We start from the raw sequence: 230,686 nt of genomic DNA on the forward strand, positions 1-230,686 counted from the left end.
TCAGTTCTCCGATACTCCAGTACACAGTCCTGGTGCTTTTTACATAGACGTAAGACGCCCCGTCCCTGGCCGCTTCATAAACCGCTGTCGGGACTCCTTTCGTGGTTCCGCTTCCCGGGTTTTCCAGGACTTTCCATTCCTTCCCCAGCTTCTCCACGTCCACGGTGAACGGCCCGTTCATGGTATCTGTATAAAAGGCGTCCTTCCCTTTGATCGGAATCACATACTGCTCATCGATCCGCTTCAGGATCTTTGCCTCCATCTCCGCAAACTCGCTGTTGTGGCGGGCAAATGTACCATAACCTGTAGAATCCACTTGACTAACTCGCTGCGCCGCACCTGTCTGATCCTGTTCATTCATAGCCACTCCGCAGGCGTAAATGGTCACCCCATCCATGGCTTTCAGCTGTGCAGACTCCCTGGCTCCATTGATCTTTGGGTTGTCCATATCCAGGGACGTTCCCACCGTCCCCTGTGGCATCCCGTCCGTCAGGAAGATGATAAGGGTATCCTTTTTCTTGTCTTCCGTGCTGCGTCCATTCAGCAGATCGATGGCTGCCTGAAACGCCCTGGACCAGTTGGTTCCGTCATAAGTAAAGGCATGGTCGATCCCTTCCTGCTTGATCGCCTCAAAGTCATTGGTAAATCCCATCCAGGTCGCCCCGTCCATATGGGTCATCCGGCCGGTGTTGTCCGTGTACAGGCCATCCGCCGTTCCATTGGCGTGGGCGTTGCTCCAGCTCCCATTCTTCGGCACATCCCCCCAGAAAGGAATGTAGGCGATCTTGTTATCTGAGTTTAAATCCCGGATCTTGTCAACCAGGGTGCTGAAGAACTCCTGGGATTTGGCCAGACGGTCGCTGGTCTGGCACTCTTCCGGCGCGCAGGTGTTCAGGATCCAGCCGCTTCCGTGGTTCACGATCTGGGAGACATCCAAGAAATATATCGTTTCTCTTACTGGTACCATTCCGCTCTCGTTATAATACGATCCGCCGGTCAACCGTACCACCCGGCGTCCCTGCTCCAAATAACCCAGGGCTTCCTCCCGGCTGTCCAGCTTCACATAATGATGCAGATCCGTATGGAGGATGTTGTAAAGGTTGTTCCCATGGGCCATGGTCCAGGCCGGTAGTCCGGATGTGGGATCTTCCTCAAAAAGAAGGTAGTAATGATCCGGCTCCTGGCAGGGCGAGTTATACGGCATCTCTCCGTTGTGCAGCCATCCGGACATCCATCCTTCGTAACCGGAGGCGGCGTCCTTGTGGTTCACCCGGTAGTAATAATTCTGTTCTGCAGCCATGTCACTCAAGGTTTCCGTCCATCCGTACTCGTTCTGGATGGGATACCACTTTGTACTGACCGGATTCCCCCATCCCTGGCGGACGCGCTCCAGGTTGTAGCCGTAGTTGGCATCCATGGATCCGGATTTATCCTGGATCAGGACCACGTTCATGTCTTCCGTCCCCTGGACCGTTCCGGAGTTGGACCGGTACTGCAGGGTCACTTTCCCGTCCCCGGTTTCCTCATCGGTCCACTGGGTCCGCTTGCGGATATCCGCGGAAAGATCCGTCACTGTCTCATCTGCTGACATTAGACGGATGCTGCCGGAAGATCCGGCGTGGAAATCGTAGCGGTCAAAGTATTCCGCTTCGCCGGGATCCGTACACTTCTTCTCCGGTTCCGCCTGGGTCTGTCGGGGAGCGTCCTTATCAGCCTTCTGCTTTTCCGCCTGGGTTTGTGACTCATCCCCTTCCGTCCCTTTGGGATCTGCCGTTTTATCCTCCTGCTTTTCTTCCATTTGGGAAGCCGGATCTTTCTTCTGGCTGCCGGGCTCCTTCTCCTGGACCTCCGCTCCGTCAGTCTCCGGTTCTTCGGCCTGTTCAGGCGGATCCTCCTTCTGCGAAGTTGCATCCTGCCCGTCCGCTGTTCCCACAACTGACTGGCCAACATCCGCTGCATATGCTTCCGTCCCTCCGGATATTACAGCGGAAGACGCCACAAACATCACGGCCAACGAAAGCGCAATGATTTTTCTCAACCGATGTTTGATCTGCTTCATCTTGTCTCTCCTTTCTTCCTAATTTCTATCTGTTTCTTCGATACCGGATCCATGACCATACCGTGATCCCGAAAATAAATGCCACGGCACTGATCAACAATGCCCGCCGGTATTCCTTCATCCACGTCTTACTGTCATGGATCTGATAAATAGATGAATCTTCCGCAGCTTCCTTGTAACCTGTCCTTTCCCCGCAGACAAACAGCCGGTGGCTGTTCACTCCATAGGGAGTACAGGTGACCAGGGTACAGAGATCCTTTCCTTTCTCTACATAAAGAGCATCGACTTCCTCCGGAAGTACGACTTCTGTTCGGATCACCCGGTAAGCCAAACGATCCCCGAGGACATACAGGAAAAAGATATCTCCTTTTTCCAGCTCCTCCAGATCCGTAAAAAGCTTCGCATGGCTAAGCCCTGTATGCCCGGTCAGTACCGTGTGTGTGCTTTCCCCTCCGACCGGCAGGGATGTCCCTTCCAGATGCCCTACTCCCCGTTTCAGGACCTCTTCAGATGTCCCATGGTAGACAGGAAGAGACACCTGGATCGATGGGATTTCTATGGATCCCATCACGCCATCCCCGTTTATGGAAAGAAGCCTTTGATATTGCTCTGTCATAGTTTTTCTTTCTTCTTCTGCGAACGGATCTGTTAAAGTGACGCCGCCTTCCGCAATCTCCTGGTTATAGGCTTCCGCTTCCGCCCTGGCCGCCTGCCGTTCCTGGTCGTCCAGATCTTCTGCGGACTGTTTTGCCGCATGGATCCTGGAATCCGCCCGGTGTTCAAACAGGTAATTGGACAGATACGGATACGCCATCAACGAGGCTGCCACAAACAAAAGGGCCGCCACCAGGAAGATCTTCCCAATGCTCCTTTTCTTTCTCATCGCAGATTACACATCTTCTTTCTTTCCCTTCCGTGTCAGGATGATCACGCCGGTCAGTGCTGCCATACATCCCGCCAGGGTGAAGATCAGCGTGCCGTATCCGCCGGTCTTAGGCAGTGTAAAGGAAGGTGTGTTGATGATTTCCATATCCACGCTTGCGTTGGAAGACTCCAGGTTCTTCACTGTCTGGCTCAACATAGCAGCATCTTTCCCATCTACCTTGGCGCTTGCCCGTTCCCCTTCCACTTCAATCACGTTCTTGTTCGGATTGTTTGTCTCATCCTGAGAATCATAACGGGTAGTCTGGGACGGTGTGATCTGGTCCTCTGTTCCTGTAATCGCAATGAGAATGGGATCTTTCAAAAGTGCAAATCCGTCAGCGGTATCCACTTCTGTCAACACATAGGTGTCCGCTTCCAGTCCGTTGATCACCAGGGAGCCGTCAGTCGCCGGTGAAAAGACGGTCCCATCTTTTTCCGTTGCGCCCTTATTTGCATCTGTTACATAATATACGCCAGGGGCTTCCCGTTTCGCTGTTACATAGTGGCCATCCGTCTGGTTCTGGAGAACAAATTCAACCTGTGTTGCATCTCCTTTCTTGGACCCGCTGAATTTCTTGTCAATATCTAGGCCGTAGGTGTATACCTTCGCCTTGTCTTCCACAGTTTTGACTTCATCATCAGACGTCCGCTTCCAGGTCAGCTTTACGTCATTGACATTCCCCATGTCACCAAGGACCGGGGTCGCATCGCTGTTCACAGTTGCGGTATAAGCTACGACCATGTACAGTCCCGCTTTTGCAGGATTGATCTCCTTTAAGCCCGCCGCTGTCATCTGAATGGTCATCTGGTTGTAATCGGAGTTGCTGCCATCATGGGACTCTGTGAACATTTCAGATCCATGCTCCCAGACGTCCATCGCATGCTCCGTGTTGTTGGTCTTTGCATCCTCTTCCGTCTCGTAGAAATAGATCGCAGCATCCTGACCATAGGTCAGCCCCTTATCCATTTTGTCAACAAAAGTGTATTGCTCCAGATATGTTGCTCCGGATGTGATCTGTGGGAGATGGGACACAAACAGGAAATCCATCCGGTCTCCTTCAGAGCCGGTCGCTGTGTCTGCATATTCCGGCTTGTCGTAAAGGACGGCATCATCATCCTGTCGCACCATCTTGTCAAGAGATGGATCCGGAGTTGTCTGGTTCTTTGGATATACCTCTACGTCATAGAACCAGGATTCTCCTTGCGCGTCCGTCATTGGAAGCGAGACAAAAAACGGATCTACCGTGGTATGTACGCTGGCCGGAACCTTTGTTTCCACCACCAGGTACAAACCTGTCGAAAGGTTCGTTGCGCTGGTAATGCCGTTTTCACTGGTCAGCGGCATCGCAGCCTTGCCAGATATATGCTGAATGTAATCCTCCAATGCATTCTTGGTCTTTGTGTTTTCTGTCAGGGCATCTTTCATGGCGTCATTGATCTCATCTGACGTATGCTTATGATTCCCCCTGACATCCGTAAGTCCCAGGATACCTTCCAGCTCCTTTGGAATGTCGTACAGAATCTTTACATCGCCTCCTACACTTTCGGTATGGATGTTTCCAACCCGGGCGTAGGTAAATTCCACTCCCTCCACCTGGTAACGCTTAAGAGCCTCTTCCGCATCGGCATCTTTCTCTCCATCCGCAAAGAATCCGGAAACATCCACTCCGTCTTCTTCCGCTGCAGTCAGATCGTACTTATGGATCGTGATACTGCAGGCCCGATTCGTCTCGATCAGGTCTTCTGGTGCGGCCATGGCCCCGACCGCGGGGATTGCTGCGCAGGCCGCTGCTATGGCCAGCGCACAGATCTTTTTTACTGTTTTGTTCATAACTTTTCTCCTTTCTTTCTTTTTCATTGATTTGATTTATGAACATGCCGGCGTCTTTTGCTATGGGCCGCCGGCAAAACCCCTGAATAGTAAGAGGTAAAAGGACTTATCTTTTCCTCCATGCCCGGATACATAAAAGGAGTCCCGCAATGATCGTGATACATGGCAGAGCGATCCGCAAAACTCTTTCCACATGGATCAGGCCCTGCTCCTCTTTCTCCTCTCCGGATGCGTTTCCCCTTGGCATAAGTTCATCGGGCTCTTTTCCCGTCCCTTCCCTGCCTGATGACAAAGCTGCATTTTCAGACGGATCCCCGGGAACCCTCTCGCAAAACACAAGATACCGGTTGGGCGCACCTCCGCCAACCCGGTAAGGATGACAGCTGACCAGCGTAAGCATATCTTTCCCTTCCCGGATCCGGATACTGTCTACATCTTCCGGCGCCACCACGTCAAATCCCACCGCCTCATACGTCAGATCCCACCAGGGAGTCTTAAGGTACACCCTGGATCCTGGCTGCATGTTTTCAATGTATTGAAAATATGCACTTCCCTTCCATCCCCGATGTCCGGCAACCACACAATTGGTATTCTCGCCTCCGACCGGCATACTGGTCTGTGCCATGACAGCCGCTCCTTTGGCCAGATTCTCTTTGGTTGCCCCAATATACAAGGGAAGCCTGGTCTTCATGTCCGGAATCTCAATCGCTCCAATCAGCCCGGCATCCTGTCCATCCAGCCGGACTTCTGGTACTTCCTGATCTCCTTCTCCCCAGGCATCCGTGATTGTCTGCCCGAGCAGCAAGCTTTCATTGTACTGTTGAAACTCCAGATAAAGATCTTCATAGTAGATCTTCCACTCTCCAGGCTCCTTTTCTCCCTTCCCGGGATCCGCTGCCCCCTTCTCCTTCTCTTCCTCATTCCCAACATCCAGCTCCCGGACAATTCGGTCCACTTCCTTCTGTGTTTGAAAATCCCGTAAGGACGGATACAGAAAGCAAGCCATTCCGCCAAGAATCAGGAACAGTCCAAACATCCGCTTCATCATTTCATCTCCTTCGTCTCCTGCGGTATCTGCCGGTCTTCCTGCCGGCCAAACCGCTGATAATATTCCTTCAGATAACTTCCGTACAGGTCCTGTTCTGCTTTCAACCTCCGTTCCACGGCTTCCTCATAGGTCGTGAAATTTCCCAACGAATATCGTTTTCCCCGGAAACCGATGGTCACTTTATATTTGCCATCCTGCTTCTGAAACACCCCGCGGAACCCACTCTTGTTGTCGGATCTGGTTTTTCTTTTTTCCAGGAACTCAATACAGGTCCCGTCTATCCGGTGGAGCCGCTCTTGAATCTTTTTTTGGTTCTCTTTCTGCAGGCAGCCACAACTTTTGGTAAGTCCATAGACCAGATTCGCAGCTGTGACTTCGGCCATGTTTCCACATTCACACCGGCATCTCCAGTAGACAGATCCTTTCTGATCTCTATTTTCAATCGGATACAGCGGAGTCAGACGTCCAAATTTTTTCCCGGAAAGATCCAGCTTGTTTTTACCGGATAATTCTTTCCGCAGGCAACCACAGCTTTTTACTGTGCCAGATTTCAAATCTCTTGCCCTTACAACCTTTTCCTGTCCACAGCTACACCTGCAGTTCCAGCAGACCCGGCCCCCCCGGTTCTCCGCTCTGCTGACCACTGTGAGCCTGCCGAACACCCGACCTGTCAGATCTTCTGCTTTCCCTTTTCTCTTTTTTCCAGTCTGGTCCTTTTCCATAGAGTCACTTCCCTTTCCTGGATCACAAGTGGTCATGCGTGACCACCCCTTCTTTTCATATTTGCATTGATGCTTTTGCAATGTAATGCTTATATTTATATAATGCAAAAACAATTAACAAAAAAACAGATGACCCCTCTTCGCTGTCTCTAAGGTTAGTCCAAGGAAACCCCTGTTTGATCGATAGTCAACAACATGGCGCAGTAATTTAAAACCCCCTGGAAGATTACATGACACTCCTTGCAGTCCTGTTCCGCTGCCACCTGTTTGATCTGCATCATCTGACCGACATCAAAGGTCATGGTTTCCGGAACATCCCTGCGAATATATTCCGGATCCTCCCGCTCCGTAATCCGAAGCCTGGGGTCGATCTGATGATCTCCTGCCAGAAAATAGCGCATTGCTCTCCGATAGAAATTCCGCTTGCTCATTTCTTCCCGGTATCGCAGAAACGTCACAAGATCCCGTAGATCTTGTGTGATATAGAAAGAAGTGGTTTTTCCACCCCGTTTTGTAGTCTTTTTCATACTGAAAGGCTCCTTACATACATAATATTTCCTGTAACTGTTCCAAACAATCCTGATAACGCTGCAGCTCGGCTTCATCCAGATAACAATCTTCTTTGCGTAAACATTTTAGAATTTCACGGATGTCCAGCTTAAACCGTTCTGCCGTAATGACATTGACATTTTTCTGCTGTTGTATTGCCTTTTCCTGGATCATCTGCGGTGTGATGGTCACGCCCTCGGCCTCTGCCTGTGCAAGCATCTCTTCCTGTCCCTTCTCATCCAGGTGGTTGATCATTTCATTGGCTGTATTGATGGAAGTCTCCCCTGCCATGACTGCTTCCTTCAACGCCTGGCTGCCATGCGCTTCCAGATTTTCCATCTTGTTAATAAACCCGCGGCTCATTCCCGTGGTTTTTGCCAGAAGGTCTCTGGTGGATCCTTTGATCACCAGCTCCTGTTCCCCGGTCTTCGGATCCACATAAGGAATTCTCTTGATTCCTTTCTCCCTGAGAGCTGCTATGATCTTTTTCCATTCCTTCAGTTCCATGATGCGGTCTGCATCTGTATAATCCCTTGATTCTTTATTTGTCGTAATGATCATCAGTGCTTCTTTTAAAGAATCCGGAAGTGGCAGACTGATTGTTTCCGGAGCTTTTTCCACACATCGGATCAACGTTTCTTCCGTCCATTGTTCTACCTTTGGATCGGCGATCAGCTGATCAATCGCCGTCAGTCGTCTTTCTCCTCCCAACAGCTTGTACTTCCCATTCTCGCCCAGAGTAACATGCAACGGCTGGATCAGGCCCATGTTCTCGATAGACCAGGCCAGGCTCTCAATCCCGTTTATGCTGTAATGATTCTTCTCATTTCTCTCAATCTGGTCTCTTCGCAGATAAATGATATCCTCTTCCTCCATGCCTTCACTTTTTGACACATCATTTAAGAGGCCGCTTCCCACCTTGTACCCGCTTCCTGTCCTTGCTTCTTCTTCGTTCAAATCCAGCCCTCTTAATTTATCCTTGTTAAATTTACCCATAATGGTTTTCCTCCTTTTCCGCCCTAACACAATTTTAATGTTCCATGATGTATTCTGTAATTTCCAGATATTCCCTGGTAACCGTACAGGGATGCTTCCCGTTATCGTAAGCCAGCAACGGTTCCTGCAGCAGAGACCCTTCTTCAATGTTCTTGCTCGTCCCTACATTTACCGGAAGGATATATTCCCCGAACGCATCTGCCAGGAGTTCATATACCGTTTTGGCCACATTCTTGCGGCCATTCCACTGGGTAAAAAACATCCCGCCGATCTGCAGATCTGGATTGTATTCCTGAACGGTATGTACCAGGTTCATTGTGATCGCTATTCCAAGAAGGCTGCCTCCGTCGCAACGCAGCGGAAGGTAAACCTGGTCTGCAGCCGCCAGTCCATTGATATTCACAATAGAGACGGATGGACTACTATCAATTATACAGTAGTCATATTCATTTTGCACGTTTTTCAGATGTTTTTTTAGACGAAATTGCTGCGGGCTTTTTACATCCCCCTTCATCCGCTCCTCTGCTTCCGATAACGTCAGGTAACTGCAGATGATATCCAGGTTTGGATACTTCGTTTTTTTAATGCACTTATGGATATCCAGGTTCCTGTCCAGAAGAAGATCTTCCACCGACTTCCCTTCTTCACATCCCGACTCCCCATGGTACACTTTCGCAAAAAGTTTTACAAAATCAATCTCACTGAACATACAAGTCGCATTCATCTGCGGGTCCAGATCAATCAGCAGGACTCTTTTCCCATATCTTTCCGCAAGCATATGAGCGATTGTTGTCACGCTGGCCGTCTTGCCTACTCCACCCTTATTGTTCAAAAAAATAATTGTTTTCATTTTCTCCTCTCTTTCCAGGTCATACATGACCTTTACTTATTTTTGCATTTCCTTTGTAAGAAAGACGATGATTTTTTTGCCGAAGATATCCCCCCGCTACAAACATTGCATTTCTAATATAACATATAGTATCATTGCATTATTTATTTGTCAATTACTTGTACCAATTATTTCAGTGTTTCATAGGGGTGGTCATGCGTGACCACCCCCATGAAACACTGGCCTTACCTTTCCATCCCGAAGACCATTTCGTCATGTTCTTTCTCATTCTCTCTCTTTTCCACTTCATCTTTTAATGCTTTCTTTAGCGATGCCAAAGCCGAATCCACCCTCCTCTTCTGCAGGATCCGTTCCCGTATCCTCACGGAATGGAGCCGACGTCTTTCCCACATCCAATTTCTTTTCTCCAGTCTCTCCAAAGCTTTTTTTGCATATTCATGTCCCTGATCTGCCGCCAGTTTTAATAATTCAACTGCTTCTTTTATCTCTCCCAGATCCTTGCTTTTCATCTTGATCTTCGCTAATTGATACTGTGCGTTTGCATTTCCACTTTTTACTGATTTTTCGAGAAATTCTTTTGCCTTCTCTGTATTCTGTTCGACTCCCTGGCCTTTCAGGTTCATCATTCCCATGCGATACATCAAGTTGTCATCTTCAAATTCTTTCGCTTCTTTTTCAAACGCCCGGTAAGCTTCCCTGTAATACCGCTCATAAAATTCTCCTGCCCTTGTCTCAGCCTTTCCCTCTTCCAGCATTTTTGCAAGTTTGTATTTTGCATAGGGAAACTTTTTTCCCTTCCGATAGTATTCCGCTGCCGTTTCCATGTCCTGCTGAACGCCATGTCCATAATAGTAAATATTTCCAAGGGCATCCATTGCATAGATATTTTCCCTTTCAGCACTCTCTTTAAACCATCTGCGGGCTTCCTCATAATTCTGCTCAACTCCCTGTCCATAGTAGATCTGTTTCCCGATCCGATAGGGAAGATAGCTGCCTAGAAATTTCCCCTTTTCTTCTTCTCCCAGGGACCGATAGGTTTTCATAAAAATCTGGAATGCTTTCCGATAGTATTCATCTGCCTTGATCTTATCAATCTCTACGCCTCTCCCATACTGGTAACAATTCCCAAGCTCATACAAAGCGACTGGATTTTCCCTTTCCCTTTCCAAAAGTTCCAGTGCCCTTTTGTAGTCTGGTTCTTTACTGAGAATAAGTTTTTTCGCTTTTTTGTATCCCCGAGACCACCAGTTAGTGTTCACTCCCGTATCATTCGGGATATCACCTTCCGCAAGAGAATCCTGGTCTGGAAAATCCGGATTCACATCCTGAATGTTCTCTTCTTCCGAAGGCATAGCTTCCACCTTATCATCCCGACTGTGGGAAACGTCTTCTCCCTGTTCCCGGAGTTCTTTGTCATATGTCTTCATTTCCTTTAAAATCTGATTCCCCAGCCTGGTAAACAGATCCGTCATCTTCGTTTTGGAATAACTCCTTCCGCTGTTTCCATAGGCCTGCTGATAAACGGAATCCTGACGATCCATCAATTCTTTCAATGTCTGATATTCTTCCGGATGATATGTTTTCAAATAGATTTCACTCAAAGCATCAATTTCCTTCCGGACCGACTCCATAACATTGTTGTTGTAATTCCACAAACTTCTTTTCACATCAGGCAGTGCCTCATATAGCTTTAAAAACTGGTCCCGCATTTCCGCATCCTTTGATAACTCTATTTCTTTTTTCTGTTTCAGGATGCTTTCCCTGATGATCGTGTTGATCTGAAGGTTGATGTCCCGGTCATTCATGATCTCATTCACTACCGTGCTTTTACACAATTCAATGCTTTTTTGCCGAAAACGCCCTACATACTCTTCCTTTTTCATCAAGTTTCCTGACGCATCCAAAACAGGCTTTTTGACCTTATGTCCATCTTCCATCACAGTTTGGTATTGGACATATTCTTTCTTTTTTCGCATGGGCTGTGTTTCTACTGTGGCCACATGGATATGGATGTTATCGGTGTTATAATGAATGGCTGCACTCCAAAGTCCATGCTCCAGTTCTTCCGCTTTTAACATTTTTTCTACCGCAGTTCTGGTGACTCCTTTCAGACGCTTTTCATCCAGGATATTTGCCGCACTGTCGTACAGGCCGTGTTCTTCCAGCCATCGGTTGTCAAACGATATGACCGTCTGCCACATAAGAGATCCATTATCTCGTGCAGAGACCATCTTGCTCTTTAACTCCTTTTTTTCTGCGTCATCCAACATGTCTTTATCCGCTGTAAAAAGACCGGTTGTTTTTTCCGGATTCCCCATATAATCAGCATACAGGTTGTATTCCATGCTGTGTTCACTGCGAACGGCTTCCTCCCTGTCGATATAGTCAATGTATTTTTGAAACTTCATTGCTCCTGGCCGACAAAATTTGGTCACAACCACTACACCTGCCTTGATGTTTTCCATTCCTACTCTTTTCACCTCCTGTGGTCATGCGTGACCACCCTTCCGGGTCGTGTATGTTGCTTCCAGGTGGTCACGCGTGACCACCCGCTCCCTAATCTTTTCCCTTGCTTTTCCGTTCATCACTTTTCTGTTTAAAATATCGGACCTTTTCCTTGATCCTTTCCTGTGATTCTTTGATCACTGGAGATGGAACAAACTCTACAGGAATGCAGATCTGTAGCTGTTCTTTATGCAGGATCGTATTCATTGCGTCCAGGAGTATCATTGAATTTTGCTCTGCCGTCTGAACTCCCCAACGGATCCTTTCCTTAGGCAGATAATTCTCTTCCAGTTCTTTCCTTACCGCTTGAGCAATCCGTTTTTCCTGACTCTCCTGGGTTTGGCTGATCAGATAATTGATCACCTGACTTCCGGACGAAAAACCAAGTTGGACTTTTAGTTCATCCACTTTCTTAAGATTTTCTTCCTCTATGTAAAAAATTTTTTGTTTCCTACTCATACTCTGTATCTCTTCCTTCCGAACTTTCCAAAGATTCTTGTGCATCCAGTTTCTTTTCAAGCCTCTCAAGCAATAGCGTATTCTCTGCAATGATATCATTTGCCTGTTCCATACGGTCTGCCAATACGGACACCAGATTCCGATACTTTTCATCCAGATGGACCAGTTCGTCCATCTCTGCAATCCGCGACAAATATCTCCGAAGATACTCCTCCCTGCTGATCTTATTCTTTTTCGCAAGATAGTCCAGCTTCGCAACGATCACAGGATCCAGATTTCTAATAGATATATCAGCCATTCAAATTCTCCTTTCAAAACATGATTCGATCAGGGCATCAGAAAATTCACTCATGACCTCCTCTGGCTCTCCACCTTGTCATCCTCTTGCTGCGTCTTACTCCCTCCGAAAGCAAGGTGGTCACGCATGACCTCCTTTCTCTCTTTCGTTTCTGACTTAACTTTAATACATCCCACATAAAAACTCAATAACAATAATTTATTATTGTTCGATTTTTGCTATGATAGCAGAATGCTATTATTTTGCAAAAATCTGAGAGCATAGGAACCCCAGGCTTTGCCTGGGCATCAACGAAGTTGATGTCAGTTCCGTCTTATGCTCTTTTTTTCTCCTGCCGAAACTTTTAAATTTCCTGCAAAAAAAAAGATACCGGAAGGTCTCAATAAAAAGAAAAATTCTTAGATTTTAATGTGGATGCCATACGAAATAATTGGATAGCTGTTTTTTGCGAAAAAATAAGAGCCCGGTCTTTCAAAGGCCTGGCTCTTGGTGCAAAAACATGTGGAACGACAGTTTCTTTATTAAACTAACACTCTTCTCCTTTCTTATACCAACGTACATGCTGTTTGGCATAGGCGGCTCAATATAACTTCAAAGCATGACAGGGTTATTTTTGATCACTGTTTAACTTTTTCCATCGTTCCGGAAAAGCTTCTGCATACCATTTTAGAAAAATCAAAACCTGTTTAGGAATGAGAAGTCCGAATACGATAGTAAGAATGTATCAGGGAGTTATGTTTTAAAGCAGACAAGGGCGACAGCAAAGGATGCTGCCGCCGCACACCATTATATCACAAAGAGAATGTCAAGGTCAGGTAGTATTCCCTGCGGGAATCTCCACCTTACCCTTGACATTCCTTTCGGGGTGAAGTGTTACCAATCATTGACACCTATACAATCATTGTTTCATTCATCCGATCCACCACCTTGATTTATTTTGATTCCCGTGATATTCTTTTTGTGTGGGGAGCGGTGGCAAGCCCGCCCTCCTCAGTTGCCTTTTAACCTTGTAAATCTTCCTTCAGGTCGTTTAACATCTCGTCAAGTTTCTTGTCCGTTTCCTCTTTTGTGTCTTCTTCTTTTGCACTTTCAAGCCCTCTGATAATCTGTTTTAACCAGCTCTTGAACTGTAAATCCGTCATTCCCATTTCTGTTATCATATCCTTTCACCTCACTTATTTTGTTAAAGCCTTGCCTTCTTTAACTGTATTTATTATACTCTAATATTAGAATATTGTCAATGCGTTTTCAATAATATTTTATGATTTCTTCATTTGTCGGAACTACTTCTATGATATCTCCCGGCTGCATTTTGCACATGATACATATTTTATTTAGTGTTTCAAGTGTTATACTTTTCCCGGCTTTAATGTTTTGCGCTGTCTGTGCAGGCAAAAGTTTTTCTTTCTGTATGCGTGTCTGATTATACCCATGCTTTTTTAATTCATCAAAAACATCTATTTTATACTTAATCAATCCGCATCGCTCCCTTCTGTTTTTATATATGTAGGATAGCATTTACAGCTGGAAAAGTCAATCAAGAAAATATTCTAATTTTTGAATATAATACGTTGACATTTCTCTAATTTTAGAGTATTATAATATTAGAAACTTAAATCAACAATAAAAAGCCGCCGGGAAAGCCTGAGAAACTACACCGGCGGCACCAATCAGAAATGAAAGGATGGTTTTATTATGACAGAAAAGAGAGACATTGTAAAGAGAAGGGGTAAAATGTTTGAAGAGATTTTTCTCGGACTGACTCCTTTTCTTGGAATATTCATTATGATCATACACTGGATATTCTTTGGATATTAGTGGATCTGCGAAAGCTTAGGCATGCAATCCTGGCAATCAACCGGAATGATGAGCGTTAGCGGAGCGTGGTCATCATGGAGGGCGATAGGATCCGAAGGATCAGGGCATTGCACCAGAATTGGTCTCATGATAAAATTAAAAGAAGGTAACTATACTTATTATGGTTTTTCTGGTATGCTGCCGGATCACCATATAGGAAAAATCAATAAAGTAGTGGCGTTTGAAAAAGGCAATACACTCTGGGGAGATATATGCGCCGGAAGAAATCAAGCGGTAGCCTATTGAAGGGAAGGAAGCTGCACAAGAGGAATTAAAATATATTATGGCACCATAACTAGACCAGCACCTTGTGTGTTGGTCTTTTAACATTATATCTTTAACAAAGATTATCGAGCTGTAAGATACTCTTTGACTCGAGGGCCTTTTATTATGGCAAAACAAAAGAAACTAATAGATAGAAAAACGTATAAAATTTACTATTTTATTGTTGACATACCACGCAATGCGTGGTATTATAATATCAACAGATAGATAATATACCTAGGAGGTAGTAAATATGAAAAAACAATTCGAAAACAAAGAAGCATTTAACAGATGGATCATGAATTTCAAAAAAGCATATCAGGAAAAACACGGAGACACATTGTTCGATCAGCTCATGGCTCCTGAATTAACGGATGACGATTATATCAACGGACTAATCGCTGACGGATATACAGATCTCGATGATCTGGTTGCCGATGGACATGCTTACCAGATTGGGGAGCACAAAAACAACGGTTGGTTTTACCGCGACGAAATCGATAAATATTTTTCGAACATTCCTGAAGACAGGATTCGCGAAAGATAAGAGAAGGAGGTTAATAAAAGTGAGCGAAATCAGAGAAATTAGAGAAAAAACCGGCATGAGCCGCGCAGAATTTTCCAGAGCCTATGGTATTCCTGTTAGAACCCTGGAGGACTGGGAGGCGGAAAAACGGAAGTGTCCAGATTATGTAACGAAGCTATTACGCAGGGTCACGAGTGAGGATGCGGAGAATGCTGCGGCGTTTAAACTGTACGCCAACAACGAGCTGATGAGGGAGCTGGGGGCCTGCTATAAAGAGCTCTTAAAGATTATGAACCATAATCAGTTTAACGGCCGCGAGCCGCACAACCCCTATCCAAACGCTGATATATTTCCTACAAAGTATTTTTCGATGATTTTACCCCGGGCGATGAGCATCGGAATCCCGGACAGCCTGAATGAGCGAATCGGTGTCCTGATGGATTTCGTGGATCCGGAAGACTGGGCCGACTCGATGAGCCGTCCCTGCCCGGCTGAAGCAAGAATGTTTTTTGATATAGGTATGATGCTATAAAAAGATAAAACCTAATTTTAAAAATAAAAAGAAATAAACAAAGAGAGAACGGAAATGAAAAATATAAATGTTGTAAACTATAAAGGAACACAGTACAGCGGAGCGTGGAACGGGAAAGCTTATTCAAGCAAGATAGATGGTCATGATGATCTTCACAGAATCTACATTGACAACGACCCGGTGCACATCACAGACGAAGAACTGAAAAGACTGCAGGCTGATGACATGGACAGACAGGAAAGAATTGCAAAAAACAAGGTGAATGATTTCTTTAGCTGGTTAGAAGAACAATCAGAAGAGACAAAAAAACAGATGTTTATGCAGGCCCTTGACATGATGGCAGAGAATTCAAAAAGGTCAAAAACAAGCGATTCCATAAACACATTAAGAGGATATTTCTATAATAATTAAAAAGGAGCGGGAAAATGGAAGTAGAAATTTTTTACAACGGTCAGAACGTATCTGACGATTATTACGAACACGAAGGAGAATACTTTGATATTGTGCGGAGAGTTCTCTTCAGGACAGAGAAAAAGGAGTTGTGTGTGTTAAGCGAAAAATTTGGAGAAGGGATCATGTTCGATCCGCGATTTCGGATAATTATCGCGCAGGAGCATGGGAGCTGGGATGCCATAACAGATTTTCGCAACACGCTCGAGAGGACTGTGAGATTTGAGTTTATAATCAACGATGAAAGGTTTGAAGGCGGAAAGCTAATATTTTCAATCGTACCAGACCATGTCGAGATTGAAAGCGAAGGGGACGATGATAAAGAAGCAACTATTACTCTGATTTGCAAGAAGAAAGAGTTTGTTATCTCTCTTGTTCCGGACGAAAAAGAATAGAGAGGATATCCTCTCTATTCAAATACCCCACAATTAGAATAATCACTATTTTTACATTCCAATATGTATCTACTTAAGTAATTAAAAATGATTATTTTTACATTCCAATGTGGAGTCGCTAAAAATATTATAAACAAGAAGGTGAAAAAATGCAAGTGAAAAGAAATCCATCTACGGCACACTCACAGACGAGCAAAAAAATGACATCATCGAAGTGGATGGAAAAAATACATAAGAGCCATCTACGAGGCAAATCGCAAATAAAAATCACCCCGGAGCCGTAAAGCCCCGGGGTATTTTTACGCTCCGATTCCGATTGCTCGGTAATCTAACAAGGTGTCGTCCTTTGAGTAGGCCTCACACCGTCCAATATAGTCTGTCCCAGAATCCGGCATACATAAATGAAGCGAGCCTGTAAAGAAGAATCCTATTTACAGACTTTTCTTCACAGGCTTCATTTTTCTTTTTTATCGATTTAACATTTAGCATTTCTTTGTCTGACTCTTTTTATTTATGATACAAGCTCTTCCCAGGGAAATTTTAATATTTTAAAAAGATTGAATATATATCAGAGTAAATATAATATTAGGAATAATATGCTTACTTTTCAGATGCTTTGAAAGCCTGTATTTTATCAATAGTATCCTTTCTTTTCGGCGGATCAATTTTGGACTGTATTTCTACTTTTTTACAGCAATCCTGGACTTCTGTCTTTTTGTAACGGAAAGAATTTAGACCTCTTTTCTTTTTTTACGCATGAAATTAGACTATAAAAAGCAATAAAAAATCCTGGGAAAGCCCAGGCACAGCTGCTTTTTCAAACTGTAACATTCTTATGACGCCACCTTCTGTTTTTTTCTATTGTTTTTTAGGGAAAAAGAAAAAGAAAGGGTCATGGAACAGACCTTCTGAATCTTTAAATCCTTCAGAAGGTTTAGATAAGTGTTTTAAGAATAGTATGTATATAGCGACTATTCAGTGTCCTACAGTCAGCTTCCACCCCTGTAACGCTCTTGTGGACGGCTTCCTTGAGGAGCTGCTTTAATTCTTGAAGCTGCACAACAGGACGGTATTGTTTCAGCAGCCAGGATGTATTTGCGACTTCTTCTTCTTTCCATTCCCGGATCCGCTCTCTTCTACATTGAACCTCGACAAAATATTGAAATTCTGTGTCTTCCACTCCCTTTTTCTCTTTCCTGTGAAATACGGAATGTTTATAGGTAATATAGTAGATCCCATTTTTTATCCCAACGGAAAAGAAATGACGAAGTGTATGAAGATAACAACGGATTACTCGTCCCGTTACACCGAGAAGCTCCGTAAAAATATCATAGAACCTATAGGTTCTTACCTTGTAGCTGCTGGAGTTTTCGTGGGTACGCTTTAAAAACTCGAACAGCATGTATTTTTCGTTTGCTTTAAGCTTTTTAAAGATATCCTGGTGAAAAACTGCCCGATGAAGGTTCACATATCCTTCCCGGAACGCTTCCGGATAGGAAAAATCGTTATCTGTGATCTGGACATCATAATCTATCTCTGTGTTTTTCGCATAGGAAATAACTCCCTTTTCCGCAAGAGAATAAAGAGAGGTGTAAAAGGACTGCTTGCACATTCCTGTTGATCTGCAGACCGCCCGGTTATGAACACCAACCACTTGGCCAGCAAGATTCTGATATCTGGCCAGGTAAAGGAACAGATCCATTTCACGGTTTGTCAGATTCTTCAGCTGTGATAGCTTGCTGTATTTGATCCTCACTTTTTTCACCTCTTTTTCTCTTTTTATTGACAATGCTCGTTCTTATCGCTAATATAAATGTAAGCGGTTCAGGTTGTCTCACAGTGTCAGGCTTAATGCTGATCACTTTGCTGCCCTGGATGCGATTTGTTAAACCTTTATTATTGCAGGCGCCGGCTCCCTCAAGCTTAGGCGCCTGTTCCATTTCGGTCCTTGCAGTCGCTGTTTTTTCGTTCCTGTCTTTCTCTGCTTTTCTGATTTTTTATCCGATAATGCCGGATGGAATTAGATAATGCCAGGAGCAGAAGCCCTGTGTCATCAATTGTTTTATTCTTCCATCCGTATGTTTCCTTCAGGTATCCCCGGTATGCTTCGTATTCCTTCCGGAGTTCCTGCAGCTTTAAATTTACTAACCGATCCATGGGGGTTTTCCTTTTCCTTTCTTGTCCTGTTCTTTCAACACGCCCCCTTTCTCCCCGGCTGACGCCGGGGAATAAAGCCTTGTTTTCTGGTTGCGTGTGATACATGTGTGTAATATGACAGTTACATCTATAGCAGGCCATTCGGCCTTGCTATCTACTACATTTAAGAAATAAATACAAGTAATTCTTCCAGGATTTCCTGGCCAATCAGCAGCATCTCTCTTCTTGGTCCCGGATAAATGAGCGCCAGGATTCCGACTGCAGCAAGGATCAACACAGCGCCCCCGGCGCACACTCGTACTACCGCTCCTGCAGTGCGGATCAGGAATTTAATCATGTTTGACTTTTCAACAATGATCTTATTCTCTTCTGCAACCTGGTATTTTTCTTTCAGCTGCTCTTGCTTCGCTTCAAACGCCTTTTTATCTATAACTTCTTGGACCAGCCTTTTCTTGTATTTACTCATTTTCCCACCCGTTTATCTTTCCGGCCTTTTGTAAAAAAACCTGTTTTTTTTCTTTTCTTTCCTGTTCTCTTTGCTGCCGGATGCAATGGAAGCATCTTTTCGTACATTTCAGATCCATTAAATCGGAATGGATCCCTGCAGTCATCTGCGATAAACGTATACTCTTCCTTTCCTGTCATCAGATCATAAATGTCTTCCCGTTCCTCCTGATCGAATGGTATAAAGTTGAAAACATAAAACACATGATTGTAAAAATGGTTTTCGATCAGCTCATAAGTTTTCATAAATTCGCCAGGCTTTGTCCCGACAACAAAAATACGCATACTTTTTTCAAGGAAAGAAACCTTGTTGAACTCCCGCTCTCGGTATACTCCATAATCATAAACAAAGAAGTCGTAAGATAGTTTCATAACTTCCGGAAGTTTATCAAGCTTGTAATATAGATCCACTTCCTGATAAGTGACCCTTCCAAGCTCTTTATCCTCCTCCACTCCTTCGTATGCTTCTGCCAGCTCCTCAACCCAGCCGTGCTGGTTCATCTGAATGTAGCAGGCTTTATAACCGTTGTAGAGCAGGTATTTTACAATCTGGATTGCCTGGGTGGTTGTCCCGATCCGTGAAAGGACGCCGGCAATGCCGATACTTGTAATTTCCTGTTTCCCCGTCTTCGGATCCGCCTCGTACTTTACTTCTCCTTCCAGCTTCTCTGCCGGCATCCGATCATTTTCTTCCAGAGGCTCCAGGATCCCTGCAATGGCCTTTTCCAAGGCTTCCTTCTTTTCATCCTGGTAGACTCCGGAAATAAAATGCTTAACGCCCTGAAACCGCAGCATCCGAAGGATTTCTGACTGTTCCGGATATCCCGGTGCATAGATGACCGGAACCGCATTGTTTGCAATCTGAATCCGCCGGATCACATCGGCGATCACATCAGCCGGATCTGTGTACTGCTCAACGTCGTAAACAATATGGCTGCAATCAGAACAAGCCAGAATCTCTCCTGCCTGCGAATCTATTGTCAAAGCTGGCGTAATAAATTTTGTCTCCCATCCGAGCTTCTTTGCAACCTCTGTCACAAAATACCCTTTTTCTTCTTTTCCAACAAATATGATCATGATATTTTCTCCTTCTTTAAAATATCGTTCCAGTCTTTCCCTTCTCCGAGCGGAAGATCCAAGTAGACCTGAACCTCCGGCCGTTCCGTCTGGATCAGTTGCTTCAGGATCCCCGCAGCCTTCCGTCCGCCCTCATCCTGATCAAATGCGATCCGGATCTCTTCCAACTCCGTCTTTTTCAGGAAGGATCTGATCGCTTCCAGCTTCCCGACTCCTGACAGGGCAAGATAGTCATATTTTTTCCACATCTGATCCGCTTCCTGAAGCGTCATCAACGACATGGCGTCTATGACGCTTTCTGTAATTATTAGTTTGGGGGATTTGTTATCAACATGAAAACACTGGTCATAGTCACAGCCTGCCACATCTCCATAAAAAGAAAAATCTGATCTTGTCCCCCGCAGGCATGCAAAGACTGGTTTTTCCGGTTCCTTCCGGTCATAACCTACGAATACGCAGTTCCCCTTTTCGTCTTCGTAAAGCTGCTTTCTATCCACCAGGTCCTGCACGATATTCCGGCTGATCTTCCGTGTTTTGATCAAATACGCGTAGACACGGTGCATATTTTTCCCTTTTGCCGGCAGCCGTAAAGAAACCGGATGCTCCGTGTCTTTCAGTAACCGATTTAGAGCTTTCGCCGCGTGAAACTTAGGAAGTTCTTCCGCATTTCTGTAAACTCTGTTTGAAAAATCTTTCAGGATCTCATGAAGATTCTGATCCGTAAATTCTAAGGCAAAATCAATCACCGATCCTCCTTTTCCAATCGCTCTTCCTCTTCCCGGCACAGAATTTCTGTAAAAACAGTTTTTCACCGGATCGATCATGACGGAATCATGTTCCTTCAAGGAATAATACCTTCCACGCCGCACTACAGTAAACCCAAGCTCCCGGGCGTAATCCTCAATACGTATCTCTGCTTTAATCCAATCATACAGCTGTTTTTTACCCATTTCCTCCCCTCCTTAATGCAGATATTAGTTTTTGCTCTTTTGAGCTTTCTTTTCCGTCTGTTCCTTCAGATTCCGGATCTGATCTCTTGTATTCCGGATCCGCTCCTTTACTTCCGCAGCCTCTGCCTGGTCGTTGGCAATATGCTCTTCTTCTGATAAGATCTCGTTTTTGGCGTCTTCTATTACAGATTCCGTTTCCTGAATCTGTTTTTCTGTCTGATAGGTTTCCTTTTCCTGCAGCTGCAGGATCTCCGCTTCAATGTTGCGGATCCGTTTTTCTGATTCACTGATTCTCTTATTGATTTTTTTTATCTCTTCCTGGTATCCCTGAACCTGTAACTGATATTTTTCAACCAGGTATTCCGACCGGTCTTTCCGTTCCAGGGTTTCTACACGATCCACATCGTTGATGTTTGTGTACATCCGAATCATGGTTCCGCTTTCTTCGCCCGCATCCTTTTCCTGGATCCGCAAAGATATTTCCGAAAAACGTTTCGGGACATCATCGATCTGCAGAATGATCCAGTCCATATCTTCCAAAACCGGTGTTACTGGTAACATTCCGGCATTGGTTTCCATTGCGGAATACTCATATCCCTCAAGGCCTTCAAACGACCGGTCGGAAAGATCCAGCTCCACTTCCATCCGCTGCTGATTTTCACTATACTCCCAACGAATGATCTTAATGGTTCTGTTTTCCCACTGTATGTCTTCGTTTAACCTGGTAAGTCGCTCCGCATCCCCTGTAGTCGGCATCCAGATTTTAGATGTGAAAAATAAGGTGTATCCAGAAAGAAAGATGGTAATAAACAGAACCGCAAATACATTTTTATGTTTTTTCTTTTCCCTGCCCTGTTTGTTGTTTTGTGTTTTCATACTTTTCTACTCCGCAACTTTGGTTTCCTTTTTTCCCTAAATGACTCTCTGTATAACATTTCATAGATCTTTTCATAGATATCTTTATTGATCAGATCCAGATCCACTTCCTGTACATGCAATCCTTTGGATTCCGCCATCCGGATTACTTCTTCCAGATCTTCAACCTGCTCTTGTCCGATAGTGGATCTTACAATAAAGATCTGATCCGCTTCTTCCATCTGATCCACCACATATCCTTTATTTCCCCATGCCTGGAACGCTCTTTCTTTCAGATATTGCCGTTCTTCATTTCCGCAGTAAAAATAGACCTTTTTTGCCTCTTTTGTCATATTGATAACCTCCTCTGTTACGGGTGAATCCATATTTTCCCATCATTTTTGTAATAATCCAACACCAGCATTTTCGCCTCTTCTGGATATCCATCGTCCCCGGTTATTGTCCGGAACAGGAAGGAATATTTGTTTTCTACCGGATCCAGTTCACAGTAATCCTGGAATTCTGCTCCGGTAGCCATGCCATAATCCTGGTTTTCCCTGGTCCAGGACTCAATCTCATTCCGCAGCCCGTCCTCATCCATATCCAGGATTTCCAGATAGGCATCCGGGATCCTGATCTCAAAAATCTTCTCCTCTTCTTCGTCATTTTTCACATTTAACTCCGGTTCTGACAAATCAGGCTCCTGTTCCAGGATGGCCGGCTCTTTCTTTGCTTCCGGCGCTTTCTTCTCATAAAAGCAGTGCATCAAAAGATAGACTGCAGCAATGATCACAGCAAGCAAGATCAATACAATCCCTAATTTTTTCTTATCCATCTCAAATCCTCCCTCTATCTTGCAGACAGATCGATCCCATTGACCCATCCGTAATAAGCGGTACACTGATATTCATATGTTGCTTTCCAAGCTGACAGCTCTGTGATGGTGCATCCATTGCTTTGATTTCCCGTACGGGAAGACTCATTATGAAACACTTTCCCGTCCCCGATATATATTCCAATGTGTCCATAATTCCATGAGCTGGGTCTTGGTCCTGAATGTTGTACGCAGATAACCATCCCCACCTTCAGACCACCGCTTTCCCGGCTCATATTGAAGCTGTTCGCGTTTCCGTATGGGTAAGGCTGCCCTGCATTTGCAAAAACACGAGAGACCCAGGTGGCACACAAGCCATCTCCCGCAAAGCGGGTCTGATACGCGACATCAACGACATGCCTCTGTGCAGCTGTAGCTGATGCGTATTCCTGGCCGGCCCCAGTCCCTGCTCCGCCCTGACCAATATCCTGAGAATTTTGAAATTGTTCCAGGGTCAGGTTGTCAAACCTGTATAACTGATAGGTCCGCATTACGGATGTGCAATGCTCTACATAAGTGACAGATGTTGCCCATCCTGATTCCCGGATGGCCGCAATAAACTGATCGGCCATAGCCTGGGAATACTGGCCTCCTGTCTTCTTATACGGTTGAATATTCGCGATGTACGGAGCCTTTTCCAGCATTACTGCCCGTTGCCTGATGCAGTCAGCATGGCTTCTGTAAACGGAAAATCCAGCCACTATGTCGTAGGAGTTTCCTGCCGGATCCTGCTCGCCTGTGCTGTAATTGTACGATCCTATTGCGTATTGATCGCTACGATGGTATTTGATCCCGAAAAGGTTCTTCTGTTCATAAGCAAGTCTGGAAAGCCCTTGTCCTGTTTCCCCGTGGGGACCATATCTTCCAAATCCGCTCTCTACAATGATCTGTGCCAGACCACTGCTGACCGGATGACCGTAGGTATCCTGCATCTCCAAAAGTGTTTCAACCATTTCAATTGTAATGAATGGGGGTAGCCCATCCAGTGACAAATCGCTTCTTGTCTGTTCTTCCTCCCCGCCGACCACCGCCATTACAGCAGTAATCATCTGCATGGCCGCTCCGGCCGTCAAAGCAAGAATCAACACTGTGGCAATGATCCCCGGTATGAATAATTTCAATCCTCTCATGTGTGATCTTCCTTTTTATACACCACCCTGGAACATCAGATTGTCCTGTTTGGTCAGATGAATTTTTAGCTCAAGATTGCGGTCGGAGGCGATGCAAAGAATGGTTTCCCCTACCTGCAGCTTCGGGATTCTGTCCCGCTGGCTGCTGGTCAGGGTGTTTTCAAATACCTTGTCAAACAGCCCCAACACATTTGTTTCCTGATGAAATATAAATTTGTACTGCGTCAGCTCGAAAATCTTTTTCAGATCATCAATCTCTTCCGCTCCGGATCCCTCTGGTACATAGTCCCGGATGGATTGGCTGGCCAGCATAATCCCTCCAAAATATTTTCTTGCTTCCCGCAGGTAGATCGTGATAGATTCCAGCGCATATCGTTTTCTTGTATTGATCCAGCGATGGGATTCATCAATGATCAGCAGAAATTTGGTGGCATCCTCAAAAGCAACATGGTCCGGATGGTCTGAAGGCAGCGAATACCGTTTCATCATTAAACGCCCGTTCGTCACACAGTTATCCCAGCATAAGGAAACCATGTTGAAGATCTGGGCGTCAAAAACAGACGCCTTCATCTCTTTGATCGTGGAAATATCGAAAGTTACGATCTGCTCATCCAGGATATTGTCTATAGATGTATGTCCGTCAAATAAAGATCCGTAGGTATGTACGATATTCTGGATAACCCGGCGGATTTTATCGATCCGTTCCATATTCTTTTTCACAATAGACAGCGTGACTTCATCGTAAGTCTCTTCCCGGATCCGCTCCATTTTTCTGTCTATGTATTGCAGCATGTCTGAAAAGGTCGGATATTTTTCCGCCGGCAGGCCGGTCACCTGGCTGGTTACTTTTCCATTCCTAAGCTCCATGCCAAATTGCTGATACAACTCTCTTAAGAGTTCTTCAAACGTAATGATTTCCTGGGTATCCGCTTGTCCTTCTGTTAGAAACTTGTAAATCGTAGATACCTTTGAAATATGCCTTGTGAAACTGATTCCTTCGTTCTCATCCCCTTTCAAGATCTCCAGGGGGTTCAGGATCCCATTTGTCCCATCCAGCTTAATCACTTTGCCGCCGTAGGTTTTGGTCAGGCGTTCAAATTCTCCGGATATATCAAATGTCCGGATATAGTTTCCTCGCACCGCATTAGCTTTAAACCGCTTCTTTAAAAGCGTGGACTTTCCGGAACCCATGGTGCCGATCACCAGGGAATTGTAATGTAGCCGCGTACTTGTTTTAGTAAATTCATCAAACAGAACATTCCCACCACACGGCGTCTTTCCCAGAAAACATCCGGTGGGATCTTCCAGGCTGGAAAAATGGTAAGGATTTCCTGCAGCCATGGCATTGGACACCAGCGGCTGTCCATAGGTAAAAAACAGCTCCTGGGCCTGTTCATGATACGGTTTATACATGGACAACCATTCTGCTTTGCCCTCGTTAAGATACACCGCAGCTTTGAACCCATCGCCTTCCAGGGCTTTGGAAATATTTTTGATCTTTTCCTCCAACTGTGCAAAGGACTGATCTGCTACAAAGATCCTTACATGGACCAGCTTGATCACTTCTCCCATGGAGCTGATCTCATCATACAGCCGTTCCATCTCTTTGATCCTTTGTCTGGCATCATAAAGTTCCGCATGGTTCCTTGCTTCCGAGATCCGGTAACCCTGCTCTTTGATGGATCGGTTGATATTCTTTTTCACCTCAATCACATTGTCCGTAGAAAGATCCACCGTTACCACTGTATTGTTGATGTTGCATACCTTGGACATCCAGAAATCATTCAAATGCCTGGGAAATTCATAGATATGCAGGCAGGTCTCGTACCCGGTTCCCGTTAGTATGAATTTAGGATCCCTAAAGCAGATTTCCGCCCTGGGGCTGGATCCTTTCCATGAGATAAGGATCGTATCCCAGCTTCTGCTTTTTTCAGCTTCTCTTTATCTTCCTTTTCTTTTTTCCACTTTCTCATCTTGCACCTCACGCTGTCCTCATCAAAAGGTTCTTATTGTTCATCCGAGTCATAATCTGTTCTTTCTTCTCATCCGGGATATCATCAACCAGTCCATCCCGGCCTGTCGAAAGATTTGCTTTGATCGTTCTGCGATTCTTTTCCAGATTTTCCAGGGAATCCGCAAAGATCATAAAATAAAATTCGCGGGTAGTGTTGTGTTTTTCCAGCCAGGACAGCTCCCTTAGATCCGCCTTTAATGCCTCCAAATACAAGGGATTCGTGGTCTTTTTCATTTTTCGTCTGATATGTTCCTGTTGTTTTTTAGTATCACACGGAAAATTAAGGGCAATCACTTTCAGATCATCCGCATAAAGCTTGTACATTTTTGCGAACTTAAGGCAGTCATATTCCACCTCATCTGCGGACGCATTGACCAGATCCTTTGTGGTCACTTGCAGAAAATCCATGTATGTATTATTTTTTCTCCGAAAGCAATGATTTTCCGGAAGATATTCCATTCCAATCAGATCTGCTGTATTCCTATCCGTTTTCGTTTCTCTTTTTCTTCTTCCCTTCCGGTTCATTCCCTTCGGCTGGGTTTTTCTTCCCACAATTCGGAATCAGAAAAAACAAAGCCAGTAAAATGATACAGGAAACTATCCCAAAGATTATATATTGTGCCATGTATGCAGCACCTCCTCACATGTACTCGTAAAACGCATCTTCCTTGTCGTCTCCGGATCCCTGCCGTTCTCTTGCCTTGCTGATATTGATAACCGGCCGGTAGACCTCATCATCCCGCCTAAAATAAATACAGATGCTCTCATAGTTCCGCCGCCGCCTGTTTCCCTGGCTTTTCATCGTCAGACAAAACGCAACCGCCAGGGAGAAGATTAAAAAGGGTACAACTAGGGAAGCATGCACCGCATTGGAAAGCACCAGAGAGACACTGCAGTAAACGACCATAAAAAAACAGATCAAAAAGATAGACGCTTTTTCCAACCTTTGTTTCTGATTTGATCTCTTGGCTCACCAGATATCTCATTCCTGTTCCTCTCCTTCCTGTACATCCCGGGATCCATGGTCCCATCTTTTTTTCTGTGAATACCCCCTGTTTTAAGGTGTAATAAACACCTTCCCGGAGCGTTATGTTATCGACACGCCCCGTCTTTACCTGAGTAAGAATCATTCTATTTTCTTCCCTGGAATACTCCCATTCCGCCAGTGTGATCCAGCTCCCCCTTGCAGCTTTTACAAAAGAACCCATTCCCAATCCGCAAATGATGGATCCTTCCCCGGAACACTCGATCCATACATTTTCTCCGAAATTTGTGATCCGGGCTCTTTTCCCTTCGCTTTTCATCCTGCAGGAGTATCCGCTGTTTTTGATCCAGGCGTCTTCTCCGGAGCTGATGATCCTGGAAAAGTTTCCCGTATTATCAATCCGGACATGTTCTCCAGAGGATCGGATCTGAACGAAATCCGCTTCCCCGCTGATCCTGGCGTCACTCCCGGATGACCAGATCCAGGCATGTTCCCCGGAGCTGATGATCTTGACAGCCTCTCCGCTGCTTCCGATCTGAACCCGTGATCCGAGAGATTGGATCCTGGTGTTTATCCCGCTGGTTACAATCACTGTCCCACATCCCTGGCTTTCGATCCCAGCGTCTTTTCCGGAAACAGCTATCTGACAACCATCCCCCATCCACCAGGATCCGGATTCGATTTTCTAAACTGCTGACCGGTGTTTGATCCCCGGAAAATCCGAACAGGATCCTGATGCCGCCTGACTGACTGGTTTCTTCCTGGCAGGCACGCTTCCACTTCCTGTTCTTCCATTTCCCGGATTAGGTTTTTGACAATATGGGGAAACGATTCCTCTTTTTGTTCCCCTTCTCTGCCGATCAACCCGCACACACCATACACACGCACAAGATCTGTTAAGGATTGGTGTGAAAAACTACGGCTTTTCTCCTGCTTCCAGTCCAGTTCTCGCTCTTGCATCTCTTGTGTCAATTTGTTTACCCTCCTTTACTTTTCATCCCCGGATGGATTCTTTTGTTTATGGCTTTCTGCAAACGGCTCCAGAGTAATTTTTACCTGACCGCGCTCCGGCGGTCTTCCCGGCATCTTTTTTAATGTTACATGAACGTCCCCTGCACGATGCTTCTCCTCCTCTGTTCCTTCTGTCTGCAGGAGCCTGCCTTTTCCACGAAGCGGCTCTTCCTGATGCTCCGGCATCCGGATTTGATCTTCCCGTTTTTCTTCCTGCAGATCCGCATCCATTTTTTTCATGTTTTCCACACCATTGTTTACTTCCATCGTAAGAGGGTCTTTTCCATTAAGATCATCCGCAATGCTGTCCCTGTATTCCTTTGCGTCAGCCGCACTGTACGCACCTTCACTTCCATCCGCTTTCAGATCCCGGCCATCCTCATATCCGGATCCTTCCGGTACAGATGCCTGGCTGTCCGCTTCTGATTTCGCTGCAGCGTCTTTTCCTCCTGCCTGTGTAGTTTCTTTCTCTCCTTCTTCCGTTTTCCACTGGTTTTCCGGACTGCCGGACAGATCCTGTTGGACATATTCATCCTGATCTACGGCCTGGACTACGTCCTGGCTGTCCGCCAGATCATTGTATGTATTTTCATGCTGATCTGCCATTTCTGACTGATCGTTTTGTACTTGCTGGTCATTTTGTGCTTGCTGCTCATTCCGTGTTTGCTGCTCATTCTGTACGGACTGGTCTGTCTGTTGCATGCTGGACTGTGATGAATTTCCTCCATCTGATTCCGGTGGCGTCTGCGTTGACTCATCACTGGCCCCAGCCACATTCTGATTCAGATTTGTCTTTTGTCCATCAGAAACCGTGCTGACATTTCCTGCAGAGCTTTCATTTCCGGATCCTGCTAACAGACTTTTAAGTCCCGCCCCCCTTGGCAGACTCGTTCCAATCATCCGAGCAAGCTGTGTCCCTGCAATTACTTTTCCAAGACCCGAAGATAATCCGGCATCCACCCCTGTCAGCTTCTGTATGATATTCGGTCCATCAATCACCGCAAAAGCGATAAATAATAAAACCAGACATTTTACGAATTGTCCCCAGCCAAGGGTATTGACAAACCGGAACGCCAACAGGTATATCTTCATACAGACCATCACCAGAATCAGGGTGATGTAGCTGTCTTTCACGGAATCCAGGATCTTTAACAGCTTCTGGCTATTATTTAGATTGGCCGAATACAGATACGCTATCAGCTGATGGATCACGATCTCGTACAGGATCCGCACCACCTTGTAGGACAGGAAGAAAAACACCAGGATCAAAGAACAAAGTCCCAAAATGGCCACGATCCATTCCACGCTGTACCGGTAGTAATACTCGTTCAGGAGATCTGTCCAGGCAATCCCGTTATAGATCTCCTTAACGTCCAGATCTCCTTTTTTGTAAAAGATCCGGTGCGTAACCAGGTTTTCCGATTCCGACCTGACATCGTCTTCCTTTACGATCTCATTAATATCAATCAGATCCATATCTTCCTCGGATAAATTGTCATAGATCAGACGGTTGTCCTGGGTTACATTCATCAGCCCGCCGCTGATGTGGTCATCCAGATAGATAAGATCATAAAAAGAGGATCCCACCATGTCATACACGATATCCTGGATCTCCTGTTCATCGTTTCCCGTAACAACCGCATTTCTGAGGTCTGTTGCCAGGAAACTGTTCATCGTAGATATCAGATAAGTGGAAGATGACACGATCAGAACAGCCAGGCAGATATTGATCATGATCTTTGGCTTCTTCTCATAGTTAAAAATGAGAAGAACTCCCATCACTAATAGAGACAGGCAGACCAGACCGATAAAAATCGGCCGGAAGGAGCCGATATATTCCCGTACCGGTCCCCATTCCGTAAAGTCCAGCAATGTAAACACCTTGTCAAACAGATCCGCACAAAGTGCGGCCAAAAAGGCAAGGCCCTTAATCACTCCCCAGCCCAGCCACCGAAAAAATGTTGACACAATGTTATTGCAGTGGAACAAGTCCCGATTCTCGACCAGGACATTAACAACAGCGTCTGCAGCCAATACTTTCCCTGAAAAAAGGATGCTGCACAGTAATACAGGTATTGCCAGAATGATTTTTACTTTTCGATTTTTATTTTTCTTGCCATAGATTCTCTTTCCTGTTTTCATTCATCTGCTCCTTACGCTGCGCTTAATTCAATAAGGCTGACAGCACTTCTTTTTTCCGTCTCTTTCATGCTGCTTTTTTCCACCAGGTCGATGAGCCTAGAAATACTGATATCCATATCCTTGATCATGTCCCATTCCGGATCTGCAAGATATTTTCTTAGCAGATCCCGGATCGTTTCCGCATTTGCCAGGTCCTTAAGCCTCTGCTCCTTCCTGGCTGTTCCTCTGGTTTCTTCCATGATCTGCTGAAAAGAAATCTGAAAATCCCAGACCCTTTCTCTATGATCAATATCACTTCTATCTTCCGTATTAACATCATGAATATCGATCCCGTCCGGATCGGGAAAAGTATCTGTCAGGTATTCATGCCGGAACAGCATCCGCTTTCCGCTATCAATGGAGTTAAAAATGGGTGTTGGCCGTATCGGACGCCCTTTCAGGTCCGTCCGCTTCATGACCCGTTTTACAACACATTCTCCCTGCCGCAGTTCCTGCAGCTGGTTCATGTTCAGCAGACGCCGCTCTTCAGGAATTTCCATAAAATTCTTATCTATTCCCAGCTTATTCCCGGATCGCTGTGCAGAAAGGATCGTTTCCGATCCCAGATTCTTAGAAAATTCTTCTGCAGTATTGTCATTATTCGACAGAATATAAATATGATTCCCGCAGTTTCCCTTGATCGTTTCCCAATCATCTCCGTATAGCTTTTTCATCTGTACAATATCCTGAATATACAAGTCAAACGTGATATCCCGTCCGGGACATACGGTAATGATATTTCTCATGTTTTCAATCGGTGGAAAATTACCAATTTCGTCACAGATAAACTTTACCGGACGGTCACACTTTCCGCTCTTGCTTCTCGTTGCCCGCTTTTCCAACGTAAATACCAGTTGTCGGATAAACGCAGTCGCAAGAAAATGAAGCGATTGATCATAGTCAGGCGTACCGATGAATACGGCGACCGGCTTTTCTCCAAATCCGACATCTTCCAGCTTCAGCGAGCTTTCCGCTGTCATTTTTGCAACATTCTCATAGGTGAAAAATTGTCATTTTGTTCATCATTGTTGTAAAAATACTTGTTTTTGTTCGGTCTCCTGCAATTTCTGCACTGGCATATTTCATTTTTGCCCGATCCAACATCGGTCGTTGATTAAAGTAAGTGTCCAGCGCGGTTAGGTTCGGATTTTTTGGATTCTGCTTTCTAGCCAGCTCTGTAAATGTGTTGATGATGGAATAAAAGTTAATTTTTTTACGATTTTCTTCCAGATATTTGAACGCTACTTCCGAGGGCAGGGATTGGATCTCCGGATCCGTCACCAGATCTTTCCCGTCTTTTTGCCGGCATTTTTCCCGAATCCGTTCTTTCTCTTCCTCTTTTAATGTTTCCCAAGTTTCTCTCTTTTTCTTCCAATTCCGAAAACGGATTCCATTGATCCGTTCATCTTCCTTTGTGCAGTCTTCTATATGTGCCAAGATCAGGGCCGTCAAAAGTGAAGCTGCCAGATCATTCCAGAACTCTTCATTGCCTGTAGGTTTATCCGGATGGAAGAAGGAATAGCTTAATGACTGTGCCAGAAGCTCCGCTTCTGCGAAATGCTTCTTAAGATATTCTTCCACCACCACTTCCAATGAGTTGTAACCCATAGAATGCAGCGGATCATCCAGGTTGAGGAAGTACACCAGATATCCTCTTCTTTCCAAGGTTCGTCTGGACATCTTGTAATGTTCCATCTTAGGATCCAAAATCACCATAGATGCCTGTATTTCTGCCCTTGAATATACATCCACACTTGGTACAGCGAACATTTCTCCCTTGCCGGATCTGGTAAGACCAATGATAAGGTTATTGGCCGGGCTTTCATCGATATAAAGCTTTTTTCCCATCCGGGAAATAATCATGCCTCCTCTTCCCGGAAAATTTTTATCCCTGTCCGGAATTGCCTTGTACTGTTGCTTAATTTCCTTGTTTGTCGTCCATTGTGAATCCCCTTTCTGCCCCTGGTTCAGCGTATCTTCGGAATATGCCACCCTCATCCGATAGACCATACAGCCATTAGAAATCAAAAGCACCACGGCCATTCCTAGGTAAATCCACCTGATTACCGGATATTCCCGGATCTGTTCGGGATCAGGAAGCACATTTCTGATTCCGATATAACTTTTCGGATGATCCATATCGTTTAACCAATCTGGAAGGTCGATCAACAGATTGATACCATACTGCAGCAAGCAAAAACAACACCAGATCTACCAGGATACATATCGTAAAAATCACTATTATTTTTGACAGCCACCGGTTCAGAAACAGAATCTGTGTCCCCGAACGCTTCCTCTTATTATTTTTTGCCATACTTTCCACTTTCCAGATTATTTTTTGGTACTATTTCAGCTATCTGTTTATCCACTACCGTTCCAGATCCAGCGGCGAGAACCTTCTCGCACTTGACCGCCTTAAATATTCCTGTAAGGGGTTTTGTTCCATCCTTCGTTCTTCATATTCCGAAAATGTCATCAGTTCCTGTTCCTGCCTGGAATAATAATAAGCATGGTCGCTCAATACCTGTCCCGGCAAAACATCCGTACTGTTTACACTCTGAATCATAGTATCCAGGGAAAGTGAGCTGAACCCATCATCCGCACGGAGAACAAGGATCTCCTCCACGCTGCTGGGAATGATGATCAGGTCTTCCCCCGCAGCCTCCGCCAGTTTCTGGAGAACTTCCTGGTTACACAGCACCCCTGCTCCGCCCGGAAGCGACATATCTCTTACCATCATCAGGCTTTTGTCCAGATAATCCTTCCACTCTTCCGGCTGCACATCTGCAAACATTGGATCAAAGAACATTTCCTTTTCATTTCCATTTGCTATCACCATGGTATGGATCTTACTTTCCCGGTGCATGTTTTCCATGCTCTGTGCATAAAGTTCCTCCTCCGTAACCTGATAAGTCTCCAACAGTCTTTCTGTAACAGGCATCCATCCCCGGTCACCTCCAAACTCTGCAACCTTCACTTTATAGATCACAGCCAGATCCATCAGATCCCGGTAAACCAGATGATTATTCTCCAAATATTCTTTCTGTATTTCCGAATGAATCACCATGGGAAAGATCTGGTCCTTAATCTGCTCATAATCCGTCAGCTTCTGCTCCTCGATGATTCTTTGTAAACCGTTTTCGCGTTCAAAAAGGAATACCCTCATGTCAGCAATCCCCTGGATCGTCTCTTCCAGATCCCCGGTCTCCCGGTATCTCTGATACCAGTCCTGCAGGTAAATGATGGGCGCCGAATTATGCCAGGGCGTTTGGATAATGATCCCCTCTTCTTCCCCCCATTCTTTTGTAACTGTTTGAAACGAAACGGCTGCTCCCTGAAATTCCCTGGGGAGATATTCCAAAATATGTTCCTGCAGCTGTTTTTTGTATTCTTCATATTCTTGCATAACTTCTATCTCCTTTTTATTTATTTTTCCTGTCGTCTTTCCAGGATCTTCAGGTAATCTTTCAACCGTTCTTCTTTTTCTTCTTCTGCCCGAATTTCCAGGATCATTTCTTTTTCTTCTTCTGCCCGAATTTCCAGGATCATTTCTTTTTCCAGTAAGATGTCTGCTTTCATCATTGCATTTCCCTCCTTTTCACCGTTCCAGTGCATGTTCTGCATATGCCTCACGCACCGGCATTTCCCGGGCTGCCTGCTTCATACATTGTTCCATTGGCGTCATTTCTCTGGACGGATCCGAATACACCTGGTCTTCGGAAACCTCCATAGATAATGGCAACATCTGATCTCGCCCAAGTTCCAGCCCGGCTTTTTCTTCCATGTATTCCGCTGCTGTTTCCGCCTGCCGTACTGCATGCACAAGAACATCCGGATCTTTTTTGATCGCTGCAACCCAACTTTTTACATATGCCTTATGGTTTGCGATATGCTCCTCTGTCTGTTCCATCGGCAGATATGCCGACAGGAAACAGGACGTGATTTCCGCCACCAGCTCTTCCCTGGCATACTTCGAGCTCCCCACGATCCCGGTAAGATCCCGGTTCAGCCTGTGGCTGGCTCCTGTTGCATGAGTCAGCTCATGCAGAGCAGTCGAATGGTAAGCGTAAGAGCTGAAAAAGCTCTCCTTGGTTGGCAAATGAATTTTGTCCTCCACCGGGGAATAATACGCTCTGCCTTGTCCGTCATGCAGGATTTGTACCTCCATCTCTTTTTCCAGCTTTCCGATCACCTCATCCACACGGATCTCCTCCCGGATGGGACGATCCAATGCCGGCATTCCTTCCACCAAATCCCCATTAAAAACGTGTTTATAAGAGGCTCGCAGACTATACCGTTCATCGAACTTCAGATCTTTCTCCTGGAACTCTTTCCAGGTGATGCCCCGTTTTTCTTCCCTGTCGTAGGGGAACCAGTATTCCACCTGTACCCCTTTTCCTTTTGCGTCCTGAAGCCGCCAATCGTTTTCTTTGCACTGTACAAATGTCACCCATCTGGGATCTTTATATCCCCGGGCCTCGGCGACCATTTGAAGGAAGAACTGGTTCACACCTCTGTAAGGACGTCCAGTGATCCCGTTTATCTGCAGGTTCGTATTCCATTCCTGCTTCCAATCAGACCCTTTGTCCTCCAGCACATGAAGGAACGTGTCTGCCAGCTTCTCCCTATACTCCTTTGTCTTCCTGTTCATAACCCTCTTCTTCAAACTCCATCTGTTCTTCCGGTTCCAGTGTCTCATCATCAATAAATACGATCATCGCTCCCAGCCCCTTTCTTTCCCTGGCCGCACCGCCTGTGCTGATGCTGCCCGCATGCACGCTTTCAGGTAATTCTTCTGTTCTCTTTTTGCACCTATAACCGCAGCTCTTTCCAGCAATTCTTCCGCTCCGGATCCCAACAGTTCTTCCCGGTCAAACAAAAACTCATCCACCTGGCTGTCATCCAGTACAATCCCCTTCGGATGACCGCTAAAATCATAAACCCTGTAAGCTTCCGGATATTCTTCCATTCCATTTCCATCTTTTGCTTCGTCCAGGTAAACCATCTGGTTGGTCTGCAGGGCTGCGTTTGCGATCTCTTCCGCATCTGCAACCCCCTGTTCCCTCTTATCACACCATGCTTTTAGCAGGATCCGGTCCTGGTCGTCTAACCGCTCAATGATACCAGCTGTCTTATTCAGCATCCTGAGATCTTCCTGTTCTGAAACCTGAAAATACGGGCAGACCGCTTCCGTCAGGAGATATTCCAAACCAGTTTCCGAACCGGTAAGATCATATAACAGTTGATCCAGTTTCTCTTCCCGGACCGGCAGGTGAAGCCAGAGGGACTTTTTTTCCTTCTGTCCGATATTTTCGATATATACTTCAATCTTGCTGTCCATTGCTTCCCCTCCTGTCCTTGTTAAAATATCACTAAAATACGATTTTTCCTGTCAGCCACTTTCCCAGGTACACAGCCCCAATAATCAGGATCGCTCCAATGATGACCCAAGGAATTGCCTTTTTGGCTTTCTGCCGGCTCTCATCGGATGGCACAAGAAGCATCACTCCAATTATGATGAGCGCAACAATCACTAATATATAGGTATATGGCTGTATTTCTGTACAAAGGTTGTAAATATTGGTTGCAAATTTATCCATTTATTTCTTCTTCCTTTCCATTATTCTTTTTGTTTTTCCAAATCCAAAACAGAACCGCCGCCGTCAGCAACGCCAAAAGCATAAGCCCGATCCCGATTCCCAAAACCACTTTCGGAATCCCGGCATCCTCCGGCTCTGTTTCTTCGATCTGTTGTCTATAAACTGCTTTTGCATGGATGGTATAAATTCTCTGCTCCGGGTCTTCCACCTGGCTGGTTCCCTGGTACACCGCTTCATACACGGTTCCTTCCCGGATCGTGATTGGAACCTCCGCTGCATAATTTGCCCGATACCACACTATCTTTCTTTGGACATCGGCCCTGGCATTCCTGCAGAGGACTCCATCCGTATTGGTATAAGGTTCCCCGGCCCAATACGTCCGAAGCACCCGGTAATCTTCCGGAGACGCCCCTACCGAGCGAATCAACTGTTCTTCGTATCCGGCCAGTGGCGTCTGCGTGTCCTTAGAAACAGTGACGCTTTCCCATTGGAACACGAACGCATCATATTCCTGAAAAACAATATCAATATAGGTATCTTCCCAGGACGGATCCGCAATCGCCTCAATACCGGTCAAACGGCAGGTCACATCCATGGCTTCTCCCGTGACCTCATTTTTTGCAGAAATCTTTTTTTCTTCCGGCACATCCGCCTGGGATACCGCCCAGTCATAATCCGTGTAAGCCTGAACCTTCTGGGTAACGGTGGTCTCTGCCGGGCCTTTCTCCCGTACTTCTATCAACCTAAACTCAAGACCGTCTTCTTCCAGGGCCGGAGCCGGTTCAAACGCCTGACCCTCCGGAATCGGATCACTTTCCACCTCCTTTGTCACTTCCTGATCCACCATTACCGGCGTTTCTTCGGTAATGGTATAATCCACGCGTTCCAGGAGATAGGTTTTCCCTTGTTCCCGGAGTTTCTCTTTAAAAGGCCTCTCCTCATCCGGATCCCTGGACGTGTATTCCATTTCTCGGATAATCTTTGCATTTCCATTCTTTCCTTCCGGTTTTTCCGAACGATCTTCCGCCTGGACAATTCCACCCGGGATCAGGAGTATGCCGATCAGTAAAAAAGAAAAAAACGATCCTCGAAGTCTTTTCCTACGTTTCCTCATGTTTCCCCGCCTTTCTCTTCTTCACACACACAATAATAATCACTGACGCTGCTGCGAAAAGTGCGGCCAGGCAGCCCCCAATCATGGCCCGGTCCCCGGTCTTTACACTGGTAAGGCTAAAGAACTGCCCTGCTTTTTCCAGGAAACTATTGGATCCGTCAAAGAAGCTGTGTGGAATGGAAGTCTGAACAGATCCTTTCTTCCAGTCATCTTCCAGAAATATTTCCTGCACTTCCCTGGTATTTTTTACGGTGAAAACAAGATCCTCCGCCGTCAGATATCCGGCCGGGGCCTCCTGTTCCCGAAGAATGTATTCTCCAGGCTCCAGCTTTTCCAAAAGAAGCGGCTCTTCCCTGGACGTCCATTGTGCCACAACCTCTCCGCTATCTTTGCGGATCAGTTCCAGTTCCGCACCCGGAAGCGGATCCCCTGTTACAGCATCTATTTTGAAAATCTGGACTTTGATATCATCATTACTAATCCGGAATTTCCCGGTCTCCCTGGGCTCTTCTTCCCCTTCCATCAGGATCCATCCATCTTCGTTCACGGTAAAGGAATGGATGGTGTCATCCAGAACATAGCCAGGAAGAGGCTTTGTTTCCTGAATGCGGTAAACACCTGGCTCCCATCCTTCTATCTGGATCCTGCCCTGGTCATCTGTAGTAAAGGTCTGCTTTCCGGATTCATCCTCCTTCTCCCAGATCTGGAACTCCACGCCTGGAAGCGGTTCCCCGCTTTCCTCATCCGTCTTAATGATTTCAAACAGGTTCTGATGATTTTGCACCCGGATTTCCCCGGTCTCCCTGGGCTCTTCTTCCCCTTCCATCAGGATCCATCCATCTTCGTTCACGGTAAAGGAATGGATGGTGTCATCCAGAACATAGCCGGGAAGAGGCTTTGTTTCCTGAATGCGGTAAACACCTGGCTCCCATCCTTCTATCTGGATCCTGCCCTGGTCATCTGTAATAAAGGCCTGCTTTCCGGATTCGTCCTCCTTCTCCCAGATCTGGAACTCCACGCCTGGAAGCGGTTCCCCGCTTTCCTCATCCGTCTTAATGATTCCAAACAGGTTCTGATGATTTTGTACCCGGATCTCCCCGGTCTCCCTGGGCTCTTCTTCCCCTTCCATCAGGATCCATCCATCTTCGTTCACGGTAAAGGAATGGATGGTGTCATCCAGAACATAGCCGGGAAGGGGCTTCGTTTCCTGAATGCGGTAAACACCTGGCTCCCATCCTTCTATCTGGATCCTGCCCTGGTCATCTGTAATAAAGGCCTGCTTTCCGGATTCGTCCTCCTTCTCCCAGATCTGGAACTCCACGCCTGGAAGCGGTTCCCCGCTTTCCTCATCCGTCTTAATGATTCCAAACAGGTTCTGATGATTTTGCACCCGGATCTCCCCGGTCTCCCTGGGCTCTTCTTCCCCTTCCATCAGGATCCATCCATCTTCATTCACAGTAAAGGAATGGATGGTGTCATCCAGGACATATCCGGGAAGGGGCTTCGTTTCCTGGATCCGGTAGGTCCCTTGGGACAAACATTTTAAAACGATCTGTCCATTCTTGTCTGTAACATAAGTCTGCTTATCCTTCTCATCCTTCTTCTTCCAGATCTGGAACTCCACGCCTGGAAGCGGTTCCCCGCTTTCTTCATCTGTTTTCGTAATAACCACCTCTACGGCCCGGTTCCGGATGGTCCAGGAACCGTCCCCGGTCTGCTCCACCTTCGACTCATACCCTACCGTCTCCTGTTCCCGGATGGTGTACTCGTAGGTTTTCCCTTCCGGATCATATTTCTCCAGATTCTCAAAGGCTCCTTTCCAGCCATCTCTGGCCGTAAGCTTCATTTCCCGGCAGGACTTCCCGTTCCGCAAAAGCTCCACGGTCACTTCCTCCGGCCGGCCTTCATAGTCTCCATCCTCCCATATCTTCTCCACTGCCACCTTCACATACTCATTCGTGAACGCTGCCGTCCCCCCTTTGGTGGTGATCGTCAGCACATTGTCCAGGTTCTCCAGCTCTTCTGCGTCCGAACTCTGGGCCGAATGGGGAACCGTGCTGCTTACAGCCTCCGTGGTGATCTTTGCTTCTTCCGTCACCGTCACCTTCCCTTCCTGTGCCGAGATCCGGTGACCCTTTTCATCCACTTCATACAGGTAATAGGTTCCCGGATCCAGGGATTGGATCTCTCCTTTCCCGGAAGCTTCTCCGGCCTTCACCGTCACTTCCACGTCTCCCAGATATCCGCTCAACGGATCCCCGGATAACTTCTTGTCACTGTACACAAACCGGAACGTCTGGTCTTCGGTAAACGAGGAGCCACTGACCGTCTTGGTCACCGTGATCCCCGGCTTCGCCTGCCGGTTGAAGATGATGGACGGTGTATCCATCTCCACGGTTTTGATGCTTCCCGGATCCCGGGTGGTCACATAAGTCAGCTTCTGCACCGTATTGGATTTCAGGCTCTTGTCCTTTCCGTCCGTAGACATCTCGTAGTCCGCATACTGGATCGGGAACGACATCTCATGCCCCGGATCCGTGTAACCGCCATCCGTCAGTTCTCCGATACTCCAGTACACAGTCCTGGTGCTTTTTACATAGACGTAAGACGCCCCGTCCCTGGCCGCTTCATAAACCGCTGTCGGGACTCCTTTCGTGGTTCCGCTTCCCGGGTTTTCCAGGACTTTCCATTCCTTCCCCAGCTTCTCCACGTCCACGGTGAACGGCCCGTTCATGGTATCTGTATAAAAGGCGTCCTTCCCTTTGATCGGAATCACATACTGCTCATCGATCCGCTTCAGGATCTTTGCCTCCATCTCCGCAAACTCGCTGTTGTGGCGGGCAAATGTACCATAACCTGTAGAATCCACTTGACTAACTCGCTGCGCCGCACCTGTCTGATCCTGTTCATTCATAGCCACTCCGCAGGCGTAAATGGTCACCCCATCCATGGCTTTCAGCTGTGCAGACTCCCTGGCTCCATTGATCTTTGGGTTGTCCATATCCAGGGACGTTCCCACCGTCCCCTGTGGCATCCCGTCCGTCAGGAAGATGATAAGGGTATCCTTTTTCTTGTCTTCCGTGCTGCGTCCATTCAGCAGATCGATGGCTGCCTGAAACGCCCTGGACCAGTTGGTTCCGTCATAAGTAAAGGCATGGTCGATCCCTTCCTGCTTGATCGCCTCAAAGTCATTGGTAAATCCCATCCAGGTCGCCCCGTCCATATGGGTCATCCGGCCGGTGTTGTCCGTGTACAGGCCATCCGCCGTTCCATTGGCGTGGGCGTTGCTCCAGCTCCCATTCTTCGGCACATCCCCCCAGAAAGGAATGTAGGCGATCTTGTTATCTGAGTTTAAATCCCGGATCTTGTCAACCAGGGTGCTGAAGAACTCCTGGGATTTGGCCAGACGGTCGCTGGTCTGGCACTCTTCCGGCGCGCAGGTGTTCAGGATCCAGCCGCTTCCGTGGTTCACGATCTGGGAGACATCCAAGAAATATATCGTTTCTCTTACTGGTACCATTCCGCTCTCGTTATAATACGATCCGCCGGTCAACCGTACCACCCGGCGTCCCTGCTCCAAATAACCCAGGGCTTCCTCCCGGCTGTCCAGCTTCACATAATGATGCAGATCCGTATGGAGGATGTTGTAAAGGTTGTTCCCATGGGCCATGGTCCAGGCCGGTAGTCCGGATGTGGGATCTTCCTCAAAAAGAAGGTAGTAATGATCCGGCTCCTGGCAGGGCGAGTTATACGGCATCTCTCCGTTGTGCAGCCATCCGGACATCCATCCTTCGTAACCGGAGGCGGCGTCCTTGTGGTTCACCCGGTAGTAATAATTCTGTTCTGCAGCCATGTCACTCAAGGTTTCCGTCCATCCGTACTCGTTCTGGATGGGATACCACTTTGTACTGACCGGATTCCCCCATCCCTGGCGGACGCGCTCCAGGTTGTAGCCGTAGTTGGCATCCATGGATCCGGATTTATCCTGGATCAGGACCACGTTCATGTCTTCCGTCCCCTGGACCGTTCCGGAGTTGGACCGGTACTGCAGGGTCACTTTCCCGTCCCCGGTTTCCTCATCGGTCCACTGGGTCCGCTTGCGGATATCCGCGGAAAGATCCGTCACTGTCTCATCTGCTGACATTAGACGGATGCTGCCGGAAGATCCGGCGTGGAAATCGTAGCGGTCAAAGTATTCCGCTTCGCCGGGATCCGTACACTTCTTCTCCGGTTCCGCCTGGGTCTGTCGGGGAGCGTCCTTATCAGCCTTCTGCTTTTCCGCCTGGGTTTGTGACTCATCCCCTTCCGTCCCTTTGGGATCTGCCGTTTTATCCTCCTGCTTTTCTTCCATTTGGGAAGCCGGATCTTTCTTCTGGCTGCCGGGCTCCTTCTCCTGGACCTCCGCTCCGTCAGTCTCCGGTTCTTCGGCCTGTTCAGGCGGATCCTCCTTCTGCGAAGTTGCATCCTGCCCGTCCGCTGTTTCTATAACCGGCCGGCCAACATCCGCTGCCTGGATCATCAAAGGCTGCAGGCTTAACACACATGCCAGAAAAATTCCCAGAAAGGAAAGCCTTCTTTTTTTCCTTTTCATATCGCGGTCTCCATCATTTCTTTTTTTACATCTGAAAAATAGTAACTTACTTTTTTGTCCTCAATTCCTGTGATCCTTGCAATCTCTCCGGATGTGATCCCCGGCTGCATTTTGATACAGGTTTCAATCTGCTTAATAATCAACATCCTCTGCCAATAAGACTTCACCGGAGCTTTGGGATCTTGTCCGAGCTTTTTATGTTTTTCATCCGCGTCTTTCTGGGCTGCAGCCGCCGAATAATTATCTTTGGGACATCGGCCCAGTTCTCTTTTGATCGTAGACCCTGTAACTCCTAATATGTCTGCAATTTCAGAAGGTGATTTGCTCTTGTACACTTTTTCAATGTATTTCCGATCAATTTCTTTTAATCTTTTCATTTAACTTTCCCTCCCTTCTGGTAAAAACCTTGATTTTCCGCTTGCTTTTTAACAAAAAAAAGAATGCGTAAAGATCAAAAAAGATCTTTACGCATTTTATTTTAAAATTTACTCAAAAGCAGCTATTTCTTCTCTTCCGGCAGATGTACCGTCACCTGCTGGTAAGGGATCACAATGCCGTTTTCATCCATCTTCAGCTTGATCTCCTCCAGAAGCCGCCATTTTGTGGGCCAGTATTCTTCATTTTTTACCCAGGCGCGGGCGCCGATGACTACCGCGCTGGACGCCAGGTCCTCCACAAAGACCTGGATTCCTTCCTCTTTCATCACGCAGGGATCCTTTGTCATAATCTCTTCAACGAGATGTTTTGCCGCCCGCAGATCCGCCTCGTAGGACACCGAAATCTTCAGATCCAGCCGCCGCTCGTCCTTTGCTGTGGCATTGGTCAGACTGTTGTTGGTAAGAAGTCCGTTGGGGATCACGATGGTCTGGTTGTCAATGGTAGAAAGCTTTGTGTAAAAGATCTGGATCTCCTTGACCGTGCCTTCCTTCTGGTTGGTATCTTCCACAATATAATCCCCTACCTCAAAGGGTTTTAAAAGCAGGATCAGTACCCCGCCTGCAAAATTGGAGAGGCTTCCCTGGAGGGCGAGTCCAAGAGTCAGCCCACTGGACGCTACCAGCGCCGCCACAGAGGCGGTATCTACCCCAAATCTGGCGGCAATACTGAAGATCAGGAGAAAATACAGGCCGTATTTCAACAAAGAGTCTACAAACTGTGCCACTCCTGTGTCTGCTTTGGAACGTTCAAAAGAATGTTTTACGATCTTCCGCACCCATTTGATCAGCTGACGGCCGATCAGGAAAAAAATCAGGGCAAAGATCACCTGCACCCCAAAGGCTATAAACTGTGGAATATTGTCCTGCAAAAACTGAGTCAGGCGTCCCACTTCCGCCACCGTATTCTGTGTGACTTCCGCCACCTGCTCCGCAGTTTCTTCTCCTGCGCCCGCTGCGGCTGCCAGTGAAAAATATGTTGCCATCTGACGTCCTCCTTCCCCTTTGTGCACCTGGATCAAAGGCTTTCTTTCCCGCAGCGAAAGCCTTCTTTGCCGGATGTTCTCCGAAAGAGATTATTTCAGCGCCAGAAGGGCGCTTAAGTTGCCTCGCTTCTCCCCGGCGGACCGGTGAGAAAATAAAAGATCCGGATTGCAGTGCGTGCATACGTTTGTCACTGCGATATGTTCCGGCTTCACACCTGCCTCCCGGAAGATGATCTCATTTGCCTTCCACAGATCCAGCTGGTATTTTCCGTTTTCCTTCTGGTAAAACAGATCCTGCCACTGCTCTTTTGCAAAACTCTCCCGGAACGCTTCGACCACATCTTCGCTGACTTCGTAGCAATCCTGACAGATGGATGGGCCGATAGCAGCCACCACATCCCCCGGATCTGTCCCGTAAACACGCTGCATCTTTTCCAGGGTCACCTGCCCCATCCGATTTACCGTTCCTCTCCACCCGGAATGACTAAGTCCGATCACCTTTTTGACCGGATCCACCAGATAGAGCGGCACACAGTCCGCGTAAAAAGTAACCAGGCAGATCCCGGGCACATTGGTCACCATGCCGTCGGTCTGCGAAAACCGGGTTCCCCGGTCCTTTTCTTCCACCACCGCCACACGGACAGTGTGGGTCTGATGGGTAAAAGTCATATCTTCCACGCGGATCCCCAGGGCTGCGGAGAGTCTGCGTTTATTCTCCTCCACTGCCTCCGGATCGTCTCCCCGGGTGGTGCTGATATTCATGGAAGAACAGGGGCCTTTGCTGACGCCTCCCAGACGGGTGGTAAACCCGTGTTTCACCACGCCTGTCTCCTCCAGCAGAGGAAAAACCAGCAGCGGTACTCCGCTTACTACCCGCTCCTCCAGGATTTTTTCATGATTTTTATAATGCAGTCCAAGACTCATCGTACCTCTCCTTATCTTCCGCAATAATCAAACGCATTCCGGTACAGACAGATTTCCTCTCCGGCAATGCTCACCACGTCAAACCTGCACTCTGTATCCGGACCTTCATGACAGGCCAGGTAGCAAAGGGCGCACCGGGAGATCTTCTGCTGTTTTCTCAGATCCACCGCCTCCGCAGGGCTTCCCGCTCCCGGTCCGGAACGGTATTTCACCTCGCAGAACACCAGGCAGCTTCCGTCCTTTGCCACAATATCAATCTCCCCGCTTCTGCAGCGGTAATTGTATTCCAGGATCTCATACCCCTGGCTTTCCAGATATGCGCCTGCCTTCTTTTCATATCTCTCCCCGGTCTTTCGGAAGTTGTTCCTCATATCCGTTCTCTCCTGCCATAAGCATCGGTTATTCATCCTCCGCGTTCACATAATTGCGGATAAATGTCCGGCGATGGATCGGTGACGGTCCCAGTTTTCTCAACCCTTCCAGATGGGCTTTCGTCCCGTAGCCTTTGTTGGAAGCAAAGCCATAGCCCGGGATCACCTTTTCATATTCTTCCATCAGATGATCTCTGGTCACTTTGGCGATGATACTGGCCGCAGCGATCGAGATGCTCTTAGCGTCTCCTTTGATAATCGGAACCTGCGGAATGTCTACTTCCGGAATCGTTACCGCATCATTGAGAAGGATATCCGGCCTGACTCCAAGATTGGCGATCGCCATCCGCATGGCCTCGTAGGTTGCCTGGAGAATGTTGATCTCGTCGATCCTGCCAGGCCCTGCCATGCCGATCCCTGTGGCCACCGCATGTTCCATGATCTCTGCATAAAGCGCTTCCCGCTTTTTTTCCGAAAGCTTTTTGGAATCATTCAGATACAGGATCTCATAATCTTTCGGCAGGATCACCGCTCCTGCCACTACCGGCCCTGCCAGCGGTCCCCTGCCCACTTCGTCGATCCCGCAGATGTAGGAACAGGATGCGTATTCCTGCTCATAAACGCTCATATTCTGAAGCCGGATCCGTTCTTTTTCCAGCTTTTCCTGCTGCTTTCTCTTCTTTTCTTCTTCCCGTTTATTCATGGCGGATCACCCCGATCCTGTCAAAAGGATAGATGCGGATCCAGGCCCTGCCAAGCAGATCTTCCCGATGCAGGACGCCCACGTTTGGATCCCGGCTGTCACTGCTGTGGTTCCGGTTATCTCCCAGCACAAAATATTCATCCGGCCCAAGGGCAATGGGCTGCGCCGCGATCCCGGCCGAATCCATGACCTCAGTCCCGTAAATATCCGATGTCAGCTGTTCCCCGTTAATATACACATAGCCGCCTCTGATCTGTACCGTTTCCCCCGGCAGACCGATGATCCGCTTAATATAGTAAGTGTCCTCCTCGTATTTGTAGGGGAACACAATAATGTCAAACCGCTCCGGATCCCGGAAATGATACGACAGCTTATCCACGATCAGATTATCTCCGCTGCTTAGAGTCGTCTCCATGGACTGCCCGCTGACCCGCGTCCTTTGTCCCACATAAGTAATGATCAGATACGTCAGGCCAATGATGATCAGTATATATACAAGCCATCCCAGCAATTCCCGGAAAATGCCCTGCTCTCTTTTGTGTCGTCCCATAACTTACTTAGACCCCTTTCCGTTTCTACCACAGATTTTATCATAACTGCGGCGGATATTCCAGCGTCAGCCGGCCAAGCTTTCCGTTCCGGAAATCATCCAGAAGAAGAAGCGCAGCCTTGCCGGTATCCAGTTCTCCGCCTTGAGAAGGCAATTCCTGCTCCGGGCGATCTCTTCCAGCAACTGATAAGAATCCACAGACGACGGGATCTGATAGATTGCTTCCAGAACGCCCGGATACGCTTCATTTAACACACCGAGCAGTTCCACTGCCAGGTCCTGGCCGTCCAGGATCTCGTCTTTCATAGAGCCGATAAACGCCAGGCGAAGTCCCACGCTCTGGTCTTCAAATTTAGGCCAGAGGATCCCCGGTGTATCCAGAAGCTCCACCTGCTTATTCAGACGGATCCACTGCTTTCCCTTGGTCACTCCCGGTTTATTGCCGGTCCTGGCACAGGCTTTCCCTGCCAGCGAGTTGATAAACGTGGACTTCCCCACATTGGGGATCCCCGCCACCATAGCGCGCACCGGACGGTTCATGATCCCTCTTTTTCTGTCCCTCTCGATCTTTTCTTTGCAGGCCTCCCGGATGACTCCATGGACGCTCTTCATTTTACCAGACACTCTGGAATTCAGGGGAATCACTTCAAATCCCTTTCCCCGGAAATATTCTTCCCAGGCGTCATTCCACTTTTCTTCTGCCAGATCTGCTTTATTTAAAATGATCATCCTGGACTTGTTCTGCGCCAGCTGGTCTATATCCGGATTCCTGCTGGAAAGCGGGATCCTTGCGTCTACCAGCTCGATCACCAGGTCGATCAGTTTGATATTTTCCTGCATCATACGCTTTGCTTTGGTCATATGACCAGGATACCACTGAAAATGCATTGTATTCTCCCCTTTTTGCTCTTATTTGATCAATCCAAACTCTTCGCCGGGGCTGATCACAAACCAGGCCTTGCCGTAGATATAATCCCTCTTTACATTTCCAACGTCGGGATTGCGGCTGTCCTCACTTTGTTCCCGGTTGTCCCCCAGCACAAAATATTCGTCGCCGTCAAGCTTCATCTTGCCATCCACAACCCCCACATCGTCAATGTTGGTGGTCTCATACTCTTCCTCCAGGCGCTCCCCGTTGATGTATACCCGGTTTTCGATGATCTCGATGGTTTCCCCCGGAAGCCCCACGATCCGCTTGATATAATAATGGTCGTTCTCATTTCCCTTTGGCTTAAATACGATAATGTCCCCCCGCTTAGGCGTCGTGGCATTGTAGAGAATGCGGTTGACCAGAACCACATCTCCATTCCTTAAGACCGGGCTCATGGAGTCCCCCACCGTGCTGACCCGCTGTCCAAAATACCAGACCGCCACAAAGGCAAACAGGCAGACGATCACAATCTCAAACACCCATTTCCCGATGACCGGAAGATACTCCCACTTCGGGCGCAGCTTTTTCCTGCGCTTCACATATCCGAGATTCTCTTCTCTCCGGCCCGGCAAAATCTTTGTAAACCAGGACTTCCTGCGTCCCGGATATTTTCTCCCTCTTCGATTCGGCTGATACCTGCGTCTTTCCGTACGTTTCATCATACCACCTATATATCAGAAAAAGGACAACATACAATATGTACTTGTCCTTTTTCCATTCTCTGCTATTTTACTAATTCTTTTACCTTTGCCTTCTTACCAACGCGGTCTCTTAAGTAGTTCAGTTTTGCTCTTCTGACCTTACCTCTTCTCACAACCTCTACCTTTTCCACGTTTGGCGAGTGCAGCGGCCATGTCTTCTCAACACCGATACCATTGGAATTCTTTCTTACGGTAAAAGTCTCTCTGGAACCGCCGCCCTGTCTCTTCAGAACAGTACCCTCGAAGATCTGGATTCTCTCACGGTTACCCTCTTTGATCTTACCATATACCTTAACGGTGTCTCCAACACGGAACTCCGGCGCAGCTTCCTTTAACTGAGCTGCTTCAATGTTCTTAATAATATCATTCATACTGTGTGACCTCCTTATCTCATCGGATGTTCATAAATACAAACGTACCAGAGGACCATCTCCCTTTTCTTCACAGCGTATATTAGTTTACCATATGACGCCGCAGAATGCAAGCACTTTTTGGGAAATGGCTGGCGGCAGGCGGATGGGGACGTAGTCCTTTTGCAAAGGACTACGTCCCCATCCGCCTGCAAGGGTGTCCCTTTTCGTTCCGAGGGGTGTACCCTTACTACAATATGTCTATATATTCTCCTGCCAGAGCTTTGTTCATACTGCGAACTGCACAAAATTTTCCGCACATGCTGCAGGTGTCGCTGTGATCGTCCTCCGGGCTTCTGCTGTCGCGGATCGCGCGGGCTGTCTCCGGATCCAGCGCGCAGGCGAACTGTTCTTCCCAGTCCAGTTTTCTTCTGGCGTCGGCCATCCGGTCGTCGATCTCCCTTGCCCCCGGCACCCCTTTGGCAATGTCTGCCGCATGGGCCGCGATCTTGGAGGCGATAATGCCCTGCCTGACATCTTCTACATTGGGAAGCGCCAGATGTTCTGCAGGAGTCACATAGCAGAGGAACGCCGCCCCGCTCATGGCTGCCACAGCCCCGCCAATGGCGCCGGTAATATGGTCATATCCAGGCGCGATATCGGTGACCAGCGGTCCCAGCACATAGAAAGGCGCGCCCATGCAGATGCTTTTCTGCACCTCCATATTGGCTGCCACCTGATTTAACGGCACATGTCCCGGTCCTTCTACCATGACCTGTACATTGTGGTCCCAGGCGCGCTTCGTCAATTCTCCCAGCCGTACCAGTTCTTCGATCTGACACACATCCGTGGCGTCCGCCAGGCATCCGGGCCTGCAGGCGTCTCCCAGGGAAATCGTCACATCATACTCCTCACAGATATCAAGGATCTGATCGTAATATTCATAAAATGGATTTTCCTCCCCGGTCATACTCATCCAGGCAAATACCAGGCTGCCTCCCCGGCTTACAATATTCATTTTTCTCTTATGCTTCTTGATCTGCTCGATGGTCTTCCGGGTAATGCCGCAGTGCAGAGTCACAAAATCCACCCCATCCTCTGCGTGCAGCCGGATCACATCAAGGAAATCCTGGGCCGTCAGAGTCGCCAGATCTCTCTGATAGTGGATCACGCTGTCATAGACCGGCACCGTGCCGATCATGGCCGGGCACTCCCGGGTCAGTTTCTGCCGGAAAGGCTGCGTATTGCCATGACTGGACAGATCCATGATCGCCTCTGCCCCTAGCTCCACCGCGCTCATAACCTTCTTCATCTCAATATCATAATCCTTGCAGTCCCGGGATACGCCAAGGTTTACATTGATCTTGGTGCGAAGCATGCTGCCGATCCCTTCCGGCTCCAGACAGGTATGCTTTTTATTGGCACAGATCACCACCTTACCTTCCGCTACCAGCCGCTGCAGATCTGCAGGCGCCATTCGTTCCTTTTCTGCAACCTTCTTCATCTCCGGCGTCAGGATTCCCTTCCTGGCCGCGTCCATCTGTGTGGTATAATTTCTCATTTCCTGATAACCTCCTACTACTGTCTTTCTAAAAATGAGGGATCCATCCCGGATCTTGCCTTCGCCATTCAAAAAAGCAGAGACTCGTAAGAGCGCCTCTGCTTATCTTCTCACCGGTATCACTCCCTACGTTGGCATTATCCAAATCAGGTTGCGGGTCGAAGCGAAGGATACGCTTCCTCTCAGCCGGCTCCGCGCTGCCAGCTCCCCGTTGTAACTGTCCTGTTCATTATAAAACAGCAAATCAAAATTTGCAAGTCCCCTCCCGGCCATGACAGCATCTTTTCATCGCTGCACAGAACCGAAAAAACAAAAATCAGGCTTCAAAAAGCAGATAGCGCAAAAGAGATGCGGGCGTTTTACCGCCCGCATCCCTTATCACAGTTTTATACAAAATTGCCCGATCCTGCTATCGTTGTCTCCTTCTGCTGTAATACAGGAGGATCAGAATAAACAGTGCAGATGTGCCAAGTCCCGCCAGGGCTCCCGGAAGATCCGACGCGTCGCCGGTCTTCACAGATCCGCCAGTCGGCCGGTCGCCTCTCGGCGTCACGCCGCCTCCGTCTCCGCCACGGTAGTCATTGGTAAACTCCGCGGCATCCGCATTGCTCCTAAAGGTTCCAAGCATCTCGTAGGCCACATCCCGCACGGCAAGGGCTCCGCCTTCATCTTCCACCACTACCGTCAGTCTCCATACATGTTCATCGTAGGTATATCCGGCTGCCTTTCCGTCTGTTTCCCGGATGTCAAACCGGTACGTTCCTGCTTTGGTAAAGGTGATCGGCTCAAATGCGGTCTGCCCTGCTCCCTCTACGCTGGCGGTCGTATTGCCGATAACCGCTCCTTTGGGATTGTCCTCAAGAGCAGTCATGGTAAAGGTAAACCATACCTTTTCTGCCGGGATGTCCCCGCTGATATGCTTCTTCACCTTCGGCGTATAGACAACCGCATCGGTCTCGTAGTGGTTCACAAATGCCGCCACATCCAGCGAAGCTCCGTCGTCTCTCGTATAACCGGTCTCCTCCGGATCTACCCGAAGCATTCCGCCTTCATCCGCTACCGTTACGGTCAGTGTCCATACGCTTCCGTCATACTGGTAGCCGCTTATCCGGTCATTCACTTCTGTGATGTCAAACCGGTAGACACCGGCCTTTTCAAACCGGATCTCTCCAAAGTCCGCTTCGCCGCTTCCGGTCACGGTTGCTTCCGTTTCCTCTGGCAGCACGGCTCCCTCCGGATTATCCTCTCTTGCCGTCAGGTGGAAGGTAAACTCTGCCTCCCGGCCTTCCGGTACGTCGCCGGTGACGGTCTTCTTTACCACCGGCACATAACCGGTAGGCGCCGTCTCGTAAGTATTGGTAAACGCCGCCGCGTCTTTACCGCTCTCGCCGGCTCCGCCTTCTCCGGTCTTCGTATAGGTATGACCGGTCACGGCAAGGACTCCGTCCTCATCTTCCACCACAATCTCCAGATCCCAGACAGCTCCGTCATAGGTATATCCCGGTTCGCTGCCTGCTTCTTCTGCAATGGCGAAATGATAGGTGCCCGCCTGGGTAAAGGTAATCTCCGCAAAGGAAGCGCTTCCCTCTCCGGTCACAGTCACTTCATCTGTCGCAGCCTCTGCCAGCGACGCCCCTTCCGGATTGTCTCCATCCGGGGTCAGGATAAAGGTAAAGGTCTGGTCTTCCGGAACCGGATCACCGGTCACGGTCTTCTCCACCTTCGGCGCGTAAGCGGTCTGGACCGGTCTGTACTCATTGGTAAACTCTGCCTGGATCTCACTTACCGCACCGTTCTCGCCGCTTTGTACATAAGAGGTTCTCGAAACTGCCAGCTGGCCGCCCTCATCTGTGATCTCCACAGTCAGCTCCCAGGTATGGCCGTCATAGGTATATCCTGTTCTGCCATCGTTGACCTCGCGGATCTGGAAGGTATAGTCGCCGGCCTTTTCAAAGGTCAGTTCCTCAAAGGCTCCCTTACCGCTTCCGGTCACCTGGGTCTCCAGCACTTCGTCCCCGGTCAGGATCTCTCCCGCTTCACCGCCAATGCGGACAGCGTCTGCATGATCCGCCCCGGTAAGCTTCATCTCAAACCGGAAGGTCTGATCCTTTCCGTCCGGCACATTGCCCTCTACCGTCTTCTTCACCTGCGGTGTATAAACCGCCGGATCCGTCTGATAATCGTTGGTAAATGCCGCCGCTTCTTCACGGATGCCGTCGCCGCCCTGCTCTTCATATTTCACATCTTTGATCACAAGGGCGCCGTCCTCATCTGCCACTTCTACGGTCAGTCTCCAGACATGTTCATCATAGGTATATCCGTCTGCCTTTCCGTCTGTTTCCCGGATGTCGAACCGGTACGTCCCGGCTTTGGTAAAGGTAATGGGCGCAAATGCTGTCTGTCCCGCTCCCTCTACAGTGGCGGTGGTGCCGACGGGAACCGCTCCATTTGGATTCTCGCTGTCAGCCTTAAGACTAAAGGTGAACGTCTCTTTTGCCGGCGCAGCGTCTCCGGTCAGATGTTTTTCTACTCTTGGTGTATAAACTGCTTCTTTTGGCTCGTAATGATTCTCGAAAGCAGCCTTTTCCGCCCCGGTTCCATCTTCTTTTACATAACCGGTCTCCTCTGGATCTACCCGAAGCGCTCCGCCTTCATCCGCTACCGTTACGGTCAGCGTCCATACGCTTCCGTCATACTGGTAGCCGCTTATCCGGTCATTCACTTCTGTGATGTCAAACCGGTAGACGCCGGCTTTTTCAAACCGGATCTCTCCAAAGTCCGCTTCGCCGCTTCCGGTCACGGTTGCTTCCGTTTCCTCTGGCAGCACGGCTCCCTCCGGATTATCCTCTCTTGCCGTCAGGCGGAAGGTAAACTCTGCCTCCCGGCCTTCCGGCACGTCGCCGGTGACAGTCTTCTTTACCGCCGGCACATAACCGGTAGGCGCCGTCTCGTAGGTATTAGTAAACGCTGCCGCGTCTTTACCGCTCTCGCCGGCTCCGTTTTCTCCGGTCTTCGTATAGGTATGGCCAGTCACAACAAGGACTCCGTCCTCATCTTCCACCACAATCTCCAGATCCCAGACAGCCCCGTCATAGGTATATCCCGGTTCGCTGCCTGCTTCTTCCGCAATGGCGAAATGATAGGTGCCCGCCTGGGTAAAAGTAATCTCCGCAAAGGAAGCGCTTCCCTCTCCGGTCACGGTCACTTCCTCTGTCGCAGCCTCTGCCAGCGACGCCCCTTCCGGATTGTCTCCATCCGGGGTCAGGATAAAGGTGAAGGTCTGGTCTTCCGGAACCGGATCACCGGTCACGGTCTTCTCCACCTTCGGCGCATAAGTGGTCTGGGCCGGTCTGTACTCATTGGTAAACTCTGCCTGGGTCTCACTTACCGCACCGTTCTCGCCGCTTTGTACATAAGAGGTGCCGGCAACTGCCAGCTGGCCGCCTTCATCTGTGATCTCCACAGTCAGCTCCCAGGTATGGCCGTCATAGGTATATCCCGTCCTGCCATCGTTGACCTCGCGGATCTGGAAGATATAGGCGCCGGCCTTTTCAAAGGTCAGTTCCTCAAAGGCTCCCTTACCGCTTCCGGTTACTTGGGTCTCCAGCACTTCGTCCCCGGTCAGGATCTCTCCCGCTTCACCGCCGATGCGGACAGCGTCTGCATGATCCGCCCCGGTAAGCTTCATCTCAAACCGGAAGGTCTGATCCTTTCCGTCCGGCACATTGCCCTCTACCGTCTTCTTCATCTGCGGTGTATAGACCGCCGGATCCGTCTCATAATCATTGGTAAAGAGCGCATAGTCCTTCTGGTCCGTATCTCCGGTCTGCTCGTACTTTGTCTGCTCCCTGTCTACCGTCAGCTGTCCCTTCTCATCTGTCACCACTACCGTCAGCGTCCAGGGATCGTCATAGGTGTACCCTCCGGCTCCCCCGCTTTCCTCTGTAATCGTAAACCGATACGTTCCTGCTTTGGTAAAGGTAATCTTTCCAAACGGGTCTCCTGTAGGCGCCGTCAGACTGCCCTGGGCCGCCTGGCCTGCCGGTACGGTGACCGTGGCCTGGCCGTCCGTAAAGGTAGCTCCGTCTTTGGGATTGTTCTGATCCGCTGTCAGGACAAAGGTAAAGGTTTCGTCCTTCGGCCTGTCATCTCCTGTCATGGCCTTACGGATATCCGGTGTAAATTCCACAGGCGTTACACGATACTCATTAACAAACTTTGCTTCCGTCTGATTGCCGGATCCGTCTGCTTTCTGATAAGTTGTGCTTTCCACATGCAGCTGGCTGTTCTCATCCTTCACAACCACGGTCAGGATCACGTCGCTGTCGTCATACGTCACACCGTAAAGCTGGTTGCCGTTTTCGGCTGCTGCCTGCGGGATGGTCTCCCGGATCGCAAACACATAGGTACCCGCCTTTTCAAACCGGATCTTGCCAAAGCCGTCTTCATCCGGTCTTACTTCCGTACCGGCCGCCGTATCCTTTGAAACGGTAATGACCGCCGTAGTATCGTTTTTCTCAATGGATGCGCCGCCCGCCGGATTCTGTGCGTCAGGCGTCAGTTCAAATGTATAGGTCTGATCTGCCGGACGCATCGCTCCTGTCACAGCCTTGCTGACTGCAGGCGTATAGTCGGTCGGCTTCACCTTATAGGTATTGGAAAATGCAGCTGCAGACACTCCTTGTACAGGCTCCCCATCCTTTTCATAGGAAGAACTCTTTACCTGGAGTTTTCCGCCCACATCTTCTACCTCAACCGTCAGCGTCCACTCTGTCTCGTCATATGTATATCCGTCGCCGTCCTGTCCTTTCACCTCTGTAATGGTAAAGGAATAGATTCCTGCCTTTTCAAAGGTGATAGCGTCAAAGGAAGCTTCCGCACTCCCCACCCGGTTATGATAAATGATCTGCGTCCGGAGCTCCTGTGGAAGAACTGCTCCCGCAGGATTCTTATCATCCGGCGCCAGTTCAAACGTAAAGGTCTTATCTCCGGGCGGTGTATCTCCAGTCAGCGTCTTCGTTACTTTGGGCGCATATCCGGTCTCTTCGGTGTCATAGTAATTCGTAAAATCAGATGCGTTCTGCGTCTTGTCCGGATTTTGCGGATCCGTCAGGTAATAAATGATACTGTCTACCTTCAGGGTTCCGTCTTCATCCGTCACCACAACCTGGGCCCTTCTTACCGGCACCCGCTCCTGATCGTATCCATTCGGCAGGCTTCCGGTCTCTTCAGTGATGTCAAATACATAGGTGCCCGCCCGGGTAAAAGTAATCTCCTCAAAGGAAGCTGTCTTTGCCTCCCCGGTCTGATCCACCGTTACCGTAACCTCATTGTCCGCCGGCATGGTCACGCCAGACACCCCTGCATCCGACATGCTCTGTGTGAACGTAAAGGTCTGATAGGCTGCATCTGCCGGCAGTTCCTGACCCGTTACTGTCTTGGACACGGTCAGACGGTCTTTGACAGGCTCTGGCTGATACTCGTTGGTAAATCTCGCCTCTTCCCGGTTTGCAGACGTACCGGCCGCATTGCTTTCATAGGCAACATCTGCCGGCGCAATGGAAAGATTGCCCAGTCCGTCGTCCCTTACGGTAATCGTCAGTGTCCACACTGCCTGGTCATAAGTATAATACGTTTCGTTTCCGGAAGTCTCCCGGATCGTAAACCGGTAGGTGCCGCCCCTGGTAAACGTAATCTGTCCAAAGGCTTTTTCTGCTGTCGCCGCCGTGTCATCCTTCTTATCACCGATGGAAATTGTCAGCGATGTTTCGGCAGGCAGGCTGGCTCCCTCGGGATTATCCGGGTCCGCCTCCAGCGTAAAGGCAAAGTCTTTGTTCACCCCATCCGGTACCGGCTGTCCTGTCAGGGTCTTTTCTGCCTTCGGCGCATATTTCACCGGATCAGGCTCATAGTCATTTGTAAATGTCACGCCGCCCGCCGGATAGGTGGCAGAATCTGCCGTCGCCGTCATCGATCCGTCGCCCTGATCCTCTACCTCTACGGCAACGGTATAGGACTCGTCGTCATAGTTGATTCCATTTTTCCGGTCCCCTCCGTTTACTTCCGTAATGGTATAGGTGTGCGTACCTTCATTCTCCAGCGTATAATTAACCGGCGTAAAGGTGATGGCAACTTTTCCGTCGCCGTCCACATCCGGCCCTTTGGCAGTTCCTGTAGAAACCACCCTGGATGTTCCGCCTATGTTTTCTGTTACCTGGAAGGTAAAAGCGTCTGTTGCCGTCCAGTCACGTCCGGTCAGAACCTTAACCCCCTCCGGTGTCCAGGAGCCTTTTGCCTGGTAAGTATTCGTAAAGACTGCTCCCTGCGGATCTTCCGTCTGGGCATTGTCAGCAAAATACTGAATGTCTGTTACTTCCAGTTTTTGTTTATCGGCCTTCCATGCCGCAGTCACAACCACCCGGTAGCTGGTATCGTCATAAGTAACTCCATCTTTCTGATTGCCACTGGATGCCGCGTCTGCCGGAATGGTCTCTTTGATATAGAAGGTATGGGTGCCTGCGCCCTGAATCGTTTCCGGAGCAAAGGTCACCTGACCCTTTGCATCATTGGCCACCTGGCTTTGCAGCACCGTCACTCCGTCATCTGCCAGCAGTTCAAACTGGAACTGGCCATTTTCAGGAGCCTCGCCGTTGAGAGTCTTGGATGCCTGAAGCGTAACTTCTGTCTCCCGGATATTGGTGATCGTTACTTCCTCTGTCCGGACCATACTCTTCGTATCCGGAACTTTCAGAAGCCATTTTCCCTTGCCGAGTTTCTCAAGGTTCTCACTTCCGTCAGCCTGTGCGCCCTCCAGTTTATAACCGGAAGCCGCCGTATCCTCGACAATCACATACTCCCGGAACCAGAGAAGATCCGATACGCTGATCTTGCCGTTTTTGGTACTGCCTTCATATACCGGCTCAAGATCCTTAAGATCCGCCTTGCTTCCCTCGCCCTCCTCAAACGGGCCATAGATCTTAAACGTTGCTCCGTCTACCGGATCTGCCTCCAGATCTGCCGACTGCTTTGTAATCTCAAGGTCGCGGTAAAGCACCAGTCCTACGTCTTTTGTATTATCCCAGTTGTCTGCCTGACTTACATCGGTTGCCCACAGATAGAATCTCTCCGACAGATTTCGCCCGCTGTTTTTATAATAAGTAAAGTTGCTGTCGTTTTGCTCATTCTCCGGGATCTGTCCCGGCTCCCGTGACATCTTGCTTCCAAGCATCTTTGTCACGCTGAATTTCCCGGCCAGGTTACCAGGCAGAGCCGCGGAAATGATATACGTTCTTGGTTCATCTCCTTTCAGGTGCTGTACCTGCAGTTCTCCGTTCTCATACGCGGTATCCGGATCATCCACGGTCATAAGTCCGGCGTCCAGATTATCAAAGACGAAATTTGCTGTCTCATACCACTTCGCATCATTGTTCTGATTATACTGGACCGGAGTGCCATAGGGCGTTGTCGTCATACCCGGCGTCTTATTCCGATAGATGTAGAGCCGGATCTCAATCTTAGCCAGCATATCTTTTACAATGTCATACTCCGTATAATCCGCGATGGTCTCCCCGTCTTTCTTTCCGTTGCCGTCCGCGTCGATCCAGACATGTCCGCCCACCTTCACCGGATTGGGTACGATGGTTGCAGATACACTGTTTGACTCCAGCGCCTGGTCTGCGGAAGTGGCCTGGTCTGCTGACCCTGTCGTCGGATAACTGTCATAATAACACTGGAAATTATTGACCGCGTTCCGGTAAGAAATCTCTTCCATCTCATCTGCGGTATACTTATTTCCTTCTTCATCTGTTACCTGTGTCTGATATTCTACCACCAGACTTTCGCTGGTCTTCAGGATCTGGTCTTTTTCCACTGCCACGATAAATGCTTTCACAGCTGTTGTATTCCCTGGCCGCTGTTCTGTCCAGCCCCGCGGACAACCGTCCTGCGCCTCTTTGACAGCGTCAAAGAACCCGCTTCCCGCAGCCGGGATCTCTCCCGTGTAATAATATACCTGGTACTGATCCGAACTAAGCGCTGTTCCTCCCAGGGTCACATGGATCTCCCCGGTCAGATACGCCGGCCAGGCGCTGAACCGCTCCGTCCCGCCGCTTAAGAGGTCTCCTTCCTGGGGAAGCAGATCCATCACGGTCAGATTCAGACGGTTGTCCTGACTGGAAGTATTGTTCACGGTCAGGCGATAATCAATGGTCCCTCCGTTGGTTGCCTGTGCCAGACGGCTGGCGCTGTAACTGCTGTCGCGGTCTCCTTTATTTTCCTTTACCAGAGTCATCTGGGAACTGCTGACCCATCCGATCTCTGCCAGCGCGCCGATATATCCGTAATTTCCCAGACCTCCCGGTCCATCGCCAAGGGCATCCTTCAGAGCGCTTGCTTTTTCTGTGTCCACCTGAAGGGATGCGGCCACACTGGTCAGGCTTTTCGCCCATTCGCCGGTGCTGTCCTTAAAGGACGCTGCGTTGGGATTTTCATCACTCTCTATTCCCGGCTCATCACTGGTGGCAAACACATAGTTGGGAAGCTGGGTCCCATAACTTACCGCCGCGTTGGTAACAGTTGCATGGATCGTTACCTGTACCGAGTCTCCCGCTGCGAGGACTCCTTTCAAATTCAGCACAACAGCATTGGTCTCCACTACCGGCATTACCGTATCCTGATCCACTGTCAGCCCGGATGGATTTGCTCCTGTAATCTCAAAGTATGTCGAATCCTCATCCACGATCACGCCTTCCGGCAGAAGATCGATCAGGATCGGGTTTTCCATTCCTTCTTCACCTGCAGACTCATTGGTAAGCTTCAGGGTATAATTCACCGTTCCATTGTTCAGATCTACCGTTGTTTTATCCGCTACTTTTTCTACCGATACATTCGGCACTTCCTGCTGCCCGAAACTGTTGGCCGCAGTATCTTCTGCGGTTTTGGTAACTTCCGCTTCCTTCGATCCGGTGCTGTTCCAAGGACGATAGGTGATCTGGGCCTTTGCGGTATTCTCGACACGGTCCACAGACTGTCCGCCCGGGCCTCCCTCCTGTTGATCCAGTTCTACAGTCACCTGTACGGTTCCCGGATCAAACTGCTGTCCCAGTGCATAACCGGTCAGATTTTTCAATCCTTCCGACTCATATTCCACCTTTACCTGAGCGTATTTCACGCCTCCAGCTGCGGGCGCGGAAACTACCTGTTCTCCGGAGGATACGATAACCGGATCTGTCGGATGTTCCCCTCCTTCAAAATCAATAAAAGTTACTTTCGCGCGGATGACTCCTGCCTCTGCGTGACCATCGGCCGCTTCATAATATCCGGTCTCATGGCCGGCCTGCCCCAGGCGGACCTGCCGGATGGTATACTGGTCTTTCAGATACCGGTCATAGTCCAGTTCCGTCGGAGTGCCTCCTGTGCCGTGATAAGCCTTAAGCCCGGTATCTGTCAGAGTAAAGCCTTCCAGCGCATATGTGTTGTTCACCTCCGGATTCAGCGTGTATACAATCTGGGATCCCTGCTCGTACAGACTCTCCTCCGAAGACTGGCTGTAACTCGACTTGTCTACCGACACTGCTGCCGTTCCGAGAACATTTTCCAGAGTAACGGTTTTTTGTTTTGTCGTTCCTTCCGGGATCTTCACAACCTGATACCATACTACCCGGCGGTCATCCAGGATCATGGTATCATACCCGGACGTGCCGGTTACCGCATCTTCCACTACCAGATACGTCCTGCCCGGAACAACCAGGATTCCGTCCATATAAGAATATCCGGTTCCTTCTTTGGTCGTCTCTACTGTATCTACCAGTTTTTCCGGAACTTTCAGAGCATTGACCTCTTCCCGGGTCAGATCGGTACCGGTTCCATCGGGCACTTCATAAACGGATACCCGGGCCTTTGGCACCAGTTCGGTTCCGCTGTTTGCGTCCTTTTTCTGCACTTCCAGTTCTACCAGCGGCGTATTGTAAGCATAGTAAGTATAAGTCTTTCCAACCTGCAGATCCTGGCTGCTCAGCGGATATAAGACCTGGCCATCTGCCTGGATGGTATCTGTGATCTCACTTCCTGTCGGCGTCCATATCCCGTCCAGCCCTGCATAGCCTCCCGGCACAGTTTCCTCAGAAACCGCATACTGATGATTCGCCGCCACCGTAAATGTGGCGATTCCATCCTTTTCTGTTTTCTGCGAATCCATATGCCTCCACTCCATGTTCTCTTCATCATAGGTATACATGCGGAAGGTCACATTGCTTTGCTCCGGCAAAGAAGCAGATCCGTGCATATTGCCATATTTCTGGATCTTGATCGTAACTCCGTTATAATTGGGGACGATCAGCTTGCCTCGCAGCTCGTCATCGGAATCCTCTGCCTGCCAGCCGTCTGCATCATACGTTTTTACATCTCCCGGCTCAAGTGTGACTTCTATCGGGGTCTGATCCGCCAGATACCCGGCGGGCGCCAGATCTTCACGGATCCGGTAATCAGCCGGGCTGCTTCCGTTCAGGCGGACGGTTACCGTATACGTTCCGTCATTGCCTTTGGTCCAGGTCGCGCGGTCATCTCCCACCACATTCCATGTGGGCTGTCCCTGTGCGTCCTGCCCTTTCTCCTCCAGAACAAATGCTGCGTCCGTCAGAGGCTCCCCGGTATTTCCATCTACCTTCAGAACCGTTACCTGGGCATAAAGCCAGGTGTTGGTCACCTCCACCTGTACAGCGGACTGCCCGGTGATTGGAGTGATGGCATAACGGCCGTTCTCCTCTCGCTCTACTTCTGCTCTGTCCGCTTTAACCGACTGCAGTACATACTCGCTGTCTGCCTGTTCTTCCAGATAATAAGTATGCCCCTTACGAAGACCGGTAAAGGTAGCTTTCGTATCCTTTGATGCCGTCGCAGTATTTACCGGCGTGGTTCCTGTCAGGCTGTCATACAGCCGGAAAACGGCCTGATAGCTATCCGGCCCCTTTGTAAAGTCACCGGTATCTATGATTTTGCTCACTTCAATGGAAGTCAGCTTCTGATCTTTAAAGGTAACCAAAGCATCCCCGTCTCCGGTAAAGACATGTTCTGCCCCGGATACCTGTATCTCCATGCCGCCTTTTAGGGCGATCACCTGATCTTTATCTTCTGCCAGTTCATACCCGCCTGGCGCACTGGTTTCCACAAGGTAGTAAACCCCCGGCTTCAGACCGGTAAGCGTGATCTTGCCGTTCGTGGTGTTGTACTGTCCGATCGGGGTACGGTTTGCGCTGTCTGTCATATCCCGCACCGTATGGGTGCCGCCAAACGTATCAAACGCCTGGTAATACACTTCAAAAGTAGCGCCTGTCAGAAGTTCGTTTGTTTCTGCGTCCAGTTTCTGGATTTCCAGAGAAGTAAGATCCGGATTCCGGATGAGCAAAGCATCCGTGACCTGATAATCTTTCAGATCCAGTACGTCTGAGACCACAACGTCTCCAAGGGCTGAATTGGCGTTTTTGGTATAGCCAAAGGAAATTCCTTTGGTTTCATCAACGAAATCTTTCAGCTGCGGGTAGACTTCCGCCATATATTTTTTGAAATAGCTTGCGTCCTGTTCGTTGCTGCTCTCGCCAAGATACCAGGTACCCGAATCAATATGAGAAAATACCGCTTCTCCGGAAGCTCCGGTGGATGATTTGTAGGAAGGCTCTTTTGCCCCGGGCTTTGTCAGAGTAAATTCTGCCTTTGCCGGATTGCCTCCCATATCCTGCTTCTCAAGTGACAGTGAGATTTTCTCCGGATTGTACATAGAGATGACCAGACTTTCCGAACTTACCCGGAAATACCGGTACGCCAGGGATTCCTCCCCGGTCCCGCCGCTGACAGACTTTCCGTCATAAAGGATCTCATAATCGGAACCTTTCGGCATAGCGGTCTCCACGATCCGGTACTGACCGATATCCAGTCCCTTGGGGAAAGTAAAAGCTCCCGCCCCGTTGGTCTGAAAGGTTCTGGTCCCCCAGGTCTCTTTTTCATAGTCATAATCTTTCCAGGTCTTGCTGCCGCCCGTACCGCCGTCATAGCGCTGCAGCTTCATGGTTACCCCTTCCAGGGGAACTCTTCCGGTGTGCCCGGATTCAAACCAGGCGTCCAGCTGATCCGCCGTCCGGTTAAAGGGCGCGTCTGCCCCCGGCTCATAGCCGTATTTCTGCACTGTCACAGAGAAATTGGTAAGCGGCCAGTTCACCAGACGGTACAGATTTTCCCCGGTTTCTTCGTACTCAGTGGTTTTGCCGTCCAGGGTGAATCTTCCCGGCCACTGGATCTCTGTCTGCTCATCCGCCAGAGGGATATCCTTCGCCTCAGCCTCTGTTACAAAGTAGGCGTCATTATAAGTCATACCCTCTCCGGTAGGCGTAAAACGCACGATCATATAATGCGCCGCCGCATCAATCTGGTAGCCATAAGGCACATAGCTTTCCCGCAGGGCCATTCTTACATAATAGCAGTCGCTGTCCGGATCCTTCCAGACAATGTCATCGTCATTGCCTGCGGCTTCCCATTCCTCAGTGTTGTATTTGTCAAAGCCTTCTCCACTTCCAGGCTTCCCGTACCGCAGAGCCCTGGACATGCCCATGGCTGACATTTCTCCGGTTTCCAGATCGCTCTCCAGACCCACGGTGATATCATCCACTTTCTCCAGCAGATCTCCGGACTCGTTCACAACCCAGAGTTCATAGCTGGCATTGCCAAGTGGTTCATAGCGATCCTTCTGTTTGTCTCCGTCTTCCGAATAGGACCCTGCCCACTTCTGCAGGCGGACGGAAGCATAATAATCCTGTCCCGGCCCGTACACTGCCTCATTCTCAACGTCATACTCGTCGTACTTGTTATCCGGATATTTCTCCACCCTTGTAGATACCCCATTCTGGGAATTGTTGTGGTATGTCACGGCGCCCTTTGCTCTGGTAAAGAGAATGTAATTGTTCTCCGGCATGATCTGCGCGCCTGGTCCCGCCTGCGTCTCTACCAGCCAGTAGACAATGTTGTCCGCCACATCCAGGATGTCTGTGGCAAATTTTCCATCCACCGGTTCTCCGTCCGTGCCGACAAAGGTGCCGCTGCTGTATTCGCCGATCAGGGTGCAGTTCTCCGCGTCAAAAGTAAGCGTAACGTCTGTCTGGCCTTCCGGTATATCAACGATCTGCTGATACAGCTGGAACTGACAGTAGTTGGCCGGCGTATTTACAGTCTCAGGAGAATCCTCATCTTCCGGATCTTCTCTTCGCATCATATATTTATCGATCCGAAGCTGGGTCCATCCGATCTCATTGGTGAGTTTTCCCTGATTCTCCTCGTTCATAACCGCATAGTTATACTTCTCAAGCTCTGTCGCTGACAGGATCTTTACAGACTCATTTCCGGCAGGATCCGGAAGGTATTCTTTATTCCCCTGGGGATAAACGTACTGATCCTTCGCCGTCTGTGGAATATCCACCTCCACAGCCACATACTCGTCTCCCTCTTCATCGGTCAGATTTTCAAACACTATCTGGCCCAGACTGTCTGTTACCTGATTTTCTACCCAGTGATAGTTCTCGTCGTCTCCTTTTTTATACAGGGCAATGGTGGTTCCTTCCAGCGGAATCTCTTCTTTGGTAAAGGCATATTCCCACACATTATAGTAGACCTTATTCACGGTAAAAGTCTGATATCTGTGATTTTCCAGTGTAAGCGGCGCGCCGTTCTCTTCTCCGTTTACTTTGGTTACGATTGTCTGCGGATTCAGAGTAGTCGTCAGTTCCGCAGAGGTTCCGTAGTATCCGTCCGGCGCCTGGGTCTCACGGATGTGATACACCCGCTTCGTGGTCCCATCTGCTTCATAGATCGGCAGATCTTTAAAGGTCAGTTTGCCGTTCTCCGGTGTAGTACCGGTTCCGACAATATGTTCCTGTCCCTGCGCGTCCTCATAGTATACCTCTAGCCCGGCGCCCTTAAGAGCTGTGCCGCTTCGATCTGTCTTTGTCACTTCCAGGCCGCCAAGGCTGGATACATTGGTAATCTCTCCCAGATCCTGAAGTTCCTGCTGGTCCTTCACCTCATAGGGGCCAAAGAAGAATTTGTCTCCGCTGACCACAGAGTCTGGATGCAGCTTCTGATAAATCTGCGGATACTTATCCGGATCCAGCACCTGCATCTGATCCGTCACCACTTCATGGAGATAGTAATCGGTTCCGGCGTCCAGATACAGCGTATCTCCCGCTTCCAGGATCAATGTCTTCCCTTCCGGATCGGTGACAGGCGTAAACTGATTCTCGTTCTTTTGATACACTTCAAACCCGGTGCCTTTCAGATCCGACCTGCTGCCGTCTGCTTTCACCAGAATCTTGTCGATGGTCACAGAAGGATCCGGCTTGTTCTGAACCGTAAATGGTCCCTGTTCCTTCACCCCGTTTCCGGTCACTTTCGCATTGGTCAGATCAATGGCGATCGGTCCGTTCACGCAGGTAAAGTGAGCGGGAACACCGGTTTCTTTTACCACATACTGATAGCCTGCCTCCAGGATCGCCAGATACCCGGCGTTTGGAATCTCTACATCTTCATATCCTGTCACAGGAGTTTCGGTTCCATCTTCGTCCACGCGATAAATGGTGATCTTTGCCCCCGCCATCCAGCTGTTCGTTAATGTATTGAGCTTTTTAATCCGGACCGGCACTTTCTGTTCCACGTTCCGGACCGTGACATCCTGTGAAATGCTGACTTCTTCATTGGTTGTTTTGGGCCGGAAATAGAAGGGGCCGACCGCCTGTCTCTGTTCGCCGCCAGCCAGAGTAATGGTGGTCACCTGGGCCTTACTTCCCTGTTGTCCCTCTGTTTCCAGGAGATGATCACTTCCGCTCTTCGGAACTTCTACCCAATAGTAATTGATGATCTTGCCGTCTTTTTCTCCCGGAAGATTGGAAGCCTGAAGCCTGCCGGAGTCATCCGTTGTATAAGTACCATAATGGGTAAAGGTACTCTCCTCTTCCACCTGCTGATAGAGGTCAAACGTGGCCTCTCCTTTCTTTGCAGACTCCGTGGTCTGGGATCCCGCAGGATTGACCCTTACATATTCTTTGGTCAGTTCCAGATCTCCGTTTCGGCTGTTTAACATGGTTACGTCTTTGGGCGACGCACTGGAATTGCCGATGACATCCTCCAGCGTGACTGGTTCAGAATAAAGGACGCGGTCCGTGCCCTCCTGTATTTCATCTTCCCCATGCCAGTTCTCCGGCAGCACCTCCCGGTACCGGTACCAGATCGCTATCCTGGTGCCGTCCTCACTTACCTGATAAACCGGCAGATCCGTTGCGTAAGTAGTACCCGCTACTGTAAGGCTCATGTTCTGTGCGTCAGACACATCGGTCCATACCTTTTTGTCCGTACTTTGCTGCAGCGTAAAGCACCTGGCAAATTCCTGATAATTTGACTCATTAACCGGACGTGCCTCTCCGGAGGAAAACCATTGATAGGTTTTCTGGAGACGTAAGTGTGCCAGGTTATATTCGTTGACAATCGCTTCCTCAACAAGGTCTGTATTGACCTCATTTGGCTTCACGGTCACCGGATAAACCTCTGGATCCAGAAGATACCCTTTCGGCGCTTCTGTCTCTTTAACATAATAGTTCCCCGGCTTCAGGCGGTCAAATGTAAGCATTCCACTGGTATTGGTCTCCCCCTGGTCTACCAGTGTCTGACAGTCCTGATCGGAATAGATCCCGAATTTGGCCCCCTTAAGATCAGACGTGGCATTATCCCGGTGTCCTACCTTGTGGAGCTGAACGCCTCCCAGGGTTTCTTTATTTGTAAAAGTAACCGTCTCTTCCACTTCTTCTTTCAGAGATACTTCCTGTGCCTCTGTCTGAAGCGTTGTATTTTCAGGCGCTTTTGTTTCCTCTACCTGATAGTCTCCCGCATCCAGGTAAACGGTCACGGATCCATCCTCTCCCGCCTTAGACGGGTCGATCGACACTGTGTTGCCTGTAAGTTTCGTATAAGATCCATCCTGGTTCTTTGTATAAAGATCAGCCGGTTTTCCATCTTTGGTTGTAACCTTAAATTCTGCAGGTCCGGATACCGGATCCCAGGTTGTCCCCTCTGCATAAGGCCGGGTGCCGTTGCCGTCATAATCTTCGATCCGCTTTTCTATCGTAAGGATCGCCGGCTGGATCGTCTCGCCGATTTTGGTCTGCGCCGTATCTGAAACGGTCACTGGCGACTGCGCGCCTTTCAGCTGATACGTTGCCTGAGCTGTATTTTCTACCGTGAGCTGATCCCCATTTGTCTCTGAATATTTAGTGATAAACTCCTGGTAATCATACACAACTTCTACATCATAGGACGAATAATATGGAGCATTCGCATCGATCCCGGACACACTGTGAGCGCCGCAGGTATCTGTATCCACCTGTACGCTGCCGCCGTTTGCGACCGTGTAGGTCTTCTGATCTCCAAATTTCTCTGTAATCTTAACCGATGTTGGCGTAAGGTCATCCTTTCCTCCCACAGCCAGCGTTTCGGAAAGCGTCATTTTGCCGGCAAAGGGCGCCCGCCCGTGTGCCTGATAATAAGAAGCCTCATTGGTTACCATCTCCCCGTCCGCCGTGCGAAGGCCAAACGCCAGGGTCCAGTGTACGGTAACTGTCTTCTTATCGTCTGAAACCTGATTGCTTTCATGTGTTTTTTCCAGTCCCCACTGATCCGGACTTGTAGACGTCAAGGTAGGAAGGCTTTGCGTAACCGTCGGCTTAGTCTGTGTATAATCCTTCACCTTGACAGGATTTGCACTGTCCGTCTTATCATAAACAGAAAACTGCGTTGTCATAGACAGATTGTCCTGAATATCAAAAACAAACTGCTTTCCGACTTCAAGCGCGCCATTTCCATCTACAACCACGCGGATGCTAAATGATCCGGTGCTGGATGCACTGGCGTCAATAGACGTATTGTCCAGGGTAAAGACCCATTCTCCGGTATCCTTATCATAGGAAGCTTTCGCTCCTACGATATGTTCTTCATCTACAAGGCTCATCCCCTCAGGCAGACGAAAACGGATCGTCGTATTGTCATAGGTGTCAAACAGCGGCTTCGTCTGCTCGCCATAGTTATAAAGAGGAGCCGGATTCATCGTATAAGCCAGGGTAAACTGAAGTTCATCCCCGGCCATCACTGTCGTTCCGGTATGCGAAGAGCTGATGGTAACGCTGCCTGCTGTCTGCGGATTGGACGCATTTTCCCCGTAATAGGCTTCTGCCATCTCTGCCACGGAAGTAAAAACTGCTCCGCTGTCTTCCCCAATCCTTACCCCATTGGGCTGTACCGTCGGCTGCACGCTCTGCAGGGACGCACTCTCCTCTGGCTGACTCGTCCGGCTCTGTTTCGCAGCATCCGTCTGGGACGGATCCTGCTGACTCTGCGCCTGTTCCTGCGTATCAGCCTTCGTCTGGCTCTGCTCCGACACGCTCGTCTGTCCATCAGACTGTGACGTCTGTTCAGATCCTCCATTTGTCTCTTCTTCTTCCGTGACGCTGTACGTTCCCGTATCAGGATCCGGATTTTCGGATTCTTGCATCACAGAATCCGAGACCACTTCTGACGCCATTACCACGCCCTGATTGGTCAGGAGCATCACAGACGCCAGGAGAACCGCCAGGATTCTCGACCACATTCTCCCTTTTTTCATATTCATCTCTCCTTTTCTTCCCTTTTTTGATCCGTGGTATTTGTCAGTACCACTACTGCTATTCTCTATTCTCTGTTCACAACCAGCCGTCCGTCTTTTTTCTCTACTTCGTAGATCAGAGGATGGCTTTCCCTCCACTTCGGATCCATATCTGCCTTTTTCTTCCACTGGTAGTAAGCTTCCAGAAATCCGTTATGGATGATCTCTTCCGCCTCCAGTCTGGCGTTTACCGCCTCCTTATAATCCGGATACGTCCCCAGGTAAAACCGTTTGCCTTTAAAATTAATGTCCGCCCGGTAGCGCCCGTTTGTCAGTTTCAGCACCCCTCGAAATCCACTGGTATTGTCTCTTCTGTATTTGCGTTTTTCCAGGATTTCCACACATGTGCCGTCGATCCTGTGAAGTCTTTGGGATATTTTTTTCTGATTTTCTTCTTTCAGGCATCCGCAGCTTAAGGAATTGCCCTGAACCAGAGCGTTTTCTGTCACCTCTGTCTCCCTGCCGCAGTCACATCTGCACCGCCAGTACACAGAGTCTTTGGCGTCTCTTCTGTCGGTAGGCTCGATCGCTGTCAGCCGTCCGAACCGTCTCCCGGTCAGGTCCACCCGGTTGCTTTTGCGGTCATAGGTATGGCATCCGCAGCTTTTTACTTTTCCTGCTTTCAGATCTCTGCTGGTGGCCAGCTTTTCCTTTCCACATTCGCAGCGGCAGAGCCAGCAGGTACGGCCTCCCTTGTTTGGCGCCCGGCGGATCACTGTCAGATAGCCGAATACCCGGCCGGTCAGATCTTCCGCCACATTCCCTCTGTGGGCGCTCTTTTTTCTGACGCATCCGCAATTGGTCACGATCCCGTTTTTCAGCCGCCTGGTACTGGCAAGGATCTCTCCTCCGCAGTCGCATCTGCAACGCCAGACACGGTAGTTGTCCTGCCGCTCACCGGTCTCTTCTACTACGGTCAGCAGCCCGAACCTTTGTCCGATCAGACTGTTTTTCTTTGGCATGCAGCATCTTCCTTTACTGTTCTTCGGTTTCCTTTCGTCTGTTTGCCTGCCGCCATCTACCGCATAACGATAATTATGTTGTAATACTTCATAAAGTCTTTATTTTCGGGGAATTTTGGAAAAGAAAAGACTGATGCGCGCATCAGAAAAAGAATACGAACCGGCGGAGCAGGGCATCCGCCGCCTGAAAAAGCCCGTATCTGAACCTTATCCGGAATCCGGAAGACTTGCCGGGATTCCGGAAGACTTGCCGGGATTCCGTAATGATTGACATTTCTTCTTATGTATATTAAAATTATAAAGAATAACCAGATTTACCTCTTTGCCGCCGCTATCTACAACATAATTATCGTTATGTTGCCGGAAGCAGGCGGATTTTTTCTATATTTTTCTTCCATTCTTCCAGACCGTCAGAGGCATAGATCCTGGTGGTCTCCAGACTGCTGTGCCCCAGAATATCCGCCAGATTGATCAGATTCTTGGTCTCCTTATAAAAGGTTCTCGCAAACAGATGCCTGAGATTGTGTGGAAATACTTTCTGCGAACTGACGCCTGCCGCATCCGCGGCCTTCTTCATCTCACGCCAGATATTGGACCGGTCTTTTGCCTTTCCGGACCGGGTGCAGAAGATGATCCCGGAACGGATCTTCCGCCTGCTCACATATACCAGCAGCTTCTTTTTCAGGATCGCAGGCAGGATCACCAGGCGGCACTTTCCCTTGTTCCACACTTTTACCAGTCCGTTTTTCAGATTCTCCACACGGACACATTTCAGTTCACTGACCCTAAGTCCGGTGGCGCACAAAGTCTCCATGATCATCGCGATATCTTCCCGTTCCATCTTCCTTGCCGCCCTTACCATACGCTGAAATTCTTCTTTCTTTAACATGCGTTCCATATACCGGATATCCATGCGCTGCACCGGGATTCTCTTAAGTCTTAGCCGCCCCTCTCCGACAAATACCAGATACTGGTTGAGGGCCGCCAGCATAGAGTTGGCGCTGCTTACGGCATAATGTTCCATCAGCCACTGCTTATATCCGATCAGTCCTTCCTTGGTAATCTCCCTCTTCTTTCCGGAAAATGCCAGAAAAGTTTTGACGTCCCGCAAATACTTCTCGATCGTCGCAGGTGCATTCTCTCTTTCCAACAGATATTCTCTAAAATCTTCCATCCTGTAATCCGGATATTTATTTCTGCCTTTCTCCATTATCTGTGCCTCCTGTGTCTTTTTTCTCTTTAGTATGATTGCTTTTTTCTATATCATACAAGAAAGAATCCTGCTTTGCAGGATTCTCCGCCTGGGGCGGGTCGCATAAGAGACAAAAAAAGACTGCCGGAAATGCCATTCGGCATTTCGACAGTCTTCTTTTATGGTACTACTATCTGATTTCAGGCTTCTGCATCCTTCATGGCTTCTGCATCCCTTAGGATTTCTTCTGCCAGTATCCGTTCTTCCTTTGTAAGCTCTGCTTTTTCCAAAAGATCGGGCCGGTTTTTTGCCGTGCGGATCACCGACTGCTCCCGGCGCCATTTTTCAATATTGGCGTGATGCCCGGACAGGAGCACTTCCGGCACCCGTTTGTCATGCCATACTTCCGGCCTGGAATACTGGGGATATTCCAGCAGATGATCCTGAAAGCTTTCAAACTCCGCAGACACATCATTGTGCAGCACTCCCGGCACCAGGCGGGAAATGGCGTCTACCATGATCATGGCCGGCAGTTCTCCTCCGGTCAGCACATAGTCGCCGATGGACACATAATCCGTAACCACTTCCTCCAGCACCCGTTCATCGATTCCCTCATAGTGGCCACAGAGAAAGACCAGATCCTCTTCTTTTGCAAACTCTTCTGCCATCCCCTGGTGAAAAGTTTTTCCCTGGGGAGAGAGATAGATCACCCGCGGCTTTTTCCCGATCCGCTCCTCCAGCGCATGGCAGCACTGATACACCGGCTCTGCCTGCATCAACATCCCGGCTCCGCCGCCGTAGGGATAATCATCTACACTGTTGTGCTTGTTAAATGCGTAATCCCGGATATTTACCGCCTCGATCTTCAGAAGGCCGTTGTTTACCGCCCGTCCGATGATACTGGTATGGAGCCCCTCCATTACCATTTCCGGAAACAGTGTCATAATATAAAAATTCATCTTTGCCACTCCTATAACAGCCCATCCATCAGCCGGACGGTCATTTTCCCTTCTTCCACATCCACCCTGCGGACGCACTCCCTGATTGCCGGCAGCAGCACCTCGCCATGGGAAATGCTGTCGATCACATAGACGTCGTTGGCCCCTGTCTGCATCACGTCCCTAAGTGTCCCGAACACTTCTCCATCCTCAGTTTCCACCTGCATGCCGATCATATCTGCAATAAAATACTCATCTTCTTCCAGAGCAACAGCGTCTTCTCTTGGAACCAGCAGCGGGCACCTGCGAAAACGCTCCACTTCATTGATGTTGTCAATCCCCTTGAATTTCAGGATGACGAACTGTTTGAAATATTTTACGCTCTGGATCTCCAGGGGGCGTTTCTCCCTGCCTGTATCCAGAAGTACTCTCTTAAGATCCCGGAACCTGCCGGCGTCGTCCGTTGTCGGGAATACCTTCACTTCTCCGCGGATCCCGTGGGTCTGGGTGACGACTCCTACCTGTAATAACTCTTCCATGTCTCTCTCCATCTGTTTCTTTTCTGATCACCGAAAAATCTCAGAAGATCTCTCCCGGTGGCAAAGGCATCCGGGACCCCGGGACATCCCGGCATCCGGCCCGCCGCCGGTACAAATAAGGCAGACCCATATTCCGGTGTCTGCCCTGTGCAAAGCGGGCGTTCCCACTTTGCTAATCCATAATGTCTACGATGACTTTCTTATCCTCTTTCGCAGCGGCCGCTTTTACAACCTGGCGGATAGCCTTTGCGATACGTCCCTGTTTACCGATCACTTTTCCCATATCGGAATCCGCGACCTTGATCTCCAGGATCGTTGTCCTTTTTTCCTCCCGCTCAGTTACCACTACGCTGTCCGGATCGTCTACCAGTGCCTTTGTGATCACTTCTACTAACTCTTTCATCGTGTGCACCTCCAAAGCATGCTTTATTTCTCAATACCTGCCACTTTAAAGATTTTGCTGACGGTCTCTGTCGGCTGTGCACCGTTTGCAAGCCACTTCTTAGCTGCCTCCTCGTCTACTCTGATGGCGCTTGGCTCACAGTTGGGATCGTAGGTTCCGATCTCATCGATGAACTTTCCGTCTCTGGGTGATCTGGAATCAGCCACGATGATTCTATAGAAAGGAGCCTTCTTCTGTCCCATTCTTCTTAATCTGATTTTTACTGCCATTGTTCTTACCTCCATAAAAGAAATTTTAAATATTTTGATCTATATAACGCGTCTTGCGCGATATACCGTAAGTTAAAACGGAAATCGAAGTCTTCCTCTTTTTCCGCCTTTGGTAAAGGTCTTCATCAGCTTACGCATCTCCGAGAACTGCTTTACCATCCGGTTGACTTCGCTGATGTCCACCCCGGCGCCTTTGGCGATCCTGTGCTTTCTGGACGGATTGAGAAGATCCGGATCCCTTCTCTCTTCCGGGGTCATGGAATAGATCATGGCCTCCATCCGGGCCAGCCCTTTTTCTGCCTGGGCGGTCTGTTCATCGTCCAGATTCTTCATCTTCCTGCCGCCAAGTCCGCCAAGCCCGGGCATCATACTCATGATATTTCCCAGGCCTCCCATGCTACGCATCTGCTTCATGGTCTCCAGGTAATCGTCAAAATCAAACTGTGCTTTTTTCAGCTTCTGGGTCATTTCCCTGGCTTTCTGCTCATCAATCTCGGCTTCTGCCTTTTCGATCAGGGAGAGCACGTCTCCCATGCCAAGGATCCGGGACGCCATCCGGTCCGGATGGAACTGCTCCAGATCTGAGAGTTTTTCTCCCATGCCCGCATAGAAGATCGGTTTGCCGGTCACTGCCTTTACAGAAAGGGCCGCGCCGCCTCTGGTGTCGCCATCCAGCTTGGTGATGATCACACCATCGATGCCGATCTTTTCATTAAATTCCTTTGCCACATTGACGGCGTCCTGTCCGGTCATGGCATCGATCACCAGGATAGTCTGGTGCACCGTCACTGCTTCCTTGATCTCCTGAAGCTCTCCCATCATGTCTTCGTCAATGTGGAGACGTCCGGCGGTATCCAGGATCACAATGTGGTTGCCGTTTTTCTTCGCATGCTCCAGGGCAGCCTTTGCGATATTGGCGGGTTTGTTATTCTCTCCCATGGAGAATACCTCCACCCCCTGCTTTTCCGCATTGATCTGCAGCTGCCTGATCGCCGCGGGGCGATAGACATCGCAGGCAACCAGGAGCGGCTTCTTGCCCTTCAGCTTGTACTTTCCTGCAAGCTTGGCAGTGGTCGTGGTCTTACCGGCTCCCTGAAGACCTGCCATCATGATCACGGTGATGGCGCTTCCCGGCTGCAGTTCAATCTCCGTTGTCTCAGAGCCCATCAGGCGGACCAGTTCTTCGTTGACGATCTTGATCACCATCTGTCCCGGATTGAGTCCGTTCATCACGTCCTGTCCGATGGCCCGCTCCTGGACGCTCTTAATGAAGTCCTTCACTACTTTGAAGTTGACGTCCGCTGCCAGAAGCGCGCGCTTGATCTCTTTCATTGCTTCCCTGACGTCGTCTTCGGTAAGCCGTCCTTTGCTTCTTAAGTTTTTAAATATATTCTGAAGTTTTTCGGTCAGACTGTCAAATGCCATCTTATAACTCCTCTAATATCTCCTTCAGGATCGGCCGGATCTCTCCGGAAATCCTGCAGGACCCCTGCTCCTCTTCCAGCAGCTCTTCGATCTGCCGGACCTTTTTTTTGATCTTCAAAAAACGCTCCACCAGATGCAGTTTTTCTTCGTATCCTGCCAGCGTCTGGCTGCACCGCCGGATCAGGTCGTGTACGCCCTGACGGCTGATGCCGGCCTCTCTTGCGATCTCTCCCAGAGACAGATCCTCCAGAAGAAACTGTCCGTAGATCTCTTTCTGGTGTTCGGTCAGGAGTTCTCCATAAAAATCAAAGAGTAATGCCTGCTCTAATATTTCATTCACTGTTATCACCTGTGCTATCATACAGGAAAAAAAGCCGGGTGTCAAGCATTTTTTCTTGACACCCATACGGATTTCTGTGCAGATTCCCCTGCGGATCTGTCTTTCCTGCCATCTGTGCAGTCAGTGTAAAAACGCCTCCACATCCAGCAGCCGTTCCTCATCGCCACAGCTGTCCTGCGCTTTCTTCCCTCTCTGCCGGGTTCCTGCCGTCTGCATCAGCCTAAGCTTTACCTCCAGATTGGTGGCCCGCGGGTATTTGCACAGATAAAGAGCCGCCGCGCCGCAGACCACCGGAGCGGCCATCGAAGTTCCGCTTTTTGCCGTGTAGTACCCCCACCGTTTCCCATATCTGTTCCGGCAGGAGTGGATCAGATATCCGGGCGCCAGAAGATCCGGCTTTACCACGCAGTCTCTGGTCGGGCCTCTGCCGGAACATTCCAGAGGCACGGACTCCATCTTGAGGGCGCCTACGGTAATGACTTTACGGCTGGTGCCAGGAACTGCTACCGTCCCTTCCCGGGGGCCCTGATTCCCTGCGGACACCGTGACCACCAGTCCCTCGTCCCACAATGTCTCCACTGCTTCCAGAAGCCTTTGTTCTTTTTCTTCTCCCAGACCTTCCTTTGCGCCAACGGACAGATTGGCCACCCGGATCCCGTACTCTTTTGCATGGCTCCGTACCCAGTCGATCCCTCTTAAGATATCTTCGATCTTCCCCTCGCCCTTCTCATCCAGCACTTTTAATGCCACGATCCCGGCCCGCGGCGCGATCCCTGCAAACCTGCCACCGGACATGCGTCCGTCCCCCAGAAGGATTCCCGCCACATGCGTTCCGTGACCGCTGTCATCGTAGGGAACCCTGGGATCCTTCCCTTTTCCGGTCATATCAAGAAATGCGGCTACCCTTCCCCGAAAATCCGGATGAAGCGAAAGGCCGGTGTCCAGCACTGCTGCCGTCACCCCGCCTCCCAGATATGTTCCGGAACTTGTATCTTCACACCAGTAGTGAATCTGCTGTTTTACCCGGTCCATACTATCCCTCTGATGCTCTTTTTTATCAGAATATTCAAACTTATCTCCTTTGGCAACCTTCTATTGAATTCCCGGTTGTTTTGTCGTACTATAAGATGCACAGAGGATTTCACCGGAGATTTTTCCAGAGGTTGTTCCAGGAGATTTTCAAGGGGATCCTGAAGGGGAGGATACTATGAAGGGGAAAAACTATTATGAAATACTGGGCGTTTCTGCAAAAGCTTCCACAGAAGAGATCACTGCTGCCAAAAACGCGCTTGCCAAGCGGTTTCACCCGGATGCCAATCTGAAGAACGGCATTGATACCACCCGGCAGATGCAGGAGATCCTGGAAGCTTATCATGTGCTCTCTGATCCGGAACGCCGGGCAGAGTATGACCGCAGCCGCGCCGGACGCCGCGCATCAGTACAGACCTTTGACCTCCGGGAGGAGGACGCAGCCGCAGAAAGCGACGGCGGATTTGTCGTCTACTGGAAATGCGCCAATGATCTTTATGATATTCTCTGCGAAAGCGATCAGATCTTCCGGGAACACAACAGAAGCCCGCAGCTTACCAGACTGTCCATGCAGGCGCTTCGCCATGTACTCACACTCCGGGAAGCGCAGATCCCCGAACATTACTGGCACCCGGATATCATGAACTGGCTTTTGTTCACCTGGTACAAGAACCGGAACATTACCATTTCCTATCTTCTCACCCTGTACGATGAATATGTAAAAAACAGCGTCTCCGCCATGGACAGACTGAAGCTTCGGAAAAAGAACTATCTGTTCCGGCATTCTCTTAGACGGCTGATAAAATATTAAGACGCACTTCACATCTTTTTTGCCCTCCGCATATGATGTACTGTAAACATCAATCACGGAGGATTGCAACATGAGTGATTTAAGTGCTACCAACTGCGGATGCGGATGTGATTCTGCAATGACCAGAGGAGGATGCGGGTGCGGCGACAACAGCTGCCTGTGGATCATCCTTCTTCTGTGCTGCTGCGGCGGCGGATTCGGCGGCAACGGATGCGGCAATGACAACTGCCTGTGGATCATCCTTCTTCTGTGCTGCTGCGGCGGGTTCGGCGGCTTTAACGGCAACGGCGGATGCGGATGTGGCTGCGGCTGCGACTGCTGATCTTCCCCGTTTCATCACAGCAATCAACAATTCCAAAAAAGCGGCGGGACCAATCGGTTCCGCCGCTTTTTCCTGTGACCGTACTCCTATTTTCCTTTATGCTGATACCGGCTTAAGTGCGTCTGCTTCTTCTCTTTTTTCTTTGCATCCCCGGCGCTGATCTTCTTTTTCAGCATGCAGGATTCATCAATCTCATATACCTCATTTCCGTCTATGATCAGATGACGTTCCATCCCTTTTCCCCCTTTTTTGCTTTCTACCTTAATAATATATGTTCCCGCATCACATATTTCTTATTCCTGCTTCATATAAATGTTACCAGGGTCCAAATGCCAGATAAGCGAGGAGAATTTTTATGAAATCAAAAAAGCCCAGGATCATGACGCCTTTTGACGACCTGATCACCCCGCCGGGGCTCTATGCCATGAAACTTCTGCTCCCCTGCCTGCCGCCAGGCCTCCAGCATGTTCTGGCCGTCTACATCAAAGTCACAGAACTTTCCCGCACCATAGCAGATTTCCGGGGCTTCTCCGGTTTTTCCCCTGAGGATCTCCTGACGGAATTAAAATCCTGTATGAGCCGGGAAGAACTGGATCAGTTGGAACAAATGGAATCTGTGATGAATATCATGGAAATGATGCGGCAGACAGACGCCGCTGATATGATGCAGGAATTTATGAAAGGAGTATTTCCAGATGAACGAATGGATCGACCACCCCATGATGAAGGATATGGATCCGGTGAAAGTTGCGCTGATCCGGCAGGCTGCCGAGAAGACGAAGGGCAGATCAGGGAAAAGCCTGGCGCCGGTCATGATGTCGCTGATCACCGCAGCCGGTAAAAAAGGCATCCGCTTCACTCCCGAAGAAATGGATCTGATCCTCACACTGATAAAAGAAGGAAAGCCAAAAGAAGAACAGGAAAAAATCGACCAGATGGTGAAAATGATGCAGGGATTTATGAGGCGATGACTGCCTCCTTCGATTGGGGACGGGGGATTTCTGAAAATCCCCCGTCCCCAATCGAATTATCCACATAAAAATGTGGATAATTCGGGGAAAAAAGTGGAGATCTTCAGATCCCCACTTCTTTTCGCATCATCCGTACTTCTTTGCGAAGCTTTGCTTTTTCCCACTCTTCTTTTTCTTCGTCGGTCTCCAGTTCCAGTCTCGGCACCCTGCAGGGCCTGTCGTTCTCGTCCAGAGCCACCATGGAAAAATACGCCCGGTTGATGGGCGTCCTCACTCCGTCCAGATCCTCCACATAGGAGTCTACCCGGACTTCCATGGAGGTGTTTCCCACATAGGTGATCTTCCCGCAGATCACCACCACGTCTCTTTGATAAGCCCCTTTTAAAAACCGGAGATTGTCAACGGAGGCCGTTGTCACGTTCATGTGGGAATGGCGTTTTGCCACCAGCCCCGCCAGCTCGTCGATCCACTGCATCAGCACGCCTCCGAACAGACGTCCCGCAGCATTGAGGTGATTGGGCCGCACAATATGAAGGGTTTCTGCCGCCGAATCCGATACTTTTTTAAATGTTTCACTCATCGCTTTTCCTCCGCATATCTATTTCTTAGATTTTTATTAGATTTCCAGCCGCGCCCTTTCATTATAGCATAAGATTTGCTATACTAAAACTGATTTCTACGAAAGGATGTCTGCTATGAGAAACATTAAGCTTACGATAGAATACGACGGCAGCCGCTACCAGGGCTGGACCCGTCTCGGGAAAAACGAATCCAACAACACCATTTCCAATAAGATTACTGAAGTACTGAAGAAAATGACCGGGGAATACCTGATCGAGCTAAACTGCGGCTGCCGCACAGAGGCAGGCGTCCACGCCTATGCCCAGGTCGCCAGTTTCAAGACCGAATGTGACATGCCCCTGCCCGAGATCAAGCATTATCTCAACCGGTATCTGCCCATGGACATCGCTATCACGAATGTGGAAGAAGTGCCGGAGCGTTTTCACGCCCAGCTCAACGCCCTGACCAGGACTTACATCTACCGGATGACCATTGACGACGTGCCAAGTGTTTTTGACCGGAAATATACCTATCACTGCTATCACATCCCGGACAAGCGGCTGATGCAGCAGGCCGCCCCTCTTCTTCTGGGGAAGCATGATTTCCGCAATTTTTCTTCCGCCAAAAAGAGCAAAAATACAGAACGGGAAATCTATGACATCCAGATCTACGGCGACACAGAAGAAATGCAGATTTTGATCCGAGCCGATGATTTTCTCCACAATATGGCCAGATTTCTGGTCAGCATTCTTCTGGACATTGGGTTTGGCGTCAGAAAAAAAGAAGATATCGACGATATCTTCTCCGGCATCCAGTATCCGGGCGACCCCTGCGATCCCAAGGGGCTGTATCTGCAGGAGATCACCTATCCCCCGCAGAATTAAAACGCCGCTTTGCCCTGCGGCCCCCTGCGACCCCTGCGGCCCCCCTTCAGCTCCTGCGGTCTGTTTTCTATTCTTCTATTCTTCCATGTACGCCTGCAGCGCCTGATACTGCCGTTTCATCAGGCGGTACCCGTGCTCATAAAAATGCATCAGCGCATCATAATCTTTCTCAAGCCTGGAGACCGTGGGGATCAGCGGACGGATCACAAAGATCTTTCCCTCATCCTCCAGCTTCTCTACCAGCTTCATCTGCTGATTGTAGACTTCGTTTCGCCGGATGGTGGTCCGCACCAGGTTCGGATATTTCTTATATGCCCGCTTATAAAGCGCTTTCACCCCCGGGGACGCCGGTTTCTTGCGGTACCCCGGGTTTCTTGTCAACACCAGGATGATCTTCTCATTCCCAAGCTTCATGGCCCGCTTCACAGGGATGGAGTCCGCCAGGCCTCCGTCCAGATACGGCACGCCGTCCACATTTACCATAGGCGACAGCAGAGGAAGGCTGCTGGACGCCCGGCAGATCTTCATCAGGCGGTTCTTGTCTCTGCGCTCTGTCATATATTCCGCCTGTCCGGTCTCACAGTTTGTGGTCACGATCTCACATTCTGTCTCAGATCCAAAATACGTTTCATAATCAAAAGGAAAAATTTCATTGGGATATTTATCAAACACCATGTCCATATCCAGAATGCTCTTCTCCCTGATAAATTTCCGGAGATCGTGATAATAATCGTATTCCTTTTCCTTATGGATCATGCAGTCTCTTGTCCTGCCGATCTGCTTTGATACATAATCCACCCCGTTGCAGGATCCGGCGGACACGCCGATCACATGAGAGGTATAAAAATCCTGTTCCATCAGATAATCCAGGACGCCGGAGGTAAACACCCCTCTGGTGGCGCCGCCTTCTAATACCATAGTCGCTTTAATCATAAGTTTCTACCCCGCTTTCTATCCGCTATTATATACCGAATCCACAGGAAGTAAAACCTTCTTTTTCAGATCCGTAAGATTTCCGGTAAAACACCGCTTTTTTCCTTGTCTTTTCCAGGGATATTTGCTAAGATAGGCAATGTATGTAACCCGTACATGTTTACAGGCGATTTTTTTCCGGCGCAGGCCGGATATTTTTAAGCAAGGAGTTCATTTTATGATCAGTACCAGCAATGTGACGCTGCGCGTCGGCAAGAAAGCTTTATTTGAAGATGTAAATATTAAGTTTACGGAAGGAAACTGCTATGGCCTTATTGGAGCCAACGGCGCCGGAAAATCTACGTTCTTAAAAATACTTTCCGGACAGCTGGAACCTACCAAAGGCGAAGTAATCCTCACACCGGGAGAACGTCTTTCCTTCCTTCAGCAGGACCATTTTAAATATGATGAATATCCGGTTCTTGACACCGTCATTATGGGAAATGCCCGCCTTTATGAGATCATGAAGGAAAAAGAAGTGCTCTATGCAAAAGAAGATTTTACCGATGAAGACGGCATCAAAGCCAGCGAACTGGAAGGCGAATTTGCCGCCATGAACGGCTGGGAAGCAGAGTCCGATGCCGCCTCTCTGTTAAACGGTCTTGGCATCGGCACCGAGCTACATTATGAAACAATGAAGAACCTGAACGGTCCTGAGAAGGTAAAGGTTCTTCTGGCACAGGCTCTCTTTGGCAATCCGGACATCCTGCTCCTGGACGAGCCCACCAACCACCTGGACCTGGACGCCATTGCCTGGCTGGAGGAGTTCCTTATTAACTTTGACAACACCGTCATTGTGGTCTCCCACGACCGGTATTTCTTAAACAAAGTCTGCACTCAGATCGCAGACATCGATTATGGCAAGATCAAGCTCTACGCCGGAAACTATGACTTCTGGTATGAATCCAGCCAGCTTCTGATCCGCCAGATGAAGGAGGCCAACAAGAAGAAGGAAGAAAAGATCAAGGAACTGCAGGAGTTCATCTCAAGGTTCAGCGCCAACGCCTCCAAATCCAAACAGGCCACTTCCAGAAAGCGTGCCCTGGAGAAGATCCAGCTGGACGAGATCCAGCCTTCCAGCCGGAAATATCCTTACATTGATTTCCGGCCAAACAGAGAGATCGGAAATGAAGTGCTGACCGTGGACGGCCTTTCCAAAACCATTGACGGTGTCAAGGTGCTGGACAACATTTCCTTTACCCTGAACCACGATGACAAGGTGGCTTTTGTAGGAAGCAATGAGCTGGCCAAGACCACCCTCTTCCAGATCCTGACCGGTGAACTGGAACCGGACGAAGGGACTTACAAGTGGGGCATCACCACGTCCCAGGCATATTTCCCGCTGGACCACGGCGCGGAATTTGAAAATGATTCCACCATCGTAGAATGGCTGACCCAGTATTCTGAAGAAAAGGACGCCACTTACGTCCGGGGCTTCCTGGGCCGGATGCTCTTCTCCGGCGAAGACGGGGTCAAGAGAGTCCGCGTTCTCTCCGGAGGAGAAAAAGTCCGCTGCATGCTGTCCAAAATGATGATCTCCGGAGCCAACGTGCTGATCCTGGACGAGCCTACCAACCACCTGGACATGGAAGCCATCACTGCTCTGAATAACGGTATGATCAAGTTCCCGGGCGTGATCCTTTTCACCTCCCGCGACCATCAGATCGTCCAGACAACGGCCAACCGGATCATGGAGATCGTGCCTGGCGGCAAGCTGATCGATAAGATCACCACCTATGATGAATATCTGGAAAGCGATGAGATGGCAAGAAAACGCCAGACCTACTCGGTACAGACCGAGGAGGAAGATTAGATTCCGAATCCGCTTTATCTGAAAAAAGGCTCTTCCACAGACGACTTTCGGTCCGTTCTATGGAAGAGCCTTGATTTTATATTTTTCTTATCTTTCTGCAATCTCCTGGCTGGTTTCCCCCAGAACCTGCTCCATTGTTTTCTCTCCAAGGCACTCCTCACCGGCTGCCTGAAGGATCACTTCCCGGATCTCCGGATTCGTATACTCTGCTTTCACAGCATTCTTGATCCTGTCTGTCAGCTGCTCTGACTGCTCCTTGGTAAGATCTTTCCCCATTACATCTATCATCTCCGGCTCTTCTCCGTAACCAAAAGAACTGATCGTAAAGATCTCCTGTTCACCCTGCAATAAATCTTCCAGAATCTTCTGATTTGCCGGAAGCATCAGAAGATCCTGCCTTTTTTCTGTCAGACCTTCTGTCAGCACATAATCAATAAAGGTTCCGGCCGCTTCCATCTGGTCAGACCCGGCTGTTACGCCCAGGATCATCTGATCCTGGTAAACCAGCTGTCCGTCTCTTTCCAGATATTCATATGCAAGTCCCTCTTCAGAGGCCAGATAATTTGCAGCCTTTATTCCATTCACATTTAGATAAGGCGACATCACAAAAGGAAGCTTATCATAATATATCCACTCCACTGCATTATCCATAGAGGAAATCTCTCTGTCGTCTCCAAATCCATACTCCGTATTATCCTCTTCAAACGAATTACCGGACAGCGCAAACAGCTTTTCCAGATGTACAAACAGATTCTCCAGATTTTGCTGATCTACGGAGCCATCCTCTTTGAAGCAGGCCGGAATATCTTTCAGATAGATGACATTTGCGGCCTCTGCCAGATTATAATCATTTACAGCAAATGGAAGTCCTTTTTCTTCCGCATAATCAAGAAGCTGATCTACATCCGTAAAGGCGTTGACAGCCTCTGTTTCCCCGGTTATTCCATAAAGGGAAAATCCGCAGGGGACTGCAAACTGTCCTTCTTCATCTTTATAAGGTTCCAGCATATGGGAAAATACGTTTTCTTCCAGTGTCTTCTGATCCACCACATCCTTCAGATCCACAAGAAATTCTTTCTCCCTGTATGATTCCGCATCCAGTCTGTCCAGTACGATAAGATCCGCTCCTTTTCCCTCTTCCAGCTCGGCAGAAAGAAGATTTATCGCCTCTTCTCTGGTCTTCCCATTTTCTTCGGTACTGCCATATCTTATCTCAACAGATATATCCGGATATTTCTCATGAAATCCATCGGCCAGAAACTGAACATTCCCGTCTTCTGTCAGAGAATAAACCGTCAGAGTTTTCCCTTCCGTATCCGGATTGTTTTCCGGCTTACTTTCCTCCTCTTGTTTTGAACAGCCAGCTCCCAGACATACCATTAGGATGGCAAGACCACAAACTCCAAATAGTCTATTCATAGTGTCCCTCCTCTTTTTGCATTTTCCGTTAATTGCTTTATGCTGCCGCATAAATCTTTTGTTTTATTATACTATACACATTTCCCTATTTCAAGCTATATTGTAATTACAATTTTCTTATTTGCTTTATTATTATTTTTTTAATCTATCATTAGTTAATGTGTGATAAAAAACCGCAAAGATACCTGTCTTTCCATAGACATTCATTTACTTTTATGCAATAATTTAATTATAAATTATATTAATAAGGTGTTGATGAAAGTATATGAAAAAACGTATTACAAAAAAACAACTGGAAATCATGAAAATTTTATGGAGCAGCGATAAACCTCTGATCGCATCAGAAATCCTGAAAAGAAACGACTCATTAAACATCAATACTGTACAGGCCTGCCTGCGCGCTCTGGTCAACAAGCAGTTTATCAAGGTGGCCGATATTGTTTACAGCGGTACAGTTCTTACCAGGAGTTATACACCACTGGTATCCAGGGAAGATTTCCTCGAAACAGCCTGCCAGGATATTATAGGGAAAGCAAAAGTCTCCTCACTCATTGCCTCTCTGATCGATACAGAAACCAATCTGAGTGAGTTAGAGGAATTAGAAAAACTAATTGAACAAAAGAAAGAAGAATTAAAATCAGGAGAAAAATAGCATGAATATGTCTCTGTTTGTCCATAAATATATTTCATTCGGTCCATTCTTAACTTGTTTAATCATTACTTTTTGTTCTGATTATATATTTGCATATTATCATCCACCACTCTTCTTTCTTTAATGAACGCTTAATAAAAATCTCTATTATCAGTATCCTGTTAATTCTGATTCGCATGGCAATTCCTATCAATTTTCCTTTCACTTATACTATTTATTCCTATCATATTTTGCCAGGGTTGTTAGAATTTGCCAGATACCCAAACGCAGAAGCACAAATACGCATCGATACAATTATGTTCTTTATCTGGCTGGTTGTTGCTGTCATATTATTGACAAGATTTCTTTTTCGCTATATCCATTTAAAAAAGTATCTTTCCAATTACTATGTGGAACATACTCCATTCTGGGAGGAAACGACAAGCTCCCTGCAAGCATACTACAATAAACCTTTACAAATTGCTAAAATACCTCTCTGCATATCTCCATCTGTTTGCGGGTTGTTTACCCCTGTTATCATTCTGCCAGATACTTTGAATCTTTCTGAAGATGAAATTAAATATATCTGTTTCCATGAACTTGCTCATTATCAAAAACATCATTTATGGATTATCTTTTTCATGGAGATTATTTGTTGCATTCATTGGTGGAACCCCTTTGTCCACCTCATGAAAAAGGAACTCTCCTTATTTTTAGAATTATCGAATGATTTTTATCTTGTAAATCATATTCCGGAATTTAATATTCTTGATTATGCTTCTTTGATTAAGAAAACTGCTAAATTCATTCATAGTTCAAAAGAGAAAAATTCTACCAGTCTTTTGAGTTTTACTGCAAAATCTCCGTCCGTTTTAACTACAAGAATTCATTTCCTTTTAAAACAGTCCAACTCCGAATATCGCCCCAAAAGGTATGCGTTGTTTTTGCTCTACTTTACTATGTTTATTTCCGTTTCTCTTTCTCTCTTTATTGTTCCGGAATCCAATTTAAAAGAGATCGAATCAAATGACACAAGTATGGGCGTTACAATAGAACCTGACAATGCCTATATTTTAGACAATGGCGGTTCTTATGAAATTTATGTTGATGGGAATTTTTTTGTTGAACTCGATGAAATTCCAGAAGATTTTAAAAATCTTCCAATCTATAAGGAAGATGTAGAAGGCGAAAATTAATTTTCTTGACAAAATCCAATATGGGACTTATACTCCTTTTAAAGTCTCATATTGGATTTTTATTATGGAGGAATTTTCATGGATCAAAGTGTAAAAACTCAGAATTTCCGGCTCCTTCAGACCGCTAAACGGCTGAATGAGCAATATCATATCTACGCAGTCTCCCGCGGTCTCTCCGACCCGGCCGCCAACATCCTTTATACGCTCATGGAGCCGGACGGCGTGATCACCCAGAATGATCTGGCGATCATGTGGTGCTATCCCAAGCAGACGGTAAACTTTACCATACAGGGGCTTGTGAAAAAGGGCTATGTGCAGCTGGAGCAGCTTCCCGGCGGGCGCAACCGCAAGTCCGTATCTCTCACAGCCAAAGGACAGGCCTACTGCCGGGAAGTCCTGACGCCCCTCATCGAAGCGGAGGAGCGGTCTCTTCTGCGGCTGTCAGAAGAAGAACGGGCTCTGATGGTGGAGCTTGGAGAAAAGCAATGCGCCTATTTTGAAGACGAGATCCAGAAAATGACAAAGGAGAAAGAGCAGGCTTAATCTCATGAAAACAATACTTTCTTTCTTAAAACCTTACCGGAAACGGCTTCTTTTCATCTCTCTTATTATGATCGCGGATGTAGGAGGCTCTCTTCTGGTGCCCACAATTACCGCCAATATGATCAACCTGGCTGTCAGTCAGGCTGACCTTTCTGACATCCTGGTCCAGGGGATCTGGATGCTTGGCATCGCCCTTTTATCCGGCGGCCTGACCCTTCTTGGAAGCTGGCTGTGCGCCAGACTCTCCGCAGACTTTGGACGGGATCTTCGGGTTGCGCTTTATGATAAGACTCTGTCCTTTTCCACCACAGATTTTGAGACCTTCGGGACTGCTTCCATGATCACACGGACTTTAAATGACATCAATGTCCTGCAGCAGTCCCTTATGAACGTCCTACAGCTGGTGCTGCCCGTTCCTGTGATGTGTGCGCTTGGCATTTTCTTTTCCTTTTCCATTCACCGGGATATGGGCTTTCTCATCCTGGGAGCCACCTTCCTGGTGCTGGCCGCCGCCCTTCTCATTATCCGGAAGGCCGCCCGCATTTTTGAACTGCTCCAGAGTTTTTTGGACCGGATGAATGTGGTCCTGCGGGAAAATCTGACCGGCGTGCGGGTGATCCGGGCGTTCCGCAAAGAGACCCATGAAATAAAAAGGATGCGGAAATCTTTCGAAGACTACGCCATCTCCGCCATCCAGGCCAATCGTCTGTTCGCAGGCCTGGACTGTCTGGCTACGGTGGTTATTAATCTGACGATCGTTGCCATCCTGTATCTTGGCGGCAATCAGATTGGAACCGGCTCCATGAAGGTGGGCGACATTACTGCTGTCACCGAGTACGCCATCTGGATCCTTTTCTATGTGATGATGGCCCAGATGGTGATCCTGCTGGTGCCAAGAGCCATGACCTGTATGCGCCGGATCTGTGCGGTGCTGAACCATACGCCGGAGATCAAAGACGGAACGGGGCATTCCGGTAACGGCGCAGGTCCGGAAATCTTCCGATTCGACCATGTCTCCTTCCGGTTTGCCGATGCAGATGAAAATACCCTCTCGGATCTGTCTTTTTCCTGTGAGAAAGGGAAAACCACGGCTATCATCGGCGGTACCGGAAGCGGAAAATCTACCATCGCCAAACTGCTGCTCCGGTTTCATGACGTAACCGCAGGGCAGATCACTTTAAAGGGAACCGACATCCGCAGCCTTCCCCAGTCGGAACTGCGAAGCGCCATTTCCTATATCCCCCAGAGAGCCTGGCTCTTTTCCGGCACCATCGAGGAAAATCTTCGCTACGGCAATCCGGACGCCACCAGAGCGGATCTGATCCGCGCCCTGAAAACCGCCCAGGCGGATTTTGTACTGGACCTGCCGGGCGGCCTTAAAAGCCATGTATCCCAGGGCGGCACCAATTTTTCCGGCGGCCAGAGGCAGCGCCTCTCCATCGCCCGGGCTCTGGTAAAACCAGCGGATCTCTATGTGTTCGACGACAGTTTTTCCGCCCTGGACTTTCAGACGGATGCCGCGTTGCGCCACGCGCTGCAAGAAGAGATCACAGAAGCAGGACTTCTCATCATTGCCCAGCGGATCAGCACCATCCTTCACGCCGACCAGATCCTGGTTCTGAACGAAGGACAGATCGCAGGGATCGGCCGGCACGAGGAACTGATGGAAACCTGCCCGATTTACCGGGATATCGCCCATTCTCAGATGAAAGGAGGAAACTAGGCCATGTCAGAGAATCAGAACCAGGAAACTACCGGCTTTTTGGAAGAAGAGGCCCTGAAGATCCGGGACGCCAGATCTACTCTTCTGCGATTCTTTCGTTCCATCGGCAGACAGAAAGTCCGTCTGCTCATTGTGCTGCTCTCTGTGGCCTGCTACACCGCCTTTAATATCGCAGCTCCCCTCTACAGCGCCCGGGTGGTGGATCTGATCTGGAACCGGGTGCAGGAAATGTGGAACAAGGGCCAGTCCTTTCACATCACCTGGGAATACGGCGGAAGGCAGATCTTTCTGCTCCTTCTTCTCTACGGGACCGGCGCACTTTTCTATGTCCTGCAGAACTTCCTGATGGCAAGCTTTGCGGAGCGCTTAAGTCTGCAGCTTCGAAGCGAAGTAGGAGAAAAACTGCAACGGCTCCCCCTGTCCTTTTTCGACGGCCATCAGCCGGGACAGGTCATGAGCCACATCACCAACGACCTGGATAAAATGTCGGAAGCCCTGCAGACCGGGATGATCCGCTTCTTTGTAGCGGTAGGGACTGTCATCGGCTCCATTGTCATGATGTTCCGGTTCAGCGTGACGCTGACCCTGGTCTTTTTATTCTTTACCGGCATCACACTGCTGTTAACCCGGAAGCTGTCACACTATACTTTGCAGACCGCTATCCGCAGACAGGAAGCGGTGGGTGCCTTAAACGGCCTGGTGGAAGAATCCTACACCGGCCGGGCCGTGATACAGGCCTTTCAGCAGGAAAAAGAGAGTCTTAAAAAAGTCACTGACGCAGCCAATGACCTGGCAAAAGCCTCCCGGGATGCAGATTTCCTGATCAGCGCGATCAATCCCGGCATCCGCATGATCAACCGCTTTGGCATGGTAGTCATCACCGTCCTTGGCGGCGGTATGCTGCTTCGGGGAACCATGACGCCCGGCGTCTTCCAGGCATTTTTCCAATATATCAATCAGGCCGGGGAACCCATCACAGAGCTTTCCTATATGCTCAATTCCATGCAGTCGGCTCTGGCCTCTGTGGAAAGGGTCTACACTCTGCTGGACGAAGAAGAGATTTCCTCTGACCCTGCCGATCCTGCCCTTCCATCAGACCCGGTCCGGGGATCCGTCTGCTTTTCCCATGTCCGCTTTGGCTATACGCCTGAGCGGATCCTCATGCAGGACGTATCCTTTGAGGCACGCCCTGGTCAGAAGATCGCCATTGTAGGAAGCACGGGTGCAGGCAAGACCACCCTGGTCAATCTGCTGATGCGCTTTTATGAAACAGACGGCGGACAGATCCTCTTAGACGGCCAGGACACCGGCTCCATGACAAGGGCGGATCTTCGCGGAGCATTTGGCATGGTTCTGCAGGACGCCTGGCTCTTTGAAGGCACGATCGCAGAAAATATCGCCTACGGAAGGCCGGACGCTTCCAGAGAAGAGATCATAGCGGCCGCAAAAGCTGCAAGAGCCGACTTTTTTATCCGCACCCTGCCCCACGGATATGAAACGGTCTTAAGCAATGACGCAGACAACATTTCCATCGGCCAGCGCCAGCTTCTTACCATCGCCAGAGTCTTTCTCTGTGATCCGAAGATCCTGATCCTGGACGAAGCCACATCTTCTGTGGATACCCGTACGGAACTGGAGATCGGAAGCGCCATGCAGGCGCTGATGCAGGGACGCACCAGCTTTGTCATCGCCCACCGGCTCTCCACCATCGTAGATGCGGATCTTATCCTGATGATGCAGCACGGAACCATCATAGAGACCGGAAACCACCGGGAACTTTTAAATGCAGGCGGAGCCTACGCCAGATTATATAACAGTCAGTTCGCGTAAAAAAACGCAGGAGGCAAAATGTCTCCTGCGTTTTTTACTATATATGCTCTTCTTACCGGATCCTTTCCGGGAATCCGATCTTCTTTTGCACCTTTCTCAGAGTCTTATTGGCAAAATAGCCTGCTTTCTCTGCATTTGCTTTGATGATGCCGTCAATATACGCCTTATCCTTTTCCAGACGGGTCGCCTCGTCCTGCAGTGGCTTCAGAACTGCGCAGACAGACTCGCCCACTGCCATCTTAAAGTCGCCGTAGCCCTTGCCGTCAAATTCCTTGACTACCTCGTCCGGCGTCTTGCCGGTGCAGGCGCTGTAGATATTGATCAGGTTCTTCACGCCCGGCTGCTCGTCCCGGTACAGGATCTGCGCCTCAGAATCTGTCACCGCCCGCTTGCATTTACGCATAATCGTGTCCATATCATCCATCAGGTAAATGCTGGCATTGGGATTTTCATCGGACTTGGACATCTTCCTTTCCGGATCCTGCAGGCTCATGATCTTTGCGCCCACCTTGCCAACATACGCTTCCGGGATCGTAAATACGTCGCCATAAATGTTGTTAAACCGTTCTGCAATGTCTCTGGTGATCTCCAGATGCTGCATCTGGTCGATTCCCACCGGCACCACGTCCGCCTGATACAGCAGGATATCCGCTGCCATCAGCACCGGATAAGTGAAAAGTCCGGCGTTGATATTGTCCGCGTGTTTTGCCGCCTTGTCTTTAAACTGGGTCATCCGGTTCAGTTCTCCCATGTAGGTAAAGCAGTTTAAGATCCAGGCCAGCTCTGCGTGGCCGGATACATGGGACTGGTAGTAAATGCAGTTTTTCTCCGGATCCAGTCCTGCCGCAATATATAGAGTCAACAGCGCTCTTGCGCGTTTTCTTAAGGTGGCAGGGTCCTGTCTTACGGTAATGGAATGCATATCCACTACGCTGTAAAAGCACTCGTACTCATCGCTTAAGGTCACCCAGTTCTTTAAGGCTCCCAGATAATTTCCAAGGGTCAGGTTTCCTGTGGCCTGCATCCCGCTGAATAATACTTTCTTATCTCCGATCATGATTCTCTCCTCCTGCTGCTTTTATTTTTCATCCGCCCAGGGATCCTTTACATTTTCGTAATAGATCACATTTTCCGAAAGGATCTCAGGCACGCCGTCTCTTACTTCGACTTCTGTTACTGCACAGTTTCTGTGCACGCCATCGCCCCAGTACCGGGACAGGGGCTCCTGTTTTATATTGTTTAACAGACCCGCCAGCGCCGCCCCGTGGGTGGTGATCAGGATATTCAGTCCCTGATACTCCGGCTTCTGATAGAGATCTGCAAGAAATGCTCCGGTCCGTTTCTTCACGTCCGCAAAGGACTCTCCGCCTCTTGGCGGCTCATATCCCGCCGGATCGTCAAAAAACTTATGAAATCCCTCCGGCAGTTCCCATCCTTCCCTGGAGCAGCATTTTCCTTCATAATCTCCAAATGCCATCTCCATGATCCTCGGTTCGTCCAGAATATTTACATTTCTTTCTCCCAGGATGATCCTGGCTGTTTCTTTTGCCCGGCAAAGAGGGCTTGAGATACACTGATCAAAACGAACGTCTCTTAATCCTTCCGCCGTCTTTCTCGCCAGGTCTCTTCCTGTCTCATTCAACGGGATGTCTACCTGCCCCTGGATCTTTTTTCTTGCGTTCCAGTCGGTGATCCCGTGTCTTACTAAATATAACTTCATCTTCTGCCTCCTAATACACACGAAATAAGTATACCACACCCTGTACCACTTTTACATAGTAAAATGCAGTAAAAAATGTTATACTGAAAAAGAATTGATTACGAGAAGGAGCATAAAAAATGGAAAAAATCAAAAGCTTTACGGTAGACCATCTCCGCCTGGTGCCCGGCGTGTATGTGTCCCGCGTTGACTATGTAAATGCATACCCTGTTACGACCTTTGACCTGCGTATGACAAGCCCCAATGACGAACCGGTCATGAATACCGCCGAGGTCCACACCATCGAGCACCTGGGCGCTACTTTTCTGCGCAATCATGAAACTTATGCAGATAAGACCATTTATTTTGGCCCCATGGGCTGCCGCACCGGTTTCTATCTGATCCTGTCCGGCGAATATACCTCCGCCGATATCGTGCCGCTGATGCAGGAAATGTTCAGTTTTATCGCGGATTTTGAAGGAGACGTGCCGGGAGCCGCCGCAAAAGACTGCGGCAACTACCTGGATATGAACCTTCCCATGGCAAAATATCTGGCCCGGAAATATCTGGACGAGGTATTGACTGATATCAGGGAAGAACAGCTGGTTTATCCTGAATAGATTTCAAAGGCCGCCTGAAAATGGCGGCCTTTCTACAAATAGATTTTTTCATTCATTTCTACTTTGGATAAAATCATCCACTGCTTTTTTACATTTTCTTACAGCATCCATATAATCATCCAAATCTTCTTTTTCAACCAGGATACTCTCATCACCGGGATATCTTGTCGTAAAATACAATCCATTTACTAAATTTAATGATTGACGATCCAATTTTACCTCCGGAAGATGGACAGAAATATATTTAGAAAGTTTCGTCAGATTATGTGTCCTCAAAACCTCTGTTTTTTGAACATTATCTGTAGAATTCTCCGGAACGACATATTCATCAATCAGATGCTTCAAATATTTTTCACAGGTTTCCTGTGTCATGGCTCCCATCGCATTTCCTACCAGACCATTTTTATAAGCCGCCATCAGAAAGTCAAAATTATTATCGGCAAAGTCATAGTATGTTTTCAATTCTTCTGCCATATTTTTTTCCCCTCCTGCACAATATTTTTATAATATGTCTGAGTACTGGTTCTCCATCCGTTTCCAAATACTACTTTTAAATCTACTTCCGGAGCATCCACTTCTTCATCTGTAAGAGATCCTTTTAGATATATAATTTCACGTTTTAATTCTCTGCTGTTCTTTTGTGATGGATCGAGTACCAACAGTAAATCAATATCACTGTCCCATCTCACTTCTCCTCTGGCTGCACTCCCATACAAATATAATTCTTTTGCATAAAGAGAGAGCTTTGAACGCAGTATTTTTTGTTTCGCTAATTGCAAGGCAAGATCATGCCGAACGCTTCCAATTGTCATTGCTCTCCCTCCATTTCTTTTAATAATTATATTATATCACGCTCAATTTCAATCTGGCAAACTTTCATAGCTTCCAATGCATTTTTATGGCTTTCCGGCGTCACTCCCGCACAACATGCGGCATCTACTTTCACCGGCACTTCCGGAAGAAATGCTTTGACGATCATGGCGTTGGAGATCACACAGATATCCGTACACAAACCGATCAGCGTAATGGACTCTATCCCCAGTTCTCCCTGTTTTTTCAGGTCATCATCCTGTGCCTTTAATAACTGTCCAAGCTCACAGCTTCCAAAGGTCGGCTTATCAAGAGGCGCTTCCCCGGCTTTTTCCACCCGGATCGCTTCGATCTGCGAGGCCAGTTCCCAACCTTTCGTTCCCCGGATGCAGTGTAGAACCGGCAGATTTCTTCCCTCCTGAGTCTCCAGGTAATTTTCTTCGTGGGTATCTCTGGTATAAAGAACCCTTCCGTCAAACTGCCGGATCTTTTCCACCACACGAGGCACGATGCTCACGGCCTCTTTGGTTCCAAGAGCCCCGTCAATAAAATCATTCTGCATATCTACCACTACTAATATCTTCATGCAAATTCCTCCCCTCACGGTCGTTCCAGATTGTTACCGCCATTTTATCGTTGATCTCCGCTATTGTCAAGCCACGCGGGAAAGGGGACGGGGGATTTCCAAAAATCCCCCGTCCCCTCATACATCAATGTATATAATAATCCTCCATATGTGGATAACTACTGTGAATTACACATGGATAAGATGTGGAAAACCGGCAGACATCAAATTGGGGACGGGGGATTTCTGAAAATCCCCCGTCCCCAATTGTTTACAGTGAATCAGCTGTTTCCTGTACTGTTGCCAGTTCTTCAGCCGGATCTCCACCTGCTGCTACGTTCTGCATAGCAACCTGGATTGCTTTTTCAATCTCGCTAACAGAGAGCTTTCTTTCTCTTCCGTTCTCTGCTGCTTCCATAACGTATGCGTTTACTTCATCGATAGACTGCTGCTGAAGCTCGCCGTCTACTTCGCCGGTATATTGAATGTTCTTGGATACCGGTGCGCCCTGGAGGTAGTTTACCCAGTACTGCTGGCCGTCTCCATTGGACAGGTACTCGATGAATTTCATAGCTGCTTCTTTCTCTTCACAATCCTGATTCAGACATACCATAACGTCTACACCAGAAGTTCCAAGTCTTTCGCCGCTGTCGGACATTGCCGGGAACGGAGCCATTCCGATCACGTCGCCCTGGTTGCCGATCTCAGTTCCCTGAATCTCGCTGTTGGACGGTGAGGTCGGTCCGATATGCCAGGATCCTGTCAGCAGGAATAAGGACTTTCTTGCGAAGAAGTACTGGTCACGGGCATCCGGATAAGTATTAACACCAAGTGCTCCATCCTCAAAAATGCCTTCTGTGAACAGGTTCTGCCATGCCTGCATAGTATCTACGAAGCACTGGTCTGTCCATTCTCTCTCTCCTGCTTCTGCTTCATAAACAGCGCCGTCTTCAAATTCATTTGCGGTCTGTACGAACCAGTCAGAGTTTACCCAGTCATCTGCTGCACCGGCTGCGATACATACATAACCGTGCTCTTTTGCTTTTGCAGCTGCATCCTGAAGCTCTTCATAAGTGGTAGGCATCTTGTCAATACCGCACTCTTCCATCAGTGTCTGGTTGTACATCAGTGTGGTCATACCTGCGTTCAGAAGCGGCATACCAGCAACTTTTCCATCCTCTGTTGTACACTGTGCTACGGAGTTCTGATCAATGTCTTCCTCCCAGCCTTCCCAGTATTCATCAGCAGTCTCTTTCATATCTGCGGAGAACTTCGCATACTGTTCCATCATAGCGCCGGTTGTCATACCAAACAGATCCGGGCCGGTTCCAGATGCCATCGCTACCTGCAGTTTTTCAAAGAAATCGTCCTGCTCTGTACGCGTATAGTCGATCTTGATATTCGGGTTCTGTTCTTCAAACTTCTCGATCATCTCATCGGACTGATCGTTGGTCGGAAGCCAGGACCAGAAAGTAAGAGTTACGGTTCCGTCATCTGATCCGCCTTCGCTCTCGCCGCCTTCTTCTCCGGAGCTTCCGCAGGCTGCAAGTGATGTAGTCATCAGCGCTGTCAGCAGCAGTGCCAGAATTTTTTTCTTTTTCATAAGATATACCTCCTTGATACATTCATTATTATTACCTTAAAATGTTTTTCGGGTTTTAGTCACTCCGATTTTTTGCTTTTTCGTTCAAATTTTTGTAATCAGTTTTTTGTGATCTCATATTCCCGGAGCGCCAGGCCTTTCAATTCGTATACGCAGGCTTCTCCTTCTCCATCCGCAGGAATTTCTGCCGGTAGTCCATCCACAATAAAGCAGTCTTTCCCATCCCGGACCACATGGATGACAGAAATCTCGTTTCGGATCTCTTCCGCCAGGACATACTTTTCGCTTCCTCTGCATACTGTAATGCTGTTTTCCTGTCTGCAGGGCCGAACCTGCAGGACTTCTGTCCTTTGTTCCCACCGGGAAGTCTCTCCAAATGTCATGAAGTCACTTTTTCTTCCCCGGATCTCTGTTCCGTCTGTCTTGCAGTCCGTGGTCTTAAGAAGACGTCCTGTCCCGGACAAATAACTTCCATACAGCCGGATCGTCTGTGTCAGCGCGAAGCTGTGTACCTTTACATCTGTAAAATGAGGTCTTACCGCAGCTACTGATGTAAACGGAGCCTGACGCAGGATCTCTGCAGGTTTTTCATCGTCTACTTCTACGGTATATGTCTCAAAGCGCTTTGCAATCCGGAACAGATGCGGCACCGTATAATCAAAGTCTCTGTCCAGCGGAATGCTTCCAAGGCAGGTCTGCACGCCGCAACGGCATTCTACCATCTGCAGCTCTTTGCGGCCGCTGTGGAAATGCAGTTCAAACCAGTGATCTTCATCTTCGTATTCCAGAAGGATCCCATATCTTGCTCCCGCGTGGCAGCGCTGTGCGGACAGCCAGAATTCTGCCAGATAAAAATCGCTTCCAGGTGCAAGTACAGTCATCTCCTGTACGTCCATATCACGGATCTGGATCTCGGCCGCAGCCGGAGCTTCTTCCCCTCCTGCTGATGGCCCGTGACAGATCAGATGATCGCCGCTGAAGTAAAGAGGATCGATACACATCTCTCTTTGTTCCGTTCCCTGGATCAGCTCTTCCTCAGCTCTGCGTCCATGATAAACAATCCATTCATCCACCATGTTAGGCGCTTTTGCCACCGTATTGTGTCCGGTTCCTTCCATCTGCTCATTCTTGCACAGCAGCGGCTCCCAGGTCCAGTCGTTGGGGTACTTTTTCCACTCCATGTCTTCCAGGTTTTCTCTGCACTGCGCCACCGTGGTCCCTACGAAATAGTCCACATTTTCATAAGCATTGGCAGAATACATCAGCCAGCAACGATCTCCCCGGATCACATGCGCCGCGCCCTCAATAGTATACCAGTCGCGTCCGTCGGCAAATCTGTCAGCCGCATAGATCTCCTGCGGGATTGACGGCAGGATCACCTCTTTAGGATTTCCGGCAAACTCTTCCGGTGTCTTCATCTCATCCACAAGGATACAGGTACCGGATACCTTCTCCTCCTTGCCAAGCCAGTTGTTCACCGAATAAAACATATACAGTTGCCCGTTCCAGAACATGGGATGGGAATCGATGGAAAACTCCTCAAAAAATGTTTTCTTCCACTCAAATCCCTTCTCCGGATCATCGGACACCGCAAGCTTGAGATGTTCCTGATGGCAATCCGTCTGATCCGACGGAATATTGGAATAATACATATAAAACTTACCGTTCCGGTAAAATACGGAAGGTGCCCAGTAATCTCTGTACGCCGGGTCAGACAGGGCATATCCGCGGGATTCCCAGTTTACGAGATCCTCAGATACACTGACCTGTACACCTTTCTCGTCAGTCGCATAGCAGTAATATTTTCCGCACCATCTCATAACAAACGGATCCGGATTGGTCCGGCGTTTTCCGTCAACAAATGGCACGGGATTCTGATAACCCTTTTCCATTTTCTTCTTCTCCATTGTTCTATTATTTTATCCCTTTACAGCGCCTGCTGTAGCTCCGGCTACAAGGAATTTCTGGCTTACCAGGTACACCAGGATAGACGGCAGTGCCAGAAGGATCATAACTGCATAGATTCTGGCCACATCTTCCGGGCTCTGATAAGTACTTGACATGAAATACTGCGCCGCCAGAGTTACGGGATAATTCTCCTCGCTTCTCATTACCAGCAACGGTACCAGGTAGTCGTTCCAGGAATAGATGAACGTAAGCACCAGTACGTTGGCAATGATCGGTACGCTCAAAGGCACCATAAAAACATACCAGATCCGGAATCTGGACGCGCCGTCAATTCTCGCGCTTTCCAGCAGTTCGTCCGGAATGGTGTCAAAATAGTTTTTGATCATCAGAAGCATCATCGGTGAGTTGAATGCGATCAACGGGATGATGACACCCAGATGATGATCCAGAAAGCCCATATTCTTGATCGTAGCAAAAAGAGGGCTTGTCACAGCGGCTACCGGCACTGCAAGACAGGCCAGGATCGCGCCGTAAAGAATTTTGCTGCCCGGAAACTTCATCTTGGAAAACGCATAGGCAGCAAGCGCGGTGATCAAAGTAACAACAAGAGCGCTTGAAATAGCGATCGTCATACTGTTAAAAATAACATGGAAATAATTAATCTTTTCATAGCTCAGTACATATTCATAGTTTCCAAGTCCATTGATCGTAAAGGATTTGACAACCGCAATGATCAGCGGCAGGATCCAGATAACCGCAAAAATGACCAGCACCAGATAGGCGCCTACGATAGACTTGATTTGCCAGTTTGATTTTTTGCTCATTCTGCTAATCCTCCTTCCCGAATTTCACCTGAAGGAACGACATGATCATAGCAATGATCAGAATCGCAACACCGATGGAGGCAGCTCCTCCGGCATCGAAATTATTAAATGCCTTCTCATACAGATATGTATTCATAACCGTTGTTGCTCTTCCGGGGCCGCCGGCTGTCAGCAGCTTCACAATGTCGAAAGTCTTAAGTGATCCTACGATACCCAGAACGATCAGTACGTTCGTTGTTCCTCTTACCATCGGCAGTGTCACAGAAATAGCCGTCCGCCAGAAGCCTGCGCCGTCAATCTTCGCCGCTTCATAGACGTCGTCCGGCAGCGCCATCAGACCTGCATAGTATGTGATCATAGAAAATCCCATCCACTGGAATACATTAACAAGGATCACAGAGAACAATGCGATCTTCGGATCACCCAGCCAGTTCATCGCCAGCCCGTCCAGATGGATCGCCCTGAAAAACTGGTTCAGGGAACCATTGGTGGGATCCATAATAATCCGGAAAATTGCGGTGATGATGGATGTAGCCATAGCGATCGGCATGAAGTAGATCGCTTTGAATACGTTGGATCCGGGAAGTTTTCTCTTTAAGATTACCGCCAGAAGGAATCCCAGGAAAGCCTGTGGAAAAACAGTACCCACAAAGAAGATAAGGTTATTGATCACAGCCGTCCAGAATACATCGTCGCCAAACATTTTGATATAGTTCTGCAGTCCGACAAAATCGAATTCATCGGTCATTCCGTCCCAGTTCGTAAAGCTGACATAAACGGTGTCAATAATACAATAATACACCAGGGCGAATGACAGGATCAGCAGAGGCAGAATATACAAATATGCTGACCAGTTGTGTTTTGTTTTGATTTTTTTCACTTTACAATCACCTCCATAAAGATAATTATAAAATCCCGGCAAATGAAAACTGATAACACTTTTTTAAGAATTACTCTGTTTTTTTGACACAAATTCGCTGGGCGTCATCCCTTCCAGTTCTTTGAACACTTTAAAGAAATAGTTATAGTTCCGGAATCCGGCCAGCTCCGCCACCTGCTTTGTAGAAATATCTCCCCGGATGATCAGGCTCTTCGCACGGTTTACCCGCTGCCTGTTCAAAAACTCTACAAAACGAAGGCCCGTCTCCTTTTTAAATTCCCGGCTTAAGTAAGTATAACTGCATCCTGTGAGCTCCGCGCATTTTTCCAGGGATATTTCTCTGGTATAGTTTTCCCGGATATAATCAACCGCCCGGGAAACCTGCTGGGAATAATGTTCCTCTGTACTGAAAAAGCGAAGATTTTTCTCGATGATATTTAAGATCTTTGACCGGTACTGCTCAAATTCTTCAAATTCTTCCATCTCCCTTATCGCAGCGCTGCGCTCATTTTCAGTGATCATATGATTCTCCTGCAGCATCTCAAGAACCCTCCGGCAGTTTTTCCTTAAGATCTCCTCGCTGACCCGCTCTCTTCGCATCGGCTCAAACAGATTGTCCCGAAGCGTGTCCACAAAACTGTTCATATGATTCTGAAGTTCGAATTCAATCTGCTTCCACTGATTTTCCGGCGCCTGCCAGCTGCTGTACTCTATTTTTCTGGCCATAACAGAGGAAATGATCCGGTTGCCTCCCAGGTACAGTTTATCGCCAAGAAGACTTAACATCTCCCGTCCTTCGCACACGGTTTCCTCCAGATCATTTCTGACCTCTCCGGTGACCAGGGTGACCGTGACATCCAACATCCGCATGATCTGCTGTCTGAGTCTCCGGACAAGATTGGTAATCGTGTTCAGGACAAACAACGTGCTTCTCTGCCCGCTAAAAGAGATCAGAAGCAGGATGTGCTGCCGGCGGGTGATGTAAAACAGATACTGGTACTGTCCTCCCAGCATCTGATTGATCATATCCACCACTGCCCGGCTGATATCCCGCTTGTATTCCCCCGGCTCAATGCTGTCCCAGCATTTATAATCAGGACCGATGGCAACCGGCACCATGTTGGAAGGGATAAAATCAATCGCCCCGGTCTCTGCCAGCTCCCGGATCCGCGGAGCGCTAAACTCTTTTTCATCGGTGATGCAGTAACCGTTCTTATGGAGCGGTTCCCCTTTTTCCGGTATGATCCGGTATTTTTCCTTTACCTGATCCAGGACCCGGATCAGCTGTTCTTTATCAATCTCATGTTTTAAAATGTAATTAGCGGCGCCATTGATCAGGCTGCCCCGTACATAATTAAAATCATCAAATCCGCTGACTGCGATGATAGGCAGATATTCATCAATAATATGTACTGCCCGCATCAGCTCTACGCCGTTCATATCCGGCATCTGCATATCGCACAGCAGGATATCGACACGATTGATCCTAAGCCATTCCAATGCTGTCTTGCCGTTCTGAAAGTCTGCGACCACCTCATAAAAAGGATTGTCTTCCAGATATTTCTTTATAATATTGCGGGCTGTCAGTTCATCATCCACCACTGCAATTTTTACTTTTTCCATGACTCATCCTCCTCAATCGCCGGCAGCTGGAATATGCACCGGGTATACTCTCCCTTTTTGCTTTCATATCGAAGGCCGTATTCTGTTCCAAAGAACAGCTGGATCCGGCTGTTGACATTTTCCACGCCGATCCCGTTAAAGGATCTGCGGTCCTTAACTGCCAGGATTTTACTGATTTCCTCCGGACTCATCCCGTTCCCGTTGTCTTCCACTGTAATGTACAGCCTGTCCTCTTCCCTGCAGGCGCCGATCCTGATGCAGCCCCGCTTTGACAGGTCTTCCGGCATTCCGTGATAAATAGAATTTTCCACCACCGGCTGAAGAATAAATCTGGGGATGTACAGATCCAGCGTATCTGCACTGATCTCCCGCTCCACATAAAAATCATAATTGCCGATATATTCCATAAGCGCCAGATAATTGTTGACATACTCCAGTTCATCCCGGAACCGGATCAGATCTTTTTCCTGGTGCATAGCGCTCTGGAGCATGGAATTCAGCGAATTCACAAGAGGAACAATATTATCCGCATGCTGGATCTTTGCCATCCAGACCACGTTGTTTAATACATTTGATATAAAATGAGGATTGATCTGCGCCTGCAGAAACGCAAGCTCGCTGCGCCGCTTCTGTTTTTCCTCTTCTGCGACCCTTTGCATCAGTTCCCGGATCTCAACCGTCATGCTGTTAAAGGTTTCTCCCATTTCCCCGATCTCATCATGCCGTTTCACCTCATAAAATGCGTTCAGGTCTCCGTCAGAAATCCGCGCCATACAGTTTCTAAGATTTGTGATCTCCGTTGTGATCAGCGAAATATAAAACGCAAAAGCAAGCCCGGCAAGAAGCAGGATGATGATCATAACCGCGCCGCTTAAGAGCACCGTATCCCGGATCCCGGAAAGATAAAAATCCGCAGGGATCCCCATCTCAAATTCCCATCCCACATCGGTAGCTTCAAACGTATTCCACACATATTTTTCCGCGTACTGCGTCGTGTACTTTGTCGCCTCCTGGTTGGAAAAAATCTCGGATCCATTCCGGTTGATCACACGGAAAATGCTCCCTTCCGGAAGGTTTGCCGAAAACATCTGATCGATCACGCCATAGTCAAAATAGAGCACCACATAACCGACGATCCTTCCATTTTCATTTAAGATCGCCCGCACCGCCGGCACAACATAATCACTGGACAGCGTATACTTCAGCCCCTCCAGATGCACCGGATCCATCATCACCATAGAAGTACGCATAGTGTTCTGATCCAGTTTCAGGATCTCCTCGTACAACTCTTTCTTATTCTGAATAATATAACTGGTGGAGAAAACACACTCCGGACTGATCGCCACCGTAATCCCGGAAATATAATATTTATATCCGTTCAGGCTGCGGATATAATCCATAATCACCCGCCGGTTATCCAGATAATTCTGATTCCACTGCCCGTGATCCATCAGATTCTTGGCATTCAGATTCTCAGCCGGTTCAATAATATTCGGTTCATTCGCAGCAATCAGGGTAACCATATACGAAGTGTCCGTAAGAAGATACTCAAATGCGTGGTAGGCATCCAGCATCGTACTTTGCGATATATCATCCAGATAGGTATCCGAAAGTTTACTTGACGCGCTGTACCAGAGCGCGGTAATGATAATACCGGACGATAACAAAATCACAGACAGCGCAAGAATAATTCTTTTTCTCAACTTCATACCTATTCCTCCCTTTTCCCCCACTATCATTATAAAATCCAGCAAGCAAGAAAACAGTATATATTTTCATGATTTACTACACATTTTTGCCAGGAAGGGGACGGGGGATTCCTGGGAATCCCCCGTCCCCTTCCTGGCAAAAACCATAATAATCCCCCATTCGTGGATAACTAATGTGGATTTCACATGGATAAAATGTGGAAAAGCCATCTGCAACGAATTGGGGACGGGGGATTTCCAGAAATCCCCCGTCCCCAATTCGTTGTAAAAAGTACCGGGATCTCTCCCGGTACTTTCTTTCATCGATATTGATTATGCTAATTTTGCTTTTGCAGCCTCAGCCAGTGCTGCAAATCCTTCTGCATCATTGACTGCCATCTCTGCCAGCATCTTTCTGTTCATATCGATGTTTGCCAGCTTCAGGCCGTGCATCAGCTTGCTGTAGGACAGTCCGTTCATTCTTGCAGCGGCGTTGATACGCGCGATCCACAGCTGACGCATCTGGCGCTTGCGCTGTTTTCTTCCTGCGTAGGAAGATGCCAGAGCTCTCATGACAGACTGCTTAGCTACTCTGTACTGTTTGGAGCGTGCTCCTCTGTATCCTTTTGCAAGTTTCAGTGTTCTGTTATGTTTCTTCTTTGCGTTTAATCCGCCTTTAATTCTTGCCATCTCTTATTCTCCTCCTTCTATCCTGCCGATATCCTACAGATACGGTAATACTTTCTTCATGTTCTTTACGTTGGTTGCATCTGTAATGGTCGGTTTTCTAAGATTTCTTTTTCTCTTGGTAGATTTCTTAGTTAAGATATGGCTCTTGTAAGCTTTATTTCTAACTAACTTTCCTGTACCTGTCTTTTTGAAGCGCTTTGCAGCAGCTCTATTTGTTTTGATTTTTGGCATAATAAGCTCCTCCTTAAAAATGTAATATATTTTTAACGTTTTTCAGTTAAAACCATGCTCATGTTCCGGCCTTCCAGCTTCGGCGCCTTTTCCACAACAGCCACGTCCTCCAGAAGCTTCGCGAAATCATCCAGAATGTGTTTGGTCTGCTGCACATGGGCCATTTCCCGGCCGCGGAACCGCAATGTGACTTTTACTTTATTGCCCTTGCTGATAAACTTCTTTGCATTGTTGACCTTGGTATTCAGGTCGTTTGTCTCGATATTCGGTGAAAGACGCACTTCTTTAACCTCTACCGTCTTCTGCTTTTTCCTGGCTTCCTTTTCTTTTCTGGCAAGCTCATATTTATACTTGCCGTAATCGATGATCTTGCACACCGGCGGCTGTGCCTTCGGCGCGATCTTTACCAGGTCAAGCTCTGCCTCCTGGGCGATCTTCATCGCTTCTCTGGGAGACATAATCCCAATCTGTTCTCCGTCCTGTCCGATTACACGGACTTCCTTGTCACGGATCTGTCCGTTGATCATTAACTCGCTAATTGCCTTATACCTCCATTTAACAAAAAAATAAGTGAACAGTTCGAGACTATCCACTTACATATCAGCATAAAAAACGTCATCATTGATATCCGTCTTTTCTACACAATATCGAACCAATAGTCACCCGCTTGTGCTATGGTGAGAGTGGATACTCTACTTTCTTTTTCATACAGATAACAATTTATCACATGTTTTCTGTAATGTCAACCAGCAAATACTGTAAAACACAAAAATGTTCCAAAACCAGTAAATACTGTAAAACACAAAAATGTTCCAAAACCTGCAAATACTGTAAAACACAGAAATGTTCTAAAACCCGCAAATGTTGCCGGACTCATTCTGCTACAGCTTGAACCAGCCCATGGCATTTGCCACGGAACTGAGCAGGATCAGTACCAGAAATACCGGCGTGATCCACTTGATCATCACAGTAAAGAGCTTTTCTCCCACAAATCTTCCGTCTGTCACCTTTACTTCGTCTGCAATGGTCTTTGGCTTCACAAAGAATCCTACAAAGACGCAGGTAAAAAAGGCTACGATGGGCATCATCACGCTGTTGCTGACAAAGTCCATGATGTCCAGGATGGTCATGCCCGCCCAGGTGATAAAGGACAGTGTTCCAAATCCGAGGGAAGACGGAATTCCCATAACAAGCGCCAGAACCGCCACAAAGATACAGGTGTTTCTTCTTCTCCAGTGGAACTTGTCCTGGAAAATAGACACAATGGTCTCCATCAGAGAAATAGAGGACGTCAGCGCCGCAAAAATAACCAGCAGGAAAAAGGCCGCTCCCACCGCATTGCCAAAATGCATGGTGTCAAATACCTTTGGCAGGATCACGAACATCAGGCTCGGCCCGCTCTGCAGCATCTTCGGGTCTCCGCCGGAAAAGACGAACACTGCCGGGATGATCATCAGCCCCGCCAGAAATGCGATGGCCGTATCAAAGATCTCGATCTGCCGCACGGAACTTTCCAGGTTGGTGTCTTTTCTCATATAAGAGCCGTAAGTCACCATGATACCCATGGCAAGAGACATGGAGTAAAACAGCTGTCCCATGGCTGAGAGCACCGTCTTTACTGACACATCCGCCATGTGTGGCTGTACATAATAAGCAAGGCCTTCCATGGCTCCGTCCATCATCAGGCAGTAGATCGAGATGCCGACCGCCAGGACCACCAGCACAGGCATCATAAATTTGCTGACTTTCTCAATGCCCTTCTCTACACCAAGGAGCACGATCACAGCAGTCACGCCAAGGAAGATCAGAAACCATCCCAGCGGTTCAAACGTGCCGCCCACAAAACCGGTAAAATAATCGTCTCCTGCAGCCGCATGGGCGCCGCCTGTCAGAAATACCGTAAAGTATTTCACCACCCATCCGCCGATCACAGAATAATACGGGAAGATAATGATCGGCACCAGAGCTGCCAGAACCCCCAGAAATCCAAACCTGGAATCCAGAGCCTTAAATGCTCCGATGGCGCTAAGTCCTGTCTTTCGCCCGATGGCCACTTCCGCGATCATCAGAGAAAATCCAAAGGTAACCGCCAGGATCAGATAGATCAGAAGGAAGGTGCCCCCTCCATATTGCGCGGCAAGATAGGGAAACCGCCAGATATTCCCAAGTCCAACCGCCGAACCGGCAGCAGCCAGGACAAATCCCAGCTTGCCGGAAAAACTGCTTCGCTTGTTCATTTGTAAATCCTCCTCACTCTCACAAGTCCTTTCCTCTCATTCACATACATGTGTTTTATTATATAGAAGAAACGCTGCCAGCACAAGGGGGAATTTTATCAAAATCTTAGCGGAAATTTTACAACAAATAGACAAAGGCCTGCGGCAAGCCGATTCGCCGCAGGCCTTTGCAACCTGTAAGTCTCTTTATGACAGCTCCAGTTTTCCGGTATAGAGCTGGTAATAAGTCCCTTTCTGTTTGATCAGATCTTCGTGATCGCCTCGTTCGATGATCCGTCCGTGCTCCAGCACCATGATCGCGTTACTGTTGCGGATGGTCGAAAGTCTGTGCGCGATCACAAATACCGTCCGTCCCTTCATCAGGTTATCCATACCCTGCTGCACGATGCTCTCGGTACGGGTATCGATACTGGAGGTCGCCTCATCCAGGATCAGTACCGGCGGATCTGCGATGGCAGCTCTTGCGATGGCCAGCAGCTGTCTTTGTCCCTGGGAGAGTTCCTCTCCGTCTCCGGTCAGCATAGTGTCATAGCCCTGGGGCAGCATCCGGATAAACTGATCCGCATGGGCCAGTTTTGCTGCGTTGTAGATTTCCTCGTCTGTGGCGTCCAGCTTGCCGTACCGGATATTTTCCTTGATGGTTCCGGTAAAGAGATGGGTATCCTGCAGCACAATGCCAAGGGAATGCCTGAGGTCCGCTTTCTTAATCTTGTTGATATTGATGCCGTCGTAACGGATCTTTCCGTCCTGCACGTCATAGAACCGGTTGATCAGGTTGGTAATGGTTGTCTTTCCTGCTCCGGTAGAACCGACAAAGGCCAGCTTCTGTCCCGGCTTCGCGTACAGTGTCAGGTCATGGAGTACCATGTGATCCGGTTCATAGCCAAAGGACATATCAAAGAACCGCACGTCTCCCTTCAGTTCGGTATAGGTGATGGTCCCGTCCGCCTGGTGGGGATGCTTCCATGCCCACATACCAGTACGCTCCTTGCACTCTACGATCTCACCGTTCTCATCTTTTCTTGCGTTGACCAGCGTTACATAGCCTTCATCTGTCTCCGGCTCCTCATCCAGCAGGTTAAAGATACGCTCCGCGCCTGCCAGCGCCATGATAATGGAGTTGAACTGCTGTGCCACCTGCATGAACGGCTGGGTAAAGCTCTTGGTAAACTGCAGATAGGAAGCCATAACACCCAGGGTAATATTTCCGATCCCCATGACAGAGAGGAAACCACCCAGCACCGCAGTCAGTACAAACTGCAGATTGCCGATATTTCCGATGACAGGACCCATGATACTTGCAAAGGTATGGGCATTGGCCGCGCTCTCAAACAGCTTCTCATTTAATGCGTCAAATTCCTGCTCGGATTTCTTCTCATGGTTAAATACTTTAACCACTCTTTGTCCGTTCATCCGTTCTTCCACGAAACCGGTGATATTGGCCAGATCCAGCTGCTGGCGGATAAAGTATTTTCCACTGTTTCCGCCGATCACCCTTGCCACGATGATCATCAGAAAGATCACTACTACCGCAAGCAGGGTCAGGATCGGGCTTAAGACGATCATGGCAATAAAGGTAACGATGATCATCAGGCCGGACATCAGAACCTGCGGGATCGACTGGTTGATCATCTGACGCAGGGTATCGGTATCGTTGGTATACAGACTCATGATGGAACCGTTGGTGTTCTGGTCGAAGTAACGGATCGGCAGGGTCTGCATGTGTTCAAACATCTCGTCGCGGACTCGTTTGAGTACGCCCTGGCCGATAACAACCATCAGCCTGGTATAGGAAAATGTAGCGATCACACCGCAGCCAAAAATGATGGCAAGAACGGTGATCGCACGGTAAAGTTCTGCAAAGTTCGGCTCTTTCTGTCCGATCAGCGGGATGATAAAGTCATCCAACAGATACTTTAAGGAAAGGGAAACCGATATGCTGGCAAGGGAGCTGACCAGGATGCAGATCAGCACCAGGACAAACTGGATCTTATAGGTACTGGTCACATAACCCAGAAGCCGTTTTGCCGTTTTTACCGTACTTTTGGTAACCTTTGGCTTGCCGCCTGGTCCCTGCTTACTCATGGTCCTCTCCTCCTTTCATCTGAGATTCATATACTTCACGGTAGATGGCGTTGGTCTTCAGAAGTTCCTCGGAAGTTCCCACGCCGTTGATCTGTCCGTTTTCCATCACAATGATCATATCTGCATCTTCCACAGAGGAAATTCTCTGGGCAATGATGATCTTGGTGGTATCCGGGATCTCTTCCCGGAAAGCCTTGCGGATCAGCGCGTCTGTCCTTGTGTCCACCGCGCTGGTGGAGTCATCCAGGATCAGGATCTTCGGCTTTTTCAGCAGGGCTCTCGCGATACAGAGTCTCTGCTTTTGTCCGCCGGATACGTTGTTTCCGCCTTCCACGATCATGGTGTTGTATTTTAATGGAAATTCATTGATAAACCCGTCTGCCTGGGCAAGCTTACAGACTCTCTGCACTTCTTCGTTGCTGGCGTTTTCATCTCCCCAGCGGATGTTTTCGTAAATGCTTCCGGTAAAGAGGACGTTTTTCTGCAGTACCATGGACACCTGGTCACGAAGTTTTTCCAGATTGTACTTGCGGACGTCCTGCCCGCCTACCTTGACACATCCTCTGGTTACATCATAGAGTCTTGGGATCAGCTGTACCAGCGTGGATTTGGCGCTTCCGGTACCGCCGATGACGCCCACCACCTGGCCGCTCTTAATATGAAGGCTGACGTCTTTGAGAGACAGGTTGCCGTCTTCTCCCGCATAGCTGAAATCCACATGTTCAAAGTCAATGTCTCCATTTGCCACTTCGGTCAGCGCGTCCGGCGCATCCTCCATCTCCGGCACCTCTTCCAGGACTTCCCGGATACGGTCAGAAGACGCCTCCGCGATCATGATCATAACAAAGACAAAGGATACCATCATCAGCGACATCAGGATCTGCATGGCATATACCATGATACTGGTCAGCTCGCCGGTCTGCATGGTGCCAAAGACGATGTCTTCGCCTCCGATCAGCACGATCAGAAGCACCACCGTGTACATGACAAAGTTCATGACCGGTGAGTTCCAGGCCACGATCATCTCTGCACGGGTAAAGAGGTCGAACACCTTCTGGGAGATCTTGTGGAATTTTTCATTCTCATGGTCTTCCCTTACATAAGCCTTTACCACCCTGGCCGCGTTGACATTTTCCTGGACAGTATTGTTCAGGACGTCGTACTCGTCAAACACCTGGATAAAATGCGGGTGCGCCTTTTTGGCGATGAAGATCAGCGCCCCGCCCAGGATCGGGATGGTCACCAGCATCAGACAGGCAATCTTCATGCTGATGGTAGCGGTCATGATCCAGGACAGCACCACCATGATCGGCGCTCTTGCCAGCATACGGATGGAAAACATAAAGGCCATCTGTACGTTGGTGATGTCTGTGGTCAGTCTGGTTACCAGACTGGACGTAGAAAAGTGATCAATATTTCCAAAGGAAAAATCCTGGATCTTATAAAAGATATCGTGTCTTAAATTCTTGGCATATCCTGCACCTGCCACGGCTGCCACCTGTCCGGCTTTCGCGCCGAAAAACAGGGATACCATAGCCATCACTACCAGGATCAGTCCCACCTTGATGATATAGTTCATATCCCCGTTCATGATCCCCACATCGATGATGTTGGCCATCAGAAGAGGGATCAGCACTTCCAGCAGCACCTCCAGGATTACCAGGACCGGAGCCAGGAAGGCCTGCTTCTTATATTCCCTGACTGACTGAAGCAACTTCCGATTCATTCTTTTCTTCCATCCTTTCTGTTCTTACATTTTCTTTTTCCCATGCACTTAAGTTTGAAGAGATATGCTTGAGAACTTTGAAAAAGACCTCCAGGTCCTCTTCTTCCACGCCTTCCCGGATCCGCCCCTCGGTCCGTTCAATGGCCGAAAGAAGCTCATCCCTTAGAAGGACCGCCTTGCGGGTGGGAATGATCCGCTTCAGCCTTGCGTCCTGCCTGGCGCATTCCCGGCGCACATACCCTTTGCTTTCCAGCATCCTTAAGTTTTCCGAAGCCGTGGATCTTCGGACCTTGAATTCTTTTTCCAGATCCTTCTGATAGAGATCCCGGTGCATCGTTTCAAACAAAATAAAATGCAGAATACTCTTCTGCAAAATCGTGAGATCTTCGGGCTTTTCATCCCAGAAAATCTGTCTTTTCAATTGATGAGAGACGCGGTTGATCCATTTTCCCGCATGATCTGCCATATCGGTATCACCTCTGTTTTTTGTATTTTTCATAACAGTTCGGTAACTAACAATATTATACTAACGTCCTTTATTTTAATTGTCAACCGTTTTTTCGGCTAAAAATTCCCGGAGATTTTTCCTGTTTTTTTACAGGACATCTCCGGGAACATTTATTCCGCGATCCAGCTTGTAAGGTCGGCTGCGCCGGCATATTGTTTCAGATATGTTTCTCCATATTCCATGGCTTTTTCCAGTTCTTCTTTTCCGGAAAAGCAATAGATCAGCGTCAGGACTTCCTTCGTCTCTTCTGTGATCATGGCCCGTTCGGAATCGCTGGTGGAACTTCCCACAGGGCCAAGTGCATCGGCCAGCACCGGCAGGTTCTCGATATGAACCTCCGCCTTGCCGATCCCTTTATAGGTCTCTCCCGGCTTTCCGGTCCGGAAGACAAGCCGCTCTCCCAGGCGGCTCACATCATAGGAGCCTACAGAAAAACCGGACCGGATGGAGATCAGATTATTGGCGTCCACCACCGTGTTCACTTCATACAGCCCTTTCCCCTGGCCGATCCTCCGGATCAGCGCTTCCGAGGAGACCCGGTAGCGGCTGGGGTCCTTTCCGAATGCCTTGTAAGCGGCTCTGGATTCTTTGATATTGGGGATCTCATTGACCCCGTAATCAAAGATAGCATCCTTTACCTGTTTGTAAATCTCTTTTTTCAGATAGCTCCAAAGGGCTTCATTTTTCTGTTCTACGTTCACCCGGTACCAGAAACATCCCACTTTTGTATCGGGCCACAATTCCTTCATGGCGGGATCGATCTTCAGTTCTTTTCTCATTATCTGTGATCTCCCATGCAGAATACGGCTACTACGCCGGGGCCGGTGTGGCTTCCGATCACCGTACCGATATTGTTGATCAGGATATTGTCAATGCCCATCTTTTCACGGACCAGTCCGGCCACATATTCCGCGTCCTCTACGCAGTCGCCGTGGGTGATCATGACAATATCATTTTCCTTCCAGTTCTTTGCCTGCTCCACAGCCATATCCACGATCTTGTTAAGAGATTTCTTTCTTCCTCTTTCTTTTCCGATCACCTGGAGCTTTCCTTCATTATCCATATAGATAATGGGCTTGATCTTTACCATGGTGCCGACCACAGCTGTCGCTTTGGAGATCCGGCCTCCCCGGTGCAGATGATTTAAGTCGTCCACGGTAACGTCGTGGCAGATATGTAATTTGTTCTCCTCTACCCACTTGGCCACTTCTTCTATGGACATGCCTTCACTCTTTCTCTTCAGCGCGTAATAAAGAAGCAGCGCTTCTCCTAAGCAGGCGCACAGGGTGTCGATGACGATCACCTTCCGGTCCGGATACTCTTCTTTTAACTCTTCCGCCGCCATCATCATGCTGTTGCAGGTGCCGCTAAGTCCGGAAGAGAATGCCAGGTGAAGCACGTCCTTTCCTTCTTTCAGGAAAGGCTCCAGCGCCTCCTTTGCCTGCTCCGGGTTGATCTGGGAAGTGGTGGCCATCTTCCCGTCCCGAAGCTTCTGGAAAAATTCTTTGGAGGACAGACCATTCATATCTTCATAGGTCTCTCCGTCGATCGTATATTTCAGAGCAATGACCGGAACCTGTCTTTCCTCCAGCCATTCTTTTGGCAAGTCTACCGTACTGTTTACCGTAATCACAAATTCACTCATGACCAATCCTCCTTGAGTAACAATTTCTAACCCATTATACCACCCTTTTTCTGTCAATTCAATTTCACATTCAGATAATTCCGCCCGGACAGAGTTTTATTGAAACAAATACTTAACACCACGATCACGAAACCGGCCGCAAATCCGATCCAGTTCAAAAGAGCTGTCAGGATCAGAAGTTCCAGACGCATAAATTTCAGGGCATATCCCAGTTCAAAATTGGGCTGCGTATAATTGGCCACAGCCACAAATGCCATATACAGCATCACTTCAGAATTAAACCAGCCGGACTGTACGGAAAACTCTCCCATCACAAGGCCGGCGATCACACTTAAGGGCGTACTTAACATCGTAGGCGTGCTCATGGCCGCAAGCCTTAGTCCGTCAATGGCAATCTCCAGCATCAGAAGCTGAAAGATAATGGGAATGTTGACTTCTCCCTTTACCATCACAAAATCAAATACTTCCGGGATCCACCGGGGATTCTGTACAAAGAGCAGAAAAACCGGTGTCAGAAATACGGTCAGCAAAGTGATCAGCCCTCTGGCCGTCTTCAGATAGAGATTGGTGAGGGTCGGGAAATAATAGTCATTGGCCTCCTCGATCACATCAAAGATCGAAGTAGGCAGGATCATGGCAGACGGGGAATTGTCCACCAGGATCACGATCTTTCCCTCCAGCAGGCAGGCAGCCGCCGTGTCCGGACGCTCGGTATACTTGAATTTGGGAAATGGATTGTACCATTTGCGCCGGAACAGGCATTCCGCAAGGCTCTGCTGATTCATCCGAAGATCGTCCGCCCGGATCTCTTCGATCCGCCGCTTCACATTGAGAAGCAGTTCCCGGTCCACCCGGTCGCTCATGTAGCACACCGCAACGTCTGTACGGGAACTGTCCCCCACTTCTTTCATCTCCATCACCAGATGGGGATCCCGGATCCTTCGCCGCATCAGCGCCGTATTGAATACAATGGTTTCCACAAATCCGTCCCTGGATCCCCGGAGAGACTTATCCTTGGCCGGCTCGTCCACACTTCTTGCCGGATAGGTCCTGCAGTCAATGGCAGCACAGCCCTCATACCCGTCGATAAACAGGCAGGTAACACCGGATAAAAGGTTGCGGATCACTGCGTCAAAATCTTCCAGCACCTCCACCTCCACATAGGGGATCCCGATCCGGGTAAACTGCTGCATGTCCGCAGGCATCTCTTCTTCCTTGATCTTCATCATGGAATCCATCACCTTAAGCATGACTTCATCCTTGGTAAATCCGTCTATAAAATAAAAGGTTGCCATCCGGCCGCCGATCAGAAGATCTCTCTTTACCAGGTCAAAGCTTTCCTGCACCGGCAGGATCTGATTCATATAGCCGGCATTCTCCTCCCTGGACCCGCCGATCTTCGTATGTTTCAGTTTTTCCCTCTCTTCTTCTTTCTTCCTCATCCGGGACTGCTGCTTTTCCTTTTTATCTGCCATGGTGGTTCCCCGCCTTTCTGCTTTGTGCGGCTTTTCGCCGGCCCATTCTCTTCTGATAAAACAGTATGTCCGGATCTGTCCGGAATTATGTATTTTTCTTGTAATGGTTCATCTATTTTGTGGTGCTTCCGAATCCGCCGTTTCGGATCCCTTCCGCATCGTCGTCGACCGTAATGCCATACTCCACAAAGATTCCCTGCATAAATCCGGTTCCGGCGGCTAATTCCACCGTCTTCCCCTCTTTGCTGTCGTTAGTGATCTTTGCAAAAATATGCCCTTCGTTATCAGAACCGTAATAGTCGCTGTCAATAATGCCCACGGTATTATTCAGCTGCAGACGGTACTTGAATCCCAGTCCGCTTCTCGGATAGCACTTCAGCACCCAGTCCAGGTCCATTTTCACACGGATTCCGGTAGGGATCTTCACCGTCTCCCCCGGCGCCAGCGTTATGGATACCGGAGTATAGAAGTCATATCCCGCGGATCCTGCGGTTGCCCGCCTGGGCAGGCAGATCCTGTCATAAATCTCCCGGATCTCTGTTTCCGGCGCCGCGCCGAACGAATCCTGATATCCTTCCAGGAACTGTCCGAAGCTTACTTTCTCAAACTGTGCGATTCTTTTTGCCATTTCATATTCTCCTGTTCTCTAGTTTCCACACTCGATACTGATCTCATTAAAGAGAGTCAGCACGTCTTCTACGGATACCGCCTGCTTTTCCTCTCCCTTTTTATCCAGGATCACCGTTCCTTCGTGCATCATGATCAGACGGTCGCCGTACTCTACCGCGTATCTTAAATTGTGTGTCACCATGATGGTGGTCAGCTTCTTTTCCCGCACGATCCGGTCTGTCAGTTCCATGATCAGATCCGCCGTCTTGGGATCCAGCGCCGCCGTGTGTTCATCCAGGATCAGGAATTCAATGGGCGTCATAGTGGACATCAGAAGCGCCATAGCCTGACGCTGCCCGCCGGAAAGCGCCCCCACCTTCACATCCAGTTTATCCTCCAGGCCAAGGCCAAGCCAGGAGAGCTGCTCCCTGTAAAAATCAATGCGGGCCTTATTGGTGCCTCTTCCCAGTCCGTATAGCTTTCCCTTATTGTCTGCCAGAGACATATTTTCCAGGATCGTCATGGACGGGCAGGTTCCCATGGCCGGATTCTGATAAACTCTTCCGATCTTTGCGTTTCTCTTAAATTCTTTTTCCTTTGTAATATCCCTGCCTCCCATCAGGATCTGTCCCGACTCCGCCGGGATGCTCCCGCAGATAATGTTCAGCATGGAGGTTTTTCCGGAACCATTGCTTCCCACCACGGAGAGGAACTCTCCTTTTTCAATGGTCAGGTCAAATCCTTTAAACAGGCACATTTCATTGATGGTTCCCGGATTATAATATTTACTGATTCCTTTTAATTCAAGCATCTGCCTTCACCTTCTTCTTTCTTTCCATACTGATCAGCAAAATGATCAGGAAAAGCACTGCTGTGATCAGCTTCATGGCCTGGGGCTCAAAGCTTCGGAGCGCTATGGCCACACATGCCTTGTAGATCACAGAACCGATCAGTACCGTGGAGGTCGCTTTCAAAAGCGTTACCTTGCGGAACAGGCTGGTGCCGATGATCACACTTGCCAGACCGATGACAATGGCTCCGGTTCCGCTGGAGATCTCAAACACCCGCTCCTCCTGGGCAAAAACACAGCCGGCCAGGGACACCAGGCCGTTTGCGATAGCCAGACCTAAGATCTTCACATTTCCCTGATCCTTTGCAAGGGAGGTAACCAGTACCGCATTGTCTCCGACCGCTCTTAACAGATAACCGGATTTCGTCTTTAAGTACAGATCCAGGATCACCTTGCAGACAATGGTAAGAAGGAAGATCAGGATCAATGTGGTATAAGGCGAAAGCGCCTTAGGGATCAGTCCTTCGATCCGGTCGTTCTTAAAAATGGTCTCCTGGGAGAACAGCGGTACATTGGAAGTTCCTGCAATATAAAGATTGATGGACCACAAAGCCGTCATCATAATGATACCGGACAACAGATCCCTTACCTTTCCTTTTACATGGATCAGTCCCGTGCAGATTCCTGCCAGGACGCCTGCCAGAAAGGCGATCGGAAGGGTCAGATACGGATCCATGCCTCTGGTGATGAGAGCGGCTGTTACCGCCGCTCCCAGAGGAAAACTTCCGTCTACGGTCAGATCCGGAAAATCCAGGATCTTGTATGTGATATAAACTCCCAGTGCAAGGATCCCGTAGATCAGGCCCTGCTCCAGTATGGTAATAAAAAAGTTCATGAAAATGCCTCCTAATGTTTACTCCGCGGTGATCTCGTCAAAGCTTTCTACCGCAGAGGATATTAATGCTTCCGGAATGGTAATGCCAAGATTTTCCGCCACTTTGGTATTCACATAGAATCCGGGTTCTGTGATCACTTCGCTGGCCATCTCGGAAGCCTCTTTTTCTCCTTTGAGGATCTGGGCCGCCATCTTGCCGGTCTGCTCGCCAAGGGCGATATAGTCGATCCCCTCTGCAGCCAGACATCCGATCTTCACCTGCTCGATCTCGCTTCCAAATACCGGAACCTTCTGCTCATTTGCCTTCTCCAGAATAGTAGGAAGAGAAGCCACCACCGTGTTGTCTGTCAGGTTAGTGATACAGTCCACCTTGCTTAACAGATCGTCTGCAGCCAGAGCCACGTCCGCTGTAGTGGAGATGCCGGTGGTCACCAGTTCAAATCCATAATCTCCTGCCAGAGCTTCGTATTCTTCAATGGCAGATACCGAATTGGCCTCGCTGGTCGTATACATGATTCCCAGGGTTTTGGCGTCCGGAAGGATCTCCCGCATCATTTTCAACTGTTCCTCAATAGGCAGTTTATCCGAAGTTCCTGTCACATTCCCTACCGGCATGCCGTCCGCATCGGTCAGTTCCGCAGCCTCTGTATCGGTGACTGCTGTATAAACCACCGGAATATCTGTATCCATGGCCGCGTTGTATGCGCTCTGTGCACTGGGTGTTGCGATGGCACAGATCAGATCCACACCGGAAGACACGAAGCTGTCGGAAATCTGTCCTGTGGTTCCCATGTCAGAAGCCGCGTTCTGATAATCTACCGTCAGATTCTCTCCTTCCACAATCCCTTCTGCCTCAAGGCCGGCCAGGAAACCTTCCCTGCAGTTATCCAGAGAACCATGCTCTGCAAACTGGGAGATCCCGATGGTGTAACCGTCTTCTCCGCCGCTTTCGGAAGAGCCGGAGCCGCATCCTGCTGCCATCACTGCTGTCATCGCTGTTACCAAAAGTCCTGCCATTAATTTCTTCTTCATAATTTTGTCTCCTTTTCTTTTTTTGATGCGAGATGCGTTTGCCAGCATCCCGGATTGTTAGGAGAGAAAATAGATCCGGACGGCGCCGCCATGTTATAACCGTGTTATGAAATAAAAAACCGCCTCAAACATAAGGTTTGAGGCGGTAATATAATCATATCATCGCGGTACCACTCAAATTGACGAATCGTCCACTTTTCTCATGTACTAACATACACTCCTGATTGATAACGGGTTCGGTTCCCGACAAACCATACTCTCCGAAGATTTCAGGCCGCCCTCGAAAGTCCATTCACTGACCAGATCCATACAGCAATCCCACCGCCTGCCGCTCTCTTTGACTTCTCCAGATCAGCTACTACTCTTTCTCATCGGTTTTTCTTTTTACACGTATTACTTTAATTCAACAAAGTACATTTGTCAAGACAAAGTTTGTTAAATGTTTCTGTTATCTGTTATTTCTTACTCTTAATAACCGGAACCGGAGTCTCATCCTTCATATCCAGGTTATTGATGTATTTCTTGGTTTCACGAACAATCTCATTGGACAGCAGCAGAACCGCTATCAGGTTCGGTACGGCCATGAAGGCGTTCAGGGTATCGGCGATCAGCCATACCAGGTCAAGAGCTACAACCGGAGCGATCACTGCAACTGCGATGTACAGGCAGCGGTATCCGATCAGGACGCCTTTACCAAATCTTCCTGCAAAGTATTCCACGCAGCGCTCACCGTAGTATGCCCATCCGAGAATGGTGGAGTAAGCGAAAGTGATGATACCAAGAGTCAGGATCAACGGGCCAAGAACCGGGATCTGTCCGAATGCCAGAGAAGTCAGGACACCGCCGTCAGATACTTCGTCTGCATTGATGTTCGGGTTCTTCATAATGGTCGTTACCAGTACAAGACCAGTCATCAGACAAACAACTACTGTATCCCAGAAAGTACCGGTAGAGGATACCAGCGCCTGACGAACCGGGTTTCTGGTCTGAGCCGCTGCAGCCGCGATAGGAGCAGAACCCATACCAGATTCATTGGAGAACAGACCTCTTGCAATACCAAAACGCATCGCCATCAGGATACCGGTACCAACCAGACCGCCGGCTGCCGCGCCAGGTGTGAATGCAAGCTTGCAGATTGTTGCGATCGCAGGAATGATAAAGTCATAGTTCATGCCAAGGATGATAAGACATCCCAGCACGTAGAAGACGGCCATGAAAGGAACCAGCTTCTCACATACGTTTGCAATAGATTTAATTCCGCCGAAAATAACGAAAGCGGTAAGAGCAGCGATCACGATACCGACTGCCAGCGGAGGAATATTAAAGTTCTCGTTTGCAACAGTTGCGATGGCATTTACCTGTGTCGCACATCCGATACCGAAGGATGCAAGACCTGCCAGGATCGCAAACAGCATACCGAGCCACTTCATGTTCAGTCCGCGCTCCAGTGCGTAGAAAGCACCGCCCTGCATACGTCCGTCTTCTGTCTTCACTCTGTATTTTACAGCGATCAGTGATTCTGAATATTTGGTAGCGATTCCGAATACACCACTAAGCCAGATCCAAAGAACCGCTCCGGGGCCGCCCATGGCGATGGCCGTACCGACACCGATGATGTTACCGGTACCAATGGTAGCGGCAAGAGCCGTGGTCAGCGCTCCGAACTGGGATACTTCACCTTCTGCTTCCGGGTCCTTGGTTACGGAAAGCTTAATACCTTTTCCGATGGAGTGTCTCTGAATGAATCCTGTCCGGAACGTCATAAAAATATGGGTTCCAAGAAGCAGGATGATCATAGGCCAGCCCCAAACTACACCGTTGACTGTTGTCACAACATTGTTAATGGCATCAAACATAAATTCAAGCCCCCTTTTCTTTTCTCTTTTCCTTTGTCTGTACATGTTTTGTTGAAATGTTACTATATCCGCGCAAGAGAACCTTACCTCCTTCCGCAGTTCTCCCGCCTTCAATCTTAGCTTCATTCTACATGAATATATTGAAAATAGCAACATTTGTTATAAAAATGACATATTATTCGTCATTCTGACCAACGATATTTGAATTTTAATACAATTTATGCAGTAGCTGCAAGGGTTATTCCCTATACTTATTTCAAATATCTGTCTATTCTGAACAAAAGAAGAAATCCCTGCAAAAAAGATTTCTTTTCTGCAGAGATTTCTTCATCCATTTTTTCTTATTTTCTTAAAACGGCGTTCCGTACAGATCGTACGGTGTTACCTGATAGACATAATAATTCAGCCAGTTGGTGTACAGGTTATTGGCCGCCGCCCTCCAGGTAAGCAGAGGTCTGACGGAAGGATCGTCATCCGTATAATAATGCTTTGGCATCTGGATATCCAGGCCTTTGGAAAGGTCTCTCTTATACTCCTGATCCAGGGTGATCCGGTCATATTCCGGATGGCCCATCACAAAGATCTTCCGCCCGTTTTCCGCCATGGCAAGAAACAGCCCTGCCTCCTCGGACTCTGCTAGGATGGTAAGCCTGTCATCAGCGCGGACTTTGTCAATGGGCGTCTGGGTGTGCCTGGAATGCGGCGCCAGAAATACATCGTCAAAGCCCCGCACCAGCGGGATCTTCCGGTTCAGCACCCGGTGCCGGAACACGCCGAACACCTTCTGGGGCAGCATCTCTTTGTCGATGCCATAATGATAGTAGATGCCGGCCTGGGCGCCCCAGCACAGATGCAGGGTGCTGGTCACATGGGTCTTGCTCCACTCCATAATCTCCTTTAGTTCCTCCCAGTAGTCCACTTCCTCAAAGGGGATCTGCTCCACCGGCGCGCCGGTAATGATAAACCCGTCAAACTTCCGGTCCCGGATCTCCTCGAACCGGTAGTAAAACTTATTCAGGTGGCTGGTCGGCGTATTCTTCGATACGTGAGAAGACACCATGACAAACGTAACGTCTACCTGCAAAGGAGTATTGGACAGGGATCTTAAGATCTGAAGCTCTGTATCTTCCTTTAACGGCATAAGGTTCAGAAGGCCGATGCTGATCGGACGGATATCCTGGTGCGTGGCCCTGTGCTCGTCCATCACAAATATATTTTCTTTTTCCAGTATTTCCCTTACAGGGAGGTCGTTCTGCACTCTGATAGGCATGGCTGTCTCTCCTTTTACAAAACAAAACTATGATACCGCGCCTTTCGATCAAAAACGCGCGGCATGTATGTACAATACATCAATTATACCCTCTTGGGAAAATTCCGTCAATATCAAATGGGGACGGGGGATTTCTGAAAATCCCCCGTCCCCATTTGTCCCCATTTGACCTTTAGATGGATTTCTGGAATGTGGCGCAGGCTGTCTCCTGGCAGCGGCAGGCGTCTCCGCCCTCTACGCTGATCTTGCCCGCCTGGCATTCACATTCTTTGTTGTACATGCAGTCTTTTGCCTTGCAGTCGATGCTGCTGTAAGCGGATGCTTCTTTGGCCGAGTTGCTCATGGACTGGCCTTTTCTCTTCTCAAAGCTGTCGCAGCAGGTGTCTTCCGCCTGCTTTGCGGTATTTCCGCCCACCACGATCCTGTCCAGGCAGCAGTAGTTATTCTGGTTGTGCGTACAAGTCTGCACGGTACATTTCAGTTCCGGCATAATATCCCTCCTGTTCTTTTTGGAACTATGATCGAAGGTTATTATGCCCGTTTTTCTATCTTTCAAACATCCGGGTTCTCATATATTTTTAAAAAATATTATTCTTCGGAGATCTCTACCGCTCTCTGCTCCTTGGAGTCGATCTCTTTGCGGATGTTCTCGATAAATGCATCCAGATTCTTCTGGCCTTCGTCCCCGGCGAAACGGCTTCTTACAGATACTGCCCCGGCCTCTTCTTCTTTGGCGCCGACCACCAGCATATACGGGATCTTATTCATCTGTGCCTCACGGATCTTGTATCCGATCTTTTCCGCGCGGGTATCGATCTCTGCCCGGATACCTGCTGCCTCCAGTTTTGCCAGGACGTCTTTGCCGTAGTCCATATATTTATCAGAGATCGGCAGGACTTTTACCTGTACCGGTGCAAGCCAGGTGGGGAATGCGCCTGCGAAATGTTCGATCAGGATACCGATGAAACGCTCGATGGATCCAAAGGCCACTCTGTGGATCATGATTGGACGGTGTTTTTCTCCGTCCGCGCCTGTGTACTCCAGATCAAAGCGCTGGGGCATCTGCATATCCAGCTGAATGGTTCCGCACTGCCAGGTACGTCCGATGGAATCTTCCAGATGGAAGTCGATCTTCGGTCCGTAGAAAGCGCCGTCGCCTTCGTTGATCACATAATCCAGCCCCAGGTCGTCCAGAGCGCCTTTCAGTCCTTCGGTTGCGATCTCCCAGTCTTCATCGCTTCCCATGCTGTCCTCCGGACGGGTGGACAATTCCACATGGTATTTGAATCCGAACAGGCTGTAGATCTCGTCGATCAGTCTGGCCACGCCTTTGATCTCATCCCGGATCTGCTCCGGCATCATGAAGATATGAGCGTCGTCCTGTGTGAAGCACCGTACACGGAACAGACCGTGGAGCGCGCCGGACTTCTCATGTCTGTGGACGATCCCAAGCTCGCCTGCCCGCAGCGGCAGATCCTTGTAAGAACGGGGTTCAGACTTGTAAACCAGCATGCCTCCGGGACAGTTCATGGGTTTGACCGCATAATCATCCCCGTCGATCTGTGTGGTATACATGTTATCTTTGTAGTGATCCCAGTGGCCGGAATTCTCCCACAGGTGACGGCTTAAGATCAGAGGAGTTGAGATCTCTACATAACCGTTCTTTTTATGCAGGTCTCTCCAGTAATCCAGAAGCGTATTTTTCAGCACCATTCCCTTGGGAAGGAAGAACGGGAATCCCGGGCCTTCGTCGCACATCATAAAGATGCCAAGCTCTCTTCCAAGCTTTCTGTGATCCCGCTTTTTAGCCTCTTCCATCATGTGGAGATATTCATCCAGTTCGGATTTCTTCGGATAGGAAATGCCGTAGATACGGGTCAGCATTTTGTTTTTCTCGCTGCCTCTCCAGTAGGCGCCTGCCAGGCTGGTCAGCTTAAATGCCTTTACATTTTTTGTAGACATCAGATGCGGGCCTGCACACAGGTCTACAAACTCTCCCTGCTGATAGAAACTGATCTCTTCCCCTTCTGGAAGGTCTTCTACCAGTTCTACTTTATAAGGCTCATCCTTCTCCGTAAAATATGCGATGGCCTCTTCTCTGGTCTTGGTAAACCGCTCAATGGGCAGCGCTTCTTTTACGATCTTTTTCATCTCTGCCTCGATCTTTTCCAGATCCTCTGTGGTAAAGGGAGTCTCCCGGTCCAGATCGTAATAAAATCCGTGATCGATCGACGGACCGATGGCAAGTTTCGTCTCCGGATAGAGGCGCTTAACCGCCTGTGCCATGATATGGGAAGAGGTGTGCCAAAACGCGCCCTTTCCTTCCTCGCTGTCAAAAGTCAGAAGCTCCAGCTGGCAGTCCTCTGTGATCATGGTACGAAGATCTGCCATCTCCCCGTTTACTTTGGCCGATGTGGCCACTCTTGCCAGTCCTTCGCTGATGTCTTTTGCAATGTCCAGTACAGACATTGCTCCTGCATACTCTTTGACGGATCCGTCTTTCAATGTGATTTTCATACGCTTTCTCATCCTTTCCTTCTATCTTTTAAAAAATGTTTTTTTCTTCTTCCCTGCCGCCGGTCTCTGACTCATTTAATCCCTTCTGGAACCGTTCATGGAACTCTGGCGCGGAACGTTTCAGAGACAGGGGCTTTCCTTCCCTGCTTAAGAAACAGTGTCCGCTGCTTCCTTTGCAATGGATCATGCCGGTCTTCTCAGAAACCACCTCATAACTTAGAGTCAGCTTGATCCCGTTATACTCTCTGATCCGGCAGCGGATCTGTGCTACATCTCCAAAATGGATCATCCTAAGGTATTCCGCAGACACCGACAGTACCGGGCTTAAGATCCCTTCCTCTTCCATCCTGGCATAACTCATGCCCAGACGTTCCATATAGTCGATCCTGGCTTCTTCAAACCAGCGGATGTAGTTGGAATGATGCACAATGCCCATCTGATCGGTCTCATAATACTGTACCTTGTGCCGGTACCCTTCCTGTTCAGACATTTTTGACTCCTTCTTTCTGATTTTTGCCACGCGGCCTCTGGTCTGCCGCCATACAAAAAGTCCCTCACAGCCAACAGCTGCAAGGGACGAGTCATCTCGCGGTTCCACCCTGATTGAACCGGCAAAATAGCCGGAACCACTTCATTTACTGATGATAACGGAATCACCGTGCTGGTTTGCAGCCGCTCCGAGGTGGTCTTCGCAAAGATTCTGTGACCGGGAGCTTTCAGCCGCAGGCTCCTTTCTCTGTTATCACATACCTCTTCCTACTCTTCTCTTCAACGCTTTCTCGTATATGTTCTCATTATAACACCGGTTTTTTCTTTGTCAACAAAAGTTTTGGAAAACCTGCGTTAATTCCGCACCCTGATCTGCCGGATCCAGCTCTTCCACACGGCAAAAAATTCCCGTACAAGATAATTGGGCAGCAGCTCCGGGCGGCATCCGGCCGCCAGAGGCATCACATCTTCATAGCCCAGTCTTCCTGCCAGCGCCAAAGCGCGGTACAGGTGAAAATTATTGGATACGATCCCCACAGGTTCCGCACCGCTCCCGATCCATTTCCGTGAGAACCTAAGGTTCTCTTCCGTTGTCGTCGACCGGTCCTCCAGGCGCAGGCGCTCTTTGCTGATCCCGCAGGAACATAAATATCCGGCCATGGCTTCTGCCTCGGTAATGTCTTCGCCTTTGCCCCGGCCTCCGGACAGGACAGCCAGAGTCTGCGGGTGCTCTTCCAGATACCGGCAGGCCACGTCCAGTCTTCTTTTTAAGGAGTCTGTTACCGTTTTTCCTTCCACATGGGCTCCCAGAACGATCAGATACCGGCAGTGCCGGTCCTCTCTTCCTTTCATTCCTGCCAGGATCTTTCCTTCGGTGAAGAAAAACAGCAGGGCCGCAGCGCCGGACAAACCAACGATGATATTGTCCAGATCCGTATATCTTAGAAGCGCCGCACACAGAAAAAACAATCCGCCTGCCGCCGGCCAGAATCTGGAAAATGTAGAATCCCATTTACGCAGGCAGACACAGATCACCCCATAATAGATCAGGCAGACTGCCCCCAGAAACAGGTATATTATCTGCCACAGCATTGTTTGTACTTTTTGCCGGATCCGCAGGGGCAGGGATCATTTCGTCCGATCTTTTTCCCCTTGCGGACGGTTCTTGATTCCCTCTGCTCCTTGTAGAGCCGTTTTCTTTCTTCTTCTGTAAAGATCGCCTCCCACTGGGGCAGTTCATAGAGCCATTCTGCCCGGGCGTCCACCATGTTCTTATAAAGCTTCTCTTTATCAAAAGCAAGGCTGACTACCGTGTCCTCCTCCATCGTTTCAATGGGATTTTCCACCTTCAGGCTTTCATTAATGCCGTCCAGGAATCCCACCATGGTAAGAACTTCCTGCCCGTATTTTTCTGCCAGTTCTTTTACGGTTCCCTTTACTTCTTCTTCCGGATTGGAGAGCAGCTGTTCATAAATTTCCTTTTCAATCTGGAAATATGTGCCCCAGAATCTCTGCAGCTTTCCCTTGTCTGCGCTTTCGTCATAAGCGATATCTCTCCACTGTTGTAATAATGTACGACTCATATTCTGATACTCCTTTGTATTGATTGCATTTTTGTTCTGTACTCTATATAATATACTAAAGTCTAATTCAGATGTAAAGGATGATTCCCATGAAAAAAACAAAACGTATTCTTGCGCTGGCCGGCGCCGTCCTCCTGATCCTTCTGTATCTGTGCACGCTGGTCTTTGCTCTGATCGACCACCCGGCCGCCCGGGATCTTCTCCGCGCCTCTGTTGCCTGTACGATCCTGATCCCTGTACTTCTCTACGGCTATCTGCTGATTTACCGTCTCCTGTCTCATGACCAGGATAAGGATGAGGAAATGTAGATCTCAAAAGGGATCACATCTTCCGGCATGTCCGGATGATGTTTTCCCTTCCGGTCCTTTCTTTTATCCAGATACTCTTCAATAGACAGAACATCCTCTTTTGTCCGTTCCTGATTTCTGCTGTACATACAGATCCCTCCTTTTCTTTTTATTTATACTCTGTTCCCCCTTTGCACCAACATTACTATTATATTGGCGCACTCTTTATTCTATGCAGGATCTGTGACCATCTGATGTCAATATCCAAAAATTTTTCTAAGATTTTCCTTAAGAATCCATGTAGAAAAGGCAGGCGCTTTTTCGCACCTGCCTTTTTTCTTAACGGTAAATAATATCTTCTCTTCCCGGTCCGTTGGAAACCATAGTGATAGGATACCCAATCTCTTTTTCCACAAACTCAATATAGTTTCTGCAGTTCTCCGGAAGTTCCTCATAGTTTCGGATACCGCGGATGTCACATTTCCAGCCCGGCAGCTTTTTCAGTACCGGTTTTGCCTTTTCCAGAAGGTGGGTGGCGGGGAAGTCCGTTGTCACCTCGCCGTCAATCTCATATCCCACACATACCGGGATCTCGTCTAAGTAACCAAGCACGTCCAGTACAGTAAATGCCACGTCAGTAGTTCCCTGCATCCTGCACCCGTACCTGGAGGCCACGCAGTCGAACCAGCCCATTCTTCTGGGACGTCCGGTAGTAGCGCCGAACTCTCCGCCGTCTCCGCCCCGGCGTCTCAGCTCATCTGCCTCCTCGCCAAAGATCTCGCTGACAAAGGCTCCTGCGCCGACTGCGCTGGAATATGCTTTGCATACGGTAATGACCTTCTGGATCTCGTAGGGCGGAAGCCCTGCGCCGATCGCGCCGTATGCCGCCAGCGTGGAAGACGAGGTAACCATCGGATAGATGCCGTGATCCGGATCCTTCAAGGTGCCAAGCTGGCCTTCCAGCAGGATCTCCTTGCCCTCCTTCAGCGCCTTGTGAAGGTAAAGGGCTGTATCACAGACATAAGGCTCTACCATCTCTTTGTACTCTTTCAGCTCTTTATATAAATCCTCCGGCGAAATGACTGGTTTGTGGTAAAGATGCTCCAGCAGGACATTTTTCTGTTCTGCCACTCTTACTACTTTTTCCTTTAACAGGTCATCGTCAAACAGTTCGCTGACCTGAAAGCCGATCTTTGCATACTTGTCAGAATAAAACGGGGCGATCCCTGACTTTGTAGAGCCAAAGGATTTTCCTCCCAGTCGCTCCTCCTCGTATGCGTCAAATTTTTTGTGATATGACATCACGATCTGTGCCCGGTCTGACACCAGGATCTTCGGCGCCGGCACGCCTCTGTCCACAATGGACTTGATCTCATTAAATAGCACCGGGATGTCCAGAGCGACGCCATTTCCGATGATGTTTGTGGTATGTCCGTAGAACACACCGGACGGCAGTGTATGCAGGGCAAATTTCCCATAATCATTGACAATCGTATGTCCGGCATTTGCACCGCCCTGAAAACGGATGATAATATCCGCCTTCTTGGCCAGCATATCCGTGATCTTGCCCTTTCCTTCATCTCCCCAGTTAGCGCCTACTACCGCTTTTACCATATCCATTCCTCCTGTGCGAATAAACTGACTTGTAAACTCACAAAGCCACCTTTGCATTATACTACAAAATTATTTTTCTGTCTACATCAATGGAGCGAACAACCGCAATACCTGTCCCAGGATTTTTGTCAGCATCGTCCGTTTTCTTACTTCTACCAGACTGACCTTGCGACACTTCAGAAGGGTCTGCTGAAAGTCCCGCTCGATCCGGTCTATTTCCGAATTATTATAAATGAACACACCGTTTTCAAAGTGGAGATACAGACTGCGGTAATCCAGATTGATGGTCCCCACCGTGGCAGTATCGTCATCTGAGACAAACACCTTGGCATGGACAAATCCCGGACGATATTCGTAGATCTGTACGCCGCCCTTGATCAGTTCTTTGTAATACGTCTTGGCAACCGCAAACGCATACCATTTGTCCGGGATGTGAGGCATGATGATGACTACTTCAATTCCGCTTTTGGCAGCCCGCTTTAATGTGGTCAGCATCTCATGATCCAGGATCAGGTAAGGCGTCATGATATGTACATACTTCCTGGCGTGATTGAGAATGTGGAAATACACTTCTTCCCCTACGTTTTCGTTGTCAAACGGACTGTCCGCATAAGGGATCACATAGCCAAGCTCCCGCTTAAGCCCCGCACGCTTCGGCGTCAGATAGTTTTCGTATTCTTCCGTTCTGCGCTCGTCGGCGTTCCACATCTGCAGAAAGATCATGGTCAGGCTCTGCACAGCGTCGCCTTCCAGCCTGATGGCCGTATCCTTCCAGTGCCCGAACCGCACTTTCCGGTTGATGTACTCGTCCCCCAGGTTGACGCCTCCGGTAAAACCGACTTTTCCGTCGATCACGCAGATTTTCCGGTGGTCTCTGTTGTTCTGCGTGGTAGACAGAAACGGCCGCACTTTATTTGCCATCTTGCACTTGATCCCATAGCGCTTCAGTCTGGCGGGATACCGGTAGGGAAGCATGGAGATCGCGCACATTCCATCGTACATAAACCGGACCTCTACGCCTTCTGCAGCTTTTTCCCTGAGGATGTTAAGGATGGTCCCCCACATATAGCCCTTTTCCACGATGAAATATTCCATGAAAATGAATTTTTCTGCTTTTTTCAATTCCTCCACCATGGCTTTGAACTTATATTCCCCCAGTGGATAGTAAGTGACGTCCGTATTCCTGTAAGTGGGGAAGCCCAGCTGACTGGACAGATAATAGGCCAGTTTGGCATTGGCTGACTTACTGGCCCAGATCGCGTCGATCACGTCCGGATCCTGCTCCATATAAGGGTCTGTTTCTATCTTAAGCGCCGCCAGCCGGTCCCGCATAAACCGGGTGCCCACCTGCATTTTTACAAAAATGTAAAATACCACGCCAAATACCGGAAATGCCAGCACACAGAGCATCCAGGTCATTTTAAAGGCCGGATTGCCTTCTGCGTTGATCAGGTAGATCAGAACCACCACCTGCAGGATCATCGTCGTTCCATACACATAGTGGATATATTCATGCAGATAATAGATACTGCCAAACATAATGGCAATCTGAACGAGCAGCAGGAGAAGAATAATCCCGGTTCTGCTGAATACAATACGCAGCAGACCTTTTTTTGCCGTTCCTGGTTCTTGCTGTTTACTCATACATTTTATCCTTTCCTTCTACAATACACGGCTACAGTGTAGCACAATTTGCCCAGCTTCTCAACTTGCTCGCCTTTTCTTTTCCCTTTTTCCTGTATTTTCTTTTGTTTTTTTGCAGAAAAAAAATCAAATCTGTGTTATGATAATAACCATAGAATGAAGGAAAGGAGTCCAGCATTATGGCAAAGTGGGTAAAGCGTCTGTTAAGCCTGGCCGCTGTCGGCAGCGCGGCCGCCGGTCTTATCTACTATTTCAAAAAAATCTACACAAAGAAAGATGACGGATCTGCAGCCGATTTTGAAGACGACGACTTCGATCTCGACAGCGATCTGAAACCAGTCGCAGACCGCGAGTATGTTCCTCTGACCCCAAAGGCAGAAGAAGAAACCAAAACTGAGGAGGAGACTCCGACAGAAGAAACAAAAGAAGCGGCAGAAGCAGAAGCCGAAACAGAAGCGCAAAAATAATGTGACGAAAGTGTGAACGGGGACGTAGACCTTTGCAAAAGGTCTACGTCCCCGTTCACACTTTCGTCACATTTTTCCCCAGCATTCTGCCAGTATTTCTGCTGCCTCCCGGATCTCCTGCTCTGACAGATTGGCATATCCCAGCAGGATGACCGGTTCTTTTCTGGCGGGTTGACAGATCCTGTAATCATTCAGGCCATAGACTCTGATCCCTGCTTCTTCTGCCTGGCGGATCAGATCTTCTTCTTTTCTGTCTTCCCGGAAATGCAGCAATAAGTGTACGCCTGCGTATTCTCCGGAAATCCTGCATATTCCGGATAAAGGCTTTAAGGCATCGATCAGTGCGTCGTGCCTGCTCTTATAAAGCGCTCGGGTCTTGTTCAGATGTCTTTCATAATACCCCTCTTCCAGAAAGCGCTCCATGATACGCTGATCTACTTTAGATACGGTGGAATGGATGAATCGATTCTTCGCCTCGTATTTTCTTAAAAGCGCGGGCGGCAGCACCATATAACTTAAACGGATCGCAGGCGCCACAGATCTGGAAAAGGTTCCCAGATATATCACCTTCCCACGGGCGTCCATTCCCTGAAGGGCCGGGATCGGTTTCCCTTTATATCTGAACTCACTGTCGTAATCGTCTTCGATGATGTACCTTTCTTCTCCGCCATCCGCCCATTTCAGCAGCTCCTGCCGGCGCCCCACAGGCATGACCGCACCGGTGGGATACTGATGAGAGGGCGTCACATAGGCAACCTCCGCATCCGTAAGCATCAGCGCTTCCACCTGCATTCCATTTTTATCTACCGGTACCGGAACGGTTTCATAAGACAGGCAGGAAAAAAGGCGATACGCCTGCATGTAAGCCGGATCTTCAAACGCCAGCTTTTTCCCGGTGCCAAGTATGGCGCAAAGAAGCATCAGCATATAATCATTTCCGGCGCCGATCACAATCTGATCCGGCGCACATTCCACTCCCCTTGCCTGATAGAGATAACTGCAGATCGCCCGCCGGAACCCTTCTTCTCCCCGGGTGTCTCCGGCCCGGAACAATTCTGTCCGGTCATCCAGGAGCACATCTTTCGACAGTTTCCGCCACACCTGGTAAGGGAAGCTCCCCACATCCACCCCGTTGGGAGTAAAGTCATAATGAAACTTTTTTTGCTCCGGCGTTTCTCCTGCCGTCTGCGGCAGCCGGACGTTCTCCTCCCCGGCCGGATTTTTATCCACATCCAGACAATACAGGTTCTCAATCCGTGCGGCAAAATACCCCCTGCACGGCTCAGACTCCAGATATCCTTCCGATAAAAGCTGTTCATACGCCAGCTCTACCGTACTTCTGCTCACATCCAGATGCCTGGACAGGGCTCTGGTAGAAGGGAGCTTTTCCCCACAGGGGATTTTCCCCTGCCGGATATTGCTTTTAATATAATCATAAATCTGTTCATAAAGAGGGATCTTGCTGTCCGTCTTCAGGCTGATGGTCAATTCATTCATAACGAAACTCCTGGGTCAAATGGAGACGCTCACCCTGTGTACCCCATTATGATTTTGGAAGCTTAAAGGAACTTTTGAGTGATACGATCCGGTTAAACACCAGGTGCTCCGGCGAGGAATCCCTGGAATCAATGCAAAAGTATCCATTTCGTACAAACTGGAAGCTGTCTGCGGCTTTCGCATCCGCAAAACTGTCTTCTACATAACAGTTTTTCCGCACTTCCAGGGAGTTGGGGTTCAGATTCAGAGACCCGTCTTCCTTATTGTAAACGCCTTTTTCTTCATCAACCAGATTCTCGTAAAGGCGTACTTCCGCCTGTTTTGCATGGGAAGCTTCCACCCAGTGAATGGTTCCCTTTACTTTTCTTCCGGTAAATCCGGTGCCGCATTTAGTCTCCGGATCGTAAGTGGCGTGTACCACCGTTACATTTCCGTTTTCATCTGTCTCATAACTTTCACACCGGACAAAATACGCGTTCATCAGACGTACCTCATTGCCCGGGAACAGGCGGAAATATTTCTTCGGAGGCTCGATCATAAAGTCTTCTCTCTCGATGTACAATTCTCTTCCAAAGGGGAGTTTACGGGTGCCAAGCTCCGGATTCTCCAGGTTGTTGTCCGCATCCAGATATTCCATCTCTCCCTCCGGGTAATTGTCGATCACCAGCTTAATGGGATCCAGGACAGCCATCATTCTTGGCCTTTTCAGCTTCAGATCCTCCCGGATACAATATTCCAGCATGGCATAATCCACCGAGCTCTGACTCTTGGACACACCACACAGTTCTACGAACATCTTGATGGACTCCGGCGTAAATCCCCTCCGCCTAAGGGCGGCGATTGATACCAGCCTGGGATCGTCCCATCCGTCCACGATGCCGTCCATGACCAGCTTTTTGATGTAGCGTTTTCCGGTCACCACGTTGGTCAGATACAACTTGGAAAACTCGATCTGCCGGGGAGCCGGATCAAACTCACACTCTCTTACCACCCAGTCATAGAGCGGCCTGTGATCCTCAAACTCCAGAGTACAAATGGAATGTGTGATCTTTTCCACCGCATCTTCAATGGGATGAGCAAAATCATACATGGGATAAATGCACCACTTGTCTCCGGTGTTGTGGTGAGTCATATGCGCCACACGATAAATGACCGGATCCCGCATGTTGATATTGGGAGAAGCCATGTCGATCTTCGCCCGCAGAACTTTTTCTCCGTCCTGATATTTTCCATCCTTCATCTCTTCAAACAGACGCAGGTTCTCCTCTACGGACCGGTCACGATAAGGGCTGTTTTTTCCCGGCTCGGTAAGCGTGCCTCTGTATTCCCGCATCTCTTCTGCAGAAAGGTCGCAGACAAAGGCCTTGCCATTTTTGATGAGCTTTACCGCGCACTCATACATGATATCAAAATAATCAGAAGCAAAATAAAGATGGTCCTTCCAGTCTGCCCCCAGCCACTGCACGTCTTCCTTAATGGACTCTACAAACTCCATATCCTCTTTGGTAGGATTGGTATCGTCAAACCTAAGATGAAACGTCCCGTGATACTTTTGGGCAAGTCCATAATTCAAAAGGATCGACTTGGCGTGTCCGATATGCAGATATCCGTTGGGTTCCGGCGGAAACCGGGTGCACACTTCCTGGTAAACCCCCTCTGCCAGATCCTTATCTATTTCCTGTTCTATAAAATTTTTGGAAACCACTTCTTCTCCCATATTGTTCCTCCTCGTTCTACGTCGCTGTACCTTATATTATCATAATTTTTTTTCTGAAACAAGCCATTCTCTCATGCACAACCAGACACGGATTTACCTACAAAAAAAACTCCCTGAATCAGGGAGTCCTAAGCTGCCGAGCGGAATCGAACCGCCGACCTCCGCCTTACCAAGGCGACGCTCTACCGACTGAGCCACGGCAGCAGGCATATATCTGTCATATGCAACAGTGATAATATACACTAACTAATGCCTGTTTGTCAACAACTATTTTCGCATTTTCTCTGTTCTTTTTACACTTTTTCCTGCTCCAGGATTTTCTGGGTCTTTGCTTTGATCCTCTGAAGCGCATTATCCACAGTTTTGGGACTCTTGTCCAGAAGTCTGGCAATGGTCTTGTAATCCGTGCCCCGCAGATGCAGATACAACACCCGCTTTTCCAGATCACTTAGCGACTCCTCCAACCGTACTTCCAGCTGTTCCGCATATTCCCGGCTGACCAGAAGTTCTTCCGGGTTGGTCTCCTCTGCAGCGGTGATGGTGTCGATCAGAGGCGCCTTTTCCCCATTGTCTTCATAAAACGATATATAAGTATTCAGCGGCGAATGCTTTTTTCTTCTGGACGCGGCAATGGCGGAATACATCTGTCTGGTGATGCAAAGCCTTGCGAAGCTGAAAAAAGAAGCTTCCTGGCGCACATCATAATCCTGCACAGCTTTGAATAATCCGATCATCCCTTCCTGGATCAGATCTTCGTTTTCTCCGCCCAGAAGATACATGGCATTGGCTTCTTTCCGCACCTGATCCTTATATTTTTCCATGATATGATCCAGGGCGTTTTTATCTCCTTCCCTGTATCTGCGGATCAGTTCTTCATCTGTCATCTTCTCATACTCTGCCACAGCGCGCCTCCTGTTTTTTGTCGCCGACCCGTCCGGTTCCCCTACCGTCGCTGTCTTACGATCTCATAAGCCAGGACGCCTGCCGCTACCGAAGCATTCAGGGAGTCAATATCCCCTTTCATAGGAATGGACGCCGTAAAATCACAGCTTTCTTTCACCAGACGGCCCACGCCCTCTCCTTCGCTTCCGACCACCAGTCCAATGGGACCCTTCAGATTCAGGTCATACATAGGCTCGCCGCCCATATCCGCGCACACAAACCACAGCCCCTGTGCCTTTAATTCTTCCATGGTCTTTACCAGATTGGTCACCTTTGCCACCGGTGTATAGTAAAGAGCGCCGGCCGAAGTTTTGGCTACCGTGGCCGTAAGCCCTGCCGCCCGCCTTTTGGGAATGATCACACCGTGTGCTCCCGCCAGATTGGCGGTACGGATAATGGCTCCCAGATTGTGCGGATCTTCGATGTTATCCAGCAGGATCAGAAATGGATCTTCTCCTCTTTCTCTTGCACGCTCCAGCATGTCGTCCACGGTAGAATAATGCCAGGAAGCGATCACAGCGATCACACCCTGATGCTTTCCGCTTTCAGATAACTGATTTAACCGTTCTTTGCTGACAAACTGGATCATGGTGTCCTGCTTTCTGGCTTCTCTTATAATAGACTGTACCGGCCCGTCCTTACAGCCGTCCAGCACATAGAGCCTGTCTACGGTTTTCCCGGAGCGAAATGCTTCCAGCACCGCATTTCTTCCCTCGATCCTGTTTTCATTTACTTTCTTTTCTTCCTGCATGCGACCTTCATTCCTTTATCAATCTATCGTCTTCCAGACTTTCTAATCCGTCACGGATCAGTTCCAGCATCCGCTTCCAGTCTTTTTTCAGATACAGATACCCCATCAGCGCTTCAAACCCGGTTGCCCTGCGGTAATCTGTCACAGACTGGTTTTTGGCAGGGGAAACACTTTTCGCGTTTCTTCCTCTTTTATAGACTGCATGTTCTTCTTCGGTAAGCCTGTCCTGGAGAACCCGCATCATCCGCGACTGCGCGGACGCCTGCACCAGGGCGCTGGTCTCCTGGTGCAGTTTCTGCACCTGTTTGTTGCCCCTGTTGATCACCAGCGTGCGGATCACCAGGTCATAGATGCCGTCCCCGATATAGGCCAGTGTAAGAGGTGAATATTCCTGGATATCCACCTCTTTTAACTGAAAGATTTCCTGCAGATATGAATCAAACTGCCACTCTAAGCCTTTTTCCATTTTACTCCTTCCCGGGTATCCTCCAGGATAATGCCTCTGGAGAGAAGTTCATCCCGGATCGCGTCTGCTTTTGCAAAATCCTTTGCCTTTCTGGCAGCCTGACGCTCTTCGATCATCTTTTCAATATCTTCTGCCAGCATCTCTTCTTTCTTATCCACGATCAGCCCCAGTACATCCGTCAATGTCACCAGACGTTTCAGAAGGGCGTCCAGATATTCCCCTGAGCTTTCCTCCGAAGTATTGGTATTCAGATATTTTACCAGATCAAAGACTGCTGCCACCGCATCGGCCGTATTAAAGTCGTCATCCATGGCGTCTTCAAACTCTTTTACGAATTCTTCTGTCTGGGCATATGCGCTCTTTTCTTCCTCTGTCATGGCCTCTGTCTTTGCATTTTTCCTCTTATACTTCAGATTCTCCGCCGCATTGACGATACGCTCCAGACCATTTTTCGACGCCTCCATCAGATCCGCGCTGAAGTTTAAGGGGCTTCGGTAGTGAGCGCTTAACATAAAGAAACGGAGCACCTGCAGATCGTACTGCTCGCTGATCTCCCGCACCGTGCGGAAATTGCCAAGAGACTTGCTCATCTTCTTATTGTCAATATTCAGGAATGCATTGTGCATCCAGTATTTCGCAAATTCTTTGCCATTGGCGGCCTCGCTCTGCGCGATCTCGTTCTCGTGATGAGGGAATACCAGATCCTCTCCGCCTGCATGGATATCGATCTGCTCGCCCAGGTATTTCTTGGACATCTCTGAGCACTCAATATGCCAGCCCGGACGGCCCTCGGACCAGGGAGACTCCCAGAAAGGCTCTCCTTCTTTTTTCGGTTTCCAGAGTACAAAATCCAGCGGATCTTCCTTTTCATCTTCTCCGGTCACCAGAAGAGAACGCTCTCCGGAACGGAGATCATCCAGATTCTTGTGGGACAGCTTGCCGTAATCCTGGAACTTTCTGGTACGGTAGTAAACCGTTCCGTTCTTCTCATAAGCATAGCCCTTATCGATCAGCGTCTGGATCATATCCACCATACCGCAGATCTCCTCTGTTGCCAGCGGGTGCTTTGTGGCCGGCTTGATGTTCATGCCTTCCATATCCTTTTTGCACTCCGCGATATACCGCTTGGAGATCTCGTCCGCAGTCACGCCTTCCTCGATCGCCTTTTTGATGATCTTGTCGTCCACATCCGTAAAATTGGAAACATAATTCACGTCGTATCCCTTGTATTCAAAATACCGGCGCACCGTATCAAATACTATCATAGGTCTGGCGTTTCCGATATGGATGAAATTATAAACGGTCGGTCCGCAGACGTACATCCTGACCTTTCCCTCTTCCAGGGGTACAAACTCTTCTTTTTGCTTTGAAAGGGTGTTGTAAAGTTTCATTTGCCGTCCTCCTTGCCTTTTTCTATTTCTCGCGGTCTATTGGATCCTTTGCCTGATAACAAAATACTTCGTCTCCTGCATGCAAGAGACGAAGTATATCCGCCATTCCACGTCTTTGTCATATCGGTTCTATCATATGTGAAAATCCCCGATTTGTCAACACGGATCTGGAAACCTGACCTCCGCTTTAAAGAGGTCTCCGTCCGTGTCTATCACAAACTCCCCTCCCTGAAGTTCGGTAAAGCTTTTTACGATGGCAAGGCCAAGGCCACAGCCTTCTGTATTTCTGGATACGTCTCCCCTGACGAAGCGGTCCGTGATGTCCTGTCCATGAAAATTCAGCTCCTGCGCAGATACATTTTTCATCCGGATCACCGCCGCTTTTTCCTGCTTCTCGATCTCCACATAGACCCGTGTATGAGGAAGGGCATATTTCACGATATTCATAAGAAGATTCTCAAAGATCCGGTAGGTTTTCTGACTGTCCAGCCGGACAATCAGCTTCTCTTCCGGAACGGTACATTTGAATTCCAGATCCGCGTCTTTGATCTTATCTTCCAGCTCCAGTTTCACCTGTTTTAACAGGTTCACGATATCTACATCCATCAGCTCCAGTTTCACATTGTCCGTACTGGCTTTGCTCACTTCAAAAAGATCTTCGATCAGCACCTTCAGCCTCTGGGATTTGCCTTCCAGCACCTGGATATATTCCTTTTGCTTTTCCGGATCTTCTTCCTTCTTTAAAAGATCCACATAGGTGATGATCGCTGTCAGCGGAGTCTTCAGGTCATGGGACACATTGGTGATCAGCTCCGTCTTCATCTTCTGGCTCTTCACCTCTTCCTCCACTGCCTTGTCAAAACCCTGCCGGATCTTCTCCAGGCCTTCCGCCACAGGAGCAAAGACGCCGGTCTCCTCCGGGATCTCTGTCTTCAGGCTTCCATCTGCGATCGCATTCACCGAATGGAGCATCCGGTCGTATTTTTCCCGGATCTCATTCAGATATTTTTCCAGGAAATAAAACAGAAGGATGGAGTAAAGCGCCAGTAAAATGATCCCATAATACCAGGTACAGCAGATCACGGTCAGGATCACAAAGTTGACGCCCACCACCTGCAGAACCTGCCGGTTGCTGATATCCGAAAGCTTCAGATCCGAAACCGACTGATAGATTTTTCGGATAGAATCTCCTGTTATCTGCCTGGCTTTTTGGATCCCCGTCCGCACGCGGCTCTCCGGAGCAAAGAACAGGCTGTGATTCCGGACGTATGTTTTGGACCGGAAACGGATCAGATTCCTTATGTTTCCTGCACACCAGTAAGTGGCTCCTGCATACAGAGCCCAGACGGCCAGATCCAGGATTCCGGTCCTTCCTTCGCTTTGCCAGATCATCCTTCCGGCATTCACCCATACCCCGATGACCACAACAGCCGTCCCGGCCGTCACCGCTTCCAGAGGCGCAAAGAACACTTTTTCTTCCCCTGTTCCAAAAGAGCGGATCAGCGGATAGAGACAGGCAGCCAGCGCCGCCACCGCCGTCAGGATCAGGATGTGAGATACTGCCGCTTTGGGAAGCTGATCGCTGTCCATGTAAAAGATTTCGCTTAGATAGGTCTGCAGATTCTCCTCCGACATGGCAAACGTAAACGAGCAGTCTTCCGGCATTGCGTAATACAGATCCTCCTTTGTATACCTGCGGTAAGATCCATTTTCCAGCCGGTTCAGAATTTCACGGAACCCTCTCTCAAGCTCTGTCCGATGGTCCTCTGTCGCAATCTCCACATCTGCCTTTCCTTCCTGATCGTAAGTAAGAGTCAGGCCCACAGCATAAGTGGTGATCCGGTAGCGCCCAAAGTCCCCGCTGTTGTTTCCCAGGCTGGTGGCCAGCACGTCTCCCTTCCCGTCCTTCATCACATATTCCAGATAGGGATAAAAGATTTCATACTCTTCCTGGATCTCCGCCGGAAGAAGACTTTCTCCCCGCAGGCCGTCCCCATTCGGGCGGTCTTCGTCTTCCCTTTCATAAAGGATCCAGGAGGCCTGCAGAAACTGCCCCAGAAAATCTTCCGATAACAACATCTGTTTTTCCGTCTCTTCCTGGTTCTCTTTCATCATCTGATCATAGATTCCATAATAAGATGTGATATGATACGCCAGCAGCACGATGGTTGCCGCGATCAAAACCACTGCAATCTTATGTCTGCTTTTCAATCTTGTATCCAACTCCCCACACCACCTTCAAATATTTCGGTTCCTTCGGGTTGATCTCAATCTTTTCCCGAATATTTCTTACATGTACCATAATGGTGTCTGTGCTGACAGCCCTCTCCTGCCAGACCCATTCATAAATCTCTTCGGCGGAAAACACTCTCCCCGGATGTTTCATCAAAAGCAGCAGGATCTTGTATTCCGTAGGCGTCACCTTCACCGGCTCCCCGTCCACGCTCACGGTCACCGCATCCTCATTCAGCTCCAGTCCTCCGACCACATGGATATTCTCACTTTTTGCATTCTGATCCAGCTTCTCCAGAAACCGTTTATACCGGCGAAGCTGGGAATTTACCCTTGCCAGAAGTTCCATGGGCTGAAACGGTTTGGTCACGTAATCGTCGGCCCCGATGTTAAGCCCCAGGATCTTGTCCACCTCTTCTGATTTGGCCGATAAAAAGATAATCGGGAAATCATATTTCTCCCGCAGCTTTTCCGTCATCCGGATCCCGTCCATCCGGGGCATCATCACATCCACGATGGCCAGGTGGATCTTTTCTTTCTCCGCGATCTCAAGGCCCTCGATCCCGTCTGCTGCCTGAAACACCTGATAGCCCTGGCTTTTTAGATAGATCTCGATCCCCTGGCGGATCTCTTTATCGTCTTCCGCCACCAGTATATGATCCATATCCCCACCTCCTTGTCTTCTTGTGTATAAGCATAGCTTATATTTCTAAAGAACGTAAAGACATATTTCAAAAGAAATTCTAAAGAAAAAGATGCCAGCTTTTGATAACTGGCATCATAAAGAACAACTACAATCTTTTGCTTCATTTTACTCCTTAAAAACTTTTAGCTCTGCCTCCTGGGTGGAAGGATTCGTATCAATTTCAAACTGATGTCCGCGAATAAACTCTCTCCGCGCTCTCGCCTCTTCAGAAAGCGGCTTTCTCTTACTTAAATCTTTCGTTGTAACAAAAGGTTGATCTGATATGCAAGCGTAGTTCATGACAATCCTCCCTTCCGATTTGTTTTTTCAAGTATAGCATTCCCAAAACGAAATGTAAAGATTACGATGTAGATAATGAAATATGGCAACGATGTAGATAATGAAATATGGCATTTTGCCAAAATATCCCAGGCAACCACACTATATAAAACCACCAGGATATCAATAGGATTATCTTGTTAATTACCTGTAGATTTTTCATACGTACAAAAAAACGCCGTGGCTTTTGCCACGGCGCATTCTATTCCTCTTCTCTATTTTTATACCACTTCATTCAGATACATTCCGGACAACGGAATGATCTTTTTCAGTTCTTCTTCCATCCGGTCTGTCATCTCCACACCGGGCGTCTTCCGCAGTTCTTCCGGCGTCTTCACGCCGAATATCAGATTCGTCAGCGCCCGGATCGGTAAAATTCCTTCACTGTTCTCCGGCTTTGCGTCCATCAGCATGATACCGGAAAATTCCGTGCCTGTCAGTACCAGGCAGCGGTTGTTTTCTTCAATCAGGGGATCGGTCACGGTAAAACACACGCCAGTCAGATAGTTTAGGCGAAGAGACATCAGCATCCGGCGCACATCCAGGATCCGGACCATGATCTTTGGCTTTTTCTCTTCCAGCTCCGGCACCCAGATAGCAAAATCCTTTACCGTCCCATCTTCTGCTTTCTTTATCAGCAGCTTGCCGCCGTCGCTTTCATACTCTCGCAGCATCCGGTGATAATACTTCGCGTCACGAACGGCATATACCTGATACTTCTGCCGCAGATACCTGTCTGCCGCATCAGCAAGAGCCGGGCAATCCGCTTCCTTTACCTGCATCCAGCCTTCCACGCTGTTAACATAAGGTCTTTCCTGTTCCAGAACAGTCCGGAAATCAAAGGGCTCGTAAATCTGTTCGGAAGCTGGCATCAGAAACGTGAAGATCTCACCTGCCTGATACAGATCCTGAAGCGCTTTCTTTAACACTGCCGCCATATAGCCTCTTCTCCTGCAGTCCTCTTTTGTCGCCACGGCGACAATATAGTGCGCTTTCTTTTCATTTCCGTTCACTGCCAGCGTATAAGGATTCAGATGTGCCATAGAGGCGATCCCCCCGTCTTCTTCCAGCACATAGATCTGATTATCCGCCGTCTTTTCTGTATAATAGTAATCCACAAACTCCTGACTGTCTTCTGAAAATGCCTCTTCATAGAGAGCCCTGGTCAGGATGTGTTCCTCTGGACTTAATCTTCGCACCTGCATCTATTCGTCTGCCTCTTTCCTTTTCTAATCATGGCCTGCCTGAATCTGGCGTTTCCTTTCCCGACACCCGCATCTACTGCGCGTGTCCGGGACAACGGGCGCATCCCTGGCATCCTTCTTCACTGTCAGCGGCCAGAAAGCTGACGTCCCGGAGCGATTCCAGCGCAGCCACAGCCTGGGAGGATATTCCTTCTCCGGTTCCGGTAAAGCCAAGGCCTTCTTCCGTGGTTGCCTTAATATTTACCTGGGAAATATCTATGCCAAGAGTTTCTGCCACGTTTTTTCGCATCTCTTCGATATGCGGCGCCATTTTGGGCCTCTGGGCAATAATGGTGGCGTCGATATTTCCCACCACATATCCTTCTTCTCCGATCAGTTCTCCCACCCGGGCAAGCAGCTGCAGACTGGAAGCTCCCTTATAAACAGGATCTGTATCCGGAAAATGTCTGCCGATATCTCCCAGAGCCGCAGCGCCAAGAAGAGCGTCCATAATCGCGTGCAGCAGCACATCTGCATCCGAATGGCCCAACAGTCCTTTCTCATAGGGAATCCTGACTCCGCCCAGGATCAGATCCCGTTCTTCCACCAGCCGGTGAACATCATATCCCATTCCGATCCGCATGTTTAGTCCTCCCTGTCCTTCCGCAATTCTTCATCCAAAGTTCTGTCCGTTAAGGTCTCTTCTGCCTTCTCATTGTCTGTGGCTGCATCCGCTTTCCGAAGCGCGCGCTCAATCTCGTCCGCATCATCATCCAGCATTTCTTTGTAATTATGTGTGACCAGATTTTTCACTGCCACAATCCCCCAGAAAAGCCCCAGGATCCCGAAAATCACGCCGGCCAGCGCATAGATCATATAATGTTCCGGCTGCTCTGCCAGAGACGAACGGATCAGGTTTACACCAAGATAAATAAGGGCTGCTCCCGCGATCACCCGAAAAATCAACGACTTTTTCTCCAACATAGTTTGTCCTCCGTCTGTTTTCTCAATCTGCAATCATTATACCTGATTTGCTTTTTTTTGTAAATCGAGATCAGAAAACGGACGTATTGTGTTTGAAACAATACGCCCGTTTTCTACTTTTATTTTTAATTGGAGGAAATCATTCTTCCGCGATCAGGATCAGCGCCACATCGTTTACATTGGTTCCGGTAGGTCCTGTCAGGATCAGACCGTCTGCTGCTTGAAGGGCATGGTAGGAATCGTTCCTTTTTAATGTCTCAAAAATAGAAATACCTTTTTCTTTGAGACATTCCCTTGTGGTTCCATCTACGATCCCGCCGGCAGCGTCCGTAGGGCCATCGGTTCCGTCCGAGCTGGCGGAGGCAACTACCACCCGTTCAAGCCCTGCGATCTCTTCCGCCGCAGCCAGCGCGATCTCTTGATTGCGGCCGCCTTTTCCAGTTCCTTTCAGATGGACAATGGTCTCTCCTCCGGCAACAAAAGCCTTTCTGACGCCCTTTTTTACCTGAAAAGCAGCGACGCTTCCCAGGAACGATCCGGCCTCCCTCGCCTCGCATGTCAGAGTATCTGTAAGGATCTCTGTCTCATAGCCGGCCTTCCTGCAAAGCTGTGCCGCTGACCGGCATAGCTGCCCTACACCTCCGGTCACATAAGTCTCTACATGGTTTAACGTCGTCACCGGATCTTCTTTCAAGGCCTTCATCACAGTCTCTGAAAATGACAGATCATATTTTTTTATGATCTCCAGGACTTCTTCTTCCGAAGCAGAGTCCGGATACGCAGGACCGGAAGCGATCATCTCCGGATGGTCTCCTACTACATCGGACAGGATTATCGCCGTCACCCGCGCCGGTTCACACAGCTTGGCAAAACGTCCTCCTTTTACCATGGAGAGTCGTTTGCGGATCTGATTTATTTCTCCGATATCCGCGCCGCAGGCCAGGAGGCTCTGATTGATCTTTTTCAGTTCTTCCAGAGGGATCTTCGGTTTCTCAAACAATGCCGATCCACCGCCCGAGAGCAGAAATAAGACCTGATCCTCCGAAGAAAGACTCTGTACAGCTTCCAAAACCGTTTCTGTGGCTTTCACAGAATTATCATCCACCACCGGATGCCCTGCCTCCATGATCTCGATCCGGGGGATCTCTCCTTTGAAATGTCCGTATTTTGTAATTACATATCCCTTTTCGTAACGATCCCCGAGACAATCTGCCGCCGTCTTTGCCATCTGCCAGGCCGCTTTTCCTACGGCTACGAGAATGATCTTTCCTCTGCCAGGGGAAATCTTCTCAAGGGCCCGCCGCACTGCCTCATCCGGACGGGACAGCCAAAATGCTTCCTCTATGATCCTAAGCGCATCCCTGCGAAGCTGCTCTCTCCCCATATTCTGTCTCCTATTTTTCATTCTTTTTTATCTCAACAGCTACTTGTTCTACCTCTGCATCATACTCCTCCAGAAGCCAGGTTGCAAGATCTGCGGCAAGCTTTTTTGTGCCTTCATCTGCCCCACATACTGCAATCTCATCTCGCAAAATATTAACTTCCAGATGATTTCTGAATAAATATTGATAAGTCTTTACGAGTGATTCAACGTCCCTGTCCTTTGGACACACCAGCACCACCTTATGTTCAGCGCAGTATGCTTTCAGTTTTTTCATTTCCGGGTAGTGTTCATCAGCATTCCACAATTGTAGATATCCCATTTGTAATGACGGAGATCTCCTCCGTCTCTCCCACACAGGCTCTTGCGTCGCTTAGCGCCGCCTCAAGCGATCGCTCATAGGTCATCTTCATTTCTTCAATCTGCTGCTTCAGGGATGGATTGGTCACAAAAAAAATCTGATATTTTTCAATCGTCTTTGCCAGAATCTGGTACTGCCACTGATCCGGCAACGTCTCATCCATTGGTGTGGAACGGATTTCTGCCAGAAGGTCCTGGATAGTCTCACACTCTTTTAACTTCTCATAGAACACATCCCCACAGATGCCGTCCCTGCATTCCGCACAGATAATGATGGCTCCGCCCTCGCTTACCGCACGGGCAGCTGTGGAAATCCCCTTAACCGCCTGATACACGTTCTGGTCTGTAGGATATCCCCCGTTTGAAGTTATGATGATCTTACGTTTGCGGTCAGGCTTTACCTTACAATACTTTCCGAGATATTCACAGCCTGTCAGATGTGCTGCTATCGCATCTCCTGCAAATGCCGCCACTATCTTTTTCTCCTCATTAATTACCACATTTACAATATATTTAAGACATGCCAATCTGACGGCAGCCAGCATATCCCTGTGGACAGGATTATCTTCCAAACTGCCCGCCACCGCATAAGGGCTGTCAATAAACTTGCTGATAACCTGATCCTCTCAACAGATATCAGGCATTAAAAAAAAGCCCGTAAAAACGGGCTTTCAGTAGCGGGAACTGGATTTGAACCAGCGACACCACGGGTATGAACCGTGTGCTCTAGCCAACTGAGCTATCCCGCCATATGGTATGGGGCCTATAGGGCTCGAACCTATGACCCTCTGCTTGTAAGGCAGATGCTCTCCCAGCTGAGCTAAGACCCCATATCCTGCGGGTCCGTATCTCGAACCCGCTTTGCTATTATACTATTAACTTCTTTCAAATGTCAACACTTTTTTTCAATTTTTTTAGACGATTCCCTGAGCGGTCATAGCGTCCACTACTTTTTCAAATCCGGCAATGTTTGCTCCTGCCACATAGTTGCCTTCCATGCCGTAGCGTTTTGCCGCATCCACCATGTTGTGGCAGATGTTGACCATGATTCCTTTCAGCTTGCTGTCCACTTCTTCAAAGGTCCAGCTTAAGCGCTCGCTGTTCTGTGACATCTCCAGTGCGGATGTTGCAACACCGCCGGCATTCGCTGCTTTTCCAGGTGCGAACATCACGCCGTTTTTCTGCAGGTATTCGGTTGCCTCAATGGTAGTCGGCATATTGGCGCCTTCTGCCACGATGATGCATCCGTTTGCAACCAGCTGTTTTGCATCCTCCAGAAGCAGCTCGTTCTGGGTTGCACAGGGAAGTGCGATGTCTACTTTTACAGACCATACGCCGCGGCCCTCATGGTATTCGGAATTCGGACGATACTTCTTGTACTCGGTCAGACGGGCGCGGTTTACTTCCTTGATCTCTTTTAATGCAGCCACATCAATGCCTTCCGGATCATAGACCCATCCGGTAGAATCGCTGACTGTCACTACCTTTGCGCCCAGCTGCTGTGCTTTTTCTGTTGCGTAGATCGCCACATTTCCGGAACCGGATACAGCAACGGTCTTGCCTGCAAGTTCAATACCGTTCAGTTTCAGAAGTTCTTCTGTCAGATACAGAAGACCATATCCGGTAGCTTCTGTTCTTGCCAGAGATCCGCCGTAGCTTAATCCTTTTCCGGTCAGCACGCCTTCGTACAGTCCACGGATTCTCTTGTACTGGCCGAACATATAGCCGATCTCTCTTGCGCCGGTACCGATATCTCCAGCCGGCACGTCTGTGTCAGCGCCGATATATTTACAAAGTTCTGTCATAAAGCTCTGACAAAAAGCCATGACTTCTCTGTCAGATTTGCCCTTCGGATCAAAGTCAGAACCACCTTTCCCTCCTCCGATCGGAAGGCCTGTCAATGAATTCTTGAAAATCTGCTCAAAGCCGAGGAACTTGATAATTCCAAGGTTTACAGACGGGTGAAGACGAAGACCGCCCTTGTAAGGTCCGATGGCGCTGTTAAACTGTACTCTGTAGCCGGTGTTTACCTGCACCTGCCCTTTATCGTCTACCCACGGAACGCGGAACTTAAACTGTCTCTCCGGCTCTACCAGACGTTCCAGCAGTGCGTCTTTTCTGTACTTTTCTTCATTTGCTTCGATCACAACTCTCAAAGACTCCAGAACTTCTTTCACTGCCTGGTGAAATTCCGGCTCTGCCGGGTTCTTTGCTACTACTTTTTCCAAGACTTCATCCACATATGACATACTTTCTTCCTCCTTGATGCTTTGATTCCTGTATAGAAAAAGGAGCAGACAAACATGTCTGCTCCTTCCTACACCGTTGACACCTTTGTCTCTTTAACAGAATAAAGTATCCCGGCAAAAAACACAAGTATTTTTTTGCATTTTTATTGATTTTTTGCAACTATATAAATTTTTTCCTGCATTTTAATTGATTTTTGTTAATTTTTGCAGATGGAAATGCAACTTATTTGCTTGTAAAATTCACTTTTTATCTGAAATATGCAACTCCGGACTCAAAGATCTTCATATCCTGCTCTCCGTAAATATTTACGGCAACGCTGCGGCCTCTCCGCTCGGAATGAGCCATCTTGCCAAGGACTCTTCCGTCCGGGCTTGTGATGCCCTCGATCGCATAGTAGGAACCGTTCACATTCCACTCTTCATTGTCGGTGATATTTCCTTCCGGATCACAGTATCTGGTCGCCACCTGACCGTTTGCGAAGAGTCTCTGGATGGTCTCTAGGGGCGCAACAAATCTTCCTTCTCCGTGAGAAGCCGGATTGACATAAACGCCGCCAAGTTCAGCCTGTGCAAGCCACGGGGACTTGTTGGTAACAACCTTTGTATAAACCATCTTGGAAATATGACGTCCGATGGTATTATAGGTCAGCGTTGGGGAAGCCTCGGTCTGTCCGGTGATCTTTCCATTCGGTACCAGGCCAAGCTTGATCAGCGCCTGGAAGCCGTTGCATACGCCAAGCACCAGTCCGTCTCTTTCATTCAGCAGTTTTTCTACTGCTTCTTTGAGCTTTGCATTCTGGAACGCAGTCGCAAAGAATTTCGCGGAACCGTCCGGCTCGTCGCCTGCGCTGAAGCCGCCCGGGAACATAATGATCTGCGCCTGTGCGATGGCCTGCTCAAATACCTGGACAGAATCCACGATATCCGCAGCGCTTAAGTTCTTGAATACTTTCGTCACAACCTTTGCGCCTGCCCGTTCAAAGGCCTTTCCGCTGTCATACTCACAGTTGGTTCCCGGGAATACCGGAATAAATACTGTGGGCTGCGCGATCTTATGACTGCAGATATGTACGCGGGACGCGTGGAAACATCCGTCTGCCCTAAGGCTTCCTTCCTCAGTCTCTGCCGGTTCCAGCGTCCATGTTCCGGTCTGATCTTCTGCGCCGGATCTGGTGGCAAATACCTTCTCCAGTGTACCTTTCCATGCCTCTTCGGCTTCGTCAAGCCCGATGACGCAGTCTCCATAGGAGAATCTGCCGTCCTCTGTCACTTCTCCGATCACAGTATAGGTGATCTGAAGATTTCCAACCTGTCCGTCCGGAACCTCTGCAATGATATCGCCAAATCCCGGCGCAAAGAAATCTCTGGGATCCAGATTGTGCTCGATCTTTACGCCAAGCCCGTTTCCAAACGCCATCTTGCTGACTGCTGATGCGATACCGTGACGGTCAAGCGCGTATGCGGACAGGATCCTGCCTGCGCGGATATCTTCTGTAAATTTACCATACTGCTCCATCACTTTTTCGTAGACCGGTACGTCGTAATCATCGGTCTCGATCCGCAGCCATACCAGCTTGCTGCCGGCCTTCTTAAGCTCCGGTGTGATGATGTCTTTTTCTTTTGCCACATCCACGGCAAAGGATACCAGTGTAGGCGGCACATCAATATCCTCGAAGGTACCGGACATACTGTCCTTTCCTCCGATGGACGGCAGCCCGAATCCAAGCTGTGCGTTATATGCTCCAAGGAGCGCCGCAAAAGGCTGGCTCCATCTGTGCGGATCTTCTGTCATACGACGGAAATACTCCTGGAAGGTAAATCGGATCTTTGAGTAATCTCCTCCGGATGCCACGATCTTTGCAACGGATTCTGTCACAGCATAAATGGCTCCGTGATACGGGCTCCAGGTAGAAAGGTAAGGATCAAATCCGTAACTCATCATCGTCACGGTGTCGCAGTCTCCTTTCAGCACCGGAAGTTTTGCCACCATAGCCTGGGTCTCTGTCATCTGATATTTTCCGCCGTGGGGCATGAAGACAGATCCGGCACCGATCGAACCGTCAAACATCTCCACCAGTCCCTTCTGGGAGCATACGTTCAGATCTTTCAGCGTATTCATCCACTGCTCTTTTACGTCTTTTACTTCCTGTCTGGTAAGAACCGTATCCTTCCGGTCCGGAATATCAACAGCCACCGTTGTCTCCTGATGAGCGCCGTTGGTATCCAGGAACGCGCGGGAAAGATTGACGATCTCTTTTCCTCTCCAGCAGAGCACCAGTCTGGGTTCTTCTGTTACAACAGCCACTCTGGTAGCCTCCAGGTTTTCTTCGGAAGCATACGCCATAAACGCATCGGCGTCTTTGGGGTCTACCACGACCGCCATACGTTCCTGGGATTCGGAAATGGCGATCTCGGTTCCGTCAAGTCCTGCATATTTTTTCGGCACTTTATCAAGATCCACTCTCAGGCCGTCAGCCAGCTCTCCGATGGCAACGGATACGCCGCCTGCGCCAAAGTCGTTACATTTTTTGATCAGCCTGCTGACTTCTTCTCTGCGGAACAGTCTCTGGATCTTGCGCTCTGTAGGCGGATTTCCCTTCTGGACTTCCGCGCCGCAGGTGGTGGTGGACTCTTCGGTATGTACCTTGGAGGATCCGGTCGCTCCTCCGCATCCGTCACGGCCGGTGCGTCCGCCCAGCAGGATGATGATATCTCCCGGATCCGAGGTTTCACGGATCACGGCTCTTCTTGGAGCTGCGCCAAGCACCGCTCCGATCTCCATACGTTTTGCCACATAGTTGGGGTGATAGATTTCTTTTACCGCGCCGGTGGCAAGGCCGATCTGGTTGCCGTAGGAACTATAGCCGTGGGCCGCCTCTCTTACCAGTTTCTTCTGGGGAAGCTTGCCCTTCAGGGTGTCTTTTGCAGAAACAGTGGGATCTGCCGCTCCGGTCACACGCATTGCCTGATATACATAGGTTCTGCCGGACAAGGGATCACGGATGGCGCCGCCAAGACAGGTGGCCGCTCCACCGAAAGGCTCGATCTCTGTCGGATGATTATGGGTCTCATTTTTAAAGTTTACCAGCCATTCTTCTTCCACACCGTCTACTGTTACCGGCACAACGATACTGCAGGCATTGATCTCTTCGGATTCTTCCTGATCTTCCAGTTTTCCTTCTTTTTTTAATTTCCGCATTGCCATCAGGGCCAGATCCATCAGGCAGACAAACTTATCCTCTCTGCCTTTAAAAATCTCGCTGTGATCCTTCAGATACTGACGGTAGGTTTCCTGGATCGGTTCCTTATAGTCTCCTTCTCCAAAGGAAACGTCTGTCAGTTCCGTGGAGAAAGTAGTATGACGGCAATGATCGGACCAGTAGGTATCCAGAACCCGGATCTCTGTCATAGACGGATCTCTGTGTTCCTCATTCCGGAAATAGTTCTGGATATGAAGAAAGTCTTTGAATGTCATAGCAAGGCCCAGAGAATCGTACAGTTCTTTTAATGGCGCTTCTTCCATGTCTTTGAAGCCATCAAAGATCCGCACGTCTTCCGGCTCCTCAAACTTTGTCACCAGAGTGTCCGGTTTTTCCATGCCGGTCTCTCTGGAATCCACCGGATTGATGCAGTGCTTTTTCACTGCCTCAAACTCTTCATCCGTAAGATTCCCCTCTACCACATAGGTCGTGGCGGTATGGATCACCGGCTGCTCGTCCTCTTTGATAAACTGCACGCACTGCACCGCGGAGTCCGCCCGCTGGTCAAACTGACCCGGCAGGAATTCTACAGAAAATACACGGCTTCCTTCGGCCATCGGAAATTCTTCTTTATAAAGGATATCAACCGGCGGCTCTGAAAAAATGCCATTGCAGGCCTTTTCAAAAGTCTCGTCGGTAATGTTTTCCACATCGTACCGGATCAGCACCCGGACATTCTTCAGATCTTTGATCCCCAGATATCCGTGAAGCTCGTGATACAGATCCTTTGCCTGAACCGCGTACTCCGGCTTCTTTTCCACATATACTCGTTTTACATTGCCCATAAAACTTCCTCCATCTTGTTTCTTCATAATTAAGTGATTTCCTTCTTCTCATCATACCACAGGAAGGGGAATTAGTAAAACCCCGGCTTCCTATTTTTCTGCTGTTTTTCCCCGAAACTTCCAGAAAGCTTTCTGCCTTGCCGCCATCATCACTGCAAACAGGATCACCAGACCTCCCACAAAGAAAGCGCCGATCCGCATGACCATGTCATAGAAAAATCCTTCCGGCAGCATCTGGATCATATAATCTTCCGCCGGATCAAACAGCCACAGATCATTGGTAAAGAAGATCTCATGAAATAATGTAAAGCTTGCCGTAAAGTCGATGGCAAAGGAGATCAGAAGAACCACGATCAGAACTGCAAAAACTGCCAGCGCAGCAAAATACCCTCCGGTCAGCATCCTCCTAAGGTCTGCTTTTGTCAGGATCAGAAAAAGGACAAGTCCAGCCGCCAGGATCAGCATGACAGTGCGAAGTTGCAATCCCCCCAGAAACAAATGTCTCACGTCCTCCATATGAAGCCGGTCCTGTTCATTGAAGAAGTCCTGTGTCTGCCCCTCCACTTCTGTTTCAATAGAAAGCACATCTTCTTTTCCGATCAGATAGTCCATCATATAGGATGTAACTTCCATCACGTCCTCTATTTCCATAGAAAGGGATTCCGTTACCTGGTATCTTTCATATTCCTTCTGATAAAAACGATACTCCGGATCTCCGTATATGGCGATCTGGAAGCTGGTGATCAGCATGGCGATGATCACGCAGAACATAGCGATAAAGGCCGCCGCCCTCTGTATTGTTTTCAACTGGTCTCTCCTCCATTCTTTTTCTCCCAGAACCCGGCAACCTGCTCAGTCACATTTTCCAGACTGCATCGGCCGCGGGACGCCCATTCTCTGGGGAATATTTCCTGGCAGCGGCGTTCCTGGAACCGGTCGTCCAGAAGAAGGATCACTCCCTGATCTTCGTCTGTACGGATCACTCTCCCCGCCGCCTGGAGCACCTTATTCATTCCAGGATAGAGATAGGCATAATCAAATCCCCGAAGTCCTCTGTCGTCAAAATATTGTTTCAGAAGCTCCCGTTCCCGGCATACCTGGGGAAGTCCTGTTCCAATGATCACAGCGCCGATCAATTTGTCTTCCGAAAGGTCGATGCCCTCCGAAAAGATTCCGCCCAGCACGCAGAATCCCATCAGGCTGCGAGTCCGGACGTCCTCAAAATTCTCCAGGAAGATCTCCCTTGCCTCCTCGGACATATACTGTGACTGCATGACATAGTCGATCTCTTCCCTGCTTTCTTCCAGGAGCTCCAGAAATTCTTCACACACTTCCTCCATAAAACGATAAGAGGGAAAAAAGGCTATATAATTTCCAACCTTCGCCCGGGCCACGGCAAACAGATACCTGGCATACTTCCGGTACATATTTTTTCCCCGCAGTTTATACTTCGTACTCACGTCACTTCCCAGCAGCAGCAAACGATGGGACGGATCGAAGGGAGACTCCGCGTAAATTGCATAATCGTCGGATGCGGTACTTAACAGCTTTTTATAATAATGGATCGGCAGCAGCGTCGCGGAAAAAAAGACGGCGCTCCTTCCCCGGTCCAGATATCCCTGCAGTTTTCTTGCCGGATTGACACAGAAAAGATGGAGATAAAAATGCCCCTCCTCGCCAAGTTCGGAATAGATCAGATAATTTTCATCCAGATCCTCATAGACTCCCAGAAACGAACGGACGGAAAAATAAAGCTCCAGCACTTCCGTACGCACTTCTTCTTTCCTGCATTCTTCAAGAAATCGCTCCATCTCTCCCATCAGGGACACAAGTTTCAGATAGACATTCCCCGCATTTTCAAGAACACGGCAGCCGTCGCACTCCCGCTTCAGGATCAGAAGCTGCTTATTGCAGTCTTCCAGTTTTTTCGACAATTTCGGATCATCTTCTTTGACCAGCTTTTTGATCCGGAGGAACTCCTCCTTACAGATGACGGCGCTGTACATTTCTCTGCCCCGCTCCACCAGATTGTGGGCCTCATCGATCAAAAAGAGGTAGTCTCCCTTATTTCCCTCTCCGAAAAAACGCTTCAGATGAGCATTGGGATCAAAAACATAATTATAATCGCAGATCACAGCATCCACCCAGCTTGACACATCCAGCCCCATTTCAAAGGGGCATACCTGCCATTTTCTGGCCTGTTCTTCGATCACTTCCCGGCCAATGGCATCTGTGGTGGTCAAAAGCTCGTAGACTGCGTCATTCACCCGGTCGAAATGTCCTTTCGCATAGGGACAGGCATCGGGATTACACTCTGTTTTTTCACAGAAACATATTTTCTCCTTTGCCGTCAGCACGATCACTTTCATTCGCAGAGCCTGCTCCCTCAGGGTCTCAAAGGCCTGCCAGGCCACGGTGCGGGTAATGGTTTTGGCAGTCAGATAAAAGATTTTTTCCCCCAGCCCTTCTCCCATGGCCCGGACGGCCGGAAAGACGGTGGCAATGGTTTTTCCAACGCCGGTAGGCGCCTGGATAAACAGGTTCTTTTTCTGCTCGATGGTACGGTAGACTGCAGCCGTCAGTTTCTTCTGTCCTTCGCGATAAGCAAAGGGGAACTGTACCTCCCTGATCGAAGCATTTCTCTTTTCCTGCCAGCGGATCTGAAAACGGGCCCATTTCTCATATTGGCCGACCACCTCCAGGAACCATGTTTCAAGCTCCTTTGTCCGGTATGCGCTCTGAAATCGACGGATCTCTTCCGTATCCATATTGCAATAGGTCATCTGCACGCCCATTTCTTCCAGGTCGTGCTGAACCGCGTAAATATAAGCGTAACATTTTGCCTGGGCCAGATGGACCGGTACCGGTTCTTTTAAAACGTCCAGATCCATAAACATCCCTTTGATCTCATCAACTACCACTCCGGAGGGCGTCTGCAGAATGCCGTCTGCCCTTCCCTCCACGGACAGATTGAATCCCTGACAGGGGATCTGCATCTTCAAAGACACTTCCGCCTGGTAATCTGCTCCCATACTGCGTTGAATCTTCCGGTGGATCTTGCCCCCCAGCAGCATGGCGTCTTTATCCGCCCCCGAAGTCCGGTTGTCAATATCTCCGCTTCGCAGGATAAATTCCACCAGATTACGGACCGAAATCCGGATCAGCGGCCTTTCTGTATCCATAGACATCTCTTCCTTGTGCGATCATTCTGTCTCACACTCCGGAAAGGAAACAGCGCCAACACCACATTCCTTTTCCGGGTTGTGATTACTTTCCTCATCTTACCACACCCGGAAACTCTTCTGCAAGAAATTCTGTCATCCCGTCCCGGTATCTGAATGGCAGATGCTGAAGCTGGCAGGCCGGATTGCGTCTTTCTTCAATGCTGATCGCCCGGCAGAACCCTCTCCACAGCCGCGCATACTGCCGTTCCGCATCAGAAACCTGTGTCAAAAATTCCTCTTCTGCATCTCCCCGCCCCTCCCGGTTCTTTCCTTCCGGCTCCTGCTGCACCATCACCCAATTTTTCCCTGCTTCATGGATTACATACTGTCCATGCCGCTGATCGTGGATCATCCAGTTTTCTCCCGGGAGGCGATCCTGAAAATGCGGGGCCAGGCAGGGAAGCACCCGGGCCCTGGGACGGATCGCAGCGTACAACACCCCGTTTTCCAGTTCCCGAAACCTTAGAAAGCCCTTGAAGTTATGTGCTTCTCCACCCACTGCACGACTTAATTCAAACACTTTTTCCACCATGGGATGACTAAGGTGTTCCATGATCTTTTGACTGTCTGCAATAGTTCTTGCCGCAAACATGGTTCCAAGCACTGCATTTCCCTTCTCCGGATCCTCTGACAGCAGCGCGTAAGAAAAATCCCGCCTGGCCCTCTCTCCCATGTTTTTCCAGATCAGCCGGTCTACTGCTGCCGCTTTTTTCAGATCTTCCTCCACCTCCGTGTATTCGCAGAACAGCTCCTGCTCCACCTGGCCTTTCAGCGCGATCCCGCAGCCTTCCTGCCGGTTTACCACTGCCTGCTTCCAGGCGTCATAAATTCCCGAATAGATCCCTGGCACGGAATCTGTACAAATATAAATGGTCCTCACACGATCACATTCTCCCTGAATCTTACATCATCAAACAGTGACAGCTGCCGGTATCCCAGATTTCTCACTTCAGCCGGCAGTTTTTCCTTTGTTTCCAGAAGATTTCTTGCAATGTAGTCCTCTTCCATCCTGACGGGATACATCATCTTACCCTGGCAGGTAATGAAATACAGAGCCCGCTTCAAAACCACGCCCATTTTCTTCAGATCCTGAAACCCAAGGACTCCCAGTCTTCTGGCCTTCACGATCCTGGAGGCAGACTTGTATCCGATCCCCGGAACCCGTAAAAGCGTCCGGTAGTCCGCCCGGTTCACCTCCACCGGAAACTGCTCCAGATGATTCAGCGCCCAGTTGCATTTCGGATCAAAGTGAATATTAAAATTCGGCTGATCCTCAGACAGAAGTTCCTCTGCTCGGAAATGATAATACCGCAGCAGCCAGTCCGCCTGATACAGCCGGTGTTCCCTAAGAAGCGGCGGTCCTGCGTCTGTCCTGGCAGGAAGCGCCGCATCGTCATTGACATGGACAAAGGCGGAATAAAACACCCTCTTCAGATCAAATTTGTCATAAAGGGACTGGGCCACCCGGACAATCTGGTAGTCCGTCTCCGGCGTGGCCCCGATGATCATCTGCGTACTCTGTCCTGCAGGGACAAACTTTGGCCCGCCCCGGTACAGCTGGATCTCCTGCTTATTTTCCATCATTCTTGTCTGCACCAGACGCATAGGCTCCAGGATCTTTTGCCGGGTTTTATGAGGCGCCAGCATCTTCAGCCCTTCCGCTGTGGGAAGCTCCAGATTGATGCTCATCCGGTCAGCCAGAAATCCCATCCGCTCCACCAGTTCCCGGCTGGCTCCCGGGATCGCCTTCACATGGATATACCCCTGAAAACGGCACTCCCGGCGCAGTTTCCACAAAGTAGCGTACAAAAGTTCCATAGTATAATCCGGGCTCACCAACACCCCGGAACTTAGGAAAAGCCCTTCAATATAATTCCTCCGGTAAAACTCCATCGTAAGCGTACACACCTCATCCGGCGTAAAAGAAGCCCGGCGCACATCGTTGCTCCGGCGGTTGATACAATATTTACAGTCATAGATACACTCATTGGTGAACAGGATCTTCAAAAGAGAAATACACCGCCCGTCCGCAGAAAAACTGTGGCAGATCCCCGCACGCTCACAACTGCCCATGCCGGCGCCGTCCCCCCGCCTGTCCGCACCGCTGGACGTGCAGGCCACATCGTACTTGGCCGCATCCGTCAGAATCTCCAGCTTCTCATACAGATCCATCGATTCCTGGAGCCACATAGTATCACCTCCCGAATGGGGACGCGGTAAATGCAAAACCAGACGCGGTAAAATGCAAAAGGTCTACGTCCCCAACACACTGCAAAAAGAACATTTGTTCGATATATTTATTATACAAACAGACGTTCTTTTTGTCAACTCCCTTCTCTTTTAGCCATTTTCTGTTTTTCGTATTGCATAGGCATGGGTTTTGGCAACAGGGTACGGGTACACCCCTAATGCCAAAAAGGGACACCCTGAAATGCAATTTGGGACACCGCAAAACGCAATTTGGGACGTAGACCTTTGCAAAAGGTCTACGTCCCAAATTGCGTTACATCTTATTCACTACTCCGGCCAGGTATTCATTGCTGACCTCATAAAATTTTTCTTCTTCCACAGCCTGTGCAAGTCCCGCGTCTATGGGCATCTTGCCAAGCACCGGAATTCCGAGCTTTGCGGCTGCTTCGTCTATATGACTCTCGCCAAACACGGATATTTTCTTTCCGCAGTCCGGGCATACCAGATAGCTGTAATTTTCTACCACGCCCAGTACCGGGATGTTCATCTGCACTGCCATATTGTAGGCTTTTTCTACGATCATCTGTACCAGATCCTGAGGGGATGTGACGATCACTACGCCGTCTACAGGCAGAGACTGGAATACGGTCAGCGGCACGTCGCCGGTTCCCGGCGGCATATCTACGAACAGATAGTCCAGATCGCCCCAGATCACGTCAGTCCAGAACTGTGTGACAACGCCTGCGATGATCGGCCCTCTCCAGATCACTGGGTCGGACTCGTGCTCCAGAAGCAGATTGACGGACATGATCTTTGTCCCGTCCTTTGCTTCTGCCGGAAGAATCTCTTCCCCGTTTCCTCTTGCTGTCTCATGGATCCCATACATCTTCGGGATGGACGGGCCTGTAATGTCTGCGTCCAGGATGCCCACGGAAAATCCCTGCTCCCGCATGATCCTTGCAAGAGACGCTGTGACCATGGATTTGCCCACACCGCCTTTCCCGCTGACCACCGCGATCACTTTCCCGATCCGGGAATGAGCGTTGGCCGGCTTCTTAAAGTCGACAGGCTTACTGGTACAGCTGTCCGCATGTGCACATCCGGCGCAGTCGGATGGAGAGCATCCATTTTGCTGTTCTGCCATTTCTGATAACCTCTTTTCTTTGCTTCGTTTTCAGACTCTGCTTTTATTCTTCTACCGCCGCGATCACTTCGATCTCGCACAGCGCGTTCTTCGGAAGCGTCTTAACTGCCACGCAGCTTCTTGCCGGTTTGGAAGTGAAATATTTAGCGTATACTTCGTTAAATGCAGCAAAATCTCCCATGTCTGCCAGGAAGCAGGTAGTCTTTACAACTTTATCAAAAGAGGTTCCTGCCGCTTCCAGTACAGCCGCCATATTCTGGCAGGCGCGGTCAGCCTGTCCCTCGATTCCCTCTGCAAGATTTCCGGTAGCCGGATCTGCTCCCAGCTGTCCTGCGGAGTAGAACATTCCTCCGTGGATATATCCCTGTGAATACGGTCCAAGTGCTGCAGGCGCTTTTTCTGTTGCTACGATTTTCATAATTACCTCTCCTTTGCTATCTCTAATATTTTTTGTGCGATACACACATCAAAAAGGCCCATTCCAACGGATTTGAAATATGTGGTCTTTCCATTTCCGGATTCTTCCCGCTCATCGGAAGCCAGGTAATCGCTCATCAGCACCACCCGGTCTCTGGTAAGCCTTCCCTCCGCCAGCGGCTGACTCAAATCGCCGCTTTCCTCACAGGCATAAGGAAGCTCAATATATACCCGTTCTGCCACGTCCCAGATTGCATCCGGGATCTCCCGCATTTCCGGCGTATAAGAACCGATGGCAACGATACATTTTCCTTTTAACAACTCCCTGTCGTCAGGAAGCACCGGCACAGTCGAAGGCGTGGCCGTACAGATGATCTCGCTCTGTCTTACCAGTTCCTCCGCTGTCTTACATTGTACTACCTTTACACCCGGATTATCAATAGCTTTTTTCAGCCTCTCCAGATATTCCGTCAGGTCCCTGCCACTGTGATTGTACACCGACACCTGCCGGATCTCTCTGGCCGCACAGGCATACAGAGCCTGGTAAAATCCCTGGGTCCCGGCGCCGATGATCCCCACCGTATGCGCGTCCTTGTCTGCCAGATGCCGGATAGCCGTCCCGCCTACGGCACCTGTCCGCCAGGCAGTCACAGACTGCCCGTCCAGAACCGCCAGGGGCGCTCCTGTTTTCTGGTCATTTAAGATCACCAGCCCATCGATGGAAGGCAGTCCCAGCTTTGCATTCTCCGGAAACATGGTCAGCATCTTTGTCCCGATGATCTCCTCTGTGTAGCAGGGCATATAGATCAGCGTCTTATTGTCGTGCTCGATCACGGGTCTTGGCGGCATATAGTAAGTCCCTGCCCGAAAGATCCGGTAGCATTCTTCAATCTGGTCCATCATCATGTTACAGTCCATCAATTCCTCGATCTGTTCTTTTCCTAATATAATCATCTTTCTTTCCTCTCATCTGTTAATATCATAACGGAACGCGCTCCGGCCAGGACCCGGTCATTGCGGATCAGAACCGGTGAATCCCGAAACTCCTTTCCTTCTGCGCTGGTATTGACCTTCATATACCATTTCCTCCCGTCCGGAAGCCTGGGCAGCCATACTTCCACTGCCTCCCAGTACGGATTGACGACCACATAAACAATGTCGTCCTTCTTTCGTTTCGGATCATACCCTGCAAACAGAACCGCTCCCACCTTACTTCCTTCCGAAGGAGCCATCCAGGGCGTCTCACTGTGAAAACTGATTTCCGGCAGACCACAGACCGCCGGAGACACGCTTCCCCGAATCGCCGGATGTGCTTTCCGGAAACGGATCATCTGGCGGAAGAACCGGTGGATTTCCGGAAATAATTCCAGTCTCCCCCAGTCCAGCCAGGAAATCTCGTTATCCTGGCAGTAGGCATTATTATTGCCAAACTGGGTATTGCAAAATTCATCCCCTGCCAGGAACATAGGCGTTCCCCGGCTGGCAAACAGGACCGCGCAGGCATTGCGGATCAGTCGCATCCTTAACTTCATAACCGCAGGATCTTTGGTATCCCCCTCCCAGCCGCAGTTCCAGCTGCGGTTGTCGTTGGCGCCGTCGGTATTTTCCCAGCCGTTGGCTTCGTTGTGTTTCTGGTTGTAAGAATACAGATCATAAAGCGTAAATCCATCGTGACAGGTCAGAAAATTCACAGACGCATGTTTCCCCCGGATCGCCGGATCATACAGATCCCCGGATCCTGCAATCCGCTCCAGCGCCGCGCCGGCGCACCACAGTCCGCCTTTTAAGTATTCCCGCAGGTCGTCCCGGTAACGCCCGTTCCACTCACTCCACCGGTGAAATGCCGGAAACGCCCCCACCTGATAAAGTCCGCCCGCATCCCAGGCTTCCGCGATCAGCTTGGTATCCGCCAGAATGGGATCACAGGCCAGGGCCTGCAAAAGCGGCGGCTTTTCCATCGGTGATCCATCCTCATTCCGGCCCAGGATCGAAGCCAGGTCAAACCGGAATCCATCCACCCGGTAGGTGGTGACCCAGTAGCGCAGACAGTCTGTGATCATCCGCTGCACCACCGGATGATTACAGTTCATGGTGTTTCCACAGCCGCTGAAATTATAGTAATACCCCTCCGGCGTCAACAGATAATAGATATTATTATCAAAACCTTTAAAAGAAATAACCGGCCCGTCCTCGTTTCCCTCCGCCGTATGGTTAAACACCACATCCAGGATCACTTCCATGCCGTTTTCATGGAGCGCCCGGACCAGCTGCTTGAATTCCAGCCCTTCCTGATTATACTCCACCGCCGAGGCATAACTGGTGTTAGGGGCAAAAAAACTGACTGTATTGTATCCCCAGTAATTCAGTACTTCTTTTCCGTCTACGATCCTTCGCCCGGCCAGCTCGTCAAATTCAAAAACCGGCATCAGTTCTATGGCGTTGATCCCCAGCTCTTTCAGATACGGGATCTTCTCCCGGATGCCAAGAAAGGTTCCAGGCGCACTCACATCTTTTGCAAGCTTCGTAAAGCCCCGCACATGCATTTCATAAATGATCAGATCCTCCATGGGGATCCTGGGCTGTCCCTGGGTTCCCCAGTCAAAATTACTGCGGACCACCCTGGCACGGTATCCTTCGGCGCTGATCTTTTTCCCCCAGGTACTCTGCCCTGTCACCGCTTTTGCATAAGGGTCCAGCAACACATGGCTTTTGTCAAACAAAAGCCCCTTTGCCGGATCATAGGGGCCGTCCACCCGGTAGGCATATTCAAATTCTTCCACATTCAGCCCAAATACGATCATGGAATATACATCGCCGATCCGGTAATTTTCCGGAAATGGCAGCACCGCATAGGGCTTCGGCTCCTTTCTGTGATAAAGAAGAAGCTCGCAGGATACCGCCCCGTGGGAATGTACAGTAAAATTCACCCCGCCGGGGATCGGCGTCGCTCCCTCATAACTGTAAAAACCGGGACGTACTTCGTATCCGCTGATCCGGTCCAGCGGGATCATGTGTCTGATCTCATCTTCCCCCAAAACGTTCTGTGCATCTGCAGCCATATGCTCCTCCTTTCCGGCGCTGTTTTTTCCGCCAGTTTCCCCTGCGGATTTTCGCATCCCTGCTTATCCCAGGACTCCCGAAAACTTCAGTGCATTGTAAATGTTGATCAGCACGATCACCGCCATCAGGAAGATAAACAGTTTGTCCACCCCGTGATCGCTGATCTTCTTATTGATCCGGCTTCCGATCGTGCCGCCCATAATGCCGCCGATGATCATGAATACCAGATATGCGATCTCCATCTCCGGAATATTTCCAGAGGCAAATGTCTGTACCAGGCTGGTGATCTGGGAAAACATGATGATATAGAGAGAACTCAATGCCGCATCTTTGGTGCCCATGGAAAAGAAATATCCCAGCACCATCAGATTGATGGGGCCTCCTCCGATTCCCAGAAAACTGGACATGACTCCAAGCAAAAGTCCGATTGCCACGCACACCCAGATCCGGGTACAGTGCCGGGTGTGAATCTTTTCTTTGCAGACCGTATAGATCAGAGTGGCCAGCGTGATCAGGATCAGGACCACCGCCTGGGTAAATCCCACCAGATCTTCATTCCCTGCAGCTTCTTTTAAAGATTCAAACATGGCTTTTCCGATCAGGCCGCCCACAGCCGCCCCGACTGCCAGAGCGGTAGAAATCTTCAGATCGATCTTTGCCGTTCCGGACTTCATATTCCGGTAAACAGACACCACCGTCATGCACAGCACCGTACACCCGGAAAGGAAACTGATGCTGCTCACACTCATGATCCCCGTTGCATCCAGCACAGGCTTAATGATCACCCCTCCGCCAATCCCGCAGATGGATCCTGCCCCGCAGGAAATAATACTCACTATAAAAAAAATCAATACCATACCCATATTTCCCCACACACCCTTTCTTCCAACTTCCAATTATTATACCTTTTTTTTCTTATTTCATCTACCCCGCAGCTTGCTTTTCCCTTCTGATTGTATTATTGTGTTACTAACAGAAGCAATGTACAGTTCTTTACATTTGTGAAAAATCAAAAGGAGTCAGACTATGAAACAGCCTAATATTATATTGATCATGACCGACCAGCTCCGGGGAGACGCCCTTGGCTATGCCGGGCATCCGGACGTAAAAACGCCTTATCTGGATACGCTTGCCTCCAGAGGCGTGGTCTTTGACCGAGCCTACAGCGCATGCCCCAGCTGCATCGCCGCACGGGCAGCCCTCCACACCGGCATGGAGCAGAGCCATCACGGCAGAGTCGGCTACGAAGACAATACCCCATGGAATTACGCCCATACGATGGCAGGAGAATTATCCAAAGCCGGATATTATACCCAGTGCGTCGGAAAAATGCATGTACATCCCTTAAGAAATTATCTGGGATTCCACAATGTGGATCTCCACGACGGATATCTCCACTGTGCCCGTTATGCCAGTGTTCCGTATCAGGAATCCCAGTTTGTGGCTGACGACTATTTCCACTGGCTTAAGCAGGAACTGGGCGCAGACGCCGATGTGACCGATACCGGCATTGACTGCAACAGCTTTCTTGCAAGGCCCTGGACCCATGAAGAAAAATACCATCCCACCAACTGGGTCACTGACCGGAGTCTGGATTTCCTCCGGCGCAGAGACCCCAGGAAACCTTTCTTCCTGATGGCGTCCTACCTAAGACCTCATCCGCCTTTTGACGCGCCCTCTCATTATTTCGACCTTTACAAAGACAAGGATCTAAGAAAACCATTTGTCGGCAGCTGGGAGACCGAAGAAGACCTGCAGAAAAACGGCCGGATCTTTGATTCCAAGACCGGGCCTTCTGATCCGGAACTGATCCGGCAGGCACAGATCGGCTATTATGCCTGCATTACACATCTGGACCATCAGATCGGCCGCCTGATCCTGGCTCTGGTAGAACAGGAACTCTACGATGACTCCGTTATCATTTTCACTGCGGATCACGGAGAAGAGCTCTGCGACCATCACATGTTCCGCAAGTCCAGGCCCTATGAAGGCAGCTGCCGCATCCCCCTCCTGATCGCGGCCGGAAAAAATGTGCTTCCGCAGATCAAAGCCCAAAGCGTCTGCCACAGTGTGGTGGAATTAAGGGATGTCATGCCCACACTGCTTACCATCGCCGGCGCTCCCATCCCTGAAAGCGTTGACGGCCACGAATTACTTTCCCTGGCTGTTGATCCCAAAAAAACTGTACGCCCCTGGCTTCACGGAGAACATTCTTACGGGGAGTATTCCAACCACTGGATCGTGACCGGATCCGACAAATTCATCTGGCACTCTTCCACCGGGCAGGAACAGTATTTTGATCTTGCACAGGATCCCCATGAACTGACCGACCGGATCCAGGATCCATCCTGCCGGGACCGCATTGACACACTCCGGTCCTGTCTCATCCAGTCGTTAATAGACCGGCCGGAAGGATTTACAGACGGCAGCGTCCTGATTGCGGGACGGCCCTATCCTCCCACCCTGGATTCTGCCACCAGAGCCTGATCCTTCCTGTAAACCAATCTACTAATGCAAGGAGAACGCATATGAGCCACAGACAATATTCCGTCCAGACCTCAGACGTAGAAAAACTGAATGTCCGCCTGTTATCCATTTCTTTTTCCAAAGATGAGAAAGACTGGAGAAGTGTTCTCCACACCCATCCTTTTACTGAACTTTTCTTTGTGGTAGGCGGAGAAGGAAAGTTTCTCTTCCGGGACAAATCTTATAAGATCAGGACCGGCGATCTGGTGATCGTGCCTCCCTATATGGAGCATACAGAACAATCCACGCTGAATACTGCGCTCCAGTATTATGTGATCGGGCTGGAAGGTATTTCCTTCCAGCTGGAATCCGGCAAAGAGCACGCCCAGGTTTTCTGTAATTTCAGCAACCAGTCGCTAATCTCGGATCTCTTTGCCCAGATGCTCTATGAGATCCGCAACCGGTCCTATGGTTCTGACAAGATCTGCCAGAATCTGCTGGAAATCCTGATCCTTCGGATCATCCGCTCCCAGCATCTGATCCCGGTGCCCATCGCCCCTACACACATGACCAAAGAATGCGCCCAGATCAAAGAATATCTGGACGCCAACTACGCCGATTCCATCACCCTGGATACTCTGACGGAACTGACCCATATGAACAAATACTATATGGCTCACTCTTTTGCCAAGTATACCGGCCAGTCTCCCATCCAGTATCTGAATCAGCGTCGTCTGGAGGCTGCCTGCACCCTTTTACGGGACACCGATCACTCAATCTCATCCATTGCGGAATCCGTTGGATTCTCTTCCCAGTCCTATTTTACACAGGCGTTCCGCAAAAGCTATAACATCACGCCCATTCGCTACCGCCGGGAAAATGCTTCCTCTGTCCAAAAGGAAACGATCAATGACTAAGAAAAGCCCGGCTTCCTCAGATCAGCCCTTTTTCCCGGGCATGTGCAAGCTGTTCCATGCGGCCGATGGCAGAAGCAAAAAACCCCTGATACGCTTCGCAATAATAATTGGTATATCTGCTGCCGTCCCGGATACAGTCTCTTTTGCAGCCGCCCCGGCACAAAGGATACCACCGGCAGTCCGGGCAACGGTCATCTCTCTTCTTCGCATCTGCAAAAAAAGAATCCCGCTTCGGGTGTTCTGCCATATTCTTCATTGTTTCAAATGTCACATCCGGATCTGTGATCTTACCCATCTGATATTCGTCCAGCGCGTAAAAATCACAGGGGTATACCGTCCCGTCACTCTCGATCACATTCTGCATGCTGCACTGTCCGTACATGCTGCAGGCCTCCGGCTGTCCGCCCAGCAGCATATCCACATAATTTTCAAACTGCCTGAGATACACAGGCACTCCCTTTACCTTGTCCTCATACCACAGATCGAACAGTTTTTTCAGCGCTTCTTCATAAAGAGCCGGCGTCAGCGAATAGCTCTGTCCTCCCCTGCGCCCGTCAAGCGGATCCAGGCAGGGGATATACTGCTGATAGAGATACCCTTTCCGCATAAAAAACCGGTAAATGGCCTCGATCCTGGCGGCAGTCTCTGCGGTCAGCACGCACAGGATATGAAAAGGAATCCCTTCCTGCTTCAGTCTCTGCGCCGTATCAAACACTTCGGAAAAGGTTCCCTCTCCGTCTCTTCCTCTCCTGTTTGCATCGTGGGTTTTCCGGACACCGTCCATGGATAATCCCACCAGGGTACGGGTCTTTTTTAAAAATTTCATCCACGCTTCATCAAGAAGCGTGCCATTGGTCTGCAGCGTATAATACACCTGCTGGTCCGGCTTTTTCAGCTTTTCCACCCAGGCATAGAACATTTCAAAAAAAGGCAGACCTGCCAGTGCCGGCTCCCCTCCCTGGAAGCCGAACACGCAGGTCTGCGCCGCTGCAAGTGCTTTTTCTATTACGATCTTTGCCGTCTCTTCTGTCATACGCCCGCAGTCTCCCATCTGGCGGTGCCCGGCCTCATCCATATAAAAGCAATAACGGCAGGCCAGGTTGCAGGCAGAAGAAACCGGTTTGATCAGCAATTGCAATTCTTTCATTGGATCCCTCTTCTTTTAGATCTCATACCAGTAGATCCCGTTTGCCTCCAGGTCAAGGTCAAAGCTTGTGCCGTCTCCCTTGTACACGGTCGTGCTCTGGGGCTCATAGGTATTATTTACTACACAGTATTTTCCGTTCTTTACATAAGCGTGCACCTCTACATTGTAGTTGGTGCTGAACCACTTATGAAGGTTGTCTTCATCATGGGAAGCCCAGAGGATCGCCCGGTACAGCACACGGCTGTTTTCAAAGCTGTAGGGCAGTCCGCTGATGTATACGCTGCGGCCGTCGCCAAAATCTTTTACTGCCATCTGCACTTCTTTGTCTTTCTGGGACAGGATGGTCGTTCCTTCGTAGGCGTAGATATTTTTCTTGCCTTCTCCAAAATCCACCTCTCCTTTGCAGTCCTCGGTGATAAAGTGTGCATGTTCCTCCCAGTTGTATTTATCCACATTCAGGGTGAATCCGTTTTCTTCTTCTACACCCATCACGGTAGCAAGCTGGAAGAAATGTCCTTCGTGCTGATGTGCCGCCGGCTCCCCGACGCCGATAAATCCGCCGCCGTTGTAAATAAATTTCTTTACTGCAGTAACAATGGTCTCATCCGTCCAGTTCTCCCCGCCGGAGTATGCGGTATCCGCATCTCCCACGTTCAGGATCACATCGATATCGTCCAGGATATCCGGATTCTTACGGATATCGTCAAAACTGATGAACTTCACGTCAAAGGGCGCGCCGCTTAAGGCCTCAATGATGCCTGCGTAAGAATAGTTCTGTTTATAATAAATAGCGTGGTGCACCATGTGGTTGCCCCATGCCCGCATCTTGCCCCAGCAGTTTAAGACTGCCACTTTCTTGATGCAGTAAGGGGTGGTTCCCTTGATATTATCATACAGGGTCCGGAACTCATCGCAGACGCTCTCTACATAGTCCACGAACTCCGGGAACTCCATGGCAAGCTTTAAGTAACCGCCATATCCGATCCGGTCGATGGGCTTTCTAAGGATCGCCCTTCTGGCCGTTACCCAGTTCACCTTGGCTTCTTTCACCGGATCTCCGCCTTCATGGAACACATCCGGGAAGAAGTACGGAAGGAGACGTCCTTCTGTATATTTCACGCCGTCAATGTCGCTGATCAGGCGAAGGGTGGAGCCGTTGCCCACACTTCCTACCACTGCGTCCAGGCCGACGTTTTTAAACTCGTCCATAAACGGCTCCATACCGATCCAGTGGTCGCCCAGGAACATCATGGCTTCTTTACCGCACTCATGAGTGATATCCACCATCTCTTTTGCCAGCTTTGTCACTTCTCTTCTCTGGAAATCCTGGAAATCCCGGAATTCTTTGGAGGGGATACGATAGGTATTATTCATATATCCCTGGTCGATGATATATTCCGGACGGAACTTATATCCCACTTCCTTCTCAAACTGTTCCAGGATATAGGGACTGACAGAAGCGGAATATCCGTACCAGTCCACATATTTTTCCCGCGCCAGTTCATCAAAGATCAGTGTAAACTGATGGAAAAATGTAGTATAGCGGATCACGTCCACATGCGGATTGTCCGCGATAAATTTACGCAGACGCTCCATAGAATATTTGTGCGTCTTTGGCTGGCGCACATCAAAGGTGATCTGCTTTTCAAAATTCGTCCAGCCATTGGTCACTGCATTGTACATATGCACCGGATCCCACATGATATATGCCAGGAAGCTGACAGTATAATCGTGGAATGCTTTTGCCCCGTGGATGGTCACATTTCCGGTCTCCCCGTCGTAAGTCCACTGGGATGCCGGGACAACTTCGCCTGTGGTGCGGTCGATCACTTCCCACCATCTTGTAATGTCATCCCGGTCATTTACCTTTAACATGTCGGGATACAGATGATCCATCAGATGAACGGACAGTTCATCTTCCACAGCGGTATAAAAAGGTGTCATAATATACATCTGCTGTATCTCATCCGGATTAGCTTTGGCCCACTCATTATCCTTTCTTGTTGTATAGTAAGTAGAGTAGACTTTCGCATCCACGTTTTTGAGTTCCTCCGGATAGTCGGTTCCGTCGCAGTCACGGATCGCGTCCGCTCCCCAGCGCTCTACCAGTTCCAGAGTCTCGGGCACCACATCTACGTCTGTTGGAATTGTAACTCTGCCTTTAGTCTGTGATTTCACATTGTTCTCCTTTCAATCTTGTATTCCGCCATTACTTATATCTGCGATTATAAATAAACAACAGGACCAGAAGTCCCACCAGGCCCAGGAGCTCCATTCCAAGTCCGGTAGCGCTGATGTTTTTCTGTCCGATAAAGATCAGGGCGAGACAAGCGATAAATACGATGATCATGATCACATTTCTTACAACATTACTCATTCTCTTCTCCTCCTAACCTTTCAGTCCGCCAAGCGTCATACCCTTGGTCAGCTGTTTCTGTACGCATACATACAGGATCAGTACCGGGATCATAACGATAACAAGACCTGCGTACATGATACCATAGTTGGTGGCCGTCCTCTCTACCGCCATCAGGTTTTTCAGTCCTACCGCCAGTGTGCTGTTCTCGTCCATCAGGGTAAATGCAATGATATACTCATTCCAGAAGGACAGGAACTGGAACAGGATGACTGTGATGATACTGGGTTTTGCCATGGGGATCATAATCTTCACCATGGTCCTGAAATATCCGCATCCGTCAATGTATGCCGCCTCTTCATATCCCTTGGGAAGCGTTTTAAAGTAACCGCTTAAGAGGTAAATAGAAAACGACAGGGAACTGGATGCATAGATCAGCGACAGGATAAACCGGTTGTCCAGGAAAAATTCCACGCCCAGCATCCGATTGGCTCCGGAGAGCATCAGGAAGATCGGTACTACGATGTAGTTTACATTTACAAAAAGTCCTGCCATAAAGGCAATATTTAAAATTTTCTTTCCCTTAAAATCAAACCGGGACAGCGCATAGGCTGCCGGAAGGGCGATCACCAGAAGAAGGACCAGAGACAGCGCGGTGATGATCACAGAATTGAGGAAGAATTTTCCCATTTCCGCATCCACAAACGCGGTCACATAGTTCTGCCACTGAAGCTGCTCTGGCAGCGCCCAGGGATTTGTCCCTTTCCCGATAAATTCCGCATTCCGTTTAAAGCTGGCCATAAATACCCAGGCCACAGGAATGATGATCGAGATGGTCATAATAATCAACGCGGCATAAACGATCACTTTAAACAAAAGCCTCGTTGCCGGATTCTGCTTTTTCATACGTTCGGCCCTCCTTTCTAAAATTCCAGAACTTCTCTGTCCGTAATCTTATTGACAACTGCCGCAAGTACAAACGAGAAAAGAAATACCACTACGCCAATGGCCATACCATAACCATATACGCCTGCGCCATATGCCTGCTTGTACATATAGTTCAGGAATACTTCCGAGTGGCCGTTGGGGCCGCCGTCGGACATGATCTGTACGAACTGGAAGCTTAAGTTGATCGTACTGATGATGTAGAAAGTAAGGGTTGTCCGGATGTTGCTCCAGATCAGCGGAAGTGTTACCTGGAAGAACATCTGTATCTCCGTTGCTCCATCCAGGGAAGCCGCTTCATAGAGATCTTCCGGAATTGCCGCCATACTGGCCATATACATAACCATGTAATAACCGATTGCCTGCCATACCAGTGCAAAAATGATGGAATACAGTACGATGTTCTGGTCTCCCATCCACTGGTGCGCCAGAGGATCCAGACCGATGGCTCTTAAAAACGTATTAAGAAGTCCGGTACTGGGATTATAAATCGCGCCGAAAATACCGGCGATAACTACGATACTCAAAATATTCGGCACATAGAAGATGACACGGAAGAAGTTTTTCCCCTTAAACTTTCCGCGGTGTAAGATCGCACCGAACAAAATAGCAAAAAAGATGGTAAATAATGTTACAAGTACAATGATTGCGATCGTATTCTGCATGGCCTGCAGGAAATTATCGTCTCCCATCAGGGATTTGAAGTTGTTAAATCCAACGAACTCTTTTCTGTTGGTGATACCGCCCATCCGGTACAATGACATTCTGAACACGTTGATCGTCGGAACAAAGATGAAGAGTGTAACAAGAATGGCAGCCGGCGCTATACAGCAGAATACGAACCGTCCCTGCGCCTTCTTTCGATTCATACCATTTCTCCTTTCCTTTGAAAAACGGTGAGCAGATCACTCACCGTTTTTCCACACAAATGCTTTCGCAGTTTAAATGTTTCTTATTCCATTGCATCTGCACACTGTGACCAAACATCAACCAGCTGCGCCTGCCACTCGTCAACGCTCATATCGCCTGTGCTGACAGAATCGATGGCTCCGTATACAGAACCTTTCATATCAAGACCTTCGATCGGAGCTGTGGTTGCCCATGTTCCTGTTACAGCCACAACATCGTCGCCTGTCTGGAAGCTTGTCTTGATTACGCCTTCCGGAAGCTTGTCAGCTGCGCCCTGTACCGGTACTACGATCGGTGCGTCAGACTCTTCGCCGGTTTCAGCGTTTGTTGTCTTATTTGCAAGGCAAAGATCAACAACAGTGTCAGAGTACATAAACTTGATGAATTCTTTTGCAAGATCCATGTTCGGTGCATCTGCAGGGATCCACATCTGCTCGGTGAATGTGTATACAGACTGTGATTCGTCTGCGCTCCACTTCGGAACTCCCATTACGCCCCACTCATAATCAGAAGGTGTGGAGTTCGCCATCTCGCCAACTACCCAGCTTCCGTTCGGCATAAAGAGTGCATCGCCGTCGATAACTGCCTGCTGGTTCACCTTGAATCCGCCGTCTGTGTTAGCGTTGGATACGGTGTCTGCCCACAGGTTGTCAGAAGATACCAGTGTTGCGATGGTATCAAGAACCTTCTTTCCTTCATCAGAAGTCCAGGTGTTCTCATCATAGGTCAGAGCGTTGTTGTAGAAATCTGTTCCGCCTGCCTGTGCCAGCATTGCATACATGGTAGCATCAAAGTATCCCGGCTGCGGATAGGTGAACAGGGATCTTCCGTCTGCCTTTGCCTGCTCGCCAAGAGCAAAGAATTCATCCCATGTGGTCGGTACTGCATATTCTTTTCCTTCACCAACCAGTGTTGCATTGTACCAGAAACCAGTCTGTGTGTAGAAGATCGGCGCCAGATAGATCTTGCCATCGCCATACGGCTGTGCTGCAGTACCATCCAGGATACCTTCTACCATTTTCCCTTTCAGCTCATCATCAAAGACGTCTGAAATATCGGCAACTGCCTGCTCCTTCAGCATAGTCTCTGTGAATCCGCTTTCCTGACCCAGGTTGTAGTAAACAACGTCCGGAACATCTCCGTTCTGGATCTCTTTTGTCAGAACCTGATCAAGCTCAGAAGAAAGCTCCAGCTCTACTTCGCAATCGAACTCCTCTTCAAAAGCTGCTGTGATCTTTTCCCAGATGTCAGCTCCGTTTCCGCCTTCAAAAGCTGCCACCTTCAGAGTTTTGCCGTCTCCGCTTCCGCTCTCGTCGCTTCCGCTGTCTTCACCGCTGTCGCTTCCACCGCCGCAGCCTGCAAGAAGAACTACGGTCATAGCTGAAACCAGAGATACTGACAAAAGCTTTTTGACTGTTTTCTTTTTCATAAACTTACCTCCTTTAAGTTTTATTGTAACTTCATTGTATTCTTTTTCCGTGTCCTTTTCCATATGAATCTTGGTTTTTCTTTTATAATTCTTGCTATTTTTTCGCTTTTTTTAACGAAAACATCACAATTTTTGTTCTATCTATTGAACTGACTTCGGAAGAAGTTTTTTTCTTTTATGCAGATTGCATAATATTGTTTCCCATATTCTTTATAATTCTTGCTCTCAACACGCAAACGGGGACGTAGACCTTTTGCAAAGGTCTACGTCCCCGTTCACATTTTGTTCACATTTATGATTCTTCAAAAGCTTCTTTCACTTTATCCATGAATCCTTTTTTCTTTTTCCCGTTTTTGGGATTTTCCTGTTTTTCTTCCGGGCTTCCCAGGCTGTTCCCGGCCAGTTCATCGAATTTACGCAAGGCTTCTTTTGCCTCTGGGCTTAAATGCTCGGGTGTCTGGATCACCAATGTTACATAATGATCGCCTCTTACCTGTGAGTTTCTCACGGATGGAACGCCCTTGCCTTTCAGGCGCACTTTGGTATCTGTTTTTGTGCCCGGCTTTACCGTATAAAGTACTTCTCCGTCTACGGTCCGGATCCGGATATCTGCGCCGAGAGCCGCCTGTGCAAAAGAAATCGGCACTGTCGAGAAAATGTGCATATCCTGTCTCTGGAAGATCGGATGCCTGGACACCACTACCTCCACCAGAAGATCGCCTCTTGGTCCGCCATTTACGCCAGGCTCGCCTTTTTCGCGGATCCGCACGCTCTGACCGTTGTCGATACCTGCCGGAATCGTCACAGATATCTTCTTGCGGCTGGATACATAGCCGGTGCCGCCACAGTCCGGACATTTCTCCCGGATGATCTTGCCGGTTCCGTGACAGTCCGGACAAGTCTGTACGTTCTGTACCGTTCCGAAGAAGGACTGCTGTGTATAGACCACCTGGCCCTTTCCTCCGCATTTCGGACAGGTCTCCGGGGAAGTTCCCGGCTTCGCGCCTGTACCTCCACACTTGGGACAGGGATCTTTGAGCACTACATCCAGCTCTTTTTCACAGCCAAACACAGCTTCCTCAAAGGTAAGCCGCACGCTCTTGCGGATATTCATCCCTTTCATCGGCCCCTGGTTTGCCCGGCCTCTGCGGCCGCCGCCAAACAGATCTCCAAAGATATCTCCGAAGATATCACTGAAATCCGCGCCGCTGAAGTCAAATCCGCCAAATCCGCCTGCGCCTCCTGCACCGCCCTCAAAAGCAGCATGACCAAACTGGTCATACTGCCTTCTCTTGTCAGGGTCACTTAACACCGCGTATGCTTCCGAGGCTTCTTTAAACTTTTTCTCCGCCTCTGCATCTCCGGGGTTCATGTCAGGATGATACTTCTTGGCAATCTGTCTGTATGCTTTTTTCAGAGTTGCCTCGTCAGCATCTCTGCTGACGCCAAGCACCTCATAATAATCTCTCTTTGCTTCTGCCATGATTTATCCCTTTTCTAGTAATTAGACTTCTTTATAATCTCCATCGACTACGTCATCGCCCTGGAATCCGTCCGGAGCCGGTCCCGGATTCGGGCCTGCACCTGCACCCGGGTTCGGGCCTGCGCCCTGTCCTGCTCCTGCAGCAGCGCCTGCCTGCTCATACATCTTGGTGAACAGCTTCTGCGCGCTTTCTGTCAGTTTCTCTTTTCCTGCCTTGATCTCTGCGATCTGGGCGTCTGTCATGTCTTCCATGTTTACTTTCTCAAGCAGCTCTTTGAGTGCTTTGCAGTCCGCCTCTACCGCGGCTTTGTCTGCGCCGTCCAGCTTGTCGCCTACTTCTTTCAGCGCCTTCTCTGTCTGGAATACCATAGCGTCGGCCTCATTCTTGGCGTCGATGCCTTCTTTCCGCTTCTTATCCTGCGCCTCGAATGCAGCTGCTTCTTTCACAGCTTTATCAATTTCTTCATCGGACATGTTGGAGCCTGCGGTAATGGTAATATGCTGTTCTTTTCCGGTTCCCAGATCCTTGGCGGATACATTTACGATACCATTTGCATCGATATCGAAGGTAACCTCGATCTGCGGTACTCCACGCGGAGCCGGTGCGATGCCGTCCAGTCTGAACTGTCCGAGGGACTTATTGTCTCTTGCGAACTGACGCTCGCCCTGTACTACATTGATATCAACCGCTGTCTGGTTATCTGCAGCTGTAGAGAAGATTTGGCTCTTCTTGGTCGGGATGGTGGTATTTCTCTCGATCAGTCTGGTTGCCACACCTCCCATGGTCTCGATAGACAGAGACAGCGGAGTTACATCCAGAAGCAGGATGTCTCCTGCGCCGGTATCACCGGCCAGCTTACCGCCCTGTACAGATGCTCCCAGAGCCACGCACTCATCCGGGTTCAGAGACTTGCTGGGCTCTTTGCCTGTCAGACGTTTTACTTCTTCCTGTACAGCCGGGATACGGGTAGATCCGCCTACCAGAAGTACCTGGCCAAGTTCAGATGCTGTGATGCCTGCGTCAGACAGCGCTCTTTGTACCGGCTCGGAAGTCTTCATTACCAGGTCGTTGGTCAGCTCGTCAAATTTTGCTCTGGTCAGATTCATATCAAAATGCTTCGGTCCTTCTGCAGTTGCAGTGATGAACGGAAGGTTGATGTTAGTGGTAGTTGCGGAAGACAGCTCTTTCTTTGCCTTCTCTGCCGCTTCTTTGAGTCTCTGCAGAGCCATCTTGTCATTGGAAAGGTCTACGCCCTCCTGTTTCTTAAATTCAGCGATCATGTAATCGGTCAGCTTCTGGTCGAAGTCATCACCGCCCAGACGGTTGTTTCCGGCTGTGGAAAGAACTTCAATGACGCCGTCGCCGATCTCGATGATCGACACATCAAAAGTACCGCCGCCAAGGTCATATACCATGATCTTCTGCTCTTTCTCATTGTCAAGTCCATAAGCCAGGGCTGCTGCCGTAGGCTCATTGATGATACGTTTAACATCCAGGCCCGCGATCTTTCCTGCGTCCTTGGTAGCCTGACGCTGTGCGTCGTTAAAGTATGCAGGTACAGTAATAACTGCCTCTGTCACCTTTTCTCCCAGGTATCCTTCTGCATCTGCTTTCAGCTTCTGCAGGATCATTGCGGAAATCTCCTGCGGAGAATACTTCTTGTCATCGATCGTTACTCTGTAATCAGAGCCCATCTCTCTTTTAATAGAAGAAATAGTTCTCTCTGCGTTGGTAACAGCCTGACGTTTTGCAGGCTCGCCCACCAGACGCTCGCCGGTCTTCGTAAATGCTACGACAGACGGTGTGGTTCTTGCTCCTTCTGTGTTTGCGATTACTGTAGGCTGCCCGCCTTCCATAACGGCTACGCAGCTATTTGTAGTTCCTAAGTCAATACCAATAATTTTGCCCATTTTGAATTCCTCCTGTAAAATGAATTTCTATTTTTTATGTTAGTTTGCTACTTTTACCATACTGTGTCTCACAACAGAGTCACGGTACAGGTAACCTTTTTGAAACTCTTCGGCAACAATGTTTTCTCCCAGGTTTTCATCCTCCACATGCATCACTGCATTATGGAAATTCGGATCAAACTCTTTGCCGACGGCCTCGATGGGTTTCACCTCGATTCCTTCCAGTGTTGTCATCAGTTGTTTGTAAACTTTTTCCATGCCCTGTACAAAGGCATTGTCTTTTTCTTCTTCGGTCACAGCGGCAAGTCCCCGCTCAAAATTATCCACGACCGGAAGAATCTTTTCTATGATATCTTTCGCGCCTACTTCGTACATCTGGGATTTCTCCTTTTCCGTACGTTTGCGGAAGTTATCAAACTCTGCCATCTGACGGGTCAGCTTATCCGTCAGTTCCTCGATCTTTTCCTCTTTTTTATCTTTTTTCTTTTTCCCGAAAAATTTCTTCTTTTCTTCGGATCCTTCTTCTGCTTTTTCAGAATCTGCGGCTTCTTCCGAAGCTTCTTCAGAAGTTTCCTGTGCAGTCTCCTCTGCGGTCTCTTCAGCTGCCTCTTCCGCAGTTTCCTGTGCAGTCTCTTCTTCCGCGGCCTCTTCCGCCGCTTTTTTTGCCTCTTCCACGGCTTCCTTTACCATTTCTTCCTGGCTCTTTTCCTGCTTATTTTCCAAGGGTTCTTCCACCTTTCTTTCTTTACTTCCTATGTTTCTTCCTTATGAAACATCTGATCCAGTTCATTTTGAAGCCGCTTCATGGATTTGAGTACGTGTTCGTAATCCATGCGCTTCGGTCCGATAATTCCTATCGTTCCCTTCATGCCCTCGCCCAATTCATAGGTTGCGGTCACTACGCTGCAGTCTTTCATATTCTGGACAGGAGTTTCATCACCGATGTATACCTGGATCCCGGTGTTGTCCTCTCTGGCCAGCGTCTGGGTCACCAGTTCATTTAACTGCTGCTTCTCTTCAAACGCACTGATGATCTCCTGGGCGCTCTGCTTATCGCTGAGCTCCGGGTACTTAAATATGTTCGTGGCACCGCTGGTATAGATATGCATCTCGTTATCCACCTGGATCACTTCCGCCACAGCGTCCAGCACATTGCCCACCACTTCACTGTGGATTCCGGCCTGTTCTTTCAGCCTGGCGATCAGCCCCAGATTGATCTCCTCGATCGGCATTCCTGTCAGCGTCGTATTCAGAAGCATATTTAACTTCAGAAGATTTTCATTGCTTAAGGGCTCCTCCACATTGATGATCTTATTCTTGATCACATTGCCTCCAAGCACGATGACCGCTATAATCTGCTCTTCATCCACCATGGATAGCTGGATGAACTTCAGCTTATTGGCGCTGCTTACGGGGGTGGAGACCATGGTCGCGTAGTTGGTGCTGCTTGCCAGCACCTTCGCAGCCTGGCTTAATAGCTGTTCCATGCGGTCTGCCTTTTCCAGCATCTGCTCCTGCATCTCCGTAAGCTCCTGCTCCTTCTCCTCCATCAGCATATCTACATAGAGGCGATAGCCCTGGTCCGAAGGGATCCGTCCGGCGGACGTATGAGGCTGTAAGATGTAGCCCAGTTCCTCCAGATCCGCCATCTCATTTCTTATGGTGGCTGAACTTAAATTCAGATCTGTGTACTTGGATATGGTCCTGGATCCTACCGGTTCTCCGGTCTCCAGATAGTTCTGGATGATCGCGTGCAGAATCTTTAGCTTCCGCTCGCTCAGTCCGTGGTCCGCTACCATCCGCGTTCCTCCTTCCTTCGGCTTATTAGCACTCTTTAAAATTGAGTGCTAACATCTTCGACTATTAATTTAGCACTCTGCCATTTGTTTGTCAACACCATTTCCTCATTTTTTTCTTTTGAATAAAGGATGCCCGCCCGTGCGAGCACGGCGGCCGCCCTCCCGGGCGTATCACGCAAAAAGAGCATGTTATATATGAAACCATTCTTTCACACATAACATGCTCTGCTGTCATTCTTATCAGAAAACGATCCGCAAATTACTGCTGTTCCTTCTGCGCTTTACGGGCTGCACGTTTTTTTCCGTACCAGAGGATCGCTCCGGCATATACGGCCGCAGCCGCGATTCCAATCGCGTAGGAAGCCGCCCAGGGAAGGTTAAAGCCTATCTTGGCGTTCACGATATATGTAACCGTCACAAATGCGTACCACGCTCCCGGGATCAGCGGGATCCAGACAAACTTTGCCCGGTTGTTCTCAAACATCCAGATCGAGATGGCCAGGAACGCGAACAGGGAAAGGCTCTGGTTTGACCACGCAAAATAACGCCACAGGATATTGAAGCCTTCCGCGTTGCTCTTGGCAAACACCAGGATTACCGCAACCAGTACAAAGATAATCGCAGCCAGGCTCAAGCGCTTCGCCACATTTTTCTGATCCAGATGCAGGGCGTCCGCCACTGCCATACGAAGAGACCGAAGCGCGGTATCGCCGGAAGTGATCGGAAGCACGATCACGCCCAGAAGAGCGATGACTCCGCCTACCGGCCCAAGGATGTCCTTGCAGACTACTCCAATGGTCGCTGTCGCAAGAGACGCGTCAGCCGCCTGCAGTCCGAGATTGTAGACGCCCATGGCTCCTGCCGCCCATACCATGGCGATAAAGCCTTCCAGGATCATCATATTATAGAATGTCATACGGCCCTGGCGTTCACTCTTCATCGTACGGGAAATGATCGCCGTCTGTGTGGAATGAAAACCGGACAAAATACCACAGGCCACTGTGATAAAGAAGATCGGGATAAAATGATTTGCATCAAAATAATCCCCGTAAGACACCAGCGCGCCGTTCCAGTTGTCCCAGATATTGATCAGCGGGTATCCTTTGATAAACAACCCGGCAAATACACCGATGGCAGAGAACAAAAGAATCGCTCCGAAGATCGGATAGATCCGTCCGATAATTTTATCAATCGGAAATACGGTCGCGATCAGATAATACACAAAGATCACTCCGTATATCACCCAGGTAGAAACCGAAGTGGCAGCTCCGTCAAAGCCAAACACCTGCGTTGCCGCGATGTCTCCCGGTGTATAGATAAATACCGCGCCGACCAGCAAAAGCAACAGACTGCAGAAGATCTGATAAAAGGTATAAACACCCTTATTGCTGTACCTGCGGATCATATCCGGCATCTGCGTCCCGCCGTCGCGAAGACAGATCATACCGGAAAAATAGTCATGCATCGCGCCGCCGATCACATTTCCGATGGGAATCGTGATAAAGGCGATGGGACCAAACAGGATACCCTGGATCGGCCCAAGGATAGGGCCTGTTCCCGCAATGTTCAGAAGATTGATCAGACTGTTTTTCCACTCTCTCATAGGAACATAATCCAATCCGTCCTGTTTCGTGTAGGCAGGAGTCTTCCTGTCGTCAGGCCCGAATACATGCTCGCAGAACTTGCCGTAGATCGCAGCTCCCACAAACAGGATTACAAGACCGATAATAAAAGTTTGCATGTGAATTCCTCCTTTTCTCTCATCCTGATACGCATAAACATTTGCACAACACAATATTATATTCCTTCATATTTAAATGTAAATGAAGTATCTTAACCAGTCTTAGCCCTTTCTTAACTTGATCTTTTTTAATGTCTCCACAAAAAAAGAGCTGCCAGAGAAAATCTCTGACAGCCCTGTCCGCTTCCATAAGAACCGGAACCATTAGCTCAGTTCTACTTTTGCAGCCTCTTCCGGCTTAAAATCATTCGCCAGATCGTAGATGTTGTGTCCGGTAGATTCGCTCAACACTCTTCCCTCCAGAGAGTAGCAGCGGATAAATCTCTTGCCGTCAACACTGGACCAGTGCTCTACATCCCAGGACATGTATCCGTCTTCGTCAGACTTTTTCTCCTTCAGATACAGATCCACCTGACGTCCTTCCTTCATCTTTTCGATCAGTCCTTTGGTTCCGTCTACTTCTACTTCTGTCTTATTTACAGAATCATAAATGGTCATGATAGGTATCCTCCTGTTTCCTATAAAATATTTCTACAGTAAATTATAGCTTCTGAAACAGAAAATTACAAGACAGTTGCATAATTAAAAAAGTGCTTACAGGCCGCATAAAGCCTGTACTTTTTTTGTCAAGTTTTTCGTTTTGCTATCTAGTAATATTTAGTGATATATGAATTATTACAGAGGTGATTATTATGCGTGTCACAACATCTAAATCAAAAAATTCCGAATCCTTTTACATTACAAAGTCCTATACAAATGCCCAGGGTAAGAGTACTTCTACCACGATTAAAAAACTAGGTACTCTGGCCGAATTATCGGAACGGCTTGGCACTGATCGTGATGGTGTCATGGCATGGGCAAAAGAACAGGCAAGAATCGAAACGGAAAAATATAAAAAAGAAACGGAAGATGCAGTTGTTACGATCCCCTTCCATTCCAACAGGATTATGGACTATAGTATGTTTCGGTTCCGGTATGGAGGCGCCACTGAGCCGCCGGTATTATGAAGCCATCCACAGCAGATATATGGATAAGATCAACCGGCTGATGGCGGAGCACCGTGCAAAGCCTTATGGTCAGCGAGATCTCTGACTGATGGTCTGCTTTGTGAAAAATATCCACCCTAAAGAAACACCGGAGAGAGCAGGCACCCCCGCTTTCTCCGGTGTTCTTCTTTCTCTGTTCTGTTTTATAGAATGTCAGAGTTCCGTATGATTTATCATTTCTCTGCTTTCTTTCTCACAAGCTCTTTTCCTGAAGTGACCACGATCGTAACTCCCAGGATCAGAAGCAGGATCGCCACGATCAGCTGCAGCCCTTCAACCATAAATACAGCTGTTCCTGCGGAAAACGCCTTCACAAGGGCAATGGATCTCTGGACCAGTGCCGTAAATGTCACGATCAGCATGATCACGAACGGAGGCACCAATGTTTTCAGTGTTCTTCCCGTAACTTTCAGGAATACGCACAATGTGATCAGTACCAGGGCGCTCAGAAGCTGGTTCGCACTTCCGAACAGCGGCCAGATATTGGAGTATCCGACCTGGGTCAGGATATATCCGAATACCAGTGTGATGACCGTTGCAAAATATTTATTGCACAGGACTTTTCTCCATCCTTCCGCGTGCTCCATGTCATCCTTGCTGAACAGCTCCTGGAATGACATACGCCCGATACGAGCAACCGAATCCAGTGTTGTAAACGCCAGGGCAGACACGCACATGGTCATAAAGCTCTGCGCCACATAGACCGGGATACCGAACATCTCAAGGAATCCTGCCACTCCGGACGAGAAGATCTGGAACGGCGTTCCCACTGCTGCAGTTCCGTCCGCCCCTGCTGCCGCACCTGCAACACAGAGCGCGATCACTGCCAGAAGGCTTTCCAGCACCATCGCTCCGTATCCGACTTTGAGCATATCCTTTTCGTTGGAGATGGTCTTGGACGAAGTACCTGACGATACCAGGCTGTGGAATCCGGATACCGCACCGCAGGCGACTGTTACGAACAGGATCGGGAACAGTGTTCCCAGACTCTCATTCTGGAATCCGGTAAATGCCGGAAGGTTCATCGTCGGATGCGCAAACAGAAGCCCCAGGACTGCACCTGCGATCATACCGATAAACATAAATGTGGACATGTAATCCCTCGGCTGCATCACAAACCACATGGGCAGCACTGCCGCGAGGAAGATATAGATAAATGCGATGTATACCCACATCTCTTTGCCCAGGATCACCGGGAAGTTCATACCGCATACAAACGCCAGCACGGTACATACCAGCCCGAACACAACTTCTTTCCATCCGGTCAGCTTCACTTTGTGCTGAACCACACCGAATACCACAGCAAACAGGATAAAGAACAGGGAAATGCTTCCCGCTGCTCCGTTTACCTGTGCATTCTCAGAAAGAGTCTGTACTCCGTCTGTCACCACATATGCGTTGAATGTATCCGCCACCATATCGGCAAATGCCGCGATCACGATCAGGCAGAACAGCCAGCAGAATCCCAGGAACAGCTTTCTTCCCGCTTTTCCGATATATTTCTCGATCAGCAGCCCCATTGATTTTCCATCGTTCTTAACACTTGCATACAGAGCGCCGAAATCTGTAACGGCTCCAAAAAAGATGCCGCCCAGGATGATCCACAGAAGGACCGGCAGCCATCCAAACGCCGCTGCCTGGATCGCTCCGGTGACAGGGCCCGCACCTGCTATGGATGAAAACTGATGTGCAAATACAGTCCAGCCGTCCGTCGGTACATAGTCCTGTCCGTCATTGTGAACGACCGCAGGAGTCTTCGCTTTCGGATCGATTCCCCACTTTTTCGCCAGCCAGCGTCCGTACAGCGCGTATGCCGCGATAAGGCAGACGGCGGCGATCAATACGATTACCAGTGTGTTCATAATTCTCTACTCTCCTTTTTAATGTAAAACTGAGGTGTCAAACACCTTTTTCAAGGCATCTTCGGATCAAAGCCAGCTTTCTCCATCCGGAATCTCCTCTGTAGACATTTCCTCCGGAAAGTTCTCCTGCAGGGAACGTTTTCATCTGTCCCACGAAAAAGAAAAACGCCTCCCGACAGATCACTCTGTCAGAAGACGAAGTATATTTTCTCCGCGTTACCACTTCTCATTACCGATCATCTCGGTCACTCATTCCCGTCGTCCGCTTTGTCTGCGTCCTCAGCACTTTCCAGGTTTCCTCCCCGTCTCTTGGGTTCATCCCCGGAAGGTACTCTCAAATCCTGGCGGATTAACAGGTTTCCTGATAACGGTGGAATTCCGGTCCGGGCTACTTGGCGTACCGCGTTCGTCCCGACTGCTCGCAGGGGATGGCTTCCTCGCCGTGCTGTTCCCTCACACCAGCCGGGAACTCTCTGATAGCAGCTGAACTTCGGAAGTCCTGTCCTGTTCTTCGCATTGGCTTTTTTCAATCCTGTTTCATTATAACTCAGCTGTCTCCAAAGTCAACAAGAAAATAGAACGCACTCTGTTTTTTGTTAATATTTTATAAATTCCCCTTTTGTTCGGGAACAGATTTGTTTGATTTTACCGTAGTAAAGCGTTCCATTATCAAAGTTTCCAGCCAATGATCTTTGTTTTTCATCGTCCGGTCCGGTTTACTTCTACCCTTTCTGATCCGGCAAAGCGAAGGCGCCCTGGCGCTCAACATCTGCTTTCTGGAATTTGTGTCTCTGTTTGCCATACTCGGCGAAATGCTGGTAAAAAAGCTGACCGGAAAGGAGTTTCCAGAAGCGGGACATCAAATAGTTTTTGGCCCTGCCATTTACAGAAGCCAGAATTCGCTTCTCTTATAATCCAGTACCCCTTCCCGGCGGAGCTTTGACAGCTCCGCCGACATGGCACTTCGGTCCACACAGAGATAATCTGCCAGTTCCTGCCTGTTAAAGGGGATCACAAAATGCCGCTTCTTTTCTTTTTTTGCGGTCTCCGACAGATAGGACAACAGCTTCTCCCTGGTACTCCGGCGGGACAGGCAGGTAATCTTTTCACTGAACGCCACGTTCTTTCCTGCCAGGATCGTCACCAGATTGCGAAGCATCTGCTGATGGCAGGGACAGGCCGCCGGACAGACAGAAAGCACCTTTCCGATATGCATCCAGCAGATCTCGCAGTCTTTTTCCGCGATCACGCTGACCGGACTTTTTCTGACTCCCGCGCAGGCAAAAGCCGCTCCGAACAGACCGCCCTTCTCCAACTTCTCTACGATATTCCGGTTTCCAAACACGTCATCCTGGACCACCTGTACACTTCCCTCCAGCACGATCCCGATCCTGTCCGGGATCTCTTCCTCAGACAGGATCATCTCCTGGCGGCGGTACTTCTTCCTCGTACTGTCCATACAGACAAGAAGTTTTTCCAGTTCTTCGCCTTTGATGCCCCCAAAAAGAGTCGCCCGGCTTATCACTTCTAATTCTTTTCTCATTTTTCTCTCCTTTGTTGGAAATCCAACATACAGTTTCTTATGAGTGTAGTAAACTACAGCCATCAAGTCAAGGAGGAAATCAACAATGATCCGAAAAATTATCCATATAAATGAAGAAAAATGCAACGGCTGCGGCGCCTGTGCCTCTGCCTGCCACGAAGGAGCCATCCAGATGATAAACGGCAAAGCCGAACTGATCCGCGAAGATTACTGCGACGGCCTGGGCGATTGCCTGCCCGCCTGCCCTACCGGAGCCATCACCTTTGAAGAACGGGAGGCAGCCGCCTACGACGCCGCTGCCGTCCAAAAACATCTGGCCGCAAAAGAAGCCACGGCCTCCAAGGCACATCCTGTGTTTTCCGGCTGTCCCGGCCAGCAGGCACGTCAGATGACCAAAGGAAACGCTTCGTCTGCTCTTACAGACCCGCAGGCCGTTCCCGGCGAACTGACACAATGGCCGGTCCAGATCCAGCTCGCCCCGGTAAATGCGCCCTACTTTTCCGGCGCAAACCTGCTCATAGCAGCGGACTGCACCGCCTATGCATACGGTGATTTTCACCGCAGATTCATCCGAGACCATATCACATTAATCGGATGTCCCAAACTGGATCCTGTTGATTATACCGAAAAGCTGACCCAGATCATCCAGGCCAACGACATTCAAAGCCTGACCATCGTACGCATGGAAGTCCCGTGCTGCGGCGGAATCGAACGAGCAGCCACAAACGCCTTAAAAGCCAGCGGAAAATGGATTCCCTGGCAGGTAGTGACCATCGGTATCGACGGAACAATCAAAGAATAATGTGACGGAAGTGTGAACGGGGACGTAGACCTTTTGCAAAGGTCTACGTCCCCGTTCACACTTCCGTCACATTTTACCGCTTCCGTATATACTCCATCCACTCCCGCATCTGCTTTTCCCGTCCATTCTCTCCGGGCTCGTAAAACCTGGCTCCCAGAATCTCATCCGGCAGGTATTGTTGTTCCACATAGTGGTGGGGGTAATCATGTGCGTATTTATAGCCGACTCCGTGTCCCAGATTCCCTGCTCCTTTATAGTGAGCGTCCTGCAAATGGGCCGGCACGCTGGTCTTCGTGCTCCGGACGCTTTCCATGGCTGAAAAAATGGCCTTCGTAGCAGCGTTGCTTTTTGGTGCGGCCGCCACATAGGTCACTGCCTGCGATAAGATGATCTGGGCCTCCGGCATGCCGATCCTTTCTACTGCCTGTGCTGCCGACACTGCCAGCGTCAGCGCCATGGGATCTGCGTTCCCTACATCCTCAGAAGCACAGATCATGATACGTCTGGCGATAAACCGGATATCTTCTCCGGCATAAAGCATTTTTGCCAGATAATAGACCGCTGCATCCGGATCGGAGCCCCGCATGCTCTTGATAAAAGCGGAAATTGTATCATAGTGATTGTCTCCGGATTTGTCATACCTGACCACCCGTTTCTGGATACATTCAGAAGCCACGGAAAGCGTCAGATGAATCTTGCCGTCCTCGCTTCGCCCGGTAGTCAGGATCCCCAGTTCCACCGCATTGAGCGCACTCCTTGCATCCCCTCCGGAAATATCCGCCAGAAAATCAAGCGCTTCTTCTTCTATCACCGCTTCGTAGCTTCCCATGCCTTTCTCCCGGTCAGAAACTGCCCGGCGGATCAGCGTCTTAATGTCTTCCGGCTCCAGCGGCTTTAGCTCAAACACCACAGACCGGGACAAAAGCGCCCCGTTTACCTCAAAATAAGGATTTTCTGTGGTAGCGCCGATCAAAATGATCGTGCCATCCTCCACAAAAGGCAGCAGATAATCCTGCTGGCTTTTATTAAACCGGTGGATCTCATCAATAAACAGAATGGTTTTCTTCTGATACATTCCCTGCAGATCCTGTGCTTTTTTCACCACCTCTTCCATATCCTTTTTCCCTGCCACAGTGGCATTGATCTGAGTGAATTCCGCGCTGGTGGTATGGGCGATGACCTTTGCCAAGGTTGTCTTTCCTGTGCCGGGCGGCCCATAAAAGATGACGGAACTTAACTTATCGGCGCGAATGGCCCGGTATAAAAGCTTATCCTTTCCAATGATATGCTGCTGACCCACCACCTCTTCCAGAGTCACAGGTCTTAACCGCGAAGCCAGAGGAGCTTCTTTTTCCATGTTTTGTTCCCGCATATAGTCAAATAAATCCATAGCTTCCTACCTTTCTTTCCATCCAATGATGTCCCGGATCACTTCGCCTGCGATCAAAAGTCCCGCCACCGGCGGCACAAAAGAAATACTGCCGGGCAAAACTCTGCGGTTCCCTTTTTCCTCTCCGGTATCCCTTCCGGATATATCGATGGGCTGTTCCCTGGAATAGAGCACCTTTACCCCCCGAATCCCTCTTGCCTTCAATTCCCGCCGCATCACCTTACAAAGGGGACAGACACTGGTTTTGCTGATATCCGTAATCTCAAAAAGTTCCGGGTGCATCTTATTGCCGGTTCCCATACAGCTGATCACCGGGATTCCTTCCTGCCATGCCTTTTCAATCACCGTAAGCTTTGCCGTCACCGTATCAATGGCATCTACGATATAATCCGGCCGGACTGCAAAGATTTCCTCCCGGTTTTCCGGCAGCACAAATGTCTCATAAGTTATCACTTCCGTGGACGGACAAATGTCCCGGATCCGCGCCTTCATCACCTGGGTCTTGTATTCTCCCAGTGTGCTGTGACAGGCAATGGACTGGCGATTGATATTGGTAAGAGAGACCTGGTCATTATCCACCAGGATCAGCCTTCCGATCCCGCCTCTTGCCAGAGCTTCGATACAGTGAGAGCCCACGCCTCCCACACCCAGCACCATCACTGTGGCCTTCCGCAGCTTTTCCATCCCGTCCCTTCCGATCAAAAGTTCTTCTCTGGCAAACTCATGCGCTGTTTCCTGCGTTCTGTTTTCCTGCATCCTTTCCCTTCTCCTGTCTGTTCTTAAGAAAAACTGCGGGATTTCCGCAGTTTTCCTATTTTAAATCTACGTTCGCATCCGGCTTTTCCATCCGTCTGCTTATTTTTTCTTTACACTAAAGCCAAATCTTCCCAGATCCTCTCCCAGGCTGAAATATTCCCCGTGAGAATATGCGATCAGTCCGGTTTCATTCAGTTCAAATTTCCCATTCTCATTCATGTACGCCTCGTCCGCCTGAACAGCCAGGATACGGGCCAGAAACATATGATGACTTCCCAGTTCTTTTACCTCTGTTACCTGGCACTCCAGGTTCACCGGGCTTTCTTCAATAAGAGGCGCGTAGACAAGCCGGCTGGCTCTGCCCTTCGTAAGCCCGGTTTCCTCCCATTTGTCGACGTCTCTTCCCGAACGCACTCCACACCAGTCCGTGACCCTGGCCAGCTTCTTCGTAGTCAGGTTTACCACAAACTCTCCGGTCTCACGGATCATGTGATATGTATAGCGTTCCGGCTTTACAGAAATATACAGCATCGCCGGGTTGGTGCAGATCGTGCCGGTCCAGGCCACAGTCAGGATTCCGGCTTCTCCCTTTTTATCCGCTGCACTCACCAGCACAGCCGGAAGCGGATAGAGCATATTTCCTGGTTTCCATATCTGTTTTCCCATAGCAATCCTTCCTTTTCTTTACTGCTGCATAAAGCTGACCAGCGTCGGGATCAGCTGTTTCTTTCTGGACACAACCCCCTTCAGGATGATCGGATCCGTATCCTCCCTTAGATCAAACGCCTCCAGTACCCGCTCTTTCGCGCCTGCGCCGCAGCAGATCAGTTCGGTAGATTCATCCAGGATATCAGTCAGCATGAAATAGATCATCTGCAGATTATTGGCTTTGAGCACCTTCGGCAGATGGGGCGTAAGCTTCTCACGGATCTCCGAAAGCTCTTCCCGGTTCATGGAATTGATCTGTCCCACGCCAAACACGATCTCATTTACTGTAAACTGTTTGAAATCCTGGAAGCAGATCTCCTCGGCGCTCTTACCCTGCAGGTTGCTGCCTGCCCGGAACATTTCTCCTGCCAGCTGCTCCAGATCAATCTCCGCTGTCTTCGCCAGTTTCTTTGCTGTCTTTTCATCCACCGCAGTACAAGTGGGAGAACGAAACAGAAGGGTGTCGGATATGATCGCAGAACACAGAAGGCCTGCGATGGTTTTGCTGATCTTGACTCCCGCTTCCTGATACATCTGATAAATGATCGTAGCAGTGCAGCCTACCGGCTGATTGCGAAAGAACACCGGACCTACCGTCTCGATATTTCCCAGCCTGTGATGGTCCACGATCTCCACGATCTCTGCTTCTTCGATGCCGTCCACGGCCTGTGATTTTTCGTTGTGGTCCACCAGGATCACTTTTTTCTTGCTCACGTCCAGGAACCGACGTCTGGAAATAAATCCCCGGAACCTTCCGTGACGGTCCAGGATCGGGAAATCACGGAACTTCTTTTTGGTCATCACGTCTTTGATATCGTCCACATAATCCGTAAGCTGGAAGGTGGTCAAAGGCATTTTCGTCATAAAATATTTGACCGGAATGCTCTGATTGATCAGCCTGGCCACCGTAAAGGTATCGTGGGGCGTGCGGATGATCACGATGCTCTGCTCTTCTGCCTTTTTGATCAGTTCGTCCGGAATCTCCGCATTCTGACAGATCACCAGGCAGCTGGCGTCAATGTCCACCGCGCATGCCTGGGACTCATAGCGGTTGCCCAGGATCACCAGGTCATCTTTCTCAATAAACCGCTCCATCAGATCTGGATTGGACGCGCCAATCGCCACTTTCCCTTTGGTAAATTTCCCATGTTCATTTCCTGTCACCAAAGTGCCGTCCAGTGTCTTGATGATATTTCTATATTGGGTCTTGGCCGCGGACAACACCCGGTTGTCATAAACGTCCATATAGGATGTGGCGATATCTCCGGTAGAGATCACTCCCACCAGCTCTTCATCCTTCAACACTGGAATGGTTTTCACATTATTTTCTTTCATTTTTTCCCAGGTATCCTTGATGGAGAACTGGGGATCCACGCCATCGATCTTGTGGATATCAATATCCTTTACCTGAAGCTTTACATTTTGCAAAAGCGGCGGCGCCTCTACGCCAAACCGGTTCAGCACATAGGCTGTCTCCTCATTGATCAGACCTGCTCTGCGTGGAACATACTCCTCCCCTGTCACCTGCTTTTTCAGATATGCGTAAGCAATGGCCGAACAGATGGAGTCCGTATCCGGATTCTTATGTCCCACCACATAGACTTTTCCTGCTTTTCTACTCATATAATCCTACACCTCACTCGCCTTCCGGGACGGAAGGACTTACTTTAAAATTAAGCTTGCCATCTTTTTTCTGGTTCGTCAACCACAAATTTGGATAAAGAATTGATTTTTCTTTGAACATCTGCGCCAAACTGTGCTATACTAAGAGAAACGTGCATACACATTACAGTTAAATGAAGAAAGGAAAAAGATTATGAGCGAAGAATTATTACAGGAAGAGACAACGATGGCTGACCTGGAGGAGCATTTTGATGATGCCAATCCGTGGAACATTGTTCAGTCATATATGGAAAATAAGACCATCCTCCCGGTAAAGGTAGAAGGGATCGTCAACGGCGGAGCCATTGCCATGGTAGAAGGCCTGCGTGGATTCATCCCCGCATCCAAGCTTTCCCTCTCCTACATCGAAGACCTGGAAACTTATCTCTTAAAAGACATTGAAGTCCGGGTCATCGAAGCCAATCAGGCAGAAAACCGCCTGGTACTCTCTGCACGGGAAATTTTAAAAGAAAAAGAAAAGAAGGCGATGGAGGAACGGATCGCAAATCTGAAAGTCGGAACCGTTCTTACCGGCACCGTAGAAAGTCTGCAGAACTACGGCGCGTTCGTCCGTCTGGAAGACGGGCTGTCCGGTCTGGTACATGTATCCCAGATCAGCCAGAAGCGGGTAAAATCCCCCAAAGACGTGCTGAATGTGGGCGATGAGGTACAGGTAAAAGTCATCGGCATCAAAGAAGGCAAGATCAGCCTTAGCATGAAAGCACTGGAAGAAAAAGCAGAAGAGCCGGTTGAAAAGGTAGTGATCCCCAAATCCGAAAATATCGGCACCAGCTTAGGCGATCTCTTTAAAAACCTGAAACTCTAATATTTTTTAAGGTGGCCTGGTATCTGGCCACCTTTCTTTATGCCACCATAGGAAGCGATCAACTCCCATTTCTCCATGACGCGCAGTCTAAAGCCTGTTATCTTGCGCATTCGCCGCCGGTTCCCCGCAGGATATCCAGCCCGTGATCCAGCTGGGGCAGAAGAAACTCCAGCGCTTCCGCCACTGCCTTTGGGCTTCCCGGCAGGTTAATGATCAGAGTCTTTCCCCGGATCCCGGAGACTGCCCGGCTGAACATGGCCCGGGGCGTGATCGTCATAGAATAACCCCGGATGGCGTCCGCGATGCCGTTTGCCATCCGGTCGCAGGCCTGGATGGTGGCCTCAGGCGTCAGGTCCCGTTCGGAGAATCCAGTGCCGCCGGTGGTGAAGACCACATCCATCTGCCGCTGGTCCGCCAGGCGGATCAGCTGGCTCTTTAACGGCTCGATGCCGTCTGCAAGGAGCAGCGTCTCCCGGATCTGATATCCGGCCGCTTCTGCCAGTTCACAGATCTTCGGGCCGCTTTTGTCCTCCCGCTCTCCTTTTACGCCCTTGTCACTTAAAGTGATGACCGCAGCTGTGTAGGGCCGGTCCGGGGACGGCGCCTCCATTTCTACCGCGTCTCCTTTACAGATCCGCCCGCCTTTTACCACCTCCGTAAACACGCCTTCTCTTGGCATGATGCAGTCTCCCATTTTCTTATAGATCTCACAGTGGCTGTGGCATTCTTTGCCAATCTGCGTCAGTTCCAATACCGCCTCGCCAATCCGGAACCGGGTTCCCACCGGAAGCCTGCGAAGATCGTATCCCTCCACGATCAGGTTCTCTCCAAAGGCTCCAAAGTCCACATCCGCTCCTTTTTCACGAAATGCCTCGATCTTTTCAAAGGACAGAAGGCTCACCTGGCGGTGCCAGTCTCCGGCATGGGCGTCGCCCTCGATCCCCCAGTTCTCTTTTAAAACCGCTTCGTTTACCTCTTTTTTCTGTGTGCCTCTCTTCTCGCTGACACAGATTCCAAGTACCTTTCCCATCGTATCCTCTATCCTCCTGCTCTATTCTTCCAGACAGGACAGATGCGCCCTGCACTCTGGATCTTTTTCCACCTCAATTTTATCAAATTCACCGTTTAACCCGTCGTACTGCAGCATTGTCCCCAGAAGAAGTTCCTTCCTCCCAAGGATCTTTTTCACCGCCTCTACCGCCTGCAGACATCCGATCACCCCGGCTGCGGCGCCAAGCGCCGGCACAGGTACTGGACTTTTTCCCAGATGATACCCGAGACATTCCAGGCAGGCCGTTTCCCTGGAAATGTCCATCACATACCCGTAGAACCCCTGCACAGCTCCCTCCACAAGGAAAATATCCTCTGCAAGGCAGGATCTCCCGACAATACATCTGGTTGCAAGGCTGTCCACACAATCCACCACGACATCTGATCCTTTCAGGATCTGACCGGCATTTTCTCCTGTCAGAGAGCAGGCAAATGTCTCCACACGGATCCTCCGGTTCATTCTCCTTAACTTTTCCGCCGCCAGATCCGCCTTTTTCTTCCCGATGTCTTCTTCCCGGTAAAGAAATTGCCGGTTCAGATTGGTATCAGAAACAGTATCTCCGTCCACCAGGCGTATCGTCCCCACACCGGCTTGTGCAAGATAGGTGAGGACCGGCGAGCCCAGGCCGCCGCAGCCGATCACAGTTACCACAGCACGTTCCAGTTTTTTCTGTCCCTTGATCCCGATCTCCGGCATCAGGATCTGCCTGTCATATCTCATACACATTCTCCCCGTCCTTATATCAGGATGATTTTTCCGGCATTCTCTGCGCCATATCCGCCTGCTTCCTTTACCCGGGACTTAAACGGCTCTGACTGGAGCGCCTGAATAAAATCCTGGATAAAGGGAAGTTCCAGATTCTTCTTTTCAATGGCAAAATCGTATTCTTCTTTTCCCACTTCTATAAAAGAAAGATCCATGGCTTTTGCCGCCGCATAGATTCCCATCGCAGCATCCACTCCCCCGTCCTTCACAAGGGCTGCCGCAGCCATATGGGTCGCTGCCTCCAGCTCATACCCTTCAATCTGCTCCGGCCGGATGCCAGCCTGCTTCAGAAGATGATCCAGAAGCACCCGGGTACCCGCGCCGCGCTGCCGGTTGGCATACCTGCATCCAGGCAGATCTTCCACACCGCAGATTCCTTTGGGATTACCTTTTTTTACCATCAGCCCCTGGATCCGGCTCACACCCTTGATCAACGCCATCTCCCGATCCGGAAAGATCCGTTTCAGATAGGCAATGTTATAAACGCCGGTTTCTTCATCCAGAAGATGCGTAGGCGCGATGTGGGCTTCTCCCCGCTTCAGCGCCATCAGTCCGGCCATGCTTCCAACATGCGTACTGGAAAGATGTACGCCCGGAAACAGATCCGGCAAAAGATCTGCCAGAAAGTCCATGATCAGATCGTGACTTCCCACGGATACGATCGTATGGCGGATCTCATCCTTCGGCCGCCACAGTTCCACCTGCACCTGCTCCCCGGCCTCATAGCCTTCCAGATTCTGATCGATGATACATACACCGTCCGCCTTTACCAGGCTGGTAGCCGCGGCCGCTCCTCTTGCCAGGGGCGACGCCACCAGGCGTCCGTTCACCTCTCCTACCTTTACCCGTACATATTCCTTATGCTTCAGAGACGAGACAAGGCGTTTGGATATAACTGCCTGTTCCAGTGGACGCGCCTTAAGACTGCTGCCTGTAAAAAGTTCTATGACCGGCTTTACAAAAGTCTCAAAATCAATATATGCCGACACCGGATACCCGGGAAGTCCGATAACCGGTTTGTGATCCACAATCGCCAGAATCACCGGCTTTCCAGGCTTAATGGCAACCCCGTGGATCAGAACCTCCCCCAGTTCCCGCAGTACATGCACCGTATAATCCTCCGTACCCGCGCTGGATCCGGCGTTCACGATCACCAGGTCATCCCTGGATACCGCCTCTTTTACCGTTTCCCTGATCTTTTCATAATCATCATGGATGATCGGGAAACGGTCCGGCTCACCTCCATACTGCTGTACCAGCGCCGCAAACATCCCGGAATTAGAATCTATGATCTGTCCGTCTTCCGGTTCCTGCCCCGGCGGGATCATCTCTGTGCCTGTGGGAATGATCCCGACACGGGGAGACGCATGAACCCTGATATTTACGATCCCTCCGCCAAGAAGCACGCCGATATCCACCGGACGGATCCTATGATGACCGGGCAGCAGCATCTCTCCGGCCACAATATCTTCTCCGATTGGTCGGATGTGATTCCAGGGCGCGACAGCAGCCATGATCTGCACTGTGTCATCATCCATTTCCAGCAGATCCTCCGCCATGATCACTGCGTCATAAGGTTCTCTGATCGGATCCCCGGTATCTACCACCTGAAAATCCTCTCCCCGCCTTAAGACCATCGGATGTTCTTCGCTGGCTCCTCTTGTCTTCTTTGCTTCTACCGCGATCCCGTCCATCGCAGACGCATTAAACAGCGGAGAACAGAGCCTTGCATAAACCGCTTCCGCCGTAACTCTCCCAAGACTCCTGTCAACAGGAATTTCTTCCGTTCGAATGGAAATACATTCTTTCACTGTCCTGTAATACCGTTCTTTTGCCTCCTCTACAGGCGTTGTATGCAGATATAGATTTCGCTTCTCCATCTCTTCACCTCCTCAAATCAGGAACACTTCCACCATTTCTCCCTTTTTCAGACCTTCCTGATTCTCCGGGATCACAATATATCCGTCTGCTTTCGTCAAAATACTGATCAGTCCGGATCTTCCAAACACCGGTACTGCTTTTGTCCTGCCATCCTCTCCGCGAAGGAGCTGTACCGTCTGACAGACAGCTCTTCCTGGCGCCGCAGGAACATTTACGGTAAGCTCTGCCGGCACAGGCCATGACTTTTTCCCACCGTTTATATCTTCCCACAGCCAGCCGATCAGAAGCTGAAATACGATCATTGCCGCGGACGGATGCCCGGGCAGGCCTAAAAGGATCGTTCCGGTCGGCACATCATATCCCAGGATCGTAGGCTTTCCCGGCTTCAATGCCAGGCCCTGTGTCAGGATCCCCTCACTGGCAAGTTCCCCGATCACAGACGCTGTCTCGTCTTTTTTCCCTTTGGAACTTCCTCCGGAAACAGCCACGATGTCACTTTGCCGCATCGCACTGCGTACCGTTTCCTCCAAAAGCCCTCTTTCGTCTTTTAAAAGGAAGCAGCCGCTCACGTCAAACCCCATTTGTCTGGCAATCGCCTCCAGGCCGTAATTATTGATATTGCGTACTTTTCCCGGTTCCATCCTGTCGCCCGGCGCGATCAGTTCATCCCCGGTTGCAATAATGGTCACACTCCAGGGTTTTACTACCGTTACGCTTTCCTCTCCGACAGCCGCCAGAAGACCGATCTCCTGCGGTCTTAAACGGGTTCCCTTTGTCAGGACTTTTTCGCCTTCCTGTACATCATCTCCCGCGTGCACAATATTTCCTCCTGCCGGAACCGAATGACAGACCGCAGTCTCTGTTTCAGAAAACAACTCGCAGTATTCTATCATAACAACTGCGTCAGCCCCTTCCGGAATCATGCCGCCGGTCGGAATGTACATACATTCTCCCGGACGGATCCCGTGTTCCGGCACACGTCCCATCTCTATTTCCCCTGTGATCTGAAGGAAAGCAGGGACACTGTCTGAGGCGCCTGCTGTATCTGCACTTCGCACTGCATATCCGTCTACCGTAGATCTGTCAAATCCCGGTACCGGCTCTTTTGCGTGCACATCTTCTGCAAGGATCCCGCCAAGCGCCTCTTCAAGCGGAACTCTCCGCTTCTTTACTTCCTGATCCTGCACAGCCTTCTTTAATTTTTCTCTGGCCCCGTCCACGGTGTCTACCTGAAGCAGTTTCATTTTTCCACCACTCTTCCTTTTTCCATATGATGGACGACCTCACACAACTGGTGGACCGCCTCCATCTGATGACTTACAATGACCCATGTGATCGGATCTTTCTTCTGGATCTCCCGGATCATTTCTGTAAAGAGAGCCTCGCTCTCCGGATCCAGATTGGAAAATGTCTCATCAATCAAAATAATCCTGGGGCGGAAAATCACAGCCCGCAGGAAAGAAAGCTTCTGTCTTTCTCCACTGGATAAGGATCTGGCATACTGTTTCTTCTGTGCCAGAAGCCCTGCTTTTTCTAACAGTTCATCTACTCGCCCTTCTTCAGGCCGGATCTTTCGAATCTGCAGTGGATAGATCAGATTTTTATATACGGTTGTGTCCATCAGATAAGGACGCTGGGACATCATCGTGATCTCCCGGGAAGTCACCCCTTCATAATCGATCCTTCCCTGATCCGGCTTATAAATTCCCGCGATCGTCTTAAGAAGAACCGTCTTTCCACAGCCGTTAGGGCCGATGATCCCATGGATCCGCCCCGGTTCTATATCCAGGTGATCGATCTGAAGTCTGAATGTTCCTATTCTTTTTTCCAGATCAGTAATTTTCATCTTCCTGTTCCTCCCTCTGCAGCATATCACAGATCCACTGAAGGACAAACGCCATCAAAAGAAGCAGAATGCCAAGCGCTACGCCTTCTGTAAATATCCCCTGACTTTTCAAAAGAGAAATCGTTGTCGTCATGGTACGGGTACGTCCCCGAATATTTCCTCCCACAAGCATGACCGCGCCCACTTCACTGATGGAGCGTCCAAACCCTGTCACCATGCAGAAATAAATCTCTTTTCGCAGTTCTCTTATGATAAGCCGGATGGTCTGCCATCTGTCCGCTCCCATGGTTACGGCAAATTCCCGGATAGAAGGAGCAGATCTTCGAAGATAAGAATAGATCATGCCGCAGATAATGGGGGTGATGATCAGCGTCTGGGCGATCACCATCCCCTGGATCGTAAACAACAGCGACAGAGGACCAAGCGGTCCTCTACGCATCAGCAAAAGATAAACGATCAATCCGACCACTACAGGCGGAGAGCCCATCAGTGTCCGGTTGATGCGGATCACGATCTTTTTCCCCGGAAAGCGGAACCGCTCCAGCAGGAGCCCGAACGTGATCCCCAGTACAGAAGCAATCGCAGTGGAGCAGACTGCCATCGTAAACGTCACTCTCACAGCACTCAATATATTCGGATCCGACAGTACGTTTTTCAGCCAGTCTGCCATCTTCACTACCTCCTGTTACGCGTCTGTTCCTGCGTTGGGTGTAAACAGAGCCTGTCCGTACTCTTCTACCCCGTATTCACCGATCAGTTCCTGCACTTCATCAGAACAGATCCACTCGATAAAGTCATTCGCACCTTCATTGTTCACTTCCGGATATTTTTCCGGATTAACAGCGATCACGCCATATTGATTCAGCAGACTGTCGTTTCCTTCACATACAATGTCAAGCTGATAGTCAAGGGTTGCATCCTGGCTCTGCTTCAGCCATGTGCCGCGGTCGGTCAGGCAGTATGCCTGCTGCTCGTCCGCCATGGTAATGGTAGCGCCCATACCCTGTCCGGATTCTACATAATTCGGATCTGTTGCCGGGTCAAGTCCCAGTTCTTCCCAGATTCCCTTTTCCTTCTTATCCGTACCGGAGTCATCGCCTCTGGATACAAACGGAAGCTGATCGTTTATGATCTGCGTAAAGACTGCATTGATATCATCCGTCTTCTCAATCGGTGAAGAAGGTCCTACCACGATAAAGTCATTGTACATAACCGGAAATCTCTCGACTCCGTATCCCTCTGCCACAAATTCTTCTTCACTGGATTTGGCATGTACCAGCACCACATCTACGTCTCCGCTCTCACCCATGGCAAGCGCTTCACCGGTACCGACTGCCGTCCATTCCAGATCCCATCCGGTATCCTCTTTGAACAGAGGCTGAAGATAATCCAGAAGGCCGGTATCCTCTGTACTGGTAGTCGTTGCCATCATAAGCGTTCCCTTGTCTTCCGGCGCCGCTTCTTCTGCCTGTTCTTCCGTCTTGGCATCGGTATCTTCGCTTTCCGCAGACTCTTCAGACTGTCCAGCACAGGCTGTCAGTCCAAGACACATCACTGTTACCAAAAAAGCTGCTGTTAACTTCTTCATAAAAATCTCCTCCTTTTCAGTCAGCTGTTTTTTTTGTTTTGCCATTTTTCCAAAAGAAAATGGCCTCTGAAAAAGAAGACCACACAAAATGAACCTGTTCCATTTGCGGATATTCTTTTCAAAACCGGAAGGCATCTTCTTTTCAAAAGATCCCCTTTGGCCTGCTGCCATGACATGTTCAGTTTTAGGCAGACAGGCTCGAATTCCTGCAATCTGTATGAAATTGTATGCCGCCTGCAAATGCCTTCTTCTTTTTCCCCCTTTCTTCCTGTACTTATCCTCCGATCTCAAACATATCTTTCTGTTCAAAATCCAGAGAATCCTTTTCTTCAAAATGATGGCAGGCCGGCTTGTAATAAATCGCTCTTTCTACCGCCTGTATCAGTTCTTCTTCCGAAACCTCCGCGCGTACAAGTTTCCTTAAATCCTCCCCTGCCGCATACTGAAGGCAGGGTTTTAAGAACCCCTCCGCTGTCAGACGGATCCGGTTGCACTCTGAACAGAATTTATGAGAAAGGGCGCTGATAAACCCGATCTTTCCTGCAAACCCTTCAAACCGGACGTATTTCGCAGGCCCGTTTCCAAAATGCCCGCTGGCTGTCTGCTCCCGGCCAAAAGAGGATCTTAATCTTTCCAAAACCTCTTCTTCAAAACCAGTCTGAAATTTTTTTCCGAGCCCCACCGGCATCATCTCAATAAACCGGACGTCCACAGGGCGGTCCTTTGCAAGTTCTGCGATCTTTGTCCACTGGCTCTCATTGATCCCGGGCAGCAACACACAATTAACCTTCACCTTCAGACCCGGGCAGGCGATCGCCGCCTCCAGGCCCTCCACTGCCGACGCAAGCGCATCTCTTCTTGCAATCTGTGCATACATTCCGGGATCCAGCGTATCCAGACTGATATTAACCGCGCTGATCCCCGCTGCCACAAGATCCTCCAGCTGTTCTTTCAACAAAACGCCGTTTGTAGTAACGGTTACTTCCTCTATCCCTGGCAGGGCTTTTATATCTCCTGCAAGCCCTGCCAGATTCTTTCTGACAAGGGGCTCTCCCCCTGTCAGTTTGATCCTGGTAATCCCCGCTGCAGCAGCTGCATTTACGATCCTTGTGATTTCTGCATATGTGAGAATATCCTGGTGGGACACCTGGTCCACTCCTTCTTCCGGCATACAGTAAATGCAGCGCAGATTACAGCGGTCGGTAACCGACACTCTCATGTAATTGATCTGTCTTCCGTATTGGTCTTTCATGAGTCGGCATCCTTTCTTCCTTAAATAAAACGTGATCGAAACACTACCTCTATTCTACACGATTCCATAGGTATGTGCCATGATATCTGTCATTTTTTTCTTTCTGCATGTAGGACAGAGTTCCTCCGGCTCTTCTCCCGCCCTTCTGGCGGCAAGTGCAATCTCTTCCCTGGTGCCTACGGGCGCGCCGCACTCGCGGCAGTGGACGATCTCAAAGGTCCGTCCCCACACCTCTCTTGTCTGCCCGTCATCCTTAAAAGTAATGGCTTTTGTCGGGCAGATATAGGCGCAGCTTAAGCAGCCCACACAGTCTTTGGAGGGTTCGTCATAGGGCGTGGAGATCTTCTTTGCCGTACCCCGTAGCACGGTGGAGATAGCTCCCGTCCCCAGCTTTGCACAGGCCCCTGCACAGAGACCGCACATGATGCATTTCTCCCCGTCGATTGCCGCAAACCGGCTTCCGTCCGCCGCGCCGTAAGCTTTACACAGCGCGTCGATCACGTCGCTTTCCGGCGCTCTCTCCTTCAGGAGCATAAGCACCACGGCCCGGTCTTCTTTGACACGCTCGCTGTCGGTATAGACTTCACACGGCCGCTCCACCGGATACACGCAGGATACTACGATCTTACTCCTGCCCTTTTCCACAACTTCCACCAGACACACCCTGCAGCAGGCCTGTCCGGAGATTGCAGGATGATGGCACAGCGTCGGGATATAAAAACCATTCCGTCTTGCCACATCCAGCAGGAACTCGCCTTTTTCGCAGGTGCATTTTTTTCCGTTAATGGTAATCTCTATCATGCTTCCTGCCCCCTTCCCACTGCTTTTACCGCGTCAAACCTGCAGGCCTCTCTGCAGCTTCCGCAGGAAATACATTTTGAAGGATCGATCCTGTGCGGCATCTTCTTTTCTCCACTGATGGCTCCGGCCGGACATCCCTTTGCACACATATCACAGCCGATACACTTCGCCTCATCGATCTCAAACCGGGTCAGATTCTTGCAGACGCCTGCCGGACATCTCTTTTCCCGGATATGGGCTTCATACTCATCCCGGAAATACTTGATCGTCGTAAGGATCGGGTTAGGCGCGCTCTTGCCAAGACTACACAACGATGCGTCCTGCACGGCGTGGCCGATCCGCTCCAGCAGTTCAATGTCTCCTTCTCTTCCTCTGCCCTCGCAGATATCTGTCAGGATCTCCAGCATCCTCCGCAGGCCTTCCCTGCAGGGCGTACACTTGCCGCAGCTCTCCTCACAGAGGAAATTCGTATAATACCTAGCCACTTCCACCATACAGCTTCTGTCATCCATAACGATCATACCGCCGGATCCCATCATGGCGCCGTACTTTGCCAGAGAATCAAAATCCACCTTCAGATCCAGCATGCTCTCCGGAATACAGCCGCCGGAAGGACCGCCTGTCTGTACCGCCTTAAAAGGCCGGTCCCCGATGATCCCGCCGCCGATATCAAAGATCAGATGCCGGAGCGATGTTCCCATGGGCACTTCCACAAGGCCGGTTCTTTTTACCTTTCCTACCAGGGCAAATACCTTGGTCCCTGTACTCGTCTCTGTACCGATTTCGGCAAATTTCTTTCCTCCGTCCCGGATGATCAGCGGAATATTCGCCAGTGTTTCTACATTATTCAGAACGGTAGGCTGGTCCCAGAGTCCTTTCTGGACAGAACGGATATACTTTGCCCGGGGTTCTCCTACCCTTCCCTCGATAGATGCCATAAGAGCCGTGGATTCTCCACAGACAAAGGCTCCTCCTCCACGGACCACAGACAGATGCAGTCTCTTTGACGAACCCATGACAGATTCCCCGATGATCCCCCGCGCTTCTGCGTCTTCCAGCGCCTTTTTCACATGCTTCACTGCCAGGTCATATTCATCCCGGATATAGAAGAATCCTTCTTCCGCCCCGATGGCAATGGCTGCGATGGCAAGGCCCTCGATCACCGCATGGGGATCGCCTTCCAGGATCGACCGGTCCATGAATGCGCCCGGGTCTCCCTCGTCGCCGTTGCAGGCCACATACTTGGGGAAGTTATCATAGGAAGCCGCTGTGCGCCACTTCCTTCCGGCAGGGAATCCGGCCCCGCCCCGTCCCCGCAGTCCGGACGCTTCCACTTCTGTGATCACTTCGTCCGGCGTCATCTGCAGGGCTTTCTTAAGCGCCTCATAGCCGCCCAGTTCCAGGTAGTCCTCAATATTCTCCGGATCGATCTTTCCAATATGACGGAGAGCCAGTTTCTGCTGATGTGCGTAGAAAGGGTTTTCCTCCTGGGAACGAACCCGGTTCCCCTCATTATCTTTATACATGAGCCTAGGGATCTCCTGATCTTCCAGCACACTCTTCTCCAGAATTTCCGGCACATCTTTTGGTTTTACTTTATAGTAGACCAGATTATCCGGCATGATCTTCACGATCGGACCATTTTCGCAGAAACCGTTACATCCCGTTGTCTTAATCTGCGGAATCACATCGGCGTCCGCGCCGTTTTTTTCTATTTCACTGCGGAAGGCTTCTACCACGTTCATACTGCCGTTTGCCCGGCACCCGGTGCCGCAGCAGATCAATATCTGTTTCTTCATATTACTCAGCACCGCCTTCCTTCACTCCCTGAATAATTTCCTTTAATTTTTCCAGGGTAACCTTTCCATAATAGACGTCGTCCACAACCAGAACCGGGGCCAGAGCACAGGAGCCCAGGCAGTTGACCGTCTCCAGGGAAAACATGCCGTCCTGCGTGGTCTCCCCCGGACCGATCTTGAGTTCTCTTCGGATCCCGTCGATCAGAGTCGACGCACCCCTGATATGGCAGGCCGTGCCGTCGCAGCATTTAATAATATGTTTTCCCTTGGGCACCAGACTTAATGCCTTATAAAAGGTTGCCATGGCATAAAGGGAAGACACCGGGCACTGAAGTTCTTCTGCCAGCGCTTCCATTCCCTCTCTTGGCACATACTGGAATTCCCGCTGCATATCCTGCATGATGGCAAGTGCATACCGCCGGTCCGGCTGGTAAGAATGTATGATTTCTTCAATCCGCTTCTCGGATACTTCCATCCTGATTCACCACCTTATCCTTAACCGCCAGCCACCACAGGGAATATAGATACGGTATCCGTCGGAAGCAGCTTCGTGTCGATCCCTCCAAGATGCTCCACATGCCTTCCGTTTACCAGGATAATGATCTCTTCACCCAGATCCGTTCCGTCGGGGGTCAGCAGCTTTTCCCGCAGTCTGTTCCCGTAAGTCTCACTCAAAGCCTGGGTCAGCTTCCGGACATCCTCCTGATACGGAAAGTCCACGATCTTGCAATTTGTATATTCCCTGAGATAGGCAAAAAATTTAACAGTCATTTTCTTACTCCCTGCAGGCGGCATTTGCCGCCTGCATCCTGTAATCCTTTATAATCCAAGTTCCCTGTCTTTTTCCGGTGTGGGGATGCCTTCTGTATCCCATCCTCTCAGCTGATAGTATTCCTGAAGCATGGTGTGCAGTTCATTGACCTTTCCCTGCGCCGGACCGTCCGGCAGCTGCTCTCTTAAAAGTCTTGGCGGAAGGGTATCTTTTTCCACGCCGGCTGCAATATTAAACTTCTTCTCCAGGTTCCAGACTCTCTCGCCTTTCAGCAGGATCTCCGCGTCGCTTTCATCGCTGCCCACCGCTTCCCTGTACTGCGCCGCAAATTCCGGCAGTCCAAGAGCAAAAGAGGTAAACAGGCAGACGCCTGTAGAATCGATCAGAGCCGTCAGATCCTGGAAGGTCTTCAGCATGGAAGCCTTTCCTTCTGTTACCAGAGGATCCATCTTAACCGGCAGTCCAAGTACCTCCGGAGAGGTCATGTAACCACGCACATGACATCCGCCCCGGTTGGAGGTGGCATATTCCAGTCCGATGCCCTGCAGGGCACGGCCGTCATAGGCAGGCATCTCCTGCTTCTTTACAGACATGGACAGTTCCGGATGTCCGTATTTTTCCGCCAGCCGGTAGGAACCCATGGCAAGCTGCTTTCCGAATCCCTCGTTCTTTCCTGTCATCTCTGCCAGCTTCACCATGGTCGCTGCATCGCCGAAGCGTACCGGGATGCCTCCTGTATCTTCTTCTGTCAGATAGCCTTCCTCAAAGAGTTCCATGGCACAGGCAATGGTCGCTCCCAGAGTGATAGGGTCGAATCCATATTCATTACAGAGAAAGTTTGCCTTGCAGACCGCTTCCAGATCGTCGATACCGCAGTCCGCGCCAAAGGACCATCCCGCCTCGTACTCCGGTCCCTCGCCCCTGGACTTGAAGGGACCGCTCGGAATATCCACCACGCGTCCGCATCCGATACAGCATCCGAAGCATCCTTTGTTCCGGATCAGGTATTTCTCTGTCAGCGTCTCGCCGGAAATATTGTCCGCTTTTTCATAAACCGCTCCATCACGGCCGTTGCGAAGCGGAAGTCCGCCGCTCTCATTGATGATATTGACCAGGATCTCTGTTCCGTAAGCTGCCAGTCCTGTTCCGGTTACCGGGTGCGCCTTTAAAGTCGTCCTTGCGTTCTCGATGGCCTCCATAAACTTCTCCGGTCTGGACACATAGATGGATTTTGTTCCTTTCACAACGACTGCTTTCAGCTTTTTGCTTCCCATCACAGCGCCCAGGCCGCCCCGGCCTGCCGCACGGTGTTTATCGTTCATCACGCCGGCATACAGGCAGAGATTTTCTCCGGTCGGTCCGATACAGGATACCCGGAAGGACTGTCCGCAGATCCGGTTCAGCTCATCCGTGGTCTCATAAACCGTCTTGCCCCAAAGTCCGGAAGCGTCTCTTAACTCCACTTCATCGTCATTGATATAAAGATACACCGGATGATCACTTACTCCTTCAAAAATGATCCCGTCATATCCCGCATACTTCAGTTCCGGTCCGAAATGTCCTCCGGAGTTTGCCGCTCCGATGGTGCCGGTAAGCGGCGCTTTTGCCACCACTTCAAACCGGCCGCTGCAGGCTGCCGCCGTTCCGGTCAGAGGTCCTGTCATAAAGATCAGATTGTTATCCGGCCCCAGAGGATCGATCTTCGGATCCACCTCATCACAGAAATACTTGGTTCCCAGGCCTCTGGCTCCTACAAAATCTTTTGCAGCCTCCATATTGAGCGGTTCCTTTTTTATCGTTCCCTTAGAAAGATCCACGCGAATGATCGTTCCCATATATCCGTTCATCATGCCTTTGCCTCCTCTCCGAATACGTCTTTAAAACGGTCGGCCACAGCACGTTTTCTGTCCATTCCTTCATCCGGGTCCTCAAATGTGATCGCTCCGGTCGGGCAGAATTTTGCGCATTTGGGTTCCCCGCCGCACAGATCGCACTTATGTACCTGTTTTTTCTCTTTGTTAAAACTGATATTGCCAAGCGGACAGGCATTCATACACATCTTACAGCCGATACATTTCGCATGGTCCATAACAACCGCGCCGATCTCATTCCTGCTGATCGCTCCTACCGGACAGACCTCCAGGCAGCAGGGGTCTTCACACTGCAGGCACATAACAGGAATATTGATGGCTGCTTCTTCGTATGCCATGACTGTCACATTGGCATTTCTCGGATTGAACGCCTGATCATGTCCGAACGAACAGACCAGTTCACAGGTTCTGCATCCGATACATTTTTCGGGCTTGATCATCAACTGTTTTCCCATTCTACACTGACCTCCTTTACATAAAAAAATCCACTATCGTATCTTCCGATACAATAATGGCCCCTTCGCAATCAGGCAGGCGGCCCCGTTCCCGGTGCCACCCATTGGTCCGGTCTTCCCGCATGCAAATCGGACACATGCGTCGGAAGCACAGGACTCGGAGTTTGTCTAAATGTTTCTTTTTATCATTATATTACAAATCTCCTTATTATTCCATATTTATTTCAATCTTTTTGAAATTATTCAAATTTGTCTAATAATTCACACAATCGCCGACCCGGATTCTGCCATCACTAAGGCTGACTGCATACCAGCATTCTTTCTTCAGAAGGCAGGGAAGTCCTTTCTGCACTCTTGCACACTCCTGAAAGCACCGGCTCTTCCCCCGCCGGATCTTAAGGCTTGCTTCGCCGCATCTGATCTGCATTCCTTTTTGAAAACCAGACGGCTCGCCCTGCGTCTCAATCCAGATATTTGCTTTAAATCTCTGAAAGCAGAGTCCCTCAACCTCCTGCCGCTTCATCCATTCCTTTACAAAACAGGTACAGATGCTGACAGGGGCATCCGGATCTTCAAAATGAAGATCCCCCCGGATGCCCCTTCCTTTCTTTACCTGTACCTGTTCCTCTCTCCGGCCAGGTTTTCCTTTTTCTTCAAAAACATACAGATCACTGATATAGGATTCTTTCATGATACCCTTCCCTATTCTTCGGATTCTTCCTCCGCCTGCTGCTCCGCCACGTCATCGGTCTGCACCTGATCTGCGTAGTCCTCTGTCTCGTCCTGCACAGCCGTCACTTTCAATGTCTTAAAGTCAACCTTGTCCCACACATTGTCATGGACGGTGATATTCACATCATTTCTCCATCCTTCGCAAGTCTCATTATAAAGATCGGTCTTTCGCTGTGAAATGATAGTTTCCTTTTCCGCATCCGTGGCTTCCTGATCAAACAGGCTGGTGACTCTTGCCACATAATAGCCGCTGTCCGTCTCGATCATCCCTGTGGTCTCGCCTTCCTTAAGCTGATCTGCAGCCTCTACAACCTCTGCCGCAGGGCTTAAGGAATCTGCGTCAAAAGTAGCTGTCTTTGCTTCCAGTCCCTGTTCGGAAGCGTAAGCTGCAAAATCCGCCTGATCCTTAACCGCGTCCGCAAAGGTCTGGGCCTGGACTTTGGCAGTCTCTTTTACAATTTCTTCGTCCGCACTGTCCCCGTCTTCTGCAGCATCCTCTCCGGATGTGTCCCCGGAATCGGTTGTCTGCGAAGAAAAGAATACATACTGCATACTCTTCTGCGCGGCTTCCTCATCGGACACCTCAGTATCCACATCCGCCTGGATCGCTTCCATCATTTTTTCCTGGATCGCCAGCAGGGTCATGACCCGCTCAACGGTATCCACATTTCCGGACACCTTTTCTTTTTCTTCCAGGCCATTCTGCTCATCAAACTTTTTCGCTGCATCTTTGATGGCCTGTTTCTCCCCGTCAGACAGGGAGACCTCATACTCGTCCATGTGCTGTTCCAGGAGCACCATATCCTCCAGCTGGACCAGGACCGCGTCCTTTACATATTCCTCATAGGTCTGGCCTTCTTCCGCCTCTGTATCCCACATATTGTCTCCCATATATGCCGCATAATAGGTCTCGTACTGCGCCTGGTTATACCTGGCAAAGAAATTGGCCACATCGCCTGTGATCTCAACATCGCCCACAGTAGCGACAACGTCATCTTCCCCGATGGAAGAACCGCATCCGGTAAGGGAGGCCATTGCCAGGGCTCCCGCCAGTACATAGATTCCTGCTTTTCTTTTCATGGTTCTCTGTATCCTCCTTTGCGCCATTAACTGTTATATTATAGCCTTTTTTCAGGCTTCAATCAATCCTTTCAGGCCAATTAATACATTTTTCACAGTCTCCAGCACATCTTCGCTTTTTTCCTTTCCGCTTCGCCCCTTCTTTTCATAAATAAAGCAGGGACATCCTCCTTCTGTACGGACGCTTAAGTCCCCGTGGAAAGATTCCACCAGAGAAGGGATACGCTCCGGCGCCACCTTTGCCTTTTCATACATTCCAAAAAAGAACCTGGATCCCTTCTGTTCTACTGAAGTGACATAAGCCTGGTGTGCAAGCGTCTTTAATGCCGCCACCTGAAGAAGCTTTTCCACCTTCTTTGGGATGTCTCCAAACCGGTCCAGAAGTTCTTCTGTCATGTCTTCCATCTCTTCTTCATTCTCAATAGCCGCAATCCTCTTGTATACATCCAGTTTCTGATATTCATTGGAAATATAAGTATCTGGAATAAAAGCGTCCACATTCAGATCCATGGTCGTGGTAAAATCTTCCTCCTGAATCTCTCCTTTGAGGAGACGGACCGCTTCATTCAACATCTTGCAATACAGGTCGTATCCCACGGCCTCCATATGGCCATGCTGTTCTGCCCCCAGAAGGTTGCCCGCTCCGCGGATCTCCAGATCCCGCATGGCAATCTTAAAACCACTGCCCAGATCTGTAAACTCCCGGATAGCGGCCAGGCGCTTCTCTGCCACTTCCTTAAGCATCTTATCCCGGCGGTAAAGCAAAAAGGCATAGGCCATCCGGCTGGACCTTCCTACTCTTCCCCGCAGCTGATAGAGCTGTGAGAGGCCGAGCCTGTCGGCATCGTGGATGATCATCGTATTGACGTTAGAAATATCAAGCCCCGTTTCGATGATCGTGGTAGAAACCAGCACGTCAATTTCCCCGTTGATAAAATCATACATGATCCGCTCCAGCTGATGTTCCCGCATCTGACCGTGGGCATAGGCCACAGACACCTCCGGCACCAGCTTCTGGATGTGGGCTGTGATCTCCGCAATATCCTCCACCCGGTTATACACATAATAAACCTGTCCCTGGCGGGCACATTCCCGCTCAATGGCCTCCCGCACCATTTCATCGTTATATTCCATCACATAGGTCTGGATGGGGAGCCGCTCCTCCGGCGCTTCCTCCAGTACGCTCATGTCCCGGATCCCGATCAGACTCATGTGAAGCGTCCTTGGGATGGGCGTAGCCGTCAGTGTCAGCACATCTACATTTTCCTTCATCTTTTTAATCTTTTCTTTGTGCTGAACCCCGAATCTTTGCTCTTCATCAATGATCAGAAGCCCCAGATCTTTAAACTTTACATCTTCGCTTAACACCCGGTGGGTGCCGATCACAATGTCTACCAGCCCCTTCTTCGTATCGGCCGCCGTCTTTTTCAGCTGAGCCGCCGTCCGAAACCGGCACATCAGATCGATCCGCACCGGAAAATCCTTCATGCGCTGAACAAACGTATTATAGTGCTGCTGAGCAAGGATCGTGGTCGGCACCAGATACACCACCTGCTTATCTTCCTGCACTGCTTTGAAAGCGGCGCGGATGGCAATCTCTGTCTTGCCGTAGCCTACGTCCCCGCAGATCAGCCGGTCCATGATCTTCGTACTCTCCATATCCTTTTTTACCGCCTCAATGGCAAGGAGCTGGTCTTCTGTCTCTTCAAAAGGAAACATTTCTTCAAATTCCTTCTGCCAGACCGTATCTTTTCCATAGGCAAATCCATCCTGCTCCTGCCTGGCTGCGTAAAGCTCCACCAGATCCCGCGCGATCTCCCGGACCGCTCCTCTGACTCTGGTTTTGGTCTTCGTCCACTCCTGGCCTCCCAGACGGTTCAGCTTCGGCTTCTTTGCATCTGATCCTGCATATTTCTGGATCAGATCCAGCTGCGTTGCCGGAATATACAGATTGCCGCCCTGAGCGTAGGAAATCTTCATATAATCCTTGGTGATCTTATCTACCTCGATCTTCTCAATGCCCTGATAGATCCCAAGTCCGTGATTTTCATGGACAACATAATCCCCCGGCTTCAGTTCGGAAAAGCTCTGGATCTTACGCCCCTCATAGGTTTTTCGTTTCTTTTTCTTCTTCACCTTTCCGAAGATATCAGTCTCAGAGATCACTGTAAACTTCAGCATCGGATACTCATAGCCCTCTGCCACATGACCGTAGGCCGTCATGATCTCTCCCGGCTCTGCCACCCGTTCCAGATCGTCGCTGAAATAACTGCTCAGATCGTAGTCTCTTAAATCTTCCGCCAGACGTCTGGCCCTTGTCCTGGAGCCTGATAGCAGAATCACCCGGTATCCGTTTCTTTTCAGCCGTTTCAGATCACGGGTCAGAAGTTCAAAACTACTGTTATATGGATTGATATTTTTGGCATGGATATGAAAAGAATCCCTTACCAGAAGCCCCTTACACCGCATATCCAGGGCGTAAAATCCGATGGAACTGTAGCGGTTGATCTTTTTTAAGATCTCCTCTGCAGGATAAAGCCGGACCTCCCCGTCCTTCATCTCATACCCGCTCTCCACCCGTTTTTTCTGTGCCTCTATAAACTCATCTTCCACTCCCTGGCCTTTTTCCAGCAGCCGGACTGGTTCGTCCAGAAATAAAAGCGTAGATTCCGGGGCAAAATAATCCAGGAAGGAAACGCCTCTTTGTTCTTCCCCGGGAAATTCTATGGCAGGGCAGATGGCAATCTCCTGAAGATTCTCCACGGATCTCTGACTTTCCACGTCAAAGGTCCGGATAGAATCCACCTCATCCCCCCACAGCTCAATCCGCACCGGCATCTCTTCTGTCAGCGGAAAAACATCCAGGATCCCTCCTCTTACAGCAAACTGACCCTTCCCCTCGATCTGTACCACTCTCTCATAGCCCAGCAAAGAAAGCTGTTTCTCCATTTCAGCCAGATCGAGGCTGCTGTCATAACGGATCCTTATGGTCTGTGCGAGCAGCGTCTCCCTGGGGATCAGCGCATCCATCATGGCGTCAAAGCTGGTGACAACCGTCAGGGGTCCTCCTTCTGCCACCGCTTCCAGCACTTCCATCCGCTGGCTTACCAGCTCCCGGCTCCTTAGATCTGCCTGATAAAACAGCAGATCTTTGGCCGGATAAAGCAATACTCCCGGATCCAGAAAGCGGTACTCTTCAAAGATCTGCCTCGCCCTGGACTCGCTGGAACATATGATCACCTTGTACGGACATCCTTCGCTTAGCCCGTACATCATATGGGTCTTCTGGGAATTGACGCACCCCAGGATCCGGATCGTCCCTGGGGCTTTTGTTTTCTCTTTTTCAATTACTTCAAAGTCCGCAAGCTCCTGGAGCGGACGGATCAGCGCCTGCATCTATTCTCCGGCCTCCTTCGGTTTCACCTTTTTGTTAAATGTATTCATCGCTTCATCCAGATTTCCGTCCAGGATCATCTCTACAGCCCGGACCGCATTCTGATAACCTTCTTCCATCAGGACCTTCTCTCCTTTGGAAAAATGCCCCAGTACATAATCTGCCAGATCATATCCCTTTGGCTTCTCCCCTACGCCGATCTTGATCCTGGGAAAGACGTCCGTGCCAAGATGGGCAATGATGTTTTTGATGCCATTATGACCGCCGGCGCTCCCCTTTCTGCGGATCCGAAGCTGTCCCACATCCAGGCTCACATCATCGTAGATCACAAGAAGTTCCTGTTCTTCATCAATTTTATAATAATCTGCCAGCGCTCCGATGCTTTCTCCACTTAAGTTCATGTAAGTCTGTGGCTTAACCAGAAGAACCTTATGTCCGCCGATCATCCCTTTTCCAGTCAGAGCCCGGCTCTTTCTTATCTCTACTGGTATATGATACCGTTCCGCAATGGCATCTATGACTGCAAATCCCACATTATGTCTGGTACCCTCGTAGGCCAGTGTGGGATTGCCAAGCCCTGCTATGATAAACATATCGCATCACTCTCCTTATATCCTTATTCATTCTACAGGAAGCGTTTTCGTTTGTCACGCAAAATGTCAGGAATAATTTTTCCCTTTTTTACATACATTATAGAAAAGTAATCACCAAGGAGGTCTTTATGAGTTCCAAGACTAAAATTATCGTACTGCATATGAAAGAGATCATTTATACCCTGGTTTTCGCGGCCCTGGCAATCCTTCTGATCCTTCTTCTGATCGTTATGTTTCGCCCGGATCCGAAAAAAACTGCTGCGGAAACCTCTAAATATATTCCCGGCGTCTACACCTGCGCGCTGACAGTCAACAACACCGACCTGGAAGTGGAGGTTACGGTTGATGAATCCCGTATCAATTCCATCCGTTTTGCCAATCTAAGTGAATCGGTTGCTGCCATGTACCCACTGATGCAGCCGGCCATTGAAGAGATTGCCGGACAGATCCTGGAGCGCCAGTCCCTGGACGACATCCGGTATTCTTCTGACAGTCCCCATACCTCCCAGTTGATCCTGGACGCCATAGGATCAGCGCTTAAAAAAGCCCGGGCTTCTTAACAAAGCCAGGGCTTTTCTTCTCTGCTTTGACCTTACCCTTCTACAATCAGGTACCGGCCGTCCGGAAGCGCAAAGATTTCAGAGGCTTCCTCTATCTCTTCCGGAGACATTCCATCCACATCCATCCCGTCTTCTTCCAGATATTTTTTCACTTCATCCAGGCTGTCTGCCACAACCGCCATACAATCCTCCAGAAAGGCTTCTGCTTCTTCCAGAGTCTCTGCCACCGGTTCGTCAAACAGCTGTCCCTGCTGCTTCAAAAACGTCTTCAGACATTCTTCATCATACTCATACATCTTCCTTCCCTCCTGTCCTGTGTCTTTCTTTTCTTTCGTGTCTACCGGACATATGCAGACAGCTCTGCCGGACTGTCTATCACAATCCCGGCGCCGGCCTGCCGCAGTTCTTCGCCGGTGCGAAATCCCCAGGATACGATCACAGTTTTAACCCCTGCGTTTTCCCCGGTCTTTATGTCTACTTCCGAATCCCCTACATAGAGGCAGTCTTCTTCCGGAACAGACAGTGTTTCGCAAATGTGCCGGATGCCTGCAGGATCCGGTTTTCTCCTGATGTTCTTCTGCTGGCCGGACACATAGTCAAAGACGCCTTTTCCAAAAATGTCTTCCACTACTTTTACCGCCTGCTCGTGAGGTTTGTTTGACAACACTGCCAGCCGCACATCCTCTTTTTTTAATTCGTCCAAAAGAGCGGTGATCCCCGGATAGGGTACTACATGATATGTACAGTTCTCATCAAAAATACGCAGATAAACCGCAAGCGCTTCTTCCAGCCTCTGTCCACTCTTCTCCCCGACCGCTTCCAGCGTCCGCTCCATCAGCATTCTGGCGCCGTTTCCCACATATCTGCGGCACTGCTCTTTGGTGATCCCCGGAAGTCCCAGCTCTTCCATCGTAGCGTTCACAGAATAAACCATGGAATCCAGGGTGTCTGTCAAAGTTCCATCCAGATCAAATATACAAGCCTTCATTTGTGTGTATCTCCCTTCTGCATTTATCATAGTATGGCGCTCCTGAAATTGCAAGGAGATTCTTCCGGCAAGTCTTCTTCTGCCCGCAGGCAGGATCCCCTGCGCCTAATCCGCCAGATACTGGCGCATCACGCGCAGGGCGTGCTTTTCCAGTCTGCTGACCTGGGCCTGGGAGATCCCGATATGATCCGCCACTTCCATCTGGGTCTTTCCCTCGAAGAAACGCAGCCGGATGATCAGCTGCTCCCTTTCATTCAGATGATCCATGGCCGCCTGTAAAGACAGATCTTCCACCCACTTCTCTTCCCGGCTCCTGTTGTCGCTGATCTGATCCATTACATAGAGGGCGTCCCCTCCATCGTTATACACCGGCTCCTGCAGGCTCATGGGCACCTGTATGGCGTCCAGCGCAAATACGATATCCTCTTTGGAAATTCCGATCTCTTCGGCAATCTCCTGTATGCTTGGCTCCCTCAGGTTGTGTTTCAGATAGCTCTCTTTTGCATGGATCGCCTTGTACGCCGTATCCCGCAAAGATCTGCTCACCCGGATCGAGCTGGTATTGTCCCGCATGTACCTCCGGATCTCCCCTATGATCATGGGTACCGCATAGGTGGAGAACTTTACGTCCAGCTCTGTATTAAAATTATTCACCGCCTTGATCAGTCCAATGCAGCCGATCTGAAACAGGTCGTCCGGATTTTCCCCGCTGGCGCCAAAACGTTTGATCACGCTCAACACCAGACGCAGATTCCCCTTAATGTACTCCTCTTTTGCCTGACTGTCTCCTGCCTTAATACGGACAAACAAAGCTTCCTTTTCTTTTTCATCCAGAACCGGAAGCTTTGCTGTATTTACCCCGCATATTTCTACTTTTCCCTGTGCCATTTTCTAAGAACCTCCTGCCAGATCAAGATAATATCTAGTAGAATGATTCTCCATATGGCATGTTGTTATTCCGTTTTCCTTTGAAATAAAAAAACTTTTAGTCCTTGACAGATCCGGTCCGTCCGGACATCAACGATCCCATTTGTCCGCAAGATTCTGGATCTGACTTTCAAATTTCGCCAGTTCCTTATTGGCAAGCCCTTCGTTTTTATACACCACTTCAAGCAGCCTTTTTGCAGCGGCAACCACCCGGTTGAAGGCAGCCTGCGCCTTGCTTCTTGCCGGCTTCTCCACTGCTTTCTTTGGCGCTTTCACGCCTTCTGTCAATATCTGATTGGCTGCCAGGTCTATGGTTCCGCCGGAGTAAGGAGCAAAGGCGGGACACCCAATGGTCTCCTCCACCAGAGACGCAAAAGAATCTGTCACCGTATCCTCCCCGTGTACCACGATCACACGGGAAAGCGGAGTCTCAAATCCCTTCAGCCATCCCAGAAGCCCGTTCATATCCGCATGTCCGCTGATGCCGTTTAACACTTCAATCCTGGCATTTACCGTAATACTCTCGCCAAAAAGCTTTACACTTTCCGCTCCTTCGATCAGCCTGCGGCCAAGCGTCCCTGCCGCCTGATACCCTACAAAACAGACCGTACATTCCGGACGCCACAGGTTATGTTTCAGATGGTGGCGGATCCGTCCTGCCTCACACATACCGGAAGCCGACAGGATGACCTTTGGCTTCTCATCAAAGTTGATCATTTTGGACTCCTCGCTGGTGATAGTCGTCTTAAGTCCCGGAAATACCAGCGGATTGATCCCCTGCTCGATCAGGGCAAGCGCCTCCTCATCAAAACAGGACTTTACATTTTTATTAAACACATTGGTGGCCTCGATCGCCAGCGGACTGTCCACATAAACTTCAAATCCCGGATACTCCGGCAAAAGATCCTTTTCCTTGATCTCCCGGATAAAATAAAGAATCTCCTGAGTACGTCCCACCGCAAAGGAAGGGATCACCACATTTCCTCCCCGGGCAAATGTTTCCCGAAGGATCCTTGTAAACTCACTGACATAATCCGGCCGTTCTTCCCCGTGGGTCCGGTCTCCATAGGTAGATTCGATCACCACATAGTCCGCTTCTTTTACCGGCGTCGGATCTTTTAAAATAGGCTGGTCTGTGTTCCCCACATCTCCGGAAAATACAATCTTCCTGGAAACGCCCTCCTCTGTGATCCATACCTCAATACTGGCCGATCCCAGGAGATGGCCGATATCCTGAAAGCGCACTTCGACCCCCTCACACAGGGTGATCTTCTGATTGTAATCGCAGGGCGCAAGAAGACGGATCGCCGCATCCGCGTCCGCCATATCATAGATCGGCTCATAGAGAGGATCGCCGCTCCTCCTTGCCTTGCGGTTGCGCCACTGTGCCTCTGACACCTGGATGTGGGCGCTGTCACGAAGCATAATACTGCAAAGATCTGCAGTTGCAAACGTGGTAACAATATCACCGCTAAATCCATGTTTGCACAACAGTGGAATATTCCCCGAATGATCAATATGGGCGTGGGTCAGAAGGATAAAATCAATATCCCCCGGCGAAACAGACAATTCCTGGTTCTCATAGAGATCCGGGCCCTGTTCCATGCCGCAGTCGATCAAAATATTTTTCCCGCAGGCTTCCAGCAGGTGGCAGCTCCCCGTCACTTCATGTGCCGCTCCAAAACAGCTAAGTCTCATATACCCATCCCCTTTTTCTTTTTATTGTAACATGCTTCCCGGGGAACGCGCTATGAATATTTTACCATCTCTTTTTTCAGCCTTGCCATAATCTTTTTTTCCAGTCTGGAAATGTAGGACTGTGAGATTCCAAGAATATCCGCCACTTCTTTCTGGGTCTTCTCCTTCCCGTCATAAGTGCCAAGACCGAATCGCATCTGAATGATCGCCCGCTCCCTTCCAGACAGGCGGCCGACTGCCACAAGCAGCTGCTTTCGCTCTGCCTCTGTTTCCAGATCTTTATAAATAGAGTCTTCCTCCGTGCCAAGAATATCCGAAAGCAGCAGCTCATTTCCATCCCAGTCCACATTCAGCGGCTCATCTATGGACACCTCCATCCGTGTTTTGTTGTTGCGCCTTAGATACATCAAGATCTCATTTTCTATACATCTGGACGCATAAGTAGCCAGCTTTATATTTTTCTCCGGATTAAAGGTGTTGATGGCTTTAATAAGGCCTATCGTCCCGATGGATATCAGATCTTCCACCCCCACTCCCGTATTGTCAAACTTCTTGGCAATATACACCACAAGACGCAGATTGTGTTCGATCAAAAGCTTCCTTGCTCTTTCATCTTTTCCGCCTCCAAGATCCCCAATCGCAGCCGCCTCCTCTTTTGTATCAAGAGGCGCGGGAAGGATGTCTGCTCCACCGATATAATGGATTTCCCTAAGATCCGGAAAGAAAAATGTATACAGATCAGACACAATCTTTGTTTTCAGCCGGCGCGGAGCCGTCAGATTCAGCAGCATGATAGCATTCCTCCCATTCAGATATTTACGTTTAAAATAATGTCGCAGAGGTCTGTGACACTCTCCTGTTCACAGACCGCAACCACCGGACGGCGGATCGTTATGACACGCCTCCTTCTTCCTGCTCCTGTACAGATTTCCATCTGGTCCAGTTCCAGAAGCGGCATCACTCCTCTCTCCTTTCCCACAGAATGGAATACAACCACACGTCCTCCCGCAAACGCTTCCTCTCCCGCAAGCGCCCTGGCAGCTTTTCTGCCAATAATATGTACCGGTTTCCCGGTGCCGGGATCCGTAAGTCTGTTGCCACTGTCCAGCATGCCTTTCAGATGCAGTGTCTTTTCCCCTTTTACGACTTTCACAAGACATTTGTATTCCCCTCTTCCACACAGTCTTACCGCCAGATCCCACACACGCGACACCAGAAGATACGCCGCCACGGCAAGAAACAGGAACAAACTAAGGCTGCGGGCAAAGGGCCGGAGCACATACAGGACTCCGCCCATCAGAAATCCGCCAAAATAAAGAAACAGCCAGGAAAGAAGGATCTCCCGCTTCTCCTCTGGTTGGAAACAGATCTTCAGCATCACAAAATTGACAAAGACATGAAAAAGAATCTTCTTCAGCCAGGGCATAAGATCTGGCGCAGCCAGGATCACACAGGTAAGAAAAGCTCCCGCAAACGCCCCCAGAAAAACCCGGCCGATCCCCGCATGAAGCCTGACAAGCCGTCCGGTGAGCAAAAGGAGAAAAATGTCCATCATAAAATTTTCCAGAAAAAACACATCTATGTACAGTTCATAGTACACGGCACACCCTCTTTCCTCTTTGGATCAGAACGAAAGGTCCGAAAGGCAAGCTCTATTATAAAGATTCGGGGATAAAGAATTTGTCAGACGGTGGAGCATAATTCCACTTTTTTTCGACATGATTTTCATGCGAAAGAAAGATATTTCTTTGATTTTCGGATAATCCGACAGATTTTGTCGTTTAGAAAAAAGATGATGGGATAGAAAAAAAGACCAGACGTACACGATCCTGTGCGTCTGGTCTTCAGACTTGTCTCTTATCTCTTGAAGAAATCCGGAATCTTGATGGACTGTTCCTTCACTTTACTGGTCGGTGTCTTTGGAGTCTCCAGTGTGGGAACCGTTCCCCCGGCAGGTCTTCTTGTCCCACCTGTCGTTCCGCCGTTCTTTGTAGGAGCCATGCCAAAGTCCAGTCTGGATGAACTTCCCTGAGATGCGGATGTATTCGCTGCCGTATGCGGTCTCTCATAAGTCTGTGCATGCTGCGGAGCATGAGAAGATGTATGTGCCGCGCCGGAAGCATTTCTTGGATTTTCCAGTCTCGACTTCAGCTTGGAAGCGCTGCCGTCTACGTTATGCAGACCTGTCGCGATTACCGTAATAGTCGCTTCGTCTGCTCTGGAATCATCATACATAGCGCCAAAAATAATACTTGCCTGCTCGCCCGCCAGCTCCTGTACATACTCTGCCGCATCGGAAGCATCCATCAGGGTGATATCTCCGGATACATTGATGATCACATGGGATGCGCCTGCGATCGTCGTCTCAAGCAACGGACTTGCAACCGCCTGCTTGACAGCCTCCAGCGCCTTGTCGTCGCCGCGGCCCTGGCCAATACCAATGTGCGCGATTCCCTTGTCTGTCATAACGGTCTGTACATCTGCAAAGTCCAGGTTGATCAGAGACGGAACATTGATCAGGTCTGTGATTCCCTGGATACCCTGCTGCAATACCTCGTCGGCTTTCTTGAGAGCCTCCGGCATGGTGGTACGTCTGTCTACTACTTCCAAAAGCTTATTATTCGGGATAACAATCAGGGTGTCAACGCTTTCTTTTAACTTTTCAATTCCTGTAAGAGCATTGTTCATACGGATCTTGGACTCAAAACTGAAGGGCTTGGTTACAACGCCTACAGTCAGAGCGCCCTGCTCCTTTGCGATCCTTGCCACCACAGGTGTGGCTCCTGTACCGGTACCGCCGCCCATACCGCAGGTGACAAATACCATGTCCGCGCCTTTGAGAGCGGCTGAAATCTCTTCTGCGCTTTCTTCTGCAGCCTTTTCGCCGATCTCCGGCCTTGCTCCTGCGCCAAGTCCTTTCGTGATCTTATCCCCGATCTGCATCAGGGTCGGAGCTTTACATAACTGAAGTGCCTGTTTATCTGTATTAATAGCAATAAATTCAACGCCGGCAATCTGCTCGTCGATCATGCGGTTCACTGCGTTATTACCGCCACCGCCGACTCCAACAACAATTATTTTTGCCGCCGCTTCTGATTCGTTCGTCTTAATCTCTAGCAAGGGTTTCTCCTCCTTTGTTATCCTTATTATATATTATACATCCCATATACAGGCAAAGAAAAAAAGTTCACTTTGCCATATATAGTATATAATATAGACTTTTATCTAAAATAGCAATAGACTTTATCCATTTTTCTTAATTTTATTCGTTTTTTATTGCGGAATTTCTCCCACATCGAAGGTAATGGTATCCCCGGACCTGGAATAGTTTTCCAGATGCAGCGTTCCCGACTGATCTCCCAGTTTCTCCAGTATGGGCCGGATCTGGGCAACCTGCTCTGAAGACACCTGGCTTCCGAGATTAATACAGACATTGCCAATGTACAGAAAGATCTCATCCTCCCGGCAGACGATCTTGTCCACGGTCAGATCCTGGTTTACCACCTCCCGGGATGTTTCCAGGATTTCTTCAAAGATCTGGCGGTCGTCGCTTTCCAGATGGCCATAAAGTTTTATCCCCTTCATATCAATGCCTTCAATACTTGGAAGTCCCTCAAGCAGCGTCTGAGACATGGACACTACCATTCCTTCTTTGTCAAAATAGGCATAATTATCCTGATTTTTTACATATCCGACAATGGGCTTCTCCTTCACTGTCACCTTCAGAGTCCAGGGCGCCGACAGCCCCACATGGATGCTGTCAAGGCAGGGAAGCGATTCTCCCTGCCCCAGCGCGTATTTTGCAATGATATATAACGTATTGATCGAATATTTATCATTCCTGACCGTATCTGCAATCTGCTGATCGGTACAGTATTCATTTCCTTCTACCTCAATCTCCTGCACATAAAAAAGAATCAGTATCCCAAGCGCAAGAATAGCCGCAGCAAGCAGCAGTACCACAAAGGCGTACAGCCGATGCGTCTTTCGCTTCGTCTTTCGCTTTTCCATTTACGATATACTCCCCTTACAGTTGTTTTTTCTATTTTACCAAAGATGAGACGCTAAATACAAGCCCCATTTCCACCATCAGAAAAAGGATCGAAGTCCCTCCATAACTGACAAACGGCAGGGTAATGCCAGTATTGGGAATGGTATTTGTCACCACAGATATATTCAGGATCACCTGGATCATCATATGCGCCATGGCTCCCGAAGCGATCAGAGACCCGAAGAGATCCGCAGCTTTTGACGCTGTCACATAAAACCTCCAGATCAGGATCAGAAAGAAAAAAAGCAAAATGCCGGCGCCAAATAGTCCCAGTTCCTCACAGATGATTGAAAAGATCATGTCATTCTGTGCCTCCGGAACAAACCCCAGCTTCTGGACGCTGTTTCCAAGCCCTCTGCCGAACAGTCCTCCCGATCCTATGGCGTAGAGTCCCTGCAGCGTCTGATATCCTTTTTCATAGTCTTCCGGATTTCTCCAGATAGCGATCCGCTCCAGCCGGTAGCTTTCCAGAGCCAGAAAGATTCCCAGAAATCCGGCTCCCAGAACTCCCATAAAGACAAACTGGCCATATTTCGGACTTGCAATAAAGATCAGGATCACGGCAATCCCCAGAATGATGATCGCGGTGCTTAAGTTGCTGGCGCCCACCAGTCCTACAATCGGAAGGATTGGAAACAGGATTTTGAACATAACGCGCCATTTCCCCATTTCCCTGCTGTTCTTTGTGATCATATGGGCAAGAAAAATAATCACCGCCACCTTGGCAAATTCCGAGGGCTGAAAAGAAAGCGGGCCCAAAGAAAGCCATCTTTTGGACCCGTTATACTCTTCTCCTATCAAAAGCACAGCCGCCGACAAAAGGATCGCCGCCAGGTACCCTGGCACCGCCAGACGCCGCCATACATGGTAATCGATCCTGAAGGCTGCGTAAAACCCCGCCATTCCGACCGCAGTGGCAAACAGCTGCTTTTTCAGATAATAAAAAGCATCTCCGAATTTGATCTCACCATTATATGCGCTGGTGCTGTACAAGATCACCAGACCAAGGAGCAGCAGCAGTCCCAGCGCCGCTGCCATTGTCACATCCACGTTCCGCTTTCTGCCCAATCCAAGTTTCTCCTTACAGGGAATTTACGATTTCTTTAAATTTCTCTCCTCGTACCTCATAACTTGGAAACATATCCCAGCTTGCACAGGCCGGAGACAGGAGCACCGCCTCTCCCGGCAAAGCCTCTTCTACCGCCATCTGCACCGCCTCTTCAAAGCTGTCCGCAAACCGGTAGCTGGTAAATCCGCACGCCCGGGCGTCTCTTGCGATCTTTTCTTTTGTCTCTCCAAGAAGGATCAGTGTTTTTACTTTCCCGTCAAAACTCCGGATCCATTCTGTATATTCCGAATCCTTGTCATAGCCCCCGCCGATCAGGACCGTGGGGCGGTTCATAGCCTGGATCCCTTTGATCGCCGCATCCGGATTGGTTCCCTTGGAATCATTGTAATAGACCACACCGTTCTTTTCCGCCACATATTCGATCCGATGCTCCACGCCCCGGAACGCCAGGACGCCTGCGCGGATCACATCCGTTGGAACACCGTACACATAAGCCATGCCGGCGGCAGCCATCACGTTTTCATAATTGTGCGTACCAAGGATCTGCAGCTCATCCACATGGCAGAGCACCTCTTCTGTGCCGGACATCCGGATCATAATGCTGCCGTTCTCCAGGAAGATTCCTTCTTCCAGTCTATGCCTGCTGCTGAAATAAAGAACCTTTGGCCGCAGTTTTTTTCCAAACTCACGGGTCACGGGATCTTCATAATTCAAAATACAGTAATCTTCTTCTGTCTGGTTTTTTGCAATGTTTTCTTTTGCCTCAATATAGGCTTCCATGGTATGATGACGGTTCAGATGATCCGGCGTGATATTCAGGATCGCACTGACTTTCGGGCGGAAACTCCGGATTGTTTCCAGCTGAAAACTGCTCACTTCCGCAACGGTAACCGCCTTCTCTGTCATCTCTCCTGCCACAGCTGTGTAGGGATTCCCGATATTTCCCACAACATAGACCTCTTCTCTGGCCTTTTGCATGATCTCTCCAAGCAAAGAAGTGGTGGTCGTCTTCCCGTTTGTTCCGGTGATCGCCAGCACGTCCCCCTTCCCGGACTGATATGCCAGCTCAATCTCCCCGATCACATCTGCTCCTTTTTCCCGGATTTTCTGAACCACCGGAAGATCTGTCGGGACTCCCGGACTTAAGACCGCCATGGCAAGGCTGTCCAGCACCGGTTCCGTAAGTTCTCCCAGGATCACTTCCGTCCGCCCGTCTCTTCCCAGCTGTTCTTTCAGTTTTTCCGGATCCAGCCCGGTATTTCCGTCATAAAGGATGACCTCTGCCCCCTGTCCGCTCAAAAGCCCTGCGGCTCCGATCCCGCTTTTTCCGGCTCCAAATACCAGTACCTTTTTATGATTCACATCCATCTTTTGTTTCCTCCTACATTGCCATAAGTCCGATCAGGCACAGAAGCGCCGTGATAATTGAAAACACGGCCACGACTCTGGTCTCAGACCACCCGCACAATTCAAAGTGATGATGTATCGGCGCCATTTTAAAAATTCTCTTGCCGCCGGTTTTCTTAAAATATGTGACCTGGATCATAACAGACAACACTTCCACCAGGTAGATCAGCCCTACGATAATGATAAACACAGGCATCTGCAGCATATACGCCGTGGACGCCACAAAGCCTCCCAGCGCCAGCGATCCGGTATCTCCCATAAACACACTGGCCGGATATACGTTAAACAGGAGAAATCCCAGAAGCGCTCCTACTACCGCACAGGTAACCGGAGAAATCCCGCTGTCTGTCCCGATGGCAACAACAGTAAAGAAAGTTGCCACCAAAACCGTCACGCTGGACGCAAGTCCGTCCAGACCATCTGTAAAATTCACACCGTTTACCGTTCCGATCACCGCAAAGAACAGAAGCGGGATGGCAAGCCATCCGATATTCAGGTACTGTCCGCCGGAAAACGGGATCAGCATCGCCAGCGAGACATCGGTGAACTTCACAAGATAAACGGCAAACACCGCAGTCACCACGATCTGAAGCGCCATCTTCTGCTTGGGATACAGACCGTCAGACCGTTTCATCACCACCTTCAGATAATCGTCCAGAAAACCGATCAGACCAAAGCCCAGTGTAACAAACAGGATCGGGATGATCTTCGGATATCCGGGAATATAAAACACAGAAGTGATCACTACGCTTAAGAGAATGATCACGCCGCCCATCGTAGGCGTGCCTGCTTTTTTCAGGTGAGACTGCACGCCGTCCACGCGTTCGGTCTGTCCCATCTTCAGTCTTCTTAATATCGGAATGATCACCGGTCCCATGACCACACTTAATGCAAATGCGATCAGCACCGGCATAAATACTGTATAATCCATAGTCCACCTCTTTATCTTTCTGCATATTTTCACATTTTAACCTTACATAGTATACTGCATTTTCTATTGTTTTTCAATGCCAAGATAGGGCAATATATTCTTGAAGATATCACCGATCACCGGCGCAGCGATCGTCCCGCCGTAATAAATCCCCTGCGGGTCATAGATGACGCAAAGCGCCAGTATATCCGGATCATCGGCCGGGGCAAACCCAAGGAAGGATGAGATATATTTCCCGGCGCTTCGCGGAAGCGTCTGGGAGGTGGCCGTCTTCCCGCCGATCCGGTATCCCTCCACATAAGCGTTTTTCCCGGATCCTTCTGCCACCACACTTTCCAGCAGCGCCCGCATCTTTGCAGACGTTTCCCTGGAAAGGATCCGTCTGCCCTTTGGATATGAGAATTTTTTAACCGTCTTTCCCTGTGTGTCCAAAATCTCCATGCCAAAGTGCGGCGTAACCCGCTCCCCTCCGTTGATCAGGGCGCTTACGGTGGCCGCCAGCTGAATGGGCGTGATCTGGAAAGACTGTCCGAAACTCATTGTAGCAAGTTCTACCAGACCTACGTTTTCTTCTTTGTGCATGATCGTCCCTGCTTCTCCCGGCAGATCCACGCCGGTAAGCTCCATCAGACCAAACTTGCGGAAATAGTCAAAAAAACGCTCGCTTCCAAGCCGCAGGCCGATATCAATAAACACCGGATTACAGGAATTCCGGATCCCGTCCGCAAATGTTTCCGCTCCGTGCCCGCCGACCTTGTGGCACCGGATTTTCCGATCCTCCACCTGGCGGTACCCGGGACACTGAAAAGAATCCTCCAGATCCACGACTCCTTCTTCCAGACAGGCAGATGCTGTAATGATCTTAAAGGTAGATCCCGGCTCATAGGTGTCATTGATACATCCGTTTCTCCACATCTGATTCAACGCCTCCTGCCGCTCTTCTTCTGACGAAGCTTCTTCCCCGACATTCAGTGTAAAAGGGTCATTCAGATTAAATTCCGGTACATTTACCATGGCCAGGATTTCTCCGTTGTCCGGATCCATCATCAGGATCCCGACTTTTTCCGCCTGCTTTTCTTCCATGATCTTCTCTGCCATCTGCTGTGCGTAGGTCTGGATCTTATAATCCAGACTGATCCTTAAGGTGTTCCCGGTCACCGGTTCCGCCCGGTCCTCTGCGACTCCCTCAAGTTCGATTCCCCTGGCGTCCGTCATCGTCAGGATCTTGCCATCCTTTCCTTTCAGATACGCTTCATACTTCACCTCCAGGCCGATGATCCCCTGATTATCGCCGCCGGTGAATCCCAGTACTTTGGATGCCAGCTCCTGAAACGGATAATAGCGTTTAAAATCTTCATCCACTTTTACGCCGTCAAGGGAAAGTGCGCGGATCTTTTCCCCGGTCTTCTGGTCCACGTTGGAACGGATCCTTTCCATAGATGAATTCTTTTCCACCCTGGCTCTGACCACAGCTTCTTCCATTTCCAGGATCTCGCTTAGAGAACGGATCACGCTTTCCGGATCCGTAATCTGACTGTGGATCACTGAAACCGTACACACGGTCCGGTTGGCTGCAAGAACTGTTCCGTTCCTGTCCAGGATCTCCCCTCTGGCCGCTTTGATCGGCCGTTCTCTTTCGTGAAGGTCCTCTGCCTGCCGCTGATAATATTCTGCCTCAAACACCATCAGATAGATCAGTCTTCCCATCAGCCCCAGAATCATCAGAACCGCACAGCAAAACACCACCAGCATCTTCCGTTTTTGAAATGTCTGATTCCGCATCATAAAATAACCCTGTAAAAGCCGTTTTTATAATTTATTACTGCTTTTACAGGGTTATTCTGCTTAGTTTCCGGACGATTCCTAAGAATCCGTCCCGGCATCCGCTTTGGGGATCCCAAGATATGGGAAAATATCTTCCATAATAGAGGACGCCAACTCTGTCGCATAGCCGCTGGACGCCTGGGCCGCCACATTCGGCTCATCGATTACTACATAGACCACTGCCTGTGGATTTTCCTGGGGCGCGTAGCCGATAAAGGATACCAGATACTTTCCGTTGCCACGGGGAAGCTTCTCTGCCGTACCTGTCTTTCCTCCCACATCATATCCTTCTACTCCAGCTGAAGCTCCGGTTCCCTCTTCCACGACTCCCAGCATATAATCCTTGATGATCGCGCTGGTCTCCTCGGAAATAGTTTTCTTAAGAAGCACTGGTTCGATATTTTCCTTTACATTGCCATTGCTGTCCTGAATCTGTTTTACCACATGAGGCTCATAATAATTGCCGCCATTGACCAGAGAGCAGAACGAAGCTGCCAGCTGCGTCATGGTCACGTTAAAGTTCTGTCCAAAAGAATTGGTGGCAAGACTGGCCGGATCCATGTTTTCCGGCGTATATAAAAGTCCGGCCGTCTCTCCTTCTCCCGGAAGGTCGATCCCGGTATATTCTCCAAACCCAAACAACTCCTGATACCTGCAGAACTCTTCTGCTCCAAGAGCTTCTCCGATCTCCATAAGCGCCACGTTGCAGGAATTTTCCAGCGCCTGCTTCAGTGTCTGCGTGCCGTGCCCGTTCCGGTTGCTGCAATGAATGTCATGGTCTCCCACATGGAGCACGCCGCCGCAGTAATATGTCTCCTGTCCTGTCAGGATCCCGGTCTCCAGACCCGCCGAGACGGTAAAAGGTTTGAAGGTAGAACCCGGTTCATAAGTATCGCTGACGCAAAAATTATTCCACAGAGAATTCAGAGTGTTCAAAAGCTCCTCATCGGACATTGCGTCCAGCGTCTCCTGGGAATAGTACCGGGTCAGATCCCGCGGCTGGTTCAGATCATAATTCGGATACGAAGCTTCCGCAAGAATCTCTCCATTTTGTGGGTTCATAACAATCACTGCCGTGTTCTTACTTCCTTCCCCGGCAGACGCTCCGTTTTTATGAAGTTCATTAAACTCCAGAATGTGCTGTTCCACAATGCTCTGTACCTGAAGATCGATCGTAGACACTACCGTATCCCCGTTTACTGCTTCTTTTACAGTCCGCTCCACGGTGGCGCCGTCATCCAGATATCCGTATTCTCTGCCGTCTGTTCCGTTCAGGATCTGATTGTAGGACGCCTCAATCCCGTTGCTTCCCACATTTCCGTCTACGGTAAACCCGATCACATCACTGGCCAGTGTATTGTAAGGATAAGTCCTTACATAATCCTCCTCCAGCCAGATCCCCTCCACGTTCGGGTATTTTTCCTTATCTTTCTCAATGGCTTCAAATTCTTTATACTTCTCGTAATCCACTCCTTTTTGCAGTACATTATATCTGCTAGTTGGCTTTTCTTCGATCAGTTCCTCTACCTCTTTCCCGTCAATCCCAAAGCAGTCTTCCAGGACCTGTATGGTGGGCCTGATATTGTCTTCATCACTGGTCATTACTTTCACATCCAGGATCACATTATAGACCCGCTCGCTCGTGGCGATCTTCGTGCCGTTGCGATCCACAATATCCCCCCTCTTAAAAGGGATCGTTCTGCTGTCATACTGCTGCTGGTCCAGGACGATACGTGTGTACTCCTCGCCATTTGAAGCATTAATATATGTAATTCTTCCAACTAAGAAAACAAAAGCTAGTACAATTGCCACAAAGAGCATGACTAGCTTTTTTTGCATATTTTTGGAAAATTTTTTCCGAAAGAAATTTTTTGTCTGTTTCGCCATTTTTTCACCTAACCCGCATTATGATCTGATTGGGCCAGCATTCCGCTCTCCGGGATATTCTGATACTGTTTCACATAATCAGTAGCCGGATCCTCGTATGTAATGATCTGATCCTGTGTCGCGTACACCATTCCCAGTTCATTCTGCGCTCTTTGCCGTACTTCATCAAGGTTTACGGAATCACGCACCGCATTTTCCCTGGTAGTATTTTCTTCCTTAAGATCCGCCAGTTCTTCCTGCATGGCTGTAATCGTCTTGGAATGCTCCGTGATCGTAGCCTGAAGCTGAATGTAATTGATGCAGATCAGAAGTGCAACGATCGCCGCTGCTGCAAGGAAAATCACATAAGCCGCGTTCATGTGCATGGCCTGTTTTCTGTTTCTGCGGACCTGGACGCTTGTCCTTTTTCTGATCCGCTCACGGCGCACTCCCCTTTCACCAGGTTCATACACCGGTTTTGCCACGGTATTTCCATATACATAAGCAGAGGATCTTGTTTCCCCCGCACTTGTGTACTCTTCATATCTGGAATTTGTCCTGGTATATGATCTGGCTGCTGCCATAGAGACGTGCCCCTTTCCTGTTATCCTCAATTATGCCCGTTCAAAAATCCGAAGCTTCGCACTTTTAGAACGGCTGTTATACTCCTGCTCTTCTTTTCCGGGAAGGATGGGTTTCTTTGTGATCACCTTCCCCTTTGACACTTTTCCGCATACACACACCGGGAAATCCGGCGGACAGGTACACGGATGTTCGTTTTTTCGGAACGCACTTTTCACAATGCGGTCCTCCAGCGAGTGAAATGTAATGATACAGATCCTCCCGCCGGGTTTCAACAGATCGATCATATCGTCCAGCGAATCCCGGAGTACATCCAGTTCTCTGTTCAGTTCGATACGGATCGCCTGAAATGTTCTTTTCGCCGGATGCCCTGCCATTTTCTGATATTTCATCGGAATGGACTCCCGTATGATCTCACAGAGCTGCCCGGTTGTTTCTATGGGCGCTTTTCCGCGTGCCGCTACGATATGTTTCGCAATGTTTTTTGCAAACTTATCCTCCCCGTAGTCCCGGATCACACGGTAAAGCTCCATCTCTTCATAGTTATTGACGATGTCCCTGGCCGTCGTCGTCTGACGGGTATCCATCCGCATATCCAGAGGCGCATCTTCGCGATAGGAAAATCCACGTTCTGCCGTATCTAACTGATAAGATGATACGCCCAGATCAAGGATGATTCCATCGACCCTGTCAATTCCCAGTTCCTGGAGCCGCGACTTCATATCACAATAGTTGCTCCTCACTATCGTGACCTTCTCCCCGAAGTCTTTTAATCGGATGCCTGCAGCCTCGATGGCCACCGCGTCCTGGTCTATTCCTATAATACTCCCTTTGTCCCCGAGGCGTTTTGCTATCTCATAAGCATGTCCGCCCCCACCAAGCGTTCCGTCCACATATGTGCCGTCCGGCCTGATGTGCAATCCTTCGATTGTCTCGTTTAGCAATACTGACTTGTGCTGGAATTCCATATCTTCTCCCTCTAGATACTGAATCCGTTTGCTTCCATATCCGATGCGATATCTTCAATGTTCTCTTCCACTTCAGTATTCTTTTCCACCCATCTTTGCTTGTCCCAGATCTCGGCGCGCTTCCCCATGCCGATAAACACAACTTCTTTATCCAGCTGTGCAAATTCTCTAAGATTCGCCGGGACGAGTGTTCTTCCCTGCTTGTCCAGTTCCCCGTCTGCAGCGGTTCCCTGAAAAAAATAAGCAAATGCACGTGCTTTTTTATCAGTGGTGGTGGGTAAGGCATTCAGTTTCTCTTCAAAGGCAGTCCATTCGTTTTCCGGATAAATGTACAGACAGTTTTCCATTCCCTTGGTAATGACGAAATGCTCCCCTAAATCGTCACGAAACTTCGCGGGAATGATAAGTCTGCCCTTGGCGTCTATATTATGACTGTACTCTCCTTTCAACATAGAACTTCCCTCTCTGCCAAATGGCCTCCACATTTCTACCACTTGACTCCACTTTCAACCACTTTCTACCACTTGCCACCATTGTAAACTAGTTTTTCTATGTTTTCAAGCCTTTTTTTAAATAATCATTGAAATATTCTGTAACTTTTACAAAAGGCTTTGCCTGGTTACAGGCATAAAAAAAGACCGCCGCACCTTTTTCAAGGTACGACAGTCCTGCTTCTCTTATCTTCTATACATTCCTGATTGCCTCTTATTCTGTCTGCGCTCCGTCTGCCTCCCGGGCTGCGTCCAGATCTGTGGCCAGTTCGTTCACCGCCGTATAATCAATCTGCACTTCATCCACCGGTCTGTTGCTGGTATAAGAGTTGTACGCGGAATATCCGATCCAGCCGATCATGACCAGCCCAACCGCTCCCACGGCACATTTCCGAAGAGCATTCTGGAATTTCTGCTTTTTTACTATATTTTTACGATTTGCTTTTTCTCTTTTATATTTATCTACCTTTTCCTGGCTCATGTTGCTGTACTCCTTTTACTTTTCAGAATTACTCTGAAAAACATTCTACCACAAACAGGGAAATTATACAACCACTATCACGCCTCCGTCAGCAGCATACATACTGCTGATCCCGGCCGTGTCCAGTATGATCACATCTTTAAACTGGGCTCTTTCTTTTAACATATCTCTGACATACTCTGCCCGCTTCCGGCAGTTGCAGTGAGAGATCGCAAGGATCTTTTCCCTGGAATTTTCCAGATTTTTCACCACTTCATCCACTAATTTGACCAGCGCCTTTTTAATCCCTCTGGTCTGTCCAAGCTGGCAAATGGTTCCTTCCGGCGTAGCGCCCATAACCGGCTTAATATTAAGGACGGTAGCCACCACCGCCTTCACACCGGTCAGCCTTCCATTCTTTCTTAAGATATCCAGTGTCTCCAGTACAAAGTAAGTGTCCTGTTCCTGAATGTATGCTTCCACCGTATCCACCACTTCCCGGAAAGACATTCCCTGTTCTTCGCACTCCTGGATCTTCAGGGCGATCAGGGTCTCTCCCACAGAGGCAGATCTGGAATTAAACACATAAATATCTTTTTCTCCGTATTCCTCCAGATAAAGATCCCGCCCCAGTACGGCGCTGTTATAAGATCCGCTTAGCTCTGCAGACAACGTAACCGCATAGACTCTGTCCTCTCCACACTTGTATCCTTCCAGATATCTCTCCGGAGAGGGGCAGGAAGATTTGGGACATTCCGGAGACTCTGCCACCAGTTTTAAAAACTTTGCCTGGTCGAACGTCTCATCATCCGTGATCCGATGCCCCGCCACCTCTATCTGCAGGGATGCCGTTTCAAAATGCCCTGATGCTTTCATCTCTTCTGTCAGCTCGCCACAGCTGTCTACAATAATTCTGTAACTCATATTCACCCTCCCGGCATGTGTTTTTCTGTATTTCACAGCCCGTCTTTTGCTTCTATTATATGTAGTTTTAAATACTACATTTTTAATCATAGCACATTTATGCCGGGTTGAAAAGGGGTTATTCTTTTATCTTAATCTTTCCGGATATTCCAAGAGCCACCCCCATCTCTGCCATCAGAAACAGTATGGATGTTCCCCCGTAACTGATAAAGGGAAGGGTAATACCGGTAGTAGGGATCAGGTTGATCACAACCATCACATTTAAAAGAACCTGCAGCGCAATATGCGTAAAAATGCCGGTCACCACCAGTGAGCTGTAGACATCCGGCGCATTCTGTGCAATAAACATCAGCCGGTACAGCAAAAAGCCAAATAGCACCAGTACGATGATTGCTCCAAACACTCCCAGTTCCTCACAGATAACGGAAAGGATCATATCATTTTGCACTTCAGGGATTACCATTTTCTGCGCGCTGTTGCCCAGTCCCTTCCCAAAGAACCCTCCGGAGCCGATGGCATAGAGTCCCTGCATAACCTGATATCCTCCCTCCGAAGCATATTCTTCCGGATTAAGCCACACCAGGATCCGGCGCAGCCGGAAACTTTCGCTGGTGGACAATATCGCCCCCAGGATCTGTACGCCGATCAGGATCAGCACAAGTCCCGCCACAGCAAGACCGATAAAAAACTTTGTCTTTGGATGAACCACAAAGATCATGACACAGGTGATTCCCATAACGATCACCGCAGTACTTAAATTTTCCGTCAGCAGATACACACACCCCGCCGCGAATATGCCCCAAAGCAGAACCTTCCCCCAGCCCTCCAGCTTGCGGATATCTTTTCCCATCCGGCAGATCAGCACCGGAATAAACAAAATAACAGCGATCTTGGTCAGCTCTGCCGGCTGAAACTGCTGCTCCAAAGGCAGTCGGATCCATCGCCGGGCGCCATTGACCTCAACACCAAGCGGAGTCTGAACCAGCGCCATCAAGACCACCGCCAGATAAAAGATAGCCCTTCCATATTTGATATAGTTATGGTAATCAATCCTGGAAACCACATACATCCCGATAAATCCAATGACACAGAAAAAGATCTGTCTCTTAAAATAGTACATGCTGTCATTATTATTTACCAGGGCGCTGTACGCACTGGAACTGTACAACATCACCAGACCGAAGCAGACCAAAAATACCAGCACCGCCAGCAGACTGTAATCAAAATATATCGTTTTATTTACTCTCTTCTTATTCTTAGAGGTACGGTTCTTTTTACGCATCTGTTCTTACACTCCCATCGTATATATTTAATCAGATATAAACACAAAATGCAACCTTTTCTCGCCGCTGCAGGCTTCGGAAGTGCACAGTTACGCCCGGATTCCATACAATATTATTGAAAATAGTTTGACGCGATCTCCGGAACCTACCGGAATTGCGTGAAAAGGAGCCTGAAAATGTCTACCTATCGGTCTTATACTTCCGGTCAGAACTGCCGGAACGGATGCACAAGACAGGTCACGCCGGGCGCCGCTCCGGCTGCAGACTGTCCGCTTCCGGCGGAAGCTTCCTGTAAAGTACGTCCGGAACAGGGCGACCTTGCAGATCTCCCCATCGCCATGGCCTATACCCCCTGGCAGGAATGGAAAAATATTTACAAAGCGGAAAAAGCCTTTCAGCGTGGAACCATTTTTGAGGAGCTTGACAAACCGTTTTGTGGAACAGGAGGATGCTGCAATGGAAGATCGTAAAAGGCCCTGCCGGCGGGAACTGTTAAACTGGATCAATGTGGTAAGTTTTGCCGCCGATGACACAAAATTGTTTCTGGACACCCATCCTTACAATCAGGAAGCGTTGCAGTGTTTTGACGCCCTGAAAAAGCAGCGCGCCGACAGCCTGCGGGAGTACGCCAGATATTACGGACCGCTCACACTGGACACCGCCGCCTCCGGTGCCGACTGCTGGCGCTGGATCAATGACCCGTGGCCCTGGCAGGAAGGAGGATGCTGATTTATGTGGAATTATGAGAAAAGACTGCAGTACCCGGTGAAAATCACCCGCACCAATCCGAAAATGGCCCAAATCATCATTTCCCAGTTCGGCGGGCCGGACGGAGAGCTGGCCGCTTCGATGCGCTATCTCTCTCAGCGGTATACCATGCCCTACAAAGAAGTCACAAGCACACTGACAGATATCGGCACCGAAGAACTGGCGCATATGGAAATGATCTGCGCCATCGTCTATCAGCTGACCAGGGATCTGACTCCGGAAGAAATCGAAAAATATGGCTTTGACAAATACTATGTGGACCACACGCTGGCTCTCTGGCCCCAGGCAGCCGCCGGCACTCCCTGGACGGCCACTTACTTCCAGTCCAAAGGCGATCCCATCACTGACTTAAGCGAGGATATGGCCGCCGAGCAAAAAGCACGTACCACTTATGACAACATCTTACGGCTGATCAAAGATCCGGAGATCTGCGATCCTATCCGTTTCCTAAGAGAACGGGAAATCGTCCACTACCAGAGATTCGGTGAAAGCTTACGGATCGTTCAGGAACATCTGGACAACAGAAATTTCTATATGTATAACCCGGAATTTGACAAGAAAGACAAATAGACCACTTTCACAAAAAGAAGAGACCGGCGCCTTTTCAGGCATCGGTCTCCTTTTTTCTTTTATTCTCCAACTATATTACCGGAAAAACAGCATATATGCGATCAGTGCAGCCACCACAATGATAGCGATGGCCAGGACGATGATCGGCGCCTTGGACATTTTTTCCTCTTCTTCAAGATCGTCAAACAGCTCATCATCCAGCTCTTCTTTTTGCCGGGTCTTTTTCTTTTTCCCCTTCTTGCCCTCTTCTACCGCAAGCATCTCATCATAGGCTTTCCGCATCTCGGTCTCGCGTTTTTTACGCACATGCTTCGGCGGGATATTAGAATAAGTCTGTTCCTTTTCTTCTGTATGTTTTTTCTTCTTTACAGACGAGCTTTCCGCCGCAGCCTTTGAGCTCTGGGGAACTTTAAATTTCTTTTTGCACTCATAGCAAAGAAAATAGTTTGGATCTTTTTTACTCGGCCGTAATTCCTGACCGCAAATTGGACATTTCATCAGAATGTGTCCCTCCTCGTTTCGTAATATATGAAAGATTATACTACATCCGACGAGAAAATTCAAAATTTTCTTTATATTTTTAAGATTTTTCTTTTATTTTGTCTTTTTTCTTGCGTCGTTGAAGAACATTACTGCACAGATGACCATGACTACACATACCAGATAAGTCAGAATGGTCAGCGGCAGACTGGTTACAATAAATCCGGCAATCAGTACACCGATGGATCCACTGATGATCATAGGGATCGTAGAAGCCCGGTTGTATTTTCCTTCTTTAATAAATGTAATACCGCAGGCCGGGCAAAGATAGGCGCAAGATCCCATCATAACCGGGAACGCCACATCCGCGCTCATGCCAAGCAGAAGCACGACCGCCATACAGGGCGCGTAAAGACCGATGCCGGCCGTCATCAGAATCCCCAGGATAAAGTTGGCGATCACGCCGGCTGCCAGAAGTCCTCCGGACAGTCCTCTTGCCGTCCCCAGGATGCCAAATGGCCCCACACCATTGATCTTGCACAGGGTGATAGCTGCTACAAGAAGAAGCGCTACACCCATAACGACACGGATCTTCATGATATCCATCCGGGAAATGATCTTCGCACCAATGACTGATCCCACAATTGCCGCCGCGATCATCAGCACCAGTGTTACAGAGTCCATCTCAATCCTGGTCATGGTGATGGTCGCCTCCACACAGATCGGAATACCAAACGCCACGTTCAGTGTTCCCGGAATCAGATCATCCTTGATCGCTTTGTTAAACTTCCATGCGGAAGTTGCGATGGCATAACTTCCGATCCCCAGCGTATCAAAAAAGTTTGCCACCATACTGACGATTACATTGTACCCCATTTTGCTCTTATCCAGCTCCTCTTTGTGTGCCAGAACATCTTTTACCAGCACCACAAAGAATACTGCCGCAAAGAGCCACATAATTACCAGTAGAATTGTTGCTGCGCTCATGAAAAAACCTCCCTTGATCAACCTTTTTGAGCAATACATATTTTTTTTGCGGTACAGAAGATTATAATCTTTTGTTAAAAAAATGTCAAGGCGTTTTATCAATAAGCGCGATTAGTATTTCTTATTTTGTGATAAGCGTCCCTTATTCTGCGCTTTCTCCCAATGTCACTTCTACATCCGTTGTCTTGTATTTCCCTCCGTCGCCCGGAGCAGCCACAGTGAGAGTCACGGTCTCTCCGACCCGGTAATACTGAAGCTGTTCCTGCAGGGTCTGCATACCGTCCACACTGGTCCCGTTAATGGCTGTGATAATGGATCCTTCTTCAATCCCGGCTTTGTCTGCTCCTCCGCCTTTGACCACCTCGGACACATAGACGCCGGTAGGCATGTTATACATTTCTGCCAGATCTGCGCTGACATCCGCTTCGCTTAAGATTCCGATATACCCCTGTTCATCTGCAGGCACTTTTGTCCTGGTTTCCTGATTCATCAGATTAGTAATGGTTTCGCTGGCATCAGAAATCGGGATGGCATAGCCCATGCCTTCTACGGTATCAGCCGCCACTTTTGCGGTATTGATCCCGATCACTTCCCCGTTGGCGTTCAGGAGCGCTCCGCCGCTGTTTCCCGGATTGATGGCCGCATCTGTCTGGAGAAGATTCCCCTCATGGCCCTCCATGGTACGCTCTTTTGCAGAAATAATCCCGGTAGTTACAGACTGCCCGTATCCCAGAGCATTTCCGATGGCAATCGCCGGCTCTCCGACCTTCAGTTTATCCGAATCACCCATAGTGGCAACCGCGATCTGATCCATTGTGGATTCTTTGATGTCGTCAAGATTTACCGCAACCACTGCCAGATCCTGTGCCGCGTTGGTTCCCTTAACATTTGCCTCTACGCTCTCTTCATCAATAAAAGTAACTGTCAGGGTGTCATTTCCCTCCACCACATGGTTATTCGTGGCGATCAGAAGCTCCGAATCATTCTGGCCGATGATAATCCCGGATCCGGCGCTTTCACTCTGCCGCTCCTGGATCCCGCCAAAGAAACTCTGTACTTCTTCCACGCTCATGTTGGTGATCGAAACGATAGACGGCATGGCGTTTTCAGAGATCTCTGCAATATTGGCCGAAACCGTGCTTCCGGAAGAAGTGGTAAGCTTTGTATCACTGGAAGTGGACGTCTGCTTCACAGACCCCTGTGTCTTTTCTTCTGTGCCAAAAAGCTTATTTCCGACCACATTGACCGCCTGGAACGATGCTCCCGCCACCAGGCCAAATGCCAGGCCGCAGCACACGGCCTTTACCCAGGCCGGCGTTTTTTTGCGCGGTCTTTGATGGGGCGCCTGCTCCGGTCCGCCAGAGTGGAATTGATTGTCTCCTGTATTCTGATAATTGTAAGAATCCGTATTCTGTTCCGGATCATAATAGTTATATTGGTTATCCATTATTGATTTCTCCTTTCATTGGTTCATTTCATTTCTATGACTGTAGTGTACCTTGAAATTGTGTTAAATGTGTGATGAAAGAATAAGAAAATCATGAATTCCTGTTTATGATCCCAGAGTGTGACGGATCGCGGCTTCTGTTCCTGTAAGCGATCCCTGTATCATCTCTTTTTTTCCGCCGCCTCTTCCGTTAAATGCCTGATTCAGCATTTTCCCGACAGGACGCACATCCTCGCTGCGGCTGCCGATCACATAGCGATAGCCTTCCGTGTCATTTCCTGCAAATACCAGGGCGATTTTTGCTCCCCGGTTCAGAAGAAGGTTCATCAGCTCCCTTGGACCGTTTCCGGAAAGTCCGCTGTCAAAAACCAGCGTATGTTCCTCCACCTGGATTTCATCCGCCTGATAACGCAAAAGCTTTTGCTGCAGAGAAGCCAGTCTCTCTTTCTGTTCTTTGTGCTCCTCTTTCAGGCGAGACACCGCCTCTGCAGTCTCTCTTTCCTTTGCACACAACAGAGCGGAGATTTCTTTGACATTCTTCTCTTTTTCTTCGTAATCCCGAAGAGCCCGGATCCCTGCCAGCATTGTGATCCGCTCTCCACCTTTGTAATGATCCATATGGACCAGTTTGATCAGCCCGATCTCACCGGTTTTCTTCATATGCGGAGCACAGCAGGCACACACGTCGTATCCGGGAATGGTGATGATCTGCACCGGTCCGGTCAATTCTATTTTGCTGCGGTACTCCATCTGGCTTCGCTCCTCTTCAGACGGAAAAGACGAGATCACATCCAGATCCTGAAATACCGCTTTGTTGGCCATCCGCTCGATCTGTTTTAACTCTTCTCTTGTGATGGGGCCGTTAAAATCCATGGTGCAATAATCTTCCCCAAGATGAAACCCCACATTATCATACCCAAATTTCTGATGTACCAGCCCGGAGACAATGTGTTCTCCCGTGTGTTGCTGCATCCGCTCAAACCGCACGTCCCACAGGATCCTTCCCTTTACTTCCTGCCCCGGCTCCAGCGGCTCTCTGGTATAATGATATACCACCCCGTCCTTTTCATGCACGTCCGTTACTTCCACCTGATCCAGAAATCCGGGATCTGCATACTGGCCTCCTCCTTCCGGAAAGAACACCGTCCGGTCCAGCACGATCCGGTATCCGTCTTTTTCCTGCTCACAGGAAAGCACCTTTGCTTCAAAGGTGCTTCTGTGACTGTCCTGATAATATAATTTTTCTGTTCTCATATTTCTTTACATCCTCTCTGGCGCTTCAAATCCCAGCACATCGATACATGCTTCCAGTACCCGCCTGGTGACCAGAAGAAGCCCAAGGTAACTCTTCTTCTTTCCTTCGTCTTCTTCTGACAGGATCTTTGTCTCATGGTAGAACCTGTTAAAGGCATTGGCAAGGTCATAGACATAAGCGCAGATCTTATGAGGCGCCAGTTCTTCGTATGCTGTCTCCATGATCTCATTGTACTTCAGCGCTTCCAGCATCAGAGCCTTTTCACAGTCGCTGTCCGCAGGAAGGATTTCCAGATCGTCCAGGGAATTTCCTTCTTCCTGATACTTATTCAGGATAGACTTGATCCGGACGATGGTATACAGGATGTAAGGCCCGGTGTTCCCTTCAAAAGAAGTGAACCGGTCTACGTCAAATACATAGTCTTTGGAAGCCTGGTTAGAAAGATCGCCGTATTTGATGGCCGAAAGGCCTACGATCCCTGCGGTTTCCCGTGCTTCTTCCTCCTCTACCGTGCGGTTGTCCATGATCTTTTTCAACATTTCTCCCCGGATCTCGGCGATCAGATTTTCCAGGCGCATTACGCCGCCTTCTCTGGTCTTAAAGGGCTTGCCGTCTTTTCCGTTCATCGTGCCAAACCCAAGGAAAGTCAGCTTCGTATCTTCCGGCACGATCCCGGTTTTTCTTGCTGCCCGGAACACCTGCACAAAATGCAGCTCCTGACGTTTATCTACCACATAAATGATCTGATCCGGCCTGTAATCCTGGACTCTCTGTACCAGTGTGGCCAGATCCGTGGTGCCGTAAAGAGAGGCTCCGTCCGACTTCTGGATCATACAGGGCGGGATCTCCTTGGTGTCAGACTCCTCCTGCACATCGATCACCAGCGCGCCCTGATCCTCATGGGCATAACCATCTTCTTTCAGACGCATGATCATATCCGGGATATAGGCCTGCGCGTCAGACTCACCCTTCCACAGATCAAACTCCACATGAAGATTTGCATAATTTTTCTTCAGATCGCTGACAGACACCTGCATAATATGGTTCCAGACAGCCCGGTATCCCCGGTGGCCGTTCTGCAGAAGATAGGTGGCCTGAAGGGCCGACTCCCGGTACGCCTCATCTTCTTTTGCCTTCTGGCTGGCGGTAGGATAGATTTCCTCCAGTTCTGCAATGGTAAATGGCGCCTCCTTCGGATATTCTCCTGCAAAATCTTTCTGAAAATAAGGCAGGTCCGGCTGACGTTCCTTTAATTCTGTAATGATCAGTCCCATCTGATATCCCCAGTCTCCCAGGTGGATATCTCCCAGCACCTTGTGCCCCATTTTCCTTGCGATCCTTTTCACGCTTTCTCCTATAATGGCAGACCTAAGATGCCCCACATGGAGAGGCTTCGCCACATTGGGGCCGCCGTAGTCCATCAGGATCATCTGTGGATGTTCTGTCCTGGAAAGCCCCAGCTCCTGATCCTGATTCATCTGGTTCAGATAATCTGCGACATAAGTTTTATGAAGCCGCAGATTGATAAATCCAGGCTTTACCACAGTTACTTCCTCAAAGCAGGAGCGATTTTCCAGCACCTTCGCCACGTCCTCTGCAATCATAAACGGCGCCTTTTTGTAAGCCTTCGCTCCCGCCAGCGCTCCGTTGCACTGATATTCACAAAGATCAGGCCGGTCAGACAGCGCCGCCTTCCCATAAGAAGCATCATAACCCGCCTGAACAAATCCTTCTTCCAGTTCCTTTCCGATCAAATCTATTATCTTCTTCATAGAATTCCTTCCTTCCCAAATTACACTTACCTAGTTATTTTATCACAAGCCCCTGCCCGCAACAACCACATCTTCAAACTCTTCTCTGAAATCTGCTCCCAGATTCCGGAATCTTTCCTTGCAAACACCTCCTATTTATGGTATTATTTTAGTAACAATTACTATTATTAAATCTTTAGCACGATCATCTGAAACAGGAGGTGCCTTATGAACAAAAAAGTATTCCGAAATCTGTCCTATGGAGTCTATGTCGTATCCACACTGGACGAAGAAAGGCCTGTCGGCTGTACCGCCAACAGCGTCATGCAGATCACATCCGATCCGGCCACTGTCGCCATCAGCATGAACCATGACAACT

The 230,686-nt window shown here is 49.2% G+C and carries 211 protein-coding genes, 3 tRNA genes, 2 pseudogenes and 2 riboswitches (2 of these 218 only partly in view); of the genes and pseudogenes, 30 read left to right on the plus strand and 186 right to left on the minus strand.

Features of this window, described 5'->3' with window-relative positions:
* The 13 genes from ABGT54_RS08755 to ABGT54_RS08815 form a co-directional block, all read right to left on the minus strand.
* Positions 1-2,059, minus strand: partial view of a SpaA isopeptide-forming pilin-related protein gene (locus ABGT54_RS08755; RefSeq protein ID WP_346663737.1) — the 5' portion only. It extends 1,349 nt beyond the left edge of the window; only the first 2,059 of its 3,408 coding nucleotides appear in the window; the start codon lies at positions 2,057-2,059; the stop codon falls past the left edge of the window.
* A 25-nt stretch (positions 2,060-2,084) separates the two neighbouring features.
* Entirely contained in the window at positions 2,085-2,942 is an 858-nt protein-coding gene (locus ABGT54_RS08760; RefSeq protein WP_346663738.1) for a class C sortase, read from the minus strand.
* Between the two features lie 6 nt (positions 2,943-2,948).
* Entirely contained in the window at positions 2,949-4,814 is a 1,866-nt protein-coding gene (locus ABGT54_RS08765; protein ID WP_346663739.1) for a SpaH/EbpB family LPXTG-anchored major pilin, read from the minus strand.
* Positions 4,815-4,920: 106 nt separating this feature from the next.
* A complete protein-coding gene (locus ABGT54_RS08770; protein ID WP_346663740.1) occupies positions 4,921-5,859 on the minus strand; it encodes a sortase in 939 nt (312 codons plus the stop codon).
* On the minus strand, positions 5,859-6,584 hold the full coding sequence (locus tag ABGT54_RS08775; RefSeq protein ID WP_346663741.1) for a hypothetical protein: 726 nt from the start codon (positions 6,582-6,584) through the stop codon (positions 5,859-5,861). Before ABGT54_RS08775 ends, ABGT54_RS08770 begins: the two co-directional genes overlap by 1 nt.
* A gap of 155 nt (positions 6,585-6,739) precedes the next feature.
* Complete coding sequence (locus ABGT54_RS08780; RefSeq protein ID WP_346663742.1) at positions 6,740-7,111, minus strand: hypothetical protein; 372 nt, start codon at positions 7,109-7,111, stop codon at positions 6,740-6,742.
* A 13-nt stretch (positions 7,112-7,124) separates the two neighbouring features.
* Positions 7,125-8,129, minus strand: coding sequence for a ParB N-terminal domain-containing protein (locus ABGT54_RS08785; RefSeq protein ID WP_346663743.1), 1,005 nt, complete (start codon positions 8,127-8,129; stop codon positions 7,125-7,127).
* A 34-nt stretch (positions 8,130-8,163) separates the two neighbouring features.
* A complete protein-coding gene (locus ABGT54_RS08790) occupies positions 8,164-8,979 on the minus strand; it encodes an AAA family ATPase (protein WP_346663744.1) in 816 nt (271 codons plus the stop codon).
* 224 nt (positions 8,980-9,203) lie between these two features.
* Positions 9,204-11,444, minus strand: a complete 2,241-nt coding sequence (gene mobP2, locus ABGT54_RS08795) for a MobP2 family relaxase (RefSeq protein WP_346663745.1) — start codon at positions 11,442-11,444, stop codon at positions 9,204-9,206.
* Between the two features lie 91 nt (positions 11,445-11,535).
* A complete protein-coding gene (locus ABGT54_RS08800; protein WP_346663746.1) occupies positions 11,536-11,943 on the minus strand; it encodes a hypothetical protein in 408 nt (135 codons plus the stop codon).
* Positions 11,936-12,241, minus strand: a complete 306-nt coding sequence (locus tag ABGT54_RS08805; RefSeq protein WP_346663747.1) for a hypothetical protein — start codon at positions 12,239-12,241, stop codon at positions 11,936-11,938. Before ABGT54_RS08805 ends, ABGT54_RS08800 begins: the two co-directional genes overlap by 8 nt.
* Before the next feature lie 1,001 nt (positions 12,242-13,242).
* The gene (locus ABGT54_RS08810) at positions 13,243-13,401 is read right to left on the minus strand and encodes a hypothetical protein (RefSeq protein ID WP_346663748.1); all 159 of its coding nucleotides are present in this window, start codon (positions 13,399-13,401) and stop codon (positions 13,243-13,245) included.
* Positions 13,402-13,489: 88 nt separating this feature from the next.
* Positions 13,490-13,717 carry a helix-turn-helix transcriptional regulator gene (locus ABGT54_RS08815; RefSeq protein ID WP_346663749.1) on the minus strand — a complete coding sequence of 76 codons (228 nt, stop codon included), beginning with the start codon at positions 13,715-13,717 and terminating at the stop codon, positions 13,490-13,492.
* A gap of 468 nt (positions 13,718-14,185) precedes the next feature.
* On the opposite strand from ABGT54_RS08815, the gene ABGT54_RS08820 reads away from it, so the two are divergent.
* The 5 genes from ABGT54_RS08820 (at position 14,186) to ABGT54_RS08840 (ending at position 16,265) form a co-directional block, all read left to right on the plus strand.
* On the plus strand, positions 14,186-14,344 hold the full coding sequence (locus ABGT54_RS08820; RefSeq protein ID WP_346663750.1) for a hypothetical protein: 159 nt from the start codon (positions 14,186-14,188) through the stop codon (positions 14,342-14,344).
* A 271-nt stretch (positions 14,345-14,615) separates the two neighbouring features.
* Positions 14,616-14,909 (plus strand): hypothetical protein, encoded by a 294-nt coding sequence (locus ABGT54_RS08825; RefSeq protein WP_346663751.1) that lies wholly within the window; start codon positions 14,616-14,618, stop codon positions 14,907-14,909.
* A gap of 19 nt (positions 14,910-14,928) precedes the next feature.
* Positions 14,929-15,420: a helix-turn-helix domain-containing protein gene (locus tag ABGT54_RS08830; RefSeq protein WP_346663752.1), complete on the plus strand. Its 492-nt coding sequence runs from the start codon at positions 14,929-14,931 to the stop codon at positions 15,418-15,420.
* A gap of 54 nt (positions 15,421-15,474) precedes the next feature.
* Positions 15,475-15,831 (plus strand): hypothetical protein, encoded by a 357-nt coding sequence (locus tag ABGT54_RS08835; RefSeq protein WP_346663753.1) that lies wholly within the window; start codon positions 15,475-15,477, stop codon positions 15,829-15,831.
* 14 nt (positions 15,832-15,845) lie between these two features.
* Complete coding sequence (locus ABGT54_RS08840) at positions 15,846-16,265, plus strand: hypothetical protein (protein ID WP_346663754.1); 420 nt, start codon at positions 15,846-15,848, stop codon at positions 16,263-16,265.
* A gap of 934 nt (positions 16,266-17,199) precedes the next feature.
* On the opposite strand, the gene ABGT54_RS08845 is transcribed toward ABGT54_RS08840, so the two are convergent.
* From ABGT54_RS08845 to ABGT54_RS09025, 37 genes and pseudogenes are all read right to left on the minus strand, one after another.
* Positions 17,200-18,030, minus strand: a complete 831-nt coding sequence (locus tag ABGT54_RS08845) for a hypothetical protein (protein WP_346663755.1) — start codon at positions 18,028-18,030, stop codon at positions 17,200-17,202.
* A 158-nt stretch (positions 18,031-18,188) separates the two neighbouring features.
* A complete protein-coding gene (locus tag ABGT54_RS08850) occupies positions 18,189-18,422 on the minus strand; it encodes a hypothetical protein (protein WP_346663756.1) in 234 nt (77 codons plus the stop codon).
* A 163-nt stretch (positions 18,423-18,585) separates the two neighbouring features.
* On the minus strand, positions 18,586-18,888 hold the full coding sequence (locus ABGT54_RS08855; protein ID WP_346663757.1) for a hypothetical protein: 303 nt from the start codon (positions 18,886-18,888) through the stop codon (positions 18,586-18,588).
* A complete protein-coding gene (locus ABGT54_RS08860; RefSeq protein ID WP_346663758.1) occupies positions 18,885-20,003 on the minus strand; it encodes a hypothetical protein in 1,119 nt (372 codons plus the stop codon). Before ABGT54_RS08860 ends, ABGT54_RS08855 begins: the two co-directional genes overlap by 4 nt.
* On the minus strand, positions 20,000-20,953 hold the full coding sequence (locus ABGT54_RS08865) for a DUF3991 and TOPRIM domain-containing protein (RefSeq protein WP_346663759.1): 954 nt from the start codon (positions 20,951-20,953) through the stop codon (positions 20,000-20,002). The genes ABGT54_RS08860 and ABGT54_RS08865 overlap by 4 nt, the downstream gene beginning before the upstream one ends.
* 24 nt (positions 20,954-20,977) lie before the next feature.
* A complete protein-coding gene (locus tag ABGT54_RS08870) occupies positions 20,978-21,829 on the minus strand; it encodes a hypothetical protein (protein ID WP_346663760.1) in 852 nt (283 codons plus the stop codon).
* Positions 21,826-22,161, minus strand: coding sequence for a hypothetical protein (locus tag ABGT54_RS08875; protein WP_346663761.1), 336 nt, complete (start codon positions 22,159-22,161; stop codon positions 21,826-21,828). The genes ABGT54_RS08870 and ABGT54_RS08875 overlap by 4 nt, the downstream gene beginning before the upstream one ends.
* 17 nt (positions 22,162-22,178) lie before the next feature.
* Positions 22,179-22,643, minus strand: a complete 465-nt coding sequence (locus tag ABGT54_RS08880; protein ID WP_346663762.1) for a hypothetical protein — start codon at positions 22,641-22,643, stop codon at positions 22,179-22,181.
* A 14-nt stretch (positions 22,644-22,657) separates the two neighbouring features.
* Positions 22,658-23,812, minus strand: a complete 1,155-nt coding sequence (locus tag ABGT54_RS08885) for a glucosaminidase domain-containing protein (RefSeq protein WP_346663763.1) — start codon at positions 23,810-23,812, stop codon at positions 22,658-22,660.
* Positions 23,813-23,827: 15 nt separating this feature from the next.
* Positions 23,828-25,585, minus strand: coding sequence for a hypothetical protein (locus ABGT54_RS08890; RefSeq protein WP_346663764.1), 1,758 nt, complete (start codon positions 25,583-25,585; stop codon positions 23,828-23,830).
* Between the two features lie 65 nt (positions 25,586-25,650).
* Complete coding sequence (locus ABGT54_RS08895) at positions 25,651-25,785, minus strand: hypothetical protein (protein WP_346663765.1); 135 nt, start codon at positions 25,783-25,785, stop codon at positions 25,651-25,653.
* A gap of 8 nt (positions 25,786-25,793) precedes the next feature.
* Positions 25,794-26,234, minus strand: a complete 441-nt coding sequence (locus ABGT54_RS08900; protein WP_346663766.1) for a hypothetical protein — start codon at positions 26,232-26,234, stop codon at positions 25,794-25,796.
* A 232-nt stretch (positions 26,235-26,466) separates the two neighbouring features.
* On the minus strand, positions 26,467-26,706 hold the full coding sequence (locus ABGT54_RS08905) for a DUF5592 family protein (RefSeq protein ID WP_346663966.1): 240 nt from the start codon (positions 26,704-26,706) through the stop codon (positions 26,467-26,469).
* Positions 26,591-27,472 carry a hypothetical protein gene (locus ABGT54_RS08910; RefSeq protein WP_346663974.1) on the minus strand — a complete coding sequence of 294 codons (882 nt, stop codon included), beginning with the start codon at positions 27,470-27,472 and terminating at the stop codon, positions 26,591-26,593. Before ABGT54_RS08910 ends, ABGT54_RS08905 begins: the two co-directional genes overlap by 116 nt.
* Entirely contained in the window at positions 27,451-27,783 is a 333-nt protein-coding gene (locus ABGT54_RS08915; protein WP_346663767.1) for a hypothetical protein, read from the minus strand. Before ABGT54_RS08915 ends, ABGT54_RS08910 begins: the two co-directional genes overlap by 22 nt.
* 15 nt (positions 27,784-27,798) lie before the next feature.
* Entirely contained in the window at positions 27,799-29,964 is a 2,166-nt protein-coding gene (locus tag ABGT54_RS08920) for a pLS20_p028 family conjugation system transmembrane protein (protein WP_346663768.1), read from the minus strand.
* A gap of 11 nt (positions 29,965-29,975) precedes the next feature.
* Positions 29,976-30,983 (minus strand): type IV secretory system conjugative DNA transfer family protein, encoded by a 1,008-nt coding sequence (locus tag ABGT54_RS08925; protein WP_346663769.1) that lies wholly within the window; start codon positions 30,981-30,983, stop codon positions 29,976-29,978.
* A gap of 13 nt (positions 30,984-30,996) precedes the next feature.
* Entirely contained in the window at positions 30,997-32,196 is a 1,200-nt protein-coding gene (locus ABGT54_RS08930; protein WP_346663770.1) for a type IV secretory system conjugative DNA transfer family protein, read from the minus strand.
* Positions 32,197-32,371: 175 nt separating this feature from the next.
* Positions 32,372-33,409 (minus strand): DUF5688 family protein, encoded by a 1,038-nt coding sequence (locus ABGT54_RS08935; RefSeq protein WP_346663771.1) that lies wholly within the window; start codon positions 33,407-33,409, stop codon positions 32,372-32,374.
* A 20-nt stretch (positions 33,410-33,429) separates the two neighbouring features.
* Positions 33,430-33,585, minus strand: coding sequence for a hypothetical protein (locus ABGT54_RS08940; RefSeq protein WP_346663772.1), 156 nt, complete (start codon positions 33,583-33,585; stop codon positions 33,430-33,432).
* Positions 33,586-33,601: 16 nt separating this feature from the next.
* The gene (locus tag ABGT54_RS08945) at positions 33,602-34,654 is read right to left on the minus strand and encodes a zincin-like metallopeptidase domain-containing protein (protein ID WP_346663773.1); all 1,053 of its coding nucleotides are present in this window, start codon (positions 34,652-34,654) and stop codon (positions 33,602-33,604) included.
* Positions 34,655-34,717: 63 nt separating this feature from the next.
* Positions 34,718-35,344 carry a hypothetical protein gene (locus ABGT54_RS08950; RefSeq protein WP_346663774.1) on the minus strand — a complete coding sequence of 209 codons (627 nt, stop codon included), beginning with the start codon at positions 35,342-35,344 and terminating at the stop codon, positions 34,718-34,720.
* A 31-nt stretch (positions 35,345-35,375) separates the two neighbouring features.
* Entirely contained in the window at positions 35,376-35,603 is a 228-nt protein-coding gene (locus tag ABGT54_RS08955; RefSeq protein WP_346663775.1) for a hypothetical protein, read from the minus strand.
* Positions 35,596-36,717: a hypothetical protein gene (locus ABGT54_RS08960; protein ID WP_346663776.1), complete on the minus strand. Its 1,122-nt coding sequence runs from the start codon at positions 36,715-36,717 to the stop codon at positions 35,596-35,598. Before ABGT54_RS08960 ends, ABGT54_RS08955 begins: the two co-directional genes overlap by 8 nt.
* On the minus strand, positions 36,704-41,308 hold the full coding sequence (locus ABGT54_RS08965; protein WP_346663777.1) for a SpaA isopeptide-forming pilin-related protein: 4,605 nt from the start codon (positions 41,306-41,308) through the stop codon (positions 36,704-36,706). The genes ABGT54_RS08960 and ABGT54_RS08965 overlap by 14 nt, the downstream gene beginning before the upstream one ends.
* Entirely contained in the window at positions 41,305-41,685 is a 381-nt protein-coding gene (locus ABGT54_RS08970) for a hypothetical protein (protein WP_346663778.1), read from the minus strand. The genes ABGT54_RS08965 and ABGT54_RS08970 overlap by 4 nt, the downstream gene beginning before the upstream one ends.
* Positions 41,686-41,807: 122 nt before the next feature.
* Positions 41,808-42,728, minus strand: coding sequence for a mechanosensitive ion channel family protein (locus tag ABGT54_RS08975; RefSeq protein WP_346663779.1), 921 nt, complete (start codon positions 42,726-42,728; stop codon positions 41,808-41,810).
* A gap of 90 nt (positions 42,729-42,818) precedes the next feature.
* Entirely contained in the window at positions 42,819-43,652 is an 834-nt protein-coding gene (gene pgeF, locus ABGT54_RS08980; protein ID WP_346663780.1) for a peptidoglycan editing factor PgeF, read from the minus strand.
* Between the two features lie 11 nt (positions 43,653-43,663).
* Positions 43,664-44,023 (minus strand): YraN family protein, encoded by a 360-nt coding sequence (locus tag ABGT54_RS08985; RefSeq protein WP_346663781.1) that lies wholly within the window; start codon positions 44,021-44,023, stop codon positions 43,664-43,666.
* Between the two features lie 28 nt (positions 44,024-44,051).
* Positions 44,052-44,726, minus strand: a complete 675-nt coding sequence (locus tag ABGT54_RS08990) for a ribonuclease HII (RefSeq protein WP_346663782.1) — start codon at positions 44,724-44,726, stop codon at positions 44,052-44,054.
* Complete coding sequence (lepB, locus tag ABGT54_RS08995; RefSeq protein WP_346663783.1) at positions 44,719-45,276, minus strand: signal peptidase I; 558 nt, start codon at positions 45,274-45,276, stop codon at positions 44,719-44,721. Before lepB (ABGT54_RS08995) ends, ABGT54_RS08990 begins: the two co-directional genes overlap by 8 nt.
* A gap of 40 nt (positions 45,277-45,316) precedes the next feature.
* Positions 45,317-46,164, minus strand: a pseudogene (gene ylqF, locus ABGT54_RS09000) (ribosome biogenesis GTPase YlqF).
* A 21-nt stretch (positions 46,165-46,185) separates the two neighbouring features.
* Positions 46,186-46,866, minus strand: a complete 681-nt coding sequence (gene lepB / locus ABGT54_RS09005; RefSeq protein ID WP_346663784.1) for a signal peptidase I — start codon at positions 46,864-46,866, stop codon at positions 46,186-46,188.
* Positions 46,867-46,931: 65 nt separating this feature from the next.
* Positions 46,932-47,279, minus strand: coding sequence for a 50S ribosomal protein L19 (gene rplS / locus ABGT54_RS09010; protein ID WP_346663785.1), 348 nt, complete (start codon positions 47,277-47,279; stop codon positions 46,932-46,934).
* Positions 47,280-47,508: 229 nt separating this feature from the next.
* The gene (gene thiC, locus ABGT54_RS09015; protein ID WP_346663786.1) at positions 47,509-48,819 is read right to left on the minus strand and encodes a phosphomethylpyrimidine synthase ThiC; all 1,311 of its coding nucleotides are present in this window, start codon (positions 48,817-48,819) and stop codon (positions 47,509-47,511) included.
* A 106-nt stretch (positions 48,820-48,925) separates the two neighbouring features.
* A riboswitch (TPP riboswitch) is annotated at positions 48,926-49,040 on the minus strand.
* 188 nt (positions 49,041-49,228) lie between these two features.
* Positions 49,229-66,502 (minus strand): FctA domain-containing protein, encoded by a 17,274-nt coding sequence (locus tag ABGT54_RS09020; protein WP_346663787.1) that lies wholly within the window; start codon positions 66,500-66,502, stop codon positions 49,229-49,231.
* Positions 66,503-66,567: 65 nt separating this feature from the next.
* Complete coding sequence (locus ABGT54_RS09025; RefSeq protein ID WP_346663788.1) at positions 66,568-67,503, minus strand: transcriptional regulator; 936 nt, start codon at positions 67,501-67,503, stop codon at positions 66,568-66,570.
* Between the two features lie 133 nt (positions 67,504-67,636).
* Between ABGT54_RS09025 and ABGT54_RS09030 the strand changes: the two genes are divergently transcribed.
* Positions 67,637-67,774: a hypothetical protein gene (locus ABGT54_RS09030; protein WP_346663789.1), complete on the plus strand. Its 138-nt coding sequence runs from the start codon at positions 67,637-67,639 to the stop codon at positions 67,772-67,774.
* 81 nt (positions 67,775-67,855) lie between these two features.
* Here ABGT54_RS09030 and ABGT54_RS09035 read toward each other — a convergent pair whose 3' ends face one another.
* From ABGT54_RS09035 to ABGT54_RS09070, 8 genes are all read right to left on the minus strand, one after another.
* A complete protein-coding gene (locus ABGT54_RS09035) occupies positions 67,856-68,713 on the minus strand; it encodes a tyrosine-type recombinase/integrase (RefSeq protein WP_346663790.1) in 858 nt (285 codons plus the stop codon).
* Positions 68,714-68,895: 182 nt separating this feature from the next.
* On the minus strand, positions 68,896-69,654 hold the full coding sequence (gene trmD, locus ABGT54_RS09040) for a tRNA (guanosine(37)-N1)-methyltransferase TrmD (protein ID WP_346663791.1): 759 nt from the start codon (positions 69,652-69,654) through the stop codon (positions 68,896-68,898).
* Positions 69,655-69,665: 11 nt separating this feature from the next.
* Entirely contained in the window at positions 69,666-70,172 is a 507-nt protein-coding gene (gene rimM / locus ABGT54_RS09045) for a ribosome maturation factor RimM (protein WP_346663792.1), read from the minus strand.
* 172 nt (positions 70,173-70,344) lie between these two features.
* Positions 70,345-70,575, minus strand: a complete 231-nt coding sequence (locus ABGT54_RS09050; protein WP_346663793.1) for a KH domain-containing protein — start codon at positions 70,573-70,575, stop codon at positions 70,345-70,347.
* Positions 70,576-70,598: 23 nt separating this feature from the next.
* Entirely contained in the window at positions 70,599-70,844 is a 246-nt protein-coding gene (rpsP, locus tag ABGT54_RS09055) for a 30S ribosomal protein S16 (RefSeq protein ID WP_346663794.1), read from the minus strand.
* Between the two features lie 72 nt (positions 70,845-70,916).
* Entirely contained in the window at positions 70,917-72,269 is a 1,353-nt protein-coding gene (ffh, locus tag ABGT54_RS09060; RefSeq protein ID WP_346663795.1) for a signal recognition particle protein, read from the minus strand.
* 1 nt (position 72,270) lies between these two features.
* Positions 72,271-72,630: a YlxM family DNA-binding protein gene (gene ylxM / locus ABGT54_RS09065; protein ID WP_346663796.1), complete on the minus strand. Its 360-nt coding sequence runs from the start codon at positions 72,628-72,630 to the stop codon at positions 72,271-72,273.
* A 99-nt stretch (positions 72,631-72,729) separates the two neighbouring features.
* Positions 72,730-73,641, minus strand: coding sequence for a S8 family peptidase (locus tag ABGT54_RS09070; RefSeq protein ID WP_346663797.1), 912 nt, complete (start codon positions 73,639-73,641; stop codon positions 72,730-72,732).
* Positions 73,642-73,816: 175 nt separating this feature from the next.
* Between ABGT54_RS09070 and ABGT54_RS09075 the strand changes: the two genes are divergently transcribed.
* Together ABGT54_RS09075 and ABGT54_RS09080 are read left to right on the plus strand one after the other, a co-directional pair.
* Positions 73,817-74,449 (plus strand): DnaJ domain-containing protein, encoded by a 633-nt coding sequence (locus tag ABGT54_RS09075; RefSeq protein ID WP_346663798.1) that lies wholly within the window; start codon positions 73,817-73,819, stop codon positions 74,447-74,449.
* A gap of 70 nt (positions 74,450-74,519) precedes the next feature.
* On the plus strand, positions 74,520-74,771 hold the full coding sequence (locus ABGT54_RS09080) for a chorion class high-cysteine HCB protein 13 (protein ID WP_346663799.1): 252 nt from the start codon (positions 74,520-74,522) through the stop codon (positions 74,769-74,771).
* Positions 74,772-74,857: 86 nt separating this feature from the next.
* On the opposite strand, the gene ABGT54_RS09085 is transcribed toward ABGT54_RS09080, so the two are convergent.
* Complete coding sequence (locus ABGT54_RS09085) at positions 74,858-75,004, minus strand: hypothetical protein (RefSeq protein ID WP_346663800.1); 147 nt, start codon at positions 75,002-75,004, stop codon at positions 74,858-74,860.
* Positions 75,005-75,126: 122 nt separating this feature from the next.
* Here ABGT54_RS09085 and ABGT54_RS09090 point away from each other — a divergent pair, with 122 nt between their 5' ends.
* Both ABGT54_RS09090 and ABGT54_RS09095 read left to right on the plus strand, forming a co-directional pair.
* Positions 75,127-75,612: a hypothetical protein gene (locus tag ABGT54_RS09090; RefSeq protein WP_346663801.1), complete on the plus strand. Its 486-nt coding sequence runs from the start codon at positions 75,127-75,129 to the stop codon at positions 75,610-75,612.
* Positions 75,587-75,742 carry a hypothetical protein gene (locus ABGT54_RS09095; RefSeq protein ID WP_346663802.1) on the plus strand — a complete coding sequence of 52 codons (156 nt, stop codon included), beginning with the start codon at positions 75,587-75,589 and terminating at the stop codon, positions 75,740-75,742. Before ABGT54_RS09090 ends, ABGT54_RS09095 begins: the two co-directional genes overlap by 26 nt.
* A gap of 103 nt (positions 75,743-75,845) precedes the next feature.
* Here ABGT54_RS09095 and ABGT54_RS09100 read toward each other — a convergent pair whose 3' ends face one another.
* Complete coding sequence (locus ABGT54_RS09100; protein WP_346663803.1) at positions 75,846-76,322, minus strand: acyl-CoA thioesterase; 477 nt, start codon at positions 76,320-76,322, stop codon at positions 75,846-75,848.
* A gap of 115 nt (positions 76,323-76,437) precedes the next feature.
* Between ABGT54_RS09100 and truA the strand changes: the two genes are divergently transcribed.
* A complete protein-coding gene (truA, locus tag ABGT54_RS09105) occupies positions 76,438-77,187 on the plus strand; it encodes a tRNA pseudouridine(38-40) synthase TruA (protein ID WP_346663804.1) in 750 nt (249 codons plus the stop codon).
* 75 nt (positions 77,188-77,262) lie between these two features.
* Here truA and ABGT54_RS09110 read toward each other — a convergent pair whose 3' ends face one another.
* Complete coding sequence (locus ABGT54_RS09110; protein WP_346663805.1) at positions 77,263-78,120, minus strand: patatin family protein; 858 nt, start codon at positions 78,118-78,120, stop codon at positions 77,263-77,265.
* Between the two features lie 217 nt (positions 78,121-78,337).
* Between ABGT54_RS09110 and ABGT54_RS09115 the strand changes: the two genes are divergently transcribed.
* A complete protein-coding gene (locus ABGT54_RS09115; RefSeq protein WP_346663806.1) occupies positions 78,338-79,972 on the plus strand; it encodes an ATP-binding cassette domain-containing protein in 1,635 nt (544 codons plus the stop codon).
* Between the two features lie 87 nt (positions 79,973-80,059).
* Here ABGT54_RS09115 and ABGT54_RS09120 read toward each other — a convergent pair whose 3' ends face one another.
* On the minus strand, positions 80,060-81,391 hold the full coding sequence (locus ABGT54_RS09120) for an ABC transporter substrate-binding protein (RefSeq protein WP_346663807.1): 1,332 nt from the start codon (positions 81,389-81,391) through the stop codon (positions 80,060-80,062).
* Between the two features lie 265 nt (positions 81,392-81,656).
* On the opposite strand from ABGT54_RS09120, the gene ABGT54_RS09125 reads away from it, so the two are divergent.
* The 5 genes from ABGT54_RS09125 to ABGT54_RS09145 all read left to right on the plus strand — a co-directional run bounded on the left by ABGT54_RS09125 (position 81,657) and on the right by ABGT54_RS09145 (position 87,314).
* Positions 81,657-82,043, plus strand: a complete 387-nt coding sequence (locus tag ABGT54_RS09125) for a BlaI/MecI/CopY family transcriptional regulator (protein ID WP_204909035.1) — start codon at positions 81,657-81,659, stop codon at positions 82,041-82,043.
* An 89-nt stretch (positions 82,044-82,132) separates the two neighbouring features.
* The gene (locus ABGT54_RS09130; RefSeq protein WP_346663808.1) at positions 82,133-83,218 is read left to right on the plus strand and encodes a M56 family metallopeptidase; all 1,086 of its coding nucleotides are present in this window, start codon (positions 82,133-82,135) and stop codon (positions 83,216-83,218) included.
* Positions 83,219-83,296: 78 nt separating this feature from the next.
* Complete coding sequence (locus tag ABGT54_RS09135; RefSeq protein ID WP_204909037.1) at positions 83,297-83,761, plus strand: MarR family transcriptional regulator; 465 nt, start codon at positions 83,297-83,299, stop codon at positions 83,759-83,761.
* 4 nt (positions 83,762-83,765) lie between these two features.
* Complete coding sequence (locus ABGT54_RS09140) at positions 83,766-85,484, plus strand: ABC transporter ATP-binding protein (protein ID WP_346663809.1); 1,719 nt, start codon at positions 83,766-83,768, stop codon at positions 85,482-85,484.
* A gap of 3 nt (positions 85,485-85,487) precedes the next feature.
* Positions 85,488-87,314, plus strand: coding sequence for an ABC transporter ATP-binding protein (locus ABGT54_RS09145; protein WP_346663810.1), 1,827 nt, complete (start codon positions 85,488-85,490; stop codon positions 87,312-87,314).
* Positions 87,315-87,366: 52 nt separating this feature from the next.
* On the opposite strand, the gene trpS is transcribed toward ABGT54_RS09145, so the two are convergent.
* Together trpS and ABGT54_RS09155 are read right to left on the minus strand one after the other, a co-directional pair.
* Positions 87,367-88,371 carry a tryptophan--tRNA ligase gene (trpS, locus tag ABGT54_RS09150; RefSeq protein ID WP_346663811.1) on the minus strand — a complete coding sequence of 335 codons (1,005 nt, stop codon included), beginning with the start codon at positions 88,369-88,371 and terminating at the stop codon, positions 87,367-87,369.
* A 21-nt stretch (positions 88,372-88,392) separates the two neighbouring features.
* Entirely contained in the window at positions 88,393-89,034 is a 642-nt protein-coding gene (locus ABGT54_RS09155) for a histidine phosphatase family protein (protein ID WP_346663812.1), read from the minus strand.
* A gap of 119 nt (positions 89,035-89,153) precedes the next feature.
* Between ABGT54_RS09155 and ABGT54_RS09160 the strand changes: the two genes are divergently transcribed.
* Positions 89,154-89,633 (plus strand): S-ribosylhomocysteine lyase, encoded by a 480-nt coding sequence (locus ABGT54_RS09160; protein WP_204931485.1) that lies wholly within the window; start codon positions 89,154-89,156, stop codon positions 89,631-89,633.
* Between the two features lie 48 nt (positions 89,634-89,681).
* On the opposite strand, the gene ABGT54_RS09165 is transcribed toward ABGT54_RS09160, so the two are convergent.
* The 30 genes from ABGT54_RS09165 to ABGT54_RS09310 all read right to left on the minus strand — a co-directional run bounded on the left by ABGT54_RS09165 (position 89,682) and on the right by ABGT54_RS09310 (position 121,172).
* Positions 89,682-90,107, minus strand: coding sequence for a HEPN domain-containing protein (locus ABGT54_RS09165; protein ID WP_346663813.1), 426 nt, complete (start codon positions 90,105-90,107; stop codon positions 89,682-89,684).
* Positions 90,092-90,445 carry a nucleotidyltransferase domain-containing protein gene (locus ABGT54_RS09170; protein ID WP_346663814.1) on the minus strand — a complete coding sequence of 118 codons (354 nt, stop codon included), beginning with the start codon at positions 90,443-90,445 and terminating at the stop codon, positions 90,092-90,094. Before ABGT54_RS09170 ends, ABGT54_RS09165 begins: the two co-directional genes overlap by 16 nt.
* A 26-nt stretch (positions 90,446-90,471) precedes the next feature.
* A complete protein-coding gene (locus ABGT54_RS09175; protein WP_346663815.1) occupies positions 90,472-91,029 on the minus strand; it encodes an isochorismatase family cysteine hydrolase in 558 nt (185 codons plus the stop codon).
* Positions 91,030-91,279: 250 nt separating this feature from the next.
* Positions 91,280-92,611: an ABC transporter substrate-binding protein gene (locus ABGT54_RS09180; RefSeq protein ID WP_346663816.1), complete on the minus strand. Its 1,332-nt coding sequence runs from the start codon at positions 92,609-92,611 to the stop codon at positions 91,280-91,282.
* A gap of 98 nt (positions 92,612-92,709) precedes the next feature.
* Positions 92,710-94,503, minus strand: coding sequence for a glycoside hydrolase family 43 protein (locus tag ABGT54_RS09185; RefSeq protein ID WP_346663817.1), 1,794 nt, complete (start codon positions 94,501-94,503; stop codon positions 92,710-92,712).
* Positions 94,504-94,530: 27 nt separating this feature from the next.
* A complete protein-coding gene (locus ABGT54_RS09190; protein WP_346663818.1) occupies positions 94,531-95,343 on the minus strand; it encodes a carbohydrate ABC transporter permease in 813 nt (270 codons plus the stop codon).
* Positions 95,344-95,347: 4 nt separating this feature from the next.
* On the minus strand, positions 95,348-96,223 hold the full coding sequence (locus ABGT54_RS09195; RefSeq protein ID WP_346663819.1) for a sugar ABC transporter permease: 876 nt from the start codon (positions 96,221-96,223) through the stop codon (positions 95,348-95,350).
* A gap of 63 nt (positions 96,224-96,286) precedes the next feature.
* The gene (locus ABGT54_RS09200) at positions 96,287-97,846 is read right to left on the minus strand and encodes a response regulator (RefSeq protein ID WP_346663820.1); all 1,560 of its coding nucleotides are present in this window, start codon (positions 97,844-97,846) and stop codon (positions 96,287-96,289) included.
* Positions 97,834-99,555: a sensor histidine kinase gene (locus tag ABGT54_RS09205; RefSeq protein WP_346663821.1), complete on the minus strand. Its 1,722-nt coding sequence runs from the start codon at positions 99,553-99,555 to the stop codon at positions 97,834-97,836. Before ABGT54_RS09205 ends, ABGT54_RS09200 begins: the two co-directional genes overlap by 13 nt.
* A gap of 312 nt (positions 99,556-99,867) precedes the next feature.
* Positions 99,868-100,224: a 50S ribosomal protein L20 gene (gene rplT / locus ABGT54_RS09210; protein ID WP_346663822.1), complete on the minus strand. Its 357-nt coding sequence runs from the start codon at positions 100,222-100,224 to the stop codon at positions 99,868-99,870.
* A gap of 33 nt (positions 100,225-100,257) precedes the next feature.
* A complete protein-coding gene (gene rpmI, locus ABGT54_RS09215; protein WP_346663823.1) occupies positions 100,258-100,455 on the minus strand; it encodes a 50S ribosomal protein L35 in 198 nt (65 codons plus the stop codon).
* A 32-nt stretch (positions 100,456-100,487) separates the two neighbouring features.
* Positions 100,488-100,982, minus strand: a complete 495-nt coding sequence (gene infC, locus ABGT54_RS09220; RefSeq protein ID WP_346663824.1) for a translation initiation factor IF-3 — start codon at positions 100,980-100,982, stop codon at positions 100,488-100,490.
* Between the two features lie 354 nt (positions 100,983-101,336).
* On the minus strand, positions 101,337-102,692 hold the full coding sequence (locus ABGT54_RS09225) for a sodium-dependent transporter (protein ID WP_204909056.1): 1,356 nt from the start codon (positions 102,690-102,692) through the stop codon (positions 101,337-101,339).
* A 186-nt stretch (positions 102,693-102,878) separates the two neighbouring features.
* The gene (locus ABGT54_RS09230) at positions 102,879-104,777 is read right to left on the minus strand and encodes an ABC transporter ATP-binding protein (protein ID WP_346663825.1); all 1,899 of its coding nucleotides are present in this window, start codon (positions 104,775-104,777) and stop codon (positions 102,879-102,881) included.
* Positions 104,770-106,503: an ABC transporter ATP-binding protein gene (locus tag ABGT54_RS09235; protein ID WP_346663826.1), complete on the minus strand. Its 1,734-nt coding sequence runs from the start codon at positions 106,501-106,503 to the stop codon at positions 104,770-104,772. The genes ABGT54_RS09230 and ABGT54_RS09235 overlap by 8 nt, the downstream gene beginning before the upstream one ends.
* Positions 106,466-106,969, minus strand: coding sequence for a MarR family transcriptional regulator (locus tag ABGT54_RS09240; protein WP_204909059.1), 504 nt, complete (start codon positions 106,967-106,969; stop codon positions 106,466-106,468). Before ABGT54_RS09240 ends, ABGT54_RS09235 begins: the two co-directional genes overlap by 38 nt.
* A 152-nt stretch (positions 106,970-107,121) precedes the next feature.
* Complete coding sequence (locus tag ABGT54_RS09245) at positions 107,122-107,790, minus strand: phenylalanine--tRNA ligase beta subunit-related protein (RefSeq protein ID WP_346663827.1); 669 nt, start codon at positions 107,788-107,790, stop codon at positions 107,122-107,124.
* The gene (locus tag ABGT54_RS09250) at positions 107,790-108,656 is read right to left on the minus strand and encodes a DegV family protein (protein WP_204930993.1); all 867 of its coding nucleotides are present in this window, start codon (positions 108,654-108,656) and stop codon (positions 107,790-107,792) included. The genes ABGT54_RS09245 and ABGT54_RS09250 overlap by 1 nt, the downstream gene beginning before the upstream one ends.
* Before the next feature lie 53 nt (positions 108,657-108,709).
* Positions 108,710-110,098: a spore germination protein gene (locus ABGT54_RS09255; RefSeq protein WP_346663967.1), complete on the minus strand. Its 1,389-nt coding sequence runs from the start codon at positions 110,096-110,098 to the stop codon at positions 108,710-108,712.
* Between the two features lie 145 nt (positions 110,099-110,243).
* The gene (locus tag ABGT54_RS09260; protein ID WP_346663828.1) at positions 110,244-110,759 is read right to left on the minus strand and encodes a deoxyuridine 5'-triphosphate nucleotidohydrolase; all 516 of its coding nucleotides are present in this window, start codon (positions 110,757-110,759) and stop codon (positions 110,244-110,246) included.
* A gap of 18 nt (positions 110,760-110,777) precedes the next feature.
* A complete protein-coding gene (locus tag ABGT54_RS09265; protein WP_346663829.1) occupies positions 110,778-111,551 on the minus strand; it encodes an ATP-binding cassette domain-containing protein in 774 nt (257 codons plus the stop codon).
* Positions 111,544-112,425, minus strand: a complete 882-nt coding sequence (locus ABGT54_RS09270) for an ABC transporter permease (RefSeq protein WP_346663830.1) — start codon at positions 112,423-112,425, stop codon at positions 111,544-111,546. The genes ABGT54_RS09265 and ABGT54_RS09270 overlap by 8 nt, the downstream gene beginning before the upstream one ends.
* Before the next feature lie 18 nt (positions 112,426-112,443).
* Positions 112,444-113,457: an ABC transporter substrate-binding protein gene (locus ABGT54_RS09275; protein WP_346663831.1), complete on the minus strand. Its 1,014-nt coding sequence runs from the start codon at positions 113,455-113,457 to the stop codon at positions 112,444-112,446.
* Positions 113,458-113,912: 455 nt separating this feature from the next.
* On the minus strand, positions 113,913-115,313 hold the full coding sequence (locus ABGT54_RS09280; RefSeq protein ID WP_346663832.1) for a sodium:alanine symporter family protein: 1,401 nt from the start codon (positions 115,311-115,313) through the stop codon (positions 113,913-113,915).
* A 349-nt stretch (positions 115,314-115,662) separates the two neighbouring features.
* Positions 115,663-116,583, minus strand: coding sequence for a homoserine O-succinyltransferase (gene metA / locus ABGT54_RS09285; RefSeq protein WP_346663833.1), 921 nt, complete (start codon positions 116,581-116,583; stop codon positions 115,663-115,665).
* A gap of 172 nt (positions 116,584-116,755) precedes the next feature.
* Positions 116,756-117,073: a DUF1540 domain-containing protein gene (locus tag ABGT54_RS09290; RefSeq protein ID WP_204909068.1), complete on the minus strand. Its 318-nt coding sequence runs from the start codon at positions 117,071-117,073 to the stop codon at positions 116,756-116,758.
* A 98-nt stretch (positions 117,074-117,171) separates the two neighbouring features.
* Positions 117,172-119,100: a threonine--tRNA ligase gene (gene thrS / locus ABGT54_RS09295; RefSeq protein WP_346663834.1), complete on the minus strand. Its 1,929-nt coding sequence runs from the start codon at positions 119,098-119,100 to the stop codon at positions 117,172-117,174.
* A gap of 28 nt (positions 119,101-119,128) precedes the next feature.
* On the minus strand, positions 119,129-119,590 hold the full coding sequence (locus ABGT54_RS09300) for a thioesterase family protein (protein ID WP_346663835.1): 462 nt from the start codon (positions 119,588-119,590) through the stop codon (positions 119,129-119,131).
* A 353-nt stretch (positions 119,591-119,943) separates the two neighbouring features.
* The gene (locus tag ABGT54_RS09305) at positions 119,944-120,681 is read right to left on the minus strand and encodes a YdcF family protein (protein ID WP_346663836.1); all 738 of its coding nucleotides are present in this window, start codon (positions 120,679-120,681) and stop codon (positions 119,944-119,946) included.
* Positions 120,666-121,172: an SEC-C metal-binding domain-containing protein gene (locus ABGT54_RS09310; RefSeq protein WP_346663837.1), complete on the minus strand. Its 507-nt coding sequence runs from the start codon at positions 121,170-121,172 to the stop codon at positions 120,666-120,668. Before ABGT54_RS09310 ends, ABGT54_RS09305 begins: the two co-directional genes overlap by 16 nt.
* A gap of 89 nt (positions 121,173-121,261) precedes the next feature.
* Between ABGT54_RS09310 and ABGT54_RS09315 the strand changes: the two genes are divergently transcribed.
* On the plus strand, positions 121,262-121,480 hold the full coding sequence (locus ABGT54_RS09315; protein WP_346663838.1) for a hypothetical protein: 219 nt from the start codon (positions 121,262-121,264) through the stop codon (positions 121,478-121,480).
* On the opposite strand, the gene ABGT54_RS09320 is transcribed toward ABGT54_RS09315, so the two are convergent.
* From ABGT54_RS09320 to cls, 3 genes are all read right to left on the minus strand, one after another.
* On the minus strand, positions 121,450-121,608 hold the full coding sequence (locus ABGT54_RS09320; RefSeq protein ID WP_346663839.1) for a hypothetical protein: 159 nt from the start codon (positions 121,606-121,608) through the stop codon (positions 121,450-121,452). The two genes, ABGT54_RS09315 and ABGT54_RS09320, sit on opposite strands and share 31 nt — an antisense overlap.
* Before the next feature lie 190 nt (positions 121,609-121,798).
* A complete protein-coding gene (locus tag ABGT54_RS09325; RefSeq protein WP_346663840.1) occupies positions 121,799-123,073 on the minus strand; it encodes an adenylosuccinate synthase in 1,275 nt (424 codons plus the stop codon).
* Positions 123,074-123,154: 81 nt separating this feature from the next.
* Complete coding sequence (cls, locus tag ABGT54_RS09330; RefSeq protein WP_346663841.1) at positions 123,155-124,717, minus strand: cardiolipin synthase; 1,563 nt, start codon at positions 124,715-124,717, stop codon at positions 123,155-123,157.
* A 179-nt stretch (positions 124,718-124,896) separates the two neighbouring features.
* On the opposite strand from cls, the gene ABGT54_RS09335 reads away from it, so the two are divergent.
* Positions 124,897-125,184 carry a hypothetical protein gene (locus ABGT54_RS09335; RefSeq protein WP_346663842.1) on the plus strand — a complete coding sequence of 96 codons (288 nt, stop codon included), beginning with the start codon at positions 124,897-124,899 and terminating at the stop codon, positions 125,182-125,184.
* Between the two features lie 66 nt (positions 125,185-125,250).
* On the opposite strand, the gene ABGT54_RS09340 is transcribed toward ABGT54_RS09335, so the two are convergent.
* The 29 genes and pseudogenes from ABGT54_RS09340 to ABGT54_RS09480 form a co-directional block, all read right to left on the minus strand.
* Positions 125,251-126,681 (minus strand): PLP-dependent aminotransferase family protein, encoded by a 1,431-nt coding sequence (locus tag ABGT54_RS09340; RefSeq protein WP_346663843.1) that lies wholly within the window; start codon positions 126,679-126,681, stop codon positions 125,251-125,253.
* 46 nt (positions 126,682-126,727) lie between these two features.
* The gene (locus tag ABGT54_RS09345) at positions 126,728-128,398 is read right to left on the minus strand and encodes a glutamine--tRNA ligase/YqeY domain fusion protein (protein ID WP_346663844.1); all 1,671 of its coding nucleotides are present in this window, start codon (positions 128,396-128,398) and stop codon (positions 126,728-126,730) included.
* Positions 128,399-128,529: 131 nt separating this feature from the next.
* A tRNA-Thr gene (locus ABGT54_RS09350) sits at positions 128,530-128,602 on the minus strand.
* An 89-nt stretch (positions 128,603-128,691) separates the two neighbouring features.
* A pseudogene (gene sigH / locus ABGT54_RS09355) lies at positions 128,692-129,303 on the minus strand (RNA polymerase sporulation sigma factor SigH); the annotation flags it as partial.
* A 38-nt stretch (positions 129,304-129,341) separates the two neighbouring features.
* On the minus strand, positions 129,342-130,091 hold the full coding sequence (rlmB, locus tag ABGT54_RS09360; RefSeq protein ID WP_346663845.1) for a 23S rRNA (guanosine(2251)-2'-O)-methyltransferase RlmB: 750 nt from the start codon (positions 130,089-130,091) through the stop codon (positions 129,342-129,344).
* 7 nt (positions 130,092-130,098) lie between these two features.
* Positions 130,099-130,557, minus strand: a complete 459-nt coding sequence (locus tag ABGT54_RS09365) for a ribonuclease III domain-containing protein (RefSeq protein ID WP_346663846.1) — start codon at positions 130,555-130,557, stop codon at positions 130,099-130,101.
* Positions 130,542-131,948 (minus strand): cysteine--tRNA ligase, encoded by a 1,407-nt coding sequence (cysS, locus tag ABGT54_RS09370; protein WP_204907928.1) that lies wholly within the window; start codon positions 131,946-131,948, stop codon positions 130,542-130,544. Before cysS ends, ABGT54_RS09365 begins: the two co-directional genes overlap by 16 nt.
* A 156-nt stretch (positions 131,949-132,104) precedes the next feature.
* Positions 132,105-134,171, minus strand: coding sequence for a HAMP domain-containing sensor histidine kinase (locus ABGT54_RS09375; RefSeq protein ID WP_346663847.1), 2,067 nt, complete (start codon positions 134,169-134,171; stop codon positions 132,105-132,107).
* Positions 134,143-134,844, minus strand: coding sequence for a response regulator transcription factor (locus ABGT54_RS09380; RefSeq protein ID WP_204907930.1), 702 nt, complete (start codon positions 134,842-134,844; stop codon positions 134,143-134,145). The genes ABGT54_RS09375 and ABGT54_RS09380 overlap by 29 nt, the downstream gene beginning before the upstream one ends.
* 147 nt (positions 134,845-134,991) lie before the next feature.
* Positions 134,992-135,165 carry a hypothetical protein gene (locus ABGT54_RS09385; RefSeq protein WP_204907932.1) on the minus strand — a complete coding sequence of 58 codons (174 nt, stop codon included), beginning with the start codon at positions 135,163-135,165 and terminating at the stop codon, positions 134,992-134,994.
* 260 nt (positions 135,166-135,425) lie between these two features.
* Positions 135,426-136,409 carry a GNAT family N-acetyltransferase gene (locus ABGT54_RS09390; RefSeq protein WP_346663848.1) on the minus strand — a complete coding sequence of 328 codons (984 nt, stop codon included), beginning with the start codon at positions 136,407-136,409 and terminating at the stop codon, positions 135,426-135,428.
* Positions 136,410-136,482: 73 nt separating this feature from the next.
* A complete protein-coding gene (gene ispF / locus ABGT54_RS09395) occupies positions 136,483-137,031 on the minus strand; it encodes a 2-C-methyl-D-erythritol 2,4-cyclodiphosphate synthase (protein ID WP_346663849.1) in 549 nt (182 codons plus the stop codon).
* Between the two features lie 2 nt (positions 137,032-137,033).
* Positions 137,034-137,372, minus strand: coding sequence for a hypothetical protein (locus ABGT54_RS09400; protein WP_346663850.1), 339 nt, complete (start codon positions 137,370-137,372; stop codon positions 137,034-137,036).
* A 139-nt stretch (positions 137,373-137,511) separates the two neighbouring features.
* Positions 137,512-138,756: a glycerate kinase gene (locus ABGT54_RS09405; RefSeq protein ID WP_346663851.1), complete on the minus strand. Its 1,245-nt coding sequence runs from the start codon at positions 138,754-138,756 to the stop codon at positions 137,512-137,514.
* Positions 138,757-138,766: 10 nt separating this feature from the next.
* Positions 138,767-139,060 carry a hypothetical protein gene (locus tag ABGT54_RS09410; protein ID WP_346663852.1) on the minus strand — a complete coding sequence of 98 codons (294 nt, stop codon included), beginning with the start codon at positions 139,058-139,060 and terminating at the stop codon, positions 138,767-138,769.
* Positions 139,047-139,685 carry a hypothetical protein gene (locus ABGT54_RS09415; protein ID WP_346663853.1) on the minus strand — a complete coding sequence of 213 codons (639 nt, stop codon included), beginning with the start codon at positions 139,683-139,685 and terminating at the stop codon, positions 139,047-139,049. Before ABGT54_RS09415 ends, ABGT54_RS09410 begins: the two co-directional genes overlap by 14 nt.
* Before the next feature lie 103 nt (positions 139,686-139,788).
* Positions 139,789-139,862 (minus strand) — tRNA-Met (locus tag ABGT54_RS09420).
* Between the two features lie 8 nt (positions 139,863-139,870).
* Positions 139,871-139,943 (minus strand) — tRNA-Val (locus tag ABGT54_RS09425).
* 84 nt (positions 139,944-140,027) lie between these two features.
* On the minus strand, positions 140,028-141,362 hold the full coding sequence (gdhA, locus tag ABGT54_RS09430; RefSeq protein ID WP_346663854.1) for an NADP-specific glutamate dehydrogenase: 1,335 nt from the start codon (positions 141,360-141,362) through the stop codon (positions 140,028-140,030).
* Between the two features lie 247 nt (positions 141,363-141,609).
* The gene (locus ABGT54_RS09435; RefSeq protein WP_346663968.1) at positions 141,610-145,407 is read right to left on the minus strand and encodes a phosphoribosylformylglycinamidine synthase; all 3,798 of its coding nucleotides are present in this window, start codon (positions 145,405-145,407) and stop codon (positions 141,610-141,612) included.
* A gap of 90 nt (positions 145,408-145,497) precedes the next feature.
* A complete protein-coding gene (locus tag ABGT54_RS09440) occupies positions 145,498-146,178 on the minus strand; it encodes a TIGR01906 family membrane protein (protein ID WP_346663969.1) in 681 nt (226 codons plus the stop codon).
* A 32-nt stretch (positions 146,179-146,210) separates the two neighbouring features.
* Positions 146,211-148,589, minus strand: coding sequence for an ATP-dependent DNA helicase (locus ABGT54_RS09445; RefSeq protein ID WP_346663855.1), 2,379 nt, complete (start codon positions 148,587-148,589; stop codon positions 146,211-146,213).
* Positions 148,590-148,683: 94 nt separating this feature from the next.
* Positions 148,684-149,511 carry a TIGR03915 family putative DNA repair protein gene (locus tag ABGT54_RS09450; RefSeq protein ID WP_346663856.1) on the minus strand — a complete coding sequence of 276 codons (828 nt, stop codon included), beginning with the start codon at positions 149,509-149,511 and terminating at the stop codon, positions 148,684-148,686.
* The gene (locus ABGT54_RS09455; protein WP_346663857.1) at positions 149,508-150,821 is read right to left on the minus strand and encodes a putative DNA modification/repair radical SAM protein; all 1,314 of its coding nucleotides are present in this window, start codon (positions 150,819-150,821) and stop codon (positions 149,508-149,510) included. The genes ABGT54_RS09450 and ABGT54_RS09455 overlap by 4 nt, the downstream gene beginning before the upstream one ends.
* A gap of 313 nt (positions 150,822-151,134) precedes the next feature.
* Positions 151,135-151,965 carry an Mrp/NBP35 family ATP-binding protein gene (locus ABGT54_RS09460; protein ID WP_346663858.1) on the minus strand — a complete coding sequence of 277 codons (831 nt, stop codon included), beginning with the start codon at positions 151,963-151,965 and terminating at the stop codon, positions 151,135-151,137.
* 43 nt (positions 151,966-152,008) lie between these two features.
* Complete coding sequence (locus ABGT54_RS09465; RefSeq protein WP_204907942.1) at positions 152,009-152,383, minus strand: RidA family protein; 375 nt, start codon at positions 152,381-152,383, stop codon at positions 152,009-152,011.
* A 2-nt stretch (positions 152,384-152,385) separates the two neighbouring features.
* Entirely contained in the window at positions 152,386-153,336 is a 951-nt protein-coding gene (locus ABGT54_RS09470) for an ornithine cyclodeaminase family protein (RefSeq protein ID WP_346663859.1), read from the minus strand.
* On the minus strand, positions 153,333-155,441 hold the full coding sequence (gene glgX, locus ABGT54_RS09475) for a glycogen debranching protein GlgX (RefSeq protein ID WP_346663860.1): 2,109 nt from the start codon (positions 155,439-155,441) through the stop codon (positions 153,333-153,335). Before glgX ends, ABGT54_RS09470 begins: the two co-directional genes overlap by 4 nt.
* A 63-nt stretch (positions 155,442-155,504) precedes the next feature.
* Complete coding sequence (locus ABGT54_RS09480) at positions 155,505-156,299, minus strand: sulfite exporter TauE/SafE family protein (protein ID WP_346663861.1); 795 nt, start codon at positions 156,297-156,299, stop codon at positions 155,505-155,507.
* Positions 156,300-156,468: 169 nt separating this feature from the next.
* Between ABGT54_RS09480 and ABGT54_RS09485 the strand changes: the two genes are divergently transcribed.
* Positions 156,469-157,929 (plus strand): arylsulfatase, encoded by a 1,461-nt coding sequence (locus ABGT54_RS09485; RefSeq protein ID WP_346663862.1) that lies wholly within the window; start codon positions 156,469-156,471, stop codon positions 157,927-157,929.
* Positions 157,930-157,970: 41 nt separating this feature from the next.
* Positions 157,971-158,825, plus strand: coding sequence for an AraC family transcriptional regulator (locus ABGT54_RS09490; protein WP_346663863.1), 855 nt, complete (start codon positions 157,971-157,973; stop codon positions 158,823-158,825).
* Between the two features lie 16 nt (positions 158,826-158,841).
* Here the strand turns inward: ABGT54_RS09490 and ABGT54_RS09495 are convergent, their stop codons facing one another.
* From ABGT54_RS09495 to ABGT54_RS09550, 12 genes are all read right to left on the minus strand, one after another.
* Positions 158,842-159,972, minus strand: a complete 1,131-nt coding sequence (locus tag ABGT54_RS09495; protein WP_346663864.1) for a radical SAM protein — start codon at positions 159,970-159,972, stop codon at positions 158,842-158,844.
* Between the two features lie 15 nt (positions 159,973-159,987).
* Positions 159,988-162,150: a 1,3-beta-galactosyl-N-acetylhexosamine phosphorylase gene (gene gnpA / locus ABGT54_RS09500; protein WP_346663865.1), complete on the minus strand. Its 2,163-nt coding sequence runs from the start codon at positions 162,148-162,150 to the stop codon at positions 159,988-159,990.
* A 31-nt stretch (positions 162,151-162,181) separates the two neighbouring features.
* Positions 162,182-162,349: a hypothetical protein gene (locus tag ABGT54_RS09505; protein ID WP_346663866.1), complete on the minus strand. Its 168-nt coding sequence runs from the start codon at positions 162,347-162,349 to the stop codon at positions 162,182-162,184.
* Between the two features lie 12 nt (positions 162,350-162,361).
* A complete protein-coding gene (locus tag ABGT54_RS09510) occupies positions 162,362-163,234 on the minus strand; it encodes a carbohydrate ABC transporter permease (RefSeq protein WP_346663867.1) in 873 nt (290 codons plus the stop codon).
* Positions 163,235-163,251: 17 nt separating this feature from the next.
* Positions 163,252-164,142 (minus strand): sugar ABC transporter permease, encoded by an 891-nt coding sequence (locus ABGT54_RS09515; RefSeq protein WP_346663868.1) that lies wholly within the window; start codon positions 164,140-164,142, stop codon positions 163,252-163,254.
* A gap of 83 nt (positions 164,143-164,225) precedes the next feature.
* The gene (locus tag ABGT54_RS09520; protein ID WP_346663869.1) at positions 164,226-165,611 is read right to left on the minus strand and encodes a carbohydrate ABC transporter substrate-binding protein; all 1,386 of its coding nucleotides are present in this window, start codon (positions 165,609-165,611) and stop codon (positions 164,226-164,228) included.
* 292 nt (positions 165,612-165,903) lie between these two features.
* Entirely contained in the window at positions 165,904-167,094 is a 1,191-nt protein-coding gene (gene dnaJ, locus ABGT54_RS09525) for a molecular chaperone DnaJ (protein WP_346663870.1), read from the minus strand.
* Between the two features lie 21 nt (positions 167,095-167,115).
* Positions 167,116-169,005 carry a molecular chaperone DnaK gene (gene dnaK / locus ABGT54_RS09530; RefSeq protein WP_346663871.1) on the minus strand — a complete coding sequence of 630 codons (1,890 nt, stop codon included), beginning with the start codon at positions 169,003-169,005 and terminating at the stop codon, positions 167,116-167,118.
* Positions 169,006-169,044: 39 nt separating this feature from the next.
* On the minus strand, positions 169,045-169,695 hold the full coding sequence (gene grpE, locus ABGT54_RS09535) for a nucleotide exchange factor GrpE (protein WP_346663970.1): 651 nt from the start codon (positions 169,693-169,695) through the stop codon (positions 169,045-169,047).
* A gap of 62 nt (positions 169,696-169,757) precedes the next feature.
* Positions 169,758-170,804 carry a heat-inducible transcriptional repressor HrcA gene (gene hrcA, locus ABGT54_RS09540; protein WP_346663872.1) on the minus strand — a complete coding sequence of 349 codons (1,047 nt, stop codon included), beginning with the start codon at positions 170,802-170,804 and terminating at the stop codon, positions 169,758-169,760.
* Between the two features lie 259 nt (positions 170,805-171,063).
* Positions 171,064-172,545: a carbon starvation CstA family protein gene (locus tag ABGT54_RS09545; protein WP_346663873.1), complete on the minus strand. Its 1,482-nt coding sequence runs from the start codon at positions 172,543-172,545 to the stop codon at positions 171,064-171,066.
* Between the two features lie 204 nt (positions 172,546-172,749).
* On the minus strand, positions 172,750-173,043 hold the full coding sequence (locus ABGT54_RS09550; RefSeq protein ID WP_204907957.1) for a hypothetical protein: 294 nt from the start codon (positions 173,041-173,043) through the stop codon (positions 172,750-172,752).
* 194 nt (positions 173,044-173,237) lie between these two features.
* Between ABGT54_RS09550 and ABGT54_RS09555 the strand changes: the two genes are divergently transcribed.
* Complete coding sequence (locus tag ABGT54_RS09555) at positions 173,238-173,552, plus strand: hypothetical protein (RefSeq protein WP_346663874.1); 315 nt, start codon at positions 173,238-173,240, stop codon at positions 173,550-173,552.
* 212 nt (positions 173,553-173,764) lie between these two features.
* Here ABGT54_RS09555 and ABGT54_RS09560 read toward each other — a convergent pair whose 3' ends face one another.
* Entirely contained in the window at positions 173,765-175,453 is a 1,689-nt protein-coding gene (locus ABGT54_RS09560) for a carbon starvation protein A (protein ID WP_346663875.1), read from the minus strand.
* A gap of 883 nt (positions 175,454-176,336) precedes the next feature.
* Positions 176,337-176,996: a Crp/Fnr family transcriptional regulator gene (locus ABGT54_RS09565; RefSeq protein WP_346663876.1), complete on the minus strand. Its 660-nt coding sequence runs from the start codon at positions 176,994-176,996 to the stop codon at positions 176,337-176,339.
* An 85-nt stretch (positions 176,997-177,081) separates the two neighbouring features.
* Between ABGT54_RS09565 and ABGT54_RS09570 the strand changes: the two genes are divergently transcribed.
* Positions 177,082-177,798, plus strand: coding sequence for a 4Fe-4S binding protein (locus ABGT54_RS09570; RefSeq protein ID WP_346663877.1), 717 nt, complete (start codon positions 177,082-177,084; stop codon positions 177,796-177,798).
* Between the two features lie 73 nt (positions 177,799-177,871).
* On the opposite strand, the gene ABGT54_RS09575 is transcribed toward ABGT54_RS09570, so the two are convergent.
* The 4 genes from ABGT54_RS09575 to ABGT54_RS09590 form a co-directional block, all read right to left on the minus strand.
* Positions 177,872-179,188 carry a replication-associated recombination protein A gene (locus ABGT54_RS09575; RefSeq protein ID WP_346663878.1) on the minus strand — a complete coding sequence of 439 codons (1,317 nt, stop codon included), beginning with the start codon at positions 179,186-179,188 and terminating at the stop codon, positions 177,872-177,874.
* A gap of 6 nt (positions 179,189-179,194) precedes the next feature.
* On the minus strand, positions 179,195-179,944 hold the full coding sequence (locus ABGT54_RS09580) for a tRNA threonylcarbamoyladenosine dehydratase (protein WP_346663879.1): 750 nt from the start codon (positions 179,942-179,944) through the stop codon (positions 179,195-179,197).
* Positions 179,945-180,043: 99 nt separating this feature from the next.
* Positions 180,044-180,610 carry a flavin reductase family protein gene (locus tag ABGT54_RS09585; RefSeq protein WP_346663880.1) on the minus strand — a complete coding sequence of 189 codons (567 nt, stop codon included), beginning with the start codon at positions 180,608-180,610 and terminating at the stop codon, positions 180,044-180,046.
* An 18-nt stretch (positions 180,611-180,628) separates the two neighbouring features.
* Positions 180,629-182,275, minus strand: a complete 1,647-nt coding sequence (locus ABGT54_RS09590; RefSeq protein ID WP_346663881.1) for a putative manganese-dependent inorganic diphosphatase — start codon at positions 182,273-182,275, stop codon at positions 180,629-180,631.
* 193 nt (positions 182,276-182,468) lie between these two features.
* Here ABGT54_RS09590 and ABGT54_RS09595 point away from each other — a divergent pair, with 193 nt between their 5' ends.
* Positions 182,469-183,140 carry a S1 RNA-binding domain-containing protein gene (locus ABGT54_RS09595; protein ID WP_346663882.1) on the plus strand — a complete coding sequence of 224 codons (672 nt, stop codon included), beginning with the start codon at positions 182,469-182,471 and terminating at the stop codon, positions 183,138-183,140.
* Positions 183,141-183,237: 97 nt separating this feature from the next.
* On the opposite strand, the gene ABGT54_RS09600 is transcribed toward ABGT54_RS09595, so the two are convergent.
* The 18 genes from ABGT54_RS09600 to pth all read right to left on the minus strand — a co-directional run bounded on the left by ABGT54_RS09600 (position 183,238) and on the right by pth (position 203,020).
* Positions 183,238-184,170 (minus strand): molybdopterin-binding protein, encoded by a 933-nt coding sequence (locus ABGT54_RS09600; RefSeq protein WP_346663883.1) that lies wholly within the window; start codon positions 184,168-184,170, stop codon positions 183,238-183,240.
* 21 nt (positions 184,171-184,191) lie between these two features.
* Entirely contained in the window at positions 184,192-184,911 is a 720-nt protein-coding gene (locus tag ABGT54_RS09605) for a HesA/MoeB/ThiF family protein (RefSeq protein WP_346663884.1), read from the minus strand.
* Between the two features lie 17 nt (positions 184,912-184,928).
* Positions 184,929-186,836: a molybdopterin biosynthesis protein gene (locus ABGT54_RS09610; protein ID WP_346663885.1), complete on the minus strand. Its 1,908-nt coding sequence runs from the start codon at positions 186,834-186,836 to the stop codon at positions 184,929-184,931.
* 12 nt (positions 186,837-186,848) lie between these two features.
* Positions 186,849-188,081 (minus strand): gephyrin-like molybdotransferase Glp, encoded by a 1,233-nt coding sequence (glp, locus tag ABGT54_RS09615; protein ID WP_346663886.1) that lies wholly within the window; start codon positions 188,079-188,081, stop codon positions 186,849-186,851.
* On the minus strand, positions 188,078-188,683 hold the full coding sequence (locus ABGT54_RS09620) for an ABC transporter ATP-binding protein (protein WP_204907979.1): 606 nt from the start codon (positions 188,681-188,683) through the stop codon (positions 188,078-188,080). The genes glp and ABGT54_RS09620 overlap by 4 nt, the downstream gene beginning before the upstream one ends.
* Entirely contained in the window at positions 188,670-189,353 is a 684-nt protein-coding gene (locus ABGT54_RS09625; RefSeq protein WP_346663887.1) for an ABC transporter permease, read from the minus strand. The genes ABGT54_RS09620 and ABGT54_RS09625 overlap by 14 nt, the downstream gene beginning before the upstream one ends.
* A gap of 15 nt (positions 189,354-189,368) precedes the next feature.
* The gene (locus tag ABGT54_RS09630) at positions 189,369-190,271 is read right to left on the minus strand and encodes a substrate-binding domain-containing protein (protein ID WP_204931047.1); all 903 of its coding nucleotides are present in this window, start codon (positions 190,269-190,271) and stop codon (positions 189,369-189,371) included.
* A gap of 95 nt (positions 190,272-190,366) precedes the next feature.
* Positions 190,367-190,487: riboswitch (molybdenum cofactor riboswitch) on the minus strand.
* Between the two features lie 58 nt (positions 190,488-190,545).
* Complete coding sequence (gene moaA, locus ABGT54_RS09635; protein WP_346663888.1) at positions 190,546-191,523, minus strand: GTP 3',8-cyclase MoaA; 978 nt, start codon at positions 191,521-191,523, stop codon at positions 190,546-190,548.
* Positions 191,524-191,577: 54 nt separating this feature from the next.
* Positions 191,578-192,324 (minus strand): 2Fe-2S iron-sulfur cluster-binding protein, encoded by a 747-nt coding sequence (locus ABGT54_RS09640; RefSeq protein WP_204907983.1) that lies wholly within the window; start codon positions 192,322-192,324, stop codon positions 191,578-191,580.
* Positions 192,321-194,123 carry an NADH-ubiquinone oxidoreductase-F iron-sulfur binding region domain-containing protein gene (locus ABGT54_RS09645; RefSeq protein ID WP_307998894.1) on the minus strand — a complete coding sequence of 601 codons (1,803 nt, stop codon included), beginning with the start codon at positions 194,121-194,123 and terminating at the stop codon, positions 192,321-192,323. Before ABGT54_RS09645 ends, ABGT54_RS09640 begins: the two co-directional genes overlap by 4 nt.
* A gap of 1 nt (position 194,124) precedes the next feature.
* The gene (gene nuoE, locus ABGT54_RS09650) at positions 194,125-194,598 is read right to left on the minus strand and encodes an NADH-quinone oxidoreductase subunit NuoE (RefSeq protein ID WP_204907985.1); all 474 of its coding nucleotides are present in this window, start codon (positions 194,596-194,598) and stop codon (positions 194,125-194,127) included.
* Between the two features lie 20 nt (positions 194,599-194,618).
* Positions 194,619-194,894 (minus strand): MoaD family protein, encoded by a 276-nt coding sequence (locus ABGT54_RS09655; RefSeq protein ID WP_346663889.1) that lies wholly within the window; start codon positions 194,892-194,894, stop codon positions 194,619-194,621.
* A gap of 48 nt (positions 194,895-194,942) precedes the next feature.
* Complete coding sequence (locus ABGT54_RS09660) at positions 194,943-196,745, minus strand: aldehyde ferredoxin oxidoreductase family protein (RefSeq protein ID WP_346663890.1); 1,803 nt, start codon at positions 196,743-196,745, stop codon at positions 194,943-194,945.
* On the minus strand, positions 196,742-197,221 hold the full coding sequence (locus tag ABGT54_RS09665) for a 4Fe-4S dicluster domain-containing protein (protein WP_204907987.1): 480 nt from the start codon (positions 197,219-197,221) through the stop codon (positions 196,742-196,744). The genes ABGT54_RS09660 and ABGT54_RS09665 overlap by 4 nt, the downstream gene beginning before the upstream one ends.
* 253 nt (positions 197,222-197,474) lie before the next feature.
* Positions 197,475-197,912 (minus strand): hypothetical protein, encoded by a 438-nt coding sequence (locus tag ABGT54_RS09670; RefSeq protein ID WP_346663891.1) that lies wholly within the window; start codon positions 197,910-197,912, stop codon positions 197,475-197,477.
* A gap of 11 nt (positions 197,913-197,923) precedes the next feature.
* Positions 197,924-199,033 carry a peptidyl-prolyl cis-trans isomerase gene (locus ABGT54_RS09675; protein ID WP_346663892.1) on the minus strand — a complete coding sequence of 370 codons (1,110 nt, stop codon included), beginning with the start codon at positions 199,031-199,033 and terminating at the stop codon, positions 197,924-197,926.
* 51 nt (positions 199,034-199,084) lie between these two features.
* Positions 199,085-202,429: a transcription-repair coupling factor gene (mfd, locus tag ABGT54_RS09680; RefSeq protein WP_346663893.1), complete on the minus strand. Its 3,345-nt coding sequence runs from the start codon at positions 202,427-202,429 to the stop codon at positions 199,085-199,087.
* Positions 202,430-203,020: an aminoacyl-tRNA hydrolase gene (gene pth / locus ABGT54_RS09685; RefSeq protein ID WP_346663894.1), complete on the minus strand. Its 591-nt coding sequence runs from the start codon at positions 203,018-203,020 to the stop codon at positions 202,430-202,432. It lies immediately after the preceding gene.
* A gap of 128 nt (positions 203,021-203,148) precedes the next feature.
* Here pth and ABGT54_RS09690 point away from each other — a divergent pair, with 128 nt between their 5' ends.
* Positions 203,149-203,580: a hypothetical protein gene (locus ABGT54_RS09690; protein WP_346663895.1), complete on the plus strand. Its 432-nt coding sequence runs from the start codon at positions 203,149-203,151 to the stop codon at positions 203,578-203,580.
* A gap of 32 nt (positions 203,581-203,612) precedes the next feature.
* Here ABGT54_RS09690 and ABGT54_RS09695 read toward each other — a convergent pair whose 3' ends face one another.
* The 19 genes from ABGT54_RS09695 to ABGT54_RS09785 form a co-directional block, all read right to left on the minus strand.
* Positions 203,613-203,876 carry a glyoxalase gene (locus ABGT54_RS09695; protein ID WP_346663896.1) on the minus strand — a complete coding sequence of 88 codons (264 nt, stop codon included), beginning with the start codon at positions 203,874-203,876 and terminating at the stop codon, positions 203,613-203,615.
* Between the two features lie 41 nt (positions 203,877-203,917).
* Positions 203,918-204,568, minus strand: coding sequence for an HAD-IA family hydrolase (locus tag ABGT54_RS09700; RefSeq protein ID WP_346663897.1), 651 nt, complete (start codon positions 204,566-204,568; stop codon positions 203,918-203,920).
* Positions 204,569-204,673: 105 nt separating this feature from the next.
* Entirely contained in the window at positions 204,674-205,456 is a 783-nt protein-coding gene (gene sigG, locus ABGT54_RS09705; RefSeq protein ID WP_346663898.1) for an RNA polymerase sporulation sigma factor SigG, read from the minus strand.
* Between the two features lie 129 nt (positions 205,457-205,585).
* The gene (locus ABGT54_RS09710) at positions 205,586-207,193 is read right to left on the minus strand and encodes an MBL fold metallo-hydrolase (protein ID WP_346663899.1); all 1,608 of its coding nucleotides are present in this window, start codon (positions 207,191-207,193) and stop codon (positions 205,586-205,588) included.
* 50 nt (positions 207,194-207,243) lie between these two features.
* A complete protein-coding gene (sigE, locus tag ABGT54_RS09715) occupies positions 207,244-207,984 on the minus strand; it encodes an RNA polymerase sporulation sigma factor SigE (RefSeq protein ID WP_346663900.1) in 741 nt (246 codons plus the stop codon).
* 17 nt (positions 207,985-208,001) lie between these two features.
* Positions 208,002-208,793: a sigma-E processing peptidase SpoIIGA gene (locus ABGT54_RS09720; RefSeq protein WP_346663901.1), complete on the minus strand. Its 792-nt coding sequence runs from the start codon at positions 208,791-208,793 to the stop codon at positions 208,002-208,004.
* A 257-nt stretch (positions 208,794-209,050) separates the two neighbouring features.
* Positions 209,051-210,313 (minus strand): cell division protein FtsZ, encoded by a 1,263-nt coding sequence (gene ftsZ / locus ABGT54_RS09725; RefSeq protein ID WP_346663902.1) that lies wholly within the window; start codon positions 210,311-210,313, stop codon positions 209,051-209,053.
* Between the two features lie 153 nt (positions 210,314-210,466).
* Complete coding sequence (locus ABGT54_RS09730; protein WP_346663903.1) at positions 210,467-211,204, minus strand: FtsQ-type POTRA domain-containing protein; 738 nt, start codon at positions 211,202-211,204, stop codon at positions 210,467-210,469.
* Positions 211,205-211,235: 31 nt separating this feature from the next.
* Positions 211,236-212,282 carry a putative peptidoglycan glycosyltransferase FtsW gene (locus tag ABGT54_RS09735; protein WP_346663971.1) on the minus strand — a complete coding sequence of 349 codons (1,047 nt, stop codon included), beginning with the start codon at positions 212,280-212,282 and terminating at the stop codon, positions 211,236-211,238.
* A gap of 43 nt (positions 212,283-212,325) precedes the next feature.
* A complete protein-coding gene (gene murD / locus ABGT54_RS09740) occupies positions 212,326-213,681 on the minus strand; it encodes a UDP-N-acetylmuramoyl-L-alanine--D-glutamate ligase (protein ID WP_346663904.1) in 1,356 nt (451 codons plus the stop codon).
* A gap of 13 nt (positions 213,682-213,694) precedes the next feature.
* The gene (gene mraY, locus ABGT54_RS09745; protein WP_346663905.1) at positions 213,695-214,651 is read right to left on the minus strand and encodes a phospho-N-acetylmuramoyl-pentapeptide-transferase; all 957 of its coding nucleotides are present in this window, start codon (positions 214,649-214,651) and stop codon (positions 213,695-213,697) included.
* A 63-nt stretch (positions 214,652-214,714) separates the two neighbouring features.
* Positions 214,715-216,433 carry a penicillin-binding transpeptidase domain-containing protein gene (locus tag ABGT54_RS09750; protein WP_346663972.1) on the minus strand — a complete coding sequence of 573 codons (1,719 nt, stop codon included), beginning with the start codon at positions 216,431-216,433 and terminating at the stop codon, positions 214,715-214,717.
* Positions 216,434-216,514: 81 nt separating this feature from the next.
* The gene (locus ABGT54_RS09755) at positions 216,515-218,362 is read right to left on the minus strand and encodes a penicillin-binding protein 2 (RefSeq protein WP_346663906.1); all 1,848 of its coding nucleotides are present in this window, start codon (positions 218,360-218,362) and stop codon (positions 216,515-216,517) included.
* An 8-nt stretch (positions 218,363-218,370) separates the two neighbouring features.
* Positions 218,371-218,925 (minus strand): hypothetical protein, encoded by a 555-nt coding sequence (locus ABGT54_RS09760; RefSeq protein ID WP_346663907.1) that lies wholly within the window; start codon positions 218,923-218,925, stop codon positions 218,371-218,373.
* Positions 218,926-218,955: 30 nt separating this feature from the next.
* Positions 218,956-219,891: a 16S rRNA (cytosine(1402)-N(4))-methyltransferase RsmH gene (gene rsmH, locus ABGT54_RS09765; protein ID WP_346663908.1), complete on the minus strand. Its 936-nt coding sequence runs from the start codon at positions 219,889-219,891 to the stop codon at positions 218,956-218,958.
* A gap of 11 nt (positions 219,892-219,902) precedes the next feature.
* On the minus strand, positions 219,903-220,343 hold the full coding sequence (mraZ, locus tag ABGT54_RS09770) for a division/cell wall cluster transcriptional repressor MraZ (RefSeq protein ID WP_346663909.1): 441 nt from the start codon (positions 220,341-220,343) through the stop codon (positions 219,903-219,905).
* 253 nt (positions 220,344-220,596) lie between these two features.
* Positions 220,597-220,863 (minus strand): hypothetical protein, encoded by a 267-nt coding sequence (locus tag ABGT54_RS09775; RefSeq protein ID WP_346663910.1) that lies wholly within the window; start codon positions 220,861-220,863, stop codon positions 220,597-220,599.
* 63 nt (positions 220,864-220,926) lie between these two features.
* The gene (locus ABGT54_RS09780) at positions 220,927-221,766 is read right to left on the minus strand and encodes a DegV family protein (RefSeq protein WP_346663911.1); all 840 of its coding nucleotides are present in this window, start codon (positions 221,764-221,766) and stop codon (positions 220,927-220,929) included.
* A 118-nt stretch (positions 221,767-221,884) separates the two neighbouring features.
* Positions 221,885-223,048: a putative peptidoglycan glycosyltransferase FtsW gene (locus ABGT54_RS09785; RefSeq protein WP_346663912.1), complete on the minus strand. Its 1,164-nt coding sequence runs from the start codon at positions 223,046-223,048 to the stop codon at positions 221,885-221,887.
* Between the two features lie 177 nt (positions 223,049-223,225).
* On the opposite strand from ABGT54_RS09785, the gene ABGT54_RS09790 reads away from it, so the two are divergent.
* From ABGT54_RS09790 to ABGT54_RS09800, 3 genes are read left to right on the plus strand one after another with little or no spacing between them, the layout of a single operon-like run.
* The gene (locus ABGT54_RS09790) at positions 223,226-223,519 is read left to right on the plus strand and encodes a spore coat associated protein CotJA (protein WP_346663913.1); all 294 of its coding nucleotides are present in this window, start codon (positions 223,226-223,228) and stop codon (positions 223,517-223,519) included.
* Entirely contained in the window at positions 223,506-223,778 is a 273-nt protein-coding gene (locus ABGT54_RS09795) for a spore coat protein CotJB (protein WP_346663914.1), read from the plus strand. Before ABGT54_RS09790 ends, ABGT54_RS09795 begins: the two co-directional genes overlap by 14 nt.
* 3 nt (positions 223,779-223,781) lie before the next feature.
* On the plus strand, positions 223,782-224,387 hold the full coding sequence (locus ABGT54_RS09800) for a manganese catalase family protein (RefSeq protein ID WP_346663915.1): 606 nt from the start codon (positions 223,782-223,784) through the stop codon (positions 224,385-224,387).
* A gap of 75 nt (positions 224,388-224,462) precedes the next feature.
* Here the strand turns inward: ABGT54_RS09800 and ABGT54_RS09805 are convergent, their stop codons facing one another.
* The 5 genes from ABGT54_RS09805 to argS all read right to left on the minus strand — a co-directional run bounded on the left by ABGT54_RS09805 (position 224,463) and on the right by argS (position 230,328).
* Positions 224,463-224,885, minus strand: coding sequence for a hypothetical protein (locus ABGT54_RS09805; protein ID WP_346663916.1), 423 nt, complete (start codon positions 224,883-224,885; stop codon positions 224,463-224,465).
* Between the two features lie 96 nt (positions 224,886-224,981).
* A complete protein-coding gene (locus ABGT54_RS09810) occupies positions 224,982-225,854 on the minus strand; it encodes a sulfite exporter TauE/SafE family protein (protein WP_346663917.1) in 873 nt (290 codons plus the stop codon).
* Positions 225,855-225,996: 142 nt separating this feature from the next.
* On the minus strand, positions 225,997-227,301 hold the full coding sequence (locus ABGT54_RS09815) for a trypsin-like peptidase domain-containing protein (RefSeq protein ID WP_346663918.1): 1,305 nt from the start codon (positions 227,299-227,301) through the stop codon (positions 225,997-225,999).
* A gap of 105 nt (positions 227,302-227,406) precedes the next feature.
* Entirely contained in the window at positions 227,407-228,555 is a 1,149-nt protein-coding gene (locus ABGT54_RS09820) for an alanine--tRNA ligase-related protein (protein WP_346663919.1), read from the minus strand.
* 6 nt (positions 228,556-228,561) lie between these two features.
* On the minus strand, positions 228,562-230,328 hold the full coding sequence (argS, locus tag ABGT54_RS09825; RefSeq protein WP_346663920.1) for an arginine--tRNA ligase: 1,767 nt from the start codon (positions 230,326-230,328) through the stop codon (positions 228,562-228,564).
* Positions 230,329-230,535: 207 nt separating this feature from the next.
* Between argS and ABGT54_RS09830 the strand changes: the two genes are divergently transcribed.
* Positions 230,536-230,686, plus strand: partial view of a flavin reductase gene (locus tag ABGT54_RS09830; RefSeq protein WP_346663921.1) — the start only. The gene runs 497 nt beyond the window's last position; the window shows 151 of its 648 coding nt (coding positions 1-151); it begins with the start codon at positions 230,536-230,538; its stop codon lies beyond the right edge, outside the window.

The sequence above is a fragment of the uncultured Merdimonas sp. genome, from assembly GCF_963929015.1.
Classification (GTDB): domain Bacteria; phylum Bacillota; class Clostridia; order Lachnospirales; family Lachnospiraceae; genus Merdimonas.

What these genes read in the sequence shown, in the direction of transcription:
- ABGT54_RS08760 (WP_346663738.1), bottom strand. Translation starts at nt 2,942, where the DNA reads ATGAGAAAGAAAAGGAGCATTGGGAAGATCTTCCTGGTGGCGGCCCTT.
- ABGT54_RS08765 (WP_346663739.1), bottom strand. Translation starts at nt 4,814, where the DNA reads ATGAACAAAACAGTAAAAAAGATCTGTGCGCTGGCCATAGCAGCGGCC.
- ABGT54_RS08770 (WP_346663740.1), bottom strand. Translation starts at nt 5,859, where the DNA reads ATGAAGCGGATGTTTGGACTGTTCCTGATTCTTGGCGGAATGGCTTGC.
- ABGT54_RS08775 (WP_346663741.1), bottom strand. Translation starts at nt 6,584, where the DNA reads ATGGAAAAGGACCAGACTGGAAAAAAGAGAAAAGGGAAAGCAGAAGAT.
- ABGT54_RS08780 (WP_346663742.1), bottom strand. Translation starts at nt 7,111, where the DNA reads ATGAAAAAGACTACAAAACGGGGTGGAAAAACCACTTCTTTCTATATC.
- ABGT54_RS08785 (WP_346663743.1), bottom strand. Translation starts at nt 8,129, where the DNA reads ATGGGTAAATTTAACAAGGATAAATTAAGAGGGCTGGATTTGAACGAA.
- ABGT54_RS08790 (WP_346663744.1), bottom strand. Translation starts at nt 8,979, where the DNA reads ATGAAAACAATTATTTTTTTGAACAATAAGGGTGGAGTAGGCAAGACG.
- mobP2 (WP_346663745.1), bottom strand. Translation starts at nt 11,444, where the DNA reads ATGGAAAACATCAAGGCAGGTGTAGTGGTTGTGACCAAATTTTGTCGG.
- ABGT54_RS08800 (WP_346663746.1), bottom strand. Translation starts at nt 11,943, where the DNA reads ATGAGTAGGAAACAAAAAATTTTTTACATAGAGGAAGAAAATCTTAAG.
- ABGT54_RS08805 (WP_346663747.1), bottom strand. Translation starts at nt 12,241, where the DNA reads ATGGCTGATATATCTATTAGAAATCTGGATCCTGTGATCGTTGCGAAG.
- ABGT54_RS08810 (WP_346663748.1), bottom strand. Translation starts at nt 13,401, where the DNA reads ATGATAACAGAAATGGGAATGACGGATTTACAGTTCAAGAGCTGGTTA.
- ABGT54_RS08820 (WP_346663750.1), top strand. Translation starts at nt 14,186, where the DNA reads ATGATAAAATTAAAAGAAGGTAACTATACTTATTATGGTTTTTCTGGT.
- ABGT54_RS08825 (WP_346663751.1), top strand. Translation starts at nt 14,616, where the DNA reads ATGAAAAAACAATTCGAAAACAAAGAAGCATTTAACAGATGGATCATG.
- ABGT54_RS08835 (WP_346663753.1), top strand. Translation starts at nt 15,475, where the DNA reads ATGAAAAATATAAATGTTGTAAACTATAAAGGAACACAGTACAGCGGA.
- ABGT54_RS08840 (WP_346663754.1), top strand. Translation starts at nt 15,846, where the DNA reads ATGGAAGTAGAAATTTTTTACAACGGTCAGAACGTATCTGACGATTAT.
- ABGT54_RS08850 (WP_346663756.1), bottom strand. Translation starts at nt 18,422, where the DNA reads ATGGATCGGTTAGTAAATTTAAAGCTGCAGGAACTCCGGAAGGAATAC.
- ABGT54_RS08855 (WP_346663757.1), bottom strand. Translation starts at nt 18,888, where the DNA reads ATGAGTAAATACAAGAAAAGGCTGGTCCAAGAAGTTATAGATAAAAAG.
- ABGT54_RS08860 (WP_346663758.1), bottom strand. Translation starts at nt 20,003, where the DNA reads ATGATCATATTTGTTGGAAAAGAAGAAAAAGGGTATTTTGTGACAGAG.
- ABGT54_RS08865 (WP_346663759.1), bottom strand. Translation starts at nt 20,953, where the DNA reads ATGGGTAAAAAACAGCTGTATGATTGGATTAAAGCAGAGATACGTATT.
- ABGT54_RS08870 (WP_346663760.1), bottom strand. Translation starts at nt 21,829, where the DNA reads ATGAAAACACAAAACAACAAACAGGGCAGGGAAAAGAAAAAACATAAA.
- ABGT54_RS08875 (WP_346663761.1), bottom strand. Translation starts at nt 22,161, where the DNA reads ATGACAAAAGAGGCAAAAAAGGTCTATTTTTACTGCGGAAATGAAGAA.
- ABGT54_RS08880 (WP_346663762.1), bottom strand. Translation starts at nt 22,643, where the DNA reads ATGGATAAGAAAAAATTAGGGATTGTATTGATCTTGCTTGCTGTGATC.
- ABGT54_RS08885 (WP_346663763.1), bottom strand. Translation starts at nt 23,812, where the DNA reads ATGAGAGGATTGAAATTATTCATACCGGGGATCATTGCCACAGTGTTG.
- ABGT54_RS08890 (WP_346663764.1), bottom strand. Translation starts at nt 25,585, where the DNA reads ATGTCCAAGGTATGCAACATCAACAATACAGTGGTAACGGTGGATCTT.
- ABGT54_RS08895 (WP_346663765.1), bottom strand. Translation starts at nt 25,785, where the DNA reads ATGAGAAAGTGGAAAAAAGAAAAGGAAGATAAAGAGAAGCTGAAAAAA.
- ABGT54_RS08900 (WP_346663766.1), bottom strand. Translation starts at nt 26,234, where the DNA reads ATGGATTTTCTGCAAGTGACCACAAAGGATCTGGTCAATGCGTCCGCA.
- ABGT54_RS08910 (WP_346663974.1), bottom strand. Translation starts at nt 27,472, where the DNA reads ATGGGGGATGGTTGTCAGATAGCTGTTTCCGGAAAAGACGCTGGGATC.
- ABGT54_RS08920 (WP_346663768.1), bottom strand. Translation starts at nt 29,964, where the DNA reads ATGAAAACAGGAAAGAGAATCTATGGCAAGAAAAATAAAAATCGAAAA.
- ABGT54_RS08925 (WP_346663769.1), bottom strand. Translation starts at nt 30,983, where the DNA reads ATGACAGCGGAAAGCTCGCTGAAGCTGGAAGATGTCGGATTTGGAGAA.
- ABGT54_RS08935 (WP_346663771.1), bottom strand. Translation starts at nt 33,409, where the DNA reads ATGCAAGAATATGAAGAATACAAAAAACAGCTGCAGGAACATATTTTG.
- ABGT54_RS08940 (WP_346663772.1), bottom strand. Translation starts at nt 33,585, where the DNA reads ATGATGAAAGCAGACATCTTACTGGAAAAAGAAATGATCCTGGAAATT.
- ABGT54_RS08945 (WP_346663773.1), bottom strand. Translation starts at nt 34,654, where the DNA reads ATGAACAGGAAGACAAAGGAGTATAGGGAGAAGCTGGCAGACACGTTC.
- ABGT54_RS08950 (WP_346663774.1), bottom strand. Translation starts at nt 35,344, where the DNA reads ATGGACAGCAAGATTGAAGTATATATCGAAAATATCGGACAGAAGGAA.
- ABGT54_RS08955 (WP_346663775.1), bottom strand. Translation starts at nt 35,603, where the DNA reads ATGGATAAATTTGCAACCAATATTTACAACCTTTGTACAGAAATACAG.
- ABGT54_RS08960 (WP_346663776.1), bottom strand. Translation starts at nt 36,717, where the DNA reads ATGAGGAAACGTAGGAAAAGACTTCGAGGATCGTTTTTTTCTTTTTTA.
- ABGT54_RS08965 (WP_346663777.1), bottom strand. Translation starts at nt 41,308, where the DNA reads ATGAAAAGGAAAAAAAGAAGGCTTTCCTTTCTGGGAATTTTTCTGGCA.
- ABGT54_RS08970 (WP_346663778.1), bottom strand. Translation starts at nt 41,685, where the DNA reads ATGAAAAGATTAAAAGAAATTGATCGGAAATACATTGAAAAAGTGTAC.
- ABGT54_RS08975 (WP_346663779.1), bottom strand. Translation starts at nt 42,728, where the DNA reads ATGGCAACATATTTTTCACTGGCAGCCGCAGCGGGCGCAGGAGAAGAA.
- pgeF (WP_346663780.1), bottom strand. Translation starts at nt 43,652, where the DNA reads ATGAGTCTTGGACTGCATTATAAAAATCATGAAAAAATCCTGGAGGAG.
- ABGT54_RS08985 (WP_346663781.1), bottom strand. Translation starts at nt 44,023, where the DNA reads ATGAGGAACAACTTCCGAAAGACCGGGGAGAGATATGAAAAGAAGGCA.
- ABGT54_RS08990 (WP_346663782.1), bottom strand. Translation starts at nt 44,726, where the DNA reads ATGAATAAACGGGAAGAAGAAAAGAAGAGAAAGCAGCAGGAAAAGCTG.
- lepB (WP_346663783.1), bottom strand. Translation starts at nt 45,276, where the DNA reads ATGGGACGACACAAAAGAGAGCAGGGCATTTTCCGGGAATTGCTGGGA.
- lepB (WP_346663784.1), bottom strand. Translation starts at nt 46,866, where the DNA reads ATGAAACGTACGGAAAGACGCAGGTATCAGCCGAATCGAAGAGGGAGA.
- rplS (WP_346663785.1), bottom strand. Translation starts at nt 47,279, where the DNA reads ATGAATGATATTATTAAGAACATTGAAGCAGCTCAGTTAAAGGAAGCT.
- thiC (WP_346663786.1), bottom strand. Translation starts at nt 48,819, where the DNA reads ATGAGAAATTATACCACACAGATGGACGCGGCCAGGAAGGGAATCCTG.
- ABGT54_RS09020 (WP_346663787.1), bottom strand. Translation starts at nt 66,502, where the DNA reads ATGAAAAAAGGGAGAATGTGGTCGAGAATCCTGGCGGTTCTCCTGGCG.
- ABGT54_RS09025 (WP_346663788.1), bottom strand. Translation starts at nt 67,503, where the DNA reads ATGCCAAAGAAAAACAGTCTGATCGGACAAAGGTTCGGGCTGCTGACC.
- ABGT54_RS09030 (WP_346663789.1), top strand. Translation starts at nt 67,637, where the DNA reads ATGCGCGCATCAGAAAAAGAATACGAACCGGCGGAGCAGGGCATCCGC.
- ABGT54_RS09035 (WP_346663790.1), bottom strand. Translation starts at nt 68,713, where the DNA reads ATGGAGAAAGGCAGAAATAAATATCCGGATTACAGGATGGAAGATTTT.
- trmD (WP_346663791.1), bottom strand. Translation starts at nt 69,654, where the DNA reads ATGAATTTTTATATTATGACACTGTTTCCGGAAATGGTAATGGAGGGG.
- rimM (WP_346663792.1), bottom strand. Translation starts at nt 70,172, where the DNA reads ATGGAAGAGTTATTACAGGTAGGAGTCGTCACCCAGACCCACGGGATC.
- ABGT54_RS09050 (WP_346663793.1), bottom strand. Translation starts at nt 70,575, where the DNA reads ATGAAAGAGTTAGTAGAAGTGATCACAAAGGCACTGGTAGACGATCCG.
- rpsP (WP_346663794.1), bottom strand. Translation starts at nt 70,844, where the DNA reads ATGGCAGTAAAAATCAGATTAAGAAGAATGGGACAGAAGAAGGCTCCT.
- ffh (WP_346663795.1), bottom strand. Translation starts at nt 72,269, where the DNA reads ATGGCATTTGACAGTCTGACCGAAAAACTTCAGAATATATTTAAAAAC.
- ylxM (WP_346663796.1), bottom strand. Translation starts at nt 72,630, where the DNA reads ATGATAGCACAGGTGATAACAGTGAATGAAATATTAGAGCAGGCATTA.
- ABGT54_RS09070 (WP_346663797.1), bottom strand. Translation starts at nt 73,641, where the DNA reads ATGGACCGGGTAAAACAGCAGATTCACTACTGGTGTGAAGATACAAGT.
- ABGT54_RS09075 (WP_346663798.1), top strand. Translation starts at nt 73,817, where the DNA reads ATGAAGGGGAAAAACTATTATGAAATACTGGGCGTTTCTGCAAAAGCT.
- ABGT54_RS09080 (WP_346663799.1), top strand. Translation starts at nt 74,520, where the DNA reads ATGAGTGATTTAAGTGCTACCAACTGCGGATGCGGATGTGATTCTGCA.
- ABGT54_RS09085 (WP_346663800.1), bottom strand. Translation starts at nt 75,004, where the DNA reads ATGGAACGTCATCTGATCATAGACGGAAATGAGGTATATGAGATTGAT.
- ABGT54_RS09090 (WP_346663801.1), top strand. Translation starts at nt 75,127, where the DNA reads ATGAAATCAAAAAAGCCCAGGATCATGACGCCTTTTGACGACCTGATC.
- ABGT54_RS09095 (WP_346663802.1), top strand. Translation starts at nt 75,587, where the DNA reads ATGTCGCTGATCACCGCAGCCGGTAAAAAAGGCATCCGCTTCACTCCC.
- ABGT54_RS09100 (WP_346663803.1), bottom strand. Translation starts at nt 76,322, where the DNA reads ATGAGTGAAACATTTAAAAAAGTATCGGATTCGGCGGCAGAAACCCTT.
- truA (WP_346663804.1), top strand. Translation starts at nt 76,438, where the DNA reads ATGAGAAACATTAAGCTTACGATAGAATACGACGGCAGCCGCTACCAG.
- ABGT54_RS09110 (WP_346663805.1), bottom strand. Translation starts at nt 78,120, where the DNA reads ATGATTAAAGCGACTATGGTATTAGAAGGCGGCGCCACCAGAGGGGTG.
- ABGT54_RS09115 (WP_346663806.1), top strand. Translation starts at nt 78,338, where the DNA reads ATGATCAGTACCAGCAATGTGACGCTGCGCGTCGGCAAGAAAGCTTTA.
- ABGT54_RS09120 (WP_346663807.1), bottom strand. Translation starts at nt 81,391, where the DNA reads ATGAATAGACTATTTGGAGTTTGTGGTCTTGCCATCCTAATGGTATGT.
- ABGT54_RS09125 (WP_204909035.1), top strand. Translation starts at nt 81,657, where the DNA reads ATGAAAAAACGTATTACAAAAAAACAACTGGAAATCATGAAAATTTTA.
- ABGT54_RS09135 (WP_204909037.1), top strand. Translation starts at nt 83,297, where the DNA reads ATGGATCAAAGTGTAAAAACTCAGAATTTCCGGCTCCTTCAGACCGCT.
- ABGT54_RS09140 (WP_346663809.1), top strand. Translation starts at nt 83,766, where the DNA reads ATGAAAACAATACTTTCTTTCTTAAAACCTTACCGGAAACGGCTTCTT.
- ABGT54_RS09145 (WP_346663810.1), top strand. Translation starts at nt 85,488, where the DNA reads ATGTCAGAGAATCAGAACCAGGAAACTACCGGCTTTTTGGAAGAAGAG.
- trpS (WP_346663811.1), bottom strand. Translation starts at nt 88,371, where the DNA reads ATGATCGGAGATAAGAAAGTATTATTCAGCGGGATGCAGGCCACAGGA.
- ABGT54_RS09155 (WP_346663812.1), bottom strand. Translation starts at nt 89,034, where the DNA reads ATGAAGTTATATTTAGTAAGACACGGGATCACCGACTGGAACGCAAGA.
- ABGT54_RS09160 (WP_204931485.1), top strand. Translation starts at nt 89,154, where the DNA reads ATGGAAAAAATCAAAAGCTTTACGGTAGACCATCTCCGCCTGGTGCCC.
- ABGT54_RS09165 (WP_346663813.1), bottom strand. Translation starts at nt 90,107, where the DNA reads ATGGCAGAAGAATTGAAAACATACTATGACTTTGCCGATAATAATTTT.
- ABGT54_RS09170 (WP_346663814.1), bottom strand. Translation starts at nt 90,445, where the DNA reads ATGACAATTGGAAGCGTTCGGCATGATCTTGCCTTGCAATTAGCGAAA.
- ABGT54_RS09175 (WP_346663815.1), bottom strand. Translation starts at nt 91,029, where the DNA reads ATGAAGATATTAGTAGTGGTAGATATGCAGAATGATTTTATTGACGGG.
- ABGT54_RS09180 (WP_346663816.1), bottom strand. Translation starts at nt 92,611, where the DNA reads ATGAAAAAGAAAAAAATTCTGGCACTGCTGCTGACAGCGCTGATGACT.
- ABGT54_RS09185 (WP_346663817.1), bottom strand. Translation starts at nt 94,503, where the DNA reads ATGGAAAAGGGTTATCAGAATCCCGTGCCATTTGTTGACGGAAAACGC.
- ABGT54_RS09190 (WP_346663818.1), bottom strand. Translation starts at nt 95,343, where the DNA reads ATGAGCAAAAAATCAAACTGGCAAATCAAGTCTATCGTAGGCGCCTAT.
- ABGT54_RS09200 (WP_346663820.1), bottom strand. Translation starts at nt 97,846, where the DNA reads ATGGAAAAAGTAAAAATTGCAGTGGTGGATGATGAACTGACAGCCCGC.
- ABGT54_RS09205 (WP_346663821.1), bottom strand. Translation starts at nt 99,555, where the DNA reads ATGAAGTTGAGAAAAAGAATTATTCTTGCGCTGTCTGTGATTTTGTTA.
- rplT (WP_346663822.1), bottom strand. Translation starts at nt 100,224, where the DNA reads ATGGCAAGAATTAAAGGCGGATTAAACGCAAAGAAGAAACATAACAGA.
- rpmI (WP_346663823.1), bottom strand. Translation starts at nt 100,455, where the DNA reads ATGCCAAAAATCAAAACAAATAGAGCTGCTGCAAAGCGCTTCAAAAAG.
- infC (WP_346663824.1), bottom strand. Translation starts at nt 100,982, where the DNA reads ATGATCAACGGACAGATCCGTGACAAGGAAGTCCGTGTAATCGGACAG.
- ABGT54_RS09225 (WP_204909056.1), bottom strand. Translation starts at nt 102,692, where the DNA reads ATGAACAAGCGAAGCAGTTTTTCCGGCAAGCTGGGATTTGTCCTGGCT.
- ABGT54_RS09230 (WP_346663825.1), bottom strand. Translation starts at nt 104,777, where the DNA reads ATGAGTAAGCAGGGACCAGGCGGCAAGCCAAAGGTTACCAAAAGTACG.
- ABGT54_RS09235 (WP_346663826.1), bottom strand. Translation starts at nt 106,503, where the DNA reads ATGAATCGGAAGTTGCTTCAGTCAGTCAGGGAATATAAGAAGCAGGCC.
- ABGT54_RS09240 (WP_204909059.1), bottom strand. Translation starts at nt 106,969, where the DNA reads ATGGCAGATCATGCGGGAAAATGGATCAACCGCGTCTCTCATCAATTG.
- ABGT54_RS09245 (WP_346663827.1), bottom strand. Translation starts at nt 107,790, where the DNA reads ATGAGAAAAGAACTGAAGATCGATCCCGCCATGAAGGAATTGTGGCCC.
- ABGT54_RS09250 (WP_204930993.1), bottom strand. Translation starts at nt 108,656, where the DNA reads ATGAGTGAATTTGTGATTACGGTAAACAGTACGGTAGACTTGCCAAAA.
- ABGT54_RS09255 (WP_346663967.1), bottom strand. Translation starts at nt 110,098, where the DNA reads ATGAGGAAGAAAGAAGAAGAGAGGGAAAAACTGAAACATACGAAGATC.
- ABGT54_RS09260 (WP_346663828.1), bottom strand. Translation starts at nt 110,759, where the DNA reads ATGGCAAAAAGAATCGCACAGTTTGAGAAAGTAAGCTTCGGACAGTTC.
- ABGT54_RS09265 (WP_346663829.1), bottom strand. Translation starts at nt 111,551, where the DNA reads ATGCTTGAATTAAAAGGAATCAGTAAATATTATAATCCGGGAACCATC.
- ABGT54_RS09270 (WP_346663830.1), bottom strand. Translation starts at nt 112,425, where the DNA reads ATGAACTTTTTTATTACCATACTGGAGCAGGGCCTGATCTACGGGATC.
- ABGT54_RS09275 (WP_346663831.1), bottom strand. Translation starts at nt 113,457, where the DNA reads ATGAAGAAGAAATTAATGGCAGGACTTTTGGTAACAGCGATGACAGCA.
- ABGT54_RS09280 (WP_346663832.1), bottom strand. Translation starts at nt 115,313, where the DNA reads ATGTTTGATGCCATTAACAATGTTGTGACAACAGTCAACGGTGTAGTT.
- metA (WP_346663833.1), bottom strand. Translation starts at nt 116,583, where the DNA reads ATGCCTATCAGAGTGCAGAACGACCTCCCTGTAAGGGAAATACTGGAA.
- ABGT54_RS09290 (WP_204909068.1), bottom strand. Translation starts at nt 117,073, where the DNA reads ATGCCGGAACTGAAATGTACCGTGCAGACTTGTACGCACAACCAGAAT.
- thrS (WP_346663834.1), bottom strand. Translation starts at nt 119,100, where the DNA reads ATGAAAATCACATTGAAAGACGGATCCGTCAAAGAGTATGCAGGAGCA.
- ABGT54_RS09300 (WP_346663835.1), bottom strand. Translation starts at nt 119,590, where the DNA reads ATGTCTGAACAGGAAGGGTACCGGCACAAGGTACAGTATTATGAGACC.
- ABGT54_RS09305 (WP_346663836.1), bottom strand. Translation starts at nt 120,681, where the DNA reads ATGCTGTGGCAGATAATATACCTGTTTCTGGGGGCAGTCTGCCTGATC.
- ABGT54_RS09310 (WP_346663837.1), bottom strand. Translation starts at nt 121,172, where the DNA reads ATGAGTCGTACATTATTACAACAGTGGAGAGATATCGCTTATGACGAA.
- ABGT54_RS09315 (WP_346663838.1), top strand. Translation starts at nt 121,262, where the DNA reads ATGAAAAAAACAAAACGTATTCTTGCGCTGGCCGGCGCCGTCCTCCTG.
- ABGT54_RS09320 (WP_346663839.1), bottom strand. Translation starts at nt 121,608, where the DNA reads ATGTACAGCAGAAATCAGGAACGGACAAAAGAGGATGTTCTGTCTATT.
- ABGT54_RS09325 (WP_346663840.1), bottom strand. Translation starts at nt 123,073, where the DNA reads ATGGTAAAAGCGGTAGTAGGCGCTAACTGGGGAGATGAAGGAAAGGGC.
- cls (WP_346663841.1), bottom strand. Translation starts at nt 124,717, where the DNA reads ATGAGTAAACAGCAAGAACCAGGAACGGCAAAAAAAGGTCTGCTGCGT.
- ABGT54_RS09335 (WP_346663842.1), top strand. Translation starts at nt 124,897, where the DNA reads ATGGCAAAGTGGGTAAAGCGTCTGTTAAGCCTGGCCGCTGTCGGCAGC.
- ABGT54_RS09340 (WP_346663843.1), bottom strand. Translation starts at nt 126,681, where the DNA reads ATGAATGAATTGACCATCAGCCTGAAGACGGACAGCAAGATCCCTCTT.
- ABGT54_RS09345 (WP_346663844.1), bottom strand. Translation starts at nt 128,398, where the DNA reads ATGGGAGAAGAAGTGGTTTCCAAAAATTTTATAGAACAGGAAATAGAT.
- rlmB (WP_346663845.1), bottom strand. Translation starts at nt 130,091, where the DNA reads ATGCAGGAAGAAAAGAAAGTAAATGAAAACAGGATCGAGGGAAGAAAT.
- ABGT54_RS09365 (WP_346663846.1), bottom strand. Translation starts at nt 130,557, where the DNA reads ATGGAAAAAGGCTTAGAGTGGCAGTTTGATTCATATCTGCAGGAAATC.
- cysS (WP_204907928.1), bottom strand. Translation starts at nt 131,948, where the DNA reads ATGAAACTTTACAACACCCTTTCAAAGCAAAAAGAAGAGTTTGTACCC.
- ABGT54_RS09380 (WP_204907930.1), bottom strand. Translation starts at nt 134,844, where the DNA reads ATGGATCATATACTGGTGGCGGAAGACGATAAAGAGATCCGCCAGGGG.
- ABGT54_RS09385 (WP_204907932.1), bottom strand. Translation starts at nt 135,165, where the DNA reads ATGAACTACGCTTGCATATCAGATCAACCTTTTGTTACAACGAAAGAT.
- ABGT54_RS09390 (WP_346663848.1), bottom strand. Translation starts at nt 136,409, where the DNA reads ATGCAGGTGCGAAGATTAAGTCCAGAGGAACACATCCTGACCAGGGCT.
- ispF (WP_346663849.1), bottom strand. Translation starts at nt 137,031, where the DNA reads ATGCGGATCGGAATGGGATATGATGTTCACCGGCTGGTGGAAGAACGG.
- ABGT54_RS09400 (WP_346663850.1), bottom strand. Translation starts at nt 137,372, where the DNA reads ATGTTGGAGAAAAAGTCGTTGATTTTTCGGGTGATCGCGGGAGCAGCC.
- ABGT54_RS09405 (WP_346663851.1), bottom strand. Translation starts at nt 138,756, where the DNA reads ATGGGGAGAGAGCAGCTTCGCAGGGATGCGCTTAGGATCATAGAGGAA.
- gdhA (WP_346663854.1), bottom strand. Translation starts at nt 141,362, where the DNA reads ATGTCATATGTGGATGAAGTCTTGGAAAAAGTAGTAGCAAAGAACCCG.
- ABGT54_RS09435 (WP_346663968.1), bottom strand. Translation starts at nt 145,407, where the DNA reads ATGGGCAATGTAAAACGAGTATATGTGGAAAAGAAGCCGGAGTACGCG.
- ABGT54_RS09440 (WP_346663969.1), bottom strand. Translation starts at nt 146,178, where the DNA reads ATGTTCTGCGTGATCATCGCCATGCTGATCACCAGCTTCCAGATCGCC.
- ABGT54_RS09445 (WP_346663855.1), bottom strand. Translation starts at nt 148,589, where the DNA reads ATGGATACAGAAAGGCCGCTGATCCGGATTTCGGTCCGTAATCTGGTG.
- ABGT54_RS09455 (WP_346663857.1), bottom strand. Translation starts at nt 150,821, where the DNA reads ATGTGGCTCCAGGAATCGATGGATCTGTATGAGAAGCTGGAGATTCTG.
- ABGT54_RS09460 (WP_346663858.1), bottom strand. Translation starts at nt 151,965, where the DNA reads ATGGCAGAACAGCAAAATGGATGCTCTCCATCCGACTGCGCCGGATGT.
- ABGT54_RS09465 (WP_204907942.1), bottom strand. Translation starts at nt 152,383, where the DNA reads ATGAAAATCGTAGCAACAGAAAAAGCGCCTGCAGCACTTGGACCGTAT.
- ABGT54_RS09470 (WP_346663859.1), bottom strand. Translation starts at nt 153,336, where the DNA reads ATGATTATATTAGGAAAAGAACAGATCGAGGAATTGATGGACTGTAAC.
- glgX (WP_346663860.1), bottom strand. Translation starts at nt 155,441, where the DNA reads ATGGCTGCAGATGCACAGAACGTTTTGGGGGAAGATGAGATCAGACAC.
- ABGT54_RS09480 (WP_346663861.1), bottom strand. Translation starts at nt 156,299, where the DNA reads ATGGTATTGATTTTTTTTATAGTGAGTATTATTTCCTGCGGGGCAGGA.
- ABGT54_RS09485 (WP_346663862.1), top strand. Translation starts at nt 156,469, where the DNA reads ATGAAACAGCCTAATATTATATTGATCATGACCGACCAGCTCCGGGGA.
- ABGT54_RS09490 (WP_346663863.1), top strand. Translation starts at nt 157,971, where the DNA reads ATGAGCCACAGACAATATTCCGTCCAGACCTCAGACGTAGAAAAACTG.
- ABGT54_RS09495 (WP_346663864.1), bottom strand. Translation starts at nt 159,972, where the DNA reads ATGAAAGAATTGCAATTGCTGATCAAACCGGTTTCTTCTGCCTGCAAC.
- ABGT54_RS09505 (WP_346663866.1), bottom strand. Translation starts at nt 162,349, where the DNA reads ATGAGTAATGTTGTAAGAAATGTGATCATGATCATCGTATTTATCGCT.
- ABGT54_RS09510 (WP_346663867.1), bottom strand. Translation starts at nt 163,234, where the DNA reads ATGAAAAAGCAGAATCCGGCAACGAGGCTTTTGTTTAAAGTGATCGTT.
- ABGT54_RS09515 (WP_346663868.1), bottom strand. Translation starts at nt 164,142, where the DNA reads ATGAATCGAAAGAAGGCGCAGGGACGGTTCGTATTCTGCTGTATAGCG.
- ABGT54_RS09520 (WP_346663869.1), bottom strand. Translation starts at nt 165,611, where the DNA reads ATGAAAAAGAAAACAGTCAAAAAGCTTTTGTCAGTATCTCTGGTTTCA.
- dnaJ (WP_346663870.1), bottom strand. Translation starts at nt 167,094, where the DNA reads ATGGCAGAAGCAAAGAGAGATTATTATGAGGTGCTTGGCGTCAGCAGA.
- dnaK (WP_346663871.1), bottom strand. Translation starts at nt 169,005, where the DNA reads ATGGGCAAAATTATTGGTATTGACTTAGGAACTACAAATAGCTGCGTA.
- grpE (WP_346663970.1), bottom strand. Translation starts at nt 169,695, where the DNA reads ATGGTAAAGGAAGCCGTGGAAGAGGCAAAAAAAGCGGCGGAAGAGGCC.
- hrcA (WP_346663872.1), bottom strand. Translation starts at nt 170,804, where the DNA reads ATGGTAGCGGACCACGGACTGAGCGAGCGGAAGCTAAAGATTCTGCAC.
- ABGT54_RS09545 (WP_346663873.1), bottom strand. Translation starts at nt 172,545, where the DNA reads ATGCAAACTTTTATTATCGGTCTTGTAATCCTGTTTGTGGGAGCTGCG.
- ABGT54_RS09550 (WP_204907957.1), bottom strand. Translation starts at nt 173,043, where the DNA reads ATGACCATTTATGATTCTGTAAATAAGACAGAAGTAGAAGTAGACGGA.
- ABGT54_RS09555 (WP_346663874.1), top strand. Translation starts at nt 173,238, where the DNA reads ATGCGTGTCACAACATCTAAATCAAAAAATTCCGAATCCTTTTACATT.
- ABGT54_RS09560 (WP_346663875.1), bottom strand. Translation starts at nt 175,453, where the DNA reads ATGAACACACTGGTAATCGTATTGATCGCCGCCGTCTGCCTTATCGCG.
- ABGT54_RS09565 (WP_346663876.1), bottom strand. Translation starts at nt 176,996, where the DNA reads ATGAGAAAAGAATTAGAAGTGATAAGCCGGGCGACTCTTTTTGGGGGC.
- ABGT54_RS09570 (WP_346663877.1), top strand. Translation starts at nt 177,082, where the DNA reads ATGATCCGAAAAATTATCCATATAAATGAAGAAAAATGCAACGGCTGC.
- ABGT54_RS09575 (WP_346663878.1), bottom strand. Translation starts at nt 179,188, where the DNA reads ATGGATTTATTTGACTATATGCGGGAACAAAACATGGAAAAAGAAGCT.
- ABGT54_RS09580 (WP_346663879.1), bottom strand. Translation starts at nt 179,944, where the DNA reads ATGCAGGAAAACAGAACGCAGGAAACAGCGCATGAGTTTGCCAGAGAA.
- ABGT54_RS09585 (WP_346663880.1), bottom strand. Translation starts at nt 180,610, where the DNA reads ATGGGAAAACAGATATGGAAACCAGGAAATATGCTCTATCCGCTTCCG.
- ABGT54_RS09590 (WP_346663881.1), bottom strand. Translation starts at nt 182,275, where the DNA reads ATGAGTAGAAAAGCAGGAAAAGTCTATGTGGTGGGACATAAGAATCCG.
- ABGT54_RS09595 (WP_346663882.1), top strand. Translation starts at nt 182,469, where the DNA reads ATGAGCGAAGAATTATTACAGGAAGAGACAACGATGGCTGACCTGGAG.
- ABGT54_RS09600 (WP_346663883.1), bottom strand. Translation starts at nt 184,170, where the DNA reads ATGGGAAAGGTACTTGGAATCTGTGTCAGCGAGAAGAGAGGCACACAG.
- ABGT54_RS09605 (WP_346663884.1), bottom strand. Translation starts at nt 184,911, where the DNA reads ATGAGATATGACAGGCAGATCCTGATGCCGGAGATCGGGATCAAGGGA.
- ABGT54_RS09610 (WP_346663885.1), bottom strand. Translation starts at nt 186,836, where the DNA reads ATGGAGAAGCGAAATCTATATCTGCATACAACGCCTGTAGAGGAGGCA.
- glp (WP_346663886.1), bottom strand. Translation starts at nt 188,081, where the DNA reads ATGAAACTGCTTCAGGTAGACACCGTGGACGGGGCCAGAGAAAAATTA.
- ABGT54_RS09620 (WP_204907979.1), bottom strand. Translation starts at nt 188,683, where the DNA reads ATGAAAATTACTGATCTGGAAAAAAGAATAGGAACATTCAGACTTCAG.
- ABGT54_RS09625 (WP_346663887.1), bottom strand. Translation starts at nt 189,353, where the DNA reads ATGGCAGACTGGCTGAAAAACGTACTGTCGGATCCGAATATATTGAGT.
- ABGT54_RS09630 (WP_204931047.1), bottom strand. Translation starts at nt 190,271, where the DNA reads ATGAAGAAGTTAACAGCAGCTTTTTTGGTAACAGTGATGTGTCTTGGA.
- moaA (WP_346663888.1), bottom strand. Translation starts at nt 191,523, where the DNA reads ATGAAAGACCAATACGGAAGACAGATCAATTACATGAGAGTGTCGGTT.
- ABGT54_RS09640 (WP_204907983.1), bottom strand. Translation starts at nt 192,324, where the DNA reads ATGATAGAGATTACCATTAACGGAAAAAAATGCACCTGCGAAAAAGGC.
- ABGT54_RS09645 (WP_307998894.1), bottom strand. Translation starts at nt 194,123, where the DNA reads ATGAAGAAACAGATATTGATCTGCTGCGGCACCGGGTGCCGGGCAAAC.
- nuoE (WP_204907985.1), bottom strand. Translation starts at nt 194,598, where the DNA reads ATGGAAGTATCCGAGAAGCGGATTGAAGAAATCATACATTCTTACCAG.
- ABGT54_RS09655 (WP_346663889.1), bottom strand. Translation starts at nt 194,894, where the DNA reads ATGACTGTTAAATTTTTTGCCTATCTCAGGGAATATACAAATTGCAAG.
- ABGT54_RS09660 (WP_346663890.1), bottom strand. Translation starts at nt 196,745, where the DNA reads ATGATGAACGGATATATGGGAACGATCATTCGCGTGGATCTTTCTAAG.
- ABGT54_RS09665 (WP_204907987.1), bottom strand. Translation starts at nt 197,221, where the DNA reads ATGGGAAAACAGTTGATGATCAAGCCCGAAAAATGTATCGGATGCAGA.
- ABGT54_RS09670 (WP_346663891.1), bottom strand. Translation starts at nt 197,912, where the DNA reads ATGAAAGAATCCTATATCAGTGATCTGTATGTTTTTGAAGAAAAAGGA.
- ABGT54_RS09675 (WP_346663892.1), bottom strand. Translation starts at nt 199,033, where the DNA reads ATGAAAAGAAAAGCAGGAATCTATGTACTGGCGGGAGCCCTGGCAATG.
- mfd (WP_346663893.1), bottom strand. Translation starts at nt 202,429, where the DNA reads ATGCAGGCGCTGATCCGTCCGCTCCAGGAGCTTGCGGACTTTGAAGTA.
- pth (WP_346663894.1), bottom strand. Translation starts at nt 203,020, where the DNA reads ATGTTTATCATAGCAGGGCTTGGCAATCCCACACTGGCCTACGAGGGT.
- ABGT54_RS09690 (WP_346663895.1), top strand. Translation starts at nt 203,149, where the DNA reads ATGAGTTCCAAGACTAAAATTATCGTACTGCATATGAAAGAGATCATT.
- ABGT54_RS09695 (WP_346663896.1), bottom strand. Translation starts at nt 203,876, where the DNA reads ATGTATGAGTATGATGAAGAATGTCTGAAGACGTTTTTGAAGCAGCAG.
- ABGT54_RS09700 (WP_346663897.1), bottom strand. Translation starts at nt 204,568, where the DNA reads ATGAAGGCTTGTATATTTGATCTGGATGGAACTTTGACAGACACCCTG.
- sigG (WP_346663898.1), bottom strand. Translation starts at nt 205,456, where the DNA reads ATGGCACAGGGAAAAGTAGAAATATGCGGGGTAAATACAGCAAAGCTT.
- ABGT54_RS09710 (WP_346663899.1), bottom strand. Translation starts at nt 207,193, where the DNA reads ATGAGACTTAGCTGTTTTGGAGCGGCACATGAAGTGACGGGGAGCTGC.
- sigE (WP_346663900.1), bottom strand. Translation starts at nt 207,984, where the DNA reads ATGCTGCTGAATCTGACGGCTCCGCGCCGGCTGAAAACAAAGATTGTG.
- ABGT54_RS09730 (WP_346663903.1), bottom strand. Translation starts at nt 211,204, where the DNA reads ATGGAAAAGCGAAAGACGAAGCGAAAGACGCATCGGCTGTACGCCTTT.
- ABGT54_RS09735 (WP_346663971.1), bottom strand. Translation starts at nt 212,282, where the DNA reads ATGGCAGCGGCGCTGGGACTGCTGCTGCTCCTTGGTCTGGTGATCTTG.
- murD (WP_346663904.1), bottom strand. Translation starts at nt 213,681, where the DNA reads ATGGATGTGAATCATAAAAAGGTACTGGTATTTGGAGCCGGAAAAAGC.
- mraY (WP_346663905.1), bottom strand. Translation starts at nt 214,651, where the DNA reads ATGGATTATACAGTATTTATGCCGGTGCTGATCGCATTTGCATTAAGT.
- ABGT54_RS09750 (WP_346663972.1), bottom strand. Translation starts at nt 216,433, where the DNA reads ATGCGGAATCAGACATTTCAAAAACGGAAGATGCTGGTGGTGTTTTGC.
- ABGT54_RS09755 (WP_346663906.1), bottom strand. Translation starts at nt 218,362, where the DNA reads ATGGCGAAACAGACAAAAAATTTCTTTCGGAAAAAATTTTCCAAAAAT.
- ABGT54_RS09760 (WP_346663907.1), bottom strand. Translation starts at nt 218,925, where the DNA reads ATGGCAGCAGCCAGATCATATACCAGGACAAATTCCAGATATGAAGAG.
- rsmH (WP_346663908.1), bottom strand. Translation starts at nt 219,891, where the DNA reads ATGGAATTCCAGCACAAGTCAGTATTGCTAAACGAGACAATCGAAGGA.
- mraZ (WP_346663909.1), bottom strand. Translation starts at nt 220,343, where the DNA reads ATGTTGAAAGGAGAGTACAGTCATAATATAGACGCCAAGGGCAGACTT.
- ABGT54_RS09775 (WP_346663910.1), bottom strand. Translation starts at nt 220,863, where the DNA reads ATGAGCCAGGAAAAGGTAGATAAATATAAAAGAGAAAAAGCAAATCGT.
- ABGT54_RS09780 (WP_346663911.1), bottom strand. Translation starts at nt 221,766, where the DNA reads ATGAGTTACAGAATTATTGTAGACAGCTGTGGCGAGCTGACAGAAGAG.
- ABGT54_RS09785 (WP_346663912.1), bottom strand. Translation starts at nt 223,048, where the DNA reads ATGCGTAAAAAGAACCGTACCTCTAAGAATAAGAAGAGAGTAAATAAA.
- ABGT54_RS09790 (WP_346663913.1), top strand. Translation starts at nt 223,226, where the DNA reads ATGTCTACCTATCGGTCTTATACTTCCGGTCAGAACTGCCGGAACGGA.
- ABGT54_RS09795 (WP_346663914.1), top strand. Translation starts at nt 223,506, where the DNA reads ATGGAAGATCGTAAAAGGCCCTGCCGGCGGGAACTGTTAAACTGGATC.
- ABGT54_RS09800 (WP_346663915.1), top strand. Translation starts at nt 223,782, where the DNA reads ATGTGGAATTATGAGAAAAGACTGCAGTACCCGGTGAAAATCACCCGC.
- ABGT54_RS09805 (WP_346663916.1), bottom strand. Translation starts at nt 224,885, where the DNA reads ATGAAATGTCCAATTTGCGGTCAGGAATTACGGCCGAGTAAAAAAGAT.
- ABGT54_RS09810 (WP_346663917.1), bottom strand. Translation starts at nt 225,854, where the DNA reads ATGAGCGCAGCAACAATTCTACTGGTAATTATGTGGCTCTTTGCGGCA.
- ABGT54_RS09815 (WP_346663918.1), bottom strand. Translation starts at nt 227,301, where the DNA reads ATGGATAACCAATATAACTATTATGATCCGGAACAGAATACGGATTCT.
- ABGT54_RS09820 (WP_346663919.1), bottom strand. Translation starts at nt 228,555, where the DNA reads ATGAGAACAGAAAAATTATATTATCAGGACAGTCACAGAAGCACCTTT.
- argS (WP_346663920.1), bottom strand. Translation starts at nt 230,328, where the DNA reads ATGAAGAAGATAATAGATTTGATCGGAAAGGAACTGGAAGAAGGATTT.